Below are 185882 nucleotides of genomic sequence, written 5' to 3'. Positions count from 1 at the left end.
CCAGCGTACGCTGGGTAACCCCCTGGCCTTCGGCCAGGGGCTTGGGCCTTCGGCCCTTTCGCGGGTGCGTACGGTTAACTCCCGTGCTTCGCACGGGAGCTGGCGGGGCCTGCGGCCCCGCTCCCGGCCTCCGGCCGGGTGGCGCGGGCTGCGCCCGCGCTGGTGGGGAGGGTGCGGGGCGCTCCGCGCCCCTGGTTGGGGGCAGTGGGAGTGTCAACTCGGGCGCTGCGCGCCCGAGTTGGGCGTTTGGTTCGGATGCTTCGCATCCGAACTTGGTTGGGTGGTTGCCGGAGCGCTCCGCGCTCCGGTTACGTTGGGTGATGGTGGCGGGGGGCTTGTTTGATCTTGGAGTGGAGCGCTCCGCGCTCTTGGGTGTGTGGGCCGAGTGCGGGTGATCGGGGGGTGCGGGGGTGCTCGGCTTCGCTCGGCGGCGAGGGGATGGGGCGGGGTGTGTTGTCGGGTGCCGGCCGAGCGGGTCGTGGCGGCGGGGTCTGTGTTGAACTGGGCTTCGTTTGGGGTGGTTTGAGTGTTCATCAACTGTTTTTGCGTGTGGCAGACCTCACATTTTTGGGGCGCCGTGTCCTACTTTGCAAAGTACAAAGCCCGGCTCCGCGCCCCACATCGACGCTCGTACGCCGGCACGGCGCGGGATGCGGACGGGCGCAGCGGGGCGGGGCGCGCCTCGTCGCGGCTGGACGGTTCTGGACGTTTTCGGACAGCGCAGGACAGCGCTGGACGGCTTCTCGGCGGGTTGTTCAGGTGGTGCTGCGGGGTGGGGCGGTGCGGCGGGCGAAGGCGGTGATGCCGGGCAGGTCGGGACGGCGGGCGGCGGCCTCGGCGGTCAGGGTGCGTACCGAGGGCCGGCGGGCTTCCTGCGGCGCGGCCTGTTCCACCTGCTGCAGCTGGGCGAACGCGGCCGGGACGTCGCCGGCGGCCAGGAGCGCGCGGGCGGTGTCGGTGGCCGCGCGGGCCCGGCGCTCCGGTGTCGGCAGCACGGCTACGTCCAGGCGCGCGGCGTACGCCAGGGCCCGGTCGACGTCGCCGAGCTCGCGGTGGATCCCGACCCGGTACAGCGTGCACTGCGCCGCCGACAGGTCCCCGTCCCTCCGTACGCGGGTGGAGGGGTGGGCCAGGCGCGCCGCGCTCTGTTCGGCCCAGGCCGCGAACTCCTCGGCGGCCGCGGGCTGTCGGGCCTGGGCGGCGGTGTAGGCGGCGGTGAGCGCCACCATGCCGGACGCGTCCAGGACTTCCGCCGACGGCGCCGCGACGGCGGCCAGCTGATCGTGGGCGTCCTTCAGGAGCTGCAGAGCCTGATCGGCTCGCCGGGTGCGGCGCAGCGGTGTCGCGGCGGCCCGCGCCGCGGCCGCCAGGAGCACCGGCCGGCCCGAGCGGCGGGCCGCCTCCTCCGCCTGGGCCGCGAAGACGGCCGCGAGGGCCACGTCACCGTCCTTGACCGCCAGCTGGGACACGAGCACCCACACCTGCGCCGCCCGGCCGGCTCCCACCGGGCCTGTCTCCTGGGTCTCACGCGCGCGGGCGCCCAGACCCGGGAGCGCCTGGCGCAGCCGGCCGTACTCCCCTGCGGAGAACAGCCCCCGCGCTACCGCCAGATCCCTCTCCCGCAGACGACCGCCTGCGGGCATCGCCCCGGCCGGCGCGGCCCCGGCAGCCCACCACCCCACCGCGCCGAGCCCTGCGCCCAGCACCGTTCTGCGCTCCATCCCGACCGCCCCCTCCACCTTCACCCTGCCGTCCCCGGGCCCAGGACCCGGAGCGGGGGCCTTCGGCCCGTCCTGCGACCGTACGAGCAGCTCGGCGACCCGGACAGGGCGCACACACCCGCCACCGCGCGCCCCCGGAGCCCGGGAGCGGCGGGCCCCGGTGCGGCGGAGGTGCCGCAGCTCCAGGACGCCGGCCAGGCCCCGGCCGTGGTGTTGCCGGGCACGGGCAACACCCGACGCCGGACAGCCCCAGGGCGACGAGCGCATGGCGCCCCCACCAGTGACTCGCCGCGGCGGCCGGGGCGCCGAAGGCCGCCGGGTGCCGGGTGCCGGGTGCCGGCGAACAATGCCGAACAACGCCGAACAACGCTGAACAACCCGCCCGCCAGCGGGAACGCAGCCCGCCCGCAAGCAGCGGGAAGGCGCCGACGGCGCACCCATACGGGCCCGAGCCCCCGGCGCCTGTGGCCGGTGCGCAGCTCGGCGGCTCGGCGGCTCAGCGCCCCGGGCAGTCAGCGCGCGCCGGAGCAGAACCAGCGCGGCCCCTTTACTTTGACCCTTCCCCCCTTGTGGGGTACATTAATGACATCGGGGTGAGCGCCCCGCCCCGAAGCCAGGAGGAAGCCATGAACAACAACGTGATCGACTGGAAGACCGGCGCCACCTACGCGTGCCCCCGCTGCAACCACGACTCGGTGGGCAACCCCAACAGCTGGGAGGTGTACACCTGCTGCAACTGCGGCACCCGCTTCGCCCGCTTCCCCCGCCTCCAGCGCTTCCTGCGTCACGTCGGCATCACCTGCGAGTTCTGCACCGAGCGCCACCCCGTCGTCGTCGACGGCAAGCCCTACGGCTTCCTGCGCAAGCGCCACAACGGCGTCGGCACCTACGCCCGCCACCAGATCGAGGCATGGCAGTACGACACCGACGAGATCCCCGACCACAAGGACCGCGTCCTCTACCGCGACACCTGCGCCACCCGCGCGGACGCGCTGGCCTCTCTCGCCCGCTACCGCAGCTTCCTTGGCCGCGTCGAAGACGACTTCAGCCCCGTTCTCGCCGTCGTCGCCGACGAGGAGTTCGACAAGTACTACAACGTCGACCACCTCACCCAGGAGCAGCAGGACGCCCTCCACGACGGCACCCTTGAGGTCTACGGCGTAGGCGTCATCCGCACCCACGACGCCCCCAGCCGGATGCGCGGCTGGTTCTACCCGGACACGGACACCTTCACCTGGGGCCTGATCGCACCCGCCGGACTCGAAGGCCTCTACACCCAGCACCTCCCCGAGGTCCTGGCGCCCCACGCCCCGCAGCTCTGACAGAAGGGGCCACCGGCCCCAAGGGCGGGGCGCAGCAGGCGCCCCGCCTCCCGGCCCGACACAACAAGGAGCGCCGACCCATGAGCCGGTACTACGCCAGCCCGACGCACATCCTCGCCCTGGTCAAGGGCGCCGCCGAGGGCGATGCGATCAAGCACATCACCCCGGCCGGCCTGGGCACCCACCTCGACGACGCCGTGGCCTGCGGCCTGCTCACCGTCGGCAGCGACGCGTACGACCTGCACCCGACCGACACCGGGCGCGCCCTGTACGAGGCGCACCTCACCGGCCTCCCGGACGGCCGGGCCAACCACTGGGGCAGCGCCGTCCCTGCCGCCGCCGTCGACCAGGTGCACCAGCTGCACCTGGAGGCCACCGGCCGCGCCGTCGTCGTCGAGGCCGAGCTCACCGGGCCGGGCCACGGCACCGTCACCGTCACCCACGGCGCCCCTCGCGCCACACCGCCCCGGGCCACCCTGGGCCGCACCCGCAACACCGCGGGCCGCGCCACCGGCTGGTACATCAGCCCCACCCCCGGACGGCCCCGCCCCGGCCCGCGTCACCGGGCGCACCAAGGACGACGTCATCCGCCGCTACCTGCGCACCCTCGGCATCCAGAGCGACGCGATCACCTACGCCCGCATCAACTACGCACCCCCGCGCTGAACACCCGCCCGCACCACACCGCGACAGGCCCCCGGACGGGAACGGCAGGCGGCGCAGCACACCCCCGGGAGTCCTAAACGTTTGACGTAGACCCCCTATTTGAAGTACATTAGTAACTAGCGGTGAGGGAAACACCCCCCGCCCCGCCCCTTCGGGAAAGGACCCCATGCACCAGTCCGAGGCAGACCAGGCCCGCACCCTCGCCGGTGAAGTCACCAAGCTCATCGAGACGTTCGAAACCGACAGCACCCTGGCCGACGCCCAGCAGGCGATCGACTTTCTGACGCTGATGCACACGGAACTGCTCGAATTCGCCGACAACCCGGCCGACGACCGCCTGCGCCGTGGAATCGAAAGCCGCGTCACGACCTTCATCGACCTCACCCGCAGGGCCAGCCACCAGGCCGCATAGCACCGCACGGGCCTTCCCCAGCAAGGCCCGGACAGCCCCAGCGCGCACGAGACGACGCGAGCAGAGGCCGGGCGCCGACCGAAGTGTTGCCGGGCGCGGCAACACCCACAGCCCCGGCCCCCGCGTACGGGCACGGCACCGTTGCCCAGCCCCGCAACACCCCGCCACCGGCCGGGCCGACGGACAACGACCAGGGCGCAGCAGCCGGCACGGTCGAAGCCACGGGCGGCCGGGACGGCAGGCGTACGGCGGCACGGGCACCGCAGACAGCACGCCCCAACAGCACGCTGCCGAAGCCCGGTCGAGCAGCACACAGACCCAGCACGCCATCCCACCGGGCGCAGCGGCGTGCCACCGCGAACGCAGGGCGCAGTCACAGCGGCCGGCGGCGCAGCCAGGACGGGCCGAGACGCGGGGCGCAGCCAGGGCAGCCAGGGCCGGGCGCAGAACGCGCCCGAAGCCCTGCGCGGTGCGGCGAGGCCCTGCACGTTGGTTCAGCCTGCCTCGGCTTCCCCGGCGCCGGCGGGCTCCTCCTGGACCTGGGTGAGCGGCGGGTACTCGGCCAGGATCTGCTCGAGCACCGTGTAGAGCGCGCCCGCCCGTGCGCTGCCCGAGCTCCCGAAGGCCTCCCGCTCGGCGGTCAGCAGCAGCAGCCAGTGCGCGCCCGTCATCCGCATCCGCTGGGCCGCCCGCACCGCGGACAGCACACGGCGCTGCTCCGGCTCCTTCAACGGCCCCCGCACCGGCGTCACCAGCTGGTGCGCGGGACCCCGCAGCGCCTGCCGCAGATGCAGCGGCACCTCGTCCCACACCGGGTCGTCCGCCCCGGGCAGCAGCCGGCCCCGGCCCGCTCCCGTCTCCACCCGCACCACCGACACCGACGAGGCGGACGAGGCGGAGGCCGACGTCGAGGCGGCCGGCTCGGACGAGGCATCATCGGCCGCCTGCAGCTCCGCCTCCCCCGGCCCCGGCACAGCCGCGGACCCTTCCACCACCGTGTCCTTCGGCGCCGCCGCACCGGCCCCGGCACCAGGCCCGGCCCCGGAGACCCGGACGGACCCGTCAACGGACCCGGCCGCACGGCCGGGCTCCGGGGCAGCCCCGGCAGAACCGGGCGCGGACACCACCCTCTCGGAGCTCACCGCGACGGCCGGCGCGACGTACTCGGCCACCACCTGCTCCAGGACCTCGAAAACCCGCCGCGCCCGCTCACTGCGCGCACCGCCGAACGACTCCCTCGGCGCGCCCAGCAACGCCAGCCAGTGCTTCCCGCCCATCCGCCGGCCATCGGCCGCCCGCAGCGCGTACCGCACCCCCGAATTCCCCTTCTCCCGCAACACCGCCGGCTCCGGCGACACCAGCCGACGCGCGGCCACCTCCACGTTCTGACGCAGATGCAGCGGCACCTTGCGCCACAACCCGTCACCCGGCCCCGGCAACACCAACCCCCGAGCCACACCCGCCTCCACCCGCACCGGCCCAGCGTCCCCACCACCCGAACCGCCAGACCCGCCTGTACGGCCCGTACGGCCCTCGGCGGCGCGCCCCGGCGCAGCAGCAGCGGACAGCTCCCCGGCGGCCGCCTCGGCCGTCAGGACACCGCCCGCCGGCACCCCGGCCCCATCCGGCCCCGACTCGGCCCGGCCGGCGCCCTCACACCCGCCCCCGCGCACATGAGCAGCCAGCCCCGCCGGCGCCCCCGCGTACGCACACCCCGCACAACGGGCCCAGCCCGCCCGATCGACCGCCTCCTGGACCACCGAACGCTCCGGCCCGAACCCCGACTCCACCAGACGCTCCGGCAACGTCACCCCGCCCTGCACCGCACGCAACGCCGCAGCGGCCGTGATGTCGTGCCCGAGCATGAACCAGCGCCCGATCCCCGCCTCCCCACCACACCCGCAGAAGCAATCACCCGTCGGCACCAACCGCTTTTTCCTCGTCTCCGTCACAGTCCCAGGACCCTAGCGGCACCACAACCCCCACCTCAGCACAACAGCCCACCCCGACCGGAACCGACCGAAACAGACCAGACCACACGCACGAATGACCACCACGCCCCAACAGCACGACCACCACGCACGCCACCACCCCGAGCCCTACCAACACGCAACAGCACCACACGAACCCAGCACACAAGACCACCACCCCGGACCAACACGACCCAACAGCGCGCTACAACAGCGCGCTGTACGAGCGCGGCACAGAGCAGGCACACACGACGCGCCGCAACAACACGCCGCAACAACACGCCGCAACAACACGCCGCAACAACACGGAGGAACAGCACAGCACGACAGCACCCCCTCCCCCACACACCGGCACGACGGCCGAGGGCCGGCGGCCACGGCGGCACGACGGCCGTCCGGCGCGGATCCGGCCAGCGGCGGCCGACGGGCCGGGCAGCACGGCCGGAGGCCCGGCGAGCGCGGGGCCGGGCAGCGGGCAGGGCGGGCGCGGTGACGGACCGCGGCGGACCGGGCGGGAGCCAGGCGCGGCAGCCGGACGGCCCGGCGGGCGCGGCCGGGGCGCCGGGCAGCGGGCAAGGCGGAGCAAGGACACCCGAGGCAGACCGGACGGAGGCCGGACAGCGCCGCGCGGCCAGCGGGCGACGGACCGGCGGACCGGGCCGGGCCGGGATGCCGGGCCGGGAGCAGCAGCACGACGGACCGCGGCCGACGGCCGACGGGACGCGGCCGGCCCGGCGGGGCAGCCGGGCCGACGGGGCAGCCGGGCCGACGGGAGGCGACGGGCAGGGCGGGCCGGGCGGTGCTGAGCGGCGGAGCAGCAGAGGCAGCGCCGAGCAGCAGCACGGAACAGCAGGCCGGGACAGCACAGCACGGCCAGCGGGCAACGGGCGACGGGCGACGGACCGGGACGGGCGGCGGAGCAGCAGCAGACGAGGCAGCGCCGGGCAGCGGGCAGCGCCGGGCGGACGTACGGCCACCCACGCGACCGACGGGACGGGCCGCACAGCGCCGCGCCGGGCGGCGGCGGGGCACCGGACGGCCGACGGGACGCGGCCGGCCCGGTGGGGCGGCCGGGCCGGCGGGAGGCGACGGGCGGGCCGGGCCGGGGGCGGGATGCCGGGCCGGAAGCAGCAGCGGGCGCCAGGCGCGGCGGCGGGCCGGGGGCCGGGAGCGGGCGGACGGCGGCGCGCGGACAGCGCGGGACGGATCCGGACACCACCGGACAGCGACCGACAACGAACTGGACAGACACCTCACCAACCAACCGACCGACGCCGCGGCGCCGCCGGGCAGCGCGGAGGCGGCCCGGCGGCGGGCGGGCGGCGGCGCGGCGCCGGGCCGTGGGCGCGGCGCGGCGGCGGGCAGCGGGCCGGGCGCGGGGGCGGCCCGCGGGGTGGGGGCGGCGGCGGGCGCCGGGGCGGTGGGCGGCCCGGCAGTTCGTCGCAGGACCCCACAACCCGGGGCGAGTCTCAGGCCGCTCGCGGCAGGTCGGAAGCAGCCGGCGCATGCTGCTCTTGCCTCACCGCGCAGGTGACCTCCCAGGCCAGCTCGTAGAGTTCGGCAACTTCCTTGGAGTACCTCGCCGCGTAGTAGCCGGACCCGTCGGGTGAGGAGCTGCGATACCCCGCTAGCCCCGCAAGCGCCGCGTCGGCCCGTTGTATGAGCAAGGCAGGCAGACGGGATGCACGTCGTGCTCCCGCCTCCGCATAGCAGCCGGCATGAGCCAGCAGGCCCCTGGCCAGCCACGGCGCCAAGACCTTGCCGTATCCGGTGCCGTCGCGCTCAAGAACCTCCTCGTCCACCTGGGCTGGGTCGACGCCCTCCAGGTTCTCGGGGTCGTCATCGATCAACCACTGGAAGAACTCGTGGCGGTACCACCATCGGGCCAGGTCCTTGTCCCTCCTGAGTTCCCTCTCAAACCTACGGTCAGCAGCAGTCATCCGAGTCATGCGCCGATCCTCAGAGCACGGCCCTGTGGACAGAGTCCGTCGTGCGAGAGGCCCCGGCGGGCACGGGCACAGTGCACGGAGGCTGGCGCGGCGCCGGGGCGGGACGGGCGGAGGCCGGAGGCGACGGCGGGCGCGGGGTCGCCGGGGGGGCCGGCCTGGTTCGCCCGGGGCCGTAATCGGCGGGCCGGCTCGTCGTTGAGGATGCGGAGCCCCGCCCGTTTACTCGCCGCTGCTGGAGTTGCCCGTGCCCGTCCTCACGGCCCCGCCCGCGTCCGCGCGGCCCGTTCTCGCGCCCATCGGGAGCCGCGGCCCGGTCGAACAAGCCGTGGTCGAGGGCGCGCTCGCCTCGGCCGGGCCCGAGACGCTGGTGCGCACCGACGTGCCCCAGCCCGACGGCTCGGTGCGCCTGTACGCGGCTTGGACCGACGGCGGCGGCCCGCTGGCCGATCACATCGACCGCGTCGCGCTCGCGCGCGGGCTGGACGCCTGGTCCTGGGTCGAGATCCTCACGCACAGCGCCCGCACCACCCACCGTGGCCGGATCGAGGTGCGCGCCCACCCGCTGCGGCAGGTCCTCGCCGACGTCGAACGCGGGCACCGGGGCAGCGAGGAGTACCGGGCCGGCTTCGCCCGGATGCTTGCCGACGACGCCGCTCGGGGCGGCCGCCCGCCGCTGTCCGGGATCCCCGCCTGGCCGGGCGTCGGCCCCCGGCTGTGGCACCGTTACGCGGGAGACAGCTTCACCGTCGAGCGGCACTGGCTCGGCCGCTGAGAGGACCGCACGATGCCCGCCACGTTCAGCACCATGACGCCCGGGAACCCGGTGAGCGAGGCCTACGCCCGCCTCATGCACGGCGCCGACCTGGTCGATGCCGCCCGGCTCACGCCCGAGGAAGAGCAGCGCTGCCAGCGGGAGTTCTCCGGGATCTGGGGACGGCTGCTGCACAACGCCGAGGTGACGAACTCGCTGGCGCCGGGGCAGGACCTGAGCTGGCGCAGCGGGATGCCGCGCCGCCGTGTACTGCGCGCGAAGGACGGGCGCACCATCGATCTGGTCCGGCTCATCCCCTGGGTGCTTCGCGAGAAGCTTGCCGGCGACGTGCTCTACGAGGACACCGCCCAGCGCGAGGAGCAGGTCGTCCTCGGGCACGGCCTGGAGCCCGGCGACGCCGCCAGCGTCCGCTTCCGGAGCACGAACCCGGTTGCTGTCGAAGGGGAATTGCTCCAGCCCGGCCGGGAGCGTGAGGTCGAGCGGTTCGTCGACCTGCAGATGATGCTCGCTGCCTACACCGCGCAGCCGTACTTCGTGCCGGCCTCCGAGGCGTTCGACGCCGTCACCGGCTTGCCGCCCGAACCCGAGGCACAGCTGCGGCTGACGGGCGAGGCCGTCATGGTCTTCCACGACGGCGTTCCGCTGCCTGCCGTCACCGCCGACGACGAGGACCTCCACGCCCACGTCGCCGCGCACTTCGGCGCCGGACCCGACGCGTTCTTCGGCGGCAGTCCGCTCGTCATGGGCGGTGTGCTCCTGGCCCACCCGGACGACGGCACCGACGCCGCGCTGATGTTCAACCCGCTGCTCGGCTGGCTGATCATCGCCAAGATCATGCACGACGGCCGCTACGCCTGGTCGATGCACCCGGTACACCGGCTCGACACCAACCCCGGCCCGGCCGCCCGCGTACTGCGCAACTACGCCGCCCTGAACGCGCTGGAGGACTGGGACACACCCCCGCCGATCCCGGGCCGTGCCCGCACCAGCGGCAAGGGAAAGAAGAACCGGCTGCCCGCGGCGGAGCGGCGCCAGCAGCAGCTCGAACAGGCCGCCCGCACCCCGCAGGCCCGCCTCGGCGCGCTCCTCGGCGTCCGCGTGCTCCGCTTCACCGCACCGCCCCACCAGGCCGCCGCTGTCCCGCCGCCGAGCACGCCAAGCTCGTCGGGCAGGGCGCCCGCGCAGTACCGGGACTGGCGCCGCGCCCACTGGACCCGCAACACCCGAGTCCACCTCCTCGACGAACACGGCCGGCCCTCCGGCCCCGTCTACGGCCCCGACGCCATCGAGGGCAAGACGTTCACCCGGCGCCGGACCCGGGTGAAGGGAACCTGGATCAACGAGCACCTCCCGCTGCGCCCCGGTCAGCCGGCCGTCTACGCGGTGGACCCGCAGCTGGCCCGGACCAGCACGGAACCCTCCGACCGCAACCGCACCTGACCGACCCGGAAGAGAGGAGACTCCGACCGCAGCGTGTGTGGGAAAGGGCCCTCATGGGCGGAACGCCTCTGGCATCCTGGGGGCAGCCGGGCAGCCCCGGCCCTTCTGCCCCGCGCACGCGGGGATGGCTCCCGCTAGGAGCACTGCTCTTCTGCTTCCCGCGTGAGTGGGGATGGCGTCACCCAGGCGAACGCACCGGCCACCGTGTGCGGCCTGGACGTATACCCATCCCCTCGCAGCCAGGAAGGCCCGCCGTGCCCGAAGAGACCACCCTGCCCAGTTCGCCCAGCCCTCTCGACCAGACTGTGGCCGCGCTCGCCGCGGCATACCCCGGCCTGCGGCAGACCGAACCGTCGAAGTTCGGCGCGCCCCTCGCCGATGTGCGGCTCACCCCGCAGCGCACCGCCCGCTTCGCATGGGCCGGCTACGAGGTGCAGGTGTCCGTCGGCCACGAGGACCACCTCGACCGCGACGACCCGGACAGCACCGCTCTGTATCGGGAGGTCCGCGCTCACGCCACCCTGCTCGTCCCCCAGACCGTCCAGGTGGACGGCATCGGGCACGTCGAGTGGGAGATGACCAACTCCCGGTCGGAGATGGGGTTCCCCGCTGCATTCGCCGTGGCGGCCGCGGACCAGCACGACCCGCGGTTCGCCGCCGCCGTCCTGTCGACCGTGGCCAAGGCCCTCGCGTACGCCCGCCTGGCCACCAAGCACGCGGTCGTCCAGGCGGAGAAGGCCGCCGACGAGGTCCGGTGGGAGAGCGAACGCCCGGCGGGGGTCAGCCCGCGCAAGTGGCTCCGGGACAAGCTGGCGCAGCGGGACGCGGCAACGTCATAGTCCTCCGGAGGCCGCCATCCCCCGCCCGTCCGCTCGCCCGCCGGCGAACGGGTAGGTGCGCTGAGCCCGTCGGCCGAGCGCGGCCCGAGGCCGCCGCCGGACCGAGACGGACCGACCAGGACCAGCCAGACCAGCCGACCCGGGCGGACCAGCGGACGTACGGCGGCCGACGAGGCACGAGGCGGGACGGCGCCGGACGGCGGGCGGCACGGGCGGCGGCGGGGCCGAGACAGGCGCGGGGCGGGGCAGCCGGGGAGCAGCAACTCCCCCACCGCACACACGAGAGTGAATCTCAGACCGGCACAACAGCGAGCGCCCCCCGCGGGGCGGGGCGGGCGGCAGAGCAGGGCGGCCGGGAGCCTACTCCGGCCGATGATGGATGGAGGCCAGGGGGAGCAGCCCACGCCGCAGCGCCTCCCGACTGAGGATCTCCACCTCGGCACCAGCGGCACGGAATGCGTCGGCAGCGCGGGCTAGTCGACACTCGGCAGCAGCGAGTTCGGCGACTACGGACTCATTGCTCGGTCCGCATCCGGCTGGCGCGGGGTCACAGGGTCCGTCCAGTAGTTCCATGGACACCTCTGGCCCGTCGGAGGGTTCCTCCCGCAAAGCGCCGCGAACGAACACTCCCTTCCCCTGAACCGCGTAAACCAGACCATCTCGCTTGAGCACACGCACCGCGTGCTGCGCAGTCGAATTGGCGATCTTGAAACGTTCCTGGAGCACCCGCGCGGAAGGAATCTGATCGCCGGGTTCAAGCGCGCCAGACAGTATCTCTTCCCGGAGGCTTTCCGCCGTCCTGACGTACGGGGGCCTAGGGTCATGCTCCGGATCGCCTACCGCGCTCACAGCGCCGAGACGCCCCATTTGGCCTGCCAACCGTGCGGCAGGGAGTACGCCGCAAACGTAACTTCCGCGCCCGACAACGGAGTAGACCAACCCCTCCCGCTTTAGCACTCTCAGCGCGTTCTGCACAGTCGAACTGGACACGCCGAAGCGCGCTTGAAGCACCCGCGCCGACGGCAGACGGCTTCCGGGGGCATATTGCCCGACCTCAATCGAGGTGCGCAGCATCTCTGCGGCCTGCAGGTAGGGCGGCCTCGAGTCCTCTTCCAACGGCAACGTCATGCGCCAACCCTGGCAGCGCAAACCTGTGGACAGAGGGCGGCACTGAGCAGCTCACCAGCGACGGCCGGGGCACGGGACGGCGCGGCAACGGGCACTTTGCAAAGTACAGAACCCGGCACGACGACGCGTTCTCAGGCGGTCATGCGCAACCTCTCGTCCCAGCAGCAGGTGCCCACCCACCCGCTGTCGTGCCGGTGCGCGGTAGCCACAAGGATCTCCTTCCGGCACATCTTGCACGTCTCCAGCTCTGCGTCGAGGCCGTGTTGTTCGAGCACCGCAGCGATCTGCGCGTCGGTGGGGTGGAAGTCGAACGACTCGTCTTCGGTCAGCACCTGGTCGTCACTGCGGCGCACCAGATCGTAGGAACGGCCGTCGATGCCGTTCCAGACCAGCTCCCGGACGACGTACTGCTCCCCGTTTACCACGAACGGGTCGTGGTCGATCTCTCGGACGACGACGGTTCCGGGCCTCGATGCGTTTCCCATGCGGCTGCCCACTTCCTTGGAGTGTTAGGGGGTGAAGGTGGAGAAGCTCGTACTTACGGCTGCTGCGCGCGGTGCTTGTGGTCGATCTGCTCCACGCGGGCGCTCAGGCGGGCGACGGTGTGGCGGACATCGTCAACGGCGTCACGCACAACCTCCTCCAGCGCCTGCCGCATGCTGTGGGCGTCACGCTCGTTCGCGATGGCGTAGGCCGTGCCCACATCTACGCCTTCCAACGTCACGGTGCCTGCAATCAGGACATCGTGGCTGTCCAGCGGGTCGTAGTAGCACCAGGCGTCCTCAGCAGTGGGGCGGCGCCCATGGACCGTAACGGTGTAGCCCTCGTGGAGGAAGCGGGCGGTGCCGTCGAGGTCGAGGCGGAAGCCCGGGTCGGCGGGGGCGCTGAGCTGGCGCAGTTCCATGCGGGGTCTCCGGGGTTTTGTGGTGTCGCCGGTCGGGGTGGGGAGGGCGCGCCGGCCCGGCGGAGGGTCAGTGGTCCAGAAGCGGGCCGTAGTGGTGCTGGTGGAGGTCGATGGCCTCGTGGATGTCGGCTTCGGCGAAGCCGCACGTCGCGGGTGTGAGCGTGCCGTGGGAAATGTCGATGGAGATGTCGAGCAGGACGGCCAGCAGGTCCTGGAGGTCGCGCGGGGACAGGGTCAGGGTGTGGCGGGCGCTGCCGGGGAAGAGCTGGGCGGTGACCAGATGGGCCAGGCTGTGCCAGGCCGGATCCGGTCGGCTCAGGAGGTCGGCGCACAGGTGGCGGGCGATCGCGGTGGGCAGGGTGACGATCGGCGCGGCGAGCATGGCGTTCGGCCGGCACCGGTATCGGGCCACGGGGCGCTCCTTACGTGGACGGCGGGACGGGTGGGTGCTCCTGCGGGGGCTCGAACCCCGTTTCCCGGCTTGAAAGACCGGTGTCTTACCCATGGACGACAGGAGCCGGGATGGGCCAAGCCCGCCGCGCGAAGGCGGTCGGCCCTGGCCCGCATTGTGTGTCAGCCCTCCGGGGCAGGCCGCGGGGCCGGAGAGTTGGCACTTACGAACTGGAGGAACCAGTCGGGAACCTGCCCCAGCTCGGCGTGGTAGCGCGTCCAGATCTCCCGGACCGGAAGGCGCCGCAGGTTCTCGTCCGGCAGGACCTCGTGGCCGGTTACCTCGATGCTGTTCCAGCGGGGCGTGGCATCGCCGTCCTGGAACCAGCGGACGCGCAGCCGGACGGGCCGGACGCGGTAGCTGTCCTCGCCGTCCTCGACGGTGAAGTCCGGGCCGCACTGCCCCTGCCATACCTTCTCGTACGTCCGCTGCCTTGCCGTCATCGCGTTGTCGTACTGCACCACCTCGTCGAACCGCTCCGCGCGCAGCGAGGGCGTGAACTGTGCGGGTTCGGTCGGGCCGTCGGCGAGCTCCATGTTCTGCTTCCTTTCATCCCAGCACGGTCGGTTCACCCAGTGGGCCGTCGCCGGGACGGTTCGGGTGGCGCGGCCTCTGCGGGTTCGGCCGGCTCAGGTCCGGGTGATGCCCCCTGGCTCGCGCACTGTGCGGGACGCGGGCACGGGAGGTCAGGTCCTGGGCGTGGCGGGCTGCCGGGACGGGAAGCGAGTCGGTGCACGGCGTGGGGGATCCGTACGGGTCGCATGTCCCGTCCCGGCAGGGCCGGGGGCACCGCTCCTCGGGGTGAGGCGAGCGGTGAGCGCTCCTGCGGGGACTCGAACCCCGTTTCCCGGGTCGACAACCCGGTGCCCTACCTATGGACGACAAGAGCCTGCGTGAACGTTCTGCGTACCCTCGGCGGGATTTGAACCCGCGGTCTCCCCATGGAGAGTGGGGTGAGTTGAGCCGGACTACTCCACGAGGGCGTGGATTTCCCGCCGTCGGCCGGGGATCGGATCAGGTAGGGCCCGTGAGGGCTTGCTCGTCACCTTCCCCGGCCGGGGCGGGGCCGCCGTCGGCTCCTCCCCAGGAGCCTCGGGCGACGCGTGCCAGCGGACCGGATCCGCCGGGGGAAGCATCACCTTCCGCTGGCACGTCGTGGACTCTGCGGGTACTGCTCCCGCTCTTCCCCCACACGGGGGCGTGCTGCTGACACCACGAGTCCCGGAGGGCGCGCTTTCCCTCCTTCAACCCGCGCCGGGGATCAACCGGGCGGGTTCGTTCTGCTGTGCCGGTGCGCACCCTCTCAACGGGGACGTCGCCTCTGGAGGGGCACACACCAGCACATCGCGATCCGAGGGGAGTTGAACCCCTGCCCTCGATGCCTCAAGGGCCAGCTCCTGTAGCTGCGGACCTGCCGGACGGCCCGATGCGGCCGCTCCTGACTGTCCGGCGTCCGGCGGGGTCGATCACCCCCGCTGACCCTTTTATATTAACCCACGAGGGGGGATGCGTCAAGTTTTAAGGGTCATACGATGGGGTGGCGACCCTGCGCGGCAGGTACGGCGCCGCGCTCCGCCCATCCGCCCGCGGACGCTAGCGAAGGGGCTCGGACATCTGCCTCAAGGACGCCCAGAACCGCTCCGAGGAGTTGGCGAGGACGCCCCGCGGATGCCCGAGAAGCTCCTCTGCGTGGCTTGCCACGCGGAGGCGCAGGCCCTCGTCGGTCCAGTGCTCCGCGAACTGGACGCAGTCGGCACGCATCAGCTCCAAGGACTCCACGATCTGGTCCAGGTCCTGCGCATTCAGCCCGGAAGCCTCCTTACGCTCCGCCACGAAAGACTCGATCGACGCCTCGATTTCGCGAACCACGGAACGAGCGCACTCGCTCTTGGAGAACGTGACCATGCGGGACTCTCGATTCATCAAGCTCCTTAAAGAGGGTGGGCGGCGTGCTTGCACACCCACATTCGCTAATGTACCCACGATGAGACCATGCGACAACTTTTCAGGGTCTCCTTTGAGGGGCCCGCCAGTCCGAAGGCCCACATCGCGGCGGCGAAGCCCCTCGACGGCAACCACGGACATCGCAGCCCCCGCCGGCTCGGGAGCGGCAGCCGGGGCGAGCCTCGGGCTTCGGCAACCTGCATTCACGGGGTCGGCCGGGCCGTTACGATGGCGTGTGTTCCAAGGGCAACCGCGCCGCGCCCGGTCCACCACCACCTCGACGCCCACACCGCCGCAGGGGACCGCAGACGTCTGAGACTCGCGCGAGCGATCTCGTCATGCCCTCCTCCTGGACGGCCGACGCGTGTGGGGCAGCAGGCCGGACAAGGACGCGAGACGCCATGACCAACCCCCGCAACCGGGAACTCGACCGCACCGTACGTGCGTACAAGCGGGCACACCCCGGTATCACCCTGGACCAGGCCCGAGCTGCTGTCGCCGCCCGATCCGGCAGTCAGCCCCGCCTCCCGGTCCGGATCCCCGCCGCCCCCCTGCCCCGCCCCGCCGACCGGCTGGAGGGCTACATTCAGCGCGTCGCCGCGGCGGCCGGCGTCCAGCGACACCGGGCCATGGAACTCCTCGGCCTCGAGCCCGGCAACTCTGCCACCGACCGTCTCGACGAACTCGCTGCGGGCCCACTGCCCGACCACTCCGTACGCGGCCTCGTCGCGGCCACGGGCATGACCTCTGACCAGGCCCGCGCCCTGACCGCCCCGCGCAGCGCGGCCGGCCGGATCCCGGACCTGGAGAACTTGGCGCGGCAGCTCCTGAGCGAGAAGCACATCCGGCCCGGAGGCGCCGGCAAGACCCGTACGGACGCGGGCGACCTCGCCCGGCTCCTCGCCGAAACGAGCGGGCAGCGAACTCTCCTGTTCGACCTGCCCGCCACTGAACCGCGCTCGACCCCTTACACCCCGATCCTCGTCGACCTGGACTGGCCGGCCGATGGCGCCCGGCCGCCCATCGATCCCGAGGTCTTCGACGAAGTCGCCGAGGCCCTCGGGATCGGGCAGGACACCGAGACGGATCCCCCGCCGCGCAGGTAACCCGCCAGCGGCGGACCAGGGCGCGCGGCCGGGCCTCGGACGTGGTCAGGCTGTCGCGCCCCAGGGCTCGGGGTCGGGGATCAGCAGGCTCTCGGCCCGTCGGGAGTCGCCGGCGGCGAGGTGCCGAGCGAATGCCGCGAGATCGGCACGATTGAGGATCAGAGGCCCTTCCTGCTGCCGGTGTTCAGTTGTCCCGACGCCGAGGGACTCATCGTCCCAGCCGCCGAGCTGCGCGACGCGGTCAGAGGTGCCGGTTCGGTCCGCACGGTCCAGGGCATCCTGCCGATGACCCGAGGCGAGGAACTCGGCGCGGGTGCCGACCCTGGTGCACGCGTCAACGACCGAGGACCACTCCAGGTAGAGGTCTTCGTCGTGTGTCGCCTTGATGATGCAGCGTCCCATGCGGTTCCTCCCGTTGCGGGCTGAGCTGAAGGGGCGAGCAGCTGCTCGCTTCCGGTGCGGGTGGCCCGGACGTCATTGTCGCCGCCCTGGACGGCCGCGAGGCCTGCTCCTGGTCTCGGGTGGGTCTGGCAGAACCCAGGTAGCACCAGGACGAGCGGCCGGCAGAGGCGAACTCCTTCGACGGTAGCCGCAGTTCACTCACAGTCGAAGCCATCTCACCCTGCTTCCCCGCGGATGGGCAGCCGTTCAAGAAGGGGGCTCACAACACCACGCGTGACCCTTTTAAATTGACACGTGGCCCCGTCATAGGTAAAATTATAAGCGTCAAGAGGGGTGATCGACCTTCTGGACGCCGGACAGTGAAGGGCGGCCGACCCGATCTGCCCGGCAGGCCCGTAGCTCAGTCAGTAGAGCGGCCCCCAAGCCGGGGGACGGTCAGGGGTGCAATCCCCCTCGGGCCACCAGGCGGCTGCCGCACCCAAGCGGCGGTCGCACACCGCGAGGACGCCGAGCCCGTCCCCAGACGACGAGGTCGCGCCTCTGCGACCCGAGCCGCGCCCACGCGCCCGCGACCGCGGCAGGCACCCCGTGTCGACATTCACCCAGTTCGCTAGAGACCGTGAGGACCTCGCACCATGCCCAACCTGAAGCCCGCTGACGCTGCCTACGCGTGGATGAGCGCCCAGGACGCGCCTGTGCCGTACGAGGACGTCGCTCACGCCATCGCCGACGACACCAACGCCGAGGAGTGGCGCGCCGCCCACATGGCCATCCTGGACCTCGAGTTCAGTGGGCGTCTGGTCAACTTGTCCGCCCGCGAGTGGGGCAAGGTCGGCGTCACGGCCCGTAGCCCCCGCAAGGGCCGCCACCGGTACCTCGCCACTGACGCCCAGTTCAAGGCGTGGAACCGGCCCGTGTACTCCGTGATGTGGGTGTCCTCGGACTTCATCGGCGAGACCGACGCCGATGCCTGGACGCGCGGCTACGCGCTCAAGGGCGTGAAGATCACCGGCGACGAGTACGACATCAATGGCATCCGCTCTGATGACTGGTCGCGCTACTTCTGGACCGGTCATGCCCGCAACGCGGCCGACGCGTACGCGCAGGGGTTCCTCGGGTGCGCCTACGACGTATGGGACCGGTCCGACTTCGAGGCGGACGTCGAGGAGATCGCCGAGATGGTCGCCCGCGTGCACGACGAGTTCGTCGACGCCGACACCAGCGACCCCGAGTACATCGCCACCGTCGTGCGTGACCTGCAGGCCCTCCGTGCCGCCGAGGCGGCTTGATGCTGTACCGCGAGGGAGAAGTCAACTGCGGCCACTGCCGCGAACCGCAGGGCATCGCCGTCGACGACTACAACGGCGAGACGCACGAGGACGGCGACGTCACGTTCACCCGCGAGCCCTGCATGCGTTGCCGCGTCCACAGCTTCGGCGTCCAGGAGCGCTGCGACGACGACTGCCCTGACTGCGAAGACCGCGGTGATGGTCTCGGCGACGCAGCCGAGGACTGACGAATCCGCTGGCGGCGGCACCCGCCCGCCGCCCCGCACCCGGCGGAACCGGGAGATCGGAGGAGCCGCGATGAGCCTGGACCACTCGTTCTTTGCCGTGTACGGCGCTGAGCTGCCCGGGGCGGACTGGGAGCACGTCTATGACCGCCTGGAGGACCTGCGCCGCACTCAGGGCCCGGCCGGTGACGCCGAGGACGTGCAGCTCTTCACCGTCTCTGGCGACAGGGACCCCTCTCGGGTGGTGATCGGGGCCGATGTCGTGAGCTTCGCACCCGGCAGCTGCAAGCCCGTAGGCGACTTCACCCCGTCGCCCAAGCGGGACAAGGCCCTGCGGCGGGCCGCTGCATTCGTGGGGCACGCAGAACCTGTCGAGCCCGGTTGGCTGTTCGTGTACGACCTGAGCTAGCCGGGCGCCGCTCGGCGGCCGCCGGCCTCATCGTCGGAGAGGCACCCCTCACCACCTGACGACCCTTTTAATTTGACACATGGGTGCCAGTGTCGTAAATTAGAAGAGTCAGCGGGGGTGATCAACCCCGCAGGCGCCGTACGGCGACACGGACGCGGCCGATCCGCACCGTACGGCAGGCTCGCAGCTACCGGAGCTGGCCTTGAAGGCATTCGAGGCGGGGGTTCAACTCCCCACGAGTCACGACGTGTTGGCGCACCCCACCCACCGGCGCTCCGGCAGGGCACACGCCAGCACATCAATCGGACCAGACCGACTGATCCTCGGTCGGGTTGAAGGGGGGAGGACGCTTCCCCTGGAGCGGTAGCTCAGTGGCAGAGACCCCGTTTGGGGTGGTCGCGGGTTCGAGTCCCGTCCGCTCACAAAGTGTCAGCAGGGAGGTGAAGTTCCCCGCGGATCCGGCCTAACTGACACGCATCCGTTTGCAGCACCTGGGGAGGTCCGCAAACGGACCGGCCGTCGGCCGGGGAAGGTGATGGACGGGTCCTCGCGGACCCAACCTGATCTGGTCCCCGCGCCGATGCCGGACACGCCCTCGTGGAGTAGTGGATACCTCGCCCGGCTCACAAACGCGAGATCGCGGGTTCACATCCCGCCGAGGGTACGCAAGTTGCGCAGTGCGCGCCGCTCCTGTCGTTCAACGGAAAGGACGCCGGCCTACGGAGCCGGAAATCGGGGTTCGAGTCCCTGCAGGAGCACCGCCTGACCGCTGTCGCGCCGTCCAACGGTGCCCAGAGGCGATGGCCCCGACCTCCGGGACGCGATCGCCACCCCCTGGGGGTGTAGCTCAGAGGCAGAGCGACGGTCTCCAAAGCCGGCAGCGCAGGTTCGATCCCTGCCACCCCCGCCCTGTCTTCTTCTCGCAATGCGTCGCGCCGCTGAACGTCTTCCTCGGCCGTCCCGGTCGAGGGAGATCGCCGGCCGTCGCACCCGACGGGTTCGCCCGGCTGTCCTGCTGCTCTGTAAGGGAGTCCGCCATCGCCACGCAGTACCCCCTCTCCGGAGTGTCGAGGGTCATCCACCCCGACGGCACCGTCGATCGCGTGGAGTTCCACGACCGACCGCAGACGGCCGACGAGACGCGAGTGTTCGCCAAGTACCGCGACCTGTCGCCGCTGGAGCTGATGCGACGGCTGCGCACCGCCGAGTGGAATGCGGACGTCGCCCAGTCCGAACGCGATCGATGGAAGACGAGCGCGCAGAGGCTTCAGATGGAACTGGCCCAGGCAGAGCGGAAGCTGGCCGCGATCACGCCGGCCGGGTGGGAACTGCCCAAGACCGTCCGGGAGCTGCTCGCGCACGCCGAAGCACACGGCTGGCGCTCTGCGCGAGCCTGGACGCCACGGGGAACGGACGAGATGCTCCTGAAGATCGTCCTCGGCCGGGACACTCTTCCCTCCGACGCCCCCTCGCGGGGAACCCAGTGGCGCTTCGATTTGACCTGGAGCTGTGTACCGGGCTCGGCCCGCCGGGCCCGTGCAGGCCTTGCTCGCACGCCTGACCGCCCGAAGTGGCATGACGCTCCGTCGGTGCGCAAGATCCGCGAAGTGATCAGTGAGCACCCGTACGCCAAGGGCGCAGCGTGATCGCCTTCGCAGTCCTCGCCCTGCTCGCTTTCGGCTACGCCACGGGTCGGCTCCGGCCCTGGGAGCGCTTGGGGACGTGGGTGGAGAACCTGCTCCTGCCGCACAACCACAAGCGCTGGCTCGGCAATCGCGTGCGCGAGTGGGCCCTCTTCGCGGCCCTGGCAGTCACGCGGCCCTGGGCCGCACTCGACCTCTGGCGGACGCGCAAGCCCCCGCAGACGCCCTGAACACCGTCCCCCGTCACCCTGCCGTCCTCAGCCGAGGTCGCTCAGCCCTCAGAGGGGGCGTGCGCCTGCAGTGATCTGGCGCCGTCCCGAACCGAAGTCGCCCGTACAGCAAAGGAGTTCCTTGACCGTCCGCCATCTCACCGAGCGCGTGGAGCTGCCGCTGCCCGGCATCGGTTGTGCCTCAGCGCGCGTCACCGTCCTGGAGCGCGGCCGCGTCCGCTACGTCGTGCGTGCTCCGCACGTCCACGGGACCTTCGTGGTCGTGCCGGAACACATCGCGAACGGTCCGATTCTGCCGGCCACCGTCGCGGTGCAGTTCGGTGACGGCATTGAGCCGCTCGGCAGCTTCTACCGCGAGCACCGGCCCGACGAGCCGGTGGTGCACGGCGTCCGGGTCCATGGTTGGACCGGGCACCTGTACCCGGATGACCTGCCGACCGGCTGGTTCCTGGGCCGCTACGCCGCCGGCCTGCGCAACGGCATTCACCATGAGCTCACCAGCGGCACGCGGCGCCGCACCGAGGCCGTGATCCTCGCCATCGTCACGCACTGGCGCAGCCTGCCCGATCGGCGTGCCCGCATGAGGACGGCGGCGCGGGAGAAGGCAGCGGAGTACGCCGAGCACGAGGGCAACTGCGCCACTGCGGCGGAGGCCCAGGCTGTCGAGCTCGAGCAGGAGCGCCGGGCCGTACGTCAGCGGCTCTGTGCGCTGGCCGGCATTCTGCGCCGCCGCCCGCGTGCCGTGCAGGCGCCGGATCCCGAGCCGGTGCAGCTGCAGATCGAAGATCCCCGCCGGGGCCCGCTCGGGCAGATCACGGTGCGCGAGGTTGCGGTGAACGCCGAGGTCGCGGGAAGCGTCGTCTACGAGGTGACGGGCGCCCGGGTTTCCGGGCGGTTCACCGTCGGACCGAACCGGTACCGGCCGGAGCCGATCCCGCAGGGCATCTGGGTCGCCTACGGCCACGCCAGCGACCGCTACTACGAGGACGAGCGGGCGCACGCGCCCGTGGTCAACGGAGTGCGTCTGTGCGGCCAGTGGGACCGCGACACGAGCGCCGACATCACTCCCACCGCCCCGGACACGATCGGCGCCCGGGTGCCGTCCCGGGGCTCGGCGCCGTACGCCACCGAGCGCCGCACCGCAGCTGTCGTCCGCGCGCTGGCGCTGCACTACCTGCGCCGCAAGGACCTGGCCGCACTGCGCCTGGCCGCCGCGCAGGCCAACGTCCCGAGCCTGCGCGCAGACGCACGGCGGTCGCTGAACGAGGTCAAGCAGCAGCTGGCCATCGAAGAGCGCAATGCGCGCCGCCATCGGGCCCGCGAGCGCGAGCTGCTCTCCCTGGTCCCCGGCAGCCCTCGCGAAGACCTGCTGGCCGAGGCCGCTTGATGGCCCCGAGTCCGCCGCCGTGCCCCGCCCATGGATTGGAGATCATGCACAGCAACGTCATCGAGCAGCGGATGCAGAAGGCGCACGACGACTTCGCCGCCCGCGGCCAGGCCGTGGCCGACATCCTCAACGCCGAGGACATCCAGGGCGGAGACTGGACGGCCGCGGCCGGGGTCAACGTGTACGGGTCGTTCACCCTGCACCACCCCGCGGGTTTCGCCGTCCACGTCGCCCGCCTCACTCCCAGCCTCTCCGGAGCAGCCGGGCGACGCCTCACGGTCGACGGCCACTACCCGCGGGAGTATTACGGCGACCGTGCTCCGACGATCGGCGTCGGACTCGACCAGCCGGCCACCTGGCTCGCGCGCAGGATCGTCACCAAGTTCCTGCCCGCGTACCTGAACGTGTGGACCACGGCGATGCTTCACAAGCGGCTTGAGGAGCAGCACACGGCGGCCCGGACCCGGCTGAACGCCCGCCTTGAGCGTGCGCTGCCCACGCTGGGGCCGGGTGCTGTCGCCGGCGGCCCGGACCGCGTGCAGTCATACGCGTCGGTGAATCACCAGGTGGAGGGGGAACGGACCATGTGCCGTGTGAAGGCCCGCCTGAACCACCCCGGAACCGCGGTCGATCTGCGGTTGGACTGGGTGCCTGCGGACCTTGCCGTTCGGATCCTCCAGGCCCTCAATCCCGCACCGCCCTTGGAAGGCCGGATCATGCCCGGTGCGCGGGCACTGGACGCCTCCCCCGAGGCGATCGCCACGCCGCAGGTCCTCGTCGGCGAAGTGGTGCGCGGGGCACAGGCCAGGCGCCCGCGGCTGCCCGTGGGCCGGCGCGCGATCTCCCAGCCGGTCTACGAGCCGTGGTTCGCCACGAGCCGCAAGCGTCGTCCGCTCGCAATGCCACGGGAAGAAGCAGCACCCGCCGAGCGGAAGCCGCTCCGACGGCGCGCTGCATGACATGGCCGAACCCACTTCAGGCGGTCTCGCCGGGCTGAGCGATGCCCGCGGCGGCGCGGACCTCCCTCAGCAGGACGCCGGCCTGCTGCTCGTCGACGGGGTCGAGGTAGAGCAGTCGCATCAGGATCATCTCCGCGCAGTTCCACCGCTTCTGCCCGTGTGCGACCCGCGCCAGCCCGTACAACCCGCGCAGCAGCGGCCGGTTGGACTCCTCCCGCCACAGGAGCACCCCGCCGTCGTACATCGGGAAGGCGAGCGGGACCTCGGCGACGGCGACCGCGCATTCGTACCACCGGCGCGCTGCGTCCAGCACGTCGTGGTCCCGCTCCAGGCCGGCCTCGTGTGCGGCGGCGAGATGGAGTTCGGCCCTCACCACGTACGCCTCGGCCGCCGCGGGCTGCTCCGCGTGCAACTGCTCCAGGCGGGCGCGTGCCTCATCCGGCGCGAGGCGGAGCAGCTCCTCGCGGACGGCGGGCAGGAGGCTGTGGGCGTCCGGTAGACGGTAGACGGGCCGGACGCCCTGGGTGAGCACGTGGCGCCGCCACCGGTCCGGCTCGTCGACCGGCTCCAGCAGCGCCTGGTCGACCTCCTCGGGTTCCTCGTCCCAATCGTCGTCTTCCTCGGGGGCGCCGTAGTCCAAGGGCTCCACGCCGGCTGCAGCGAGGTAGGACGGGTCGAATGTGCTGCCGCACGGCTGTGGCTGGTCCTGGTCGCGCGCCCGGTCGGCCGCCTTCATCGCCTCCGTGCACAGGCCGGAGTGCAGCAGCTCCATCGAGACCGGGTGGTACTGCTGCGGCCACATGTGCGCGCCGATCCCCGGACCCCAGAACTCGAGGTCCTGCTGCATCAGGAGCCGCAACGCCATGTCGCAGCCGGCGGCGTCGAGCCGCGGGCCCTGCTGCATGATCCGGTCGGCGTTCTCCTGCACGGTCGTCAGGGCACTCTGGTAGCCCATGCCCGTTTCGCGGCTGAGCCGGCGGGCGATCCGCGAGAAGTGGGTGGTTGACGTGCGGGGAGTGGTCGGCATGGCGCTCTCCTGAACACGGTCCCGCAGATCGCACCGCCCACCTCGATGCGCCGACAGGACCGACAGGCCGGGCGCGAAAGCTGCACTTGCTCTCCGGGGCCGAGCACCGGCTCGGTTCACTCAGGACGGCCAACGGTGGGTCAAGCCGACGAGCGCGCGTCCCCTGGGACGCACCGCGCCCAGAGTAGCGGCCTGCTCGACGCCGATGCTGGCCCTTCGAAGGTTCTCACCCCGTCGAGGGACTGCTGCACCGGTCGAACAGTGCCCCGAGCAGCGCAACTGCGGTGTCGGCACGGTCTGTCAGCATGGGCACGCCGCTCAGGGAGCGGCCGACCAGACAGCGACGAAAGGGGAGATCGTGGCCACATTCGAGGAGCAGATCGACAGCATCGGCGTCGAGCCGATCACCGCGGGGGTGGTGCTCTCGTTCACGTCCACCCGGCGGGAGTCCGAGTCCAACCCGCGCGCGGGACGTCCCCGGGTGAAGAATGCATCGGTGTTCGTCGCCCACGATGAGCTGCGCGCGATATGCGAAGCCCTGGCGCAGGGAGAGGACTACCGCAGCCCTGGCGACAAGGACGCCTTCCGCGGCTTCCTCATCGAGCCCTGGGACGGGGATCCTGACGTACGCGGCTCCTTCCAGTTCTTCGCCGGCGGCAGTGTGCTCGAGGTCGACCTGAGCGAGCGCACTCAGTCCGAACTGCTGGGGAGGCTGCAGCAAGCCCTGGAGAACACCGAGAGTGAAACGCACATCCGCTTTTACGACCACCGCGGCGTCAGTCTGAACTGACGCCCTGGAGCGAGGGCATCGCCCTGGCCCCGTGGCCGTCCCCGCCATCACCGCACGGCGAGGGCCCAGGTGACCGCCTCCGTCGGCCGGCCGTCGCGTGATCGCGACGGCCGTGGCGCTCTACCAGGCGGCGACGCGGGCGATGTGCGCGAGCAGCGCGGCGGTGACGTCGGGTGAGGGCGGAACCTCGGCGCTGACGGTCATGGTCGAGGCGTCGAAGTCGCGGCTGGCCGTGTGCGTGATCGTGGCGGTGTCTCCGTCGCGGGACAGCGCGAAGGACGGCACCCCGGGCAGGCGCTCCGGCAGGTCCGGTGCCGCGGCGGGCCCGTTGGCGCGCGTGGCGTCGTCGAGGTCGGCCAGGTCGGCGGCGAGGTGACGCAGGTGCCAGTCCTCGTGCGCACACGCCCCGTGGCACTTCACCCCGGCAAGGCGCCGGGCGCCGGGCGCGTACAGCACGTGCCGGGTGTGGTCCCGGTAGTTCTTCGTGTGGACGGCCGTCTGCTCGGCGCCGGGATTGAGCCGGACGATCCAGAAGGCATCGCCGTCCGGGTCCTGGAACTGCCAGGTCATGCGGATCTCGGCGGCGATGGCGAGGTCCGGCCAGTCGACGGCGACGCCGGTGTCCTGCCCCTGCCAGGTGTGCAGATGCACGCTGCTGCGGCCGGCGGCCGCGTCGGCGATCCACATTCCGGGGGTACGCGGCCAGTCCCTTACGCGGCCGAGCAGCAGCACAGACTGGCCAGGCCAGTTCGGCAGCGTCGGATGCTCGCGGGCGTTCTGGTAGACCGGGCAGGCCCCGCACTGCACACGCGGTGTGTCCGGGGAGGCGTTCGGGACGCGCCGTGAAGCGAGCTTCGAGCCGATGCACCGCTCGAAACCGCCCCAGTGCTGACGACCGGTGCGGGCTTCGAAGAGCGAGGCGAATCGGATCGGCCGGAGCCCGCAGTGGGCGGGGGTGTCGAAGTGGGCGTTGAGCGAGAGCCTGTTCCACCCCTGGCCGTCCGGCCCGCGCGGGCTGTACTCGTGGGGGTTGTCGAGATAGATGGGCACAGGGCCTCCGTTCGGAGAGAGCGCTTGGGCATGCCGGGGTGAGGCAGCGCAGCAGGGGACGATTGATCAGGCGCCGGAGCCGGGCTTCTCGCTGGCAGTGGAACAGCTGGGCAGCGGCACGGGGTTGAGCATCGGGTCGTCGAGCTGGGCGTACCAGTCCTCCTCGTCGGCGAAGACGGTGTCGCATCCGGCGGTGCAGATCAGCTGGCCGGGCTTGAGGAGCCTCTGCACCTCGTGCACCGGCGGGTGGCGGTAGCCGATAGCGGATCCGTGGTTGCAGAACCCGCGGTCACGTACGGCGTGCCAGGCATCGGCCTCGGCGTTCATCTGCGCCATCTCCAGATCGACGTCCAGGCGCTGAGTGAGGACGGCCTCCAACTCGTCGGCGCTGTTCTCGTCGGCGTACAGCAGGTTGGCTCCTTCGGCGGGGGCGGGATCCGGTGCAATGAACACCGGGACACCTTTTAATGTACACAGACAGGTGATTTTAGTCAAAGTAAATGGGTCACTCCACTGACCCTTTAATTTTGATTCCCACCCACTTCTCAGGTACATTGAACTTATGAGGGTGGGAGCGCCCCCGCACCCTGACGACGAGGAGAGCGTGATGGAGCAGTTGCCGGTCCAGATCACCGTCCACCGGGTCTACGCGGACGGAATCGTGGAAGACCTGACCTGCCCGCCGGGTCATGACCTTTGGCGGGCCGTCGACTTCGTCCAGCGGGTGATCGCGAAGGGGCACTGGGTCCTCATCGTCCCGGACCAGGGATCCGGCCTCATCGCCGAGCTCTCCGCCCCGATCGCGCCGGGCCTGCTGTCGGAGATCGTGTCGAAGTCGATCGACGCGGGCCAGAGCACGCTCGTCCTGCCCCAGGCCATCGACCGGTCGGCCATCCTGCCGGTTCTGCGGAGCCTCTCCCCCGATCCGTCCTAGCGAGGACGTAACGAAATGCACTCAACAGAAGGAGACTGCGTGACCGACCTGACCCCTCTGCCGCTGACCGGCCTCGAAGTGCCGCACACCCGCTACCGGATCACCAGCCTGCAGCAGGTGACCATGAGCTGCGGCGTTGCGTTCAGCGCGAATGTGCGGGAAGGCCGTGCTCTTGTGGGGGTGATCGAAAACCATGGTCGCGGCGGCGGCACTTGGTTCACCCCGGCAGACCGCACTGGCCGCCAGGGCATGGCCGAGTTCACGCGCACCTGCCGCTGGAAGGGCGAACCGATCAGCGAAGAGGAGGTGTACGACCACCTCATCGACGAGTACGACCTGGCCCGTACGGCCAAGCAGTACGCGCGGAAGCGGACGAGCCTGGTGCGCGGGCTCGACGCCGACGGGTACACCGACCACATCATCGAGGCGAAGGTCCCTGCCGTCTGGCTCGCCAGGGGCGACTACCCGTACATGGGCCAGCTGGCCCGCGGGCTCTCCCGGTACCAGCCCGCGCCCGAGGTCTGGCAGGTGTGGGACGGTGAGCGGTGGCAGGAGATCGTCCTCCCTAACATCGCCAACAGTAGTTCCACGGCGGTGAGTTCGGCGTGACGGCCATCTGGTACCGGGCGAGCGACGACCGCCGCATCGTCGTCCACCTGGAAGATCCGTCCTACGGCATCGACAGCGCGCGCTTTGCCCGGTGCGGAGCCCTGCTCGCCGAGATCGCACCCCCGCTCGGTGAAGGCGACACCCGGCACCTTTGCCGTACGTGCGGCTTGGACGACGACGAGCTCGGCACGACTCGCTCCGATTTCCATCGCATCCATCCGATCGCAGTCGCATAGACCGCTGCCGCCGGTACGGCGCTGAGGTCGGCCGAACCGTGCCCGGCGGCATCTCCGGTAGGCGAGCTGCCGTGCTATCGGGCCGCAATCTGACCCAAGGCCCGTGAACGTTGCCGTGGGCCGTAGGAGCGTGGTCTGCAAGGAGCGTCGTGCGTGGCAGGTTCTCCAACGGGCACGACTGCCTGCCCCGTACACGCGCGCCGAGATCGGCCGGCGGGCCCCGCTCGCCGAACTCCCTGCGGGGGTGTTGCGGTGCCTCGCAACACCCCCGCAGGGAGTTCGGCGCCGGCCACTGAAGGGAACATCGGGCGGTCGCCGCCGAATCGGGTGTGAAGCCCGGCGTGCCCTGATCTGTTTCTCTGCAGTGCTCTTGACACCCTTTTAGGTGTTCTGTCATGTTCCGGCCGCAGATGTGCGGCGATCGAGAAGGGATTCCCATGGCGCGACGAAGTGAGTACGACGACGGCCAGGCGGCGAAGCGACTGAAGGTCCCGGTGGCGGCCTTCCGGTGGGCGCGGCACTGCGGGCTGGTTCCGGAGCCGGATTTGCCTGCTCAGCGATGGTCTCGGAGCGCCGTGGAGGTGATGGATCCAGACGCGATCCGCGAAGCGCTCTCGCGCACGCCGATCTCCGGTGGCGCCGCGGCGGACCGGATTGCCGAGGCGCTCGGCACGCCGAATGTGATCGGCGAGAAGGCATCAGTCACCTCGTTCGTCGTCCGCAGGCTGATCGACCTGCGCCTGCTCACCGATCTCAGCACCAACCCTGACGGGTCCCTGGTCAACCCCGAGCAGGTGGACGTCGTCTGCGCCCGCGATGACCTCGCCGAGCTGGTGGCCGCCAACACCCCGCTCGGGCCCGACCAGGCCGCGCGGCGACTGTCCGTCCGCAGGACGGACTTCGACCACATGCTGCGTCTGGGGTGGATCAGGCCGGCCGACTCCGTCGAGGTCCGGTTCGGCACCTCACGTGCCGGGGCGGTCGACGTCGCCCTGTTCCGCACGAGCGATGTCGATGGTCTTCCGACCGCTCACCCGGAGATCGGCTGGGACACCCTCCGCGCCGTCCAGAAGGGACAGCGTTCACCGCTCGCCGCCCTTGCTGCAGCCTCCGCCTGACGAGCACGAGCTAAGCGGACGGCGGTGCTCCTCGTCTTGGCCTACCGTCGCCCGCGACGACGGAATGCTGCCCCGCCAGAAGGGCCCAGGCCACGCGGGCCTCCCCTCCGGCACACGGAAGGCGGAAGTCAGGCCGTCCAGGACCGAAGGGAGCGTGCGACTCCGCGAAGATCCTCTTCACCGGCGCGGACCGCTCCGGCGAGCGCCCAGAGGGCGTCCGGCTTGACCGTGACGGCGTGCCCGGACATCTGGAGATAGGCGTCGGCGGCCGCGTAGCCGACGACCAAGTTGTAGTCATCGAAGGGGCGCAGCACCAGGGCATGGTGCAGGAATGTGGCCGCCCGGGAGGCGGCATCCTCGTAGTACGGCTGCCCGGCGATCTGCTCGTACCGGTGCGCGCTCCCTGTCCAGTGGAGCGCCCCCCAGTCGGCGATGCCGATGTTCCGGGGGGCGGCCTCCTCCTGGATGTCGAGGAGCCATCCAGGGTCGACGTAGACGATCGGGCTCACCGCATGCCCTCGGGCGCGTCCTTCACGGCCTCCAGCGCTGTGGGCACGGCGGTGCGCGCAGCGCTGAGGAAGCGGGCCTTGTTGGCGGAGTCGACCAGCGTCCGCTTGGCCCAGGAGCGGGTGGACACGCCCAGGCGCTGAGCGTGCTCGTTCACCCTGGACAACTCCTCTTCGCTGAGATCCACAGAGATTTTCGGCATACACCCACCGTACCGCGCGATGCCTCCACGGGTAGAGGCATTGGTGGAGGCATCGGCTTTACTGCGCCGCACCTGCCAGATTCGGCGCCGGGAGCGCGCACTCCATCCCTGCAGGCCGAGCCCCGCCGCCAGCGACAACAGGGGGCCGCTCACACCCTCCACTGACCCTAATGATTTGACGTTTTCCCCCTTGTGTGGGTACATTGAATGCACCTCCTCGCGCCGCCTCGTGCCCATCTCATGTCGCCGAGTCCTCACGCGTTCCTCCGGCCAGCTGCAGGACGTCCGTCTCGGGCCACCTCCAGGGCCATCGCCCCGCCTCACCATCCCGGAGAGCCGTACATGACACGCCAGACCGCCCACCCGCTCGAGCACCACAACCTGCGCACCTCGGATCGCTCGCCCCGCGAAATCGCGACGAGCTTCCGCCGCACCTTCGGACTCGACCTCGATCCGGACTACCAGCGCGGCGACGTGTGGACCGACGACCAGCGCGTCGCGCTCATCCGGTCGTGGCTGACGGGGACGCCGACCGGCGTGGTGATCCTGAACGACCGCACGACGCCTGAGTGGAAGGAAGCCAACGGCTACGACCCGACCGACCGCGGCGAGGCCATGTACGTGTGCATCGACGGCAAGCAGCGCATCACCACCGCCTACCTCTGGTACGACGATGAACTGGCCGTACCCGCAACCTGGTTCCCCCAGGACGACGTAACGGCCACCGAGGAGACCGACGACGGCCCGTATGTGCGCCTCTCGGGCCTGGCCAAGCCGGCCCGGCTGAAGTTCGCCAACCGCGCCCACCTGTCGGTGGCAATGGCCAAGGTCGCCACCGCAGCCGAGGAGGCTGAAATCTACCTCCTGGTCAACGGCGGCGGCACCCCGCAGAGCGAGGCCGACATGGACAACGCGACTCGCATCGCGGCGGCCTCGCCCCGGGCCGAGCGGTGACCGGCGTGCTGCGGCGGCCGCAGCGCATCCTCACCGCGGCCGAGCGCGAGGTCGTCCGCGGCGTACAGAGCCTCCCCTTCCACCGCATGCTCCACCTCGGCCTGGTCGACCCGGTGCCCAACCCGTCCCCGATGGGCGAAGACGAGGGCGCCTGGGTCCGCGCGATCGTCTGGCCCAAGCACCTCCGCCTGATCGACGACGGGTACGCCTTTGGGTTCTGGCGCTGGGCGATGTGCGAGCGGGGCACCTGCTGGAACTGTCTGAACGGACGGTGCGAGTGGTGCATGCACCGGCAGAAGGGCGGCCCGGACGCCTGCGACAACGCCGAGACCGTGTTCAGCCACCGTGGCCGGAGGGCGGCCACCCTCATCCTGCGCCCCGGCGGCGAGCCGTGTGTGTGGTGGTGCCGGTGCCCCTGCGCGAAGGACGACGCCGAGCCCGCGGCCAAGCCCTCGCCCGCCGTGACGTCGCCCCAGGCCACCTCGGCCGCGCCCGTATCCGAAGCGCGCCGCGGCCAGGACCCGCTCCCCGGCCTGTAGTCCCGGGCAGCGCGCCGCCTCCGGCGCCGTTCCCGACAACCGCTCGCCCGCCGCGCCCGCCGCACGCCGGCTGCCGGGCGCTGTTGTTACTTCTTGGCCTGCTCCGCGGCAGTGGCCGTGGGGCGCTCGCCGTCCTGTACCTGCTGCAGTCGCTTGAGCGTGGCGGCCAGAACATCCTGCGCGCCGGTGCTGTCGCCCCCGGTGCCTTCAACCTTCACCCTGATGTTGACGTTGCCCGAGCGGCTGAAGGCGTACACGGTGTCCTTGCTCAGGCCGGAGTTAGTGACGAGCACGGACTCCTCCCCCACCTTCTTCTTCAGGCCCTGCTCCTTGCTCGACTCCTTGCCCCGCCACGCCGCGTAGGCGGCCTTGGAGTTCTCCGCCGAGTCGTACAGGCAGATCCCGACATCCATCATGTTGTCCGTGGAGCCGTTGTAGTCGAACCATGCGGAGCCGCCGCGGACCCAGCCCTTCGGCGCGGTGCCACCCGAGGCCGTGCAGTAAGTCGCCTCCGACGTCACCCTCTTGCCCTTGTAGGGCTCCCATCCCGAGATGACCTCTCCGGTGCCCGGAAGGGCCTGCGATATCTCGCCTTGGGCGAGCTGCTTGGTGATGGGCTTGTCCGACTCCTGGCCGGATTTGTCCGAGCTGTCCGACGAGCAGGAGGTGAGAGCGGCGATGCCCAGGAGGGCGACGAGGACTGCGGTACCTGTGCGTGACATGCGCACACCCTAATCCGCGGCCTTCGTAGATCGAATGCGATCGGCGATCTTGCGGCAGCTCGGCGAATCAGCCGCCACGCTACTGGGGCCGAACTTCTCGGAGGGCCCTGCGGGTCTCCGCCTCACCGTTGCCCTGTGGCCGAGTCGGACCGGCCGGAGGGGAGCGGCGTCGCAGGACGGGTGTGCGCCGCGGAGTCGAGAGCCCCGGGGAGCGTGAACCGTGGGCTGTCGAGCCAGGCACGGCACGAGCCGCCGCGGTCGGCGCTCACGCCGAAGCGGTTCCGGCCGGGTCGTCCCTTCCCGTCCCACCAGGACCATGCCTCGCTCACCTCGTCCCACAGGTGCCGCGGGCCGGACTGCGCGACGCCGTCCGGCTTGTTCCATCCGTCCACGGCTACGGTGGCCCAGGAGCCGTCGGTGCACCAAAGGCGTAGCAGCCGGTCCCCATCGGCGGGCACGGGATCCCAGGTGACGCCGGGCACCTGCAGCCCGACCGCCCATCGCGAGGCGCCTGTGGCGAGCACGGTGCGCGGATCGAGTGCGGAGGCGGCCCGCTCAGGGTCGTCGGTGACGGCCTGTGCCCAGCTCGGCCGTTGCCCGCGCTCCCACATGAACATCGCGCCACCGTGGAATCGGCCTTCGGCAACCTGACCGTCTTCGCGGACGGTCAGGCGCAGGAGCCCGGTGTTGGAGAACAGGGTGCCGAACGGCATTACGAGCCGGCCGCCGGGCCGTACCTGTCCGATCCACGTCCCGGGGATTTCACGGACGGAGAAGCCGACATGTACCGCGTCGTACGGAGCTGCGTCCGGGTGCCCGAGCGTCGCATCCCCGTGCAGCGCGGTGACGGGCGGCTGACAGTCGATCACGCGTGCGCGGACCTGCGCGGCCAGTTCCGGGTCGGATTCCATCGTCACCACGAGGGTGCCGAAGCGAGCCAGGAGAGCGGCCGTCCAGCCGGTGCCGCTGCCCAGGTCCAGGACTCGCGCGCCGGGGGCGGGATCGAGCAGCACGAGCATGCGGGCGACAGCCTCGGGGGCGGAGGAGGACGACGACGGTGTCGGTGCCCCGTCGAACGGCGACGGAGTGAGCTGGGTGACGACCTGGGCCTTCGAGCAGACCAGCGCTGCCCACGCCTCGGGCTCGGTATGCCGGGCCACGGTCCGATAGGCGCGCGGGGTGCCCGGCTCCGGCACGAAGACGTCGTCGGGCACGTAGTGGATCCGTGGAACGTCTTCAAATGCGCTCCGCCAGGGCTGCGACAGCTCTGTTGCCGTCGCGACGTCGTCGACCAGCTCCTTCCAGGTGCCGCCGGTCACCGCCTCTACTCCTCGTCCCCATCGTCGCTGGGGTCCTCGATCGGCATGCCGCCGAGGTCCTCTTGCTCCTCGTCGGTCAGTGCCCCGTCACTCGCGGCATCTTCGCGCGCCATCCCAACTCCCTCGGCTCTACCCAACAGTTCTACTCCGGCGGCGTCGCGCGGTCAGGCGTTTCGTCCGCCGACCTCCGCCTCTGGCCGCAGGTCGCCGGGGTCGCCTCTGAAGTCGGGTTGGGCGGAGGCCGCCGAGTGGGCGCCGGTGCCTGGCCTCTGTCCACAGGGGCCTCGTTCGAGCATCGGTTCGCGGCGGTGAGGAGCCGCGTTCTGATGCACTCCGCGCCGCCTGGCGGTCAGCGGGGCGTCCCTAGATGAGCAGGAGGCCCTCGTGGGCAGGTTCAAGCAGAAGAAGCAGCGTCGCAGCCGGTTCCAGGTCGATGGACACCCGGTGGGCCGGTCCGACTTGATGTCCCACATATCGGCGGTGGCGGACACCGTCGACGACCACGGGCGGGTGACGTTCTGGGATGACCCCGCGCTTCAACTCGGCCAGGTCGCCCGTGGCTTCGATCTCGAGTCCGGGACGGTGACGGTCGAACCGGGCGGGACCGAGCAGATGCCCGCGGCTCTGTTCGAGCCGGAGCGTGCGTTGATGATGCGGATGCCGGGCCAGCCTCCGCGGGAGCAGCAGGCGGAAGTCGCGGTCGAGTTGGGTCTGGGTCGGTTCGGTCGCGGGTTCGCCGCGCTGCGCTCCGCGCCGGGCTGGACGTTGCACCGGCTGACGGATGAGCGGCTGGAGCTTCGCAGCCCTAATGGAGAGGCGTTCTCGCGGATCGCGGTCCCGCCCAATCCCGCCTGGATCTCCGCTGCCGTGTCCACCGGGTTCGTGCTGTGCCTGTACGGGATCCAGCTCGGGGTGCGCACGCCGCCGGGGATGCCGGCCGAGCGGTACACGGACCAGGAGCGGTTGGAGGAGTTCCGTCGGGGCCGGGGGCTGGGCTACACGGCCGCCGGCCTTGTCCCCTATGTGAACAACCGCGGGTGAGCCGTCTCGCCGCCCGTCGGCAGGCCGGACGGGCGGCGAGCGGTCTACGAGCTGGTCATGGAGAGTTCGCCGGCCCAGTGCGCGAGGGCCTCGAAGTCGTCCAGCGTGAGGCCGACCTCGGGATCGACTCCGTAGAGCAGCGCGGGTCCGGGGTGATGGCGGCGGACGTAGTCGCGGTCCGCCTGGAGGATCTGGTCATCGACCCATGCGAAGGGGCGGCCTGCGGCGTACCGCACGACGTCGGCCGTCTTGAAGTAGGTGCCGTCCGACGGGAACTGCTCGGGGCTGGTCCAGTTGATGACGGGCAGCGTGGGCAGCCCGATGACCGGACTGACGTGCCGGTTCGCGTCGTCTTCCCAGGTCGTAGCCCAGGCGAGTTCGAAGGGAAGGTCGAGGAGCTCGGCCCCGTGTTCGGGGTGGAGGCGCACCTTCAGATCGGGGACGTCGTCCGCCAGGAGGTGGGGATGCTGAGCGATCCAGGACTGGGGACGCATGTGGTGGAGGCGGTAGCCGGCCGGGCCGGGAAGCGGGGCCTCGAAGGGGTTGAGGACTCCGTCGATATCGAGGAGTAGAAGGGGGTGGGTCAAGGGCTCTCCAGGCTCGTGGGCGCGCTCCGGGGCAGCGCCGACTCGTCCCGTTAATTTACCCTGCAAGGGTAATTCCATCAAGTTTTCAGGGTCGTTCGTGTATCGTTGAGCACCCGCGCAGGCTCAGCGGCGACTCAGGGCCGGTAGGCAGGCCCTCGACAAGGCCACCAGTGCGGCCGGTTCCCCTCTACGCCCTCGTGAAGTTCATCCGCAGCACCAGGAGGTTGATCGACTTGCCACGCCCCGGAACTACGGCCGGGAGGCAGCCCGCCCCGCATCCTTACTGGGAGCAGAACGCTGCTTGCCGCGGGACGGACCCTGAGCTGTTCTATCCGGAGGGCCCGCTGAGCAACGCTCTCATCGAGCAGGCCGAGCGCGCCCGCTCGGTCTGCTCGCCGTGTCCGGTACGCAAACAGTGCCTTGATGCTGCTCTGCTGGCCGAACGCAGGCTCGCGGCGTCGGAACGCTCGGGGATCCGCGGCGGCCTGGACGGGCGGGAGCGTTACGCGCTCGCCCGCGGCCGCCGGCTGCCGAAGCGGCCTCAGCCGATTCCCGACGATGGCCAGGAGCATGGGGTCCGCCGCACGTACAGGAAGGGGTGCCGGTGCTTCGCCTGCACGGCCGCGGAGACCGGGAAGAGGCCGGATCCCCGGCCGACAGCGCCTTGTGCGACGCCGGTCTCCGCTCGCGGCCGCTCGCCCCGGCGTGGAGAACTGGTCATGGGTCCCACCGTCGGGCGCGCCGGTCAGAGCTCTTTCACCGAGGAGCGGCCCGAGTGCGGAACTCGCAGCGGGTACCGGTGGCACGTCAGCAGCGGCCAAGTTGCGTGTGAGGCGTGCACGGCTGCCGAACTTGCCGTGGCCTGGCTTCTCCGTGAGGGCGGGTGTGCCGCTTCCTTGGCGTCGTCGTAGGGCGGTCGCCCTGCCGACGCGGCTCCGTCCAGGCGGTGGCGAAGCGGGCGATCGCCCTCTTGAGCTCGCCTGCGGCTCTGTCGGCCAGACTGGCTCGGGTCAGGGCGAGCGGAGTGTGTTCAAGACCGAACTGGCCATCGGCACGGGCAGGTTCAGCCGCACGTCGGCGGTGTCCGTGCGGACGACCAGGTGCTGGCGGGTGTGGCGGGCGCGCTCCGTGTACTTCCCCGGAGTCGGCGTGCGGCCGAGGGAGGTCTCGACCGTGAAGGGGTCGAAGTAGACCTGTGCGGCGAGGCAGACGCGCCGCATGTCGTGATGCGGCAGGCCGGTCACCTCCAGGTGGACGCTCTCGCCGTCGACGTTGGCGGTGATGTCGGCCCCGGTCGGGGTCGCAGACCGGAGGTGGCGGTAGGGCTCGGGTTTGTCGTGGTCGGGGCGCAGTGTGGGCAGGCCCGCACACAGGAGGGCGGCGGTGCTGAGGTAGTAGCCGTCGCGGGCCGCGTGCCAGGCGAGCTCAGCGGTTCCCATGGCCCCGGGGCCGTAGATCATCCATTGCCTCTCGTGGTCGTCAGCAGGGGGCTTGGCCGGGTTTCAGATCTTCTCGACCTCGTCGCCGTCGTCGGTGAGCGTGAGCATCAGGCGCCGGTGAGCGTGTGGCGCGTCCCAGGTCACGCGGAGCTGGCGCAGCCCCGGGTGCGGATCCCAGGCGCGGACGGATCCGGTGGCGCCGGCGGGCAGGGGGTCGAAGTCGTCGGTGCACCGGAGTACGCGGATGCGGTCGCCTGCACTGAACTCGGGTTCCACGGTTGTTCCTTGATCGTCTGCAGGGTGGTCAGGACGGTGCTGCATGTTGTCCGCCGGTGGGCGTGCCGGCCGCGCTCAGCGTCCTGAGTCGGACCGTGTGCGTGAGCGCGCCCAGGCCTCTGCCAGTCGTCGGATGGTGGTCAGGGTGTCCTTCAGCGCGGCGGGTGAGATGCCGCCGGGGCCGGTGCTCTCGAGCAGCACCTCGCGCAGGGCGTGCTCGAACCTCTCGTCGGCCTGACTGTGGGAGGGGCGCTGTGTGACGGTCCTCGGGCGCGGCCGGTGATGCCTGTTGGGCCGGTCCGTGAGTGCTTCGCGCACCAGGGCGTCGGCCACGTTGAGTCTGTGCTGGGCGACGAGGCGATCCCAGATGTTGGGGAACGGGGCCCCGACGCCCTGCTCGTCGTCGTCCATCAGCGCCCGGACCGTCTCGACCTCGGCTTCCAGGAGGGGCAGGTGAGGCACCACCGAGCTGAACGGGGCGATCACAGCGGATGCGGCGGCCTTCTCCGGGATGGTGGTGAGGCGAGTCAGCGAGGCGTGGATCGCACCGGCTGCCCCCGGGGCGGTGATGGGACCGATGCGGGTGATGCCTCCGTCTGCCCTCGTGACGATCACTGCGAGCGGTGCAGTGGAGGCAGTCATCACGTCCTCGGCGGTGTGGGTTGCGTCGGGAGCGGTCATGCGGCGGCGGCCGAGTAGCGGATGGCGGCCTTCTTGGCCGCGTTCCGGTTGCGCTGCCGCTTCGGGCCACTGGCGTGAGCGCCGCTGGCTCCGGAGCGGCGCAGGTTCTGCGTGGCGATCGCGTGGGCGCGGTTGCGGGTGTAGTCGCTCAGACGGGGGTTCAACGTCGCTTCCTTCCTGGTCAGCGCCTTGACTTCAACAACCCCTAATGTACCCTCCCCCTCGCCATGCGTCAACTTAATAGGATCGCCGCGCAGTACCCGACACCCGATACCTGAGTGACCCTTTTAATTTGACCCTCACCCCCTGTTGGCGTACTTTTAAGTCGCGTGAGGCGCTACCTCGCCTGCCCATGCCAGGACGCCCGGCCTTTGGAGGAATCTGTGATCAATCTCGATGCGCTCGATCTCAATGCCCTGAACTCGGCGACGAAGTACCCGTCGATCCCGACGTTCCACGAGATCGACCGCGGCACGTTGCTCGACAACACGGTGGCCTTCAGTGGCGAAGTGGTGCTCACCGAGAAGGTGGACGGCACGAACGCGCGGGTCGCGGTCCTGCCGGACGGCGACTACGTGATCGGCAGCCGGGAGGACCTGCTCCACGCCCGCGGCGACCGTGTCATCAGCCCGAAGGACAGCATCGTGCCCGCCCTGCGCCCCCTGGCCGGCCGTCTGACACCTCCCGCGACGGGTATCCGTGTCTACTTCTTCGAGGTCTACGGCGCCAAGCTCACCAAGGCCAGCAAGCAGTACACCGGCAGCCAGGCAGTGGGCTTCCGCCTCTTCGACGTCGCCGTCGTGGACGCGTCAGTCCTGGAGCGGCCGCGCGCCGAGATCAGCTCATGGCGTGAGAACGGCGGCCAGCAGTTCCTCGCCGAGGGGGATCTCGCCCTCGCTGCCGCGGAGAACCAGATCGAGCTGACGCCGCGTCTGGGCAGCCTTGCGGCGGACCAGGTTCCGAGCGATCTCGCCGGGATGCAGGACTTCCTCGCCACCCGGCTGCCCAGCACGCGTGTCGCGCTGGACGGCGCCGCCGGTGGCCGTCCGGAAGGGCTCGTGCTGCGCACCGTCGACCGGTCCGTGATCGCCAAGGCCCGCGTCGAGGACTACGCCCGCACCATGCAGCGCCTCGCCACTCGCTGACCACCGGTCCGGTCCGGGGCGCGGCCGCGCCCCGGCGCCGTACGCCCACTGCGTGCGGCTCCCTGTGCCCATCGATGTGGCGCCCTGCCCACCTACTACCGCCTCGACAAACCCGAAATGAACAGCCCCCGATCACCGAACGAGGAAGCCGTGACCGAGACCGCTGCACCTGAGATCAAGGCCCGCAGGGGAGACCTGCTGATCGTGGAGCTGCGCCCGTCCTACACCACGTCGTCGTACAGCCGCGAGGAGCAGCCCCTGGAGTACCGGCTTATGGAGGTGACGAACCTCTTCCGGGACGGGCGGATCAAGATGGTGCGCGACGCCCGGTACGAGGGCGGCGGATATGCCCAGCGGCTGGACGGGCTGCTGCACTCCACTGGCCGCCGCTGGCTGCTCCCGGTCGCCGGCTGGAACGTCCCGGTGGCACGGGCCCTTGCGGCGCAGCACCTGTATCCCAACAGCACCACGCCCCGCGACTTCCTGTCGCTGGAGGACGCGCGCGAGGCTCTGGCCCCGGCCCGTCACAGCGAGCCCTGATCCGGCTCACCGCATCACGCCCGCGGAATCTGCAGCGGGCCCTGGCCGGGCCACGCTGTGCCGCGCGCTGCTGCGGACGCGGTCCGCTCCGCCCGTGCGACACCCGCGTTCCGCCGAAGGTTCGTTTCTCCCACTACCCCGACCGACTCAAGGAGTTTGCCCTGTCCGGTGATTCGCAGCTGCAGATCATCATCTACAGCATCGACGACGCGAGGGCCGAGTGAGCGGGCCCCTCGCCGTGCTCCCCGCTCCGTCGGCGCTGTGGCGGCCCGGCCGCATGGGCCTGTCCTGCTGCAGCACGGGTACCTGTCGGCCCCCGAAGCCTCTTCGCCTGCCGAAGCGACCGTCCTTCCGCGGGCGCCGACCTCGGGTGCTGGATCTGTTCTGCTGCGCGGGCGGCGCCGGGATGGGGTACTACCGGGCGGGGTTCGACGTCGTGGGCGTCGACATCAGCCCGCGGCCCCACTATCCCTTTGAGTTCCATCAGGCCGATGCCCTGGAGTTCGCCCACGAGCACATCCAGGACTTCGACTTGGCCCACGCCTCGCCTCCGTGTCAGCACTCGTGCACGCTCACCAAGGGCACGAACAAGGGCCGCCAGTACATCGACTTGATCCCGGCGACGCGCGCGCTGCTCGCCTGGTACGGGGTGCCCTCCGTCATGGAGAACGTCCAGGGCTCCGAGCTGCGGCGGGACCTGATCCTGTGCGGCGAGATGTTCGGGCTCGGCGTCTTGCGACACCGCATATTCGAGGTCGACTACTGGCGCGGAAACCGACGCCCGCACCAGCCCCACCGCGGGTACGTCCGCGGCCTGCGGCACGGCGTGTGGCGGGACGGTCCGTACATCGCGGCCTACGGCAAGGGCGGCGGCAAGGGCACCGTCCGCGAGATGCAGCAGGCCATGGACATCCACTGGACCGACGTCCACGAGGAGCTCACCGAGGCGATCCCGCCCGCGTACACCGAGTACATCGGCAACGAGTTCCTCACCACGGGCGAGTGGGGCGCCATCGCCCGCGGGATCCCGGACACCGCCCCCATTCCGGAGATCATGCGCCCGTATCTGCGGCTCAACTCCGCGGGCCGGCTCGTCTCGATCGGGAACCGCCCTCAGGCTCCCGCCCCCACGCTGCAGCCCCTCCTCCCGCCGTTCGCTGTTCCCCGCATGAAGGAGACGAGTTGACCACTCCCCCGCATCTCACCGACGTCCCCCACCGGTTCCTGGACATCCCTGTCCCCGACGACATACGGAGCCAGTGGCACACCTGGGACGCCGCAGCCTGGCGCCGCAGCCGGCACATGGACACCAACAACCTCTTCCCGCCCGACCAGCGCTACACGGTCCGCGCGCCCGCCGCGATGTGCCCGCACCACCGGAAGTCGTGGCTGGGCTACCGGAACATGAACTTCGACCCGGTCAGCGGGAACCGGTGGCCCGGACACCCCGGCTCCCCGTTCATACCCGTCGGCCGGAACCTGGCCAGGGTCGCCGAGGAGCGCCGGTGCGAGTGGGACGAGAAGGCGTCCGCCCAGATGCGCCTGATCGAGGAGATATGTCTGTCCGGCCGCTCCCCGCAGTGCGACCGGCCGAGCCCGGCAGGCGACAGTTCGCCGGTGTGAGCCGAGAGCCATCTGTGGCCTTCGGGACTCAGGGTGCTGGTCCATGGGGACGGCCGCCTCGCAGGTGACGGAGATCGGCTGGCGTCGTTCTCTGATCATGATGGAGACGACGGCCGGGAATCCGGTGGCCCAGCTCAGCGCGTACCTGCAGGACCTGGTCCGCGATGATCCAGCGCGGGCACTGCCCGCGGTGGGCGAGGTTGTGATGGCACTCCACGCGGTGGCGCTGGCCTCGGTCAACGTGGCGCCATCCCCGGACTTCTTCGAAGTGGGCAAGAACCTCGCGCGCATCGACGACGCGGGCACCGAGATCATGTTGGCCACGGGAGATCTCCTCCGTCCCGCGTGCCGGGAACAGAGCGCCGTCAAGCTCTCCCGGATGGATGCGCTGATCGCCACCCTGCCCGCACCTCGCACGCAACAGGGCTGGCGGCAGCCGTCGACCGGCCGCCGGCCCCTGCCCTCGGTCGGCGGCGCGTAACGGGGACGAGCCGGCTCCGTCGGTCATCTCCGCCAGCCTTCGGGGCGCTCCGCAAGGTCCCGGGGCGCGCACTGGGACCTTGGCGGGCGGCTGAGCGAGCCGCCGGTGTCCGGCTGGTCAGGCAGCGTCGGCCGGGATGAGGCCGAAGTCGAGGGCCCGCTGCGACTCCCGCAGCGTCCGCTCCGCAGTACGGCGCGCCTCGGTCAGGACGTCGCCGAGCTCCTCGACGAGGCTGGTGTAGATCGGTACGTCGCCAGCAGGGGTGCTGCTGGTCTGCGGTGTGGTCACGGTGTCGTTCTCCCCCGGGGCGTGAACAGCAGGTGCCGAGTGTACGGCGACGGTGAGGTCTGCCTCCGGCCCCCGTGCAGCTGCCCGTGTGGGTCATTACGCCGGCACGGGCCGTCCATGGCCGCCGCGGGCCGGATGCGAGCTCCAACTCCTCGTCCGCTCGCCGACGCCCCAAGTCCGCCCGACCACTTCACACGCTAACGCCCGGTCAAGTGGTCGAGAGCAGCGGAAGAAGCCTTGCACGTGACCCTATTAGCTTGATTCACGGCGGGGGTTCGCGTACGATTAGAGCATGTCGGCGGGTGCTTACGCCTCCACGGTCGGCCATTCGCCGCACACCCTCAGACACCCAGTGACCCAAATAATTTTACTCATGGGGGTACTGCTTGGCTTCCAGTGACAGCGTCGTCAGCTTCGGCTGGGAACTGCACTCCGAGGACGGCAACAGCGACAAGTTCTACCGCTTCATCGTCGTCACCGGGGATGAAGCGATCGTGCTCGGCCTCCACGGATCCCGCAACGGCAAGGGCCAGGTCGGACTGATCCACACGCAGATCACCGCCACCGAGGCGTTGAGCCGCGCGGTGCAGCGGTCCCGCGACAAGGAGAAGAAGGGCTACGCGCCGAGCCGCGACTTCACCGTCTTCGACCTTCCCGCGGACCTCACCGATCCCGCCTTGGCCAGCAGCAACGCCCACCGCATCGCTCAGCACTTCGGCAAGCACGCGCGCGAGACGGGCACCGAACTCGGCCACGCCTCGCACATCCCAGGCTCGAACTTCTAAGCCCGGCACCGCATCCGCGCCCCTCGTTCCTTCCACTCCAGGAGTCCCTTGCCCAGCTTCACGGATCAGATGAACCAGCGCGGCCGCGCGGTGCTGGACGACCTCGAGCGCGAGCGCACCCAGCAGAGCGCGCCCGTCCCGCCCCCGCCCGCCCTGTCGTCCGCGCTCGCTCCGGTCGGACCGCAGGTCCGTCCGAACGGCCACCCCTACCAGCCCCGCATGGTCGGTCCGCTGGAAGACCTCGCGTTCCTCCGCGACGCCCGCGACCACCACGAGCACGTACTGCTCGTCGGACCGCCTGGCACCGGCAAGACCGCCCTGAGCGAGGCCGCGTTCGTCCAGGACGCCGTCGACGGCCTGCACACCGGTCTGGAGACGATCGTCGGCACCGCCGACACCGATGTGCCGGACTTCGTTGGCACCTTCGTCCAGGACCCGGACACGAAGCTCTACGAGTGGGTTCCGGGCCCGCTCATCCGCAGCATTGAGAACGACGTCCCGCTCCTGATCGACGAGATCGCCCTGATCGACCCCCGGGCTCTGACCGTGCTGTACCCGCTCATGGACGGTCGCGGCGAGCTGCACGTCACGATGAACCCGAAGCTGCCCCCGCTCAAGGTCGGCCCGAACTGGTTCGTCATCGGCGCCTGCAACCCCGACGTTCCCGGGGCGAACCTGAGTGACGCACTGCGCAGCCGGTTCCACCACCACGTCGAAGTCGCCACCGACTGGGACCTGGCCGCCGACCTCGGCGTGCCGGTGGACCTGATCACCGTGGCCAAGAACCTGGAGAGCCGCAAGGCCCAGGAGACGTACGAGGGCTGGATCCCGCAGCTGCGTGACGCGCTGGCCTTCGCCGAGGCGACCGGACGCTACGGACAGGGATTTGCCGTCTCCGGTCTGCTGCGCAAGTGCCCCTCGCAGGACCGCGACGAGTTCGCTGCGGCCATGGCGGAGAAGTTCGGTGAGACCCCGGCGCTGTCGCTGGGCACCCGGGTGCCTGCGGGGCGCCGGTGACGGCCGCCGTGGCGGGCGCGGAACCCGCTCTGCTGGAGGACGTCGACGCGGACCTGCTGGATGCCCGGGGCGCGCTCGCCCGGCGTCTGGGCTCGATCATCAACACCCTTGCCGACCGTGACGACGTGTTGCTCACCATGGTGTGGGACGGCGCTTCCACGGCGGACGCGGCCTGGTTCGACCCGGCGCTGATCAAGGTCACGGTCAACGGGGCGATCGCGCTGAAGGACGGCGTTCACCCGGACCAGATCGACCCGCTCAGCGTCTCGGGCCGGCTGCGGCATCCGGTGATCGTCGGCATGTCCGCGCACGAGGCCGGGCACGCCCGCAGCACCCGCTGGGAGAACTGGCCCGAGTCGGCGGGACGTGCGGTGATCCGCGCGGCCGTCCTGCTCGAAGAGCCCCGGATCGAGGCGCGTCACCTCCAGGAGCGCCCGGCGGACCGCGTCTTCCTGCGCGCCTGCGCGAGCACCATCGTGCTGCCCGCGCAGGCCGCCGCTTCACCGACGTACGACCGGTGGCGGGCCGCGGCCGGTGCCGCTCTCATCCTGGGCCGGGCGGACGCCGGTGTGCTCACCGCGACCGAGGTCGAGCCGGTGCGCTCGGCGGCCGAGTCCGTCCTCGGTTCCGGTGATCTCTCCCGGCTTCGGGCCCTGTGGCAGGAGGTCCTGGCCCTCGCCGACGGTGACCAGACCGGGCTGCTGGATGTCGCCATCCGCTGGGTGGAGGTCGTCGGCGCTGATCCCGACGACGACCTGCCCGGCATCGGGTGCGCTGCGGGCGAGCCCCACGAGTCCTCGCATGGCGAGGCGGACGGGGATCCGCTCGGCGCGGCCGTGGCCAGTGTCACCGTCGCAGCCTCGGTTCACGCCCAGATCTCCACGGGGGCGCTGCCCGACCCCGAGCAGCAGCGTCGTCTCCAGGAGGCGGCTGCCCGGCGGCAGAAGGAACGCCGTGCCGAGGACGCCGCACAGCAGGCCGCACGGCAGGCGGCTCAGCGCGTGTTCCCGCCCGCCCCCGCTCCGTCCTCACGCCGCTCCCGGCCGCGGAACCCGGTCCGTGGCCACCGTGCACCCACGCCGGTGGAGCGGGCGGCCGCCCGGCGCCTGGGTGCCGCGCTCGCCAGGGCGCGGTTCCGCGACACCGCCCGGGTCCGCGTCGCCTCCACGCTCCCGCCGGGCCGTCTGTCCGGCCGCGACGCGATGCTCGGTGCGGCGCAGAGCGCCCTGGGCGTGCCGGTCACCGCCCGGCCGTTTCGCACCGTGAAGCGCAAGCGCACGGACGACCCGCCGGTCGCGGTCGGCGTGGCCGTCGACGTCTCCGGCTCGATGAGCGCCTATACCTCGATCGTCGCTTCGACGGCCTGGATGTTCGCGCACGGAACCCGTGAGGTCGCGGGAAAGGCGGCGACGGTGGCCTTCGGTACGGCCGTCACCCCGATCGTCTCCCCTGGCCAGCCGCCGTCACAGGTCACCGAGTTCCATGCGAACGACGGCAATCACCGCTTCACTGAAGCCGCCAGCGCCCTCGACGGCGCGCTGGGGCTCTCCCGCCAGGCCGGTGCCCGCGTCCTGGTCATCGTGTCCGACGGCCACTGGGAGCCGGAGGAGCGCATCGGCGGCGAACGGCTCGTACGGCGCCTGACCAAGGCGGGCGTCCACGTCCTGTGGTTCTGTCTCGACCCCGGCTCCAACGTCCTGCCCGGCGCCCGCCGCCTGGACGTTGCCCAGGTCGCCGACATTCCGGCCGCCTTGAGCGCCGCGCTGGTCTCCGCGCTTCGTCACGCCTGACCCATCCCCTGCGGGCGGGTCCCCCACAGACCCGCCCGCCTCTCCCGGGCGCCGACGAAAAGCGGCGCCCTCACACCGAGGAGCCTGCGTGCCCATCACCACCCTTCGGGAAGCCCGGCAGGCCGCGAAGGCTCTGTCCGAGGGCGGCCCGATCGCCGCCTTCGCCGCCGACAGCGGCGCTCCGGGATGCTTCGCCCGTCTGCGCCTGGCACTGTCCGGCATGCGCCGGGAAAGCCTGGCCACCGAAGCGGCCCTGAACATGACGGACGGCCCCGATGACCCCTACATGGAGCGGGGGAAGCAGGAGATGGCCGAGATCACCTCCGCCATCAGTGACCTGCTGGCCTGGACCGAGCAGCAGCTCTGCGAGGTCGAGAAGTGCGACTGCCGCGCCGACCGTCTGCTGCGCCAGCTCCTCGAGGAAGCTCACATCCCCGAACAGACTGGCCACTCCGCCTCGTTGGGACGCAACAACTGCGTCATCGCCGGCCACTTCGAGCCCGAGCCCGACGAACGGACCGCGTACGTCCTCATCGAGCACCGCAACCACATCGAGCACGCCGTCCGGGTGCACCACGGATGGCGCGCCCGCCTCGTCACGGCCGCCGGCGTCACCACGCTGTACGCATCACCGGGCTACCCGCAGACCCCGGTCGCCGAATACCGCGACGACACCCACGCCTGCGTCCGCGCGGTCGTAGGCGCACTGCACCACGACTGACGACCGAATCCCCACCGCTGCCACGCCGAGTTCCTGACAACTCGAAGGCCGCCGCGGCCGAGAGCCTCCTCGATCAGATCCACGCGCGCCTGCACGCCAGCGAGTCCGACGCCGCGTAGCCGCAGCGCGGGCGCCCGGCCTGGAGCCGAAGGCCTTGGGTGCCCGTTCGCCTGCCTGTCGGCGGTGTCGGGCATGACGCCCTCGCGCCATGCAGGAACGCTCGAGAGCGGGCCGATCTCGTGATCGTGCGGCGGAGGACTCTGTCCACAGGGCTTGGCGTGCAGGGTCGCATCGGAGGCGAAGCAGAGTGCCGCCCCGCTGTTGAAGGAGACCGCCCGTGGTGATCGCTGTCCTCGACGTGTTGCTGACCGTTCTGTTGCCGCTGGTGATGGGCGCAGCGATCACCTACACCAACCCGAGCGGCGCCTTGTTCCTGCGCGCGTCGGCGGAAAGCCCCCTCGTGCGGCGTGAGTTGCACCCGCTCCGTGTGCTGCCTCTGCTGCTGCCCGTGGCGTGGCAGCCGATAGCAGGCACGTATCTGCTCGTGGAGCGGCTTTTCGGGGTGTTGGTAGTCGGCGCCACCGGGATGGCTCTGGGCCGCATCATCCGCGCGGTGTCCACCCGCCTGCTGCGGAGCGAGAGTTGACCGCCACAGCCGCCCATCGCCACGCGGCGGAGTCGACTGCCGACCGCGGCGATCCCCCGGCCGGCCGGGCGGATGAGTCGGATCGTTCTGCGGCTGCGGCCGGCCGCCGGGATCGGCCGGGGCGGGCCTTGATGGTCATCTGGGGCGGCCTGGTTGCCGCCTTGCTCGTGTGCGTCGCGGTCCAGCGGGTTGCCCCGCATCTGGTCGCCGCGACCGCCGACGGCACGGTGCCCGTCCTCCTCGCACCGGCCTTGGCGCTGCTCCTCGTGCTGGGCCAGTTGGTCGGCCTGGCCGGGGTGTGCTTCTACGGCTGGCACGCGCTGTTCACCACGCCGGTCTGCATCGCCGTCGCGATCCGCCACCGGCGCGAGCCCCGGTGACCCCAGGGTCTCAACGACCAGGTACGTGAGAAGGCCCTTGTGGCGGCACGCATTCGTGTGCCGCCCCAAGGGCCTGTGTGCTGGCGCGGGGTTGACGCCTACTGCGGGGGCAGCGTGGCGACGAGATCGGAAGCGTCCAGCAGGCGCACGTTCCGGGCATCAAGACCTGCCGGGTAGAGCGCGTACGCCTCACCGCCGTCGGCCAGGGCCAGGTCTCCGCGCACCAGGTAGGCGAGGTGTACGTCGGTGGCGTCCAGGTCGAGGGCGTCGTCGGCGTTCGGGGTGCCGATGCGGGTGGCGAAGGTCTCGCTGGTCTCCTGCGGGCGGCGCCGGTAGGTGGTGGTGGAGCCGTCCAGGTGGCGGACGACGACGGTGCGGGCACGGCCTGCCGCCTGCCAGGTGGCCAGTTCGCCAAGTCCGACGCGGGCGCCGGAGGTGAACAGGCCGGTCAGGCCCTCGCCGAGGGTGGCGAGGTCATTCGCGTGCCGGTGGACGGCATGGTTGGTGCCGGTGACGCCCTTGACGACGTCGAGCCACCGCATGGTCCGCCCCTTCACGTCGATCAGCAGGGGAACGCTCGCGCGGGACTGGCCGGTCAGGTCGAAGCGCTGCTCGACCTGGCGCGGGTCGAAGACCTCTCCGGTGTTGCCTTCCTCGTCACGGGCCATGAATCCTGCGAAGGCGTCGGCGAGGTCGTCGAAGGCGACGTTGTTGAACGAGAAGACCACGGCCACCAGGTAGCGGACGCCTGCGGCGGCCAGCTGGTCCAGGTCGAGGTCGACGAACTCGCTGGCGCCCTGCGGCGCCGGGGCACTGGTCAGGTCGCCTGAGTGCACGGCGGCCGTCCCCGCGAAGCGGAGCCGGGTGTAGTCGCAGGTGCCGACGTGCTCCCAGGAGTCGTTGAACATCGCCGCCGACAGGTCCAGGTCGGTGCGGCCGGAGGCGGTGCTCTCCATCCAGTGGAGGAAGAGGCGGACCGTGCGGCCGTCGGGCAGGGGCAGCTCGCTGCCGCGCGGCAGGGTGACCAGGGCGCGCGAGGCGGTCCGCTCGGCGAACGGGACCATCAGTCCGTCCAGCCCCGCGTCGAGAACTGCGGTGTCCACCGGGGGGAGATGGCCCACGCGGCGCAGGATCTCACCGGTCAGGATGGCCACGGCCCGGTCGACGACCGTGCCCGCCAGCGGAGCCCGCTGGTCCGCGACGATGTGGGCCTTCGCGTTGCCGCCCTTGGGGAAGAAGACCCGCTCGGCACCCTTGCGGGTCCGGGTGCGGATCTCGCCGAGCGCCGAAAGGATCACTCCCGGGGCGACCCGGGGAACCGCCTGCTCCAGTGCGTCCAGGACACGCGCAGCGTGGTCGCTGCCCGCCAGGCGCAGCATGTGGTCGAGGCGGCGCAGCAGCTCGCCGGGACGCTGCGCCAGCAGCGGCAGGGCGCGGCGTACGTCGGCTTCGGCGAGGGCCGTCTCGACCTGGGTGGACCAGAGCGCGAGGGCGACCTTCGGCCGGTTGGTGCTGGCGGTCGGCACGCGGCGCGCCGTCGTCCGCAGGGTGTGGGAGAGGGCGTCGTCGGTGAGCGTGGTCTTGCGCAGCGCGGCGAAGGTGAGGGCCGCGTTCGGGTAGCGGGTGGCGTGCTCGAAGGGGTGCAGGCGCTCTGCCAGGTGCTTCCATGCCTGCTCGTGGCGGCGCATGTCCTCCGCGGCCAGGGTCACGTCGAGGCCGTCGAGGGCCTGCAGCATGGCGCGGCGCAGCGGGCGCGAGAGGGCGGTGAAGCGGGTCGGGGTGAGGAGTCCGGCGTCGCCGCCGGAGCGGACGGCCGCGAGGCGCAGCACGTCGGTGGCCGTGGTGATGCGGGAGATGACGGCCGGGAGTACGACCTGGTGGTGGTCCGGCTCGTCGAGGAGCCAGGCCAGGACGAGGGCCTTGGTCGTGCGGCCGGGGATGGACTCCGGGAGCCACGCGAGGTCGCTGCGGTCGCCGGCCGCGTCGAGGAGGGTCGACAGGTCGTCGGTGTCCTGCGGGCTGAGCGCGCCGGTGCGCGCCAGCAGTCCAGTCAGTTCGGTCTTGGCGTCCGCGGTGCGGTCCGTGAGGGCGCCCCCGTAGGTGAGGACCCGCAGCCGGTCGGGCAGCGCGCGCCGGGTGCCGGCGGTGGGCCGGTGGTCCTGCGGGCGCAGGAACGGGTCGTCTACGTCGATGCGGCGGTGGCAGATCGGGCAGGCCGAGAAGTCGGCGCCGTCGAAGCAGGACGTGCAGACCAGGTGGGCGCACGGGGCGACCGGGTGCACGGTGTCGTTCGATCCGCACAGCACGCACGGCTGCTCGGCCTTCTGGAGGAGCACGGTAAGTACCCGGTCGACGTAGAAGGCGAGGGTGTCGGCCGGGGTGCTGTCCGGGAAGCGACGGAAGAGCGGCGTGTGGTCGCGGTCCGCGCCGAGGGCCGCGTCGATGTCGGCCAGCAGGTCGCGCCCGGCGGTGACGAGCTGGTCTTCGGTGCGGCCGGTGAGGTTCTGGCGCAGGTCTGCCGACATGAGGAAGCCGCGCTCGATGAGGTCGGCTTCCAGCAGGCTGATGCCGGCGAGGGAGTCGACGGTCGCCGTCGAGGCGTGCGCCGCGGGCGACGGGGAGTTGAGGTAGACGGATCCACGACGGGAAAGGAGCACTGCGGGCAGGCCGCGGCGGGCTCCGGTGGTGGTCGTGATGGTCGTGGTCGTCATTGCCGTCCTCCCCCTGCCCCGGCGCTCGCCGGGCCTGCAGGGCCCTGTCGTGCAGGGCATCGTCTTCATGAGCCGCAGCGTTCGGGCCCGTGTCCGTCCCGGTGGGAGGAAGGGCCCTGAGAACCGCTCGGCGTCGCCGAAAGTTTCAACCTGTTCTTGGTCAACGGGCGTAAGCCGGGCGCCGGTTGCTCGTGCATCGGGCGGGCGGCGGGCTGAAGCTCTCGGATGCGGGGCGGGAAGTGATCGCGCTGAGTCTTTTCCAAAGAGAGAGAAGGAAGCACGTATCGGAGCCGCCCCGCAGCCGGGACACTACCAATCGCAAGATTGCCGCTGCACGGGGTTTTCACGGCCGGAGAGGTACCGAACCCCTCCCGCTCCAGGTGGACAGCCGTCCCGCAGAGTTACGGGTCGGCCGTCGCGGGCCGGAGCAACCGCTTCAACGAGCATCACAGTACCCTCATCAGGGGTACTCGTCAAGTTTCCAGGGTCACACGCGAACTCGCGAAACCGCCGCCCTCCGTGAGACCCTTTTAATTTGACACATAGCCACCATGCGCGTACATTAGACGTGTTGATTCGGTCCCGTTTCCGACCAGGAAGGCTCCCGTGACTGCCGCTCCCCGCCCCTCCAGTGACCGCCCTTTCGTCTCTGGTCCTGTTCCCGTGGAGCTCCTGCCGTTCCTCCCGGAGGACTTCCACGACGGGGGTGACGCCGACGACTGGCTGGTCCACCTTGCGCCCTGGGGATGGACCGGTATCCGGGACTGGGGCACGGAAGGCTGGGACCTGGGCAACTGGCCGTACCAGGCGGTTGCCCTCTACGACTCGCCCTTCGAGCTGTGCTACGCCTTCGCCGTCTACACGGAGGGCGACGTGAGCGTCGAGGCCTGGGCCACCCGCGAGGAGCGTGACGCCTCGGTCGATGTCCTCGCCCTGCACTACTGGAGCGACACCGAGCGCGGTCCTGCCGATGCGCCCGATCCCAACACCCCGCCCAGCGAGATTCCGGCGCGGTTCCGCGGCCGGTTCGAGCCCGCCGACACGGAGGAATGAGCCCTCTGCCCCGAGAGAACTGGAGCTGCATGCCCTTGACCGACGGCCTTAGCGACACCGAGCGCACGACCGAAGAACTGGCTGCCGTCATGGGCAGCGGCAACGTCATCGAGGTGCACTTCGCCCACCTGCTCACCTTCTGCGTCTCCCTCAGCGGCGTGGACGTGTTCGTCCGCCACTCACTGACCGGCGACCAGATCGCCGACCTGGCCGCAGGCTTCGGTGACGGTGAGGTGCGGGTCACGATGCCGCCTGCGGTCCACGCCAGCGGCCCGATGAGGGTCGATCCCGGTGAGGCGGCCCTGCTGAGCCGGGCTCTCGAAGCCCGCGCCATGCTTCTGGGCAGCTAGCGCGAGGACTCGGCTCCCCCCATCGCGCCCTGCTTCCGCCGAGGGTCCGGGCGTCAGCCGTCGGCAGCCTGGCGGTCCTGTCCCTGAGCCATGGTGATCTCCGTGTGCTTCGCCCGGATCGAGAGCGGCAGGCCCGCGGCCTTCCGGGCTCTGCGATAGGTCAGCGCCCACCCCATGTGCTGCCGCGGCCCGCCGTCCGCATCCTTCTCGATCCGCCACCACAGCCAGCCGAACGGATGCGTGCGGCCCTCCGCGAAGGGGCCCATGAAGGCGTATGCCGGAAGACTGCTCACGTCCGTCAGCGCCTTAGCGACCATCGGGACGCTGCCGAGCCTGACCAGGTCCTGCCGGGTCTGCGATCGAGCATGGTTCGCGGCGCCCCGGTACATCCCGATGAGGAACCAGCCGACGACGACCACGACGATGGCCAGGAGCACCAGCCACCCTGTGCCCATACAGCTACGCCGCGCTGCGGACGAGAGACCGGACCGCGCTCAGCGCCTCCTGCCCTTCAGGGAGGGCAGCGATCGACGGCAGGTCCTGCGCCGCCGCCGTGTTCATGAGCAGCGTCGTCAGCCGGCCCGTCATCTTGTTCAGCTGCCGGGGGCCGCGCTCGTTGTAGAGCTGGTCGAACATCGTGACGATCGCTTCGCGGTCGATCACCGGGCCGTCCGCGCCGGCCAGCTTGAGCAGGGCCCGCCTGTCGAAGCGGTTCGGCTTCCACTCGCCGCTGGCAAGGTCCGTGCTCAAGTCCTCGGCCCGCGCTTGCAGGTCGCGCATGCCGTCCCGCCCCAAAGAGAACATGACCCGATCCTGACACGCGGCAGAGCGATCCGGAACGCGGACAGGAGAAGGGGGGCTATATGCCCGCGATGTACGGGGTCAGGTCGAGGGTGGCGGGTTTGTGCTCCCCGATTTCGCGGAGGAGCTGCGTGAGGTCCTGAACCATGCCCTTCACGTCGTCCGTCCACGTGGTGTCCGGCGCTTCCAGGATGTCCGCAGTCGCGTTGAAGAGGGGCGTCAGGCTGCTCTCCTCCGGGAGATAGAGGACGACTGCGGCGCCGAGAGCGTGGACCGGGCCGTTGTCGGTGATGTTCAGCAGACCGTCGTGGGCGGCGGCGAACTCGGCTGGGCTCGGAGCCCACTCGCCGGCTTCCAGTGTTCGCTTCAACGCCGCGAATTCTGAACGAACTTCAGTGATCGACATGGCGCAGAAGCGTACGGTCCGTCCGCCTCCCGCGACAGGTCTGGCTCGTCGGAGTGGTTGGCGCGAAACGACTTCCCGCATCTGGGGGGGCGCGCCAGACTCGGTGGCATGACGGCAACCATGATCGTGCCCGGCCTGACCATCACGAACGAGAGGTTCGAGGCGGCCTCCGCCGGAGTCGAGAGCCACATGCCGGCGCTCGCGCCACTCACCTGGGAACAGTTCGTCAGCCCGAGCGGCTGGACCCTCGTCCCCGACGACAGGGGCGACGCCTACAAGGCCGAGCTGGTCCTGCGCCGGACGGGAGAGAGCACCGTGAAGATCAACCTGTGGCGCCTGCCCGACCGGCGAGGCGGCGATCAGGCACGCCCCCACGATCACCCCTGGGCTTTCCGCTCGCACGTGCTCCTGGGCGGCTACGACGAAGACCGCTATGCCCCGCAGGGCGGGCGCGTCGTGCCCGCCCTGGGGGTCAGCCACACAAGCGGCACGGTGAACGATCTGCCTCTCGCCGTGTACCACGAGGTCACCGAGGTACATGAGCCGGACCGCACGCTCACCTTGATGGTCTGCGGAGCCGGGAGCACCGGCCAGTGGGGCTACCTGGACACCGACACCGGTGAACACGTCGCGATGAGTCCCGACCCGGACTTCGTCAACCGGCTGCGCGCCCTCAACCCGCACAAGAGTTACTGAGGCCCGCGGGCGTCAGCGATTCTCGGGGCGACCGGCTGCTGCGCATGGTCGCGCTACCGGTCCCGTTCCTCCGCGATGCTCGGCTTCCGGTGCCGGCCGCGGCCCTTGCCCAAGGCCGGGCGGCCCCACTCGACGGGCTTCTCCTCCACGGGAGGCGGCGGGTAGAGGACGGCCTTCGCCGCGGCCAGGTCCTCGACCCCCGATCGACTCCCAGTTGCTCCCGTTCCACTCCTGGATCACGCGGGGCACATCTGTCTCGACGTGCTGCCCGCGGCGCGAGCCCTGTGCGAGCGGGATCGCCCGGAGGTTGCCCTTCGACGCCTTCTGGCGTTCCTCGCGGTGCCGCGCCCATTCCTCCAAGGGTCCTGGTCATCGTGCATCGGACGATCGTGGCGTTCCCGCCTCATCGGACGCCACCCTTGGCCCGGGGTGATCGGGGGCCGGGCTGCGGCCCCCGATCGCCGCCGTTTCAGAAGCGGATGCGGTCGCGGTAGAACGGCGCGAGGACCCGGTGCAGCCCGTTCTCGCCCGCGTGACCTGCGCGTAGGGAGCTGTCGTCCAGGTCCCCGTACAACGGCTCCTTGTGGACGTAGTCCAGGGTGCGCCAGCGCACCATGACGGGATCGTCGGCGTCATCCAACGCGTGCCCCAGCGCCCCGAGTCGGCTGCGAATCTCCTCGTGCAACCGGGGGCTTCTGCTGACCTGGAACTGGTCGCCGGCCAGCTCCTCCAGGTCCTGGAGAGAGATGTCGGCCGCGGCGACGGAGCGTTCACGGGCCAGCAGGTAGAGGCTGACCGCCAGAGCGCCCGCAGCCTCGACGTTGTCGAATCCGTCGTCGAGAGTGGAGTGGGAGGGGCGGAACTTCTCGTCGCCGAACACAGGCGCCAGCAAAGTGCGTGCCCTCCGCCACGCCTCGGCCCACGGGCTGTTGCCCTCGCGCTCCGCCTGAGCGACCAGCTCGTCCAGGCGGGTGCGGACCGTCAGGATCGCGGAGTTACCCAAGGGCAGTTCTGCGAGGTGATCCCACCGGTAGTACCCGAGGTCGAGGTCCTGGTGCATGTAGACGGCGTGCACGCGGTCGATGCTGATCTTGACGCGGTCCGGTCGGATCTCGCGGAGGCGGCGATTGAAGCGAGCGTCATGGACATCGCCGGTGCGGTAGTAGGTGAGTGTGGAGTGCGGCCACTCACGGTCCGGAGCAGTTCGTGGACTGATGCCGTCCACGGTGGAGACTGCTTCGCGGACTTTGGTAGTCACGGCCGTGAGCGGTGGCTCCGGGTGCATTGCGACGGTTACGGCGCTCGGGCCGGGCCACACGGGGCCCAGCTCGGCGTCCACGCTTCCGCCGTAGTCGGCCAGCTTCGTGCGGACCCGCTCAACCGCGCGCTCCACCTGGTCTCGTGTCAGGTCGTGATGGATGCCGAGTACGGTCCAGTGCAGCCACTCGGCGGGCACGGTCCCGACCTGGTCGCCGTACTCGGCCAGCAGATCGTGGTGCGCCCGGGTGTACTCCACGTACGCCGGGTCATCCAGTCTGGCCACGAAGTGCAGATACGGGCCCTGCGCCCACGTCCTCTTCGGAGAGAAAAAGCTCTCCATACCCCCACCTTCCAACTGCGGAATCACGCCCTGTGCTCCCGCACGCTACCGAAATCACTCACCGCCCACGGACGCGAAAGCACGGCCCACAACGGCATTTAAGCCAAGGGCCTGCATACCCCCGCAGCCCGGCCCGTATCCCGCCGTTCAGGGGCCGCGGTGGCGCAGGCCGGAAAGGCTGGTGTCCCTGTTTCTTTCCTGGACAGGAGTGGGAACGATGGTCACGGACACCGGGAACGCTACGAGGGGGACCGATGAGCAAGGCAGCGGGAAGCGTGCTGGCGGCGTGGAGGTTGGAGACTCGCGTCTCGTCCCCTTCAGAGCACCTTCGCGTCCACGTGACACCCCGCGACCTGTCGGCCGCGGAAGGGGAGAACGGTCCTGCTCTGCATCTGATGGCGCCGTCGAACGCCGCGCCGGGGACCAAGGAGAGCGCATCCGTCCTCGTGGTGGACGCCACCAACGCTCCGTCGCCCAACGGCGCATTCGACATCCTCGAGGACGCGGTGCGTGCGTACCCCGGGGTCTTGGTTGTCGGTGCTGTAACGGGCAGCCACAGCGCGCTGGTGTGGGTACGCGTACAACCGCCGTCGGTGTGGCAGCCCGTCGGGTACACCGTGCACGTACATGCGAAGGGCGGACCGTCGGAGTTCTACGCGTCGGCCCTCTACGGCTGGATGCGCTGGTGGCTGGAAAACCTCGACCGGAGCGCGCTGCCCGACGGGTTTCCGCCCAGCGTGCTGCTGCCACGCCCTCCGGAGATGGTGGAAATCGTGACGCCGGAGACGTCGGCGCGGCTCTCGATCCGCCACGCTGAACGCGCTTCCGACCGGCCCTTCGAGATCCACGACCCGGAGGACCCGCTGTACCGGTAACGAGCTGGGGGCGAGTTCCAGCCAGGTAGACGAAGGTCCTGCCTCGGCGGTTCGACCGGTCGTAGCGTTCCACACCATGAAGCCGTTCGAGTTCAAGGCCGGTGCACAGCCGTGGCAAGCCGGCACGCTCCTCCACTGGTACGTCGAGGTCGACTGGACGGACCCAAGGCACCAGGCACTCAGCGACCTGGTCATGGAGTCCAACCAGCGTCTCCTGGACGCCGATTTCCCGATCACCCCAGTGGAGTTGAAGTGGCTCCACATCACCGTCGACCAGATCAGCGTCCCGGCCGACGAGATCACCCCGGAGCAGCGGGACAAGCTCGTCGGGGAGGTGTCCGCGCGGCTCGGCGGCATCGAGCCGTTCACCGTCACCGTGGGGTCGCTGCTCTCGTACCACAGCGGAGTCATCGCGGACCTCGCGCCGGACGAGGACCTGGCTGCCCTGCACACGGCCGCCCGCGCGGGCACACGGGCCGCGCTCGGCGACGAGGCATGCCGCTACCAGTGGGGCCTGCAGCACCTGACGACCGCCTACGCCCATTCCGAGGCCGACTCCGACGCGGCCCAGCGCATCCTGCGCCGTGTCCGCCCCAGCCACGCTCCGCTGCACATCAGCACGGTCCATCTCGTCGACGTCACCGCGCAGACGGACACGGCGTCGAAGACCGTGACATGGAATCGCCTCGCCACGATTGCACTGGGAGAGTCGGAATGACCGCGATCAGAGTCGCCACGTTCAACACCTTGTTCGGCGGCCACGACGACTTCGGCCTCGGCAGCGGCGACCGCTGGCACAGGCAGATCCCGTTCCTCAAAAGCCTTGAGGCGGACGTCCTGGCACTGCAGGAGTGCAACTTCTGGGATCTCCTCGGGAACCGGCGCATGTACCAGACCTTGAATGCCCTCGGCATGGGCAGCGCCCATCTCGCGTACGCCAACGAGACCACGAGCGGTCACCGCTTCCACACCGTGATCATGCTGAGCCGGCGCGTCCAGCTCGCCGCACAGGGCGCGGACCGGGACCGGTACCACCACGTCATGGGCTGGGCGAACCTGGTCGTGCCGGGCCTGGAAGGGCTGCTGGAACTGCGCAATCTGCACTTGGACCCGTTCGACCCGCGCAATCGTGCGCGGGAGGTGTCGCCGCTGGGCGTACTCGCCGCCCCCGGCCGCCGGTCGCTCGTGCTCGGCGACATCAACGCCATCGGCCTCGGCTACCCGGAACCTGACTGGACACAGCTTCCGGCACACGCCCAGAACGGCCAACTCCGGCTGCCCCGCGAGGGAGACGTCTCCGATCGGGACGCGACCGAACTCCTGGGACGCGCCGGATTCCTGGACGCGAGCCACCCATCCGAGCAGGGAACGGCCCCGACCGCCGCGTTCGGAGAGGGGGACGTGCCCCGGCGCCAGGACCTCATCCTCATGAGCCCCGCCCTCGCGCCGGCCCTCGTCGACTACCAGGTGCACCTGGAGCCGATCGACAAGGAGCTATCCGACCACGGCGCCGTCAGCGCCACCTTCGAGCTGAGCCGCCTCACCTGAGTCCGCCGGACGGTCAGGCCACGCTGCCCTGAAGGTAGTGGTGCGTGAAACGGTGATGCACCCACCGCGCTCCCGCGTCCAGCAAAGAGCCGCCGGGCGTTTGCTCGAAGGCCGGAAGATCCATACCGCTCGCGGTATGCGTCACCGGCTCGTGGTAGACGGTCAGCCAACGAACCAGGCCCGACAACTTCGAGTCGTCGCCCAGGTCATGATGGCGGTCGGCCAGGCCCGCTCGAATGGTGTCCTCGAGCGACGGCGCGTCCTCATCGGCTCGACGCGGGGTAAGCGCGCCCACGATGTCCTCCACCGGCACGCGCTCGGGCTCACAGTCGAGCGGGCCCGCGTACAGGAGCAGCGCGATCGTGGGGAGCGCGAAGGTGAACGGTCCGCCGGTGTCGTGCTTGGGCCAGACCGGCTCCAGCAGAGTGGCCGAGCGGCGCAGCGACTCGGACCAACGGGTGTTCCGCCAGTCGGTGTTGCTCTCCGCCACACGGAAGGCCATCCGGCCCGCCGACCACCACAGATTTCGCATGTCAGCCATGCCGCCAACCTACGGGTTGCGCACTGCCATGTCCGGCGGACCGCATGATCTCCGGTGGTAGCCGGCCCCAGGCCCTGCGGCCCCAGCGGTGGTCGCTTGGAGCCCGCGCCATGCTCCTGGGGAGCTAGCGCCAGGACTCGGCCCCGCTCCCGCGCGGACAGCGCACAGCGGCCTCTCGTCGCCCATCTGCGCAGGTGGGCGGGCTCATCCCCGGCGGCGTGACAGTGCACGTGACACCCGGCGTGACACCGGTGTCGTGACAGCGGTGTGGGACCGGTGGTCTCGGAAGGCGAGCCGCCAACGGCGGCGCCCCTGATGTGCTCCGCTGCTGGGTCGGCTTCGCGGCGGGCTTTGTCCGGTGACCGGGGGTGCTGGTCCGGGCTCCAGCCACGGCGGAAGGCCCGGTGCCGTGTGCCCGAATCTGCGGCGCCACGACAACACGAGAAGCGGCACCGCGTCGCGCGTCCTCGCTGTAGCCGTGGACGGAGCCGCGTGTGTCCGACGGTGTCCGGCGCTGTCCTGGCGGACACCCTCGGACGCTTCCGGACAGCTTCGCGCGTGCCGGTGACGCCGCCGGTTTGCTGCGCGACTAGCCTGACCAACCGTCCTTTGCATAGTGCGAGGTTGGTGGGTGAGCGTGAGTGGCGCAGGCAACGACGGCGGCGACGGCGTGGGTGATCGCGGGGACTCGGAGCCGGATGACGGCCGCCGTCGACATGGAGAAGCGGCGCCGCCTCATCGTGTCGTCGCACTCGTCCTGGCAGACGCGGGGCCTATCCCGCGAGGATGCCGCCGCAGTGCGTGACCGCTGGCGGCTGGAGGTGGAACGCCTGCGCGGATCGGCCCAGTTGCTGGACACCATCGACGCCCTGGCGGCCTGCGGCATCGGGCAGGAGCTAGCAGAGCGAGGGTGGGACAAAGCGGCCAAGGAGTGGCCAGAGGTGCCTTCGGAGGCGCGGTCTCTCGGTGGCCGGTGGCCGGGATCTCGCACCGGCGGGTTCCCAGAGAGCATCCCGCTGCGTCTGCCGAGCGAGCTCGCCGAGCAGGTGCTGGCCGCGTGCTGGCACACCTCGGTCGAGTCCATCCGGAAGATCCGGAAGTGGCGTGACATGTACCCGGACCTGGTCCCGTCTGCAGCTGCTCCCTCCGCAGATGAGCTGGAGGGCTTGCCGGACCCGTTGGCGGAGTACGAGCAGCTCGCGGCGAAGGTCACCACCGTCGGAGTCATCTATCGGGCCGGGATCAGGCGGGGCATCGCGGCGGCGGAGTTGCTTGCCGCGACGCGCTTCCCGAAGTTCGACGCCGGGGACGATCCGTGCTGACGGTGCTCCGGTCAGCGTGGCAGCGCATACCGCGACGGTCCCGCCGGCCGGCGCGGGCGGGCGGCTCGGGGCGGTGCACGTCGGCCGGCGTCTAGAAGAGGACGTTGTCGTCCGTCTGCGGGACGGCTCGCTCGGTGGTGGGCGGACGGTAGTAGATCTCCACCCAGCCGCTGCGCCGGTAGACCGTCATCTCGTCGCACTGCGGACAGCGCACCGCGTAGTGGGTCTTGCACCAGTACGGATCGTGCTGCGCCTGGGCCCACTGGGACGGCTGGCCGGGGCTCGACCTCTTGACGCGGACCGTGGTGGGTTCGGGCGTGTACCAGGTCTTGCCGAAGGCGGTCGACAACGGCCCGGCGAAGGCGCAGGTGGGACAGCGGGGGTCGATGTGCGAGGCGGCGATGGCGGGCTCCCACCGGTCCCAGCGGATCTCGCTGGCGTCCTGGTCGTGGTCCGGCAGTGCGGGAAGGACGCGCGCCGGTTCCGGCTCGTCCGATATCACCATGCCGTCCAGTGTGCCCGGACGCACCGACAACGGCCGCGGACGGCGGCCCGCAGGGCGGCCGGCTCGCTCACTCGGCGTTTCGGCTGGAGCCGGTCATCAGGGGCACGTTGAAGACGAGAGAACCCGCGTCGTACCCGAAGTCCCCGGGGCCGAAGTTGCCCGCTGCGCCACCGTTGAAATACGCGGCGATCCCTTCCTGGATGACGTCGTCGACCTGGCTTTCGTTCTCCGCCAGCGCCAGGGCGGCAAGTTGCCGGCCGCTGAGGCTGATGGAGATGTCCCGCGGCCTCACCGCGTCTGAGCCGCGGACAGTGAAGTTGTTCACCCGTGGCACCAGGACGTCGCCCCGGTGCTGTTCTGCCTGCTGGGCACGCCGCTCCCGCCCGCGCTTGGTTGTCTGCGCGGCCGTGGCGTCGCGGAGGAGCCGCGCGGCGTTCGCGCCTTGAGGCGTGCGGCTGCCGTCGAGCCACCGCCGGATGGTGCGCGGCGACATGTTGTAGGCGGCGGCCATCGCCGCTGTCTGGCCTCCGTAGAGCCGCTCAAGGACGTGCTCGGTCTGGGTGGTGGTGCGTACAGGTGCGTGCTTGGACGTGTAGAAGAGCTGGTTGACCCGGGAGTACATCTCGGTCAGCTCGGTCTGCTTGGCGACCTCTGCTTGGTTCCTTCTCACAAGACGTTCCTTACGCCGCTACGGCGGTGCCGTCGGTGCTGTAGTCGTGGGTGAGGCGCGAGGGGTGCTCGTCGGTGTTCATGAGCTCCAGGACCTGGTCCATCGGGATGCTCGACTCGTGCTTGAACTGGCCGGGGCCGATGCCCAGGCGAAGGACGCCGAGGACCGGCTTGCCGTTCTCCGGCGGGGTGAGCAGTTCAAGCGGCGACGGGTGCTCGGTCGCGTACAGGTAGGAGTCGACGTTGATGGCGAACGGGGCGCGCCCGGTCTTCTTGTACGTCTTGCGCATGCGGCGGTGGTTGGCGATGCGGGCGGCCGAAATGATGTGGAAGCGGACTTCGGGCCGGTAGGACCAGTTGGCCACGATGTCCTTCAGCCACGTCTCGTCGTCGAGGTGCGTTGCTCCCTCGGTCCACTTCCCGATGCCGCCCTTGTAGACCTCCTTGTAGAGGCCGGCCAGCACCAGGGCGTCGGTGCGCTCGACGTCCTGCGGGTCGAGGTCCTTGTGGCGGGCGTAGGCGGCGAGGAACTCTTCCGGCTCCTGCCCGTCCTGGAGTCCGAGCAGCGCGTAGACGCGCTTGTACGCCTCGCGCAGGCGGACCGTCCACTCCTTGAGGAACGGCACCGTCAGGGGGGACAGGTACGCCTCGGTGATGGTGGTGGGGTCGAAGCCGAACTCGGTGACCATGTAGGCGACCGTCGGGGTGGCATACCAGCCGGGTCCGGTGGGGGGTTTGCCGTGGAAGGTGGCCGGGTGTGGCAGCTCCGTGTCCACCTGGACGGCGGTGAAGTCGCACCACCACAGCCCGGCGGGAGCCGACTTGGTGTCCCACACCGGGTTGGTGCGGTGTTCCAGCGGGCCGACGGGCAGCCGCAGCGACATGGTCACCGACAGGTAGGAGGCGCACACGTCGCAGGCGACGGCGTACGGCATGGCCGCCTCGGCTTCCGTGAGCGGCCGGGACCACCACTTGAAGTCCTCCTCCTCGCACAGGACTTCGCCGCGCTCCACCAGCTCGCGGGTAAGGGGGTGCCGAGCACCGGCGGCGGGCGGGACGACGGTGTCACCGGAGGGCAGCGCCCCGTCCCGGAGCCGGGAGTGCCACTCCCCCTGCTCGTCCTGATACGGCTCGTTGCGGGGACGGACCGCGTCCAGGAGCAGCTTGCTGGTGGTGGCCGGAGTGATGCCGGGTGCGACGCCGAGGTCGCTGACGTAGGTGCGGATGCGGCGGGCGAGGGTCAGCGCGTCGGGGTCGCCCGCGGGGGTGGCTGCGAGCCGGGCCAGCATCGCGCCGGTCACCTGCTGCTTCTCGCTGCCCTGCCCCAGCCACGGAGTGACCACGACGCGCAGGGACGACTTGGGGCCGCCCGCGGCGCCCGCGCGGCGGAACGCGTGGAAGATGGGGCCGATCTCCTGAGAGAGCTCCATTCCAACGCTGGCCGCTGCCTTGGTCAGCTTCGTCGTGAGGGCGGCCAGGGCCTTGTCGGTGGTGGGGAACGCCGCGGGCAGGCCCAGGGCCTTGAGCGCGGTCGCCGACAGGCAGACCATTCCGTCGCCCGTGCGGCCCGCGTCGTGCACTCGATCGATGCGCAGCGGCAGCCCGGTGCCGAGCCAGGCGAACCAGTCAGTGACCTTCGTTCCGGCCGGCGGCGGGACCTGTTCGATGTCCAGGTTCCAGCCTGCGCCGTCGTGATCGAGTGCGACGGCCGGCCACCGGCGCGGCTTGTTCGTCAACGGCGCGCTGCCGGGTGCGTCGCGCGCCGGGGTGCGGCGGCCGCCCGACCGTGCTGCGACCTGGGGGCCGCGTCCGCGCTCTCCGCCGGCCGGGCGGGGGCTGACGGGGCGGTGCACTGGCTGCTGCCGCACGGGCTCAGCGCGGGCGGGTTCGGGGGCGGGTTCCGGCCGGGTGGGCGACGCGGGTACGGCGTCGGCCTGGCGGGCGGCGGCCTCGGCCTCCTCGGCACGGCGCTGTTGGTGACGCGCGATCGTAGCGGCCCGGGATTCAGGGGTGCACCGGTCCGGACAGCGCTTCCACTCCCACAGCATCTTCCCGCTGTCGACGTTCCATACGACGTTCCAGCCAGGGCGGTCGCTGCCGATGCAGCCGGCGCACCCGGCAAGGCGTACCTCGGTCATCGCCTGCCCTGTCCTTCCGGTCGTTCTACGGTGGTCATCAGGTGTTCTGCGGTACTGAAGCGCCGAACAGGCGCTCTGCGGCTTCGAGTTGGGAGGCGGCGCGAGCCGCCCTGTCGCGCGCGTCCTGGTCGGCGGGGAGCAGGTGCGCGAGCTCTCGTTGTGCGACGGTTCGGATCCGTGCGGCGGTGACGGGCTCCCCGCTGCTGAGGCCGGGGATGTTGAGCGCGAGGCCCTGGAGCAGGTCGTGGATCGCGTCGGCGTCTGCGTGCGCCTCCCCGGCAGCACGCTCTGCGGCCTCGGCCAGATTTACGGCCATGGTCAGATAGTTGACCCGGCTGGATCCGGAGGCGAGAAGCCGCTGGGGCAGGGGCCAGTCGGACGAGGCGAGCATGGACCGGACGGGCCGCAATGTATCGGCGGCCAACGCGGGACACACGTGGGTGCGCGGGCTGCTGCGGCTGCGGAAGCTGCGCTCCTCGTCCCGCCGCAGAGTCACCAGGCTTGAGGTGGCGAGCGTCGTGCCGAAGAAGGCGTGGTGGACGCTGCGGATGGTCTTCTGCGTCGCCGGGGCACCGATCAGGGCCAGGGTTTCCAGCACCTGCTCGCGTGCGGATTTCATGGACCGCCGCAGGACAGGCACCGCGGTCGGGGCGGAGGCTCCGGGGAGCAGTGCATCCCAGCCGTTCTGTGCCGCGCGCAACTGGGCGCGGAGTTCCGTGACCCTCTCGCTGTCGGACGCCTCGGCGGCGGACCGGATCTCGGTCCGGAGTCGGTCCATCTCCCGCTCGATCGCGTCCAATGCCTCGTCCATACGCCAGAGCTTACCAGAACTTCCCAATATTTACCTTCGTTTTCCTATGTTTGACGCCATGGCTCCGGGCCCAAGATTTTGGGGCGGCCCGGGATGGTCCCGGGCCGCCCCACGGGCGACTCCACGGCGAGCCGGGCGACCGGCCACGCCCTCCGGTCATCGCACGCGCCGGATCGCTACCCCTTTGCGGCTTCCTTGAGCTTCGACCCCGCGGAGACCTTCACGCTGTAGCCGGCCGGGATGGTCATGGTCTCCTGCGTCGCGGGGTTGCGGCCTTCGCGGGCAGCGCGGTGGGTGCGCTCGAAGGTGAGGAAGCCGGGGACGGTGATCTTCTCTTCGCCCTTGGCGACGACCTCGCCGGTCACCTCCGCGAAGGCGGCCAGCACGGCGTCGGCGTCCTTGCGGGTCACCTCGGCGCGGTCGGCCAGTGCGGCCACCAACTCACTGCGGTTCATATAGGGGTCTCCATGTTCGTTCTGCCTGTTCGGCTGCTGCGCCTTCATGCTGCCAGCACCCAGTGACAATCCCCGTCGCGCACCGCGGCACCCGAGGGGGCCGGCGGTGCCTCTGTCCGACGCGGATCTCCCTCACCATACACGTTGACCCTAGTAAGTTGACACATGATTGAGGCATGACTTAATTTTCCAGGGTCGTGATCGTTTTTCGCGCTTTCTCTTGCGCGTCGCCCCGGCCCTCCGCGCCGGCGCCGCATCCCGACGCTTCCGCCCGGCTGCCGATGACGGCCGCCTTCCGAGAGGACTTCGACGATGAGCTCGTCCGCCATACCGCTTTTCCTGCCCCGGCTTCGGTTCCGGCTGGGCCGCTCCGGCCTTCTGGGCGGCACCAACCACGCACTCCTGCAGGACGACGCCTGGAAGGCAATCGCCGTCGCCGTCGACCGCGCCACGGCCGACGTGCTGCCGCTGAGCGCGTCCGGCACGGGAAGCGTGGTCGCCGGCAACCGGGCGCTGGCATCCCTGGTGGGCGGCCGATTCCTGCTCGAGCGCATCTACGAGCGCAGTGAGCGCTACATCGATGAGCCCAGGAGCCGTCGCGACCGGCGTCTGCGACGCCGTGCGGCCGAGGACCTCCTCCCGTACCTCACCGCCTTCCAGAAGGCGATCAGCTACGCCCGCCGCATCGCCGACGGCGAGCCCGCGCCCGCCAAACTGCCGGCGCTCCTCCAGTCCGGCGCCCGCCTTCCGATGATCCAGCGCTTCCGCCAGGACCGGCAGGTCCTGGCGGACGTCCGCTGACGTCGCCCGCTGCCGCCCCTCCAGAAAGGCGCGAGATGAACCGCGTTGATCCTCACGTGCTGCCCGAGACCTCGGCCATGGCCCTGCGCGCCGCGCTCGACGGTGTCCGCCACGCCATCGACACCGCCCGCACGGTGGCACTGGCGACACTGGCCGACGCCGCACAGGGTCGCATCCGCCAGTACAGCGGGATGCCCGGCACGGCCAACGCCGTGATGACCTCGGGCCTGGGTACGGCCGTGATCGTCCCGGAGTCCCGGGGCGATCGCACCACCCTGACGATCCACGTCAGTCCCGCGGCCTACGAGCGGATCCGGAAGCACCTGGAGGAGGAGTGCTTCCACGACCACGCCTGCGACTGCGAGCAGGATCCGTGGCCCGCGCTCGATGCCCTGCCCCGTGAGGAGCAGGTGGTGATCTGCCACCTCGATGGAGAGGAGCGCGGGTCAGCGACCCGCTCGCCGTTCGGCCGCGGCGACGTCGCGCTCCAACTGGACGACGAGAGCATCTTCAAGGCCGCCGAGGTCCTGCGCATCGCGCTCGCACTCGCGCCGCATGAACGGGCGGACGAGACGCGCGAGGCTCCCCCGGCATAGAGCCGGCCGCAGCGGCCGCCCCGCCAACCGCAGACTGGGCACCCCCGCCTCGTGAGCCGCTCGCTCAACCGTGACCGTTACGCGCGTGGCCCGGCCCCCCTCCTTTGCGACCCTAATACCTTGATTCATCCGCTGTCATGGGTTAAGCTATATGCGTCACAAGGGTTGAGGGGCTCTCCGGAGTCCTTCCCGGTGCACTCACCAGCCCGCCGTCCGGCGCTCCCCTACGCCCGTCGGACGGCTTCCTCCGACGGACCCGCCCAACCCCCCGGGCGGGTCCGTCGCCCCCCCCGATCGACCGACAACGCGCCGCCTTGCCAGGCCGCGCCAGCAGGCAGTGGGCCCGCGTCCCGCCTGAGAGAACGGACTCTTCATGCCTACGCCCTCACAGGCCGACCCTGCCGTCTCCGCCGTGCGCGCCGCGCTCGACAGCGCTGGACACGAGCTGGCCGAGATCCTCATCGCCCGCCCCGATCCCGGCGCGGATCACATCATCGTTCGCTACAACCCGCTCAGCTCCGACACCTGGGATCTTGAGGAGGAGCAGAACTCCGCGTTCGCCAAGACCTTGCGTCGCGCCGGGTGGGAGAGCGCCCTCGACCTCGGCGCCCTGGTGCTCCTCCCGGAAGTGCCTTCGCCCACTACCGCCCCCGAGGCCTTCGTGGCGACCTGGCGCATTGAGATCGACGACGTCAACGACGCTCTGGAGGCGGCCATGGAGGCCCGTGGGCGTCAGCTCAACACGGACGTCACCGAATCCCTGTGGACGGTCACCGACGCCGTGGGACGGACGAGGACGATCCACTGCACCGATCCCGACCTGGCGTGACGCACGAGCAGGACACACGCGACGGCCGCTTCAGCCGCTTCATGACCAACAAGAATTGAGCGCCCCGTGATTTCGTACCTCGCCTCCGACGCCGATCTCTCCAGCGTCGACACGCTCCCCTGGTGGCTCCAACTCATCATCGGCATCGCGATGTTGCTCGCCGCGGGCGGACTCCACGAGCTCGACAAGCGCATCGACTCCGACTTCCTGGGGTTCGGCGCCTTCTTCGTCGGCTTCGGCGGGTTCGTCGTCGTCATGTCTGCGCTGCTGTGACACCGAGCCGCTTCCCGTCGAGGCGGCCCGCGGCGGCCGCACGCACCTCCACCTCGCACCGCTGAGCCGGGGCCTGTCCCGGCCGCAACGCTGGCCACCCGGCCTGCGCGCGAGGTCCAAGGACGGTGCCGCCCATCCATTCCCCTCGAAGGAGGCTTCTTGCAGCTCAAGCCCGAGGCGCAGCGCCAGGCCACGACACGCGAAGTCGAATACCTCAAGGCCGCATCGGTCCACCCGGACGGACACCTCCCGTCGAAGGTGTCCTCCCGCCTGCTCAAGGCCATGCTCGATGCGAAGTTCATCTACCGCGAAGACTCCGACGGATACCGGCTGAGCGACGACGAAGCGCTCGTCTACACGGGCAACACGACCTGGCGGATCACCTTGGCCGGCCGCCGCGCTGCACTCAGTGCAGCCCAGTGGCGCGACCTGACCGAACGGGTTGACGACAGCGGGGCCTTCACCAGCAAGGTCCACTGGGTCACCAAGAACGGACTCGCCTGGCTGGGCCTCGCGGAGTACCGCGACGACCACGGCGATGTCCAGCCGGACGACGGGGGCACCGGCGAACACGGACCTCTCTTCCGGGCCTTCCGCACCGAGCTCGGCCAGCGCGTCGCGCAGCTGGCCGAAGCCGACACCTTCAAGTGACCTCCCTGGGGGCCGTGGGCACAGTCCACGGCCCCCAGGCGTTCCACGCCCCGCCCCTTGCGAGGAGATCGTTGAAGACCCGCACCTTCACCGTCGAGGAGCTCCGCGCCCTCGGCGTTCCTCACGACCTGCCGCAACACGTCGCCGTGGCCGACTTCCATGTCACCAACGGCCGTTGGGCCGAGACACGGCGGTGCGTCTTCCAGCACGCCGACGCCTTCTGGGCCGTCGACTACGACAGGCCGCTCACCGAGCATCAGGGCATCGTGGACCACGGATGGGGTCGCTGCGTGGTGGCCACCCGTGTTGTGCCCGCGCGCGTACCGATCACGACGTGGGTGCCGGCCGACGCCGGAGTTGAAGCCGCCCCCGCCGTGGACGCCTGGATCGTCGAAGTCCGGCACCCGGCCGGCCGGTTCCGGTTCAGCTTCCGCGATGACGAGTACGACCTGGCCCAGGAGCGACTGGGTGATCGGCAGCGGCGCCACCCCGACGCCGAGGTACGACTCGTGCGGATGACGATCACGTACACCGTGGTCAGCGCGGACTAGCCTGCGTGCCCCGAGCTCTCCGACTGCGAAAAGGCTGTGCCCCGGGCCGCGTACTCCTGAGAGCAGAGGCGGACACCGGGGGCCTACCAAGCTGTGCCCCGGACAGTGTGCGGGGGGGGGATCGCAGTGACTGCGACCCGGGGCTCACATACGGCACAGTAGCCACAACTGATACTCAATGCACGTGAATTACATGTGGCGGGCGCGAGCCGACATCCGCATGGCCGTCGGGGACGGCAACGCTCCCCTTCGGCGCCCGTCAGCCTGCGGGCCGTAGCTGCGTGTCGGCGAGCCGGTAGGCCGCGGCGATGCGCCTGCGGTCCCAGCCGGGCTCCTTGGGCAGCGCCCGCAGGAATCGCCGGAGCTCGCTGGATTGGATGATGGTCACCCCCTGGCTGATCAGCCCGCCAGGAGGAACGGCGGCGTAGTGGACGGCGACGACGGCCTGGACGGGGTGACCGAGCACTTCGGCGACCCGGCTGGCCTCCCACAACACGGTGTCGAGGGAGTCCTTCTGGGGGTGGTTGCCGTACCAGAGCTTCCCGCTTCGCAGGTGGACCTTGGCCCTGCGTGATTTCCATGTCTTGGTGTCCACATAGACAGGGCCGCACTTGCCCAGCACGATGTGGTCGAGGTTGGCGCGGGACCGGGGTATTTGGCGGTCGTGGAGGACTGCCCACCGTCCGAGTCCGCACCAGACGAGTGGGGCAAGGATCCAGCGGGTACGCCGTTCGCCGGCGGCGCCGGTGGCCCAGGTGCTGCCCTTGCTCCGGTAGATGCGGCGCAGGGCGAGGACCGCCGTCACCGCGGCGACCGCGAGACCTGCGTGCCAACTGGTCACGGCCGCGACGAGGAAGCCGATGCCGAGCGCCACCGGCGCCACAAGAAGCGGGATCGCCCAGGCCGCGGTGCGGTGCTGCTTGCGGCGTTCGGCCGCGCGGATGGTGTCGGCCATGGCCTGGGCGCTCGCTCCGGCGCCGGGGCGGCGCCTCGATCGCGTCTTGGGCATGCGGTCTCCTTCAAGATCACACAGGTGTGGAGACGGCGATGGTGCGCGAGGCGGGCTGTGGACAGAGTCCGGGGAGATCCTCGGCCGGCTACCGCGGAGGAGGTGGTCCGGCGCGTTCGGCGGCGATGCCTGAGCACGTCCGTGGTGCGGCTCGCACTGGGACGCGCTCAGGCGCCCGGCACCACGGGGAACTGCGGGTGCAGGGCGGGCTGCGGGTTGTTACGGGCGTTCGTGCGGGTCGTCAGGAACGATCCCCATGGCACGGTCGTGGGCATCGAAGATCCGGAGAACGCCGGGAGACTCCAGCGCGCCGAACATCTTGCTCAGCAGTTCCTGGGCGCGTGCTTCATCCTCGTTGACCTCGGCCGTGGTGTCCGGTTCGTGATCCACGCGCTGAGACCAGCGTTCGTGCTCCGCGAGGTAGTGGGCGCACTGCTCTGCGCTGGTGAAGCGGCGGACCGAGTAGCCGCCGCAGGAAGTGCACCAGCGCTCCTCAAGGTCCCGGTCGCGTCGCGCGGCGCCGGGGCCGATCAAGCTGCTCAGACCCATGCGCTGACGGCTGTGGTGGAGGGGGCGCAACGTCTCGACGAGCTCGGCCAGCGAGAGGATCTCGTGGCGCTCCGAGGGCCTGGGGCCGAAGCCGCGGCCCTCACGGGTGTCGGCGTGCTGACACACGGCACCGTGGGAGCGACCTCGGTAGTGGCCGCGGGCGTTCGTGGCGTACACCTGCACGTCGGCGAGAGGGCCGAGCTCGGCTCCTTCGAGGAACGGGGTGAGGTCCAGGATGGAGTCACGGAAGTCGCGGTGCTTGAGCTGCGCGAACAGCACGTCGATGGCGAAGGTGGTGCGGTACTCCTCGGGCAGGGTCCGCAGGTCGGTGTCGGGCCGGATCGAGTCCCAGATCTGCTCCGGCCATCGCTCCGGGCCGAAGCCGGTGTCGGTGCCGCTGAGGCAGTAGCCGCGGCCGCAGTCACACTGCGGGCCTCGGCGGTGCAACGGGGCGATCTCGAACGGAACGGACACCAGGGTGTCTACCGGATCGCGCTTGACGGTCTTGTACGGGCCCTGGTTGTTGACCGTGATGAGCTGCTCCGGGTGTCCCTCGGGGCGGTAGACGGTGACACGGACGCTCATCCGCAGGCGGCGCGCGGCCTTCTTGGCTGCCGTGCGCAGCGCAGCTGCTCCGCCGAGGCGCGTGATCTGCGGCTCGATGAACTGCAGGTTCCAGGACGACGAGGCAGGGAGGCCTTCGGCTTCCGCTTTCGAGCGTGCCTCGGCCAGCAGTTGGTGGAGGCGATCGGCCGCCTGGTCCGCGGTCAGCGGCCCTTCCGGGGCGCTCCGGTTCGGCATCGGAGGGACAGCTGCCATCGCGTGGGCCAGCTCGGCGTCGATCCCGGTGGCGGCGTGCAGCTGGCGCGCGGTGTGGTCCTGCATGTGCTGGGCCAGGTCGCGGAGCCGCTCGTTGGCTGAGCGTCCAGGCTCCAGACCAAGGCGTTCCATCATCTGGTGCCGGCGGGCTCCATTGGCCTCGGCCAGTCGGTCGATCCAGTCCACGAGCGACTCGCCGGCCCGCGGCAGCACAACGTGCGGGAGCCGGGAGGGCGCTGGGCTGGGGTGTTCTGCACTGCGCTCGACGGCGCGGCGCGCATCCGAGAGGGAGGTTCCGGGATGGCCCTGCTGGTACTGGCGGACCGCGCGGTCGATCTCGCGTCGGTTCTTGTTCGTCATCGGTGTCGCACCTTGTCCACGGTCGGCTGTCCCACGCTCTGCGACCGTCGATGGAGGACATCGCGGCAGGCCAATCACCTCGCGCGAGTCTCAGACTCTTGGCCTCGGTGCCTGATGCGGCGTGGTCGCGGTCGGGCGGGACTCGGGCGCGGCGCGGTTGCCCTGCCCCGATCGTACCCAGTAGGCCCAGGCGTCCGAGCCGGCATCGGCGACTCGGCGGGCGGCTGGGCAGCTGATCCGTAGCAAGTACTCAGGTCGACCGCTGTCCCGCCGGGGCGGACGCTCCGGTCCGCCCATGGCGGGGCCGTTGATAGGCCGTGGCGATGATGGGAGTTCGGCGGGGACCGATCGCACGGGCGTACCGGTGATTGCCACCGTGGTGGACAACGGTCGCCGAAATCTCCTCGAGGGCCTGGACAAGCCAGTCGCGGCCGGGCTGTCCGGACCGGCGGGGCGTTGCTCCGAATTCGACGAGGCGGCGCTCAGCACCACGATGTCCGACTTCGTCACCTTTAATCTTGGCAACGGTGCGATCGGAGAGCACCGTGGCGTCGGGCAGGACCGTGAGTTTCCTGGAACGCGTACGTCCCAGGTACACGAAGTCCTGGGCGGCATACACGTGCCCGACGTGGCCGGGGCTCAGGAGCTCGGTGCCGCCTTCGGGCGTGCGCCGGACACGCGGATGCGGGTCGGAATGCGCTACTACGCCGCGTATGCCCTGCCGCGCGGCTGCGGTGAACGCCCGTGCGCAGAACCAGGATTCGGCGTTGGACTCGGCCCGGTCGAGCAGGACAAGCCGGTTGAGTTCGAGGGTCTCGGTGTACCGGCGGGTCCCCTCGAACACGTCGAGGACGGCGCCATTCATCGGGATGCCAAGTGAGAGGACGCCCAGGAGCCGGCCCCCGGCGGGTTCGCCGGGGCCAGGGGGCTCGTCGACGCGCTGCAAACCAAAGACGAAGCGGACCGCGGGCCAGGAGCCGCTGTAGTGGTGGATCTCGACGAAGCGGCGAGCGGGTCCTTCCGCTATGGCGACGACACGGTGCAGGCCGGGGTCGAATCCACCCTCGCTCGTGCGGCGCCAGGTCGGGGTGCGCTCGTGCCACCGCTGGCACAGGCCTTCGGCACCGGGAAGCTGGAGGGCCTGCTGTTCGGGCGCGGTCAGGCGGAGCTGGCGGGGCTCGGTCTGCAGCGGAGTCACGAACCCTCCTCGTCGCGTTCGGATCGTGCTGACAGGCCTTCGAGGTAGCCGGCCTCGGCGCCGTGCCGGTACCCGATGCTCTCCGCCGTGGTCAGAATGCGGCGTGCGTGCTCCTCGGCCCGCTCGGGGTCCACACGCACGTCACCGCGGAGCAGCGCGGCCAGATTGTTGATAGCGGGCTGACCGATGCGGGTGGGGAAGTCGGTGCGGTCAGACATGGGTCTCAGTCGCCTCCTCCGGCAGCTCGGCCAGCGGAAGCGTCTTCTGCGCCGTCACGTTCAGGCCCCGGTTTCCTGGGAGTTCGCGGTCGGCACCGGCGCCCACCAGATCGTCGTTCCGAGGCGGCACTGGAAGTGGGTCGTTCCCCCGGTGTCCGGGATGCTCAGGATGTACAGGCCCTCGGTGTTGTAGGTGACGTCCACGAGGGTCTCCTCGGTCGGCTCGACCGATCCGCGAAGGGCCTTGCCGCCGAACACGATCTGCAGATTCCTCGTGCGCGCGCTCGCCCCGGTCTGTGTGAGCGGGGTCTTGCGCCACCGGCTCATGTCCGGCTCGGAGGTGCGCGCGATGCGTCCGTTGCCCGGGTAGAGCATGACCCGGTTGGAGCGCTCGGGTACGGCTTCGCGCGCGCCGACGTGAACGAGCCAGCCCTCCTCGCTGCCGTTGTCGTGCTGCCCTGTCTTGCGTTGGGGCGCGGCGAGCAGGTATCCGGCGCGTGTCACCTGGTGGCCGCGGGTGTCCACGCCGGTGGCGAGGACGTGTTCGTCCCCAGACAGGGCGGCGACTGTGCTTTCCAGGTCGCGGTGCATGGCAGAACTCCTTGGTGGTGAGGGGCGTTTGAGATCGCGTGCCGGCATCTCGCCACGCTCTGGGCGTGACGGTCGGGTGGGTGGCGGCGGGCGTGCGCAGGCCGGTCGGCGGCCGGATCGTCGGAGCGCGCGTGCCGCCGACCGGTGCGGTGCGGCTGGTGGGGTCTCGAGGGCTAGGCCGCTGAGGCGCGCTGTCCGTCTGAGCTGCGTGCCTTCGCGTGCGCGGTGGACCGGGGCGTCGTCGCCGCGGAGCGGTCTCGCGCTGGGTGCCGCCGGGGCGCCCGCCCCGGCGGTGCTGGTCAGCACCGCCGGGCGCTGGGGCGGCGTTAGGGCTGAGGGAGGCTGAAGACCACGATCGTCGGGGTCTTCGACTGGGCCGCTGCGGCGATCGCCGCGGTCACTGCCTCATTCAGGGTGGTCGGTTCGGTTGCCCTGCCCTGGTCGAGCTGGGCCGCCGTGACGGGGGCGGGCACCGCGGCGGAGACGTCCGGCTGAGCGTCATGGATGACACGCAGGAGGCTGCGGACAAGGAGCTCGGAGTGGGTCCCGAGCTGGGTGGCCGCCCGACCGGACGAGTTGATCCGGCGTGCGATGGACGTCATCTGGCGGGGAGTGAGGTTGTCGATGAGGTCGGCGGTCAGATGGCCGTCGAACTTGTTCCAGAACGCGTCGAAGGCGATCTGGATCGCCTGGTGGAGGTCCTTGGTGAAGTCCGCAACCCACGCGGGCTGGTGGATGCTGCGGCCGCGGCCGGAGGGCTGAGCCGAGTGGAGGACGAGCAGGACCTCGATGATCAGGTCGGCGGTCGGGCTGCCGTCGGGCCGCACCGTCGGGGGCTTTTCGCTGATCCGGCGTGCCGCGAGCGCCATGTGCTCGTGCGTGAGGGTGCTCACCTCGCGCGGCGTGATGACGCCGCCGAAATGGCTGGTCCGCAGTTCCGCGGCGGTGAGAAGTGCCTTGCGTACCCGGTTGTGGAACTCGTGCGGGTTGTAGATCTCCTTGTCGAGATCCTGGGCAAGGGGCAGGTGAATCATGAAACTCCCGGGTTCGGAGAGCGAGGGAACCCCCCTCGCGTGACCCATATAACTTAAGCTACAATGCGCTCTTTAGTCAAGTTAATTGGGTCGCGAGTGGTAGTCGGCCGCTCCGTCGCGGACGTCAGCCGACGACAGCCCTCGACCCAGGCCGCAGCCCGACCGCACCACGCTCTGCAGTACCCGCCCGCCGGCAGATGACCGGCCCGCCCCATGGGGGATTCGATGACCTACATGACACAGCACCCGCCCAGGAGAACGCGTCCGGCATTCCTGATGCTGCCGTTCGCCCTCGCGGCCCGCGTCTTCCGCCCGGCCCGGCCCGGCCGGCTGACCGACGGAACGATCGAAGCCGTCCATCTGGCGCGGACGGTCATCGGGATCGCCGCGACAATCTGGATGATCTACGCGTACCCGATGCAGCAGTCGATGTCTGCCTTCGCCAAGGACAAGCTCGCGGAGGTCCTCATCAGCACCGGCGTGCTGGTCGTCGCCGGCCCCCTGGCGCTCGTGCTCTTCGTGGCCGCAGCGCGCGCCCCGGGTCGCGCCGTGTACGTACGCCGGCTATCGGGACCGATGGCGGGTTTCGCAGCGCTGTTCGCGTCCGTGCTCGTCCTGTTCCTCCTGCTGCAGAACAGCGGCGGGGCCCGCCTGGCTCCGCAGTTCGGCGTGTTCCAGATCGTCTTCCTCCTTGCCGCCCTGGCCGCGGTGCTCTTCGCCGTACCCTTCGGCCTCGCGTCGGCAGTGCTGTGCGTCCACTACGTCTTCCGCACCGGCGACGTTCACGAGGTTCTCCCCCCGTTGCTCTCACCGCTTCTGGTCTGGGTGATGTTCGGCTTCCAGCTCACCGGCGGCTCCCCTGTGGTCGCGCCGCCGGCGGTGCAGCTGCTCTTCCTGATCGGTCCGCCGGTGTCCGTCACCCTGCTCTCGTTGTGGGAACTTCGGCGCCTGCGCACCAAGTTCGGCGTCACGCTCCTCGGAGCCCTACACCGAGGGCGCCGACCGGCGCACTGGTAGAACCCCATGGCGCACGGCCGGCCCTCGAGTCGCGCAGAACGCGGCTGGCACCGCCGCTCGCATGACACAGTGGCGTCAGCCGCACTCCTCGCCCGCCCCTTCCTGAACCTGGAGACAGCGCATGTCCGACGATCACACGGCGCGCACACCGGATCCCGTCCAGAACGACGCGGCGGCCTCCACCACCCGCAAGCGGCGCCCTCTCACCTTCGGGATCACCAAGGGCGGTCAGCCCAAGTACCCCGAACCCGGAACGCCGGGCTCTCTCTCGCACCTGATCGCCATTCAGGTCGCCACCCGGGACACCCGCGTGCACCTGGTCGACGTCGACGCGCAGGGCACCGCCACCCGCTGGGTGGATCAGTAGCCCTCCACACACGTGACGGCACGAGGCCCCCGCAGCCGGACGGCGCGCGGGGGCCTCGTGCTGAGTCGGCCGCCCAGCGGCTACCCGCTCACTGACACGGCTCACCGCCACAAAGTCCCACTCCGTGTTCCCGCCGGTCCCGGACGTGGGCCGCCGGCACGCGGGAGGAGTCGGGGCCGCCCTTGCTGCAGCGGGCTCCCCCTTGGTGCTGCACGGCCGGACTCTGTCCACAGGACGATGGCTGGAGGGTCAGGGACGTCACTGACCGTTGCTCCCGCGCGTGCCGACACGGCGCTGCGGGAGCACCCCAGGCAGGAGTTCTTGTGCCGTTCCGAAAGACCGTCCTCCGCACCGCCGCACCGATCGCCGTTCTCGCGCTGGGGCTGACCGCGTGCGGCGGAGGCGACAGCTCCGACTCCGGGAAGTCCAGCGAGAAGCAGGCCGCGGGCAAGAGCGAGGCGAGCGTTTCACCGCGTGATCCGGCCAGCGGCGAACTCGCGCCGGGTAAGGCCGTCACGGGAAAGGTGAAGGAGGGCAGCCAGAGCGTCACCTACGACGTGGTCGCCGAGAAGGTCGACCTGGGGACCGAAGCTGAGGCGCAGAAGCTCGTCACCGACAAGGAAGCGGCGAAGGGCCTGGTCCTGGCCGTGGCTCACGTGAAGTTCACGCACAAAGAAGGCCCCGCGCTCACCGATCGGTCCGAGGCGAACAAGGGCACGACCATCTGGGCGGACGGCAAGCGGGGCGCGCTCCTGATCGGCGCCGCGGACACTGGGGCCGGCTGCGAGGACCCCTACGACATCGAGAGCTGGAAGGCGGGTGAGAGCCACACGCTGTGCGAGTCGTACCTGGTCCCGGCGAACGCCAAGTCGATCGAGGTGCACTGGTCCGCGAACGATGAAGGCAACCCGAGCATCTGGAAGTTCGCGAATAAGAGCTGACAGGGGCGTGCGCGGCTCCTCCCCGCGAGGAATCCTCCTGGCCCCGTCCGATCGGTGACAGCGCCTTCCTGTCACTTCGGATCAGGAGCTCGATCCACCGCATGTGGCCCCCGCGCCGGTCGGCGCGGGGGCCACATCCGTGGTGGTGTCGAGGCGGCCACCCGCTCAGCCGGCCCTGCGCACCAGCGCAAGGTCGCCGCTGCCGCGTTCCCGGCGGCGCAGCTCCCGGTCGTCTCTACCTTGGAGCCAGGAGAAGACTCTTGCGCCTCGCTCGTCGTCGTCCAAATACGTGGCGGCCTCTGTCATCTGGTGCGCGTGGTCGCGGTAGTGGTACGTCACCACCGGCAGCAGCTCGCCGGCACTGCGGCCGGTGACCGCCATGACGTACACGTAGTCCTCGCCTTTCCACAGTCCACCTTGACCGCCGCAGGCACGTGCAATCTCGGTGCGGGTGAGAAGCATGGTGTGGCCGAGCGGCGGCTTCTTGTCGGGCGAGGGCCAGTACGTCCAGACGTCTCCGGCCTCATGACGGCCCACCGGCGTGGGGCAGACCCAGGTGTTCAGGGAGCCGTCTTCCAGAAGGTCAGCTGACCAGCCCGCCACCCAGCCCAGGCCCGTCTCCACAGCGTGGTGGTAGCGGGTACTGAGGGAGTCAGGCGGAAGGACATCGTCATCGTCGACGAAGCAGGTGAAGGGGGCGGTGACCGCGTTCATCGCGATGTTGCGGGCTGGGGCAGCGCCCGGTCGGGGCCGTGCGCACACGGTGACGCGCGGGTCCTTCGCGATCACGTCGGGAATGGTGGCGGGATCGGCGTCGGGGCCGTTCGGGGCGATGATCCACTCGAACGTGACGCGCTGCGCTTCGAGGCTTCTGTAGAGCTCGAGGAAGTAGGTGCGGCGCAGCGGATCCAGGCGGGTCGGGGTGATGACGGCGACCTGGGCGTGGGGGCGTTGGGACACGGGAGCCTTCCGGTCGGTAGGTGGGGCTGGTGCTATGCGGCGTGCGGTGGCGGGGTGTGCCGGGTGGTACCGGGCCGTTGTGACCACGGACCGATGACGTACTGGTCGTGCAGGTCGATCCGGTGGAGGCCGGGCGGCAGCGATGCCTGGAATGCCCGTAGCTCGGCGCCGGTGGGCGGTGTGACGGGAGCTCGGGCGGCCGCGGCTTCGAGGAGCGCCGGAGCGTGGGCGTCCTCGCCCGGAGGTCCGGTCCAGCGCAGGACGAGCATGCCGTGGCCCTCGCCGGGGCTCTGCTCGGGCAGGCCGGGGTGGACGGGCCGGTGCCACCGGTGGACCGGGTCGAGGATAACGATCGGGTAGATCGCTCCGATGCCGTAGCAGGCTGCCTGGATTGCGCGCGGGGTCAACTCCGCTCTCCTTCGGTCGTGTTGATGCGGTGCGGGTGCGGGGGCTGCGCGTCAGCGGGGCTTTCGCGGCGGAGGGCGTCGGGGACGGTGGGTGTGCGGCCGGGGGTGCGCAGGTCGAAGCGCGTGATCGCGAACCGGAAGATCCCGTAGTAGAGGGCGCCGTAGGCGAGGGCGAGGGGCAGCAGGAGCAACGGCCGGTGCGAGATGGAGTAGTTGAGGACGTAGTCGATCGCTCCGGCGCTGAACACGAAGCCCGTGTGGATGTCGAGGAGGTTGACGATCGCGAGGCTCAGGCCGGTGAGGACGGCATGCACGACGTAGAGGGGGAAGGCCACGAACGCGAAGGTCAGCTCGATCGGCTCGGTGACCCCGGCCAGGGAGCAGATCGCGGCCGCGGGTAGCAGCAGGGCGCCGACGCGGCGGCGGTGCTCGGGCAGTGCGCTGCGCCACATGGCCAGAGCGGCGGCGGGCAGGCCGGCCATGTAGACGGGGAAGAAGCCGCCCATGAACACCCCGGCGTTCGGGTCGTGTTGCTGGATGAAGCACGGCACATCGCCCTTGATGCCGTTGCCGCAGTCGCCGGTCAGGTACCAGACGACGGCGTTGAGCGGCTGGTGCAAACCGATGGGGCCAAGGAGACGGTTGAGGAATCCGAAGACTCCTCCGCCGAGGACTGCGTGGTCCGTGACAGCGGCCGCGGACGCGGTGAGCGCCCGCTCGACTGTGGGGTAGGCGAGCCCGAGCAGGGTGCCGGCGGTGATGGCGGCGAGGGCGACGATCCCGTAGGCGGCGAACGGCGGGATGCGTCGGCGGCCGGTGGTGACGCGCTTCCAGATGGCCATGGCCAGCAGGGCGCCGACGATGCCGGCGAGCGCGCCGTAGGGCCAGCGGGCGGGCGGGGCGTCGAGCTGGTCGGCGGGCAGCGGGTTGAGGACCAGGATGACCTTGGCGAGGACCAGGTAGGAGATGAGGCAGGCCAGGACGGGGCCGGCGACGTCCTTGGCGCGGTTCAGCCCCAGGGCGATGCCGACGGCGAACAGCGCCGGGAGGTAGTCGAGGACGGCGGCGCCCGCTCCGGAGATGACCGCGGCCGTGGTGTGCAGAGCCGGGTAGCGGCCCAGGAGGTCGTCTTGTCCCAGGCGCAGGAGCAGGCCGGCGGCGGGCATCGCCGCGATCGGCAGCGCGAGACCCTGGCCCATCCGGCGCAGTCGCGCCGTGAGGGTGGTCGGGTCCGCCAGTGCCGCGCCGTCGTCGGCCGGCGCGGCGGTCTTGGACCGGATGAACGGCAGGGTCACCACGTGCTCGGCCTCCGGTCGGCGTACGGCGGGCGGAGGCGCCATGGTGCGGTGGCGGCCAGGGCGCGGGACATGTCGGGAGCTCCTGAGACGACGGGTCGAGGGTTGGGTCAGCGCACGCAGGCGGTGGTGCGGACGGGTTCGGCGATGTGCACGGTGAGGCTCTGCAGTACTTGGTCGAGGCGCGCCTGGCAGGCGTCGGGGGTGGGAGCGCAGACCACGGCGTGGGCGAGACGGTCGTTGATGGTGCTGTGCGGGCCGGCGGTGACGATGTCGCCCGACTGCCGTGTCCAGACCAGACGTTCGAGCCAGTCGGCGCTGAAGGCGCGGGCGTGGGCGGTCTGGACGGGCCCGGTGACGGTCGGGTAGCGGAACTCGACGGCGGCGCTCTGTGCCGCGGAGGCGTTCAGGTCCGGGGTGTCTCCGGTGGCCATGGCGGCCTGGGCCCGCGGCAGGGAGATACCGGTTGCGAGGTGGACGAGGCGCGGGATGAGGTCGCCGCCGAGGCGGGCGTTGATCTCGATGATGCGCGGGCCCTGGCGGGTGAGTCGTACCTCGACGTGCAGGATCCCGGTGGTGATGCCTACGGCCTTGATGGCCGAGGTGACGACCTGGTGGAGCACCGGATCGTCGAGGAGCGGGTCGGTGGCGTCGACGAGGTGGCCGGTCTCCAGGAAGGCCGGCTCGGCGCCGAGCCGTTTGCGGGTGATCGCGGCGATGTGTATGTCACCGCGGCCGCGGACGGCGCACTCGACGCTGATCTCGGGCCCGTGCAGGTACTCCTCGACCAGAACGCCGGCGGCGGCGCTCGCCTCCAGGCCGATCAGGGTCGCGGCGGACGCGCTGTCGTAGTGGGCGGCGACGTGCTCGCGGTAGTCGGCGCGGTGTACGCCGGCGCTGCCGCCGAGGCCGCGGGGCTTGATGACGACGGGGTAGCCGATGGCGTCGGCGGCCGCGGTCGCCTCTTCCGCGCTGTTGACGAGGACGGAGCGGGCGGAGGGGACGCCGTGTTCGGCGAGGAGTTGGCGGGTGCGGGCCTTGTCGCGGCAGGCCTCGACGGCGTCCGGCTCAGCGCCGGGCAGGCCGAGCTCCTTGGCCAGGTGCGCGACGAGCTCGACGTGATGCTCAAGGTAGGTGGTGACGCCGGAGATCGGGTGACGCAGGGCGATCTCGGTGACCGCGCGATGGACGGCCTGGTGGTCGTGCAGGTCGACGGTGACCGCGTCGGCGACGTAGGGCCGGGTCCAGGCGGGCGGCTGGCTGTCGAGGAGGACGAGGCGGTGGCGGGCGGCGAACTCCTGCAGGAGAAAGGAGCGGTAGGCGCGGTCGCCGGCGCCCAGGACAAGCAGGACGGGCTGGTTGTGGTGGGACATGGTGGTGGCTCCTGGTCAGTGAAGGGCGGGAACGGGGCGGGAGCGGTGGATGAGCGCGGCCAGGGGCCAGGCCAGTGCGGCGCCGAGGGCACCGACGGTGAAGGTGGCGGCGGCGGCCAGTTCGTCGCCGCCGTGGGTGAGCGCCCATCCCGCGAGGGAGGGGGCGATGATGACCGCGCCGGCCAGCGTCGTTCCCCAGATCCCCGCGTACAGGCCGCGCGCGTTGGCGGGTGAGATGCGGTTGAGAAGGTCGGACGCGGCGACGAAGACGACGATCTCGCCCGGCACGGCGAGCGCGGCGGTGGCGGAGTAGCCGAGGGTGGTGGAGGCGAAGCCGGCGGCGCCCATACTCGCGCCCAGGGCGAGGGAGCTCGCGGCGAACAGGCCGGTCATCGGCTTCGGGCCGTCGGCCTGGCGGCTGAGCCAGCGGTTCAGGAGCGGGGAGAGCAGCAGGACCGCGGCAGCGTTCGCGGTCTGGGTCCAGCCGTAGGCCGCGGCGTCGAGTCCGTCTTTGGCCATGAGCATCGGGAGGGAGGAGAACAGGCTCGCGGCGCAGGTCAGGGCGCACAGGCTGGCCAGGAGCAGCAGCCACAGGCCCCGGTCGCCGAGCGCGGCGCGGTAGTTGGCGGACGGGGGGCCGTCGGGGTGGCGGTGGGGGTCGGCGGGCGGCAGGAAGCGCCACACCAGGAGCGCGAAGAGCGTGCAGGCGGCGGCGTTGACCCAGATCAGGGCCTGGATGCCGAGGGGGCCTGCGAGCATGCCGCCGGCGGTTCCGGCGACGGCCGCGCCGACGTTGACGGCGAAGTGCCGCCAGCCGTTCACGGACGCGCGGACGCCGTCCTCGGGGAAGGCATCGGCGATCGCGGCGGTGAACACCGGGCGGGAGGCGTCGTAGACGATGCCGGCGGTGAAGGTCGCGGCGAACAGCGCGGGGATGGCGTGCGCCTGGGCGAGCAGGGGCAGGGCGGCCGCGGCGAGCAGCATCATCATGATGAGAGTGGCGCGGTGGCCGATGCGGTCGGCGAGCCAGCCGCACAGGATGGAGCCCAGCAGCCAGCCGGCGCCGAAGACGGCGAGGATGGTGCTGACGGTCCCGGTGGTCAGGTGCAAGTCGCTCAGGCGGTACGGCAGGAACGGGTACGTGAACCCCAAGCCCCGGACGAGGAAGGTGCCGGCCATCAGCGTCCAGATCGCCGCCGGCCATCGGCGTGTGGTTCCGTTCCCGGCCTGGTCCGGTCGGCCGACCGGCGTGGCAGTGGTGGACACACAGACTCCAGCTGGGTTGCGGCGCGGATGGGCGGCGCCGTGAAGCGAAGGAAGGGGGCGGGGGTGCCGCCGGCGCGGGTGGCGGCACCCCCTGGTTGGCCGGGACGGGTCCGCTCTCGGAGGACGGGGAGCAGGACCTGGCGCCGCTTCGGGGGCTGAAGGGCGGTCCTCGGCCGGACCCGGCCGGGCAGGGGGCAGTGCCCGGCCGGGAGTTCAGGGCGCGCGGCGTCAGCCGCGCGTCAGGACTCCGTGGCTGGTCAGTCGAGCTGCATGTAGACGCACTGCTCGAGGTGCTTCTTGTTGACCCAGCCCGTGGTGCCCTTCTTGATCCCCGTCTTGGACTTGTGGTCGAGCTTGATCTTGATCCACGAGCCGCTGCTGGAGACCTTCGTGCCCGAGTCGCTCCAGCGGTAGAGCAGGCCGATCGACCGGTAGTTCGTGCTCGGCCCGCTCCGGAAGTTCACTGCCTTCCCGGTCACCGACCATGTGGGGCACGTGTTCTTCGCCGCGAGGGTGGCCGGGGCCTGCGCGGGGGTGCTCGCAAGGGCGGATGGGGCGGCCGCCAGGGTGACCGCGGCCCCCATGGTGAGGGTGGCGACCGCAACTCCAGCGCGGCCTATGAACTTGGTCTGCATGCGTCGTCTCCTGAGCCGTTGGCTGCATTTCTCAATGAGCCGTCCGAATTCGCAGGCAGGACGAGTTACGACGTCCCGCGTGTGAAGCGGAAAGCACACGACAGAAAGCTAGGAGAGTTGCCCTGTGGATAAGTTCCGGCGATTTCCGACCCCCTCGCGCACCGTCACAGCGAGCACGGTTTGTACGGAATTTCCGCTGGCCGATTCATCTCAACTGTGCGATTTCAGGACCCAGATCGGATAGTCCGCGCGGGATCTGCGGACTCCTTCCGGGCCTGTTCTGGGGGTGGTTTTCCGTGCCGCCGGTTCACTCTGGGAATTCGGGGTTGAGGCGGCACACGAGTGAGGCGGAATCAGCACTGCCTATGGAAAAAGCGGGGTGTCTCTCATCGCACAGGCATGGAGCCCGTCGCTCGCCCGGTGCGCGTCCGCCATAGGAGCGAACTGTCGAAAGCCGATCTCCTGAAGGGCAGTTGGTTCTCGCTATCCGGGGCGGATGCCAGCCCAGGACCAACTCGCGTTCTCGGCAATCTTCGCTCTGGTGGGTATCGGGTATCTCCTCACCGCCGCAAGCCGGTGGACGGGCGCACGACGGCAAGCCGCCCACGACCGAGCCCCGGAGAGACCTCTCCCTTCGCCACCCGCCGGGCCAGGAGGACGTTCCACTTCCTGCTGGCCGCCAGCTTCTCCTACACCCTCGCGGGCATCTGGCTGGGTTGGAGCGCATCGAGCGGCTGACCGCCCTCGGAGTCCCGCAGTCCGGTCCGGTAGGCGGCGATCAGTTCCGCCACGGGTTCACTGGTGAAGCCGTCGGCTTCCTCAAGGGCCACGAGTGGCAGCGGGTCGTGCGCGGCGTAGCCGAGGGCCGGCCGCCCGGTGAGGTGCCCGCACAGGGCGTCCAGGTGCTCCAGGAGGGCGGCGCGACGCTGTTGTTCGCCGGTCATGCCCTGCCACCAGTGCCACCGCTCCGCCGCACCATCTGGCCGGGCGGGCAGTGCACGGCGCAGTGCCTCAGCTCGGTCGGCGAGCGCCTTCCAGACGGGCAGGCGCAGCGCGGAGGTCAGGCTGTCCGATGCGGTCTCCACGGTGGCGGTCATGCCGTTTACGGTCGCACTCGGCACTGACAACGCGAGGTGCCCGAGCAGCGGATGAGCCGATTGCGCTCTGAAGTGCGCCCGGCCGGGTCAGCCGACGCCGTTCGTCTGCACCTCCTGCCGGGCGAGCCGGACGGACCTGGACAGGCTCCGTTCCAAGGTGGTCCGCGCAGCGGGGTTCCAGTCTCGGAGGCTGTGCCGGCATGCAGCTGTGTGAGGGTGGCTGGTCCATGGCGCCGAGGGTGGCACTGGGACGGGCCAGTTCTCACGGCTTCCGGCGGCCTCGTCGGCGTTGGTCAAGGCGCGGGTGGTCCCTCGGATTCTCGGCGCAGGGCCTCGCTCACCCGTGTGTGCAGGGTGTCCAGGAGCTCGCGTTCGGCCTGCTCGGCTCGGGCCAGGGTGTTCCACGAGGCCACGTCGTCGATGAGCGCCTCGATCGCGTCACTGAGCCGGCCGCGCAGCAGGCCGGGGTCGAGCGCCTCGACCTCGACCGCGCTCATGGGATCGAGTCCTTCGGCGCGGCATTCCTGCTCATAGCGCTTGAAGTTGACGTCCGCGGTGTTCACGTAGTGGGTGGTGAACTGGCCGGAGCGGACGTCGGCGGCGGTGACCGCGATCTGCTGGAAGTCGAGGTCGAGCCGGCCATTGCCGTAGCGCTCCATCCGTTCGATGACCGACCGGGGCACCGAGCGGCCACTTGGGTCCCAATCACCGACGAAACAGGTGGTCAGCGGCTTGGGCTGGCGAAGGTAGTCGTCGACGGCTTCCCGTACGTACGTCTTGGAGGACTGTCCGCGGCAGGAGTAGAGGCCCACTCCCCAGGCTGTGGTGATCGGCAGCAGGACGCCGGCCGCAGAGTCGCTCTCGCACCAGACTTCGACGCGTCGGCGCTGTGAGGCCCAGAGGTTGCGCCGGAAGGACTGGGCGGTGTGGGCGAGGGCGTCCTCCACGCTGTCGTACTGGTCGTCCAGGCGGACAGTCCGAGTTCCATCCGTGATCCAGTCCCAGGGCATCAGCCCGTGCTCGCGCATGTAGCCGAGTTCGCGGACGACCACGGAGTAGTTCCGGCGAGAGCGGCCGGTGTCCTTGTCCCACAGGCGGCCGATGCCGAGGTAGTAGATGTGCCGAGCGCTGCACGGTTGGGCGCCCTCCGCGATGGCGTACAGGGCGGCGCGGAGTTCCTCGATCTGGGCCTTCGTGCGGCGCGGACGCTTTATGGGGCTAGCGCTGTAACCCATGGGTTCAGTCAACGCCTGTCCGGCGCCCGCTGTCATCCCCGCCGTCCGGTGCCCCACCCCGAGCCGGGGTGGGGCACCGGACGGCGGGCCGGGGCGGGACCGTCACGGTTCATTTCCTCCCGCCCCGGAGTCCGGTCCGTCGCGCCAAGAGGGCTACACGCGGCGCATTACGGCGGTGACCCTGCCGAGGATGGTGGCTTCATCGGCGCAGATCGGCTGATAGTCCTTATTCTCGGGCATCAGCCAGACACCGGTGGCGTTTCGCTTGAACCGCTTCACGGTGGCCTCCCCGTCGATCATCGCGGCCACGATGTCCCCGTTCTCGGCGGCCGGCTGCGACCGGACGACGACCTGGTCACCGTCGGTGATCGCGGCGTCGATCATGGAGTTGCCGGAGACGGTGAGGATGAAAAGGTCGCCGCCTCGGACGATCTGCCGGGGCAAGGCGTACCAGTCGTCAATCTGCTGTTCAGCGGTGATCGGCGTACCTGCGGCGATGCGGCCGACCAGCGGGGCGTGCACGACGTCCGGATGCGGCACCGCGGCAGAGTCGTCGGTGGGTGAAGTCGCTGCCCCGGCGGCGATGACGTAGGCGCGGGGGCGTTGCGGGTCCTTCCGCACGACGCCCTTCTTCTCCAGCGCACCCAACTGATGCGCGACCGACGAGGTGCTGGTCAGACCGACCGCCTGGCCGATCTCACGCATCGACGGCGGGTAGCCCCGGGTCTCGACCGACTCCACGATGCAGTCGCGGATGCGCCGCTGACGGTCGGTCAGTCCGTCACTGCCGGCCCGGATGCCCGGCGGACGCCCGCTGCGGCTCGATGTGGTGACAGCCTCCATGGCGCCCCTCCCCTAAAGATCTACACATGTCGACCGTATCTGCCCCCACTGACATATGCGCACTGGTATTCGAAGTCGCGCCCGCCACTGTGCAAAGTGCGATGCCTTCCGGCATCCAGCCCTCTGCCGTAAGCGCCGTCGGGGCGCTGTCGGTCACGCGCCTGGTCAACCCGGGAGGTCGGCCGGCTCCCGGTCGGGGACATCCGGTGCGGCGCCGTCATCGTCCTCGGCTGCAGGGGCATCCCCGTACGGTCCGAAGGGGCCGCTCTGTCCAGGCTCGCTCGCCCCGAGCATCGGGGCACCGCCTTTGCGTCGGTGGAAGTCGTAAATCACCGGGTCACGGTACGACGGCCCACCGACATCGTGTCCGGCCATCTTCAGCACTTTGCAAAGTGCGACCACCCCTTTCCTGCCGGGTCAGAAGACGGAGTCGATGGTGAACGGCCGCGTGGCCGGCTTCTTGCCGTGCGCAGCGGTGTAGACGAACGGCAGGAAGGCGCGGCCCCCGCCGACCAGGTGCAGCCCTACTCCGGGGTGACGTGCCGACGAGGTGGTGGAGTAGCCGTACACGCTGGTGATCTGCGGGGCGTGCGCGGCCATGAGGACCGCTGCGAGGTACTGCTCGGCGCGTGCCGCCGTGATCTTCCCCGCGCTGTCGAAGAGCGCGGGCAGCGGCGGCGCGGGAGCGGGTGCGTCCTGGAGGTCGGTACCGGTGGCACCCGCGGTGGTGATCCCTGCCCACAGCCGGGCACCGCTGCTGAAGGTGATCACGAGTCCGGTAGGGCGGCCGGGATCGGTCCACCGGTCCACGGCGGTGATGTCGGGGCCCTTGGCCAGGATCTCCGTGCACAGCTCCTGTACCTCGTCGGGGCCCACTGCCGCCGCCTCTCCGGTTGTCGTATGCGTGTGATCAGCCTAGGCAGGGGGTCTGACATCGCGCCTTCGCGCGGCCGCGGGGCGGGCGAGGGCCGCGGGGCGTACGGCCGCCGCGCCGAATCGGTTGCGTGCCTGGTCAGCGGCGGTTTCGAGCAGGCGGGCCTTGTGGTCGGCCGGGTCGAAGGTGAGCTGGTGGTGTGCGCCGTCGGCGGGGGCGAGGGCTTCGGCGCGGAGCGCGAAGCCGCGCACCCGGGCCCGCTGGAGGGCGAGGGTCTCGTAGAGGTCGTAGGCGGTGCGGGCGAGGTGCACGGTGTGGGAGGTGGCCTCGGGCAGGGTGCGGGTGCGGTGGGTGCTGGTGTGGTCGGCGTAGCGGACGGTCAGTGCGAGGCGCCGGGCGACCTGGGCTTCGCCGCGCATCCGGAAGCCGAGCTGTTCGGCGAGGTGCAGCATGGCCTGGCGGTGGCGGTCAGGGTCGAGTTCGTCGCTGGGGAAGTCGACGCCGGCCGAGCAGGACTGCTCCGGCTGCTCGCGCAGGACGGGGCGCGGATCGATGCCGTGGGCGCGCTCGTGCAGGAGGCGGCCGGCGGCGGTGCCGAGGATTTTCTGGACGGTCAGCAGCGGGGTGTCGGCGAGCTGGCCGATGGTGGTGATCCCGTAGCGGATGAGGGTCTGGGCGGTGGCGGGGCCTGCCCCGTAGAGGGCCGCGATGGGGCGGGGCCGCAGGAAGGCGCCGGTGGCGGTGTCACTGGCATCGATGCAGGTGAGGGCGCCGAGGGCGGTGGCGTCGGCGGCCATCGCGGCGATCATGCGGGAGCGGCCGCCGCCGATCGTGAGGTTGAGACCGAGCAGGGCCAGGGCGCGCAGTCGTACGAGGTGGGCGAGTTCGTGGGGGGTGCGGCCGAAGAATCGCACGGCGCTGCCGATCTCGATGTCGGCGGCATCGGGCTGCAGGGCCTGGACGGTGGGGGTGATGGTCTCCAGTAGCTCGAGGAGCTGGGGGTAGAGCTCCGCGCCGGGATGGTGGGGCAGGTGCGTGTGGATGCGCAGGACGTAGGGATGGTGCATGGTCCTCACCCGGCCGAACCGGGGCTGGCGTACGCCTTGAGGTTCGCGGTGCGCTCGCCGGCGGGCACCAGGTCGGCCCATGCCTGGAGCTGTGCGCCGTTGGGCAGATGGAGGACTCGCGCGGGCGGGGAGCCTGCGGCGGGTGCGGCCGGTGCGCCGAGGAGTTGGTGGACGGCGTCGGGCCCGTGGTCGCGGCGGGCGGCGGCGAGGGCTTCGAGGTCCCAGGCCCGCTCTCCGACGACGGTCGCACGGGTGCCGCGCCGCTGGACTTTGCCGCGCACCAGGACCAGGGAGCTGTGGAACACGGTGTGGGCGACCGTGTCGTGGGCCGAGTCGAAGAAGGCGACGTCGATCATGCCGCTGCCGTCGTCGAGGGACGCGAAGATCACGCGCTTGCCGCTCGGGATCGGGGGAGTTTGGGTAGCACCTCGCACGCCGGCGACGAGGACGGGCTGTCCGGGGCGCAGGGTGGGCAGGCGGCGGGCGCTGGTGACGGCGAGCTCGCGAAGGAGCTGGTGGTGGTGCTCCATGAGGTGGGTGGAGACGTCGATGCCAAGGACGTTGAGCTCGGCGGCCAGGCGCTCGCGGGAAGTCATCTCTGGCAGCCCGGAGGGCGGGGCGGTCGGCGAGGTGCCGTGGTCGAGGGGGAGCTGTCCGTCGTCGAGGGGGCGGTTGCGGGTCTGGCGGTGCAGTTCGGCGATCTGCAGCAGCAGGTCACGGCGGCTGGCGGCGCCGCGCAGCGTGTCCAGGGCGCCGATGTTGACCAGGTTCTCGGCGACCGGGCGGGCGGGGCGGGCGCGCTGCCACAGGTCCTGGACGCTCGCGTACGGCTGGCCGTCGACGATGCGCCGGGTCTGTTCGTCGGTGATGCCGCGGACCTCGGCGAGGGAGAGGCGTACCGCGAAGGTGCCGTCGTCGGCAGGTTCGACGCGGTGGGTGGCGGCGGAGCGGTTGATGTCGACGCCGTGCACCTGGATGCCGTGGCGGCGGGCGTCGGCGACGATGATCCGTTTGGGCCACATGCCCGGGTCGTGCTGGAGGACGCCCGCGTAGAGCGCGGCCGGGAAGTGCGCCTTCAAATAGGCTGATTGCAGGGCAGGCACGGCCAGCGCGACAGCATGCGCGCGGGCGAATCCGTAGGCGCCGAACGCCTTGAGCTTCTCCCAGACCTCCGTCACCACAGGCTCGTCGTAGCCGTGGGCCAGGGCCCGGCCGCGGAACCACTCCCCCACCTTCGGCAGCCGGTCGGCGTCGCCGAGGGCGCGGCGGGCGAGTTCGGCGAGCGCGTCGTCGACGCCGCACATGAGCGCGACGATCTTGATGATCTGCTCGTGCCAGATCAGGACGCCGTAGGTGTCGGCGAGGATCGGCGCCAGGTCGGGGTGCGGGTAGGCCGGCGGCTCTCCATGCCGGGCGGCGATGTACTGGGCGGGCATGCCGCCGGCGACGGGACCCGGACGGAAGAGGCTGACATCTGCGATGACGTCCTGTACATCGCGCGGTTGCAAACGGGACAGTAGATCCATTTGCCCAGGGCTGGCGAGGGTGCTGACGGCGACCGTCCGTGCGTCCTGGATGAGTTTGAAGGCGAAGTAGTCGTCGAGCGGAACCTGGTCGAGGTCGAGGTCCTGGCCGGTGGCGCGCTTGATTTCGGCGACGGCATGGGCCATCGCGGATTGCGTCCGGCTCCCGAGGACATCGAGTTTGATCAAACCGAGATCCTCGATATCGGTCTTGTCGGCCATCAACATCTCGTAGTTGCCGCCCGGGGTGGGCTGTACGGGCAGACGGGTGCGCAGCGTCGCGTCGGAGATCACGACGCCGCAGGGGTGCATGGCGATTCCGCGCGGCAGGGCGTCGAGTCCTTCGGCGAGTTCGAACAGCGGCCCGTAGCGATACGCCTGGGCGGCGAGGCTCTTGAGCTCGGGCAGTTCGGCGAGGGCGGCGCGGATGTCGCGGGCGCGGATGTGGGGGAATGCCTTGGCGATGCGGCCGACCTCGCCGGGGGCGATGCCGAGGGCGAGTCCGGTGTCGCGCAGGGCGTGGCGGGCCCGGTAGGTCTCGGGCATGGCGGTGACGCCGACGCGGTCGGTGCCGTACCGGGCGAAGATCGCGTCATAGACCTCAAGTCGCCGGTCTGCTTCGACGTCGAGGTCGATGTCGGGCAGGTCGGTGCGGCGCAGCGAGAGATAGCGGGCGAAGACGAGGTTGTGGTCGAGCGGGTTGGCCGCGGCGATGCCCAGCAGGTGGTTCGTCATCGAGCCGGCGCCCGAGCCTCGGGCGGCTACCCGGATGCCCAGTTGGCGTACGTCGTCGACGACTTGGGCCACCGTGAGGTGATACGTGTCGTAGTGGAGCCGGCCGATGATGTCGAGCTCGTGGTCCAGTCTGGCGCGGACTTCCGGGGAGCGGTCGAGACCGCGGCGGATCATGCCGGCCTCGCAGCGTTCGCGCAGCAGTCGGGCGGCGTCCGCCGCGTCGGCGGCGCCGACGGCTTCGGGTTCGGGCAGGTGCGGGCGGCCCAGACCGAGGTCGGCGCGTGGGTCGAGGGCGCACCGCTGCGCGGTGGCCGCGGTGTCGGCGAGCAGCCGGCGGCCACGGCGGGGGTCCGCGCCGGCGGCGAGCGCGATGCGGTCGGCGGCCGCGGCCATCTGCCGGGCGTCCTTGAGCCAACGCTGGCCGGAGTCGAGGTGGCGGCGGTCGATGGGGCGCAGCAGGCGGGCGCTGTCGAGGACGTCGGCGAGCCGGTGCTGGTCGGGATGCGCGTATCGGACGGCGTTGGTGAGGACGGCCGGAATGCCGAGCTCATCGGCGAGGCCCAGAGTGCGGGCGGCCAGCCTGAGCGAGCCCGGCCCGGTCCCCTGCAGTCCGTGCCAGACGGCGGCCAGCCGCAGGTCGGAACAGAAGAGCTCGCGCCACGGGCGCAGCAGCTGCTCTGCGAGGTCGGGGCGACCGGCGGACAGGGCTTGGGCGGGTTCGGACGCGGGGCCGAGCAGGGCGGTCAGTCCGTCGCCGGCGTGATCGCGCAGCAGGTCCCAGGTCGCCACCGGGTAGCCGTCGGTCGGTGCGGCGTGCGCGGCGGACAGCAGGCGGCACAGTCGTGTCCAGCCGGCACGGCTGTGCGCGAGGAGCTGGACGCGCAGGAGCGGCTCGCGGACGTAGGCGCCGCCGCGGGCCGGGGTGCGGCGGCGCTCGGTGCGGGCCGCAGTCAGCGGGGCGACGGCCAGGTCGACGCCGAGGACGGGCCGGATGGCGTGCTGCTCACAGGCCTTGGCGAAGCGGACGAAGCCGGTGACCGTGTCACGGTCGGTCAGCGCGAGGACCTGCATGCCGCGCTCGGCGGCGGCCTGGACGAGGGCGGCCGGGGACGAGGCGCCGTACCGGGGCGAATAACCGGAGGCGACGTGCAGGTGGGCAAAGCCCTCCATGGCGTCCTCCGATCGTGCCTTGTCCCACTGGTGTGCTCGCACCCCTCCCGGTTTTCGAACATTCGTACGATGACTGTAACGCGTGAGTCCGCTGAGCGGGCAAGGGGGAGGTCGGGCATTCACCCGCCAGGGGTAGCCGCGCTCACCGTCCGCCGAGGACGTGGCCCGCCGATCCTCCTCGCCGGGGTACTGCGCGCAGGCAGGAATGCCGGGCCTGCCCGGAGGCGGGCAGGCCCGGCCGGCCCTCGGCGGGCCGTGAGCTGGAGGGTGGAGTGGGGTGGGATCCTCTTACGGGCGCGTCGGCGTCAGGTAGGCCAGCACAGCCGTGTAGGGGTCGAGATGGAGCGGCGACCGGCTGGACAAGGGCGCTGCGCTCTCGGTCGCCATCAGTGCCTGCGCGACGGCACGCGGCTCGGGGACCAGATCAGCGGGCAGTAGCCGGCGGACCTCCCCGAACCCGGTGACCGACCAGCCTCGGTCGCTGAACCAGAACAGCAGCACGGAGTCCGTCGCGAACGTACGCAGAGCGGCCTCACCGCCGACGGCGAAGTGCGCTCCGAGGACTCCTTGTTCGTCGAAGTCGAGTTCGTAGCCGTCGGGGGCACTGGTCCTGATGACGGTGAAGCCGGCGTCGGCCACGGCAGCGACGACTTGTTGCACGTAGGCGTCCTGGGGGCCCTCGGCGCACCAGGTCTGGACAGCCGGCTGCGCAGGTGCGTGCGCGGCGGTCCACTCCAGGATCTCGCGGCGGGACACTTCCGGGCCGGTGCGGGCCTGGAGCCGGCGAAGGAAAGTCGCGGCGAACAGGTCCGCGGGAAGCGGGCGCAGGCCCGTGCCCCGGCATCCGCCGCAGATGCACACGTGGCCGCCGTCCGGCCGGTAGGCGGGAACGTGCGCCTCGTGCTCCGGGTCCAGGGCGGTCAGCCAGCCATTGCCGTGGCAGGCTCCGCAGGAGGCGCGGCTGGTCGGCGCGGCACCGCCGAGTGCGTGCGCGAGGACTGCGCGGGCCAGGTCCTCGCGGCCCGGGGCACTCTCGCAGGTGAAGTACCCGGTGGTGGCCGGTGTGCCCCAGGGGCGGGGGAAGGGGATGTCCTCGATGTGCAGGCCGTCGACGGTGTGGACGGTCACCTGCCGGCGCGACGGTGACATCGCCGCCTTCCGCACCCGGTAAGTGACGTCGTCCTGCTGGGGGCGTGAGCCGTACGGACGCCGGAGCAGATGGCGGAGCGGACCGGTGAGCGCGGGGATGCCGGCGCACAGGTAGTCGGGTGCGCTTCCCTTCTTCAGCGCGTCACGCAGCTGGTCGAGCGGGAAGTACCGGAGCGCCGGAGGGATGTCCGGCAGGACCTCGGCCGGGGCGGGGGCGCCTGCCAGCCGGTAGAGGTCCTCGCACAGCGCTACCGCGTCTTCCATGGTGGGCCAGTCGGCGTGGTCCGCGGCGGCCAGGTGTCCTCGAAGGCGGTCGCGCCAGGACACGGCGATGTCGTCTGCTTCGGCGAGCTCCCGCAGCGTCTTGCGTGCCTGGTCGGGGTGAAGTTGACGGCTGCGTGCGGCTTCCAGGGCCTTCCCGTACGGGAGGCGGGTGCCAGGAGCGTGCTGGATCTGTCGGGCCCGCTGCTGTGCGGTGGTCCGGTTCTTTGGCATGGCTGGTTCCTCGGCCGCAGCGCGCGGGCGCCCACATCGTGCTGCGGCTGGGAGTTCGAAGGACACCACCATGACGCAGCACGGGGTCCGGAAACCCTTGCCGTCAGCGAAGCCGCGCGGATGTGGACGAGCGGCGGACGGCCGTGGCGGTACGTGTCTGGCCAGGAGGCCATCGTAGGAGCCTCGCACCCGCTGCGCGGTCCAATGCGCCGTATTCATCCCTGGGTGCTCGACCGAAACGCCGATGTCCGGCGGTGGGACTTCGATCCCCTCCACTCGTGGCCAGGAAGGCCGTGGAGCTGCGGAGGCGCGGTGCCGCTACGCGACGAGCGCGGCGGGCTCGCCCAGGTGGGCTGCCGCCGTCCGCCACGCCGTGGTCACCGCGGTCCTGGCTCGCGCCGTCCGTACGGCGCGGTCGCCGGTCAGCACCAGTGGCGCACCTACATGGACGTGCAGGTCGGGTCGGCGCAGGGGGGCGGTGGCAAGACCTGCGAGCTGCTTTACGGCGCCGCCCGAGGTGACCCGGCGGGCGCCGGCCTGACCCACGGGAACAACGGGAGCCCCGGTGCTCTCGACAAGCCGGGCCAGGCCGCTGCGGAAGGACCCGGGCGCCGCTTCGGCCGCGTCCCTGCGGCGCGGCAGCCCGCCCTCGGCGTAGATAAGGACCAGCCGTCCCCGGTCCAGGGCGTCGACGGCCAGGTCCAGCGCGTTCGCGGCGCGCCGGTCGCGGCGGACGACGGGGATGTGGCCCTCGCGTGCAAGCGCGCGGCCGAGCAGCGGGACGTGCCACAGGCCGGCGGCCGCCATGATGACCGGCTCGACACCGAGACGCCGCAGGGCCGCAACGACGATGGCGGGATCGGCGAGGGAGGTGTGGTTCGCAGCGAGGATGCTGCCCGGCGCCAGGTGGGCGTCCGTGTCGGTGGTCACCGACAGGCGGCCGACGGCGGGCACCAGAAGGTCTGCGATGCGGCTGAGCATGAGCGGTCTCCCGGCTCGACGATGTTGATCTTCATCGTCGGCGGTGGGCCCGGCCCAGTCCTGAGTCGGCGTACTCATCTTCGGGCTGGATGCCTGCCCCGTTGTGCGCACCCCCGTGGAGCAAGGCGGTGGCGCGTTCTCCCGCACCCAGGTGGTGCTCCTGATTCCCGCGGGCGTAGGGCTAGGGAACGTGGGTGAACTCTGCCCACTCGGGAAGCCGCGTCGGCGCGTGGAGGGCGGCGTCGATCAGGAGCGGGTTGCCGATCGAGACGCGCACGGCCCGGAGTGCCATCTTGTATCGGCCTGCGATGACATCCCCCACCCATGAGGCGAGGCCGGCTTCGGTGACGCCCTCGTCCACCGGCACGTGGGCGGTGCCGCGCTCCTCGGGCAGAGGCTCCAGCACCACGCACACCCGGGCCTGGGCGCCGTAGTCCCCTGTTGGCGCCGCCGCCGCGATCCAGGCGTCCGAGACCCGCAGCGGTGCGCCGAGGATCTGTCCGTGCGGACCGAAGCAACTCAGCTCGTTGCCTTGGACGTGCAGCGCCACCGGCAAGGGCAGGTTCGTGATGTCGTCCTGGGTGTCGGCCGCGAAGACCAGGACCGCGTTGTCGGTGTCCGTGGCGGACCGCTCCGCTGGCACGACAGCAGTCGTGAAGTGGATTCCCATGCGGGGACCCTATCGACGGCCGCTGACAGGCGGGGGCCCTGCAGCTCTTCCCGGCCCCTTACTCGACCTTGCATGGTGCGGCGAGCGTGAAGGGACAGGGCCGGTCTATCCGCTCGTCCGCGCCAGCCAGCGGTCCGCGGCCGCCGCCCGGCCGGAGGTCACATTTCGTGGGGAAGCATCAAGGTCATGACGGGCTCGCCCGTATCACCGGGCTCGGTGATGGCGAGGAGCCGGTCGACGCCGGTGGATGCCTGCGTGGTGGGCATGTCCTCGGCAGGCACCACGAAGCACACCTCGTTCGCGGGCGCCCTCGCCACGGCCCTCGCCACCGCCGACAGCACCGTGCGCAGCCGCTCGTCCTCACCGCCGTCGGTGCCGGCCACGAATTCTCCTTGGGCGCCGGCGGTGATGAGCAGCGGAACCTCGAAGCCGGCGTCGGAGGCCAGCTTGGGCGGGATTTCGATGAGGGCGCCGTCCTCGATGAACTCTGCCCGTGTGTAGGAAGCGACCACCGGTCCGTACTGGTCATCCATGTCCCACGTCCCTGGTCTCGGCTCCGGCATTTCTGCGTCTCCTTGAGCTTGCCGCCTTCGGGTCTGTGATCGCTGTCCCTCGGACGGGTGATCGGTGCGTCCGATCCCCTGATGGCTGGGCGGCACGGCAGGGCCAGCGGCACGAACGGCCCACCGCAGACGGTCGCGATGGGGCAGGATGCCGCTCGATGACAGCGCTGATGGACAACCTGTGCGGCACGACCTTCGTGGTGATCGACTTCGAAGCGCTCACCCCGACGGGCCGGCCCGCGGAACCAACCGAGGTCGCAGCCCTCGCTCTGGTCGTCCGAGACGGACATCTTGTCGAGGACGGCCGCTTCGAGTCCTTGATCCAGCCGCCTTCGGATGTGCCGATCACTTCCCGGGACCTGGCACACGGGATGAGCGAAGCCGCCCTGCGGCGGGCCCCCGTACCGGCCGTGGTGCTCGCCGGGCTCGACCAGAAACTGACCGCACCGCCATACCGGCTCGTGGCCCAGCATGCTTCGACCGAGGCCGGACTGATCGCCCGCCAGCGCCAGCACTGCCCCGTGCTGAGTTCCACCCCGTTCCTGGACACCCTCAAGATGGCCAAGCAGGTCCTCCGCGGCATGTCGTCGTACGGGCTGGACGCGCTGCTGCGCTACTACGGCATCTCGCAACCAGCCGGCCGTCACCGGGCGATGCCCGATGTAGAGGTCACCGCCGACGTGTTCCGACGGCTGCTCTGCGACGGCGCTCTCGCCGGTCACTGGTCCACACTGCTCGACCTCGATGCCTCTGCCGGGCTCCGGCCCAAGCCGGAGACCTGCATCGACGCCTCAGCGCAGGACGGCCTCTTCGACGTCCGGAACGCGTAACCGCAGCTTCCTCGCCGCCGTCTCTGTACCCGCTGCGCCAGGGCGGGTGGCGGCAGTGGGCTCTTGTCGGCGCGCGGTGCGGCGACCGGCGACGCAGCCTGGTGGCGTGGAGTTCCCTGTGGCGGTGGCCCTCGCCCAGGCCGTGCCGGAGCTGCCGGCTGGCCGGGGTTGGTGGTTTGAGCCGAAACTGGATGGTCACAGAACGATCTTGTGGTGCGAGGCGGGCCGGGTGCGGCTGCAGTCCCGTTCCGGGCGGGACGTGACCGGCGCCTGGACAGATCTGGCGCGCGCCGCTCGCCGGCTGCCGGCCGGCACGGTCCTGGACGGCGAGGCGGTCGTCTACATAGCGGGGCAGGTCGACTTCAGCGCGGCGCAGGCTCGCGCTGCCTCGTCCCCCGCCCGCGCCGCCCAGCTGGCGGCGCGGTGGCCGGCGTCGTTCGCCGCGTGGGACATCCTGGCGCACGCCGAGCTCGGGGATATCCGGTCCCGCCCGTACGTCGAGCGGCGGGCGCTCCTGCTCGATGTTCTGGAGGGCGTGGGCCCCCCGCTGCAGGCCGTGCCGGCCACTGACGATCGCGACACCGCTCTGGTCTGGTACGAGGCGCTTCGCGCCCAGGGCGTGGAGGGCCTGGTCGCCAAGCACGCCACCTCGACGTACCGGGCAGCGAGGATCTGGCGGAAGGTACGCCATGCCGACACCCTCGACGTCGCTGTCGTCGGTTTCACCGGTCCGCGGTCGCGGCCCCGGGCCTTGGCGGTGCGGCTGCCGAACGGGCGGACTGTCCTGTCCCAGACCGTGAGCGCGCCGGTCGGGCACGAGGTCGTGGCGCGGATGGCCGACGTGGGTCCCGGGCGCCCCGCGCGCACCGAGTCCGGGGTGGCGTTCGAGGCAGTGGAGACGGGGCTCGTCGCCGAGGTCCTGGCCGGGACCACGCGGCATGGGGTGGTGACGGTGACCCGGCTGCGGTGACGTCTCGCCCTCGCACCTCGTGGTGCGCCCCCGCTGGGATCCGGCCCCCGCGGGGGATCACGCTGCCGAGTTTTCCAGCCAGGCGATCCAGGCACCGTCGGGCGCCCGGCCCAGGTGGAGGGTCGGCGCGTGGCCGGCCGCGTGGGCGCAGATCCGGCCGTAGGTCCCATGGCGGGCGGGACAGAGCCGAGCCACTTCCTCGGCGGTGAGGACCGAAAGGTCCTCCGGGAGGTGCTGCCCTGCGGCGGTGGCGCGGGCCTGCGCGCCGCGCCGGCGCTCGACCTCGTCCAGGTGCGAGGCGGTCAGGCGTAGCCAGCGCAGGTCGGAGTCTTCCTGGTCGCCGCCGGGGGTGTAGACGCACTGCCGGGCTCCGTACTCGTCGAGCTCGTCGACGAGGACCATGCCGAGCGACTCCAGCAGGCGGCGCGAGCGGGCATTGGACGCCTGCGTGACGGCGACGACCGGGCCGCCGTCGGGCACCGCTGCTGTCCACCAGCCGACGATGGCGCCGACCGCCTCGCGTCCCAGCCCGCCGCCCCAGGCGGAGGGGAGCAGTTGGTAGGAGACCTCGGCCCGGTCTTCGCACCGCGGGTCGGCGCCGATGCCTGCCAGTCCGACCGCCTGGCCGTCGGCGACTCGGACGATGGCCCAGGCGCCGGGCGTCTGCGGGTATGCGGCCTGTCGGGCGGCGACGCGCTCGGGCGAGGCGGGGCCGCCCAGGTAGGTGCGCACCCTCTCGTCGGTCAGCAGCTCGCGTACGACGTCGGCGTCCTCCGGAGTGACCGGTCGAAGGAGCAGCCGTTCAGTGCGCAGCTCAGCGGGCCAGACGCTGTCCAGGGCGATGCCGACGGGCTTCATTCGCTCAGCTTCGCAGACGGGGACGCCGCCCGTGCGCGGCCGGAAGCGGCCTCAGCTCCGGCCGCTCGGCGGTGGTGTCGAGCTCCCTGGTCCTCCAGGTACGCGGCCGGCTTTCCGCTCATCGGCGGTCGCGGACCGGGCCTGGTCGTGCCGTGCGCTGCGTTCACGCTGAAGAGCGAGGCGGAGGTGGTGCAGGGTGACGACGGGCAGCAGACCGCCCAGGCGCGCCGCGGCCCGCAGGTGCTCCACGGCCGTCTCCAGATCGGTGGCGGCCTCGGCCCGGCTGACGAGGTCTTCCGGAAGGTGACCGGCCACATATGCGAGTTGGTCGGCGAGCTCGGTGATTCCTGGGTCGTCGGGCACGGCACAGCCCCACTTCGCCGTGGCCTCCGCCAGTTCCTCGACTGCTCGGGAATGGGCGTGCGAGCAGCGGGCGGTCACCTCGTTCATAAGGCCATCGTCTCCGGGTCCGCCTCATGACGTGGGAAGTTGACCGAATTCGCTGCGAGGGCGGCCGCAGCCGGCGCTGCGGCGTACGGCGAGGTGGCAAGGTAGCGCCCTGCGCGGCTGGCCGGTCCGCCGATACCTCGCTCTCAGTGGCCCCGGACGCCGATAGCGTGGTGGCGCAACGGACGGCACAGAGCAAGGCGGGTTGAAGTATGAGGCACGGCCGGAGCCGTCTGTCGTCACTGGACCGAGTTGAGTTGCGGCGCCTGGACATTGACCTGCCGGCGGTCGTCGAGGCGAAGACGCAGCTCGTGCGTACCGGGACGGGGAAGTGGCATGTGCCGGTGCCGGAGGGTAAGACGTGGGGGCACTGCCAGCATGCGGCCAGGCTGTCGGGACGAGCTCCCGAGCAGGTCGTGGTCCTGGAGGCGCTGGCCGAGCTGTGCTCCGGCTGCGTCAACGCCGTGGAACTGCCGGACGGGACCGAGGAGTTGTGGCGGGCGCTGGAGGAGATCCTGCGGGCCGATGCCCGTGCCAGCTCGCTGGCCGGCGCGAGCGGACCGCACACCTGGCCGTCTTACGCCAAGGCGCTGGAGCGGGCGGCCCGGCACGACGATGCCGCGGTCCGTGCCCTCCTCAAGCCGGTGCTCGATCATGCCGAGCTCGGCGCCCAGGGGTGGCGGGCGCTGCGGGCGTGGACGGCCGTGGTCGAGCGGTCGGACGAGGCGTTGGCCGCGTACCGTGCGGCCGCTCCGCCGGCGGCGGCCACCACCTCGGTGACCGCGGCCTGCGACGCGGTCGCGGCCGACCGGACGGTGCACGAGGAGTCCCGGGCCCTGGGCGCAGTGCTCGGAACCGGTTACGGATATGGGTACGGGCGGCCGTCGCTGGAACTGTGGACGATGGTTCGCGCGGCCTGGACGATGGCGCGCGAGCAGGGCCAGGATGCGGGCGGCGCGCTCGACTACGCCTCGGCCGTGGTGGCCCGGGAGTGGGGCAAGGCCCGGGTGCGGGATGTGACCGCGCTGCCGCTGCCGGCGCTGACCTGCGCGGCGGGGCACCCCTCGCCGGCCGCCTGGGCCGAGGCCGAGTTCCACCACCAGTGGCACTCCTTTGTGCAGCGCTGGTGCGCCCGTCTGGAGGCCGAGCTCGCCGGGGCGTCGCAGGGATCGGACAAGCAGCAGTTGCTGCTGGTGTGCGGTTGGCCGCTGACCGGGTCGCACGATCGTGACCTTGCCTTTCTGGCCCAGTACGAGCAGATCGGGCCGCGCGTGCCGTGGGGGGCGGGGCAGCGCTACAACCCCTACGGCGAGAACCTGCCCGCGGACGCGGTGGTCGTGGCGGTGCCCGCGTTCGCCGCCGAGCGTGCGCTCGAGCACGCCACGGGTCAGCGGGGGCGTCTGATCACCGGTGAGCCGCTCGCCGAGGGCGGCCTCACGCCGGACGGGCCGACTCCTGCGGTGCTGGGCGCGGCCCGTGCGCTGCTGCGGACCGCCTTTCCCTTGCTGACCGAGGACGTCGCGGAGGACGGCCGGCGCCCTCGGCCGTCCGAGCGGGTGCGTGAGGCCCGTGCGCTGCTGCGCGGGCGGCGCAGCTCCGAGCCGCCGGTGCACTGGGCGCCGCAGCGGGAGGAGGACTCCCGGTGGCGGTGGAAGGAGTCGTTCGAGCTGGGGCAGTGGATCTGGGTTCCGGACGACACCGCCGCCGGTCCGGCCAGCCAACAGCTGCGGGAGCTGACCGAGCCGTATCCGCCGCGCGGCGTCATGCGGCTCATCGTCGAGACCGGCGCCCGCGGCGACACTGCGGTGCACGTCTTGTACGGGGCCGTCGGCGGCTGGGACTCGCGTCGGCGCGTGCTCACCTTCACCGGGCGCGACACCGAGCACCAGTTGAGCGTTCCCGTGCACCGGATCGTGGGCCTGACCGGTGACCGCGACCGGCGCTCGCACGATGGCCCGCTGTGGGAGGAGTACACGCCTCCCTCTCCTCACCAGTTCCGCTACTGGTGATCCGGCTCTCGCGCGGCGAACGTCAGCAGCCGTACTGGTCCAGGATCTTGCGGGCGGTCGTGTCGGCGGGGGCAAGGTGCTGGAGGCCGCCGTCGACGGCGTGGTCCAGGCGCAGCACGGGCAGGCCCTCGGCGATGGGGTCGATGACCATCCGGCCGGGGTGATCGTCGGCGAAGGTGGTCTGCGTGCGGTCGAGGTTGTACGGCGTGGTGTGTAGGCAGTGTCCTGGGCCGCCGAGCTCGCGCTCGTAGCGGTCGTACGCCCGAGGGAACAGCGATCGTGCCCAGTCGGGCGCCGAGCCCATGACGGCCAGCAGGACGATGCTGGCGAGGATGCTCTGCCACAGGTACAGGCCGAACCGGGCGAGCAGCTTGTGGGCGATCGCGTAGAGCGCGAGCGAGAGCAGGGTGGCACCGGCGAAGACCACGGTCAGGGCGAGGTGCTGGTGGCGGTGCCACAGCTTGGAGTACAGGGCCAGGTAGAAGCCGGCGAAGACGAGGACGAGCGCGGCGCTGGCCGCAAGGATCGCGGCGGGCGGCCGGTAGTCGGGCCGTCCGTCCCAGGTGCGGGGCGGGTCGAGCCGGCGCAGGAACGCAGGTAGCTGGCTGCGCTCCGGGCGTCCGGCCGCGTCCGCGGGGTGGTTCAACGTGCTGGTCCTGTCGTTCGTTGATTGCGTGGCCGCCGACCGGGCGGCCACGCTCATGGTGGTGTTCAGCTGGCTCGTGAGTCTGCCGTACCGCCTCTTCCCGGCGCGAGGAGCATCGCCGCGCGGTCGCGGCGGGCGAGGCGGCGGTGCCATCGGCGGGCGGGTGGGAGGGCGTCGGCGCAGGCCCGTTCCAGGACCGTGAGGAAGGCCTCGGGGTGCTGGGTGGGTAGCCGGTGGCTGCCGCCGGGGACCACGTGGAGGTGGGAGGTGGGGATCTGCGCCGCGAGCCGCAGGGCGTGGATGGGCGGGATGGTCTGGTCGTTCTCGCCGACGAGGATGTGCACCGGAATCCGGGCGAGGGCTTCGAGCTGCTCGGCGACGTCGTGTCTCATGAGGGCCTTGAACCAGCGAGCGGCGTGGTCGATCGGGGGTTGGGGGTAGGGGCGGGGCCGCACGAGTTCGCGGATGCGGTGGGCCGGCACCGGGGCGTGGATGCAGAGGGCGGCCATGGCATGGCGGGTCATCCCGATCACGCGTTTCAGCGGAGGGTTGGGGGCGGTGGCAAGGTCGAGGCCGCCGGAGGTGGTCGCGGCGAGCAGGGCGGCGGTGACTTTGTCGCCGACGAGGTGCGGGTGCTGGGCGGCGAGCGCGAGGACGGCCATGCCGCCCATGGAGTGCCCGGCCAGCAGGACGGGCAGCGTGCCGGGGGCGGTGGCGGCGATGACGGCCTTGAGGTCGTCGGCGAGGAGCGGGATGGACGGCAGGGCTCGGCCGCCGGTGGAGTTGCCGTGCCCGCGCTGGTCGTAGCGGACGATGCGGGTGCGTGGGCGCGGAAGGTGGCGCACGTGCTCGTTGAAGACGGAGGCCGCCGCCTGCCATCCGTGGACCAGGACGAGCACGAGGTCGGGATCACTGGGCCCGTCGACGTAGAGGGCGAGGCGGGCTCCGTCCGGTCGCTGGAGCTCGGCGGTGGGGGTGGGCAGCTTTGCCACGGTCAACTCCGTTCGGGCAGCGGAAGGGTGATGTCGATGACGCCGGCACTGGCGGTGGGGATGGTGACGTTGCGGCGGTGCAGGATGCGCAGGGCGCGACGGTTGGAGGCGCCGAACATCGCGGTGACGGTGCGGCAGTCGGGGTTGGCGGCGGCCGCGGCGAGCGCCTGGTCGGTGAGCCAGGTCCCCAGGCCCTGGCCTTGCCAGGGATCGCCGACCAGGACGGCGAGTTCGTAGACGCCGGCGGTGCGGGTCCTGAGCAGGTGTGTGACGGCGGCCGCTGTCTCGGGGGCCTCGGGGCTTTCGTGCAGGGTGGTGAGCCAGCTGTCGCCCGCGGCGGGGTGGACGAGCCGCGCGAACTCCGATGCCTTCAACTCGCGGCGTGGCGTGGCGTATCGGGCGAACCGGCTGTCGAGGGAGCAGGCGTGATGGAGGGCGTTCACCAGGTCGAGGTCGCCCAGGTGGGCGCGGCGGGTGGTGAACGGTGGCTCGGGCTTCGTGGTGGGTTCGCTGGGGGCCGGCGTGATGGTGCTCGGCGTGGACAATCCGCTGCTCCTTCGTCTCGTCGGGGGCGCGCCGGGACGGAGGCGGGCCGAAGCAGGGAAAGGGTGCGGTGCGGGGCCTGTGGACAGAGCCCGTCGGCCGCTACTGGCGGGTTACCTACCTCTGGCCGGAGTTGGGCTTTCCGCGCTGTTTGCGCGCTATGGCGCGGCGGGTCGCCCGGCTCGGCTTCGGGGGCGGCTCGTCCCAGGTGTCATCGGGCACGACGACTTCCGTGGAGGTCAGGACGGTCTCCCATCGGATGCCGGGGGCGCCGGGGCGTTCGCCCCGCGGGGCGCTGCTCGGTCCGGTCATGTCTGGCTCCTCGTCCTGGTCGAAGGTCGCGGGTGGCTCGGGCGGGCTCGGCGCTCGGCGCGGCGGAGGTATTCGGCGGACTTGCAGGGCCGGCAGGGCTTCTGGCCGGCCCGCAGGTGACGGCGGTAGGCGGCGGGGGTGCCGCAGGGCTTGAGCGCGATCTTGTGTCCGCGGCCGCGCCAGCCGGCGGGCGGGTGGCCGGCAGCGGCGCGCTCGGCGCTGGTCTCGCCGCCCCAGGTGCCCCACTCCCGGTTGTCGCGGGCCTGCGTGCGGCAGTGGGCGGCGAGCGGGCAGCCGGCGCACAGCTTTCGGGCCGCAGCGGCCTGGGCGTCGTCGTGGAAGATCTCCGGGTCGGCGTCGGCGCAGGGTGTGGCCGCCTCCGGGCGGGCGAGGACCGGGCTGCTCATGCGTCTGCTCCGGCGGCGAGGGAGGCGGCCAACAGGCGCAGCAGTACATCGCGCTGGGCGTAGAGCGCGTCGAGTTCGGGGTCGGTGATGGTCGAAGCGGTCTTGCGGGCGGGCCGGCTCCAGCCGGCCGGGGGTGCGGGCCGGGGGTGTTCCGGGTGCTCGGCGTGGGTGGACGTCATGGGCGGGGCTGCTCTCGTTCGTACGCGTCGGGCCGATAGAAGGGCGGAGTGGTCAGGTGGGTCCGGCGCGGGGGCGGCTCCTGCCGTCCAGGAGCGCGCGGCGGGTGAGCTGGTATCCGGAGGAGGCGTTCTCCCGGGTGGTGACCGGCGCCTCGTTGGGACGCAGGGCCGGTGCGGGGGCCCCGACTTGGGCGAGCGCCTGCCGATAGCCGTCGCACCCGTCCTGCCGAGTCCGGAGCGGCGCCTGGTCGGCGGCGGGCACTGCGGGCGGGCTCTTCAGCAGGGCACGGGCCCGCTGGTAGCCGTCGCTTCCGTCTTCTCGGGTGCGGACCGGGCTCCGGGGCGTTCCGGCGGGGGCGGGCGCGAGCGCGGCACGCGCGCGGTGGAATCCGGGCGAGGCGTTCTCGCGGGTGCGGATCTCTCCGCGCGGCGTGGGGGCGGCCGGTTCGGGGGCCGGGGCGGGGGCCGCCATGGGGGTGCGGGCGCCGACCGGGAGGACGCGGATCTGCCGTACGGCTTCGGTGCCGACCGCGGTGTTGGCCTGGCGGATGAGCTGCGCGCTGATCAGGCGGGCCTGGGTGGCCCAGGCACTGGTGGCGGGGACGAGGTCGAGCCGGCCGGTGCTCTGGTCGAAGGCCGCCGGCCGCAGGTTGTCGGCGATCTCCGGAGTGACGATCGTGGGCCACTGGTCCATCACGGACCCGCCGGCCGCGGGGGTCTCCCAGCCGCGCTCGGTGACGAGCTGAGCCAGGGCGCCGCCGAGGCCCAGGGGGTCGCGGCCGTTGCGGCGGGCGACCGGGCGCCGCTTGGGGGCCCGCTTCGCCGACGTGGTGGCGCCGCGCTCCTTGGCGGCCTGCTTCGCGGCGGCCAGGGCGACGCGCGCCAGGTCCACGCCGGTGGGCTCGTCGGTGCTCATGCGGGCCTCCAGCCGTGCACGACTGTGCGGCCGAGGCGGGCAAGGCGCTGGACCTGGTCGACCAGGGCCGAGCTGTACAGGCGGCGGGTGTAGGTCTCGCCGCAGCTGGTCAGGGTGGCGCGGACGAGGGCGGGGTCCTTGAGCGCGGCGGCGCGCAGTTCGATGACCTCGTCGCGGGTGAGCTGTTCGAGGGCGACCAGGCCGTCGTCGCCGACGGCGAGTTCACGCTCGTCAACCGCCGGGGCGGCGGGCTGCTGCAGTTGGGCGAAGGCCGCGTCGACCTCGCGGGCCACGGCGCGGCTGGCGGGCCTGCGGCAGTCGTCCTGCCACCACTCGGCGTGCCGGTCGTGTTCGGCGGGGCGTGAGTCGCGCCAGTGGTCGACGATCGCGGTGCGCTTGGCGGGGGTGTCGTACAGCAGGTGCGCGCCCTTGAGGCGGCTGGCGAGGAATCCGGAGGGGCGGTGGACGCGGCGGGCGGGGGCTGCGAGCCCGACGACGGCGATGACCTCCGCCGTGCTCCATCCGGCGTCGGCGACGTGCCGCACGATCCAGGCGATCCTCGGGACGGCAGCGCGGTGGAGCCAGCCGACCTGCTGGATGAGCTCGGCGGCGAGCTGGTAGCGGCGGCCGGTCTGGTTCAGCTTCCGGCGGGTGGGCTTCTTGGGGGCGGGGGACTTGTGCTGCCCGCTGGCGAGCTTGCTCTCAGAGGGAGAGTTGAGATCACCCGCAGTAGAAGAACTAGAAGTACTACCCACCATTGGGGTGCAAGACGGGGTTCCCGAAGACGCTTTGAGGGCGCGGCGGTTAGCACCCTTTGTCCGCTTCTTGCGGCGGGGCGGGCGGGCGGCGGCGTGGAGCTCCTGGAGCAGCGGGATCTTGTCCTGGGAGAAGCCCCGCACGGAACGGATGAGGGTGTCCGAGGGGCCGGTGCGCAGCCCTGCGGCGTCGTCGAAAGCCTGGGGGATGGTGCGCTCGAACTCGCTGGCCCGTCCGCCGCAGCCGGCTACGCGGGTGCCCCTGGCGCGGTAGGTGAGCAGGCCGCTCTCCCGCAGCATGGCGAGGTGGTACTTGACGGTGCGCTCGGAGAGCTTCAGCCACTGGACCAGGTTGCCGACGCTGGGGCGGCACTCGGTGAGGTGGGCGATCGCCTTGGCCATGCGCCAGGTGGTGATGCCGAACTTCTTCGGTCCGTGGGAGCCGGCGGAGGCGTACGGGCTGTACTTGTAGAACCAGTACACGGCTTCGAGCCATGCCTCGCCGCTCGGCGCGATGCGGCCGCCGGTCGTGGACATCCACTGACCGGCCAAGGGCACGCGGTGGCCGGCGACGTCGTGCTCCGCGGCGGGCGCCGTGGGCGCCGGCCGGGGTGGTGCAACGATCGTGGGCACAGGGGTTCCTGGGATTTCGGGTGCGCGAAGTAGGCCCGCGGCAGTTCGGGCCTGAAGGACAGGTGGGGCGCGCGGCGGCGCGCCGGGTTCAGCAGTCGAGCGAGAACGTCATCTGGACGGGTTCGGCCGTCTCGTCCGGTTCAGTGGGCCGGGCAGGTGCTGCGGGCTTCGCGGGGGCGGGTGTGCCGGGGGCAGCGGAGTTGCGGACCCGGATCCGGGCCGGGGTGCGGCACACGATGCGCGGGGCGGCCGGGTTCGCGGCCTCCTCAGCGACCAGGTTCTGCAGTCGCTTGACGTTTCGGGGAGAGAGGCCGGTGGCGTGGCGGACCTTGCGGTACGAGGCGCCGCGGGTGAGCATCTCGATGGCGATGAGCTCGGCGCGGGCGCGGTCGACGTTGTAGACCGGCCAGGGCCGCGCCGGCAGCACGGTGACCTTCTCGGTCGCCTCCGCCGTTGCTGCCACTTCTTCCTGCAGGTCGGCGTCCTCGTCCACTTAGGCACCGCCCTTGGCCGAGACGAGGTCCGCCTCGACGACAACCCGCTTCGTGTGGCCGGTGGCCGGCCAGCAGGTCACGAGGGTCAACTTCGCCTTGGTGGGAGTGGAGTTCGGGTGGCCGGGCACCTGCGCGATGACGTCCACGTCGGTCGGAGCGACGGTGTGTACGCGGGTGACGGTGTAGACGTAGGTGATGCGGTGCGCGGTGGTCACCTGGATCTCGGCGCCGGTGGTGATGCGGTCGATGTCGCGGAAGGCGGGGTCGGCGACGCCGGAACGGTGGCCGGCCAACGCGAAGTTCCCGATCTGGCCCGGCTGTTCGGTGTCCGGGAAGTGGCCGACGCCCGCGCGCAGCTGCGTCTCGCCGACCCCGTCGTAGACGGGCTGGGCCCAGTCCTTGCCGAGGGCGGGGATGCGCAGGACTTCGGCGATGCGGCCGCCGGGGCCCGTTCCGTTCGTGCCGCCCACCGCGTGCGAGCCCTGGGCGGCCGGGTTGGCGGCGCTCCAGTCGGACAGGGTGCGGCTCGCGGCGTCGCGGGAGGCGCCGGTGCTGTCGGCGACCTTCGCCTTCCCGTTGTCGGGTGCGGCGGAGGAGGTCAGCGGGTCCGGCGTCTGCACGGCGTTGGACTTCGCGGCGGCCGGGGTGGGGTCGCCGGAGTCGTGGCCGGTCTGCGTCCACAGCAGAGCGGCGACGCCCAGACCCGCGGCCGCCGCAGCCGCGGCGAGCACGAGACGGCGCCGGCCGAAACGGGCGGGGCCGGACTCGCGGGAGTTGATGGCGTCGTCGGACTCGGAGGTGCTGTTCGTGCGGGGCATGAGTGTTTCCTGCGAGTGAGAGCGGCGCGGGCCGGGCGGCGGGGTGGTGCTCAGCTGGGGGCTGGTCACCACCCCACCGCCGCCGGATCCGCGGTGGACGCGGGGCGCAGCGGCGGTCAGGCGCCGGTCTGCGGCAGGACCGGGATGGTGACCGGGCGCGGCTTCGGCTTCGGCTGCTCGGGGATCTTGGTGTCCGTAACCGCGACATCGGCCGTCTTGCCGTCGGTGACGGTGGCCTTCTGGTCGGCGGCGAGCTGGTAGCCCTCGACGGCCTTGACCTCGTGCACGGTGTAGGTGCCGGGTGCGAGGTCCTTGGCCTGCCAGGTCCCCTTGGCGTCGGTCTTGCCGGTGGCAACGGTCTTGCCCGTGCTGTCCTTGACGGCGAACTCGACGCCCGCGAGGGCCTTCTTGGTGTCGGCCGCGGTCTTGGTGACGACCAGGGCGCCCTTGGGGCTGTCGGTCTTCAGGTGCACCTCGGCCTCGGCGCTGGAGGCGCCGCCGGCGAGCAGCAGCCGCTGCGCCTTGGCGTTGTTCGGCGTCAGTGCGCGCAGCTGGGTGGCGGGCAGCGTCTTGGCCTGGGCCTTGAAATCGACGGTGCCGTCCTTGGCCGGGGTGATGGTCGCGGTGGCGGTGCCGTCGGCGTTGGTCGTGATGCTCGCCGCTCCCGCGGCCGCGCCGGAGACGTCGAGGTCGAGCTTGATGCCGGGCACCTTGTGACCGGAGGCGGAGGTGACGTCGAGGGTGACGGACGTCTTCACCCCGGGCTTGAGCGGGCCGTCGATCGGCTTGACGTTGACCTTGTACGGGCCGGCGAACATCGCGGCCTCGTTGAGGTAACCGGTGGCCCACTTCTTCGCCGACTGCGAGACGTTGGAGTAGCCGAGGCGCTCCAGGGCGCGCTTGCCGTCGGGCAGCGCGTACGTCGTGCCGGCCTCGAGGTAGGTGTAGACGACGGCGTCGACCGCGGCGGCCTGCTCGTCGTTCTTGGTCTGCCCGTACTTGCCGAGCACGTAGGCGGCGCGGGCGAGGTCCTCGGCGGAGGCGCTCTTGCCGGTGGCCTTGGAGGTCCAGGCGGTGACGGGCTTGGCGGGCCCGTATCCGCCGGCCGCGTCGGGGCCAGCGAGCTCGGGATCCGCGCAGTAGGCGAGGCCGTCGACGCCGGCGACGGTGTAGCCGCCGATGTGGGAGGTGTCCGGCTTACCGGCACTATCCGGAATCAGGTACCCAGGTCCCCACTTGTCCGCCGCGACCGCGTGTGGCGCGAGCAGAATGCCCGTGCCCAGCGCAACCGCCGTGCCATACACGACATGACGCTGAATTCGGAAGCGGGCATGCGAGCGGGGGCGTGTTGATGCGACACTCATCCAGATCTCCGTTCGGGGACTACCAACCGGACCCGGCCATTAACGGTTCCTAGGCCACTTCGTGACCGGGTCCGGTGGACCCGTCCCTCGCAGGACGGGTAGTTCAGTGGTGAATAAACAGGGCATAAGATCAACCTGTGACGCGATGCCCCACTCACCAGGTGCGATACAGAAACGTACGGTAGATTCGTGTATCGATCAAGCCGGTTGCTGTCAGCCGGCTGCCGTTATGGTGCAGTGATCGTCGCCGAAGTCGTCTAGACCACCACCCCGCCAGGAGTTCATGTGCCCCGTCAGTTCGATGGCAGCAAGGTGCGCGCTGTCAGACGGCGTAAAGAGCTCAGCCAGAAGCAGCTGGGTGCGAACGAGGGCGTGGGTGTCAGCGGCCCGACCGTCGCCCGGTGGGAGAGCGGCGACGAGATTCCCAAGGGTGAGAAGTACCCGGGTATCGCCAAGGCGCTCGGTCAGCCTCTCGATGAGCTCTTCCCTCATGACGGCCCTGCGGACCTGCAGCTCCTGCGCTGCGACGCCAGCCTCAGCGTGGCCCAGGCCGCAGCGGTCCTTGGGACCAGCCGCGTCCCCATCAGCAACGCGGAATCCGGCAGACGCCGGCTCCAGGACGCTTACGTGGGCCCGCTCGCGGACGCGTACGGGGTGACCAGGGAAGAACTGCTGGCCGCACAGGACGTCTCGTTCGGCCTTCGCACTGCACGACCGTCTGCACCATCGAACGAGCAGCCGTCCCTGCCCCGCACAGTCGCGGAGAAGATCAACTACCTCCTGCAGTACGGGTACGAGGGCCAGACGGCTCCGTCCGACGAACAGATCGCGCAGGCCGTCAACGAGCACGTACGCGCGCAAGGCCGCATGGGAAGCACCACAGCCGAAGACATCGCCGCGCTCCGCGAGGGTGCCACGACGGACGTCTCGGATTCGGTGCGTGCCGGCCTGGCTCACGCTCTCCAGGTCGATGCCGCCCTCTTCCGGGACGACGAGGAGTTGAGCCCCACGGTCCGCGAGTTCCTCGCAGCCGTCCGCTTCTTCCGGTCGATCCAGGAAGGTCAGATCCTCGGCCTTGCCGCCCGCGGCAACCACACGGGCCTGTCAGCCGAAACGATGACCAAGATCAACGAGATCGTCGGCGAGCTGAAGGGCAAGTTGCCGAACGTGGAAGACGGGTCCTGAAGCTGGCCGTCGGCGCCAAGCAGGAGGTCGTGCGCAGCGGGCAGGGCCACAGGACATCGGCGGAGTCGTCGCGCCACGCGCTGTGAAGGCAGGACCCGCCGCTCCAGGAACACATATTGGCGCCCTTCAGCAGGGCGGTGGGCAGAGGGCGGACCAGAAGGGCGAGCTGTTCATCCGGGCGCCGGCCTGCACCAGACGTCCGATCCGGTCGTCGGCCCCTCGGATGCGGCCCCGAAACACAGACCCCCGGCCCTATGCCTCCTCGCGGGGAGACATAGGGCCGGGGAGCTGGGCGGGCGGCCAGGCACTGAGGCCCTGGCGCACCGTACGGCTACGCGGCTGCGGCGAGGTCCACGCCGAGCAGGTTCGAGAGATCGGTAACCGTCTGCTGGGGGTCCTTGTTGTGCACCCCTGCGAAGCCGAGCTGCTCCGCCGCCTGGACGTACGCCTCGGTGTCGTCGACGAAGACGCACTGGTCGGCGGGCATGTCCATGAGCTTGAGCGCGATCTCGAAGAGCTCCGGGTCGGGCTTGCGCATCTGGTAGTGCTCGGAGATCACCACGGCGTCGTAGAGCTTCTCCAACTCGTATCCGTCGTACAGATCCCAGGGGGCGAGCCCCACGGAGTTGGACAGGATGCCCACCTTGATCCCGGCGCGCCTCGCCGCGGCGGCCGCGTTGATCAGCAGCGGCTCAGGACGCAGGCCACCGAAGATCCTGCCCATCAGGTTGTCGGGAGAGACACCCAGCTTCTTGCCCGCGAACTCGTTCCACTCGGTCTGGCTGACCGCTCCGCGCTCGAGATCGCTGGTGATCCGGACGCCCTCGCCGTCCTGGTAGAGGGCGTTGATGCAGGCACCCTTGGGGAGCCCTTCGCGCTGCTCGAAGGCGAGCACCACAGGCAGCAGCGGGGTGGTGAGCACGCCTCCGAAGTCGAGGACGAGGCCGGTGCGGTGAGACATGCAGGAACTCCATTACTGAGAATTTGGGCGCCGTCCGTACTGGACAGCGTCCGGCCCGGCTTACGCGTGGCGGCGACAGCGCCTGCGCTTCGCATGCCAGGGTCGGCGGTACCTACGGGGCGGGATCGACGCCACCCACAGTCTGGCCCAAGGTACCAGCCGTCATTTTGAGGACGCGGGTAGCCCCGTCCGCGCTTGATGGCTCGACTGGGTATCTCGGGCGCTTTCGCATTATGTATTCCTCCCGTCTCCGTGTGTGTGGTGTCTGGATGCGGCTGCCGAATTGGAAACCGCAGTGTGATGTGGATTTATGGCTTACCGCGGACCGCTCATGTCTTCAGTTCTGCGGACTGCTGGAGAATTCTTTGAGCATCGGCCGGGGCTATGTGGGCGTATATTTTGCTCACCCGTTTGAGCCAGGCTGCTTCGCTATTCGTGTCGACGAAAGGTTTCTCCTGCAGCTGCCCTGTTGCGTACTGGCCGGCCTTTGAGGAGGAGACGGCCCGGATCGCGGCCGCGATCCAGTACGCCTCGGCGGCCGGCTCGGGGTCCTCGTGCGACTCGGTCGCGTCCTCCGCAGCCCACAGCAGTGCTTCCGGAGCGTAGTACCGGAGCTTTTCGCAGGCATCGGCGATGTCCTGGGTCCATCGGTCCAGGCGTACGTCGCTGGGGACACGCAGGTGGATCAGCTCCCCCAGGCGTGACCCCGGCGGGTAGAGGCTCGTTCCGGGGAAGGTCTTCACCAGGTCGAACCAGAGCGGGTGCAGCAGGTAGAGGGTTTTCATGGTTTTCCAGCGAGCAGCGGCCGCGCTGGTTGTGGGGATACTCGCTCCTGCCGCCACGATCAGGAACAGCAAATTCATCCACATTGCCGTGAGGTCGACGAGCTTCTCCATCAAGGACTGGCTCAGCGGGAACAGCACGGCCGCCCACACAATGAAGATTCGGGCGATGGTGTGGACGAGTCCCATCCACATCGAGATTCCCATCAAACGGAGACCGATGCGCATGCTCGTCGTCTCCGCTTGCCGCGATGCGCGTGACCACTGAAATCCGCAGACGGCAGTAGTGACCAGCGGGAAGAAATAGAAAACGGTCATGTATACCGCGGCGCCCCATTCCCCGGCATGGTCGCTGAGGAAGTCATCGCTCTGCCTGGGGCGGTCCACCACGGTGAAGAACAGGATGGTGAGGAGAGTCACGCCGACGGCGCCCGCTGGGTAGGAAGCGCGCGCGATCCAGCGCGAGACTGCGACATGCCGGGGCACCACCGCCTCGGAGCTCTTGCCGTAGCTGGTCGCGACGTACGTCAGGGACGCGATGATTGCCGCGGTGCTGGCGAAGTGCCTCATCAGGGCGCTCAGGTCGACCACGGGAATGCGGTCCACGGCCAGCATCACGGCCGGCGTGTACAGCCACAGGGCTACGGCGAATCCTGCGTAGCCACCCCAGAGGGCGCGGCGGTGCGCGTCTCCGTACCGGACCGCCGGAAAACGCCAGACGGCGATGATGGTCATCACGGCCGCAGTCAGGTATCTGAAAGAGTCGAGCATGCCGTCCGTCATTCCTGGTGAGAGCCGCGGCGCGGCGGCGCAACGGGGTGGGACAGCGAGGACTCCAGGAGGCTGGTCATGTCGTCCCCGGCGAACTGGTGCCTGCGGGCCAGCCGCTTGATCAGGGATGCCGACAGCTCGGCCTGCTTCTCCTCGGGACTGTCGAAGTTGACGCGCCCTTGGACCAGGGCCGAGGGGAAGCGGCGAAGGACTTCCTCCCGGATGTGTTCAGGGACGTACCGCTCGATCTCTTCAGGGGTCAGGGTCGTCCCGTGGTCCAGCCACTCGTGTGCGAGTTCGTGAAGGATGATGTGATTTGTCTGGTTGCGGCTGGATCGGCGCCGGTAGAGCACGATCGTGAACTCCGGCGCCTTGACCCGAAGGCCGCACGCGGTGCCCAGCCCTCCGTCAGGATCGTCGAAGGGCACCAGCCGAATCTGGCGCTTCAGCACGTGCTCCATGTTCCGCACCAGCGCCTCGACGCTGAACGGGGTGGGGACAGGCAGATCGGCGAGCAGCCTCTCGCATTCCTTCACGAGAGCGCGCTGCGACGGGTCCCTACGCCAGCGCAGCAGTCCATTTGTGAAGTGCAGGGGGTGTCTGTCACCCGGCACTCTGCGCAATCCGGAGCTCCAGCTCCGGGCGGTCGACTGCCGTGGAACCCACCTCTTCATCACGTTCGTCCTCCTCGCCCCTGCCCCGTTTCACTTCCGGGGGCGCCTGCCAACCCGTACCCAAACACGCGTTCTATTTGCATGTCGAACCAGTTGACGCCGCATGCGTCATCCGGCCGGGCGATACCCCTCTGGATCCGTCGCTCTAAGTGACGAAAGATCAACAACCCTGCGCAATGGCTCAACTGCGTAGCGCGTGGGGCGGAGCCCACTATGTCCCGCCGATTCGCCCAAATGCAAGCAAGAATTCCGGTTACTAGCGGCAAGTCCGGTTGGACCGCCGATTCCGGCATCCCGGGTTCAGGAATCGCCGCCATTGCCTAAGAGGGCGTCATTCGTCCCTGATAGGAAGTCACAAAGACCGTTGCCGCAGCTCACAGGTGGTGCATCCGATGCTCTAGCCTGTCCCAGCAACGCATTCCATCCATCCGCGAAAGAGGCATCAGTGCGCACTGCCGCCCCGGCAATGTCCGGCGATCCCGGATTGTCGCAAGATGTCGATCTCCGCTATTCTCAGGCGCGTCTGTCCCAAAATCGACATATTGCGCAGCGTAAATGTGACGCGCGACGGAACCTCAGTTCCGGCCGTCTCTTGTGCCGGGCTCGGACCATCCAAGTGCTTACAGTGAGTCACGATCGCGGCATGAGTCGACCAAAAGAACCGGAACGGTGGAGCGGATGGCTCACCGCCGGGACTCGAAGCAGCTGATCCTGCTCGTCCCGCGACGTGCACGTCACAGATCTACCCCCCGTTGGTCATCTTCGGGCCCCCAGTGGTCCAGCCGCACCCACGGTGCGTGCAAGGGGAACCTAACTTCCGGACATCGCAGCGTCAACTATAGTTGAACCACATCGAGAGAGAGCAGCGCACAGTGCCCCATGCAGGCGAGAGAGCGGACAGGGAGACGCCGCCGCCAACGGCTTCGGTTCCCGCACCCGGCCCCGGGGCGTCCTTCGCCGACCGACTGAACTACCTGTTCGACCGGGTCAGGCCGCCGGGTGCGGACGAGTACAGCAACGCCCATGCTGCCCGGGAGATCTCCTCGTACGGCGAGGAGAACATCACCGGCGCGTACATCTCACTGCTCCGCAAAGGGCAGCGGAACCCGACCATCAAGCTGGTGCCGCTGTTCGCCCGGTTCTTCGGCGTGGAGGCGGGATTCTTCGTCGAGGACGAAGTCACGCTCAGGGTCACCAAACAGTTCGAGCTGCTGCGCAGATTGAGCCAGGCCAATGTGAAAGAGATCGCACTGCGGTCCATCGGCCTGTCCCCGCAGAGCCTCGACGAGGTGCTGAAGAAGATCGAGGCCGTGCGGGAGCGGGACGGGCTGCCCTCCGACCCGGAACATGATCTTCCCTGACCAGCGGATACGCTCGGCTCTCAGCGGCTCTTGAGAGGAACACGCATGTGGCACAGCCGTCGTGCGCGCCGGCCCGTCGACCACGTTGGGGAAGTCGAGCAGCGCTGTCGCGCGTTCGTTGAGGAACTGGATCTTCCCGCCGTCGACAGCGTCCTCGGCCTGTTGCCGTTCGTGGAGCAGAAGATCGGGCGGGAGGTCCAGCTGGTCCCGTTCACGCCGGACCTTTCGGACCTGGAGTCGCTGGACCCCTCCGCGCCATGTGGCATGTGGATCGTCACCGACACGACGGACTATTTGTTCTACGACGAGGGCGTCAGCCCTGCGTACACCGAGATCGTCGCCGGTCACGAGATCGCTCACATGCTCAAGCACGGCAAGAAGAGCAAGTCTTTGGACATCTCCGGCTTCGGTGGTGTGTTCACCGACATCGACCTGGCCACCGTCCGACTGGTTCTCGGCCGGACTGAGTACGTGGAGCCGGACGAGTTCGAAGCGGAGCTGATCGGCTCCCTCCTGCAGGAACATGTCCGCCGCTCGCGTGCCGCAGCCGCCCGCGGCTCTGCCGATGACGACCCCATAGCCCGTACGCTGCTGCGCTGACCAGAACTGAGCACCGTGAAAGACATACTCCACCCCCTGTGCCTGGTGATCGCCGGCACCGGGTTCCTCTTCCTGCTCCGCGACCTGGGCAAGCGCCCGCGCAACCCCGCAGTGATCGCCCTCGCGTTCACCTACGGGTTCTCGGCCCTCAGCTACTTCGTCTCGATCACCTGGGTCTGGGTGCGCATCGACAGCACCTTCGGCGTCACGAACATTGCCGTGCCTCTGGCCCAGAGCTGCGTGATCCTCGTGTTCGCGCTCCAGGCTGCCGTCCTCGCCTACTGGTCCCGGCCCGCTGAAGAGGCCCGGCGCCGGAGCCGTCATCTGCTCCTCGCAGCCGTCGGCGTGATCATCGGGATGGCAGTGCTCTTCGCCCTGCTGACACCCACCGCTCAGCGGCCCACCGACTTCTCGAACTACTACGCGCACGATCACTTCTTCCAGGCCTACATGACGCTCTACATCGGCGCGTACACCGTGGCCGAGGTCTACCTGGTGCGGTCCTGCTGGAAGTACGCGCGCTCCGCGAACAACCGCTCGATCGCCACCGGCCTGCGCCTCGTCGCGGTCGGCGCGGCCATCACCTTCGGCTACTGCGCGATCCGCATCGCAGGCGTCGTCGGCGGGATCTTCGACTTCAGCGTCAAGGGCCTCGACCCCTACGCCTGGCTCTGCGGCGACGTGGGCGCCACCCTCACGCAGATCGGCTACTTCCTGCCGACCCTGTCCCGGCGCATCGGCAACACCAGGACCTGGGCGAACACGCACCTGTCGTACCGGCGCCTGCGGAAACTGTGGACCGCCCTGGCGGAGGCCCATCCTAAGATCACCCTGCTCCAGCCGGACCCCCAGCACGACGCGCTCCTGCACGGGCGCAGCGCACACTTCCCGCTGCTGCGGCGCCGCGTCGAGATCCGCCACGGCCAGAAGCTGCTGCGCCGCTACCTCGACCCCACCGCACGCAGCGAGTCCGAAGCCCGCCGCGCCGGCGAAGGACTGGACGGCGCCACGCTGGCGGCGGCAGTCACCGCGGACCAGATCCACGCTGCCCTCGTCCGCTTCTACGCAGATGCCCCGGTCGACGCTCCCACCGAATACGCCGACGTGCACCTGCCCCTGCCCACGGCCGCGGAGGAACTGCTCCACCTCGAGCGAGTCGCCGACTTCTTCACCCCGCCTCTCCCACGGGCACACACCGCCGACCTCTCCAGCACCACTTCAGGAGCCCGCACGTGATCCTCCGCCGCACCGTCCTCGCCGCCACGACTGCCCTCGCCACCACCACCGCCATGATGTCCTCAGCCAGTGCGCACCCCGGTCTCGGTAGAAGACCACGCAGCACGACCCCGCTGTGGCAGACGTCCGCCGGCGACCAGCTGGCCGCTCTTCGCGAGCGCCGGATCACCAGCCGCAGCCTGCTGGAGCAGCACCTCGAACACATCGCCAAGGCGAACCCGAAGCTGAACGCCATCGTCACCCTCGACGCCGCCGGGGCCCGCGCGGCCGCCGACAAGGCGGACCAGCACCTCGCCACGACCGGCAAGCCGCTCGGTCCGCTCCACGGCCTGCCGATGACGGTGAAGGACGCCCTCGAGGTCAAGGGGATGCGCACCACGTGCGGGTCCCCCAGCCTGACCGACCACGTTCCCGACCGTGATGCCGACGTCATCGCGCTGCTGCGCAACGCCGGCGCGATCATCATCGGCCACACCAACGTGCCCACCATGTGCCAGGACATCCAGACGTCGAACCCGATCTTCGGCAAGACCGTGAACCCCTTCGACGCCGAGAAGACCGCCGGCGGCTCCTCCGGCGGCCCGGCTGCCGCAGTCGCCGCCGGTTTCACCAGCCTCGAAGTCGGCTCCGACCTCGCCGGCTCGCTGCGCCTTCCCGCCGCGTACTGCGGTGTCTACGCGCTGCGGACCTCCCGCGGCGCCAGCCCGATCGTGCCCACCCGCGGCCACATCCCCCGCCTGCCCGGCTGGAACACCAGCAGCGACATGATCACGCTCGGCCCGATCGCCCGGAGCGTCGAGGACCTCGGCCTCCTCCTGGACGTCATCGCCGCGCCCTCACCCGCCGACCGCGCCGGCTGGAAGATCGACCTGCCGGCCCCGGCCAAGACCAAGCTCCGCCACTACAAGGTCGGCATCTGGGCCGACGACGCGTACTGCCGTGTCGACGCCGACACCCGCGCCCTCCTCGACCAGGTCGCCAAGCTCGTCCGCGGGCTCGGCGCCACCGTCGACGACTCCACCAGGCCCGTCGACTTCGCCGAAAGCGACAAGCTGTTCCAACGCCTCATGTACGCCACAGCCTCGGCCACCGCCACCGATGCCGCGTTCTCGGCCGACGTCGCAGCGGCCGAGAAGATCCCGGCAGACGACCCGAGCGGCCTGTTCCTGCACTCCCGCACCATGCGCCACCGCGACTGGTGCGTCGCCGATGAAGCACGCCAGAAACTCCGCGCGACCTGGGACAGCTACTTCGACGAGCACGACATCCTCATCACCCCCGCCGCGCCCACGGCCGCCGTGCCCGACCAGACCAGCACGCCGGCACCGCAGCGGTACATCACCGTCGACGGCAAGAAGCGCTCGTTCTACGACCAGACCGGCTGGCTCAACTTGACCGGCCCGGTCGGCCTGCCCTCCTTGGTGCTCCCCGCTGGCAAGACCGAGGCCGGGCTGCCGCTGGCCATCCAGATCATCGGCCCGTACCTGGGAGACCGCACCGTCCTCGAAGCGGCCAAACAACTCGCCTCCCGACTTCCCGAACCCATCCGGCCATCAGCGTTCTCCGTGTGAGTTCCAGGAAGGTCAGCCGTGTCACGCACCGGGACGCAGAAACTCGCGTGCCCCGCGCAGCACGGTGTTCAGTTGCCGCTGGGTCGCCTGGCTGCGGAGGCGAACATCGATGGCTCCCGGAAGGGCACTGTCCGCCCGCAAGCTCGCGGGGAGACGTGCGGGGTCAAGCCCGTCGCGTTCGGCGATGAGGACGCCGAGTTCGTGACGGCTCAGGGCATCGGCCCCGGCAAGGTGGTGGATGCCGGCCGCGTCACTCAGTGCCAGCTCCAGGAGTGCGGCGGCCAGGTCGGTGACGTGTACCGGACAGCGGACGTCGTCGGTGTACAGGGCTCCGTCGACGGCGCCGGAGGCGAGATCGTGAACGAGGCGTTCGTGCTCGGACCGCCCGTAACCGATGATCAGCGACGTGCGGGCAACGACGGCCTCCGGATACACGGCCAGGACCCCGGTCTCCGCTGCGGCTTTGGCTGCGCCGTACGGGGTGACGGGGTCGGGAAGTGCGGTCTCCTTGTAGTCGACTGAGGCGCCGGAGAACACGGCGTCCGAGGACACCTGAACCATGCGGGCTCCCCGTCTGGCCGCCAGCATCGCGAGCTGGATGGGGCCCGTAGCGGTGACCACCCAGTCGGCACCGCCGCTCGAAGCGTTGATGATCAGGCGCGGATCCGTCTCGTCCACGACCGCCTCCAGGCGCCCGACGTTCCGTAGATCAAGGTGATGCCACGCGGCCCGGGAGGCGTCGCCGGGCGCGGTCGCGTACGTCGCGGCCGAGGAGTACCCGGCCGCTCGCGCCTGCTGGAGCAGCTCGGCTCCCAGGAAACCGCTGCCGCCGATAATCAGAAGCGTCATGGATGGCAACGGTAGATCGCACTGGGTGGTCGCCCCAACTCCGATCGGGACGACCACCGCGGTAGAGGTCTCCGTATTTGCCGGGGTGTCAGCCGAGCCCGGCCAGGTGGTCGAATTGGCCAGCCTTGGCACCGAGGATGGCTGCCTCGAGCTCCTTCTCGGTGAACACCAGCGGCAGTCCATCAGGGTTGAGCGAGTCGCCGATCAGGATCCACCTCCCCTGGCGCGCGAACCTGATGCAGTTGCCCCCTCCGCCGCTGTCGAATGTCGACACCTGCCACTCGACTTCGCTCAGATCCAAGGTGGACGGATCAGGCTTTTCTACGGTCACTACAGCTCCTTAATCATCTTCTTGAGCAACACGCGGGTGTCATCCGGGTCGAGCGCCCGCTGCCAGAGGCTGTCGAAGGCCCCTGTATACGCATCCGTGTACAGCGCTTCATCGAAATATCCCGAGCTGACCATGTTTTCCAACCACACGACGGAGCGGGCCGGTTCGGGGAAGTGCATGAGGACGAAGGCTCCTGATGTGCCAGGGTGGCAGTCCACGGACTCGGGCAGAACGCGGATAGTGTTCCTGGGCTTCTCGGACTCAAGGAGCAAGCGGTCGAGCTGGCCCTTGAGGATCACCTTGTCCTTGACGGTCTTGCGCAGCCCTTCCTCGTCGAGTAGCGCGCGGAATTGACGCAGCGCCCCGTCGGCGATGCGGCTCTGGCGGTCCAGGCGGATGTCCACGAGGCCTTTGATCTCGGCAGGACGCAGGCCTTCACGCATCGCGGAGATGACGTACTCGGCGTATTCACGGGTCTGGAGGAGTCCCGGGACGACCTTGGGCTCGTAGTTGTCCTCGCCCCAGGCGCGTCGCTCCAGGGTGAGGAAGCCCTCGAAGCGCATCGGGCCGAGCAGGTCGGCATTTCGGCGCCACAGCGCGGGCCGGGGACTGTTCGGCGTCGTGTCGGCCTGCAGGAAGGCCATCACCTCGCGGCGCTCGGCTGGCTCGGCCTCAAGACAGTCCAGGATCGCTTCCGCGAGCTCCGGGCTGACTCGCTTTCGTCGGCCCAGTTCGAGCCTGCTCACCGCGGTGCCGTCCAAGGTGAAGGGCGGGTTATGCCGCCCGAGAAGTTCAGCGACGTCGCCCTGCGTCAGATCCCGCCGCTCACGCAACTGGCGGAAGAGGACGCCGACTTCACGGAGCATCAGCGACCCGGGGGCCTCGTTCCCATGCGACATGGTGGCCAGTGTGACGGCTCGACGCGATCCCGACAACCAATCTCTTCAGCAATTTGCTCAACCATGTTGCTTGGGGTCGGCCGTTGAGCCATCCTGGCCAGGGTCACGATCCGTGTCGGCGCCGTCGCTACTCATGACATGTGCCGTCGGCTGCGCGGGCCGCTGCTGGTTCCACCGCTGTCCGAGGAGGGCTGCCAAGGATGCCCCGCCCCACGTTGTTCCGCGAGTTGCTCCAAGAGCGCCAATGGGACAACTGGTGCGTCTTTGCCTATCACTTGGAGCGGGCCTCCCGTGACCTTGCCCTGAAGGACGGCTCTCCCCGCCTCTTGGGGTTCTCGATCGCCCGACGTACGTTCGACCGGTGGATGCGCGGCGAAATGGCAGGCGTGCCGCAGCGGGGCACCCGGGTATTGGAATACCTTCTGGGGTTCCCCTTCGACGCTCTGTCGGGCCCGCCCCGCGACGCCTCCGGCAGGGCTGGCAGCGAGGGCGATCGCGACCAGCCAGAGGCAGAACACCGTGGGGTCGGTCTCGCCGCACCTCAGTCCCGACGAGCGAGTCAGTACGACTCGGCGACGCCGGCGGTAGACAAACGTCCTGGAGGTTGACGTGCATACGACGCGAATGACGCTGTTCCGTCAGCTGGTTCAGGAGCGTGGCTGGACCACGGTCGAGACGTTCAGCACCCACTTCACGAATGCGAGGAGGGAGCTGGCCGAACAGACGGGAAGGGATCGCCTCGCGGACGTCACCGTCGCCCGCCGCACCTTCGACCGGTGGATGGCCGGTGAGCTGAGGGGTATGCCTCAGCGGGACACCCGGATCATCCTGGAGCACCTCTTCCAGGTGCCTGTCGCGCTTCTGTTCGGCCCCCCGGACGGCGCGGATGAGGAAGTTGCCGCCGATTCCAGCCCGGCGGGTCCCACGCGCTCCGCGGCCACAGCCCTTCGCCCCGCAGGGGCCTTCGACGACCCGCTGGCTGTGCTCACGCAGACGGAGTTGTTAACGCAATCCAGTGTAGATGCGGCTGTATTGGATCATTTCGGTGCAGAAATCCAAGGGATTGTCGACCGATACGAGACTCATGGCCCACAAGTACTGGCTGGTGAGGCACGTGTCCTGCGGGGTGCCCTCGGCGCCCTGCTGGGTGGCCGTCAGCAGCTTCCCTCGGTGCACGCCGAGCTGTTCAGACTCACCGGCCGGGCGGCGGGCCTCTTGGCGTACATGGCCGTCAATGCCGGGGCCGAGCCAGCCGTCGCGGAGGCCTACTGCGTGCAGGCCGAAACTCTCGCCGAGCACGTGGGAGACACGCCGCTGCAGATGTGGGCCGCTGGCACCCGGTCCCTGAGCCTGTACTACCAGCAGCGTTACGCCGAGGCCGACGCCGCCGCGGCCGCCGGGATCGACCTGGCGCCCCAGAACGGGCAGGCCATCCGGCTCCTGGTCAACGGACGAGCGCGGGCTCTGGCCCGGCTCGGCGACCGACGGGGCGCGGAGCGAGCCATCGGCAGAGCGCTGGACCTTTCCGAACAGCAGTCCTCCCTGCCCGCCGGGATCACCTCGTGTATCTCCTTCGCGCCCTACAGCCTGGCCCGGACCCTGGCCAACGAGATCACCGCGCGCTTGTCCCTCGACGATACGGGCGAGGTGCTGTCCTGCGCTGAACAGATCGACGGCCTGATCGAGGAGTCCGACTCCGAGTGGAGCCGGTCACTGGTCCGGCTCGATGTCGCCGCGGCGCTTCTGCAGCACAAGCAGCCGGAGGTGGAGCACGCCATGGCTCTGGGGCGGCGCGCGCTCCACGCCGGCACCACCGCCCCCATCACGTCCGTGTGGCAGCGGGCGAACGAGCTGTACGAGAAGGCAGGGCGCTGGCATGGCGAGCCCGATGTAGGTGACTATGCCGAGGAACTTCGGACCTGGCGCTCACGCCCCCAGGCCAGATCGATCGTCAGCGGCTCGGGCGTGGAGCTCGCGCAGCAGCAGTGAGGAGAACCGTGACGCCCGAACTGGACGTCTTCCCCGGAGCGTTTCCACACCGTCCGCCCCCGGACCTCGACCGCCCCGATCTCCTCGTCGATCACGATTGGCAAGCATTCACCGCCGTCGAGCAGATGACGAACCACTGGGCACGCCCGGGTTGGTCGGACGGATTCCGCGCCTACTACTGGATGCTGACGTTCCCCGAAGCCGACGACCTGATGACCCGCGCGAGGCACTGCCAGGACGCGCTCGCGCACTTGGGCATGGACCCCGTCCCCAGGGACGGATTGCATGTGACCTTGACCCGCATCGGCAGCACCGACCAGGTGTCCAATGATCAGGTGCGTCTCCTTGGCGATCTGGTGGAAGAGCTGCCGTTGACGTCGTTCCAGCTCGCTGCCCACCCCATGGCGGGATCTCGAGGGGCGGTCCGCTTCACTCTCGCCCCGTGGTCGCCGCTGATCCGGCTGCATACCGCCCTCAGCGAGGCAGGCCAACGTTCTGGCGTTCCCGGCGGCAAGCCCACCATCGCTTTCCGGCCCCACCTGGGCGTGCAGTACAGCAACCGGGAGCGCCCCGCTGGACCCGTGATCGATAGCGTGGCCCGCCTGCGCACCCTTGAACCGGTCTACCTGGAGATCAGCAGCGTGGAACTCGTCGAACTCTGGCGCACCACCGGTCCCGTGCCGACCTACAAGTGGCGCGTCGTGCGCAGCGTTCCCCTACGCCCGCGCTTGGAACTGCCCGCCCCGTCCGGCCGCCAGCAGGGGTGACAGGAAACCAGGGAGGGATGAAGTGCAAACGGTGAGGATGACGCTGTTTCGTCAGCTGGTTCAGGAGAGGGGCTGGACCACCATCGAAACCTTCAGCACCCACTTCGCCTGCACGGGGCGAGAGCTGGCCGCACAGTCCGGCAATGCCCGGCTCGCGGACGTCACCGTGGCCCGCCGGACCTTCGACCGGTGGATGGCCGGCGAACTCAAGGGCCTGCCGCAGCGGGACACCCGGACCATCTTGGAACACCTCTTCCAGCAGCCCGTCACGCTACTGTTCGGCACCCTCGACGCAGGCGGCGCGGACGGCACCGCCGAAGCAGCTGGCAGTTCCCCGGATCCCCAGGGCCCCCTCGGGTCGGAACCGGCGCAAGGGGGAATCCTCACCCCAAGCCCGTTCCTCCCGCAGGAAGGCGCAGACGTGGACCGACGCCAGCTGCTCCTGGCCGGCAGCTCAGCAGCGGCACTTCCTCTCCTTCCCGTTCCCGGGTACCTCGGGGGCACCACCCGTCCTCACCTCGACCGGATGACGCCCGACCAGACGGAAGCTGTCCTCCTGCATCTGCGCGAGATGTGGCACATGCTCGTCCAGAGCGACAACCTTCTGGGACCTCGACACGCGCTGGACGGCGTCCATCAGAACCTCGGTGTACTCGAAGAGCTTCTCGAGTACTCCGGGCCTCACCTGCGCGGCCAGGCGCTGGTCCTCGCTTCCCGCTATGCCGAGTCCGCTGCCTGGCTTCACGAGGACTGCGCCACCGACGCCGCGGGCACCGCGCAGGCCAAGCACTGGACGAACCAGGCCATGGCGTGGGCCGTCGAAGCCGGCGACGACGTGATGACCGCCTGGACCCTGTTCCGGCGTGCGCAGCAGGCCACCGCCAGCGGCCACGCCGCGCCGAGCATCAGCCTCTCCCGTGCCGTCCAGCGCTACGACCACGCCATCACCCCGCAGATGCGCGCCGCCGCCCTCCAGCAAGAAGCCCACGGCTACGCCCTTGCCGGGGACGAGGTGGCGTGCCACCGGCTCATTGATCGGGCCGAGATCTTCGCCGCACGACCCGAGGGCGCCGGAGACGGCCGCAGCGGGCACGGAGACTTCGCGACCCCGGCGTACCTGGAGGGACAGCGAGCGAACTGTTGGCTCCTGCTGGGGCGCCCCGACCGAGCCGTCCCGATCCTGTCCACCGCGCTGGCCTCCTTGCCGAAGATCTACCGCCGTGACCGCGGTCTGCTGCACGCTCGGCTCGCCACCGCCCATGCGCGCAACGGCGATGTGGATGAGGGCGTCGACCAGGCGCGTCAGGCGCTGGTGGTCGCCCGCAGCGGAGGCTCGACGCGAACCCTCCGTGAGACGATCTCTGCCGTTGACGCGATGCGCTCCTCCCCTGGCACTCCCGGGGTGGCCGAGCTGATCCGGGCCGTCGCGCAGAGCTGAGGGAGGGTCCATGCCCACGTCGGTGGAGCTGGCGGCGATGCGTCGCGCCATCATCATCTCCGCGAGCGGGCTGGGCGCCACCAGCCCGAACCCGGCCGTCGGCTGCGTGATCCTGGACGCCGAGGGCCGCACAGTGGGCGAGGGTTACCACCTGCGCAAAGGGGCCGCGCACGCCGAGGTCAACGCGCTCGCTGCCGCCGGCAGCCGGGCCGCGGGCGGCACGGCCGTCGTGACGCTGGAGCCCTGCAACCACGAAGGCCTCACGCCAGCCTGCCACCAGGCTCTCCTGGACGCCAAGATCGCGCGCGTGCTGATCGCCGTCATGGACCCCACCTCGCGGGGCGAGGGTGGCGCCGCGCGCCTGCGCCAGGCTGGAGTCGACGTCCACACGCATGTCCTGGAGACGGAAGCGCTGACGGTGCTCGGGCCCTGGCACGCCTCCCTGTCGGGCCAGCGCCCCGTCCTGCACCTGCTCATCCAGACGGACGCCGCGGGTTTCACCCTCGCTCCTGCTGCAGAAGCGCTCGGCGAGGTCGAGCGCCAGCGTCCCGCGCACGATCTGGTGATCTCGATTGACGGCTCGGCCGAAGAAGGCCGGGCAGCCAGCCATGGTCGCGCCTTCAGCGTGCCCGCCTCACCGGTACCCGACGAGCCAGGGGACGCGGTCGCCGCACTCACCGAGGCCGGGGCGCGCACGGTGCTGCTCGTCGGTCCCTCGGAACTGACCAAGCAGTTGCTCACCGCGGCAATGGTGGACCGCTTCACCCTCGTCCAGCCGGTGCCGGGGCCCTCTCAGGCCCCGCCGTCCGCCCCGGCGTTGTTCCCCGACGGCTTCGTCCTGTCTCAGGTCACTCGCGCCGGCGGTCAGCTCATCGTCTCCGCCGAGCGGCGCCCCACTCACGGCCGGCTGCATGACGGCGAACAGCCTGGCGCCGTCTAGGGTGCTGGTGCGAAAGCGGCGTTATCGGGCATTCGGTCTCGGAAGGCACCTGGGATGGTGCCCATGAGCCAGACCCGATGGGTCGCGTACACGGTGCCCTGCGGGTCGTTCAGCAGGATGTAGTGCCACTCCTCGACCCCGGCGTATCCGATCTCGGGCGGGAAACCCTGCCCCTCGCTCCACGTCAGGTAGTGGCGGCCGTCGATCCTCAGCACGCGACGCCCGTCGGGATCCTGGTCGCCGAGCATCAAGTAGCCCAAGCACGTCAGCCAGAAGTCGCACGAACTGCACACGCGGTACGCCTCCATCCGCGCGCCGACACCGCGAATCTGCTGGTTGGTCCCCTTGCACGGGCACAACTTGCATGCGAAGACTTCATGCCGCTCGGGTACTTGGGCCCGCCTCATCGGCGGAACGTAGGGGAGTTGCGCCCCCAGACGTGCTGGCACCTCATTCCCCGCTCGACGTCCTGGAGCGAGGGCCTGCGGGGTTGGCCGCAGGTGATGCACTCGCTGGGCCAGGGCATGGAGCGGGCGCCGGGGAACCGGACCTTCGGCGCGTAGCCCGCGGCGCGCATCGTCTCTTCGTCCTCGAGTTCCTCGGTGGTGTACGGGGCGGGCGCCTCGGGCGGAACCGGCGGGCTGCTCGCCGGAAAGGTGAGCGGCATGGCCTCGGTGGGCGGGGTGTGCCCTCCGAACAGCAGCCCCAGGCTTATCCAGCGCTTCTGCTCCGGCACTTCGTCCATGGCGGGTCCTGTCTCTCGCGGATCGGTCAGGTCTGTGTACCGGCACCCGCTCGCAGGCCGGGTCGGTCGCGCGTGGTGGTCTGCGCACGCGGGGAGCGATGCTGCGGCGCGGGACGGAAGTCCGGTGTTCATGGTTGGAGTTCCCTGACGGGTTCGCGGGGTGCCGTCTCCTGGACCTGAGCGCGGAGGCCGGCGTAGACGTCGTCGACGATGCGGAGCTCTGTCGCGGTGAGCGGATCTCCGAGGCAGCTGTAGTTCTGCTCCACCTGTTCCGCGGTGCTGAAGCCGACGACGACCACGCATTGATCGCCGCGCTGCAGGCACGAGCGAAGAGCAAGCCGCGTCAGGGTGCCGGGCGCGTCGCCGAAGTGACGATGCAGGTCGTGCAGTTGTTCATCGACGCGATCCCTGAGCGAAGACATCCGACCGGCACGTTGCGCAGAGACCGGTGCGGGCGACGCGGCTCCCCCCGCGCCGCTTCCCGCGAGTACGCCGTGGGCCAGGGGAGCCGCCAGCACCAGGCCGACTCCGTGCCGCGCCGTGAAGGTGAACAGGTCCTGCCCTTCGAGGGACACAGCGGGGGTGAACGCGTTGAACCGGGTCCAGACCACGTCCGGCTTTATCAGCCGGAACAGATACAAGAATCGCTCGGCCTGAGCGGCCCACTCCTCGGCGGAAGCCGCGTAGTGCGTGAACGGCCCGCGCATCCCGATCGCCCTGATCGCTCCCACTTCCCGGAGCGTGCGCATGGACTCAATGGCATTGCCCAGGTAGCGATCCCCGGGGCCGAAATCGAAGCTGTCCAGCGTATAGAGGTGGAGCTCCTCGGCGTACAGGTTCTCCAGGGTCTGCTCGAGCTGGTGATGAATGTGCCGGCCCGCGTACGCGTGCTCTGCACTGCCGCGTATCTGGCCGACCTTGCTGCTCAGTTGGAGGGGCAGGTCCGGGTTCTCGCGTACGAAGTGGCCGATGACCCGTTCAGAGTGCCCGTAGCCGTAGGAGTCGGAGGTGTCGAAGAAGGTTGCCTGCTGCGCGACGGCACGGTGCAGTCCGTTGAGGATTCGGCTGACCCTCGGCGATCCGTCCGGTGGGACGTTGCTGGTGGAGACGTCGCAGTGGAGCCCGAGCGGGTGGGTGATGATCCCGCGGCACAAGTGCCGGACTCCGAGATCGTGAGGGGTCACGCGGCGCTCCCCGCCAGGCAGAAGGCGGCAGTCACGACCTTGCCCTCGCTGGCGGGCTCGACGCCCCAGCCGGTGGCGAAGGCGGAGACCAGGTGCAGACCTCGGCCGCCCTCTGGCAGGTCCTCTACCCCGGCCGCGTCGCCCTGCAGGCCGGCCAGGAAATTGACGGGTGCGTTCGGAATGACAGTGGTGTCCCGTCCGCGGTCAGCGACGCCCACGGTGACGCCCTTCTCATAGAGGTCGAGGGTCAGGGATACAGGCCCGCCCGCGTGTCGGATTGCGTTGGTCAGCAGTTCGGTGGCGACGAGCACGGTGTCGTCGATCCATGTCTGACCGGCTCGGTCTTTGAGCAGCCTGCGGACCGTCACACGGGCCCAAGTCAGCGGTTCCTCCTCGGCGGCGAGCGCGAAGACGTGGTGGTCGACCAGGGGCCCCAAGGGCAGTTCCCGGATCAGATCGGCAGCTGTCGGCGGCACCTTCGTCTCCCTGCGTTTCGAGACGCCTTGTGGCGCGGGCCGGAAATCCGACCCATCACCAACCCTGGCCGACGGACTGTGGCACCGGTACGCCAAACCTTGGCCACGTTGTGGCCATCTCGCCTGGGCCGATCAACATCGTGGCGCCTGCGGGAGCCGAACCGCCCCGTCCGCTCGCATTGCGGAAAGGACAGCCTCCTCACGCCCGCTCGTCCCCCATGAGCGCTGGACCTGCCATAACGCGGCCCGACTCCTTCCCGGTGACGGAATCCCGATCAGCCGTCCGGGGGACGAGTTCAGCATTTTGGCCCTCTCGTGGCGTTCGATCGGATGCCCGGTCGAGACCGGTGGCAACCTCGACGGCGCTCACCGCAAGCACTTCACGCTCGACGCCGCAAATGCTCCTGAATCACCCCCGCAGACCACGCTCGCGGTCATTGCCCAGCACACTCCGGGCGCCTTGACGCCTCAAAATCGGTGCTCGGCCAAGGACGGAATGTGGATCAAATACCACAAATAGCCCGACTGTTAGAGCAGTTCACCCCGGCACTGTCAAGCAGTTCCGTGAAGGTGGCCACGAGATGGCCACGCGCCGCGTGCACCGCGAGAAGCCCTTAACAATGGGCGGGTTCCACCCCATTTACACCCGGCAGGAGAGCGACGAGAGCGCCAAGGCTGACCGCCGGGCGCCTCCGACATGGCCACGAGGTGGCCACGCTTTGGCGTACCGCTGCCGCGACAAGGCGATCACGCTTAGTTCCGGATGAGTTCCCCATCCGCATTCGCACCCCATCCCCTCCGGAGTTCCGATGATCCGCACCGTCTTGTCCCCTCGGCGCGTTCGACGTGCCGTGGTGGCTCCGTGCCTGTGGTGGGGGCCGCGCACGGCAGGCAAGCGACTTCCCCTGGAGGCCAGCTCGTTTGCCGTCAGCGCCGAGCGGGACGTCCATCTGGTACTGGGCGATGACGCGCTACTCCCTGTGGGGCAGACCGACGTCGATCAGCTCCTCGTTCGGTTCTCCTCCCACCTGCAGGACCTTGTCCGGGCGATCGGCACGGATTCGCAGACGTCTGCGGGACTCGGCCGGGCACGCCAACTGGCGAGGCCGCCCTGGCCGCCCGGCTATATGGAATCGCGGATCCACCTGGTGATGGCCGCCGAGAGCGTCCAAGAGCTGCTCGCCCATGTCCGCGCCGACAGTGCGGAGCCTCGGCGGCTCCGCAGTCGGGCACTGTCCGTCCACCCCATACCCCTCCCGCCCGCCGATGCCCGATGGGCCAGTCACCGTGAGGAAACGCATGTCTGAGCACCGCCGCCCGACTCGACTCCGCCGGCGGGAGTCCGGATCGGCACCGCTGAGCCAGGCTTCGCTGCGTGGGATCGCCTTGCGGCCGATGCTGGGAACCGGCATCGCGGCGACCGCCGCTTGGGCAGCGAATCAGGCCGCGCAGATCCCCCTCTCCGTGGCGGCGCCCAGTGCCGCCGCGGCCTGGCTCGGGCTCACCCTGTACGGCATTCGCCGTGCCGATGCCGCACTGAGAGACGTAGACGGTCACCTGGAGAACCTGGTGAGCGGCGTGGACGATCTGCGCACGGCGATCAAGGAAGCCGTGGAGCGGGTGGAGGGGGGTGTCGGCGCCGGTGCGGCGGCCGCACCGGAGTTCACGGGCTCGCTCAGCGCAGATCCCGTTTACGCCGCGGAACAGCTGCTGTTCCTCGCGCGGGCCGAGGTGGACCAGGCCATCGTCCGGGCGGCGCAGCTCCAGCAGCAGAACGCGGTAGGGGAGCGCGCCCAGACAGATCTGCTCCGGACTATCGCGCAACGGCAGAACGCGCTGGTCAGCCGGACTGTGGAGGCCCTCGATAAGGCAGAGAACAGCATCGAGGATCCCGACACGCTCAACAGCCTCTTCCGCATCGACAATCTGGTGACCCAGTTGCGCAGGTCGACGGACAACATTGCGATCCTGGGTGGGCAAGGTCTCGCGGGTCGAACACGCGAGCCCCTGCCGGTGATCACCGCTATGCGGCACGCACTGGAGGAGATCGAGTTTTACGACCGGGTTCGGATCGTCGGGCGCCCGTCCGACAAGCTCGCCTTCCCCGGGCACCTGGGCCTCAGCATCGTCCACCTCCTTGCCGAACTGCTGGAGAACGCGACCCGCTTCTCCGACTCCCGGACCGAGGTGCACCTTTCCGGGACAGAGCAGCAAGGCGGTCTGGTGATCGCCGTCCGGGACCGCGGCCTGTCTATGGGGCCTCCGCAACTACAACAACTGAACCAGCAGTTGGCCGCCCCGCACCTGGTAGACGTCCACGCCTACCTTCGAGCCGGACGCATCGGTCTGGTAGTCACCGGACAGCTCGCCCAACGCTGCGGGATCAACGTGCAATTGCAGGCGAACAATGATGGGCCCGGAGTGAGCGCCTTCGCGTTCATACCCAACACCGCCCTGATGACCGCCCCCCTGCCTGTGCACCAGCACGAGACCGCGCCGGCGGAGGCCTCAACGCCCCAGCACCTGCGCCCCGGCCTCGAAGTGCACCAGAGTCGTGCCGGAGCGGCTCATCCCGTGGTGGCTGCGCATCCGTTGGCGATGGAAGCGGACGAGCGCCGACATGCTGCCGAGGCCCCCACGGCGGGGCGCGCCCCCCTGCCGCGGCGCCCTGACACGGCCTCACCGAGAGACGCCCGGTCCGCCCCTGCACCGGTGGCCACCAGAGGCCCCACACCCGGACTCTTTGCGAACTTCCGCGCGGGGGCGCAGCAGGCGGCACCCCGCACCTTCCCCGGCGAGTGACCTCGCCCTCCCCCTCATCTGGAGAATCTCCATGTCACAGCACACCACCGAGTTGAGCGCTCTGGGCCAACTCCTGGCGGACTTCGTCAGCCGCGTCCCCGGCGTAGAGGTGGCCGTCCTCGTCACCTCCGACGGTCTCGCGAAGGAACGCGCAGGACTCTCGGACAAGGACGCGGACCGACTCGCCGCGGGGGTCAGCGGGCTCGCCTCCTTGTCGAGCGGGGTCTTCCACGGCGCGCCGGGCCAGGTGCAGCAGACGGCCATCGAGCATGACTCCGGCACGCTGTTCATCATGCGGGCGGACGGCCCGCACACCGTCCCGCACATGAGCGGTGCGCTGCTGGCGGTGCGGACCACCGCAACGGCCGACGTGGGCGCGGTCGGCTACGAGATGCGGCAGTGGATCGAGCAGATGTATGCGCATCTGCTCGACCCAGTCCGCAGCGCCCCGCTCGCTACCGGCCCCGCGGCAACCCGGCCGGCCCAGTGACGTGGCTGTCCCCGACCAGGGAACTGCCGTCCCTGCGAGCCGGCAGCGACTACGGCCCTACACGCTCACCGGCGGGCGCACCCGTCCCGCATACGAGCTGCAGCTGGACACGCTGCTGGCCGCCCGGCCGACGCCTGCCGAGGTCGACCTCGGGCCGGAGGGCGAGCGGATCCGGTGGCTGTGCGCGACTCCCCAGGCGGTCGCCGAGATCGCATTCCATCTGGGTCAGCCCGTACAGGTGGCCAAGATTCTCGCCGCCGATCTGCTCCACCTCCATGCCCTGGCCATCGCTGAGAGCGACGACGGCCCCGACCGAGAACTCCTGGAGAAGGTCCTTGTCGGTTTACGCGCCCTCTGAGCCGTCGCCTCCGCGCCTGCGCAAGGTCAAGATCGTGGTGTCCGGGGCCTTCGGCACCGGTAAGACGACCCTGGTCAGCGCGGTCACGGAGGTCCGGCCTCTGCTCACCGAAGCCGTCATGACCCAGGCCAGCGAGGGCATCGACGTCCTGGCGGGGGTGGAGTCCAAGACGACCACGACTGTGGCCATGGACTTCGGCAGGATCACCCTCCCCACCGGGGATCCGGAACACGGCATCGTGCTGATGCTCTTCGGCACCCCTGGACAGAACCGCTTCAGCAACATCTGGGACGACCTCTCCTACCGGGCGGCCGGCGCCGTTGTGCTGGTCGACACCCGCCGTTTGGAGGACGCCTTCGATGTCGTGGCCTACTTCGAGGCACAGAAGCTGCCCTTTCTCGTCGCGGTGAACCTCTTCGACCACGCCCCGCGCTACCTGCTCGACGAGGTCCGCGATGCCCTACGCCTGGAAGCCAGCGTCCCGGTCATCGCGTGTGACGTCCGCGACCGGCAGTCCGTTCTCGACGCCCTCACCGACCTCGTCCGCCACGCCCTGTTCCGCCTCCCCGCCTCCCCGATCGTCACCCCCGGAGCCCGCCCATGATCCCCGCACGCCACACCCCCGCCGCCGATGCCCGTTCCCAACTGCTGCAGCGCCTCGGCCTGGACCGCGTCGACCCGCAGCTGGACGCGATCGCAACCGAGCTGGCGGCCGCAGCCGGCGTTCCGTACGCCATCGTCAACGCGTTTGACCCGGCCACCGGCCGACAGGAATTCGTCGGGCTGTCCTCTCCCCCGAGCAACGGACTGCCGCAGGTGGAGCGATCGATGGCCCCGGACTGGGGCTACTGCCCCGAGGTCGCCCGCCGCACCACGGCCCTTGTCCTGCCCAACGTCTACGCCAAGCCGCGCTTCTCGGTGAACCCAGTCGTGGACCACCTCGGCATCGAGACCTACGCCGGAGCCCCCCTCATCCATGACCCCGACGGCACTGGCGGCGACGTCTTCGGCACCGTGTGCTTCGTCGGGCTGGAGGTCAAGGACCAGTCCACCGGCCAGGCCTCCCTCGCTCTGATCAAGCGGTACCGCGACCGCGTGCAGCGCCTCGTGTATGAGCGCGCCGGCATACGTCTTCCGTAGTCACCGCTTCGCCGCCGACACCCGGTCCGGGTGTCCCATGGGAGGGGAATCCAGTGTCCGACTCGTTCCTGACCGCTAGCCACCTGCAGCTCCGTCACGAGGTACGCACATTTGCGGAGACCGCCGTCGCGCCCCGCGTAGCCGACATGGAGACCAGCCACCGCATCGAGCACAAGCTGGCCGGGCAGATCGCCCGGCGCGGTTGGATCGGCGCCACAATCGGCTCGGAGTACGGCGGGATGGCCGTCGGCCACCTCGCCAAGACCGTCATCATCACGGAACTCTCCCGAATCAGCGCCGCGATGGGCGCGATGGTGCAGGCGTCTCAGCTCGGCACAGCGAAGATCATGCATTTCGGGACCGCCGAGCAGAGGCGCGTCTGGCTGCCGCAAATCGCCGCCGGAACGTGCCTGCCCACGATCGCGGTGACCGAGGAGGTCTCCGGAAGTCACGTACTCGGCATGCAGATGACCGCCGAGCGCGACGGCGACGACTACGTCCTCAACGGCGCCAAAATGTACGTCGGCAACTCCCACATCGGTCACCTCCACGGCGTCGTCGCCCGTACTGGTGAGGGCTCCCGGGGGCTGACCGCCTTCCTCGTCGAGTCCGACCGGACCGGACTGACATGCTCCCCGCACCAGGAGACCCTCGGCTTGCACGGCTTCTCCTTCGGCGAGCTGGTCTTCGACAACTGCCGCATTCCCGCCGCCAACCGGCTCGGCGCCGAGGGCGACGGCCGGGACGTCGCCTACTCCTCCAGCATCCTGTACGGCCGACCCAATCTGACCGCCGTGGCCTTGGGCATACACGAAGCGATCCTGGAGACCACCACGGCCTTCTGCCACGAGCGCATCCGCTACGGCAAGCCCCTGCACGAGTTGCCGACCGTCCGGGCCAAGCTCGGCCAGATCCAGTCGCGGCTGATGACAGCCCGGCTCACTGCCTACCACGCGGCGAGCCTCCTCGACCGCCACCGGCCCGAGGACGACGACCCCGAGAAGCGCACCGACCTCCCCTCGTGCGACGCCGAGTTGATGAATGCCAAGTACGTCAACACGGAATACGCGCTGGACTCCGCGCGCACCGCGATGGAGATCCACGCGGCCGCGGGACTGCACACCGACCGCCCCATGGAGCGATACCTGCGCGACGCGCACCACATCTACGCGCCCGCCGGTACCTCCGACATCCAGCTGCTGCGGCTGGCCGAGACCGCCCTGGGCCTGGCCAAGGGCGACTACTCCCGCCGCTTCACCGGACCGGAGCCCGCCGCACCCCACCCCGTGACGGCCGTGCCGGCCTGATCCCGCGCAGGACGCGCACCCCCTGCGTCCTGTCCCCCTTCTCTGGAGACTCCCGATGCCCCCGCACACAGTCGCCCCCAGCAGTTCCCTCAGTCTGTTCGACGAGCGCGTCCTGGCCGACCCCTACCCCACGTACGCGGCGCTGCGCGCCACGGGGCCAGCCGTCCACCTGGAGAAGCACGGGGTGTGGGCCGTGCCCGGCTACGCCGAGGTGCAGGCCGTCCTCCAGGACCCGGACACCTTCACCTCGATGGGCGGGGTGGCGCTCACGGAGCAGGCCAACACCGGGTTCCTCGCCGACTCGGTGGTGTCCCGCGACGGTGAGGAGCATGCCCGGCTGCGGCAGGTCCTGGCCCGGCGGATGGGCCCTCGGGCGATCTCCCAACTGCGCGAAGAGCTCTCCGCTCGTGCCCGGCGCCTGGTGGCGGAGCACACCGAGAGCGGCTCCTTCGATGCCGTCGGGCTGTCGAGGCAGATGGTGTGCGACACCATCGGACACCTGGTGGGGCTTGCCGAGCCCGAGCACACCACCCTGCTGGGCGGCACCTTCGATGTATTCGGCCCCGACAACGACCGCCTGAGCCAGGCCCTGCCAGAGGCTGCCGCGATGCGCGCCGCCCTGGAGCGGGCGATCAGCCGCGAAGCCGTCGACCCCAGATCCCTGGCGGGCGCCGCGTACGCGGCAGCAGACCGAGGCCGCCTCACCGAGGCGGAGGCCGTGCGGCTGGTCTGCGACTATGCGGCCGCCAGCGTGGACACCACCGTCCTCGGGCTGGCCGAGACGATCGCCCGGCTCGCCCTGGACCCGATCCAGTGGACCCGGCTGCGCAAGGACCCCAATCGGGCGGAGGCGGCCTTTCACGAGGCGCTGCGTCTGGACGCCCCGATACAAGGACGCGGCCGGATCGTGTCCCGCACGACCGACCTGGGCGGCGTGCGGATCGAGGCCGGTGAGCAGGTGTGGCTGCTCTACGGCTCCACCGGGCGGGATGAGCACAAGTGGACGCGGGCCGACGCCTACGACCTGGCCCGCCCGTTCGTCGACCGGCATCTGGCCCTGGGCGGCGGCGCGCATCAGTGCCCGGGTGTGTCGCTGGCCCTGATGCAGGCCCGCTGTCTGCTGCGGGCGCTCGCGCACCGGTGCACCCACCTGGAACTGGCCGGCGACCCGGTCCGCGCCGTCCACAACACCGTGCGCGGATACTCCAGCGTGCCGGTTGCGGTCGAGACCTCGCCGTACGCCGGGGACGCCACGGCGCCCCACGTCACCTTGAGGAGGCCGCGGTGAACTCCCGCGCCTCGGCCGCCTTACCGCGCGAGGTAGACCTCGCCGACCGCCTGCTGCTCCACAGCGGCGGCGCCTTCCCCACCGGTCACGGCCTCGATGCCGTCGTCGTGCCCGAACCCCTGGCCCGCGACGCCCTCGACACCCTCGGCCGCCACCCGCTCGACCCGGTGGGGGCCGTCGTCACCCTCACAGGCGGCTGGGCGTTCTTCGTCCCCTCGCTATCGGACGATCCCGGCTGGCCCGAGCCCGTCCGCTACCTGAGCGACGGCTCGACGATCAGGCTTCCGCCGTCGCCTGGCACCCTCGCGGCGCACGACGACGCCCGGTGGATCCGCTGGCGCCCCTGCGGGCGCGTGTTCACCGCTCCGCTGCTCCTTCAACTCGCCCTGCATGCCCTCGGCAGCCGGATCCTCATTTCCTGACCAGGAGCCTCCCGTGCACCCCCTCAGCCTTCCCACCGCCCCCGGCCGGCCCGCCACCGCAGGACGCCCGGCCCCGGACAGTCCGCTCTACATCGCCCCCCGCCAGGGCGAGTTCCTGTGCGATGTCACCGTGCTCTTCGACGAGCACGGGCACGTCTGCTACGAGGACGAACGTCCCGACGACCGCGACGTCGACAACATCCTGTGGGAGCGGTGGGGCGGAGTGGCCTCCGGTCCGGTGGCGATGGCCCACCACCACCCCGTCCGGCAGCGCGAAGTGATGGACGCCGCCTTGAAGTGCGCGGTTTGCAAGGGCGAGCCGGACCGTGATGACCGCGGGGTGCTGTGGCTGCTGCACGTGGACGACAGCACCCGGGCGACCCTGACGTTCCCCACCGACATCACGACCGCCACCCCCGCGGTGTGCGCCAAGGACGCCGTCCGCGCCCTGGAGGCGTGCCAGGTCCTGCAGCGGGGCTTCATCGCGGTGCGGGTGCGGGAGGCGGAGATCGTCGGGGTGCGCGGCACCGTGTACTCCCCCACCGCGTCGCCCCTGCTCGACCAGGACGTGCGGCTCGACGACGACCGCATCCACAGGGTCGTCGCCCGCCAGTTGTTGCGCCAGCTGCGCAACGCCGAACTCGACGAGACCACGCTGTCCACGGCCGGCCTGCCCGCGCGCACCGGCACAGGCCGGTGCCCGGTCGACGTTCCGGGGCCGGTGTGGGGATGACGACGATGCGGCACACCAGCAAGGTCGCGCTGTTCGACCTGGACGACACCCTCACCGATCACACGGCCGCGTTCGCGGCGTGGGCCGGCGAGTTTGCCCACTCCACGGGCATTCCGTTGTCCTGGCTGATGCGGGCGGAGACGTTGCACGCCGGCGCCCGCCACTCCTTCTTCGCCGACCTCAAGGACGCCTTCAAGCTCCGCCGGTCCATCGCCTCCTTGCACGCGGACTACCGGCTGCGTTCGGCCGAGCTCGTGCCGTACCGTCCCGAGGTCTGCTCCGCTCTCCAGCAGGTGGCCGATGACGGGTGGGCGCTGGGCGTGGTCACCAACGGGTCGCCCGACGCGCAACGCCTCAAGCTCGAAGTCGCCCGTCTTACGCCGTACTTCGGATCGGTGGTGATCTCCGGCGAGTACGGGGTGCGCAAGCCCGACCCCGCCCTGTTCCACGTGGCCCTGGACGAACTGCGGGCCCCGGACACCGGCGCGGGCGTCATGGTCGGCGACTCGCTGACCGCCGACGTCGCCGGTGGTCAGCTCGCTGGCCTGCAGACCGTGTGGATCTCCCACGGCCGCACGCTCCGCCTTGAAGACCCGGTGCCCACCCGCACCACGCTCGAGGTGGTGTCGGCCGCCGACGCGCTGCGCACCCTGGTGTCCGCGTTCGGCGCCGGCGTCCTGCCTCAGCCGGTGGCGGCGCCATGACCGGCAAGAACCTTGCCCGGATGGGCACCTTCGTCCTCGCCATCACGGTGATCATCCTCGCTGCCCAGCTCCCCGGACCGCACTGAGCCCCGTCCGGGCGACGGTGCACCTGCCCGCCGCCCGGACGGCACCACCTACGACCGCATCACAGCCCGCCCGCTGCGGGCATCGAGCCGCACCACACCACGTATCCACCACGGTCCCTCCTGCCCCGGCAGGCCGAGGACCCCTTTCGCAGAACGGACTTCCATGGCTGGGCGCATCGAGGACTACGCACTCGTCGGCGACTTGCAAACGGCCGCGTTGATCGGCCGGGACGGCACGATCGACTGGCTCTGCCTGCCCCGGATCGACTCCAGCGCCGTCTTCGCCGGGCTCCTCGGCACCTCCGACAACGGCTTCTGGCGCATCGGCCCGACGAGCGGGCCCGACGCGAGCCCGGCACGCGCCGACCGCCGCCACTACCGCGGCGACTCCCTGATCCTGGAGTCGGAGTGGGACACCCCGACCGGCACGCTCCGTGTCACCGACTTCATGCCCCCGCGCGTCGGCGCGCCGCGCCTGGTGCGGATTGTCGAGGCCGTCGAGGGCACCGTCACGGCCGCCTCCACCCTGTGCCTGCGCTTCAACTACGGCAAGGTCGTCCCCTGGGTCTACAAGACCACTGACGAGCGCACCCGCGCGGCCGCCGGCCCCGACGCCGTGTGGCTGGACACCGCGGCCGAAACCCACGGCGCAGCGCTCACCACCCGCTCCGATCTCACCCTGACCGCGGGCGAACGCGTCGCGTTCACGCTCACCTGGCAGCCCTCCTACGACCCGACGCCGCCCGACCGGCTCGACACCGAGCAGGCCCTGGAGGACACCGGGAAGTTCTGGAGCGACTGGGTCGCCCAGTGCACCTACAGCGGCCCGCACCGCGACGCCGTGATCCGTTCCTTGATCACGCTGAAGGCTCTGACGAACCCGGTGACCGGGGGCATCGTCGCGGCGCCGACGACATCCCTGCCCGAGGACCTCGGCGGCGTCAGGAACTGGGACTACCGCTACGTGTGGCTGCGGGACGCCGCGATCACCATGTCCAGCCTGCTGCGCGCCGGGTACCGCGACGAAGCGCGCGCGTGGCGGACCTGGCTGCTGCACGCGGTCGCCGGGGACCCCGAGAACCTCCAGATCATGTACGGCATCGCAGGCGAGCGCGAGCTGCCCGAGACCATGCTGAACTGGCTGGTCGGCTACGAGAACTCGCGCCCGGTCCGCACCGGCAACGAGGCCGCCGGACAGCGTCAACTCGACGTCTACGGCGAGGTGATCGAGGCCCTGTACCTGGCTGCGCAGCTCGGCCTGGAACGCGACGAGACCAGCAACCACCTGCTGGTCAAGCTCGTCCAGTCGGTCGATGCCCACTGGCGCGAGCCCGACAAGGGCATCTGGGAAGTCCGCGGCCCGGACCGGCACTTCGTGCACTCCAAGGTGATGGCCTGGGTGGCGGTCGACCGCACCATCAAGCTGATCGAGAGCGGCCACGCCGACGGCCCCGTGGACCAGTTGAAGGTCCTGCGCGCCACGATTCACCAGGACGTGTGCGCCCACGGCTTCGACCGCGAACGCAACACCTTCACGCAGTCCTACGGCAGCCGGGAACTGGATGCGGCGCTGCTGCTGATCCCCCAGGTGGGGTTCCTGCCCGCCGACGACCCGCGCGTCATCGGCACGATCGAGGCCATCCAGAGGGAGCTCTCCACCCCCGACGGGTTCCTCGTGCGGTATCCGACCGACGGACCCCACACCGGCGTGGACGGACTACCCGGCGACGAAGGGGCCTTCCTGGTCTGCTCGTTCTGGCTTGCCGACGCCCTCGCCATGATCGGCCGCGACGACGAGGCCCAGGATCTGTTCGAGCGTCTGCTCGACCTGCGCAGCGATCTCGGGCTGCTGGCCGAGGAGTGGGACCCGCATCGGCGGCGGCAGGTCGGCAACTACCCGCAGGCCTTCAGCCACATCGGGATCGTGGACGTGGCCCTCGCCCTGGAGCAGGGCAGCGCGCGGCGTGCGTGCGTACCGGGCGGTGCTGCGCGATGAACTTTCGCCGACCGCTCTTCGTGCACCAGCTGCTGCTGATAGCCGCCCACGCCGCCCAGTTCCTCCTCCCGCTCCCCGCGTGGCCGGGGGATGGGCAGCCGACCGCCACCTTCCGCGAGGACGGGACCGTGCGGGTTCCGCAGTGGCTCACCGGCCTGCGTCCGCCCGCGACGGCGGGAGATCCGGCATGAATCCTCTCCTGGTTACCGCGCCCCCTGCTCACCAGCGGCTCCTCCCCCGCAGCCCCCGTCCCGCACCCGACACGACGGGCCACTCCCTGGACCGGGCGGAAGAGGCGCGCGGGCTGCGCGCCCTGCGCCTGAGCATCCTGCGAACCCTCACCGACGGCATCGACCGTCCCACGGTCGCTCCGTACGTCCTGGTCAAGGACGGCCGCGATCCGGGCGACCGGCTCGCCGCGGCGCTCGCCCATGCCCACCAGGCAGGCTTCACCGTCGCCGATCCGCTGGTCGACGACGCCTGGCAGAGCGACCCGGCGGCCCGGCACACCTTGGCGCGCGGCTACGCGGCGCTGCGCCGCGGCGAGATCCACGGGCTGATCGCGGTCTCCCAAGTCGACATCTCGCCCAGCCCCTCCGTGTACGAGCACGAGCTGCACCGCCTCCGGGCGGCCGGCGGCTTCCTCCACCTCGCCCTCGACGAAACCCAACTCTGACCAGGAGGCACTCATGCCGAACGCCACCACCTTCCCCGCACCCCCGGCAGCCGGAGACGCGAGCCCGAACCCGCCCAAAGTGCCGCGCGGCAAACGCCTGGTCGGGGAGAAGGCGACCGCCTTCCACGCCTACGTCGTCTCCCTCTACCGCCGCGAGCCGCATCCGATGTCGATTCGCGCCATCTGCGAAGAGACCGGCCGCTCCTACGGCAACATCCACACCATCCTCAAGAACGCGAAGGTCGACATGCGTCCCCGCGGCTACCAGAGGCCGACCCGCCGTGAGGAACCCCGTGACGGCGAATGAGATCAGCGGGAACACGCAGGTCACCGGAGGCGTCGTCCAGGCCGGAACGGTCCACGGCAGCATCCACTTCCACCAGGTGCCGCCCGCGCTGCCCACTCCGTGGCAGGTCCGGCCCGTCCCGGCCACCTTCACCGACCGGGTCGAGGACTTGGCCGACCTCACCGGATGGATCCGCAGCCGGACGCCGTACGTCCGCGTCGTGACGGTGCACGGAGAGCCCGGAGTCGGCAAGAGCACCCTGGCCCAGCGGCTCCTGGAGGAGCTTCAGGAGGACTTCCCTGGCGGACAGCTCTACGTCGACCTGCACGGCTACGACGCCGCAGGACCGGTCCGTCTTGAGGAAGCCCTCGGCCGGCTGCTGCGCTCCCTGTACGGCGGGGCGCTGCCCTCCGGCGTCGAGGAGCGCGCCGCGTGGTGGCGCTCGGTGACGGCCGATCGAGCCGACCGGCCGGTCGCGGTGCTGGTGGACAACGCCAGCCATCCCGATCAGGTCCGCGCGCTGCTGCCCGGCGGGCGAGCGCACCTGGTCGTCGTCACCAGCCGCATGCAGCTCACCGACCTGGCCCGCGAGGGTGCCCGCCATCACCTTCTTCAGCCGTTCTCACCTGCAGCCGCCCAGGCGTATCTGGAGGCCGTCACCGGTCCACGGCGCGTCGCCGGCGACCGGCGGGCCGCCCACGCCATCACGTCCCTGGCCGCCGGGCTTCCCCTCTCTCTCGCCCTGGCCGGAGCGGTACTCGCCTCTCACCCGGGCCGCTCTCTGGCCGAGATGGCCACCGCCCTGTCCGGCAACCAGCAGCGGCTCCTCGCCGTGCCCCATCGCCTTACCCCTCTCGGAGTCGCCGTGACCAGCTCCCTCGAGCAGGCGTACTGGAGCCTGCCCCGCCCCCGTGCCCGTGTCCTGCGCTGCCTGGCCCACCTCTTCGCCCACGACATCGACGCTGCGGTGACCGCCGCCGTCTGCGACCTCGCCCCGGGACAGGCCACGCAGGAACTCGCCGCTCTCGCCGAGGACAACCTCTTAGTAGAGGTGCGCCACGATCCGGTGCGCGGCGTCGTATACGGCTTCCACGATGAGGTGCGCGCCTACGCCCGGCAGCGGGCCACCGCCGAGGCGACGGACGGTGAGATCGAGGGGCACCAGCGTCGGGGCCTCGACTACTACCTGGCTACCGTCACCGCGGCCGAGTACAAGCTGACACCCACGCACCGACGTCTCGCACGCACCTACCGCTTCCCGCCGGATCACCTGGTTGCCTTCCCGGACCCCGACGCGGCAGCGGCCTGGCTGCAAGCCCACCGCGACAACCTGATGCCCGCGGTCCGCGCCGCCGCCGAGGCACAACTGCACGACAGCTGCTGGCAGTTGGTCCACGCCATGTGGGCGTACTTCCGGCTTGTCCACGATCACGGGGCCTGGTTCGAGGCCCATGAACTCGGTCTGGCCGCGGCCCGAGCCTGCGGCGATCGGATCGCCGAGCGGGAAATCCTCAACACCTGGGGCGTCGGTCTGCGGGCGGACGACAAGTACGAGGCGGCCCACCAGCGGTTCGAACAGGTCCTGCAACTGTCGCGGACCGATGGCGACCGGCGGGCCGAGGCGCAGGCGCTGCACGAGGTCGGCGCCACCTACGTGGCCGCCGATCGCCACGATGCCGCCGTCCCTGCGCTGCGGGACAGCCTGGCCCTGCGTCGCTCCCTGGCCGCCGAGGCGACGGAACCCGAGAAGCGTCGTACGTACGCGCGCTCCGTGGCCCTGACGGAGGTCATGCTTGCCCAGGCGGACATCGGCCTGGGGGGCGCGGCCAACGCCGTCGCCCTGCTCACGACGGCGCACGCCACCCTGGTCGAGGTCGAGGATCCCTTCGACGCGGGCCGGGCCCTGGCCTGGCTCGGCCGGGCCCACGCCAAAGCCGGCGACTTCCCGGCAGCCCAGCGCGCGGGACAGCAGGCGGCGACGGTCTTCGCTTCGGCCCGCTCTCCTCGGTGGGCCGCCCACAGCCTTGAGCTGTGGGGGCAGACCCAGCAGGACGCGGGGCACCTTGAGGCCGCTCGTGGTCTGTTCACTCAGGCCCTGGAGATCTACGCACCGCTCAGCCCCCGCGACGCCGAGCGGGTCCGTCGTCTGCTGCACGAGTTGCCATGACGCCGCGGGGCCGCTGGCACCGCAATGGAGCCCACACCGTGCGCATCGCCCCGCCGCCTGCCCCTGGGGCCGGCCCAAGGCAGGCGCCGGCGCCCCGGGTGATCTCGTGCAGCCGGCCGGTCCGGCACACGGCGCCGAGTGCTGCTCAGACCCGTCTCAGAATCAGCAGGAGGGTGATGTGATGGCGCGGTCCAAGCCGGAGAACGGCCAGGAGCGGAACGCGGCGCTGGATGCCCTGCTCGACGAACTGCACTGGACCATCCGGGGGTTCGCCCGTCGGGTGCGTGAGCACTGCCAGGCTCTGGGGCTCTCCTATTCCGTCGATCCGAGCACGGTGGCCCGATGGTGCGCCAACAAGTCGACGCCGAGTGCACCGCTGGCGTCCGTCGCCTGCCGTGTGCTCTCCGAAGCCCGGCGCCAGCCGGTCTCGCCGGAGAGCCTGGGCTGGCCGGCGACCGAGGACCTCGCCACCGAGAGCTTGGAGTACGCGGACCTCGGGCACGCGATCCGGATGCTGTCCCGGCTCTGGACGACGGACGCGCTCCAGGACCGGAGTGTCATCAAGAAGATGTTCCAGCCGGGTGTGTTCGGTCCGGCATCCCGGGAGGCGCTGGTCATGCCCGCCGACGCCGACCTCACCGGGTACGGCTCGTACAAGGTCGCCCCGGGCGACATCCAGTTACTCGAAGAACAGACCGCACTGTACGGAGCGCTGGATGCCAAGCACGGCGGCGGGAAGTTCCGCAGCGTCTTCGCCGCCTTCCTGTCGACCCACAGCACCCCGCTGCTGGCGGGCTCCTTCTCGGCGCGGCTCGGGCGACGTCTGTACGGCAGCGTCGCGGACGCGGTGCTGGCGATGGCGAGCATGGCGTACGACGATCAGCTGCCCGGCATCGCCCAGCGCTACGACCTGCAGGCGATGCGGTTGGCCCAGGCGATCGGTGACCGGGCGCGGATCGCCCGGGTCCACATTCACCAGGCCCGGCTCGCCGCTGCTCAGGGGGATCGGCGGGACGTCCTCACGCACGCCCGCGGGGCGGTTTTGGCCTGCGACGGTGCTCCGGCGCTGGTTCAGGCGTACGCGGCCATCACCGAGGCTCGGGCCTGGGCCTTCAATGGCTTTCCCGGTCAGGCGCTGGAGGCGGTCGCGCGAGCACGCAACGGATTCGACCGGGCCAGGGCCTCCTCCCAGGTGGCGTGGCTGTCGTGGTTCGACCGTTACGAGCTCGAGGCGCAGGCGGCGTGGGCGCTCGCCGTGGCCGGCTTGGCCGAGACGGGTGAGGAGGCGCTCAAGGAGGCGGAGGGGATGCCGCAGTCCCGCACGCGGGACCAAGTGGAGCTCCTGATCACCGGTGCCGAACTGGCCCGCCTGCGGGGAGATTCCGCGGAACAAGCACAGAGGGTGAAGGCAGCGGTCGATGCCTCCCGGCACCTGGTCAGCAGGCGACTTCTCGCCAGGATCGCCCGGCTGACGGCGGGTGAGCCCCTCGACGACTTCTAGATCGGGACGCCGCCGGCGAACGAGAGCGCGCTCGCTGCCGTCAGCGAGCAGGCGGCCAGCGGAGCCGGGATCAGGCCTCCGGGAAGAGCTGCTGGTAGATCGGCTGCACGCGGAACGGCCCGTCGTGATGGGCCGAGGTCAAGGTGCCCGTGTGTTCGCGTCCGTCGGTGGTGTGCAGCGTGCCGGACAGCTGGTAGTCGGGGTGCACACCGTCGGCCCCAGGTGTGGCCACGAATGTCAGCTCCAGCTCGGCTCCGGGGGTGACGGGCACCGGCGTCTGGAACAACGGGAAGTAGATGGAGGCCCAGTTGGTCTTCATGCGCAGCGCGTCCAGGGGGACGTCGTCGGGCAGGCACCACAGCTGGAGCCAGGTCAGCACCCCGTCGATCCGGCCCTCGCGGGTGATGGTCATGCGCGTGGTCGTGCGCTGGCGGGCGCATAGATCCCCGTTGAAGTCGAGTTCCTCGACCGGGGCGCTGTCGGAGAGCAGGGCATCGGGTGAGGCATTCTCGATCCGAAGGCGGACGTCGAAGGGCCTTCCGTTCCAGTCGAAGATGGCTTGCAGGTACGTGAGCGCGGCAGCGGAGAACGCCAGCGGCTGCTTCGCGAACAGGTCGGCGAGGCAGACGGGCGCGGCCTGCGTCACCGCTCGGTGCGGCACGACCACTCCGCCGGCGACGAGGTGCCGGCGTTTCGCGTCGCCCAGAACGACCGCGGCGCCCTCCGCGCTCGCCAGGGAGCCGACGATCTCCGCAACGCAGATGTCGGCCTTGGGCGCGAAGTCGAGGGTGGTGGACTCGCCGCGCAGCAGCGTGACCTGGTCCTCCAGGCGGTAGGCGGTCAGATTCGCGGCGGCCTGCCGGAAGGCCTCGGGGATGACCTCCACGGCCACCACCTGCCGGGCCCCGGCCGCGACGGCTTCGCGGGCCCACACCACGTCCTGGCCGGTGCCCAGGTCAAGGATCCGCTTGCCCGGGGCCAGGTGGGCGAGCGACGTGCGGAACCGCTTGTTGCGCTCTTCGTCCGTGGTCATCGTGGAGTAGAGGTGCGGGTCGTAGATGGGGTACTCCCCGACGCTCGGCCACAGCGCGAGCCGATCGGCCCGCTCGGGTTCGGGATCCACCTGTACCCGTACGGGCACTCCGTTGACGACGAGCTCGTGGGTCTCGGTCATGCTTCACCTCTCGGATGCCTGATGCGGCCGCAGTTGGCGGTGCAGTGCTGAGTTCTCACGCTCCGGCGTGCGACCAGCTGATCTTGGTGTTGAGGTCGAGCGGCGGCCGGGGGCGGACGGCGCAGTCCGGCGGCCGGGTGCCGATGTACAGCCAGCCCAGGAGCTGCTCCATGTCGCCCAGGCCGAGGTGCTTGCGGACCAGCGGGTCTTCAACTGCCGAGCCCGTGCGCCAGATCGAGGCCCAGCCGCGGCCGTGCAGCAGCAGGGACAGCGTGGTGACCATGGCGGTGGTGGCGGCGAGTTGTTCCCACGCGGGCACCTTGGGGTGGTCGGGCAGCGGGCAGTGCACGACCGTCAGGAGCAGTGGGGCGCGCAGCGGCTTCGCGGCGGCGAGCGCGGCCCGCTCGGGTGGCGCCGCCTGGCCGAGGACGTCGCCGAGATGGCCGCGTTCGCTGCCGGTGATCGGCAGGAGCCGCCAGGGCCTGAGCCGCCCGTGATCAGGGGCGGTGGCCGCAGCCTGGACGAGGTGTTCCAGTTCGGTCCGGTCGGGGGCGGGCTCGATCAGATGGGCTGCGCTGTGCCGGTTGAGGACCGCTTCCAGGAGCGGGTTCGGCGGGATCATCCGGTGACCTCCCTGTGCTGCGAGGACGAGGGGGCGGCTGGCGGGGCGGGGGCCATCCGCGGGTCGCCGCGGGTGATGCTCTTGAGGGCGGGGGCGGTCGCCGCGGTGGTGAGGACGGCCATGACGACCAGGAGGGTGAACAGGTCCTCGGTGATGACGCCGACTTCGCGGCCGATGCCGAGCACGACGAGCTCGGTCAGGCCCCGGCAGTTCATGAGGGTGCCGACCGCGGCCGACCAGCGCCAGTCGGAGCCGGTCAGCCGGGCAGCGCCGGCCGCGCCGCCCCACTTGCCCAGGACGGCGACCCCCAGGATCGCCGCGCCCCACAGCCACCCTCCTGTGGGGAGGTGGGAGAGGTCGGTGTGCAGGCCGGTGTCCACGAAGTACAGCGGCAGCAGCAGCGGCAGGACGACCGCGCGGATGCGGGCGGCGGATCGTTCGACGGCCGCAAGGCCGCGCGGGGTGACGGCGCCGCACAGGAACGCGCCGAAGGCGGGATGGACGCCGATCCGGTCGGTGGCGTACGCGGACAGGCACAGTCCGGCGAACAGCAGCACCAGGACGAGGTCGTCGGAGGTTCGGCCGGCCCGTTCGAGCAGGGCGCGCATCGCGGGCCGGATCAGGGTGAGCACTGCAGTCAGGGCGAGGGTGAGGGCGAGAGTGGCCGCGGCAGACAGGACGGTGCCGGAGGTGCTCAAGGCGATGACTGCGGTGAGCAGGCACCAGGCGAGGGCGTCGCCCACGGCGGCGCAGGCCATCACGAAGGTGCCGAGCCGGGTGGTCTCCAGGCCGCGGTCGGCGAGGATCCGGGCGAGGACGGGGAACGCGGTGATGCTCAGGGCCACGGCGATGAACAGGGTGAAGGCCAGGTGGCCTGTGCCGGGCGGGCCCAAGTGCGGGTACATCGCGGTGGCGAGTGCGGCGCCGAGGGCCAGGGGTACGAGCAGGCTGCCGAGGCTGACGGCGATGACGGCGCGGCGGGCGGTGCGCAGGGAGTGCAGGTCGAGTTCGAGGCCGATGAGGAACAGGAAGGAGAGCAGGCCCAGGGTGCCGAGGGTGGAGGTGACCGGGAGCGCCGCGGCGGGCAGGAGGTGGTGCTGGAGGTCGGGGGCGAGCCATCCGAGCAGGGACGGCCCGAGGAGGATCCCGGCGAGGATCTCTCCGATGACGGGCGGCTGGCCGATCAGCCGGATGGCGCGGCCGCCGGCCTGGCAGGCGAGCACGACGGCGGGGACGGCTATCAGGACGGGCAGCATCGAGTCGGACACGAATGCTCCAGGGGTCAAGGCGGCCGGCCGTTCCGACGGCAGGGTGCGGCGTTGGGCGATCAGGCGCGGTTCAGCGGCAGGGTGGTGCAGCGCAAGGAGCCAGGGATGCGGGTGACCTCGGAGTAGTCGACGGTGAGGACCTCGATGCCGCGGGCGGCCAGCTGGGCGGCGATGCGGTCGCTGCCGGCGGCGACGACGACCGTGCTGGGGGCGAGAGCAAGGACGTTGGCCTGGACGGCGCGCGCCTCGGCGTCGGTGACGTCGATCAGGTCGAAGTGCTTCTCGAACCAGCGCAGTTGTACGGGCGGGAAGACGGCGCGGTGGATGAGCGCGGTGGCGGGGGCGACGATGGCGAAGTGATCGTCCAGGTGCACGATGCCGTCGACGTTGAACTCGACCGGCCGGACCTCCCGGTCCACGCCGCGGCGTGTGAGGGCTGTCTGCAGGGCCTTGGCGCCCTCGGTACTGGTTTCCTCGCCGAGGCCGACCAGGACACTGCCGTCGTGGAGCGCGACGTCGCCGCCCTCGATGGTGCCCGCCTCCAGGTGGACGAGGCACTCGGCGTCACCGGCGAGGCGGAGCAGGGCGTCGGCCTCGGGGCGGCGGTGCTCGGCGTTGAGGCGCGCCATGACCAGGAGGTGGTCGATGACGAAGGCGATGTCGCGGGGGTAGTGCTGGACCGCGCAGCCCGGCGCGTCTTCCAGGAGGAGCACTTCGGTGCCGCGGCCGCGGAGGACGCCGATCAGGTTGTCCTGCTGGACGCGGACCGTGGCCGGGGAGTAGCGGCTCCAGGTGCTGGTGGTCTTCTGGCGGGCGAGGACGGGGTGGACGACGGGGCCGTCGACGGCGCGGGTGGTGTCGCTGGCGTAGCGCATGGCGACGCGGGTCAGGGTGCCGAATTCGCTGGTGGCGTGCGGGGTGAGCACGGTGGGGTCTCCTGGGCCGGGGCGGGCATGAGGTGGAGCCGTACGCGGCGCAGGACGATCCCGGCAGGGCCCGGGAGGGCGCGCAGGTCACACCTGCGCGCCCTCCCGGGTGCGGGTCTCAGCCCACCGGGCTGTGCTGGGTGTCCGCCACCGCAGGCAGCCAGGGCACCGCGTTGTCCTTGAAGGACTGGTTGACCGGAACGAGGTCGGCCCCGCTGGTGTCGTCCAGGGCCGTGACGTTGATGCCGAGCTCGGGGATGTCGCTGTCGATCGCCGAGAGGCGGGCGCCGCAGTCGGGGCAGAAGCCGCGCTGGGCCTCATCCTTGAACGTCGTGAAGTAGGTCGGCTCGCCACCCTCGCCGGTCCAGGTGACCGCGTCCGCGGGCCAGCCAGCCCACCACATCACCGGGGCGCCGCCGAGCTTCTGGCAGTGCTCGCAGCTGCACAGGTGGGGGTAGACGGCCTTGCCCCGGACGGTGAAGCGGATCTTTCCGCACAGGCATCCGCCGGTGCGTTCCTGGGCCGCCTCGGCAACAGCAGGGGTGGCGTTCATCAGTTCATCTCCCGGGCACGGTGGGCGAGTTGAGCCCACCAGTGTGCCATTGCCTCCAGGATCTGCAGGAATCCGTCGACGGCCTGCGGGAGGTCGATGTGGAAGAGTTCACTCTCCCTGATGAACCTGGCCAGGCCCTCGATGTGGGCGGCCTCGACGCTCAGGCCATCGACCTGGGCCGCCTCGTGCTCGTCGTCGAGGTGGAGGTCGTAGTAGTAGTGCAGCTTCTTGAGGTCGCTGCCGCTCTTCTGGATGGTCAGCTCGCCGTACCGGTTGGTGATGTCGCGCAGGATCTCGGTCTCGGCGATGGCCACGGCCTCGGTGGCGTAGTAGGCGCCGGCGATCAGGCTGGGCATGTGGGAGCCGACCATCCACTGGTGCATGTCCACCAGCAGCGCGGTCTCCGGGGCGGGGACGTGGCCGTTGACGAGGAGTCCGAGGTCGGACAGCAGGGCGTTGGAGTAGAGCACGTAGTGCGCGGGGACCTTGCCGCGCTCGCCGCCCTCCTCCAGGTGGTTGCGGCGCAGCTCGTGCGCGAGCTCGGGGCAGAAGCCCTCCACGTTGGTGGCGGCCGCCTTGAGGTACTGGGCGTTGTAGCGCGCGAAGACGCTCAGCTCCTCGATGTACATCCGCGCCTGGGCCTCGGTGAGCTTGGCCGCGGCGACCTGGTCGGCGATCTTGCGGTAGATCCAGTCGACCATCGGGGCCAGGTGCCTGCTCACCAGGACGTCGCCGTTGGTGAACGTGCCCATCAGAGAGCCGTTGATGGCGCTGCGGGTCTCGGGGAACGCTTTGAGGTAGGCCTGGGCGAGGGAGTTCTCGGGGGTCATGCCACAGCCTTCCGGGTGGTCGAGTCGGTGGTGAGGTGGAGTCCGCCGCTGGCACCGAGGGCCGCGATCACGGAGTACAGCGCCTCGTGGTCGGGCAGCGTGAACGTGCGGCGCGCGTTGAGGTCGGCGACCATCTGGGCGGAGAGCAGCGTGGTGTCGCAGGGGACGGCGACGCCGCGCAGGTAGGCCTGCTGGGGGCCGGTGATGTGCAGCTCGTACGGTGCCGGGATGGCCACCCGGGCGCCTGGCCGGACCTGGTCGGCGTCGAATGCGGCGGCCGCGTTGGTGCGGGCCAGGTCGTCCTCCTGCGGCTCCCACCCGCCGTTGCTCCATAGTGCCGCCAGCCGGCTCTGGACGTGGCGGGTGACGTGGTCCTCCAGCCGCTCGCCGACGCTGGTCAGTGCGGCGCTGGCCCGTGCGGTCAGGCGCCGGGCCGCGGTGGTGGCGGCGTCCTGCGCGTGGTACATGGGCGACTGGACGCCGAAGGCGTCGTCGGGGTCCTCGCCCAGGATCTCCTCGAGCAGCTCCGGCAGCACGGAGATTCGCAGCAGCCGGTCCTCGGGGTAGGTGTAGAACGGCACGGCCACCGAGATCGAGAAGGTGTCCTGGCGGCCGACGTGGAAGACCCGCTTGGGCAGGAAGAGCGCGTCCCCGGGCTCCATGACGAAGCACTCGCCCTGCTCCAGCAGGTGCTGGTAGTCCCCGAAGGTGGGGTCCTGGCCGCCGGTGAGCTTGGCGTACAGCTCGGCCGACCAGCAGTAGAAGTGCTTGGTGCCCGGACCGAGGTGGCACAGGAACGCGTCTTCGCCGCCCTCGTGGATGCCGAACGCGGTCCCCGAGTAGTTCCCGGCGAATGCCACCTGCTCCGCGCCGCCGATCGGCACACCCCAGCCCTCGAACAGCGAGCGCAGGAACTGCGCCAGGTTCGCGGCCAGTTCGGGGTTGGTGGTCTCCAGGTTGTTGAGGACCAGGCTGAAGCGGTCGGCGCCGACGAGGGACTGCATCCACGGCACGAACGCGCCGTCGTCCCATGCGTCGGTGCTGAGCACGGTCTGGGCGAGGTCGTCGCGCCGCTGTTCGCCGACGTAGACGCGGGCCTTGGCCACCGAGGGGGTGTTCGCGGCGTGCGCGCGGCGCATCGCGGCCAGTCCGGCCAGCACCTGGTCGGGGTTGGCGGCGGCGGCCGGGATGAGGCTCTTGAACAGGTGCGGGGTGGTCCTGTTGCTGGTGCGTTCGGGGAACTGGGTGGTCCAGAAGTCCGGGGTGGGCGGCCAGACGTCGTTCACGGTCGTCTCCTGACGGTCGGGGCTGGAGGTGCAGCCGGTCGTTCTCGGGCCGTGGGGTGGGGCCTAGTCCAGGTAGTCCTCGCAACCGCCGGCGCGGACGGTGTCGAGGGTGAAGCAGTGGAATCCGCCGCCCGCGAGCCGCCGGTGGCGGTGGCGTACGGGAACGACGGTGAAGCCGCGGTCCTCCAGGACCCGGATCAGTTCGGGGTAGAGGGAGTTGACGACGACGGTGTGCTCGTCGACGGAGAGCACGTTCATGTCGATGTAGCGGCTGGCGATGTTGAAGCCGAAGTCGCTGTAGTCGGGGAACGCGGCCTCGTCCATGGCCGGCGGGTAGATGACGTCCCACGCCTGCATGGCCTTGGGCAGGTAGGAGAGGTACTTCGGCTCGCGCAGCAGCATCAGGCCGGGCCGAAGGGGCACCACCACGCTGTCGATGTGGCTGTCGGCGATGGCGTCGAGCAGGTGGAAGCGCAGGTGGGGCAGGGTCTGGCGGAGCCAGCGCAGGGCGAGCTGATGGTTGTAGTTGGCGGCGTTGACCAGGACGTCGCGGCCCAGGCGCATGCACTGGGCGCCGTCGAAGATGAGCTCCAGGCCGAGTCCGTCGAGCGGCAGAGCCGTGTCGGAGTCGGTGACTCGGGTGACGTCGATGCCCTGGCGGGTGAAGTAGCCGGTGTCCAGGGAGCCGCGGGCGAGGGCAGGCCGCGGCATGCTCTGCCAGCGGGCCCCGTCCTCGAAGTAGCGGTAGAGCACCGGCTTGAGCAGGTCGTTCTCGAAGATCCGGGCGCGCACGTGCGGAGCCGTCTCCACGATCATGTCCCCGAGGATGATCGTGTTGTCGCGCACGTTGAGGGCCGGGGTGGCCCGCGCGTCCCAGAAGGGCGAGCGGATGTCGATGTCCTTGCCCGGGGTCGCCGGGCGGTGCACGGTGACCCCGCCGGCGGCCAGGGCGTCGGCCAGGCCGGTGACGTCCTCGTTCAACTCGTCGACCAGCTGCTGCGGGATCTGCAGGAGGTCCTGCCCAGCGCCGCCGGGGACGGGGTCGGGGGTGACGTTGTCGTAGTAGAACAGCTGGAAGGAAGCGTCGACGTGGTGCGCGGTGTAGTGCTCGGCGCTCCCGACGATGACCTCTTGGAGCGGGCTCCACTCGTCGTAGCTGTTCAGGGGCAGGGTCTGGGGCATGGTGGGCCGACTCCTTGGCGGCGTGGGCGGCGCGGTCAGCAGGGGCCGTGCGCACAGCAGCGCGTCCGGCCGGTCGGGTTGGGCAGCGGGCCGGGTAGGCCGGCTCAGGCGGAGGCCTCGGCGGTGCGGGGCTGCGAGGCGGGCACGGCGGGTGCGTCCAGGCGGGCGATGATGTCCTCGATCACGCACGGCACCTCGGGGGTGGAGCGGCGGCGGAAGAAGTAGCCGCTGCACCAGGGCACTGTCTCCCAGTCCTCCAGCCGTGCGCTGAGGAGACGGTGGGCCTCGGGCAGGCGACGGAAGGGGATCTGCGGGCACCAGTGGTGCACCGGGTGGTACATGTCGTCGAGGTGGCCGCCCAGGAGGTGACGGGTGAGCCAGTGCGAGGACCAGCCGCGCGTCTGCCCCAGCACGTTCTTGTGGTCCTCGATGAGCCCGGCGTGGTTGCCCAGGTCGGTGATCCAGGTGACGACGGGGCGTACGAACACCAGCGGCACGAGCCAATACCAGAGGAACGCCCCGACCGCGTCGAACGGCCAGCAGGCCGCGATGGCCGCGCCCCACACCAGGGCCCGGCAGGCGAGCGCCCGCCACGACTCCTGCGGCGCCTTGGTGACCAGGGTGAGGACGGCCGTCTTGGGCAGGCGGAACACCGCGCTGCGGAGGATGACGCGCACGACGAACGCGCGGCGGGTCGGGGCGGGCCCGGCCCGGCGGATGTCGCCGGCCTGGTAGGACTGGAACATCGGATCGTCCGCAGAGCCGAGCTTGGCGTGGTGGATGCCGTGCGTGGCCTTGTACGGGGCGAAGCCCTCGCCGAGCAGCGCGGTCAGCGCGTACCCGATCATCCGGTTCGCCTTCCGCGTGGCCATCAGTTTGGAGTGCACGCACTCATGGGCCAGGTTGGACAGGTGGCGCTGGCGCACGCCGATGTAGCAGACGGCCACGACGGGCCCGATGAGGTGCCCGGCGAGCGCGCCGAGGACCGCAGCCGCGGCGACGGTCAGGATGTCCATGAGGACGTCGCGCATCCCGATCGTCGGGCGGCCACACAGCCCCTCCAGCTCGCTGATCAGCGGCCGGCCAAGGACTTGCTGCACGGAGCGCGAGGCGCCGGTGCCGTGCCGCGTACGGCCCGGTGATGCCGACAGCTCGGGCGTGCGCGCCGCTCGGCTGCTCATCCGATTCCTCCAGTCTCCTTCGAAGGGGTGGCGTGGTGCGGGGAGGTCGGCTCCGCCACGGGGCGGCGCCGACCTCCCCGCCGGCTCCTCCTGGTGCGGTGCGCCGCGCGGATGCGCCGTCAGGAGCGCCCGCGCGGGCTATGGGTCACCAGGAGGCAGCCGGTGATGGGGCCGGTCAGGCTGCCGCGTCCGGACGCTCGCCGGACTTCAGCGACGACGCGGCGTCCGGGCGCTGCCCGGACTTCAGGGAGCCGGCGTCGGGACGGACACCGACCTTGAGGGCGCTGGCGTCGGGACGGACGCCGACCTTCAGAGCAGAGTTCATGGCTCCTCCTTCGGGCACAGATGTGCCGTGGGTTCGATGCGATCGGGAGGGAATCAGCGTGCGGAAGGCCACGGGACATCCCGCACGCAGCGGCGTTCGGTCGTGCGTGCGCCCACACATGAGAGCTGACGGAGCTGGCTCGGCCCACGGCTGCGGACCGCGCCCTTCGCCAGAAACGGTCAAGGTGACCGCGGTGTTGACCGGGCGCCGTGACATCAAGCTAGGAGCGGGTGCGGACTTCGGCAACGAGTTCAGACGTTGCACCGGACGCGCGGTTGTTGCACCGCGCGCATGAGGGTGTCGCATGGGTGTTGCACGCCAGCAGCCGGTGACCTGCGCATGCAACACCCGTCGGACACTGGCGAAGGGCCAGCACCCAACACACCACGCGGTGCGCCCAGTTGGGCGCGCTCCTGTGGGGTTCTGCTCGCTCAGGCGGCCGACTAGCGTGCCGCTGCCGGCGACGCACCGCGCCCGGCCCTGACCGCGCCATAGGGCGCAGGTCCTCGTGTTGTTCTGCCTCAAGGAGTGCCGCGTGCCCGATGACCCGATAACCCTGAAGTCGGAGCTCCTCTTCGGCCTGCGCGACACCCTGCGCGCCGAGGGGTTCGTGGAGCTGACCACCCCGGTCGCCCGCCGGGCCGACCTGGGGCCGGGCCGGCGCGCGCCGGTCGACCTGGACGGCGGCCGCTACCTGCGGGCCATGATCGGACCGGCGCTGCGGATGAACCTGGAGTTCCATCCGAGGATCTTCGAGATCGGCCCCTGCTTCAGGCCCGAGACGCCCGATGCCCTGCACGGCAGCGAGTTCACCATGCTCGACCTGTACGCCGCGAACGAGGACTTCTCCTTCCTGCTGGAGCTGGCCGAGCAGCTGGTCGCGGCGCACCTGCCGTACAGGCCGGTGCGGGTCTCCGTCACCGACTACATCCGCGACGTGTTCGGCATTGACCTGCGGCACGAGCCGACCGGGGATCTGCCTCGGCGGATGGCCGCCCGCCTCGGTCTGGACGTCGACGCCCCGTTCAAGGACACACTCGGCACGTTCGTGGAGCGCGAGCTGGAGACCCAGAGCGCGGGCGCAGCGGTCTTCCTGGTCGACTACCCGCTCGGCGGCGACGAGCCGTGCGCTCGCCTCACCCCCGGCACCGTCGCCCAGCTCAACCGGTTCGAGCTCATCGTCGACGGCATCGAGGTCGTCCACGGCTACGAGGACGAGCCCGACGGGACTGCGTTCACCCAGCGGGCCAAGGAGGTTGACCTCTACGACGACGAGCAGCGCCTTGCCCGCGAAGCTGTCGACGCTGGCCGGGTTCCGGCCGCCAGTGTCGGACTGGGCATCGGCATCGAGCGGCTGTGCATGGCCGTGTCCGGGGTGAAGGACATCCGCCGATTCCAGCACTCCCCCATGTTCTGACCCTCGCCCCCAAGACCGTCCGAAGGGACCCGGGATGCCGCTCCAGCTCCGCTCGCTCGCCGGCGGGTTCGGCGCCGAGATCGACGTCGATCTCACTTCCTCAGCCGCCCGGGGTTCCTCGGTGGAGCTGACGCAGGCCCTGCACCGTCACCGGCTGCTGGTCTTCCCCGGCCAGCACCTCAACCACGCCGACCTCCTCGCGGCCGCCGCGCTCTTCGGCACGGTGGACACCGACGTCGACCGCACCTACGCCGTCCCCGGATTCCCGGGGATCACCACGATCAGCAACATCGTCGAGGACGGCGCCCATGTGGGCATCTACGACGGCGACGATGAAGAGGAGTGGCACGCGGACGGCAGCTTCAAGCCGAACCTGCCCCGGGCGACCCTCCTGTACTCCGTCATCACTCCGGAGGCCGGCGGCCAGACCCGGTTCGCCGATGCCACCCGCGCATACACGGACCTGCCCGCCGAGCTCCAGGAGGAAATCAAGGGGCTGCGGGCGGTGCACTCGATCCGGCATCTCGGTGACCTGCAGAACCAGGCAAGCGGCGGCCAGTCGTCCACCGCCACCGGCAGCCTGGCGGCCATGCCCGACGTCGAGCACCCCCTCGTCCGCACGCACCCGGTGACCGCGGCCCGCTCGCTGCTGCTCGGCAGCATGGTGATCAGCGGCATCGTGGACATGGACGCGGAAGCCAGCGCCCGCCTGGTTGCCGAGCTCCTGGAGCACACGACCAGTCCCCCGTATCTCCACACCCACCACTGGCGGCAGGGCGACCTCGTCATCTGGGACAACCAGGCCACCTTGCACACCGCCTCGCCCTGCGACAGCTCCCGCCACCACCGGCTGCTCTACCGCGCCACGATCCGCTGAGACGGCAGGCGCGGAAGACCGGACGGCTGGCCGACGTGCGGCGAGATCCCGTCGGTCGGAGGCCCGCCGCCGCTAAGGTGCGGACATGGCCGAGAAGGAGCATTCGCTCAGCGAAAACCGCGTCAACCGGATCGGCGCGGAGGTCCGCGGGGCATGCCCGGAGTTCGACGCTGAGGCCTTCGCGCGGGATGTCGTCGCTGACTTCCCGCGGCTCGGGCTGAAGGACCGGATCGCCCGCACCAGCAAGGGGCTCCACACCCACCTGCCGGTCGGCGGACTCCAGGCCGTCGACATCCTGCTGCGCTCGCTGCCGGCCACGCCGGAGAGCGCTGGCATCACCAACGACTTCGGCTTCTACATCTATGCCCCGCACAGCCACTTTGTCGGCGAGCACTGCCGCACCGGCGAGGACCTGGAGCAGGCGCTGGACGCGCTGCGGCGCTTCACGTCGTACTTCTCGGCCGAGGACGCCATGAGGTACTTCATCGCGGACTTCCCGACCGAGACGTTCAAGGTCATCGAGTCCTGGACCGAGGATCCGGATCACCGGGTTCGTCGCCTGGCCAGCGAGTCCACGCGCCCGCGCCTGCCGTGGTCGGTCCGCATCCCCGTGGACCTCGACGCCGGGATTCCGATCCTCGACCGGCTCTACGGCGATGCGAGCCGGTTCGTGACCCAGTCGGTGGCCAACCATCTCAGCGACGTCGCCGAGGACAACCTCCCCCTCGTCCTCGACACCCTCGGCCGGTGGCGAGCCGAAGGCCGTGCCAGCGCGAAGGGCTTCGACTTCATCGCGCGCCAGGCCCTGGGCACCCGGCTGAAGAAGGGCGACGCCGCCGCGTACGAGTTCCTCGGCTACCCGGCCGATCCGCCGGTCGAGCTCTCCCCCCTGCGCCTGGAGAGCAACCAGCTGCGCATCGGCGAGCGCCTGGTGTTCGCCGCGGACCTGACCGCGACGGGAGCGGCGAAGCTGCGGGTGAACTACGTGCTGTCCTCCCCCACCAAGACCGGCAAGCGCCGAGTGAAGGCGTACGTCCTGAAGACCACCGCGGTCCAGGCCGGGCAGACCATCGAGGTCAGCAAGCAGCACGCTCTGACGTCCACGTCGACCGTCACGCTCGTGCCCGGAACGTACACGCTCGAGATCCAGGTCAACGGCCGTCCTTCGGCCCCGGCGGAATTTCACGTCGCCGACGTCTGATCCGCGCGGGCGCCCGGGTGCGTCAGTCGCGTGCGGGTGGCTCGGTCCTTGGCGCGCCGAGGCCGGCCGTGTCATTCGCTGTCGACCAGCGTCGTGCATAGCGGAATCCCCAGGTGCCTGCCGCGAGGGCGCTCAGCCAGGTCCAAGGTTCGGGGCTCGCCCCGGCGACCGCGCAGAGGCCGACGGTGATCAGCCCGCCGGCGAGGGCGGGGATGAGAGCGAATCCGATGCGGTGCGCGGGGCCGACCGTGGCCATGCTGTCATCCTCCCCCGAGAAACCCTGACGGCATCGCGTTTCCGGCCATCAAGGTTCGGCTCCTGGAGCTGCCCGCCCGGAGGCCGGGGTCAGAGGTCGGTGAGGATGCGCGCCAGTTCGTCGACGAGCGCGATGAGTCGAGCGCGCTCGGATCCGTGGCGCCCCCGGCGGAACCCGCGTCGGCGGCCGCCGTAGGCGGCCTGTACCGCGCCGAGTTGCGCCCAGCGCCGTGCGCGTTCCCGGTCGAGCTCGGCGGCGCTGGTGAAGGCGTCGACGGTTCGGTGGATCCCCTTGGCCAGGTCGCCCTGCTCGGCGAGGACGACCGACCGGGACTTGGTCAGCGTGGCGCAGTCGTACGCCCGGTCACCTACCCAGCCCTTCGGGTCGGCGGCCAGCCAGGGCTCTCGCGTGCCCGCCAGGATGTTCCGCGCGTTCAGGTCGCCGTGGATGAGGGTGTCTGGCTGGTGGTGCGCGAGCTCGCGCACCGTCGCCGTCGCGGCCTGCACCGTCCGGGACGGCAGAGCGTCCGGAAATTCCCGGGCGTCCCGCAGCAGTTGCTCCTCCCATCCGGCGGCCCGGTCTTGGAGCCGGGGCAGTCCGGCGGGCGCGGGGACGGCGAGGCGAAGGCTGACACCCCCGGCGATCGCCGCCACCTCGTCGCCCTGCGCGGCCTGGGCCAACGTCGTGGGGTGTGCCCGCTCCAGGAGCATGGCGAACCGGTCGTCGTCCCGCTCGTGCAGCCGGACCGCTCCGCGCCCGCCCCAGGCCGAGAGCGCGTCCGGCTCGAACCGGTTCTCGGGATGAGGAAAGGACACCTTCAGCACCGCAGGCTCGGTCATCTTGCGCAGAACCGGGACGACGATCCCGACGCCCCCGTACAGCAGGTCACCGTCCGCCGTGCAGTCCCAGCGCTCGGCCACCTCCCGCACCGCGGCCGGGAGGGTGGAGAGCCATGCCGAGCCGGCCGCGCCTTCGCGGTCCACGGTGACCCGCACGAACGCCTCCGGAAGAACGATCACCAGCCAGCGCACCGCCCGGCCCGGGTACGCGGCGCCGTGCCGGTGCGCTGCTCCTGCCGGTCGGCCGGTCACCGCCGTGCCGGCCACTGTCGCTCCAGGAAGCCCCGGAGCTCCGGGGTGGTCGGCGGGAGCTCGTCCAGGGCGCGCACCCACTGGTGGCGATCGTGCTCGGACAAGGTGACCGAGCCCGGCTTCTCCGGCGTGCAGGCGAAGACCAACTGGCGGCTGGTGCGGCCGCGGGCGTTGGTGTAGTCGAAGTGGCCCGCGTAGCGGTCGATGGTGATGGTGAGGCCGGTCTCCTCCATGATCTCGCGCGGGAGGGCGTCGATGATCGACTCGCCTCTCTCAAGCCTGCCGGCCGGGGTCTCCCAGGTGCCGCCGAGGTAGTCGTCCGGGTTGCGGCGGACGACCAGGAGGCGCTCGTCGTGCACGATCAGGCCGCCGGCGACGAGGGTGTGGATTCCGTCGCGGTGGGCCTGGTCTTCGAGCTCGGCGGCAAGGCCGCGCAGGGCGGCGTAGCGGGCGAGCGGGCTCATGGGGCGCTCTCCGAGGCACCGTGGGTCAACGAAGGCGAGTGCCCGGCCTTCGGTGAGGGTCAGGGTGTCGGGGTCGCCGTCCCAGGTGCCGCGGAAGACGTAGGTGAGGTGCCCGTCGTCGGCGGTGTGGGTGAACAGGTGCGAGAGGCTCACTGCGGCTTCGTCGAGGCCGACCTCTTCGTGGACCTCGCGCACGATGGTGCCGCGCGGGCCGGCATCGGCGGCCTCTGGTTTGCCTCCGTTGGGTGACCACGTTTCCGGCCAGCAGGTTCCCGGGCTGTCGCCGCGCAGGTGCATCAGGAGATGCCCGCTTCCGTTGCCGACCAGGGCCAAGGTGCCGTATCCGTACGGCGGTTGGCGTGGCGTGATGAGCTCCAGGACGCGGTCGGTGTCCTGCCGTGTGGTGGGGTGCAGCGGGACGAGGTCGAAGTCGTTGCGCGGGATGAAGGCGAGCTTGCGGCCTTCGGTGAGAGTCAGCGTGTCGGGGTCGCCGTCCCAGACGCCGCGGAAGACGTGGCGGGGGTAGCCGTCGGTGTGGGTGGAGAACATGTGCGTCAGCCGGATGTTCTCCAGGCCAGTCTCCTCGCGCAGTTCCCGGCACGCGGTGGCGTGCGGGTCGAGGTCGCCGGGCTCGGCGCCGCCACTCATCGGCGCCCAGGTACCCGGCGCCCAGATGCCCGGCTTGTTGTCGCGCAGGTGCATCAGCACCTTGGTCGCGTGCGGGTCCGTGAGTACGACGAGGGCGCAGTACGGGTCCTCGTCCGCCGGGCGGTCCTGGCGCGGCAGGCCCAGGCTCGACAGAACCCGGGCGCGCAGGACGGGGTCGCCGAGTTCCGAGGGCGAGCACCATTGTGCCGCGCCGACCTCTTCGGGCTGCAGGGTCAGGGCGACCGGTCCGCGGGCGCGGAACAGGTAGCGGACGTCGTAGTGCACATGGGCGGGCTCGTTCCTGTCAGGCCGGGCCTCGATCAGGTGGACGTCGATGTGCACGGGGGTGCCGTCGCCGTACGCGTCCAGCTCGGTGACGCCGGTTTCTTCGGCGATCTCGCGCCGGACGGCCTGCCCGAGCGTGCGGTCGGAGTCCTTCGGGTGTCCCCCGGGCTGGATCCAGCGGCCGGAGGCGAGGTGGTGGATGAGCAGGACGTCGTCGGCGTCGTTGATGACGACGCCCGAGGTGGTGACGTGGCCGTCGAACTCCCGCCTGTCGGTCACATTCGCGCCGCCGGCGAGACGGTCCAGGAGGGGCTGGAGCATCGGCTGTTCGTCGGGGTGCCCGCGCAGGTAGCCGGTGACGAGGTCCTGGAGGTGCTGGGCGGGGATGGTCATGGCTCTCCTGGTGACCTCGTGCGCGGCGCAGCTCCGCAGGGGGCGCGGCAGGGGACGGCGCGTTCGAACGTAGCGGCCGATCGGCGGGCGCGGGCACGGATCGCGAGAACATCACCCGGGCGTGTGCCGGCCGCGTCGAAGGTCCGATGCTAGCCGCCGTAGCGGCCGTCCGGGGGCGTGACGCTCCGGGTGCTCACCCGGCTGCGAACCAGATCGAGCCACTCTCGCGGGCGCCGGATTCCAGGCCGGCCCGGAGAGTTCAAGAATCCTTTCTCCCAACATCACCCCAGGTCAGAACCCTCTCTTACGCGGGTGGCAGCTGACGGCAGGGGAGGCCGGGGATGACCGGATCACGGTGCTGGTGGCCGCGGATTGTCAGTGGCGTGGGCGAAGGTCCGTCCGCAGAGCACAGCCACACCACACCGAAGGAGACGGGTGCTGTCGACGCGTCATGCAAGCCGCCGCTCGGGCGACCGTCCCGCCGCCTTCCCCGTACGTGTGAATCGAACGAAGCGAGAGGAGCCGCCCACGCAGACGGCGCTTGCCGTCCGCGTCCCGGCGTCGAACCTTCACTCGACTCGTCGCCCGCGGCTGCCCGTAGCGGCCCTGTGATCAGGTCCGTTGTCCGGGTGCTCTACCCCGTTCCACCACCGAGGAGAAACCGTGAATCCCGTCCGCTTGGTCACCCTTCACCCTGTTCTCGAGAACCCTCCTGCTGCGGCCGCCGAGGCCCTCGCGCACCGGCGGCCCGTCGACGTCCGCCGCGTCCTGTTCGCCGCAGCATCACGACCGTCATCGGGGTGGGGGGCATGACCAACCCGACCACTCCGCCCCGGGCCCTGCTCACGTGGGCCAGCCGGGCACTCGGCGCCCGTCCCGCCGTCAAGGACGTCAGCCATCCGCGCGAGAACTCCCGCGTCTGGCGGCTCGACCTGCCCGGGGCACTCCGCTTCTACCTGAAGATCTCCCCCAAGGCCGTGATGTACGAGCGCGAGACGCTCGCACTCCGAAGTGCCGCACCAGCCCTCGGCGCCGGCGGCGCTCCGCAGCTGCGCGCCTCCAGCGCGGAGCATCTGGCACTGCTGCTGACCGCTGTCCCAGGACGGCCGCTCAAGCAGCTGGAGCTTTCGCCCGTGGAGGAAGCCCGCGCGCACCGGCACGGCGGCGCCCTGCTGGCTCGCCTCCACGCGGCCGGTGATCTGTCCGGCTCTCGACGGGCCGAGGCGGAGCAGGCACTGCAGACCGCGGCCGAAGGCGCCGAGGGGCACCTGTCTGCGGCCGGGGACCGGCTGACCGCGCCGGAGCACAAGCTCGTGCGCCAGATGGCCGAGGAGCTGCGGACCTTGCCGCCGCTGCCGCTCGCGTACATCCACGGCGACGCGTGGGAACGCAACCTCATGTGGTCGACCTCCCGGCAGCAGGCCGGATGGATCGACTTCGAGCGCTCCCGGGCCGCGACCGCCGTGCAGGACTTCGTGCTGATGGCCTGCTCCACCTGGACCGACCGGCCCGACCTGCGGGCCGCGTGCCTCCAGGGCTACGGCCGCAACCTCACCCTCGAGGAGCAGCACGCCTTGAGATGCCTCGCAGCGATCGACGCGGTGAGCTGCCTGGTCTGGGGACCGAAGCTCGACGACCCCCACGTCACCGCACGCGGACGGCGCACCCTGGACCGCCTGATGGCGGGGGTGTTCGCATGACCGCACCGCACAACCCGACCGACTCCCCGACCGTCGAGGTAGCACGCGGTGGGGCGGCGTCGCTCCCGGCCGCGCGGACGGGAGCTCCGCAGCCCTCCGCGCCGCCCGAGCTCGACTACAACGGGCGCAAACACCGGCGGGCGATGGACGACGCCACCTTGTGGGACATGGCCCGCCGCATCCCCGCGGCCCTGATCCAGACGGCCCGTCTGGCCTGGAGCGTCGACCGGCGCATGGCCCTGACGATCGTCGTGTGCCAGCTGCTGTCCGGCATGGGCACGGCCGTGATGCTCACCGCCGTCGCGAAGGCCCTGCCGCAGCTGATGGTCGACGACCCCCGCCAGGGCCTGGCCCACGCGTGGCCGGCGCTGACCGTCGCCGTCGTCGCGATGGCCACCGGCGCGTCCATGTGGATCCTCGCGGACTGGGCGACCCGGCGCCTGAACCCGCAGATCGCCTCCGCTGCTGACCTGCAGCTCGTGGATCTCCACATGCGGGCCGAACTCGCCGCCTACGACGCGGAAGGGTTCGGCGACCGGAGCCAGGCGGCGGAGATCGGCGCGCTGCGCGCCGTCGACCTCGCCGACGACGCCAAGACCCTCACCAACGGGCTCATCCAGCTCGCCTCCGCGGCCGTGGTCCTCACCACCTTGCACCCTCTGCTTCTCGGTGTGCTGCTGCTGTCCGTCGTCCCCCGCGGACTCGGCGGCGTGATCGCCGCCCGGGTGGACTACCGCGTTCACGACCAGACGATCTCCGCCCGCAATGTCCGCGGGATGATGCGCTGGTGGCTGACGACGGCCGAACTCGCCGACGAGCTACGAGCCAACACCATGCGCGGCTACCTGCACTTCTGGTACCGATCCATGTGTGACCGGGTCGAGATGCGCGAAGTTGCCGGGGCACGCCCGTATCTGCGGATCACGCTGCTGGCCGCCTCGCTCGGCGGCCTGTTCACCCTCGGCATGTGGGCCTCACTCGCCGGCCTGGTCCTCGCCGGCGCCATGACCACCGCGATCGCCGGCACCGCGGTCGTCGCCTCACAGACCGCCGGCCGCGCCCTGAACTCGATCATCCGCTACTCGACGGTCATGTTCCACCACGGCCTCTACCTCTCCGACTACTACACCTTCATCGACGAGGTCCGCGCCATGACCACGGCCCGCGGCACCGCACAGGCCAAGGCTCCGCAGCAGATCCGTCTGGAAGGCGCTTCCTACACCTACCCGAGCAAAGAGACCGCGGCCGTCCAGCCGATCACCCTCACCCTGAACCGCGGCGAGGTGGTCGCCCTGGTCGGGGAGAACGGCGCCGGCAAGTCCACGCTGATTCGCATGCTCACCGGACTGACCGTCCCGACCGACGGGAAAGTGCTCTGGGACGGCACCGACCTCGCCGGCGCCGACGCGGAGTCGGTGTGGCGGCACGTGGGTCTCGTACCGCAGAAGAACGGCCATTGGCCGCTGGCCGCCCGGGAGAACATCACCCTCGGGCAGCCCCGCGAGCACGGCGACGAGCAGATCTGGGACGCGGCCGAGCGGGTCGGCATGACCAAGGCCCTGCGCGAACTCCCCGACGAACTTGAGACGTTGCTCGCCCGGTCGGTGTGGGGCGGACACGAGCTCTCCGGCGGTCAGTGGCAGAGATTGGCCTGTGCGAGGGCTATGTACAGGCAGCCGGCCGTCCTCGTCTTGGACGAGCCGACCAGCGAGATGGACGCCCGCGGGGAGCACCAGATTTTCCGGGAGCTGAGGGCCCTGGCTCCGGATCGGATCACTGTGGTCGTCACGCACCGGCTGGACAACGTGCGGATGGCCGACCGGGTCATCGTCCTTGACCAGGGCAGCATCCGTGAGCAGGGGTCCTTCGACGAACTCGTCGCCACCGAGGGGAGTTTGCTGGGCGAGCTGTACGCCCTCGCCCAGGACCGCTGACCGGCGGCCACTAACAGAGGTCACCGCGGGGTCGCGCGATCCGGCGCGGCCCCGCCACTCCCCGACATCAAGGAGCGTCATGCACAGCCCCGAGCCCGAAGCCGTCAACGCCCGCGCCTGGACCACGTACGGCAACCACCATCTCCAACGCGGTACCAAGGTCCCGGAAGTGGACCGCTTCTCTTGGGGATTCTGGCCAACCGGTCCCCGTGTCGAAGTCCTCGGCGACCTTACGGGCCTGCGGATCCTGGACCTGTGCTCCGGCCTGGGCAAGCACGCCGCCCACCTGGTGCGCGAGCACGGCGCCACGGTCGACGCCGTTGAAGCCTCCGCCAGCCAGCACGCTCGGGCCCTCGCCCGTTACGGCGATCTACCGGGGCTCTCCCTCATCCACGCCGACGCCGTGGCGCACCTGCAGACCGCCGAGCCGTACGACGTGATCTACTCCGTCCACGGCTTCGGCTACATCGACCCCCATCGCCTGCTGCCCGCCATCCGGCAGGCCCTGAAGCCCCGCGGGCTCCTCGCCTTCTCCGTCCTGCACACCAACTCCCAGGGTCGCGGACCCTCTTCGAGCGTCGTCCCGCGCGCGGAGATCCTGCCTCTCGCCGGCGGCGAGGACCAGACCGTCGAGATGTGGGTGCTCACGACGAAGCTGTGGGAGGACCTCTGCGTCGACAACGGCCTGCTCATCGACGACATCGTCGAACTCGACGCACCCGAGGACGACAACCCGGTGTCCGTCCGCCTCTACCGTGCGCGGAGCCGTGCCTCCGTCAGCAGCCGGCCGCGGACCACTCGCCCGCCGGAGCCCAACGCCGCGCTCGGGGTCGGCGCGATCCTGCACGGACCGCGCGGACTGCTGCTGGGTCGGCACCGTCGGGGCACTCTCGAACTCCCGGGCGGATCCGTGGAGCCAGGCGAATCCCTCGAAAGCGCGGTGGTGCGCGAGCTCCTCGAGGAGACCGGCTGCCGCGCCCGCGAGGAGGACGTCGTCCTGCTCGGCGTCCTGGTCGACCAGGTCGGCCCCGTCGTGCGAACCACAGTGCCCTCGATCGTGACCCGCTGGGACGGTGATCCGGCGACGCAGCCGAACGAGAGCGTGGGCGACTGGCGCTGGCACCGCCTCGACCACCTCCCGAACGGTCTCTTTATCCCGAGTGCGCAGTGCCTCACCGCTTGGCAGCCCGATCTCGCCATCAACCACCCGGTCGCCCGTTTCTACCCGTTCGCTGGCACTGCCGGGCCGTCCAGGACGGCGCTGGGGTGACGGAGTGCCACCTGACGGCTGTGGGTGTTACGTGGGACGGGCCGCGAGGTAGCGATCGATCCCGTCCCGGATGTACGGGGGGATCGTGAGGGCGGCGAGGTGCTCAGGGTCGACGAACCGGAGCTCGACTCCTTCGGACAGCGGCAGTGCGGACGCGTCACCGTCCCAAGACGCAGCGAAGAAGGTGATGAGCTGGCCCGATCCGTGCTCATCGAGGACTTCGAAGAGCTGGGTGAGTTCATCGACATGAAGTCCGGCTTCCTCATCGAGTTCCCGCGCGATCGCGTGCGCCGGCTCCTCTCCCGGGTCGCAGCCGCCGCCCAGCAAACTCCAGTAGTCGGGCCAGGCGATATGCGGCAGGTTGTCCCGCCGGTGGAGGAGGAGCTCTCCCCGTCGGTTGGCGATGATCGCAACCGCCCCACGAGGCACGGACGGCTCGTCGGATGCGGTGTTGGCCCGGTGCATCCGGACAACGTAGTGGAGACGCGATTCGCCTTGTTGCAGGCGCAGTTCACGGTGAACCACCTCGACCCTCTGAGGTACCCGAAGCCGGTGGGTGGGAACAACGCAATGGGAGACGCAACGCCGTCACTGGACGGAGCTTGTCTTTCAGTCTGCAGTCCGCTGCTGGGGGGGGTGCCCGCTGTCCATGGATGGTGACTCTGCGCTCAAGCGGGCCCGCCTGGCCCGAAACCTCACCCAAGAAGAGGTTGCCGACCTCCTCAACGAGATCACGGGAGGGTCTTCGGACGGCAGCGTCGTCAGCGCCTGGGAGTTGGGGCGAAAGCGGACAGGCATGAGGAATCGCCGGGCCCTGAGCCAGTTGTTCCGAGAGCCGCCCGAGGTGCTCTTCGCACACCAGGACGGCCGTGATGCGATCAGCGTTCTCGAGGCGACGGGCACCGATGTCGTTGTCCGGGTGCTCACCCGGTACACCGACCTCCTTGAGGCGATGCTCGATGTGGTCATGAATGCTCGGGAGTACCTGGTGGTCACCGGATCGCGTAGTCGTGAGAAGACGTACCTTGCAGCCATCGAGACAGCTGTGGCGCAACGGCCTGACCTCGTGCACTACCGCGTCCTCTACGGTCCGCCGCGCCATGCCGCGTTGTCCGAGCATCTGGTGCGGTTACTGGAGCTGCGTGATCCGGCCGAGCGCCGCAATGGGGTCAAGACGCTGCACATCGGCATTGTCGAACCTCTGCAGGCGATGGAGCGCTACTTCGTGGCCTCGGAGACCGCCGCGGTGGTCCCGCTGCCCTCATTCCACGGAGCCGAGGGCTTCGACTGCGGGATCTTGCTGGGACGTGAAGCCGCGGTCGGACTGGTGCAGCATGGGCGGGAGGCTTGCGCGTCGGCGCGCCCGGTGGAGACCTTGGAGGCCGTATACGCCCTGCCCGTCCGGCATGGCGGAGCGCCACGGCAAGGAGACACGTGAGGAACGATCTGGTGGTCCAGGCCGCCCAGCGATCACAGTCCGTCATCGCGCTCGCTCAGGAGCTGATCCGGCACCCCAGTCGTGGCGGAATCGACGACTACGCGCCCGTACTGGCCGTTCTGGAGAACTGGCTTTCCGAGCGGGGCCTGCCGCACCGGCGTCTGCACGACGAGCAAGGCCAACTCGTCGGCCTTCTGGTGGAGATCGCGGGCGTGCGCCCCGGCTCCTGGTGGACGCTCGACGCCTGTGTCGACACGGCTTCCTTCGGTGATGAGAGCGCGTGGACGTTCCCGCCCACCGCCGGCGACGTGGTGGCGGGCTGGCTCAGGGGACGTGGCGCGGCCGATTCCAAGCTGGCCGCGGCCGCCTTCGTGCACATCGCCGCAGACCTGCAGGCGCGCGCGGACAACCTGAGTGGGGGCCTTGCGGTGCTCCTCGACGTCGATGAGCACACCGGAACCTTCGGCGGCGCCCGTGCCTATCTCGCCGACCCCGATGCGGCCCGCCCCGCCGGGGTGCTGATCGGCTACCCCGGCATGGAGGAAGTCGTGGTCGGCGGCCGCGGACTGTGGCGCGCGACGGTCACGGTGTACGCCCCCTCGGGGCACTCGGGGTCCAGCCGCACCGTCCTGGGCGCGGTGTCGCGTGCCGCCCGTCTGGTCCAGCTGCTTGACTCCGCTGATCTGCCGGGCGTTCCTCAGCAAGGCGCGGGCTTTCCGCTCGCGCCGAAGTTGTCGGTCACGGCCATCCACGGCGGGCAGGGCTTTTCCGTGTCGCCGGATCGGTGCGAGCTGAACGTCGACGTACGGACGACGCCCGCCTTCGACGGCGAGGATGCCGCGACCGTGGTGCGCAAGGCCGTTGACGAGCTCGACGCCGAACTCCCGGGACCGCTGCCTACCCGTGTTGAGGAGATCGCCTGCTGGCCGCCCTTCCGCCTCGAGGAGCACGAACAGCCCGCGGCCGCGCTGCTGGACGCCGCGGCCTCGATCGGAATCTCCGTCCGGGCGAAAACGGCCGGTCCGTCGAACATCGGCAATCTCCTGGCCGGGGCTGGGCCCGGGGGAATTCCGGCCACCGCTGGCTTCGGGGTTCCGTACACCGGGCTGCACGGCACCGACGAGCGGGCTCACCTCGCCGAGCTTCCGCAGGTGTACGCCGTCTACCACCAGGCCGTGCTGAACCTCCTGGGCGCCGGCTGATCGCCGAACTGCCCAGTGTGAAACCAGTTTTGTTCCAGGTCCGAACCCAGTAAGTCCCCAGTGCGCGATCTGTCGGCGCACGGCGCGTCGCGCTGTCATGGAGAGGTCGAAGAGGCCGCACGGGAGCCGGCACCGCCCCGTGCGGCCGACAGGCCACGGCGCAGCGCCACCAGGTCAGCGCCCCCACCCCCCTGGGGCAGGGGCCCGGTCAGGCGGCATGCGCCACCTCGAACGGCCGCCTGCTCGCCCCGTCGGGGACGGGCGTTGGCGCGGCCGCTGTTGGATGGAGGGCCGCCTTGTCCGTGATCCAGCAGGTCCCGTCGGTCGCGACGGTCTCCCGGTTCCTTCTCGGGCACCGGCTGGAGCAGCTGCGCTCGTCTCGTCGTCTGACCCTCCACGAGGTCGCCAGCAGCCTGTACCTCAGCGACTCGAAGCTGTGCCGCATCGAGCGGGGCGAGCATCGCGCCACCCTCACCGAGATCGAGAGCCTTGCCGACCACTACGGAGCGTGCGGCAGGACCCGGGCCACGATGCTCCGGTGGGGCGCGCTGTCCCAGGGGCGCGGCCTCTACCACTCCTTCGCCGACGTCGCCGATGCCCGGGTCCGGGACTATCTGGATGTGGAGGCCGCCGGACTGCAGGCGGTGTTCGCCCCGCGGGTGATCCCGTCGGTGCTGCGGACCCGGCGCTACGCAGTCGAACTGCTCGGTGCGATGCGGGCCGAGGAGGTGGAGCGGCGGCTGTGGCTGCTGGCTCTGCGCCAGCAGCGCCTGTGGGAGAACGGCCGGGGGCCGGTGCGGGTACTGCTCGCGGAGACGGTGCTGGATCTCGGCTTGGGCGGCCCCGCGGTGATGGATGAGCAGACGCGGCGCCTGTGTGGCGTTCCCGTCCAGGTGCGGGTGCTGCCGACGCAGCAGGCCGCGAGGGTGTCGAGCGGGGCCTTCTCCTTGGTGGACCTGGGCGAGGAGCAGGTCACGCTTGCGGGCCGCGAGCGGGAGGACGGCCGGCCGCGCCTGCACCCGGACCGTCAGGGGCGGGCGGCCGCGCGGTTCGAGGAACTGTGGCGGGCCGGCGTCGACCTCGGAGGCCTGGCCACGGTGGCGGCGCCGGTGTCCCGGGTCGCGTAGTTCGTGGGCGCGGCGGCGGGATGTTCCGGGCGGTCATGTGGTGTGGGCGGTCAGGATGGTGCGTTCGTCGTCGGCCCGTACGGGGGCGATCTGCCAGGGAAGCCATCCGGGGGTGATCGCAAGGAGTCCGGGCCGGGTGGGCAAGGTCAGCGGCCGCCCCCAAGGTAGGCCGGGCAGGCCGACGTTGGCCGCGCCGGCGCGTGGGTCGTGCAGGATCAGGGCGCCGGAGGGATCCTCCTGGTCTGCTGCGCGCGCGGCGATGACCAGGAGGGCGCACCAGGTTCCCGGGCTGTGGCGCAGGCCCGCGTGGAAGCCGCCTTCCCAGCGTTCGGTGCGCCAGGTCCAGGCGAGGTCACGGCCGGGGTGGGCGTCGGGCAGTGCCTCGGGCAGGCGTGCGGGCTCCGTGGTGACGCGGGTGAGGTCGGCGCCGGTCAGGACCGTGGTGTGGATCACGGTGGGCCACAAACTGCTGATCGACATGCGGGTCTCCACTTCGGGCGGCGCGAGGGGCGGTCAATTTCCGTGCTTGAAGCCGATGTTGAAGGCGATCACGATGCGTTCGCTGTCGCCCTGGTACGGGGTGACCCAGTGCCGCAGCCAGGCGGGGAAGGCGACGAGCAGGCCCCGGGCGGGGACAAGGGTGTGCAGGGGGTTGCGTTCGGGTTCCCGGGCCGTGGCGGCGGGCCTCGGGTCGACGAACTGCAGCAGCCCGGTGCCGGGCAGCATGCGGCCGGTGGAGACGTAATAGACGCCAGACCAGGCGGCGTCGTGGTGGCTGTGCAGGTGGTGGATGCCTTCGGGGCGGTACACCACGGCCCACGCCTCGGCGACCATGGCGACATCCTGGCCGGCCGCGTCGCATCCGGCGCCGACGTGCTGATTGAGGGCGTCGGCGGCGTCCAGGATCCAGCCGCGGAACTGGTCGATCGCCGGGTGGTCCCAGCGCAGGACGTCGGAGGTGGTCTTGTCCGCGTCGCGCACGCCCACGGTCGAGTTGGGGGTGGTGCGGGTGCGTTCCAGGATCAGGGTGCGCAGGGCGTCGTTGCAGGTGGGGTCGGGATTGATGGTGCGGGTGTAGAGGGGGGTGTCCCAGAAGGCTCCGCTCGGCGGGGTGGTCATGGGGTTGCCTCCAGGATGCGGTCGGCCAGGGCGTGTCCGTGGTCGGTCAGGCACGGGCGTGCCTCGTCGAGGAGGTGGCGGCAGCCGGTGCGGTAGGTGTCGAGGTGCGCCAGGCGTTGGTCTCGGACCGGCCCGGGGACGCGGAGCAGGGGCCACAGCCGGGTCAGTCCGTGCAGGACGTGGGCGGCGCCGAGGAGTTCGGCGGGGCTGCGGCCGCTGGTGCCCGAGGGCAGGGTGATGCGGCGGGTGCAGCCGGGGTGCTGGAGCGGGACGAGTTCCTCGCACAGGTACAGCCACTGGTGGAACATCTCGTGCAGGACCTGTTCGGCCAGCACGTAACCTCGGTCGAAGGCTTCGGTGGCGAGGAGGATGTGCTGCGGCCAGGCGAAGCAGGAGGCGCTGATGCTCGTGCGGCCGTCCGGCATGGGCAGGTAGGTGAGCGGCAGGGCCCGCAGCAGCGGATCCCAGGGCGGGACGAGCTCGGCGAGGAGATCCACCGTCGCGTCGACGGCGGCCAGCTGCCGGGTGGTGAGGGTGCCGGAGGGCAGGGGGCGGGGGAGGTCGAGGGCGCGGATGCGCAGCGCCTCGTCCGGGGCGAGAACGGCGGCGAGCTCGGCAGGCGCGGGGGCCGGCTGAGGGCCGTCGCGCCGGTGGAGACGGGCGCACGCGGCGGCGGTGATCAGACGCTTCGGGTCGTGGCCGGGGTCGAGGAAGGGCCAGCCTCCGCAGTGGGCGGGGACGAACGGGCGGGTGTCGGTGGAAGTGTCCATGAGCGCTCCGTGAGGTAGTCGCGCAGGTCGCCGGACTTGATGCGGATCTCGGGCAGGCGGTGCAGTTGGGCGCGCGCGGCGCTCGCCGCGGCGCTTCCGGCGACAGCGGACACCGTGTCGAGGAACGTGGGCACGGTGCGGTCACCGAACCAGCGGAGGGCAAGGTCGTCGATGACCGCGGTCGCCTCCGTGTCCTCCAGCACGCCGGCGTGGGCCAGGTGGTGGGCGAGGGCGCGCAGGTCGACGAGCGCTTCGCTCAGGGGCCGGTAGTCGGGGGCGGGAGCGTGCAGGAGCGCGACTTCGTCGTCGGGGGCCCCGGTGGCGAGCAGGTGCTCGAAGACGCGCCCGTAGCCGGTCATGCCGAGCAGGTGGAGCTCGGCGGCGCGCAGCGCGCCGATGGAGCCGAGCCCGGTCACCTGCCATCCGGCGCCGAGCGCGTCGAGGAGTTCGCGGTGCCCGACGGCGGGCACGTCGTCGTAGCGGCCGTCGACCAGGGCGATGGTGGCGGGGGGCTGGCTCTCGATGAGGCGGGCGATGCTTCCGCGCCGGGCCGGTGGATGACGGCGTACGCCGGCCTGGTGCAGGAGGCCTTCGGGCAGGCGGTGCGCGGTGGGGCCGACGAACAGGTCGACCCTGCGGGGCGTGGTCCGGGTCATCGTGGCTCCCGGGCGTGGGCGGCGAGGCGGGGGCCGAAGCGGCGGGTGTAGGGGGTGAAGTGTTCCGCGCCGACGACCAGGACGCGTACGACGTGGAACGGGTCGGCCAGCGGCGCGAAGGAGTGCACGCCGACCGGGCCGAGGCCCGCCTTCGCGATGGCCTCGAGCAGGCCCGTCAGCAGTACCCCGGGTTGGTCGGTGGACGGGGCGGTCTGTCGGGCGGGGAATGTGGTGGCGGGTTCGGGGCTCGCGTAGCGGGCCAGCAGCTGCCCCCGGAAGGCGGCCCGCTCGTCGGGGGTCATGGCGGCGAAGGCGGCGTAGCTGTCGGTCAGGTCGTCCCGGGCGCCCTGGATGTAGGTGAGGCGGGACTGGGCGGCTTCCGACAGGGCGCGGACGGCGGCGATCTCCGGCCAGGGGTGGAAGCCGTATCCGCCGTTGCAGTACAGCGGATGCGCCCGGTCGGGGTCGTCGATCAGGGCGGTCATGTAGTGCCCGCCGTACGCGGGTAGCCAGCGCAGCCACACCTTGAGGCCCGCGGCCCGGATCTGCTCGTACAGCTGGGCGGGCCCGGCGGGCAGGGTGTTCGGGGTGATCAGGGCGGAGGTGTCGTTGATCCGCATCAGTGAGGTGACGTCGCGCTCCAGGACCTCGCACAGACCGTGCAGGACCGCCTCGGTGTGGCTGTTGCCGGAGGCGAGCCCGGTGGTCGTGGAGCCGAACAGGCCGGTGTACGCCTGCGGCGGGCAGGGGGTGAGGACCAGTTCGGCGGGCGCCGTGAACTCCCGTATCCCGTCGGCGGACGGCACGGTGATCCACGGCAGTGGCCGGTCGACGTCCACGTCCTGGTCCGGGCGCGGGCACCATGCGCCGAGCTTCACGCCGTCCTCCTCGGCGAGGGTGCGGGCCGTGGCCCACCGCAGCGGCGTCGTGTCCGCGCACGCCTCGGCGACGGCCTGCTCGATGGCTTCCAGGAGCGCGCCCGCCCGTGCCTCTGCCGGGTAGCGGCCCTTGCCGGCGGTCACCACGACCAGGGCGGCTTCGGGGCGCACCGCGGAGAAGACCGGGATTCCGATGCGGTCCAGCCCGGTCGTCTCGGCGACCCGGGTCACGCCCAGGCGCTGCGCCACCGGCCAGGCCCGGATGCAGGTCTCGGCCGCGTCCGTCTCGCGCACGCTGCTGCTCAGCACCGTCATGACCCCACCTCCGCCGCGGCGGTCGTCCACGTGGGCAGGGCCGGGTGCGGACGCAGGACAACCTCGGCGAACCAGGGGTGTGCGGCCATCGGACGGTCATCGAGGCCGAGGGCGAGGAAGCCGGTGCCGCTGCGCCGCCCGGTCTGCAGACACGGCAGAGGGTAGTCGGCCTCCACATGGCCGACGAACATCCGCTCCAGTGCGGGCAGTTCCTCGGCGACGAGCTGCGGCCCGCAGGCCACCCCGTCGTACGTGTCGTGTCCGAAGCGGGGGTGGCCGATGTCGAAGTCGTCGATGACCGCAACGCCCTCGTGGATGGCGGCGAGTTCGGCCCGCAGCGGCCATCGCGGACCCCAGTGCGCGTCCAGGAACAGCAGCGGGCGGCGAAGTCCGGCCAGCAGGGCCGGCAGCAGGGTCGCGGAGTCTCCGTGCCGGACATCGGCGTTGCGCCAGGTGGCCAGGCGGGCCCGGGTGAAGGCCGCCCGCCCGGGGTCCAGGTCGCAGGTGCGTACGGGGAGTTGGGGGTAGGCGCGGGCGAAGTATTCGGTGGTGTCGCCGAGGTGGCAGCCGCTTTCCACGATGCCGTCGCAGCCGTACGCGGTCATCAGGTGGTGGACCTGGCAGGCGGTGGTGATGTCGAAGCCCAGCGGTCCGCCGCCGCCCGCGAGCCGGTCGAGCCCTCCGGCCCGCGGCGTCCGGTAGAAGGCGCCGAGGAGGTGCTGCAGGGAGGCGCTGTCCAGGAGACAGGACAGTGAGGCGAGCGAGGTGCCTGACGCGGGCATGAGCGCACCTTCCGACTTCCGGGGCAGACCGGGGGTGGGCGGGCACTCCCGAGCATCACGCCGAGCGGGCGCCACCGGGAGCCCTGGCCGCAGATGCGCAATTGCACGCCCGCCCGTTAAACCATCCCAATTCACTTCGAAACATGTCTTGTTGCCTCTGGGCGGCGGCACGGGAGGGCGCCTACGGTCACGTCATCCACCCCACTTGGGACCGGGAGGCAGGCATGGACGAACCCGTAACGACCCGCTACACCACCCCCGCCGAGAAGGCGAACATCGCCGGCATCGAGCTCAACGCAGACGACGTCACGCACGTCATGAGCCTGGTGGACAAGGGCCTGGTCGGCGCGGCGGCGATGCACGAGGGGGCCGTCCAGGAGGACATGGCCCTGAGCGCGAAGGTCACCGTCGAACTGACGCGCGGCGGGATCGCGGGCGCCGACGGCAGCGCCGAGGAACTGACCGGCACGGAGGAGATCACCGGGACGATCCGCGCCCGCAAGGTCTTCCTCGACCCGGACAAGGCCCCGCAGGTCGACGCCTGAGCGCTCGGCTGCCGCCCGCCCTCCTATGGGGCCGGGCGGCAGCCGGGTCACGACGATTCGGGAGATGTGCGTGAAGGACTTCCTTGCACTCCAGCAGTCCCTGTGGGACCAGTGGGCCCCGCACTACAACGCCGAGCACCAGGAACGCGACCCCGCACCCGCCGCTGACTTCCTCGCCGGTCTGGCCGCCGACGGGTCCGCGCTGGAGCTCGCCGTGGGCACCGGCCGGATCGCCCTGCCGCTCGCCGAGCGCGGCGTGAAGGTCACCGGCATCGACGCCTCCCCCGCCATGATCGACGAGCTGCTGCGCCACCGCGGCCAGCTCCCCGTCCAGACGTACGTCGGGGACATGGCCGACGTCGACACCAGCGGCCAGCAGTTCGGCCTGGTCTACGTCGCCTTCTCCAGCTTCTTCTTCCTGATGACCCAGGCCCGTCAGGCGGCCTGCCTCTCCGGCGTCGCCCGGACCCTGGCGCCGGGCGGCCACTTCGTCCTCGAGGCGACGATCCCCCGCGCCCCAGGCCTCCTCGCCGGCCGCCAGCAGATCGGCATCCGGGAGCTTCGCGACACCCACCTGAGCCTGTCCGCGACCACCCACGACCCGATCGAGCAGATCATCCACTTCCAGGAAATCCGCTTCGACCACGACGGGATGCGCCTGCTGCCGGTCATCATGCGCTACGTCCACCTCTCCGAACTCGACCTCCTCGCCGCGGCCACCGGGCTCACCCTCGCCCACCGGTACGGCGACTGGCACCGCGCGCCTGTGACCGCCTCTTCCACCCAGCACATCTCCGTCTACACCCGGGCCGGGGAAGGCGGCGACGCCTCATGACCACCCCCACCGTGTCCACAGCGGTCGCGGAACCCTGGCAGGTGCGGGGCGCCCGCCAGGAGCTGTGGCCGACCCCGGTCTACCAGCGGGCCACGGCGATCGATGCGGACGTCGATGCGCTGGCCGAGCTGATCCTGGAACGCGAGCAGGGCGACTCCTCGCTCTCCCTGGGGGTGACATGCGCCCGCAAGTCGGCGCCCGACGTGCTCTCCTGGCCGCTGCCGGCCGTCACCGCCCTCAACGGGTGGATCCGCGATGCCGCCCTCGCCGTCACCGGTGCCGGGCCCGACACCGCCTTCACCGCCACCGCCTGGGCGGTCCGCTACTGGTCCGGTGGCTTCCACGAGTTCCACGCCCACCACGACAGCGCGGTCTCCGGCGTCTACTACCTGCGCACCGCCACCGACCCCACCGGCGCCCTCGAACTCCTCGACCCCCGCCCCGCCCACCTGGCCACCGCCCCCGCACACGCCGTCGCGCCGTACGCGGTCGTCCCGTACCCGGGCCTGCTGATCGCGTTCCCCTCCTGGCTCCGGCACGGCGTCGCCCCGCACCACTCCCCCACCCCGCGCCTGTGCATCGCCTTCAATATCCGTGTGGAGGAGCGATGACCGCGCTCGTCACGAGGGCCGCTCCGGGCGCGGAGGGCACGCTCGAGGAGCGATGGGCAACGCCGGTCTGGCTCGGCACCGTCCGTCCGTCCCTCGACCACGAGCGGCTTAGGGATGAGATGCGCCGGACGCAGCACGGCTGCCGCGATCTTGAGGCCGACGACGTCCTGGACGCGGACCGGGCCCGCGCCGCCTTCGCCGCGCTCGCCCAGCCCCTGTTCACGCCCGACCGTCCCGAAACAGTGCAGCTGTCCGTACAGATCTGGGCCGCCGATCACCGCGTGCCTCTCGCGTACGGCAGCGGCCTGTGGTCGGCCTGGTGCTACCTGGCCGTCGCCGGCGAAGACGCGACGGGGCGTTCCGGTGCGGTGTGCCTGCACGACCCGCGGGCGGGCTGCGACGCCGCGGCTGTCCCGGGCCTGCCCTGGGGCCGGGCCCTCACGCTGCAGTCCGAGCCGGGCCTGGCGGTTCTGGCGCCCGGTTGGCTCGCCCACTCGATCCTGCCGGTGAGCAGCGGTCACACCGTGGCCGTCCTCGTCGCCCGTCAGCTCGGCGGCCGCTCGTGAACGCACCGGCGTATTCGTTCACGCCGTGGTGGCCGCCGCCGGGACCGGTGTCTCCTGGGGCGGCGGGTCGCCGGGAAGTGTCCGGATGTCCGGGGAGAGCAGGGCGAAGCCGACCGCGGCCAGGACCAGGGCCGCGCTGCCGAGGGCGATCACGGCCGGGCCGAAGGCCGCGGCGAGCGGCCCGGCCACGGCGAGGCCGACCGGGGCGACGGCGAGGCAGCCCAGGAGGTCAATCGAGCTCACCCGCGAGATGGCGTCGTCCGGGACCTCCCGCTGCAGACAGGTCCGCCACATCACCATCGTCACGTCCCACATCACGCCATAGGCCACCATCCCGACCACAAGGACCGGCAGCGGCGCCCGGAACGCCAGGAGCAGCGCGGGCAGCGCGGCACCCGCCGTGCAGAGCGTGGCGACCAACATCGGACGGGCCGGGCGCAGCTTGGCGGCCCACCCTGCCCCGCCGAGCTGGCCCACCACCTGCGCGACCATCACCACCGACCACGCCCACGCGCCGCCCAGGTAGTGCACGGCGAGCATCGGCCCGAGCAGACCCGCCACCGAGTTGACCACCGCGATCACGACGGTCAGCTGGGCGGTCGTCACCCACAGCCACTCGTGCCGGGTGAACTCCCGCCATCCGTCGCGCAGGTCTCGCCAGGCCGAGACCTTGTAGCGCACCGGCCGGTCCGGCGTCGACCTCCCCAAGGCGGCGAACAGCACAGCGCAGACCGCGAAACTGGCCGCGTCCAAGGCGAGAGCGAAGGCCGGCCCGATCAGGCTCACCACCACCCCGGCGAGCATCATCCCGAGCAGCCTGGCGGTGTTCACCGACACCTTCAGCAGGGCGTTGGCCTCCTGCCGGTTCTGCTTGTCGTCGATCACGTCGACGACCACGCCCTCCAGCGCCGGGGAGAACAGCGCTCGCGTCACGCCCCCCAGTGCCGCGAACACGGCGATCAATGCGATCGGCCCCCCGGTCGCGAACATCACGGCCAGCAGGCCCCAGACGATCGCGGCGGCGCTCTCGGTCACACAGACGAGGCGGAACCGGGATCTGACCCGGTCCCCCAGGACTCCGCCCCACAGCACGAACACCAGCTGCGGCAGGGCCTGGCAGGCAAGGACCAGGGACAGCTGTCCCGGTGTGGCGCCCGGAAGAGCCAGGACACCGAAGGACAGTGCGATGGGACCGAAGGCGGAGCCGAGCACGGAGACGAACCGAGCGGACGCCAACAGCCGGAATCCCCGTTGGGACAGCAGTGCGAAGTTGAGGCCTGAGAGCACCCGCGGACCCTATCGGCGCCAGAAGGCGGCTCGCCCGGGAAGACCCGCAATTCAGCCGAACGGGACACGGCCCCTGGCTGCCCTCGGCCGGGTGCCGGCATCAGGTCGTCCGTACTCGCCCGCGGAGGGAGACTCTGGGCCTAGTCGAACAGACTGTCCTGTACTGGGCCTGACGGCAGGTAGTGCTCCTCCACGGGACGCGGGCGCTTCCCCACGAGGTCTTCGACTTGGCGAAGGGTCCCCCAGCGGCCGGCGGAAATCCCTTGCTGCAGGGCGCGGCGGCAGATCTCCGAGGTCGCCCACACCGCCCGCGTCACCGGCGCCCCTCGCTCCGGCAGGTCGATGCCCAGTGCCGAGGCGAGCGCCGCCTCCGAGGGCTCGGCCACCGCAGGGCATGCGATCTGCGCAAGCCGCATGGCGTCCCATAAGACCAAACTCGCCAGCCGGGGACAGGAAGCACGCTGCTCCCAGAACGTCGCGGCCTCCATCCGACCCAGCCGTGCCACGGCGACGTGGGGGTCCTCGGTGATCCGGCGATCGATCGAGGCCAGGGCCTCGCCCAGGGAGCCGGATCGAACCACGTCCCGGCTCTCTGCCCGGGTGTGGTCCGCTTCATCGGCTCCGGTCCCGACTTGAGCGTGGACGCGCCACAGCGGCAGCCAGTCCTCGGCTCGTACCGCGAGCGCGGCAGCCCCGCGGACCGCAAGCTCGCCGGTCTGACGGGAGAGTTCCAGGCCAACCACGACGAACGTACACGCGGTGTACTCGCGATCCATCCGCATGACGTCACCGTAGCCAGTGACCGGCCGGTACGTGTCGTGTCCAGACCTTCGCGGTCTCAAGGCTCCTGCCATGACACTGCCACGCTGCTCTCGGAGCGGCGATCTCCCTCGCGGATGCCCGCCTGCAGACGCCATACTCGGTCGCGGCTCTGTCACCGAACCCGGATCTCCCAGCGGCTCAAGCAGGACTTCATCCGCGCCGTGGCGGACGTCGACGCCTGCCGCCACGCGAGTCTCGACATACATCTGCCCCGCCTCCTTCATGTGGACCATGCGCTCACCACCGGCGGCAGGCGAACAGCGGCCCGTACACGGCCAGTGCGGCGTCGCCCTCCAGGAGCGGTCAGTCCAGGAGCTCCTCGACGATGCGGTGTTCGGCGAGGAGTTGCTCGGCCCGCTGGAGCAGGACGGTGTCGCCGAGCTCGGTCAGGTGAACCCCGTCGCTCCACAGGGCGCCCCGGTCGCCGGCCAGGTGCCGGGCGGCGACGGTGAACGGAGTCCACACGTCCAAATATCGCGCGCCGTGCGCGGCAGCGGCCTGGGCGGCGACCGCGTTGTAGCGGGCGAGTTCCGCGTTCATCGAAGTGACGGTGACGGGGTCGTCTATCGGCCCGAACGGGGTCTCGGAGACGACGACGATCCGGCGGGTGTAGCCGCTGAGCTGGTCGAGCATGCCGGTCAGGTGCCGGGTGTACTCCTCAAGGTCGACCGCCTCGTGGGTCCTGCGCTGGAAGCGGCGCCAGACATCGTTGATGCCGCAGCCGAGAAACACGAGGTCGTAGTCGGTGCCGGTGGTTGCCCTGTCGGCTTCGACAATGCCGGCGATGTCGCGGCTGGTGGCGCCGCCCTCACCGTGGTTGTGGACGTCGAAGGCGATGTGCGGCCAGGCAGCGCGCAGGGACAGGGTCAGACGGTGGACCCAGCCGCGTTGGGCCCAGCTTTCGACGGTGATCTTGGAGCCGACCTCGGGCAGGTTCGCCTGGGTGGTCATCTGCGCGTTGACGGCTTCCAGGTGCTCCATGATCGAGGTGCCGAAGAAGCCGACGGTCAGGGTTCGAGGGTCCTCGCGTGGCGCAGGAGCACCGTCGAAGGTGCGACGGGAGGTCTCCGGGGTCACCGAGGTGCTCGCTTGGCCATCGGGCTCCGTGCTCATCCGTGGGCGGCAATCTGCACCGTTGGTAGGTCAGGTTCTTCAACGAGACTACGTGGGCTTCGCGGCGCCACAGTGGCCACCGTGCTGAAACTACGCCCGCTCACCTCGCCCACGACCGCGCGCCCCACCCATGAGGCACAGTCCAGTTCGTGGGACTACTACCGCAGGGCCTGTTCGAACGTAGAGCGGTAAGTGCTCACGAAGGCGTGCTCGCGGCAGCTCCACTCGACGCGCGCGGCGATGACATCCTCGCTGGGGTGCAGTTCGGAGGGGCCAGGATCCCTCTTGAGCCAGAACTGGACGTTCCGGATCTGCCGCTCCAGGATGACGTCAACGAGGCCACGGCGCTCGAGGTCAGTGAGTTCGTATCCGTCGGCCAGCATCCGCACCTGCTGTGCCTGCTCGGTCACAGGTGGCGCTGCGCTCTTTGAGGCGATACACCAGGTCCAGCTCGCGTACCCAACGTCTTCGAGGGGATCACCGGGTGCCGCCATGTCGAAGTCGATGAAGGCGACTGGCCTGCCGTCCCGGAACACGGTGTTGTTCGGCCCAGGATCGTGATGGCACACGACCGGGCACGGTCCTGCGAGGCTGCTGCCACGAGTGGCCTCGTGCAGGGAGCGCAGTAGCACGCCGGCTGCAGCTACCTGGGCATCGGTCCACTTCTGGAACTTGGATGGAACGTGGCCCGGCACGTAGCTGAGCATGTCCCGTCCTGTGTCGTCGACCCCGAGGTAGCGGGGTGCGCCGTCAAATCCACAGTCCTCTAGGTGTGACAGCAGCCTCGCGACGAAGTCCGACGCTCTTGAGACAGGTCGCCGGACTGTGTCTCCAACACGGACGACGCCGTTGGTAATACGCCCTCCGCTCAGCGGCACCTCTCTGCCGGATCCGTCATGCACTGGTGGATCTCCCCTCTCTCGGCCCGACCCTACGCAGGCCAGACGTGCCTGTCCCGACTGCGGGACGTGGTGGCAACGCGCTTCCCACGAACTGCGACCGGATGCCATCTCACCGGATCGAACTGGTCGCGAGCGACTTGTTCATTTCGCCTCCCTAGACGAACGGCTGCGGGAGGCCGATCAGAAAGGGGTCACGGGGATGCCTCGGACTCCTCTGAATTGTCGTCCTCTAGGTGCTTCGGAGCCGCGCCGGTGACCTGGGCGTGCCACTCGGGCGGGACCGCGACCGCGGCTGCTCTGCCCCGGTAGGTCACCGCCACATGGTCCCCTCCGTGGGCGCGGTCGAGGAGCTCGGCTAGTCCACGGATCGCTTCCTGTGCGGTGATCGTGTCCGTCACGGTTCCGCCGGCCTGCGCGTGCCAGGCAGTCGGCACCAGCACAGCGGCCGGGTGGCCGTGCCGGGTGACCACATGGTGGCCCCCCTTCAGGCGTACCCGGGTCAGGACGGGGCTCCATTCCGACCGGGTGTTGTCGGCGCTGCTGCTGGTCGTCTCCATGGGCCGGAAGTGTACGGACTGCCAGGACTTCACGGACAGGCGAGGACTTCCCTAACTTCCATAACTTCCCGAACTTCAAGGTTTTGCGCTACGGTCGTTGTCGTCGGAGCAAACGCCCCGATGGCGTCATCTCCGCCTCACGCAGACGGAGTTCGCCATGCCCTGGACCGCATCAGGGCAGCTCAGAGCACCTCCACACGAGGCGCGAGGGGATCTCCTCTCCCGCCTCCGCCGAGGGCAGCGTCTCCAGCGCCGCCCACCGGCGAGCCCGATCACCCTCACGAACCGAGGAGCTCCACCGGATGAACACCACCAGCAAGCGCGCAAGCGTCGCGGCTGTCGCAGCCGTCGGCATGCTCGGACTGCTCTCGACCACCGCACGGGCCGACGGCGTCGATCCCGACAAGCCGGTCCGCACGTACACCGAGGAGCGCATCAACCCGGTGACCGGCGAGACGGAGACGGCCACCATCACCGAGTACCCGGACGTCATCAAGCGCGGCGACGGCCCCAGCCCGGACGCCCGGAGCCGCACCGCCTCGAACGACGCCGTCCCCGAGGACCAGCCCGGCGGGGTCAACCAGTCGGCCGCGCCGGCGGGCACTCTCCAGCCCGCTGCCGGCACCGGCGGCCTCTACCTCCGCGACGCCGGAGGAGCGATCAAGGGGCTCATGGGTGAGGGCGACCGCGCACGGATCATCGCCTGCCACCCCAGCGACCCCAACCTGGTCGAGGCCGAGCAGATCACCAGCGGACACAAGGGATGGGGCGTCTACCGCGGCTACGTGAAGATCTCCGCGACCGCGGCGCCGGGCCGCATCGCCTGCTGATCCTCCCGGCCCTTGGTCGTGGCCGGCCCGCCCTCGGGCGGGGCCCGGTCACGACACCGGCTGCCCGGCAATGCCACCAACGGCTGTTCGGAAGCGCACCGGAGCGCCGAGCTTCGTACCCGTCCCACGGAGATCCACAAGGAGAAGTACGTGCCCAACGACACTCAGACCCTCGCCAAGCGCCGCTCATACCTCGTCCGCTGGCTCATTGCCTCGGGCAAGGCCCTGCCGCCGATGAGCAGCGGCCCTGACCGTGCGGACGCCGACTACGCGCACGCTCTGCTGACCGAGGACGTCGCCGCCCTCGAGGCCGCGCTGCTCGAAGGCCTCCCGGACGACGAGCAGCGCCACGGCAGCTGACCTGCGGCGGCCGCCCGACCCAGCCACGGGGCCCGCCCTGACCCGATGAGCACGTCTGCTCGCGGCGCGCGCCTTTCAGCCCCGTCGTAGAAGCGGCCCTGGCCCGGTGTCTCCAGCACCCGGCCAGGGCCTCGCTGACAGAGCCCACACACCACGAACCGGCAAGGAGCTCAGCAGCATGCCCAACCGTACCCACGGCCGCGAGTTCGAACGCAGCCTCCAGCGGACCAAGGCCGCAGCGCGCGGCGCCGAGCAGGCACGCGCAGCCGCCTCCCTGATCACCCTCGGCACCGAGGGGACGATCAGCAACCCCTCGGTGAACGTCAACTCCTGCCTCGGAGGCGCCTGATGGCCATCCGACGAAGCAGTGACAGCAATACCAGCCGCTCCAGCAGCGGCAGTTCGTCCCCCAGGGGGTTCACGCCGGAGCAGAAGGCCGGGCAGCAGTCCCTCAATGACCGGCTGACCTGTGCCCGCTTGGAAGAGCGCCCCAAGGACGCACCGCCCGGCAGCTTCTGACCTGCACCACACCCGCATCCCACTGGCGGGCGCAACTCCGCCGTCCCGGCCCACGCCGGGGCGGCGTCCTGCATTGACGCCGCGGAGGCAAGGGCCCCGCCGGGCAACGCCGGCGCCGCGGCTCCAGTGGGCACGGTCGTTGACTCCGTCGTGCACCGCGAATCGGCCGCGAGGTCCCCACGATGGGTTTTACTCATCCGACGGCCGTCTGCCGACAGGCGTGGAGATAGTCCTCAAGCGGCTCCAGGCCGACCTCGAGTCGTCGAAGATCAACCTGCTCGGCCTCCCAGAGCGGCGCCGGGGCGAGCTCCCCCGCCTCATCCGCGTACAGCTGCGTGCCGAAGACCTGCGGGCGGCCCTGGGCGATGCGGACTCGATCCTGCAACAGCGCCGAGTGCCGCGGGTCTGCTTCGCCGGCCAGCACTGCCTCCGCCAGCAAGTCCCGGCACCTGAGCTGGAAGTCGGGTGCCGGATCGCTGTGCTGGGCGAACAGCCACACGGCCGTTGCGGCACGCTCACCGACTTCCGAGATGCCCGGCCACCCCCGCACCGCGAGGAGCTGCTCCAGCCAGATCCGGTTGTCCCGGTCGATCTCCTGCCATCGCTCCATCACCTCCGGCGTCCGCGACGCCGGAGGCAGCAGCCGCACCTCCTGGTCCAGCTCCATCCGACGCAGCAGCTCCGTCGCCAGCTCCTCATCCGGCGCGGCCGCGGTGCGCGGCCGCGCTACGGCGCCGATGACGTCGAAGAGATGGGCGCCGAGGACCTTGGTGTCCGTCGGGGTGTCCAGAACCTCGAGTGCGTCACGATCCACCCAGCGCACCGGGAGCGCGGGCGGGCCCTGCGGCTCGTAGGTCAGCGGCACGACGCCGACGAAGACGTGGTCGCGGTGCAGGTGCCGCCCGTCAGCTCGGCTGTCCGGGCCGGCCGCGATGTCCACGGTCCACCACGGGCCGGGGACGGCAGGGTGCGGGTACCCCTCCGGAAGTGGGGCCGGCAGGAGGCGCGGGCGATATCCGGACTCTTCGAGCGCCTTGCGCATCGCGGCGTCTTGGGGCGTCTCGGCCTGGTCCTCGAGGACATGGCCTCCCGGCCGGCGGTAGCTGCCGTGCCGGGGGTGCGCGATGACGCACATCCGCCACGAGGCCCCGAAGCGCGCGAAGAGAAACGTGCTCGCGGTCAGGTGCCGGGTTGAGTCCATGGCGAACCTCCAGGGTCGACGCGTCGGCCTGCCGAGGTCTTACCCCTGCGGCCTCTGTCCACAGCTTCTCGCTCGTACGGTCCGGTTCCTGATCACGGAACGGAAGGGCCCTATATGTCCGCAATAGCTTGGCTTCGGCTGTCCGACGACCGGCTAGTTCGAGCCGATCGTGTCGTCGCCGTCGACCTGTGGGGCCCGGGGCCCGAGAAAGCCGCTCAGGTGGAGGTCACGACCGCGGTTCTTGGGCAGCCGGCGCGGATCGTGGCCCAGCTCGCCGGCCCCGACGCGTCCTGGGTTCATGTCGCGACGTGTGCCGCCGTGCGCGGCGGCGAGTTGATCACGGGATTGCTCGGCGCGATCGCGGCGGCGGCTGCGCGGCCTTCGGGTATCGCGTTCGTCTATGGGCTGCGGCAGGGCGGGGAGCTGACGCGGTGGACGTATGGGGCGACGATTCCACTCACCGACCCCCGCGTTGCACCGTTTCATGAGGTTCACGACTCCGCTCCGGGGCGGTGGCTGGTGCGTCCGCTGCGAGGTGGGGCGCAGGAAGGTTCCTGAGCCCCCTCACGCCGGGCGGTCGTCAGCTGCAGTGGTCAGGGGCGGTGACCGCCCGGCTCCTGGCCGTGGTCCGCCGGCTGGAGGCGGAAGGGATGTTCACACGGCACCGCCAGCCGCTGCGCCACCCATCCCGACTCGTACGCGGCGGGATCGTGGACGGTGCGCAGGTGGGTGAATCCGAGGCGCTCGTAGTAGGCGTGGAGGCGGGTGTTGGTCGTCCAGGCGTCGAGGCGTAGCCACTTGGCCCCGTCACGGGCCGCCTGATCTCCGCACCAGTCCAGGATCGCGGCTCCGAGGCCCTGGCCGTTGCCTGGCCGCGCGAGGGTCAATTTGTGCACGTAGAGGGCTTGTTCGTCCCTCTCCTCTTCGCTCCACAGCACCGGCTCGGCCTTTCGGTCGAGGGTGACGGTGGCCACGGGCAAGGCCCGCGGGGTCGGGTGGAAGAGATAGACCTCGCCGGCGGACACGCTGTCGATGAGGAGTTCGGGTGGGTAGGGCGTGGACCACTGGTCGCTGCCGTTCGCGCTCAGCCAGCTGGCCGCGTCAGTGCGGAACTTCAGGAGTCGGGGGATGTCGGCCGGCACGGCCCGGACGACGATCACTCGCCGCCTCGCTCGGTGTGGCGGAAGCGCTCGTACACGGTGACGTTGCGGTGGGCCGGCAGCGTGAAGAGGGTGACCTGCACGGGCAGGTCGGCGGCGTCGTAGTTGGTGCTGATGATTTTGATGGCGGGGACTGAGTTGCCTGCGCCGAGGCCCAGGCGGATGTTCTCTCCCTCGGTGGTCGTGTGGGGGTGGATCTCGTCGATGGAGCGGACGATCTCGTGCCCGAGTTCGGCGAGGACGCGGTTGGTGCCGCGTTCGACGTTGTCCTGCAGTACCCAGTCGCTTCTCTCGACTATGCGCAGCGCCACGTAGGAGTCGTCGGTGTGGGCCGCGGCTCCGTCGACCATGTTGGTTCTGCGCCGTACGGCCACGTATTCGCCGTCCAGCAGGGCAAGTCGGCTGCGGACCAGTTCGTCTGCCGGCTCGCGGGTGATCTCGTCCATCCGGGCGTCGCCCTTGCGGTGCGCGGCGTCGAGGAGGGAGGTGTAGACGTCGATGTTGGGCGCCTGCTCGTGGAACTCCGACTGCGGATAGAAGAGCAGCGGCTTCCAGTCGTGGACCCAGGCGCCCGAGCCTTTGCGTGTCCGCACAATGCCCTCGGCCTTGAGCTTCTCCAGCACGCGAACCAGTGACTGCCGGCTCAGCCCGTACTCGTCGCCGAGAACCTGGGCCGAGGGCAGCTTGTCCGGAGAGCCGTCCGGTTTGCGGAAGTCTCCGGCTTTGATGCGTTCGCGCAGCAGGATGACGACGTCGTCAACCGTCGCCTTCTCCTGCGGCTTCCGCGGGCGATTGTTACTCATGGCCGCACCTTAGCAACCTGTCGCGACAGGTTAGCAAGAGTCGCCTCGCGATGCACACCCCACCCATTAGGGCATTGCCGCCTCGGCGCCGCATTGACCTGGCCCGGCAACTCAACCTGTCTTGACAGGTGTTGACGAGCCGCCAGCTGATCGCTACGGTCGTGATCGGCACCACAACCTGTCTTGACAGGTTGTGGTGCTTGAGGCCCTCATTCCGGGCCTAAGTGGCTCAATTCGGCGCACTGCCGGGGCTCGCGCGATGCGAGTCCGCTCCTTGAAAACTGCACAGCGGACACAGGACTGAGCGTCCGAGGGGGTGCCCGTCGGCTTTGCCGCACGGCCCCGTTCGGGCACGCGACAGTCCAGACAACCAAGGCCCGGCGCACCAGGTGTGTGCCGTGGCCTTGGCCGTCTGGCCAACACGACGGCCCTGGCCAGGAGTTACCTCCCGGCCAGGGCCGTGCTCGGCCCCTCATGGGGAGTCGCCACTCCCGCACGGGGCCTCATCCGAACACCTCACTCAGCGAGGAGTCCGAACTGTGTCCCACATTAGTGATCGCCCCGCCCGCTCCACCGCCCAGGGCGGGGCCACCAGCTCCGCGCACTCCAAGACGATCGCCGCATCGGTCGACACCAAGGCCCGTGCCCGCGCTGCCGAAGTGGCCGGGGCGTACCTGACGAACCTGAATCTGGCCGCCAACTCCGCGGCCGCGAAGGCGGTGCGCTGATGGCCACGCCCACCGACGTCGAGCCCGTCCACCCCAGCCTGGCCGAGTTCGCCGGGATGGCCCACAACCGTCTCGGCAGCCTGAGCCCGGCGCAGCGCCGCGTCCAGGCGGCCGAGATCGCCCGTGACGTACTGCGCCGCGCGATCAGGCTCGACCTGCAGGGCATGCAGGCCGACGAACTCGTCCTGCAGGTGCTGGAGATGCGCGCCGCTCTGGCCGGCCTGCTGACCGTCACGGTCCCGGCCGCCACTCCGCCCGCTCCCACCGATGACGGTGCCCTCAGCGACGACGACCTGGTCGCCAGCCTCTTCGACCTCATCAGCGACGCGGCGCCTCTGGATGCCGACGTGGTCGTCCACGTCGGCCGCCCGCTGCCCAATCAGCTGTTCAACTCCCTGGTGCGGGCGATCAACGCACCGGGGCTGCACGACGCCGGTGAGTACCTGGAGGCTCGCGGGCACTGCGGGACCTCCACCGTGCACATCACGGCGACGGCCGCCCGCGCAGGTGCCCGGTGACCCAGGCCGAGCCGCCGGACCGGCGGCCCCGCGAGAACCGGATCCTGGCCGAACCCGCCACGCTCGAACGGTGCCGGAAGGACTACGACACCGGCTCGGCCGACCGGGCCACCGCCTACAAGCAGATGAGCCGCCGGGCGGTCCCTGATGCCTCGTGAACTCGGCCCGCCCCACACCGCCTCGTTCGGACTCCGCCTCTACGGCGCCAGCACGACCGACCGCTGGTGACCTTCAGCTCCACGCCGCGGGGGACGGCTGTGCCCCGCGGCCTCTCGCGTCTCCGCCCTCTGGAGCCGCCTCGCACAGGAGAAATACGGTGACCACCCCCTCCAGTTCGCCCACCACGACAACCCCGACGGACTCCGCCACCGAGGCCGACCGGCCTCAGCTGAACAAGGCGCAGCGCGTGATCGTCGGCGTCGTGGTCGGCGGCGCTGTGGTGATCGCCGGCATCGGGTTCGCCGGCTCGTACGCCGCAGTCCGCGACCTTGCGATCCGCAAGGGCTTCGGGACGTTCGCCCATGTGTTCCCGCTCGGGGTCGACGCGGGGATCCTCGTGCTGCTCGCGCTGGACCTACTGCTGACCTGGCTCCGGATGCCGTTTCCCATGCTGCGGCAGACCGCGTGGCTGCTGACCAGCGCGACGATCGCGTTCAACGGCGCCGCCGCCTGGCCGGACCCGCTCGGCGTCGGCATGCACGCGGTGATCCCCATCCTTTTCGTCGTGACGGTCGAAGCCGCCCGGCACGCGATCGGGCAGCTGGCGAACATCACGGTCGGCCGTCACATGGAGCCGGTCCGGCTGATCCGGTGGCTGCTGTCGCCGCTGCCCACGTTCAAGCTGTGGCGGCGGATGAAGCTGTGGGAGCTGCGGTCGTACGAGCGGGTCCTCGAGCTCGAGCAGGAGCGCCTCGTCTACCAGGCCCGGCTGCGGACCCGGTTCGGTCGCGCCTGGCGTCGCAAGGCCCCGGTCGAGGCCCTGCTGCCGCTGAAGCTCACCCGCTACGGCGTCCCGCTCAGCTCCAGCCGCGCCCCGGCTTCGGCCCCACGGCAGAACGTGAAGGGCGACGCGCTGGAGAACCACGTCGCCGACGCCCTCGCGATCACCTCGACCGCGGGCGAGGTCCCGGGACCCCTCCTCGCCACCGCGGGCATGAACGTTCCTCCGCACCCCGTGAACTCGGGAGCCGACGCCAGCGTGAACCTCCGCACCGGGGGTGCGCCGGCGCCGCGGCCGGCAGCCGTGAATCCGGCTGCCGGCCGTGAACGTGGCTCCGTGAATCCGCCTGCAGGTTCGGGCGTGAACCCGCCGGTTCACGCGCCGGCCGATGCTCCCGTGAACGATTCACGCAGGGGTGATTCACGGCAGCCCGTGAACCGGTGCGCAAGCACCCCCGATTCACGCATGAAGCCGTTCACGCCCCCCGTGAACAGCGGCAGCGTGAACCGCGTGAAGTCCGTGAATCCGCTGCTCAAAGGCACCGTGAACGGATTCACGCCGGTCGTGAATCACCGTGAATTCACGCGTGAACCGGAGGCCGTGAATCGGCGGGACTGGAGCGTGAACCGGCCCGTGAAGCTGACCGTGAACCGGTCGGCCGAGCGTGAATCCGACGGCGTGAACGACCCGTCCGACACCGTGAATCCGGATGCGGACGAGGTCGTGAACGACGACGACGGCAACCGTAAAGAGGACGGCGTGAACGGCCGCTCCGTGAATTCACACCGCCCGCGCGTGCACGCCGCGAAGACGCCGGCGCCGACGTCGGTTCACGCCGCTGTCGGTGCTCCCAGCCCGAAGCAAGCCGAGCGGGCCAGGGCCGCGGCCGCGTGGCATGCGGCCAAGAGGAAGAACCCGGCCCTGACGCAGAAGGAGTTCGCCGAGAGCCTCGGCAAGTCCCCGGCCTGGGTGACCAAGGTCCTCAAGGAGGCGGCCCGTGTGGCCGCGGAGACGGCCAGCGGATCCCGGGACGCACCCGATGGCTGAGCCGGCCAGCAAGGACCCCGGCTGGATACACCCGGGGCCGGGCTCTGTGCCCGGCCCCGGCAAGACCCGCACCAGCCAGCTGTCAGGGCTGTTGACCTGCGACAACACAGACCACGACGAAGAGTTCATCCGCATGCTGATCCACCTCGCCCTGGAAGGCGAGCGGATCACCGGAGCCTCCGAGGAGGGAGGGAACGTGACCACCGCAGACGAGAAGACCGACCCGTTCCACGTGCCGCTGCC

209 protein-coding genes, 7 tRNA genes and 2 pseudogenes (1 of these 218 only partly in view) are annotated in these 185882 nt (G+C 70.6%); 105 read left to right on the top strand and 113 right to left on the bottom strand.

Annotated elements, in window-relative coordinates; all coding sequences use genetic code 11:
• Nucleotides 1-755: 755 nt before the first annotated feature.
• Nucleotides 756-1721, bottom strand: coding sequence for a transcriptional regulator (locus ABR737_RS03490; RefSeq protein ID WP_350248703.1), 966 nt, complete (start codon nucleotides 1719-1721; stop codon nucleotides 756-758).
• A 626-nt stretch (nucleotides 1722-2347) separates the two neighbouring features.
• Between ABR737_RS03490 and ABR737_RS03485 the strand changes: the two genes are divergently transcribed.
• From ABR737_RS03485 to ABR737_RS03475, 3 genes are all read left to right on the top strand, one after another.
• A complete protein-coding gene (locus tag ABR737_RS03485) occupies nucleotides 2348-3043 on the top strand; it encodes a hypothetical protein (RefSeq protein WP_350248387.1) in 696 nt (231 codons plus the stop codon).
• An 80-nt stretch (nucleotides 3044-3123) separates the two neighbouring features.
• Nucleotides 3124-3786 (top strand): hypothetical protein, encoded by a 663-nt coding sequence (locus ABR737_RS03480; RefSeq protein ID WP_350248388.1) that lies wholly within the window; start codon nucleotides 3124-3126, stop codon nucleotides 3784-3786.
• A gap of 89 nt (nucleotides 3787-3875) precedes the next feature.
• Nucleotides 3876-4121, top strand: coding sequence for a hypothetical protein (locus tag ABR737_RS03475; RefSeq protein ID WP_350248702.1), 246 nt, complete (start codon nucleotides 3876-3878; stop codon nucleotides 4119-4121).
• Nucleotides 4122-4615: 494 nt separating this feature from the next.
• Here the strand turns inward: ABR737_RS03475 and ABR737_RS03470 are convergent, their stop codons facing one another.
• Both ABR737_RS03470 and ABR737_RS03465 read right to left on the bottom strand, forming a co-directional pair.
• Entirely contained in the window at nucleotides 4616-5986 is a 1371-nt protein-coding gene (locus ABR737_RS03470) for a hypothetical protein (RefSeq protein ID WP_350248701.1), read from the bottom strand.
• A gap of 1574 nt (nucleotides 5987-7560) precedes the next feature.
• Entirely contained in the window at nucleotides 7561-8040 is a 480-nt protein-coding gene (locus ABR737_RS03465) for a hypothetical protein (protein WP_053726624.1), read from the bottom strand.
• A 244-nt stretch (nucleotides 8041-8284) separates the two neighbouring features.
• Between ABR737_RS03465 and ABR737_RS03460 the strand changes: the two genes are divergently transcribed.
• The 3 genes from ABR737_RS03460 to ABR737_RS03450 all read left to right on the top strand — a co-directional run bounded on the left by ABR737_RS03460 (nucleotide 8285) and on the right by ABR737_RS03450 (nucleotide 11091).
• Nucleotides 8285-8812, top strand: coding sequence for a hypothetical protein (locus ABR737_RS03460; RefSeq protein WP_350248700.1), 528 nt, complete (start codon nucleotides 8285-8287; stop codon nucleotides 8810-8812).
• Nucleotides 8813-8824: 12 nt separating this feature from the next.
• The gene (locus ABR737_RS03455) at nucleotides 8825-10252 is read left to right on the top strand and encodes a hypothetical protein (protein ID WP_350248699.1); all 1428 of its coding nucleotides are present in this window, start codon (nucleotides 8825-8827) and stop codon (nucleotides 10250-10252) included.
• A gap of 254 nt (nucleotides 10253-10506) precedes the next feature.
• Nucleotides 10507-11091 carry a hypothetical protein gene (locus tag ABR737_RS03450; protein WP_350248698.1) on the top strand — a complete coding sequence of 195 codons (585 nt, stop codon included), beginning with the start codon at nucleotides 10507-10509 and terminating at the stop codon, nucleotides 11089-11091.
• A gap of 360 nt (nucleotides 11092-11451) precedes the next feature.
• Here the strand turns inward: ABR737_RS03450 and ABR737_RS03445 are convergent, their stop codons facing one another.
• The 9 genes from ABR737_RS03445 to ABR737_RS03405 form a co-directional block, all read right to left on the bottom strand.
• Nucleotides 11452-12219: a GntR family transcriptional regulator gene (locus ABR737_RS03445; protein ID WP_350248697.1), complete on the bottom strand. Its 768-nt coding sequence runs from the start codon at nucleotides 12217-12219 to the stop codon at nucleotides 11452-11454.
• 131 nt (nucleotides 12220-12350) lie between these two features.
• Entirely contained in the window at nucleotides 12351-12704 is a 354-nt protein-coding gene (locus ABR737_RS03440) for a hypothetical protein (protein ID WP_350248696.1), read from the bottom strand.
• 53 nt (nucleotides 12705-12757) lie between these two features.
• A complete protein-coding gene (locus ABR737_RS03435) occupies nucleotides 12758-13123 on the bottom strand; it encodes a hypothetical protein (RefSeq protein ID WP_350248695.1) in 366 nt (121 codons plus the stop codon).
• A gap of 67 nt (nucleotides 13124-13190) precedes the next feature.
• Nucleotides 13191-13535, bottom strand: a complete 345-nt coding sequence (locus ABR737_RS03430) for a hypothetical protein (protein ID WP_350248694.1) — start codon at nucleotides 13533-13535, stop codon at nucleotides 13191-13193.
• Between the two features lie 35 nt (nucleotides 13536-13570).
• Nucleotides 13571-13641: transfer RNA gene (locus tag ABR737_RS03425), tRNA-Glu, on the bottom strand.
• A 55-nt stretch (nucleotides 13642-13696) separates the two neighbouring features.
• Nucleotides 13697-14110 carry a hypothetical protein gene (locus ABR737_RS03420; RefSeq protein ID WP_350248693.1) on the bottom strand — a complete coding sequence of 138 codons (414 nt, stop codon included), beginning with the start codon at nucleotides 14108-14110 and terminating at the stop codon, nucleotides 13697-13699.
• A gap of 282 nt (nucleotides 14111-14392) precedes the next feature.
• Nucleotides 14393-14463 (bottom strand) — tRNA-Asp (locus tag ABR737_RS03415).
• Nucleotides 14464-14481: 18 nt separating this feature from the next.
• Nucleotides 14482-14557: transfer RNA gene (locus tag ABR737_RS03410), tRNA-Glu, on the bottom strand.
• A 610-nt stretch (nucleotides 14558-15167) separates the two neighbouring features.
• On the bottom strand, nucleotides 15168-15497 hold the full coding sequence (locus ABR737_RS03405; protein WP_350248692.1) for a hypothetical protein: 330 nt from the start codon (nucleotides 15495-15497) through the stop codon (nucleotides 15168-15170).
• 422 nt (nucleotides 15498-15919) lie between these two features.
• On the opposite strand from ABR737_RS03405, the gene ABR737_RS03400 reads away from it, so the two are divergent.
• Nucleotides 15920-16624, top strand: a complete 705-nt coding sequence (locus ABR737_RS03400; RefSeq protein WP_350248691.1) for a hypothetical protein — start codon at nucleotides 15920-15922, stop codon at nucleotides 16622-16624.
• Between the two features lie 45 nt (nucleotides 16625-16669).
• On the opposite strand, the gene ABR737_RS03395 is transcribed toward ABR737_RS03400, so the two are convergent.
• Nucleotides 16670-17026 (bottom strand): hypothetical protein, encoded by a 357-nt coding sequence (locus ABR737_RS03395; RefSeq protein WP_350248690.1) that lies wholly within the window; start codon nucleotides 17024-17026, stop codon nucleotides 16670-16672.
• A 390-nt stretch (nucleotides 17027-17416) separates the two neighbouring features.
• On the opposite strand from ABR737_RS03395, the gene ABR737_RS03390 reads away from it, so the two are divergent.
• From ABR737_RS03390 to ABR737_RS03340, 11 genes are all read left to right on the top strand, one after another.
• Nucleotides 17417-17490: transfer RNA gene (locus tag ABR737_RS03390), tRNA-Ala, on the top strand.
• Between the two features lie 171 nt (nucleotides 17491-17661).
• Complete coding sequence (locus ABR737_RS03385; protein ID WP_350248689.1) at nucleotides 17662-18315, top strand: hypothetical protein; 654 nt, start codon at nucleotides 17662-17664, stop codon at nucleotides 18313-18315.
• Nucleotides 18315-18542, top strand: a complete 228-nt coding sequence (locus ABR737_RS03380) for a hypothetical protein (RefSeq protein WP_350248688.1) — start codon at nucleotides 18315-18317, stop codon at nucleotides 18540-18542. The genes ABR737_RS03385 and ABR737_RS03380 overlap by 1 nt, the downstream gene beginning before the upstream one ends.
• A 70-nt stretch (nucleotides 18543-18612) precedes the next feature.
• A complete protein-coding gene (locus tag ABR737_RS03375) occupies nucleotides 18613-18948 on the top strand; it encodes a hypothetical protein (RefSeq protein WP_350248687.1) in 336 nt (111 codons plus the stop codon).
• 591 nt (nucleotides 18949-19539) lie between these two features.
• Nucleotides 19540-19612 (top strand) — tRNA-Val (locus ABR737_RS03370).
• 22 nt (nucleotides 19613-19634) lie between these two features.
• Nucleotides 19635-19706, top strand: a tRNA-Arg gene (locus ABR737_RS03365).
• Nucleotides 19707-19784: 78 nt separating this feature from the next.
• Nucleotides 19785-19855 (top strand) — tRNA-Trp (locus tag ABR737_RS03360).
• A 157-nt stretch (nucleotides 19856-20012) separates the two neighbouring features.
• Nucleotides 20013-20594 carry a hypothetical protein gene (locus ABR737_RS03355; protein WP_350248686.1) on the top strand — a complete coding sequence of 194 codons (582 nt, stop codon included), beginning with the start codon at nucleotides 20013-20015 and terminating at the stop codon, nucleotides 20592-20594.
• A complete protein-coding gene (locus ABR737_RS03350) occupies nucleotides 20591-20821 on the top strand; it encodes a hypothetical protein (protein WP_350248685.1) in 231 nt (76 codons plus the stop codon). Before ABR737_RS03355 ends, ABR737_RS03350 begins: the two co-directional genes overlap by 4 nt.
• Before the next feature lie 121 nt (nucleotides 20822-20942).
• A complete protein-coding gene (locus tag ABR737_RS03345; RefSeq protein WP_350248684.1) occupies nucleotides 20943-22208 on the top strand; it encodes a hypothetical protein in 1266 nt (421 codons plus the stop codon).
• A gap of 44 nt (nucleotides 22209-22252) precedes the next feature.
• Nucleotides 22253-23167 (top strand): hypothetical protein, encoded by a 915-nt coding sequence (locus tag ABR737_RS03340; RefSeq protein ID WP_350248683.1) that lies wholly within the window; start codon nucleotides 22253-22255, stop codon nucleotides 23165-23167.
• 16 nt (nucleotides 23168-23183) lie between these two features.
• Here the strand turns inward: ABR737_RS03340 and ABR737_RS03335 are convergent, their stop codons facing one another.
• The gene (locus tag ABR737_RS03335; protein WP_350248682.1) at nucleotides 23184-24194 is read right to left on the bottom strand and encodes a hypothetical protein; all 1011 of its coding nucleotides are present in this window, start codon (nucleotides 24192-24194) and stop codon (nucleotides 23184-23186) included.
• A gap of 358 nt (nucleotides 24195-24552) precedes the next feature.
• Between ABR737_RS03335 and ABR737_RS03330 the strand changes: the two genes are divergently transcribed.
• Nucleotides 24553-24984, top strand: coding sequence for a hypothetical protein (locus ABR737_RS03330; protein WP_350248681.1), 432 nt, complete (start codon nucleotides 24553-24555; stop codon nucleotides 24982-24984).
• A 120-nt stretch (nucleotides 24985-25104) separates the two neighbouring features.
• On the opposite strand, the gene ABR737_RS03325 is transcribed toward ABR737_RS03330, so the two are convergent.
• Entirely contained in the window at nucleotides 25105-26034 is a 930-nt protein-coding gene (locus ABR737_RS03325) for a hypothetical protein (protein ID WP_350248680.1), read from the bottom strand.
• A 66-nt stretch (nucleotides 26035-26100) separates the two neighbouring features.
• Entirely contained in the window at nucleotides 26101-26487 is a 387-nt protein-coding gene (locus ABR737_RS03320; protein ID WP_350248679.1) for a hypothetical protein, read from the bottom strand.
• Between the two features lie 109 nt (nucleotides 26488-26596).
• Here ABR737_RS03320 and ABR737_RS03315 point away from each other — a divergent pair, with 109 nt between their 5' ends.
• The 4 genes from ABR737_RS03315 (at nucleotide 26597) to ABR737_RS03300 (ending at nucleotide 28931) form a co-directional block, all read left to right on the top strand.
• Nucleotides 26597-26968: a hypothetical protein gene (locus ABR737_RS03315; protein WP_350248678.1), complete on the top strand. Its 372-nt coding sequence runs from the start codon at nucleotides 26597-26599 to the stop codon at nucleotides 26966-26968.
• A 39-nt stretch (nucleotides 26969-27007) separates the two neighbouring features.
• Nucleotides 27008-27577, top strand: coding sequence for a hypothetical protein (locus ABR737_RS03310; RefSeq protein WP_350248677.1), 570 nt, complete (start codon nucleotides 27008-27010; stop codon nucleotides 27575-27577).
• Nucleotides 27574-27813 carry a hypothetical protein gene (locus ABR737_RS03305; RefSeq protein ID WP_350248676.1) on the top strand — a complete coding sequence of 80 codons (240 nt, stop codon included), beginning with the start codon at nucleotides 27574-27576 and terminating at the stop codon, nucleotides 27811-27813. Before ABR737_RS03310 ends, ABR737_RS03305 begins: the two co-directional genes overlap by 4 nt.
• Nucleotides 27814-28250: 437 nt before the next feature.
• Nucleotides 28251-28931: a hypothetical protein gene (locus ABR737_RS03300; protein ID WP_350248675.1), complete on the top strand. Its 681-nt coding sequence runs from the start codon at nucleotides 28251-28253 to the stop codon at nucleotides 28929-28931.
• Nucleotides 28932-29059: 128 nt separating this feature from the next.
• On the opposite strand, the gene ABR737_RS03295 is transcribed toward ABR737_RS03300, so the two are convergent.
• Nucleotides 29060-29440, bottom strand: a complete 381-nt coding sequence (locus ABR737_RS03295; protein ID WP_350248674.1) for a hypothetical protein — start codon at nucleotides 29438-29440, stop codon at nucleotides 29060-29062.
• Nucleotides 29437-29640, bottom strand: a complete 204-nt coding sequence (locus tag ABR737_RS03290) for a hypothetical protein (protein WP_350248673.1) — start codon at nucleotides 29638-29640, stop codon at nucleotides 29437-29439. Before ABR737_RS03290 ends, ABR737_RS03295 begins: the two co-directional genes overlap by 4 nt.
• 342 nt (nucleotides 29641-29982) lie before the next feature.
• Between ABR737_RS03290 and ABR737_RS03285 the strand changes: the two genes are divergently transcribed.
• Both ABR737_RS03285 and ABR737_RS03280 read left to right on the top strand, forming a co-directional pair.
• The gene (locus ABR737_RS03285) at nucleotides 29983-30594 is read left to right on the top strand and encodes a DUF262 domain-containing protein (protein ID WP_350248672.1); all 612 of its coding nucleotides are present in this window, start codon (nucleotides 29983-29985) and stop codon (nucleotides 30592-30594) included.
• 5 nt (nucleotides 30595-30599) lie between these two features.
• The gene (locus ABR737_RS03280) at nucleotides 30600-31133 is read left to right on the top strand and encodes a DUF6248 family natural product biosynthesis protein (RefSeq protein ID WP_350248671.1); all 534 of its coding nucleotides are present in this window, start codon (nucleotides 30600-30602) and stop codon (nucleotides 31131-31133) included.
• 86 nt (nucleotides 31134-31219) lie between these two features.
• Here the strand turns inward: ABR737_RS03280 and ABR737_RS03275 are convergent, their stop codons facing one another.
• Complete coding sequence (locus ABR737_RS03275; RefSeq protein WP_350248670.1) at nucleotides 31220-31855, bottom strand: hypothetical protein; 636 nt, start codon at nucleotides 31853-31855, stop codon at nucleotides 31220-31222.
• Between the two features lie 122 nt (nucleotides 31856-31977).
• A complete protein-coding gene (locus ABR737_RS03270) occupies nucleotides 31978-33174 on the bottom strand; it encodes a methyltransferase domain-containing protein (protein ID WP_350248669.1) in 1197 nt (398 codons plus the stop codon).
• A gap of 384 nt (nucleotides 33175-33558) precedes the next feature.
• Between ABR737_RS03270 and ABR737_RS03265 the strand changes: the two genes are divergently transcribed.
• Nucleotides 33559-34215 carry a hypothetical protein gene (locus tag ABR737_RS03265; RefSeq protein ID WP_350248668.1) on the top strand — a complete coding sequence of 219 codons (657 nt, stop codon included), beginning with the start codon at nucleotides 33559-33561 and terminating at the stop codon, nucleotides 34213-34215.
• Between the two features lie 44 nt (nucleotides 34216-34259).
• Here the strand turns inward: ABR737_RS03265 and ABR737_RS03260 are convergent, their stop codons facing one another.
• Complete coding sequence (locus ABR737_RS03260) at nucleotides 34260-34802, bottom strand: hypothetical protein (RefSeq protein ID WP_350248667.1); 543 nt, start codon at nucleotides 34800-34802, stop codon at nucleotides 34260-34262.
• Nucleotides 34803-34972: 170 nt separating this feature from the next.
• Here ABR737_RS03260 and ABR737_RS03255 point away from each other — a divergent pair, with 170 nt between their 5' ends.
• Nucleotides 34973-35713, top strand: coding sequence for a WhiB family transcriptional regulator (locus ABR737_RS03255; RefSeq protein ID WP_350248666.1), 741 nt, complete (start codon nucleotides 34973-34975; stop codon nucleotides 35711-35713).
• 99 nt (nucleotides 35714-35812) lie between these two features.
• Here the strand turns inward: ABR737_RS03255 and ABR737_RS03250 are convergent, their stop codons facing one another.
• The 4 genes from ABR737_RS03250 to ABR737_RS03235 form a co-directional block, all read right to left on the bottom strand.
• Complete coding sequence (locus tag ABR737_RS03250) at nucleotides 35813-36241, bottom strand: hypothetical protein (RefSeq protein WP_350248665.1); 429 nt, start codon at nucleotides 36239-36241, stop codon at nucleotides 35813-35815.
• Nucleotides 36242-36304: 63 nt separating this feature from the next.
• Nucleotides 36305-36517 (bottom strand): hypothetical protein, encoded by a 213-nt coding sequence (locus ABR737_RS03245; RefSeq protein ID WP_350248664.1) that lies wholly within the window; start codon nucleotides 36515-36517, stop codon nucleotides 36305-36307.
• A 75-nt stretch (nucleotides 36518-36592) separates the two neighbouring features.
• Entirely contained in the window at nucleotides 36593-37198 is a 606-nt protein-coding gene (locus ABR737_RS03240) for a hypothetical protein (RefSeq protein WP_350248663.1), read from the bottom strand.
• Nucleotides 37195-37362, bottom strand: a complete 168-nt coding sequence (locus ABR737_RS03235; protein WP_350248662.1) for a hypothetical protein — start codon at nucleotides 37360-37362, stop codon at nucleotides 37195-37197. The genes ABR737_RS03240 and ABR737_RS03235 overlap by 4 nt, the downstream gene beginning before the upstream one ends.
• A 219-nt stretch (nucleotides 37363-37581) precedes the next feature.
• Between ABR737_RS03235 and ABR737_RS03230 the strand changes: the two genes are divergently transcribed.
• The 5 genes and pseudogenes from ABR737_RS03230 (at nucleotide 37582) to ABR737_RS03210 (ending at nucleotide 40987) form a co-directional block, all read left to right on the top strand.
• Nucleotides 37582-38343 carry an RNA ligase family protein gene (locus ABR737_RS03230; protein WP_350248661.1) on the top strand — a complete coding sequence of 254 codons (762 nt, stop codon included), beginning with the start codon at nucleotides 37582-37584 and terminating at the stop codon, nucleotides 38341-38343.
• Between the two features lie 150 nt (nucleotides 38344-38493).
• Nucleotides 38494-38883 carry a hypothetical protein gene (locus tag ABR737_RS03225; protein WP_350248660.1) on the top strand — a complete coding sequence of 130 codons (390 nt, stop codon included), beginning with the start codon at nucleotides 38494-38496 and terminating at the stop codon, nucleotides 38881-38883.
• Nucleotides 38884-39289: 406 nt separating this feature from the next.
• A pseudogene (locus ABR737_RS03220) lies at nucleotides 39290-39880 on the top strand (DNA methylase); the annotation flags it as partial.
• Between the two features lie 185 nt (nucleotides 39881-40065).
• Nucleotides 40066-40506 carry a hypothetical protein gene (locus ABR737_RS03215; RefSeq protein WP_350248659.1) on the top strand — a complete coding sequence of 147 codons (441 nt, stop codon included), beginning with the start codon at nucleotides 40066-40068 and terminating at the stop codon, nucleotides 40504-40506.
• A gap of 43 nt (nucleotides 40507-40549) precedes the next feature.
• Nucleotides 40550-40987 carry a hypothetical protein gene (locus ABR737_RS03210; RefSeq protein WP_350248658.1) on the top strand — a complete coding sequence of 146 codons (438 nt, stop codon included), beginning with the start codon at nucleotides 40550-40552 and terminating at the stop codon, nucleotides 40985-40987.
• Between the two features lie 117 nt (nucleotides 40988-41104).
• On the opposite strand, the gene ABR737_RS03205 is transcribed toward ABR737_RS03210, so the two are convergent.
• On the bottom strand, nucleotides 41105-41275 hold the full coding sequence (locus ABR737_RS03205; RefSeq protein ID WP_350248657.1) for a hypothetical protein: 171 nt from the start codon (nucleotides 41273-41275) through the stop codon (nucleotides 41105-41107).
• A gap of 386 nt (nucleotides 41276-41661) precedes the next feature.
• On the opposite strand from ABR737_RS03205, the gene ABR737_RS03200 reads away from it, so the two are divergent.
• The 6 genes from ABR737_RS03200 (at nucleotide 41662) to ABR737_RS03175 (ending at nucleotide 46614) form a co-directional block, all read left to right on the top strand.
• Nucleotides 41662-42060 carry a hypothetical protein gene (locus tag ABR737_RS03200; RefSeq protein WP_350248656.1) on the top strand — a complete coding sequence of 133 codons (399 nt, stop codon included), beginning with the start codon at nucleotides 41662-41664 and terminating at the stop codon, nucleotides 42058-42060.
• Between the two features lie 48 nt (nucleotides 42061-42108).
• The gene (locus ABR737_RS03195; protein WP_350248655.1) at nucleotides 42109-43077 is read left to right on the top strand and encodes an AAA family ATPase; all 969 of its coding nucleotides are present in this window, start codon (nucleotides 42109-42111) and stop codon (nucleotides 43075-43077) included.
• Nucleotides 43074-44867 (top strand): VWA domain-containing protein, encoded by a 1794-nt coding sequence (locus ABR737_RS03190; protein WP_350248654.1) that lies wholly within the window; start codon nucleotides 43074-43076, stop codon nucleotides 44865-44867. The genes ABR737_RS03195 and ABR737_RS03190 overlap by 4 nt, the downstream gene beginning before the upstream one ends.
• 88 nt (nucleotides 44868-44955) lie before the next feature.
• Nucleotides 44956-45588 carry a hypothetical protein gene (locus ABR737_RS03185; RefSeq protein ID WP_350248653.1) on the top strand — a complete coding sequence of 211 codons (633 nt, stop codon included), beginning with the start codon at nucleotides 44956-44958 and terminating at the stop codon, nucleotides 45586-45588.
• Between the two features lie 337 nt (nucleotides 45589-45925).
• Entirely contained in the window at nucleotides 45926-46234 is a 309-nt protein-coding gene (locus ABR737_RS03180) for a hypothetical protein (RefSeq protein WP_350248652.1), read from the top strand.
• A gap of 131 nt (nucleotides 46235-46365) precedes the next feature.
• A complete protein-coding gene (locus ABR737_RS03175) occupies nucleotides 46366-46614 on the top strand; it encodes a hypothetical protein (protein ID WP_350248651.1) in 249 nt (82 codons plus the stop codon).
• 98 nt (nucleotides 46615-46712) lie between these two features.
• Here ABR737_RS03175 and ABR737_RS03170 read toward each other — a convergent pair whose 3' ends face one another.
• Nucleotides 46713-49325: an MXAN_6230/SCO0854 family RING domain-containing protein gene (locus ABR737_RS03170; protein WP_350248650.1), complete on the bottom strand. Its 2613-nt coding sequence runs from the start codon at nucleotides 49323-49325 to the stop codon at nucleotides 46713-46715.
• 663 nt (nucleotides 49326-49988) lie between these two features.
• On the opposite strand from ABR737_RS03170, the gene ABR737_RS03165 reads away from it, so the two are divergent.
• A complete protein-coding gene (locus tag ABR737_RS03165) occupies nucleotides 49989-50378 on the top strand; it encodes a hypothetical protein (protein WP_350248649.1) in 390 nt (129 codons plus the stop codon).
• Between the two features lie 35 nt (nucleotides 50379-50413).
• Nucleotides 50414-50728 (top strand): hypothetical protein, encoded by a 315-nt coding sequence (locus tag ABR737_RS03160; RefSeq protein WP_350248648.1) that lies wholly within the window; start codon nucleotides 50414-50416, stop codon nucleotides 50726-50728.
• A gap of 53 nt (nucleotides 50729-50781) precedes the next feature.
• Here the strand turns inward: ABR737_RS03160 and ABR737_RS03155 are convergent, their stop codons facing one another.
• Genes ABR737_RS03155 through ABR737_RS03145 form a run of 3 tightly spaced genes read right to left on the bottom strand, consistent with a single transcriptional unit; the run spans nucleotide 50782 to nucleotide 51899 of the window.
• On the bottom strand, nucleotides 50782-51183 hold the full coding sequence (locus tag ABR737_RS03155) for a hypothetical protein (RefSeq protein WP_350248647.1): 402 nt from the start codon (nucleotides 51181-51183) through the stop codon (nucleotides 50782-50784).
• Nucleotides 51184-51187: 4 nt separating this feature from the next.
• Nucleotides 51188-51532: a hypothetical protein gene (locus ABR737_RS03150; protein ID WP_350248646.1), complete on the bottom strand. Its 345-nt coding sequence runs from the start codon at nucleotides 51530-51532 to the stop codon at nucleotides 51188-51190.
• A gap of 55 nt (nucleotides 51533-51587) precedes the next feature.
• Nucleotides 51588-51899 carry a hypothetical protein gene (locus ABR737_RS03145; RefSeq protein WP_350248645.1) on the bottom strand — a complete coding sequence of 104 codons (312 nt, stop codon included), beginning with the start codon at nucleotides 51897-51899 and terminating at the stop codon, nucleotides 51588-51590.
• Nucleotides 51900-52043: 144 nt separating this feature from the next.
• Between ABR737_RS03145 and ABR737_RS03140 the strand changes: the two genes are divergently transcribed.
• The gene (locus tag ABR737_RS03140; RefSeq protein WP_350248644.1) at nucleotides 52044-52631 is read left to right on the top strand and encodes a hypothetical protein; all 588 of its coding nucleotides are present in this window, start codon (nucleotides 52044-52046) and stop codon (nucleotides 52629-52631) included.
• 53 nt (nucleotides 52632-52684) lie between these two features.
• On the opposite strand, the gene ABR737_RS03135 is transcribed toward ABR737_RS03140, so the two are convergent.
• The 3 genes and pseudogenes from ABR737_RS03135 to ABR737_RS03125 all read right to left on the bottom strand — a co-directional run bounded on the left by ABR737_RS03135 (nucleotide 52685) and on the right by ABR737_RS03125 (nucleotide 54231).
• Entirely contained in the window at nucleotides 52685-52780 is a 96-nt protein-coding gene (locus tag ABR737_RS03135; RefSeq protein WP_350248643.1) for a hypothetical protein, read from the bottom strand.
• Nucleotides 52781-52889: 109 nt separating this feature from the next.
• Nucleotides 52890-52991 (bottom strand): annotated as a pseudogene (locus ABR737_RS03130) (DUF6087 family protein); the annotation flags it as partial.
• Nucleotides 52992-53100: 109 nt separating this feature from the next.
• Nucleotides 53101-54231 carry a hypothetical protein gene (locus ABR737_RS03125; protein ID WP_350248642.1) on the bottom strand — a complete coding sequence of 377 codons (1131 nt, stop codon included), beginning with the start codon at nucleotides 54229-54231 and terminating at the stop codon, nucleotides 53101-53103.
• Nucleotides 54232-54569: 338 nt separating this feature from the next.
• Between ABR737_RS03125 and ABR737_RS03120 the strand changes: the two genes are divergently transcribed.
• The 3 genes from ABR737_RS03120 to ABR737_RS03110 all read left to right on the top strand — a co-directional run bounded on the left by ABR737_RS03120 (nucleotide 54570) and on the right by ABR737_RS03110 (nucleotide 56654).
• Entirely contained in the window at nucleotides 54570-55106 is a 537-nt protein-coding gene (locus ABR737_RS03120) for a hypothetical protein (protein ID WP_350248641.1), read from the top strand.
• Between the two features lie 76 nt (nucleotides 55107-55182).
• Nucleotides 55183-55824, top strand: coding sequence for a 2'-5' RNA ligase family protein (locus ABR737_RS03115; RefSeq protein WP_350248640.1), 642 nt, complete (start codon nucleotides 55183-55185; stop codon nucleotides 55822-55824).
• Nucleotides 55821-56654 carry an endonuclease/exonuclease/phosphatase family protein gene (locus ABR737_RS03110; RefSeq protein ID WP_350248639.1) on the top strand — a complete coding sequence of 278 codons (834 nt, stop codon included), beginning with the start codon at nucleotides 55821-55823 and terminating at the stop codon, nucleotides 56652-56654. Before ABR737_RS03115 ends, ABR737_RS03110 begins: the two co-directional genes overlap by 4 nt.
• 13 nt (nucleotides 56655-56667) lie before the next feature.
• On the opposite strand, the gene ABR737_RS03105 is transcribed toward ABR737_RS03110, so the two are convergent.
• Nucleotides 56668-57195, bottom strand: a complete 528-nt coding sequence (locus ABR737_RS03105) for a hypothetical protein (RefSeq protein WP_350248638.1) — start codon at nucleotides 57193-57195, stop codon at nucleotides 56668-56670.
• 641 nt (nucleotides 57196-57836) lie between these two features.
• Here ABR737_RS03105 and ABR737_RS03100 point away from each other — a divergent pair.
• The gene (locus tag ABR737_RS03100; protein WP_350248637.1) at nucleotides 57837-58517 is read left to right on the top strand and encodes a hypothetical protein; all 681 of its coding nucleotides are present in this window, start codon (nucleotides 57837-57839) and stop codon (nucleotides 58515-58517) included.
• Nucleotides 58518-58608: 91 nt separating this feature from the next.
• Here the strand turns inward: ABR737_RS03100 and ABR737_RS03095 are convergent, their stop codons facing one another.
• The 5 genes from ABR737_RS03095 to ABR737_RS03075 all read right to left on the bottom strand — a co-directional run bounded on the left by ABR737_RS03095 (nucleotide 58609) and on the right by ABR737_RS03075 (nucleotide 63095).
• Entirely contained in the window at nucleotides 58609-59022 is a 414-nt protein-coding gene (locus ABR737_RS03095; RefSeq protein ID WP_350248636.1) for a hypothetical protein, read from the bottom strand.
• 67 nt (nucleotides 59023-59089) lie between these two features.
• The gene (locus ABR737_RS03090; protein WP_350248635.1) at nucleotides 59090-59692 is read right to left on the bottom strand and encodes a helix-turn-helix domain-containing protein; all 603 of its coding nucleotides are present in this window, start codon (nucleotides 59690-59692) and stop codon (nucleotides 59090-59092) included.
• Nucleotides 59693-59702: 10 nt separating this feature from the next.
• Entirely contained in the window at nucleotides 59703-61829 is a 2127-nt protein-coding gene (locus tag ABR737_RS03085) for a DUF8841 domain-containing protein (protein WP_350248634.1), read from the bottom strand.
• Nucleotides 61830-61866: 37 nt separating this feature from the next.
• Nucleotides 61867-62640, bottom strand: a complete 774-nt coding sequence (locus ABR737_RS03080; RefSeq protein ID WP_350248633.1) for a hypothetical protein — start codon at nucleotides 62638-62640, stop codon at nucleotides 61867-61869.
• A gap of 176 nt (nucleotides 62641-62816) precedes the next feature.
• Nucleotides 62817-63095 (bottom strand): HU family DNA-binding protein, encoded by a 279-nt coding sequence (locus ABR737_RS03075; RefSeq protein WP_350248632.1) that lies wholly within the window; start codon nucleotides 63093-63095, stop codon nucleotides 62817-62819.
• A gap of 312 nt (nucleotides 63096-63407) precedes the next feature.
• Between ABR737_RS03075 and ABR737_RS03070 the strand changes: the two genes are divergently transcribed.
• The 6 genes from ABR737_RS03070 to ABR737_RS03045 all read left to right on the top strand — a co-directional run bounded on the left by ABR737_RS03070 (nucleotide 63408) and on the right by ABR737_RS03045 (nucleotide 66796).
• The gene (locus ABR737_RS03070) at nucleotides 63408-63896 is read left to right on the top strand and encodes a hypothetical protein (RefSeq protein WP_350248631.1); all 489 of its coding nucleotides are present in this window, start codon (nucleotides 63408-63410) and stop codon (nucleotides 63894-63896) included.
• A gap of 35 nt (nucleotides 63897-63931) precedes the next feature.
• Nucleotides 63932-64492, top strand: coding sequence for a hypothetical protein (locus ABR737_RS03065; RefSeq protein ID WP_350248630.1), 561 nt, complete (start codon nucleotides 63932-63934; stop codon nucleotides 64490-64492).
• Nucleotides 64493-64865: 373 nt separating this feature from the next.
• Nucleotides 64866-65321 carry a hypothetical protein gene (locus tag ABR737_RS03060; protein WP_350248629.1) on the top strand — a complete coding sequence of 152 codons (456 nt, stop codon included), beginning with the start codon at nucleotides 64866-64868 and terminating at the stop codon, nucleotides 65319-65321.
• Between the two features lie 66 nt (nucleotides 65322-65387).
• Nucleotides 65388-65594 carry a hypothetical protein gene (locus ABR737_RS03055; RefSeq protein ID WP_350248628.1) on the top strand — a complete coding sequence of 69 codons (207 nt, stop codon included), beginning with the start codon at nucleotides 65388-65390 and terminating at the stop codon, nucleotides 65592-65594.
• A gap of 159 nt (nucleotides 65595-65753) precedes the next feature.
• Nucleotides 65754-66245, top strand: a complete 492-nt coding sequence (locus tag ABR737_RS03050; RefSeq protein WP_350248627.1) for a hypothetical protein — start codon at nucleotides 65754-65756, stop codon at nucleotides 66243-66245.
• Between the two features lie 71 nt (nucleotides 66246-66316).
• A complete protein-coding gene (locus tag ABR737_RS03045) occupies nucleotides 66317-66796 on the top strand; it encodes a hypothetical protein (protein WP_350248626.1) in 480 nt (159 codons plus the stop codon).
• Between the two features lie 259 nt (nucleotides 66797-67055).
• On the opposite strand, the gene ABR737_RS03040 is transcribed toward ABR737_RS03045, so the two are convergent.
• From ABR737_RS03040 to ABR737_RS03015, 6 genes are all read right to left on the bottom strand, one after another.
• On the bottom strand, nucleotides 67056-67805 hold the full coding sequence (locus ABR737_RS03040; protein WP_350248625.1) for a nuclease-related domain-containing protein: 750 nt from the start codon (nucleotides 67803-67805) through the stop codon (nucleotides 67056-67058).
• Nucleotides 67806-68024: 219 nt separating this feature from the next.
• Entirely contained in the window at nucleotides 68025-69533 is a 1509-nt protein-coding gene (locus ABR737_RS03035) for a TniQ family protein (RefSeq protein ID WP_350248624.1), read from the bottom strand.
• A gap of 250 nt (nucleotides 69534-69783) precedes the next feature.
• Complete coding sequence (locus ABR737_RS03030; protein WP_350248623.1) at nucleotides 69784-70731, bottom strand: Mom family adenine methylcarbamoylation protein; 948 nt, start codon at nucleotides 70729-70731, stop codon at nucleotides 69784-69786.
• Nucleotides 70728-70949: a hypothetical protein gene (locus tag ABR737_RS03025; protein WP_350248622.1), complete on the bottom strand. Its 222-nt coding sequence runs from the start codon at nucleotides 70947-70949 to the stop codon at nucleotides 70728-70730. Before ABR737_RS03025 ends, ABR737_RS03030 begins: the two co-directional genes overlap by 4 nt.
• 60 nt (nucleotides 70950-71009) lie before the next feature.
• Nucleotides 71010-71540: a hypothetical protein gene (locus tag ABR737_RS03020; protein WP_350248621.1), complete on the bottom strand. Its 531-nt coding sequence runs from the start codon at nucleotides 71538-71540 to the stop codon at nucleotides 71010-71012.
• A gap of 326 nt (nucleotides 71541-71866) precedes the next feature.
• Nucleotides 71867-72574, bottom strand: coding sequence for a hypothetical protein (locus tag ABR737_RS03015; protein ID WP_350248620.1), 708 nt, complete (start codon nucleotides 72572-72574; stop codon nucleotides 71867-71869).
• A 225-nt stretch (nucleotides 72575-72799) separates the two neighbouring features.
• On the opposite strand from ABR737_RS03015, the gene ABR737_RS03010 reads away from it, so the two are divergent.
• From ABR737_RS03010 to ABR737_RS03000, 3 genes are all read left to right on the top strand, one after another.
• Entirely contained in the window at nucleotides 72800-73591 is a 792-nt protein-coding gene (locus ABR737_RS03010; RefSeq protein ID WP_350248619.1) for a hypothetical protein, read from the top strand.
• Between the two features lie 121 nt (nucleotides 73592-73712).
• A complete protein-coding gene (locus ABR737_RS03005) occupies nucleotides 73713-73958 on the top strand; it encodes a P-loop NTPase family protein (protein WP_350248618.1) in 246 nt (81 codons plus the stop codon).
• Nucleotides 73959-74281: 323 nt separating this feature from the next.
• Nucleotides 74282-74899 carry a hypothetical protein gene (locus tag ABR737_RS03000; protein WP_350248617.1) on the top strand — a complete coding sequence of 206 codons (618 nt, stop codon included), beginning with the start codon at nucleotides 74282-74284 and terminating at the stop codon, nucleotides 74897-74899.
• A gap of 165 nt (nucleotides 74900-75064) precedes the next feature.
• Here the strand turns inward: ABR737_RS03000 and ABR737_RS02995 are convergent, their stop codons facing one another.
• The 16 genes from ABR737_RS02995 to ABR737_RS02920 all read right to left on the bottom strand — a co-directional run bounded on the left by ABR737_RS02995 (nucleotide 75065) and on the right by ABR737_RS02920 (nucleotide 93207).
• On the bottom strand, nucleotides 75065-75859 hold the full coding sequence (locus tag ABR737_RS02995; protein WP_350248616.1) for a glycosyltransferase: 795 nt from the start codon (nucleotides 75857-75859) through the stop codon (nucleotides 75065-75067).
• A gap of 32 nt (nucleotides 75860-75891) precedes the next feature.
• Nucleotides 75892-76266, bottom strand: coding sequence for a hypothetical protein (locus ABR737_RS02990; protein WP_350248615.1), 375 nt, complete (start codon nucleotides 76264-76266; stop codon nucleotides 75892-75894).
• Complete coding sequence (locus tag ABR737_RS02985) at nucleotides 76263-77606, bottom strand: PTS transporter subunit EIIC (RefSeq protein ID WP_350248614.1); 1344 nt, start codon at nucleotides 77604-77606, stop codon at nucleotides 76263-76265. The genes ABR737_RS02990 and ABR737_RS02985 overlap by 4 nt, the downstream gene beginning before the upstream one ends.
• A 65-nt stretch (nucleotides 77607-77671) precedes the next feature.
• Nucleotides 77672-78934, bottom strand: coding sequence for an ATP-grasp domain-containing protein (locus ABR737_RS02980; RefSeq protein ID WP_350248613.1), 1263 nt, complete (start codon nucleotides 78932-78934; stop codon nucleotides 77672-77674).
• A gap of 15 nt (nucleotides 78935-78949) precedes the next feature.
• Entirely contained in the window at nucleotides 78950-80200 is a 1251-nt protein-coding gene (locus ABR737_RS02975; protein WP_350248612.1) for an MFS transporter, read from the bottom strand.
• Between the two features lie 257 nt (nucleotides 80201-80457).
• Nucleotides 80458-80835 carry an SH3 domain-containing protein gene (locus ABR737_RS02970; RefSeq protein WP_350248611.1) on the bottom strand — a complete coding sequence of 126 codons (378 nt, stop codon included), beginning with the start codon at nucleotides 80833-80835 and terminating at the stop codon, nucleotides 80458-80460.
• Nucleotides 80836-81524: 689 nt separating this feature from the next.
• Entirely contained in the window at nucleotides 81525-81932 is a 408-nt protein-coding gene (locus ABR737_RS02965) for a PX domain-containing protein (RefSeq protein ID WP_350248610.1), read from the bottom strand.
• Between the two features lie 293 nt (nucleotides 81933-82225).
• Nucleotides 82226-83167 (bottom strand): hypothetical protein, encoded by a 942-nt coding sequence (locus ABR737_RS02960; RefSeq protein ID WP_350248609.1) that lies wholly within the window; start codon nucleotides 83165-83167, stop codon nucleotides 82226-82228.
• Nucleotides 83168-83320: 153 nt separating this feature from the next.
• Nucleotides 83321-84010 carry a transcriptional repressor LexA gene (gene lexA, locus ABR737_RS02955; RefSeq protein ID WP_350248608.1) on the bottom strand — a complete coding sequence of 230 codons (690 nt, stop codon included), beginning with the start codon at nucleotides 84008-84010 and terminating at the stop codon, nucleotides 83321-83323.
• Between the two features lie 417 nt (nucleotides 84011-84427).
• The gene (locus ABR737_RS02950; RefSeq protein WP_350248607.1) at nucleotides 84428-84886 is read right to left on the bottom strand and encodes a hypothetical protein; all 459 of its coding nucleotides are present in this window, start codon (nucleotides 84884-84886) and stop codon (nucleotides 84428-84430) included.
• A 39-nt stretch (nucleotides 84887-84925) separates the two neighbouring features.
• Nucleotides 84926-85951 (bottom strand): DNA polymerase Y family protein, encoded by a 1026-nt coding sequence (locus ABR737_RS02945; protein ID WP_350248606.1) that lies wholly within the window; start codon nucleotides 85949-85951, stop codon nucleotides 84926-84928.
• 5 nt (nucleotides 85952-85956) lie between these two features.
• Nucleotides 85957-89379 (bottom strand): DNA polymerase III subunit alpha, encoded by a 3423-nt coding sequence (locus tag ABR737_RS02940; RefSeq protein ID WP_350248707.1) that lies wholly within the window; start codon nucleotides 89377-89379, stop codon nucleotides 85957-85959.
• A gap of 288 nt (nucleotides 89380-89667) precedes the next feature.
• The gene (locus ABR737_RS02935; RefSeq protein WP_350248605.1) at nucleotides 89668-91023 is read right to left on the bottom strand and encodes a DUF6292 family protein; all 1356 of its coding nucleotides are present in this window, start codon (nucleotides 91021-91023) and stop codon (nucleotides 89668-89670) included.
• A gap of 318 nt (nucleotides 91024-91341) precedes the next feature.
• The gene (locus ABR737_RS02930) at nucleotides 91342-92004 is read right to left on the bottom strand and encodes a lysophospholipid acyltransferase family protein (protein ID WP_350248604.1); all 663 of its coding nucleotides are present in this window, start codon (nucleotides 92002-92004) and stop codon (nucleotides 91342-91344) included.
• A gap of 181 nt (nucleotides 92005-92185) precedes the next feature.
• Nucleotides 92186-92674, bottom strand: coding sequence for a hypothetical protein (locus ABR737_RS02925; protein WP_350248603.1), 489 nt, complete (start codon nucleotides 92672-92674; stop codon nucleotides 92186-92188).
• A gap of 158 nt (nucleotides 92675-92832) precedes the next feature.
• On the bottom strand, nucleotides 92833-93207 hold the full coding sequence (locus ABR737_RS02920; RefSeq protein ID WP_350248602.1) for a DUF6573 family protein: 375 nt from the start codon (nucleotides 93205-93207) through the stop codon (nucleotides 92833-92835).
• A gap of 188 nt (nucleotides 93208-93395) precedes the next feature.
• Between ABR737_RS02920 and ABR737_RS02915 the strand changes: the two genes are divergently transcribed.
• Both ABR737_RS02915 and ABR737_RS02910 read left to right on the top strand, forming a co-directional pair.
• Nucleotides 93396-94067 carry a 3'-5' exonuclease gene (locus ABR737_RS02915; protein ID WP_350248601.1) on the top strand — a complete coding sequence of 224 codons (672 nt, stop codon included), beginning with the start codon at nucleotides 93396-93398 and terminating at the stop codon, nucleotides 94065-94067.
• Nucleotides 94068-94173: 106 nt separating this feature from the next.
• Complete coding sequence (locus ABR737_RS02910; protein ID WP_350248600.1) at nucleotides 94174-95037, top strand: ATP-dependent DNA ligase; 864 nt, start codon at nucleotides 94174-94176, stop codon at nucleotides 95035-95037.
• A 57-nt stretch (nucleotides 95038-95094) separates the two neighbouring features.
• On the opposite strand, the gene ABR737_RS02905 is transcribed toward ABR737_RS02910, so the two are convergent.
• Together ABR737_RS02905 and ABR737_RS02900 are read right to left on the bottom strand one after the other, a co-directional pair.
• Nucleotides 95095-95895, bottom strand: a complete 801-nt coding sequence (locus ABR737_RS02905; RefSeq protein ID WP_350248599.1) for a GNAT family N-acetyltransferase — start codon at nucleotides 95893-95895, stop codon at nucleotides 95095-95097.
• 51 nt (nucleotides 95896-95946) lie between these two features.
• Complete coding sequence (locus ABR737_RS02900) at nucleotides 95947-96345, bottom strand: hypothetical protein (RefSeq protein ID WP_350248598.1); 399 nt, start codon at nucleotides 96343-96345, stop codon at nucleotides 95947-95949.
• Nucleotides 96346-96686: 341 nt separating this feature from the next.
• Between ABR737_RS02900 and ABR737_RS02895 the strand changes: the two genes are divergently transcribed.
• Nucleotides 96687-98351, top strand: coding sequence for a hypothetical protein (locus ABR737_RS02895; protein ID WP_350248597.1), 1665 nt, complete (start codon nucleotides 96687-96689; stop codon nucleotides 98349-98351).
• Nucleotides 98352-98373: 22 nt separating this feature from the next.
• On the opposite strand, the gene ABR737_RS02890 is transcribed toward ABR737_RS02895, so the two are convergent.
• From ABR737_RS02890 to ABR737_RS02840, 11 genes are all read right to left on the bottom strand, one after another.
• Nucleotides 98374-98997 (bottom strand): hypothetical protein, encoded by a 624-nt coding sequence (locus ABR737_RS02890; RefSeq protein ID WP_350248596.1) that lies wholly within the window; start codon nucleotides 98995-98997, stop codon nucleotides 98374-98376.
• A gap of 65 nt (nucleotides 98998-99062) precedes the next feature.
• Nucleotides 99063-99989, bottom strand: coding sequence for an alpha/beta fold hydrolase (locus ABR737_RS02885; protein ID WP_350248595.1), 927 nt, complete (start codon nucleotides 99987-99989; stop codon nucleotides 99063-99065).
• Between the two features lie 2 nt (nucleotides 99990-99991).
• The gene (locus ABR737_RS02880; RefSeq protein ID WP_350248594.1) at nucleotides 99992-100534 is read right to left on the bottom strand and encodes a GNAT family N-acetyltransferase; all 543 of its coding nucleotides are present in this window, start codon (nucleotides 100532-100534) and stop codon (nucleotides 99992-99994) included.
• Between the two features lie 115 nt (nucleotides 100535-100649).
• Nucleotides 100650-100844 (bottom strand): hypothetical protein, encoded by a 195-nt coding sequence (locus ABR737_RS02875; RefSeq protein WP_350248593.1) that lies wholly within the window; start codon nucleotides 100842-100844, stop codon nucleotides 100650-100652.
• Complete coding sequence (locus ABR737_RS02870) at nucleotides 100841-101251, bottom strand: WhiB family transcriptional regulator (RefSeq protein WP_350248592.1); 411 nt, start codon at nucleotides 101249-101251, stop codon at nucleotides 100841-100843. The genes ABR737_RS02875 and ABR737_RS02870 overlap by 4 nt, the downstream gene beginning before the upstream one ends.
• A complete protein-coding gene (locus tag ABR737_RS02865; RefSeq protein ID WP_350248591.1) occupies nucleotides 101248-101430 on the bottom strand; it encodes a hypothetical protein in 183 nt (60 codons plus the stop codon). The genes ABR737_RS02870 and ABR737_RS02865 overlap by 4 nt, the downstream gene beginning before the upstream one ends.
• A 52-nt stretch (nucleotides 101431-101482) precedes the next feature.
• A complete protein-coding gene (locus ABR737_RS02860) occupies nucleotides 101483-102346 on the bottom strand; it encodes a DciA family protein (protein ID WP_350248590.1) in 864 nt (287 codons plus the stop codon).
• Nucleotides 102343-103734, bottom strand: a complete 1392-nt coding sequence (locus ABR737_RS02855; protein ID WP_350248589.1) for a helix-turn-helix domain-containing protein — start codon at nucleotides 103732-103734, stop codon at nucleotides 102343-102345. Before ABR737_RS02855 ends, ABR737_RS02860 begins: the two co-directional genes overlap by 4 nt.
• An 88-nt stretch (nucleotides 103735-103822) precedes the next feature.
• Complete coding sequence (locus ABR737_RS02850) at nucleotides 103823-104227, bottom strand: hypothetical protein (protein WP_350248588.1); 405 nt, start codon at nucleotides 104225-104227, stop codon at nucleotides 103823-103825.
• Nucleotides 104228-105046: a sortase gene (locus ABR737_RS02845; protein ID WP_350248587.1), complete on the bottom strand. Its 819-nt coding sequence runs from the start codon at nucleotides 105044-105046 to the stop codon at nucleotides 104228-104230. It lies immediately after the preceding gene.
• A gap of 116 nt (nucleotides 105047-105162) precedes the next feature.
• Complete coding sequence (locus ABR737_RS02840) at nucleotides 105163-106350, bottom strand: SpaA isopeptide-forming pilin-related protein (protein WP_350248586.1); 1188 nt, start codon at nucleotides 106348-106350, stop codon at nucleotides 105163-105165.
• 345 nt (nucleotides 106351-106695) lie between these two features.
• On the opposite strand from ABR737_RS02840, the gene ABR737_RS02835 reads away from it, so the two are divergent.
• Nucleotides 106696-107595 carry a helix-turn-helix domain-containing protein gene (locus ABR737_RS02835; RefSeq protein WP_350248585.1) on the top strand — a complete coding sequence of 300 codons (900 nt, stop codon included), beginning with the start codon at nucleotides 106696-106698 and terminating at the stop codon, nucleotides 107593-107595.
• Between the two features lie 331 nt (nucleotides 107596-107926).
• On the opposite strand, the gene ABR737_RS02830 is transcribed toward ABR737_RS02835, so the two are convergent.
• The 3 genes from ABR737_RS02830 to ABR737_RS02820 all read right to left on the bottom strand — a co-directional run bounded on the left by ABR737_RS02830 (nucleotide 107927) and on the right by ABR737_RS02820 (nucleotide 110645).
• The gene (locus ABR737_RS02830) at nucleotides 107927-108556 is read right to left on the bottom strand and encodes an HAD-IA family hydrolase (RefSeq protein WP_350248584.1); all 630 of its coding nucleotides are present in this window, start codon (nucleotides 108554-108556) and stop codon (nucleotides 107927-107929) included.
• A 329-nt stretch (nucleotides 108557-108885) separates the two neighbouring features.
• On the bottom strand, nucleotides 108886-110109 hold the full coding sequence (locus ABR737_RS02825) for an MAB_1171c family putative transporter (RefSeq protein WP_350248583.1): 1224 nt from the start codon (nucleotides 110107-110109) through the stop codon (nucleotides 108886-108888).
• An 8-nt stretch (nucleotides 110110-110117) separates the two neighbouring features.
• Nucleotides 110118-110645, bottom strand: coding sequence for a hypothetical protein (locus ABR737_RS02820; RefSeq protein ID WP_350248582.1), 528 nt, complete (start codon nucleotides 110643-110645; stop codon nucleotides 110118-110120).
• Nucleotides 110646-111655: 1010 nt separating this feature from the next.
• Here ABR737_RS02820 and ABR737_RS02815 point away from each other — a divergent pair.
• Genes ABR737_RS02815 through ABR737_RS02800 form a run of 4 tightly spaced genes read left to right on the top strand, consistent with a single transcriptional unit; the run spans nucleotide 111656 to nucleotide 115551 of the window.
• Complete coding sequence (locus ABR737_RS02815; protein ID WP_350248581.1) at nucleotides 111656-112144, top strand: hypothetical protein; 489 nt, start codon at nucleotides 111656-111658, stop codon at nucleotides 112142-112144.
• Between the two features lie 45 nt (nucleotides 112145-112189).
• A complete protein-coding gene (locus ABR737_RS02810; protein ID WP_350248580.1) occupies nucleotides 112190-112744 on the top strand; it encodes a hypothetical protein in 555 nt (184 codons plus the stop codon).
• A 15-nt stretch (nucleotides 112745-112759) separates the two neighbouring features.
• Nucleotides 112760-113980, top strand: a complete 1221-nt coding sequence (locus ABR737_RS02805) for an MAB_1171c family putative transporter (RefSeq protein WP_350248579.1) — start codon at nucleotides 112760-112762, stop codon at nucleotides 113978-113980.
• A complete protein-coding gene (locus tag ABR737_RS02800; RefSeq protein ID WP_350248578.1) occupies nucleotides 113977-115551 on the top strand; it encodes an amidase family protein in 1575 nt (524 codons plus the stop codon). Before ABR737_RS02805 ends, ABR737_RS02800 begins: the two co-directional genes overlap by 4 nt.
• Before the next feature lie 21 nt (nucleotides 115552-115572).
• Here the strand turns inward: ABR737_RS02800 and ABR737_RS02795 are convergent, their stop codons facing one another.
• The 3 genes from ABR737_RS02795 to ABR737_RS02785 all read right to left on the bottom strand — a co-directional run bounded on the left by ABR737_RS02795 (nucleotide 115573) and on the right by ABR737_RS02785 (nucleotide 117630).
• Nucleotides 115573-116400, bottom strand: coding sequence for an SDR family oxidoreductase (locus ABR737_RS02795; protein WP_350248577.1), 828 nt, complete (start codon nucleotides 116398-116400; stop codon nucleotides 115573-115575).
• Between the two features lie 88 nt (nucleotides 116401-116488).
• Nucleotides 116489-116731, bottom strand: a complete 243-nt coding sequence (locus ABR737_RS02790; protein WP_350248576.1) for a DUF397 domain-containing protein — start codon at nucleotides 116729-116731, stop codon at nucleotides 116489-116491.
• Entirely contained in the window at nucleotides 116731-117630 is a 900-nt protein-coding gene (locus tag ABR737_RS02785) for a helix-turn-helix domain-containing protein (RefSeq protein ID WP_350248575.1), read from the bottom strand. Before ABR737_RS02785 ends, ABR737_RS02790 begins: the two co-directional genes overlap by 1 nt.
• A 609-nt stretch (nucleotides 117631-118239) precedes the next feature.
• Between ABR737_RS02785 and ABR737_RS02780 the strand changes: the two genes are divergently transcribed.
• The 4 genes from ABR737_RS02780 to ABR737_RS02765 are packed head-to-tail and all read left to right on the top strand — an operon-like array spanning nucleotide 118240 to nucleotide 122764.
• The gene (locus ABR737_RS02780; protein WP_350248574.1) at nucleotides 118240-119619 is read left to right on the top strand and encodes an NsdA family TPR-like regulatory protein; all 1380 of its coding nucleotides are present in this window, start codon (nucleotides 118240-118242) and stop codon (nucleotides 119617-119619) included.
• An 8-nt stretch (nucleotides 119620-119627) separates the two neighbouring features.
• On the top strand, nucleotides 119628-120386 hold the full coding sequence (locus tag ABR737_RS02775) for a 2'-5' RNA ligase family protein (RefSeq protein ID WP_350248573.1): 759 nt from the start codon (nucleotides 119628-119630) through the stop codon (nucleotides 120384-120386).
• A 37-nt stretch (nucleotides 120387-120423) separates the two neighbouring features.
• On the top strand, nucleotides 120424-121824 hold the full coding sequence (locus ABR737_RS02770; RefSeq protein WP_350248572.1) for an NsdA family TPR-like regulatory protein: 1401 nt from the start codon (nucleotides 120424-120426) through the stop codon (nucleotides 121822-121824).
• A 10-nt stretch (nucleotides 121825-121834) separates the two neighbouring features.
• Nucleotides 121835-122764 (top strand): bifunctional diaminohydroxyphosphoribosylaminopyrimidine deaminase/5-amino-6-(5-phosphoribosylamino)uracil reductase RibD, encoded by a 930-nt coding sequence (locus ABR737_RS02765; protein WP_350248571.1) that lies wholly within the window; start codon nucleotides 121835-121837, stop codon nucleotides 122762-122764.
• Here the strand turns inward: ABR737_RS02765 and ABR737_RS02760 are convergent.
• The 4 genes from ABR737_RS02760 to ABR737_RS02745 form a co-directional block, all read right to left on the bottom strand.
• On the bottom strand, nucleotides 122761-123057 hold the full coding sequence (locus tag ABR737_RS02760) for a hypothetical protein (protein ID WP_350248570.1): 297 nt from the start codon (nucleotides 123055-123057) through the stop codon (nucleotides 122761-122763). The genes ABR737_RS02765 and ABR737_RS02760 overlap by 4 nt on opposite strands.
• A 110-nt stretch (nucleotides 123058-123167) precedes the next feature.
• Nucleotides 123168-123509, bottom strand: a complete 342-nt coding sequence (locus ABR737_RS02755; protein ID WP_350248569.1) for a hypothetical protein — start codon at nucleotides 123507-123509, stop codon at nucleotides 123168-123170.
• Between the two features lie 128 nt (nucleotides 123510-123637).
• On the bottom strand, nucleotides 123638-124693 hold the full coding sequence (locus ABR737_RS02750; RefSeq protein WP_350248568.1) for an aldo/keto reductase: 1056 nt from the start codon (nucleotides 124691-124693) through the stop codon (nucleotides 123638-123640).
• Complete coding sequence (locus tag ABR737_RS02745; RefSeq protein WP_350248567.1) at nucleotides 124690-125169, bottom strand: ATP-binding protein; 480 nt, start codon at nucleotides 125167-125169, stop codon at nucleotides 124690-124692. Before ABR737_RS02745 ends, ABR737_RS02750 begins: the two co-directional genes overlap by 4 nt.
• A gap of 809 nt (nucleotides 125170-125978) precedes the next feature.
• Here ABR737_RS02745 and ABR737_RS02740 point away from each other — a divergent pair.
• The 17 genes from ABR737_RS02740 (at nucleotide 125979) to ABR737_RS02660 (ending at nucleotide 141125) form a co-directional block, all read left to right on the top strand.
• Complete coding sequence (locus ABR737_RS02740; protein ID WP_350248566.1) at nucleotides 125979-126476, top strand: DUF6415 family natural product biosynthesis protein; 498 nt, start codon at nucleotides 125979-125981, stop codon at nucleotides 126474-126476.
• Nucleotides 126469-127971: a histidine kinase gene (locus ABR737_RS02735; RefSeq protein ID WP_350248565.1), complete on the top strand. Its 1503-nt coding sequence runs from the start codon at nucleotides 126469-126471 to the stop codon at nucleotides 127969-127971. The genes ABR737_RS02740 and ABR737_RS02735 overlap by 8 nt, the downstream gene beginning before the upstream one ends.
• Nucleotides 127972-128002: 31 nt before the next feature.
• Entirely contained in the window at nucleotides 128003-128461 is a 459-nt protein-coding gene (locus ABR737_RS02730) for a roadblock/LC7 domain-containing protein (protein WP_350248564.1), read from the top strand.
• 1 nt (nucleotide 128462) lies between these two features.
• Nucleotides 128463-128819, top strand: a complete 357-nt coding sequence (locus ABR737_RS02725; RefSeq protein ID WP_350248563.1) for a DUF742 domain-containing protein — start codon at nucleotides 128463-128465, stop codon at nucleotides 128817-128819.
• A complete protein-coding gene (locus ABR737_RS02720) occupies nucleotides 128797-129423 on the top strand; it encodes a GTP-binding protein (RefSeq protein WP_350248562.1) in 627 nt (208 codons plus the stop codon). The genes ABR737_RS02725 and ABR737_RS02720 overlap by 23 nt, the downstream gene beginning before the upstream one ends.
• Nucleotides 129420-129959, top strand: coding sequence for a GAF domain-containing protein (locus tag ABR737_RS02715; protein WP_350248561.1), 540 nt, complete (start codon nucleotides 129420-129422; stop codon nucleotides 129957-129959). The genes ABR737_RS02720 and ABR737_RS02715 overlap by 4 nt, the downstream gene beginning before the upstream one ends.
• Nucleotides 129960-130012: 53 nt before the next feature.
• Complete coding sequence (locus tag ABR737_RS02710) at nucleotides 130013-131266, top strand: acyl-CoA dehydrogenase family protein (protein WP_350248560.1); 1254 nt, start codon at nucleotides 130013-130015, stop codon at nucleotides 131264-131266.
• 55 nt (nucleotides 131267-131321) lie between these two features.
• Nucleotides 131322-132554, top strand: a complete 1233-nt coding sequence (locus tag ABR737_RS02705; RefSeq protein ID WP_350248559.1) for a cytochrome P450 — start codon at nucleotides 131322-131324, stop codon at nucleotides 132552-132554.
• Nucleotides 132551-132976, top strand: a complete 426-nt coding sequence (locus ABR737_RS02700; protein ID WP_350248558.1) for a hypothetical protein — start codon at nucleotides 132551-132553, stop codon at nucleotides 132974-132976. The genes ABR737_RS02705 and ABR737_RS02700 overlap by 4 nt, the downstream gene beginning before the upstream one ends.
• 13 nt (nucleotides 132977-132989) lie before the next feature.
• Nucleotides 132990-133709: a hypothetical protein gene (locus ABR737_RS02695; RefSeq protein ID WP_350248557.1), complete on the top strand. Its 720-nt coding sequence runs from the start codon at nucleotides 132990-132992 to the stop codon at nucleotides 133707-133709.
• 5 nt (nucleotides 133710-133714) lie between these two features.
• Nucleotides 133715-134413, top strand: a complete 699-nt coding sequence (locus ABR737_RS02690) for an HAD family hydrolase (RefSeq protein ID WP_350248556.1) — start codon at nucleotides 133715-133717, stop codon at nucleotides 134411-134413.
• 249 nt (nucleotides 134414-134662) lie between these two features.
• Complete coding sequence (locus ABR737_RS02685) at nucleotides 134663-136495, top strand: glycoside hydrolase family 15 protein (protein WP_350248555.1); 1833 nt, start codon at nucleotides 134663-134665, stop codon at nucleotides 136493-136495.
• The gene (locus ABR737_RS02680) at nucleotides 136492-136686 is read left to right on the top strand and encodes a hypothetical protein (RefSeq protein ID WP_350248554.1); all 195 of its coding nucleotides are present in this window, start codon (nucleotides 136492-136494) and stop codon (nucleotides 136684-136686) included. Before ABR737_RS02685 ends, ABR737_RS02680 begins: the two co-directional genes overlap by 4 nt.
• Nucleotides 136683-137171, top strand: a complete 489-nt coding sequence (locus tag ABR737_RS02675) for a hypothetical protein (RefSeq protein WP_350248553.1) — start codon at nucleotides 136683-136685, stop codon at nucleotides 137169-137171. Before ABR737_RS02680 ends, ABR737_RS02675 begins: the two co-directional genes overlap by 4 nt.
• Nucleotides 137172-137184: 13 nt before the next feature.
• Nucleotides 137185-137478, top strand: coding sequence for a helix-turn-helix domain-containing protein (locus ABR737_RS02670; RefSeq protein ID WP_350248552.1), 294 nt, complete (start codon nucleotides 137185-137187; stop codon nucleotides 137476-137478).
• Complete coding sequence (locus tag ABR737_RS02665; RefSeq protein ID WP_350248551.1) at nucleotides 137465-139624, top strand: tetratricopeptide repeat protein; 2160 nt, start codon at nucleotides 137465-137467, stop codon at nucleotides 139622-139624. The genes ABR737_RS02670 and ABR737_RS02665 overlap by 14 nt, the downstream gene beginning before the upstream one ends.
• Nucleotides 139625-139805: 181 nt before the next feature.
• Nucleotides 139806-141125, top strand: a complete 1320-nt coding sequence (locus ABR737_RS02660; RefSeq protein WP_350248550.1) for an NsdA family TPR-like regulatory protein — start codon at nucleotides 139806-139808, stop codon at nucleotides 141123-141125.
• A gap of 70 nt (nucleotides 141126-141195) precedes the next feature.
• On the opposite strand, the gene ABR737_RS02655 is transcribed toward ABR737_RS02660, so the two are convergent.
• The 10 genes from ABR737_RS02655 to ABR737_RS02610 all read right to left on the bottom strand — a co-directional run bounded on the left by ABR737_RS02655 (nucleotide 141196) and on the right by ABR737_RS02610 (nucleotide 150472).
• The gene (locus ABR737_RS02655; protein ID WP_350248549.1) at nucleotides 141196-142299 is read right to left on the bottom strand and encodes an SAM-dependent methyltransferase; all 1104 of its coding nucleotides are present in this window, start codon (nucleotides 142297-142299) and stop codon (nucleotides 141196-141198) included.
• Between the two features lie 55 nt (nucleotides 142300-142354).
• A complete protein-coding gene (locus ABR737_RS02650) occupies nucleotides 142355-142921 on the bottom strand; it encodes a nitroreductase family protein (protein ID WP_350248548.1) in 567 nt (188 codons plus the stop codon).
• Entirely contained in the window at nucleotides 142918-144189 is a 1272-nt protein-coding gene (locus ABR737_RS02645; RefSeq protein WP_350248547.1) for a cation:proton antiporter, read from the bottom strand. The genes ABR737_RS02650 and ABR737_RS02645 overlap by 4 nt, the downstream gene beginning before the upstream one ends.
• 59 nt (nucleotides 144190-144248) lie before the next feature.
• Entirely contained in the window at nucleotides 144249-145115 is an 867-nt protein-coding gene (locus ABR737_RS02640; RefSeq protein WP_350248546.1) for a dimethylarginine dimethylaminohydrolase family protein, read from the bottom strand.
• 118 nt (nucleotides 145116-145233) lie between these two features.
• Nucleotides 145234-145668 carry a GFA family protein gene (locus ABR737_RS02635; protein ID WP_350248545.1) on the bottom strand — a complete coding sequence of 145 codons (435 nt, stop codon included), beginning with the start codon at nucleotides 145666-145668 and terminating at the stop codon, nucleotides 145234-145236.
• Entirely contained in the window at nucleotides 145668-146498 is an 831-nt protein-coding gene (locus ABR737_RS02630) for a DUF3865 domain-containing protein (RefSeq protein WP_350248544.1), read from the bottom strand. The genes ABR737_RS02635 and ABR737_RS02630 overlap by 1 nt, the downstream gene beginning before the upstream one ends.
• Nucleotides 146495-147784, bottom strand: a complete 1290-nt coding sequence (locus tag ABR737_RS02625; protein ID WP_350248543.1) for a JmjC domain-containing protein — start codon at nucleotides 147782-147784, stop codon at nucleotides 146495-146497. Before ABR737_RS02625 ends, ABR737_RS02630 begins: the two co-directional genes overlap by 4 nt.
• A gap of 63 nt (nucleotides 147785-147847) precedes the next feature.
• A complete protein-coding gene (locus ABR737_RS02620) occupies nucleotides 147848-148966 on the bottom strand; it encodes an inosamine-phosphate amidinotransferase 1 (RefSeq protein ID WP_350248542.1) in 1119 nt (372 codons plus the stop codon).
• A 104-nt stretch (nucleotides 148967-149070) separates the two neighbouring features.
• Nucleotides 149071-150147 carry a fatty acid desaturase family protein gene (locus tag ABR737_RS02615; protein ID WP_350248541.1) on the bottom strand — a complete coding sequence of 359 codons (1077 nt, stop codon included), beginning with the start codon at nucleotides 150145-150147 and terminating at the stop codon, nucleotides 149071-149073.
• Between the two features lie 175 nt (nucleotides 150148-150322).
• Nucleotides 150323-150472: a hypothetical protein gene (locus ABR737_RS02610; protein ID WP_350248540.1), complete on the bottom strand. Its 150-nt coding sequence runs from the start codon at nucleotides 150470-150472 to the stop codon at nucleotides 150323-150325.
• A 535-nt stretch (nucleotides 150473-151007) separates the two neighbouring features.
• Between ABR737_RS02610 and ABR737_RS02605 the strand changes: the two genes are divergently transcribed.
• From ABR737_RS02605 to ABR737_RS02595, 3 genes are all read left to right on the top strand, one after another.
• On the top strand, nucleotides 151008-151889 hold the full coding sequence (locus tag ABR737_RS02605; protein ID WP_350248539.1) for an amino acid--tRNA ligase-related protein: 882 nt from the start codon (nucleotides 151008-151010) through the stop codon (nucleotides 151887-151889).
• A 34-nt stretch (nucleotides 151890-151923) separates the two neighbouring features.
• On the top strand, nucleotides 151924-152766 hold the full coding sequence (locus ABR737_RS02600) for a TauD/TfdA dioxygenase family protein (protein ID WP_350248538.1): 843 nt from the start codon (nucleotides 151924-151926) through the stop codon (nucleotides 152764-152766).
• An 85-nt stretch (nucleotides 152767-152851) separates the two neighbouring features.
• Nucleotides 152852-153967: a YhaZ family DNA alkylation repair protein gene (locus ABR737_RS02595; protein WP_350248537.1), complete on the top strand. Its 1116-nt coding sequence runs from the start codon at nucleotides 152852-152854 to the stop codon at nucleotides 153965-153967.
• A 22-nt stretch (nucleotides 153968-153989) separates the two neighbouring features.
• Here the strand turns inward: ABR737_RS02595 and ABR737_RS02590 are convergent, their stop codons facing one another.
• The 3 genes from ABR737_RS02590 to ABR737_RS02580 all read right to left on the bottom strand — a co-directional run bounded on the left by ABR737_RS02590 (nucleotide 153990) and on the right by ABR737_RS02580 (nucleotide 157104).
• Nucleotides 153990-154223 (bottom strand): hypothetical protein, encoded by a 234-nt coding sequence (locus tag ABR737_RS02590; RefSeq protein WP_350248536.1) that lies wholly within the window; start codon nucleotides 154221-154223, stop codon nucleotides 153990-153992.
• 89 nt (nucleotides 154224-154312) lie between these two features.
• Nucleotides 154313-155242, bottom strand: a complete 930-nt coding sequence (locus ABR737_RS02585; protein WP_350248706.1) for an aminoglycoside phosphotransferase family protein — start codon at nucleotides 155240-155242, stop codon at nucleotides 154313-154315.
• Between the two features lie 68 nt (nucleotides 155243-155310).
• Complete coding sequence (locus ABR737_RS02580) at nucleotides 155311-157104, bottom strand: NUDIX hydrolase (protein ID WP_350248535.1); 1794 nt, start codon at nucleotides 157102-157104, stop codon at nucleotides 155311-155313.
• 809 nt (nucleotides 157105-157913) lie between these two features.
• Here ABR737_RS02580 and ABR737_RS02575 point away from each other — a divergent pair.
• From ABR737_RS02575 to ABR737_RS02565, 3 genes are all read left to right on the top strand, one after another.
• A complete protein-coding gene (locus tag ABR737_RS02575; protein ID WP_350248534.1) occupies nucleotides 157914-158804 on the top strand; it encodes a phosphotransferase in 891 nt (296 codons plus the stop codon).
• The gene (locus ABR737_RS02570) at nucleotides 158801-160738 is read left to right on the top strand and encodes an ATP-binding cassette domain-containing protein (protein WP_350248533.1); all 1938 of its coding nucleotides are present in this window, start codon (nucleotides 158801-158803) and stop codon (nucleotides 160736-160738) included. Before ABR737_RS02575 ends, ABR737_RS02570 begins: the two co-directional genes overlap by 4 nt.
• Nucleotides 160739-160817: 79 nt before the next feature.
• On the top strand, nucleotides 160818-162008 hold the full coding sequence (locus ABR737_RS02565) for a bifunctional class I SAM-dependent methyltransferase/NUDIX hydrolase (protein ID WP_350248532.1): 1191 nt from the start codon (nucleotides 160818-160820) through the stop codon (nucleotides 162006-162008).
• Nucleotides 162009-162035: 27 nt separating this feature from the next.
• Here the strand turns inward: ABR737_RS02565 and ABR737_RS02560 are convergent, their stop codons facing one another.
• Nucleotides 162036-162473 (bottom strand): NUDIX domain-containing protein, encoded by a 438-nt coding sequence (locus tag ABR737_RS02560; RefSeq protein WP_350248531.1) that lies wholly within the window; start codon nucleotides 162471-162473, stop codon nucleotides 162036-162038.
• Between the two features lie 184 nt (nucleotides 162474-162657).
• Here ABR737_RS02560 and ABR737_RS02555 point away from each other — a divergent pair, with 184 nt between their 5' ends.
• From ABR737_RS02555 to ABR737_RS02545, 3 genes are all read left to right on the top strand, one after another.
• Nucleotides 162658-163446, top strand: a complete 789-nt coding sequence (locus tag ABR737_RS02555; protein ID WP_350248530.1) for a helix-turn-helix transcriptional regulator — start codon at nucleotides 162658-162660, stop codon at nucleotides 163444-163446.
• Nucleotides 163443-164648, top strand: a complete 1206-nt coding sequence (locus ABR737_RS02550; RefSeq protein ID WP_350248529.1) for a M20 family metallopeptidase — start codon at nucleotides 163443-163445, stop codon at nucleotides 164646-164648. The genes ABR737_RS02555 and ABR737_RS02550 overlap by 4 nt, the downstream gene beginning before the upstream one ends.
• 302 nt (nucleotides 164649-164950) lie before the next feature.
• On the top strand, nucleotides 164951-165775 hold the full coding sequence (locus tag ABR737_RS02545; RefSeq protein WP_350248705.1) for a Scr1 family TA system antitoxin-like transcriptional regulator: 825 nt from the start codon (nucleotides 164951-164953) through the stop codon (nucleotides 165773-165775).
• Nucleotides 165776-165808: 33 nt separating this feature from the next.
• Here the strand turns inward: ABR737_RS02545 and ABR737_RS02540 are convergent, their stop codons facing one another.
• From ABR737_RS02540 to ABR737_RS02515, 6 genes are read right to left on the bottom strand one after another with little or no spacing between them, the layout of a single operon-like run.
• The gene (locus ABR737_RS02540; protein ID WP_350248528.1) at nucleotides 165809-166255 is read right to left on the bottom strand and encodes a 2OG-Fe(II) oxygenase family protein; all 447 of its coding nucleotides are present in this window, start codon (nucleotides 166253-166255) and stop codon (nucleotides 165809-165811) included.
• 33 nt (nucleotides 166256-166288) lie between these two features.
• A complete protein-coding gene (locus ABR737_RS02535; RefSeq protein WP_350248527.1) occupies nucleotides 166289-166894 on the bottom strand; it encodes a TIGR02466 family protein in 606 nt (201 codons plus the stop codon).
• Entirely contained in the window at nucleotides 166891-167664 is a 774-nt protein-coding gene (locus tag ABR737_RS02530) for an aKG-HExxH-type peptide beta-hydroxylase (protein WP_350248526.1), read from the bottom strand. Before ABR737_RS02530 ends, ABR737_RS02535 begins: the two co-directional genes overlap by 4 nt.
• A complete protein-coding gene (locus ABR737_RS02525) occupies nucleotides 167574-168320 on the bottom strand; it encodes a TfuA-like protein (RefSeq protein ID WP_350248525.1) in 747 nt (248 codons plus the stop codon). Before ABR737_RS02525 ends, ABR737_RS02530 begins: the two co-directional genes overlap by 91 nt.
• A complete protein-coding gene (locus tag ABR737_RS02520) occupies nucleotides 168317-169513 on the bottom strand; it encodes a YcaO-like family protein (RefSeq protein ID WP_350248524.1) in 1197 nt (398 codons plus the stop codon). The genes ABR737_RS02525 and ABR737_RS02520 overlap by 4 nt, the downstream gene beginning before the upstream one ends.
• Nucleotides 169510-170295: a hypothetical protein gene (locus tag ABR737_RS02515; RefSeq protein ID WP_350248523.1), complete on the bottom strand. Its 786-nt coding sequence runs from the start codon at nucleotides 170293-170295 to the stop codon at nucleotides 169510-169512. Before ABR737_RS02515 ends, ABR737_RS02520 begins: the two co-directional genes overlap by 4 nt.
• 224 nt (nucleotides 170296-170519) lie before the next feature.
• On the opposite strand from ABR737_RS02515, the gene ABR737_RS02510 reads away from it, so the two are divergent.
• The 4 genes from ABR737_RS02510 (at nucleotide 170520) to ABR737_RS02495 (ending at nucleotide 172852) form a co-directional block, all read left to right on the top strand.
• Nucleotides 170520-170840, top strand: coding sequence for a hypothetical protein (locus tag ABR737_RS02510; RefSeq protein WP_350248522.1), 321 nt, complete (start codon nucleotides 170520-170522; stop codon nucleotides 170838-170840).
• 70 nt (nucleotides 170841-170910) lie between these two features.
• Nucleotides 170911-171675 (top strand): class I SAM-dependent DNA methyltransferase, encoded by a 765-nt coding sequence (locus tag ABR737_RS02505; protein ID WP_350248521.1) that lies wholly within the window; start codon nucleotides 170911-170913, stop codon nucleotides 171673-171675.
• Nucleotides 171672-172286 (top strand): putative 2OG-Fe(II) oxygenase, encoded by a 615-nt coding sequence (locus ABR737_RS02500; protein ID WP_350248520.1) that lies wholly within the window; start codon nucleotides 171672-171674, stop codon nucleotides 172284-172286. The genes ABR737_RS02505 and ABR737_RS02500 overlap by 4 nt, the downstream gene beginning before the upstream one ends.
• The gene (locus ABR737_RS02495; RefSeq protein ID WP_350248519.1) at nucleotides 172283-172852 is read left to right on the top strand and encodes a 2OG-Fe(II) oxygenase family protein; all 570 of its coding nucleotides are present in this window, start codon (nucleotides 172283-172285) and stop codon (nucleotides 172850-172852) included. The genes ABR737_RS02500 and ABR737_RS02495 overlap by 4 nt, the downstream gene beginning before the upstream one ends.
• An 18-nt stretch (nucleotides 172853-172870) precedes the next feature.
• On the opposite strand, the gene ABR737_RS02490 is transcribed toward ABR737_RS02495, so the two are convergent.
• From ABR737_RS02490 to ABR737_RS02470, 5 genes are all read right to left on the bottom strand, one after another.
• Nucleotides 172871-174139, bottom strand: a complete 1269-nt coding sequence (locus tag ABR737_RS02490) for an MFS transporter (RefSeq protein WP_350248518.1) — start codon at nucleotides 174137-174139, stop codon at nucleotides 172871-172873.
• A 140-nt stretch (nucleotides 174140-174279) separates the two neighbouring features.
• A complete protein-coding gene (locus tag ABR737_RS02485; RefSeq protein WP_350248517.1) occupies nucleotides 174280-174921 on the bottom strand; it encodes a hypothetical protein in 642 nt (213 codons plus the stop codon).
• A 343-nt stretch (nucleotides 174922-175264) separates the two neighbouring features.
• Nucleotides 175265-176074, bottom strand: coding sequence for an SGNH/GDSL hydrolase family protein (locus tag ABR737_RS02480; protein WP_350248516.1), 810 nt, complete (start codon nucleotides 176072-176074; stop codon nucleotides 175265-175267).
• Nucleotides 176075-176232: 158 nt separating this feature from the next.
• Nucleotides 176233-176976 (bottom strand): phosphotransferase, encoded by a 744-nt coding sequence (locus ABR737_RS02475; protein ID WP_350248515.1) that lies wholly within the window; start codon nucleotides 176974-176976, stop codon nucleotides 176233-176235.
• A 191-nt stretch (nucleotides 176977-177167) separates the two neighbouring features.
• Nucleotides 177168-177533, bottom strand: a complete 366-nt coding sequence (locus tag ABR737_RS02470; protein ID WP_350248514.1) for a type II toxin-antitoxin system Phd/YefM family antitoxin — start codon at nucleotides 177531-177533, stop codon at nucleotides 177168-177170.
• 302 nt (nucleotides 177534-177835) lie between these two features.
• On the opposite strand from ABR737_RS02470, the gene ABR737_RS02465 reads away from it, so the two are divergent.
• From ABR737_RS02465 to ABR737_RS02450, 4 genes are all read left to right on the top strand, one after another.
• On the top strand, nucleotides 177836-178363 hold the full coding sequence (locus ABR737_RS02465; RefSeq protein ID WP_350248513.1) for a hypothetical protein: 528 nt from the start codon (nucleotides 177836-177838) through the stop codon (nucleotides 178361-178363).
• A 150-nt stretch (nucleotides 178364-178513) separates the two neighbouring features.
• Nucleotides 178514-178723, top strand: a complete 210-nt coding sequence (locus tag ABR737_RS02460) for a hypothetical protein (protein WP_350248512.1) — start codon at nucleotides 178514-178516, stop codon at nucleotides 178721-178723.
• 178 nt (nucleotides 178724-178901) lie between these two features.
• Nucleotides 178902-179072 carry a hypothetical protein gene (locus tag ABR737_RS02455; protein ID WP_350248511.1) on the top strand — a complete coding sequence of 57 codons (171 nt, stop codon included), beginning with the start codon at nucleotides 178902-178904 and terminating at the stop codon, nucleotides 179070-179072.
• Entirely contained in the window at nucleotides 179072-179242 is a 171-nt protein-coding gene (locus tag ABR737_RS02450) for a hypothetical protein (RefSeq protein ID WP_350248510.1), read from the top strand. Before ABR737_RS02455 ends, ABR737_RS02450 begins: the two co-directional genes overlap by 1 nt.
• 193 nt (nucleotides 179243-179435) lie before the next feature.
• Here the strand turns inward: ABR737_RS02450 and ABR737_RS02445 are convergent, their stop codons facing one another.
• The 4 genes from ABR737_RS02445 to ABR737_RS02430 all read right to left on the bottom strand — a co-directional run bounded on the left by ABR737_RS02445 (nucleotide 179436) and on the right by ABR737_RS02430 (nucleotide 182406).
• On the bottom strand, nucleotides 179436-180443 hold the full coding sequence (locus ABR737_RS02445; protein WP_350248509.1) for a DUF6624 domain-containing protein: 1008 nt from the start codon (nucleotides 180441-180443) through the stop codon (nucleotides 179436-179438).
• A gap of 153 nt (nucleotides 180444-180596) precedes the next feature.
• A complete protein-coding gene (locus ABR737_RS02440; protein ID WP_350248508.1) occupies nucleotides 180597-180743 on the bottom strand; it encodes a hypothetical protein in 147 nt (48 codons plus the stop codon).
• A 293-nt stretch (nucleotides 180744-181036) separates the two neighbouring features.
• The gene (locus ABR737_RS02435; RefSeq protein WP_350248507.1) at nucleotides 181037-181603 is read right to left on the bottom strand and encodes a GNAT family N-acetyltransferase; all 567 of its coding nucleotides are present in this window, start codon (nucleotides 181601-181603) and stop codon (nucleotides 181037-181039) included.
• Nucleotides 181600-182406, bottom strand: coding sequence for a GntR family transcriptional regulator (locus ABR737_RS02430; protein ID WP_350248506.1), 807 nt, complete (start codon nucleotides 182404-182406; stop codon nucleotides 181600-181602). Before ABR737_RS02430 ends, ABR737_RS02435 begins: the two co-directional genes overlap by 4 nt.
• 539 nt (nucleotides 182407-182945) lie before the next feature.
• Here ABR737_RS02430 and ABR737_RS02425 point away from each other — a divergent pair.
• The 5 genes from ABR737_RS02425 to ABR737_RS02405 all read left to right on the top strand — a co-directional run.
• Complete coding sequence (locus ABR737_RS02425; protein ID WP_350248505.1) at nucleotides 182946-183134, top strand: hypothetical protein; 189 nt, start codon at nucleotides 182946-182948, stop codon at nucleotides 183132-183134.
• Complete coding sequence (locus tag ABR737_RS02420) at nucleotides 183134-183652, top strand: hypothetical protein (protein WP_350248504.1); 519 nt, start codon at nucleotides 183134-183136, stop codon at nucleotides 183650-183652. The genes ABR737_RS02425 and ABR737_RS02420 overlap by 1 nt, the downstream gene beginning before the upstream one ends.
• Nucleotides 183649-183810, top strand: coding sequence for a hypothetical protein (locus ABR737_RS02415; protein WP_350248503.1), 162 nt, complete (start codon nucleotides 183649-183651; stop codon nucleotides 183808-183810). The genes ABR737_RS02420 and ABR737_RS02415 overlap by 4 nt, the downstream gene beginning before the upstream one ends.
• A 230-nt stretch (nucleotides 183811-184040) precedes the next feature.
• A complete protein-coding gene (locus ABR737_RS02410; protein WP_350248704.1) occupies nucleotides 184041-185639 on the top strand; it encodes a DUF2637 domain-containing protein in 1599 nt (532 codons plus the stop codon).
• Nucleotides 185632-185882: the start of a hypothetical protein gene (locus tag ABR737_RS02405; protein ID WP_350248502.1), read on the top strand. Its footprint extends 1045 nt past the window's final position; only the first 251 of its 1296 coding nucleotides appear in the window; it begins with the start codon at nucleotides 185632-185634; its stop codon lies off the right edge, out of view. Before ABR737_RS02410 ends, ABR737_RS02405 begins: the two co-directional genes overlap by 8 nt.

The sequence above is a fragment of the Streptomyces sp. Edi2 genome (assembly GCF_040253635.1).
Lineage (GTDB): Bacteria > Actinomycetota > Actinomycetes > Streptomycetales > Streptomycetaceae > Streptomyces.
This window is presented reverse-complemented; position numbering and strand designations above follow the sequence as displayed.

Bases quoted from the DNA above. Each gene is read 5' to 3' on its own strand.
- ABR737_RS03335 (WP_350248682.1), bottom strand. From the start codon at position 24,194: ATGCCGACCACTCCCCGCACGTCAACCACCCACTTCTCGCGGATCGCC.
- ABR737_RS02680 (WP_350248554.1), top strand. From the start codon at position 136,492: ATGAACTTTCGCCGACCGCTCTTCGTGCACCAGCTGCTGCTGATAGCC.
- ABR737_RS03300 (WP_350248675.1), top strand. From the start codon at position 28,251: ATGGCGCGACGAAGTGAGTACGACGACGGCCAGGCGGCGAAGCGACTG.
- ABR737_RS03110 (WP_350248639.1), top strand. From the start codon at position 55,821: ATGACCGCGATCAGAGTCGCCACGTTCAACACCTTGTTCGGCGGCCAC.
- ABR737_RS02540 (WP_350248528.1), bottom strand. From the start codon at position 166,255: ATGTCGATCAGCAGTTTGTGGCCCACCGTGATCCACACCACGGTCCTG.
- ABR737_RS03155 (WP_350248647.1), bottom strand. From the start codon at position 51,183: ATGGGCACAGGGTGGCTGGTGCTCCTGGCCATCGTCGTGGTCGTCGTC.
- ABR737_RS03290 (WP_350248673.1), bottom strand. From the start codon at position 29,640: ATGCCGAAAATCTCTGTGGATCTCAGCGAAGAGGAGTTGTCCAGGGTG.
- ABR737_RS03340 (WP_350248683.1), top strand. From the start codon at position 22,253: ATGCACAGCAACGTCATCGAGCAGCGGATGCAGAAGGCGCACGACGAC.
- ABR737_RS02535 (WP_350248527.1), bottom strand. From the start codon at position 166,894: ATGACCACCCCGCCGAGCGGAGCCTTCTGGGACACCCCCCTCTACACC.
- ABR737_RS02740 (WP_350248566.1), top strand. From the start codon at position 125,979: ATGATCCGCACCGTCTTGTCCCCTCGGCGCGTTCGACGTGCCGTGGTG.
- ABR737_RS02420 (WP_350248504.1), top strand. From the start codon at position 183,134: ATGGCCACGCCCACCGACGTCGAGCCCGTCCACCCCAGCCTGGCCGAG.
- ABR737_RS03005 (WP_350248618.1), top strand. From the start codon at position 73,713: ATGTCCGACGATCACACGGCGCGCACACCGGATCCCGTCCAGAACGAC.
- ABR737_RS03025 (WP_350248622.1), bottom strand. From the start codon at position 70,949: ATGTCTGACCGCACCGACTTCCCCACCCGCATCGGTCAGCCCGCTATC.
- ABR737_RS02960 (WP_350248609.1), bottom strand. From the start codon at position 83,167: ATGGGTTACAGCGCTAGCCCCATAAAGCGTCCGCGCCGCACGAAGGCC.
- ABR737_RS03075 (WP_350248632.1), bottom strand. From the start codon at position 63,095: ATGAACCGCAGTGAGTTGGTGGCCGCACTGGCCGACCGCGCCGAGGTG.
- ABR737_RS02785 (WP_350248575.1), bottom strand. From the start codon at position 117,630: ATGTCGCATGGGAACGAGGCCCCCGGGTCGCTGATGCTCCGTGAAGTC.
- ABR737_RS02575 (WP_350248534.1), top strand. From the start codon at position 157,914: ATGACCAACCCGACCACTCCGCCCCGGGCCCTGCTCACGTGGGCCAGC.
- ABR737_RS03285 (WP_350248672.1), top strand. From the start codon at position 29,983: ATGACACGCCAGACCGCCCACCCGCTCGAGCACCACAACCTGCGCACC.
- ABR737_RS02705 (WP_350248559.1), top strand. From the start codon at position 131,322: ATGCCCCCGCACACAGTCGCCCCCAGCAGTTCCCTCAGTCTGTTCGAC.
- ABR737_RS03085 (WP_350248634.1), bottom strand. From the start codon at position 61,829: ATGACCGAGGTACGCCTTGCCGGGTGCGCCGGCTGCATCGGCAGCGAC.
- ABR737_RS03490 (WP_350248703.1), bottom strand. From the start codon at position 1,721: ATGGAGCGCAGAACGGTGCTGGGCGCAGGGCTCGGCGCGGTGGGGTGG.
- ABR737_RS03395 (WP_350248690.1), bottom strand. From the start codon at position 17,026: ATGGGACGCTGCATCATCAAGGCGACACACGACGAAGACCTCTACCTG.
- ABR737_RS02970 (WP_350248611.1), bottom strand. From the start codon at position 80,835: ATGCAGACCAAGTTCATAGGCCGCGCTGGAGTTGCGGTCGCCACCCTC.
- ABR737_RS02525 (WP_350248525.1), bottom strand. From the start codon at position 168,320: ATGACCCGGACCACGCCCCGCAGGGTCGACCTGTTCGTCGGCCCCACC.
- ABR737_RS02630 (WP_350248544.1), bottom strand. From the start codon at position 146,498: ATGACCCCCGAGAACTCCCTCGCCCAGGCCTACCTCAAAGCGTTCCCC.
- ABR737_RS03375 (WP_350248687.1), top strand. From the start codon at position 18,613: ATGAGCCTGGACCACTCGTTCTTTGCCGTGTACGGCGCTGAGCTGCCC.
- ABR737_RS02615 (WP_350248541.1), bottom strand. From the start codon at position 150,147: ATGAGCAGCCGAGCGGCGCGCACGCCCGAGCTGTCGGCATCACCGGGC.
- ABR737_RS03105 (WP_350248638.1), bottom strand. From the start codon at position 57,195: ATGGCTGACATGCGAAATCTGTGGTGGTCGGCGGGCCGGATGGCCTTC.
- ABR737_RS02610 (WP_350248540.1), bottom strand. From the start codon at position 150,472: ATGAACTCTGCTCTGAAGGTCGGCGTCCGTCCCGACGCCAGCGCCCTC.
- ABR737_RS02925 (WP_350248603.1), bottom strand. From the start codon at position 92,674: ATGGGAATCCACTTCACGACTGCTGTCGTGCCAGCGGAGCGGTCCGCC.
- ABR737_RS03115 (WP_350248640.1), top strand. From the start codon at position 55,183: ATGAAGCCGTTCGAGTTCAAGGCCGGTGCACAGCCGTGGCAAGCCGGC.
- ABR737_RS03480 (WP_350248388.1), top strand. From the start codon at position 3,124: ATGAGCCGGTACTACGCCAGCCCGACGCACATCCTCGCCCTGGTCAAG.
- ABR737_RS02500 (WP_350248520.1), top strand. From the start codon at position 171,672: ATGACCACCCCCACCGTGTCCACAGCGGTCGCGGAACCCTGGCAGGTG.
- ABR737_RS02565 (WP_350248532.1), top strand. From the start codon at position 160,818: ATGCACAGCCCCGAGCCCGAAGCCGTCAACGCCCGCGCCTGGACCACG.
- ABR737_RS02515 (WP_350248523.1), bottom strand. From the start codon at position 170,295: ATGCCCGCGTCAGGCACCTCGCTCGCCTCACTGTCCTGTCTCCTGGAC.
- ABR737_RS02520 (WP_350248524.1), bottom strand. From the start codon at position 169,513: ATGACGGTGCTGAGCAGCAGCGTGCGCGAGACGGACGCGGCCGAGACC.
- ABR737_RS02920 (WP_350248602.1), bottom strand. From the start codon at position 93,207: ATGGATGACCAGTACGGACCGGTGGTCGCTTCCTACACACGGGCAGAG.
- ABR737_RS02445 (WP_350248509.1), bottom strand. From the start codon at position 180,443: ATGGACTCAACCCGGCACCTGACCGCGAGCACGTTTCTCTTCGCGCGC.
- ABR737_RS02660 (WP_350248550.1), top strand. From the start codon at position 139,806: ATGGCGCGGTCCAAGCCGGAGAACGGCCAGGAGCGGAACGCGGCGCTG.
- ABR737_RS02755 (WP_350248569.1), bottom strand. From the start codon at position 123,509: ATGGACGAAGTGCCGGAGCAGAAGCGCTGGATAAGCCTGGGGCTGCTG.
- ABR737_RS03040 (WP_350248625.1), bottom strand. From the start codon at position 67,805: ATGCCCAAGACGCGATCGAGGCGCCGCCCCGGCGCCGGAGCGAGCGCC.
- ABR737_RS02715 (WP_350248561.1), top strand. From the start codon at position 129,420: ATGATCCCCGCACGCCACACCCCCGCCGCCGATGCCCGTTCCCAACTG.
- ABR737_RS02595 (WP_350248537.1), top strand. From the start codon at position 152,852: ATGGCCGAGAAGGAGCATTCGCTCAGCGAAAACCGCGTCAACCGGATC.
- ABR737_RS02845 (WP_350248587.1), bottom strand. From the start codon at position 105,046: ATGCCCCGCACGAACAGCACCTCCGAGTCCGACGACGCCATCAACTCC.
- ABR737_RS03010 (WP_350248619.1), top strand. From the start codon at position 72,800: ATGACCTACATGACACAGCACCCGCCCAGGAGAACGCGTCCGGCATTC.
- ABR737_RS02810 (WP_350248580.1), top strand. From the start codon at position 112,190: ATGTGGCACAGCCGTCGTGCGCGCCGGCCCGTCGACCACGTTGGGGAA.
- ABR737_RS02930 (WP_350248604.1), bottom strand. From the start codon at position 92,004: ATGCTCAGCCGCATCGCAGACCTTCTGGTGCCCGCCGTCGGCCGCCTG.
- ABR737_RS02945 (WP_350248606.1), bottom strand. From the start codon at position 85,951: ATGCACCATCCCTACGTCCTGCGCATCCACACGCACCTGCCCCACCAT.
- ABR737_RS02620 (WP_350248542.1), bottom strand. From the start codon at position 148,966: ATGCCCCAGACCCTGCCCCTGAACAGCTACGACGAGTGGAGCCCGCTC.
- ABR737_RS02690 (WP_350248556.1), top strand. From the start codon at position 133,715: ATGCGGCACACCAGCAAGGTCGCGCTGTTCGACCTGGACGACACCCTC.
- ABR737_RS02560 (WP_350248531.1), bottom strand. From the start codon at position 162,473: ATGCACCGGGCCAACACCGCATCCGACGAGCCGTCCGTGCCTCGTGGG.
- ABR737_RS02455 (WP_350248511.1), top strand. From the start codon at position 178,902: ATGCCCAACCGTACCCACGGCCGCGAGTTCGAACGCAGCCTCCAGCGG.
- ABR737_RS02935 (WP_350248605.1), bottom strand. From the start codon at position 91,023: ATGCCAAAGAACCGGACCACCGCACAGCAGCGGGCCCGACAGATCCAG.
- ABR737_RS02590 (WP_350248536.1), bottom strand. From the start codon at position 154,223: ATGGCCACGGTCGGCCCCGCGCACCGCATCGGATTCGCTCTCATCCCC.
- ABR737_RS03175 (WP_350248651.1), top strand. From the start codon at position 46,366: ATGGTCATCTGGGGCGGCCTGGTTGCCGCCTTGCTCGTGTGCGTCGCG.
- ABR737_RS02465 (WP_350248513.1), top strand. From the start codon at position 177,836: ATGAACACCACCAGCAAGCGCGCAAGCGTCGCGGCTGTCGCAGCCGTC.
- ABR737_RS03485 (WP_350248387.1), top strand. From the start codon at position 2,348: ATGAACAACAACGTGATCGACTGGAAGACCGGCGCCACCTACGCGTGC.
- ABR737_RS02865 (WP_350248591.1), bottom strand. From the start codon at position 101,430: ATGACGTCCACCCACGCCGAGCACCCGGAACACCCCCGGCCCGCACCC.
- ABR737_RS03250 (WP_350248665.1), bottom strand. From the start codon at position 36,241: ATGGGAACCGCTGAGCTCGCCTGGCACGCGGCCCGCGACGGCTACTAC.
- ABR737_RS03140 (WP_350248644.1), top strand. From the start codon at position 52,044: ATGACGGCAACCATGATCGTGCCCGGCCTGACCATCACGAACGAGAGG.
- ABR737_RS02900 (WP_350248598.1), bottom strand. From the start codon at position 96,345: ATGAACGAGGTGACCGCCCGCTGCTCGCACGCCCATTCCCGAGCAGTC.
- ABR737_RS02480 (WP_350248516.1), bottom strand. From the start codon at position 176,074: ATGAGCACGGAGCCCGATGGCCAAGCGAGCACCTCGGTGACCCCGGAG.
- ABR737_RS02635 (WP_350248545.1), bottom strand. From the start codon at position 145,668: ATGAACGCCACCCCTGCTGTTGCCGAGGCGGCCCAGGAACGCACCGGC.
- ABR737_RS02600 (WP_350248538.1), top strand. From the start codon at position 151,924: ATGCCGCTCCAGCTCCGCTCGCTCGCCGGCGGGTTCGGCGCCGAGATC.
- ABR737_RS03070 (WP_350248631.1), top strand. From the start codon at position 63,408: ATGAGCTCGTCCGCCATACCGCTTTTCCTGCCCCGGCTTCGGTTCCGG.
- ABR737_RS02430 (WP_350248506.1), bottom strand. From the start codon at position 182,406: ATGAGTAACAATCGCCCGCGGAAGCCGCAGGAGAAGGCGACGGTTGAC.
- ABR737_RS02905 (WP_350248599.1), bottom strand. From the start codon at position 95,895: ATGAAGCCCGTCGGCATCGCCCTGGACAGCGTCTGGCCCGCTGAGCTG.
- ABR737_RS03405 (WP_350248692.1), bottom strand. From the start codon at position 15,497: ATGAATCGAGAGTCCCGCATGGTCACGTTCTCCAAGAGCGAGTGCGCT.
- ABR737_RS02485 (WP_350248517.1), bottom strand. From the start codon at position 174,921: ATGCGGATGGATCGCGAGTACACCGCGTGTACGTTCGTCGTGGTTGGC.
- ABR737_RS02580 (WP_350248535.1), bottom strand. From the start codon at position 157,104: ATGACCATCCCCGCCCAGCACCTCCAGGACCTCGTCACCGGCTACCTG.
- ABR737_RS02670 (WP_350248552.1), top strand. From the start codon at position 137,185: ATGCCGAACGCCACCACCTTCCCCGCACCCCCGGCAGCCGGAGACGCG.
- ABR737_RS02795 (WP_350248577.1), bottom strand. From the start codon at position 116,400: ATGACGCTTCTGATTATCGGCGGCAGCGGTTTCCTGGGAGCCGAGCTG.
- lexA (WP_350248608.1), bottom strand. From the start codon at position 84,010: ATGGAGGCTGTCACCACATCGAGCCGCAGCGGGCGTCCGCCGGGCATC.
- ABR737_RS02440 (WP_350248508.1), bottom strand. From the start codon at position 180,743: ATGAACCCAGGACGCGTCGGGGCCGGCGAGCTGGGCCACGATCCGCGC.
- ABR737_RS02675 (WP_350248553.1), top strand. From the start codon at position 136,683: ATGAATCCTCTCCTGGTTACCGCGCCCCCTGCTCACCAGCGGCTCCTC.
- ABR737_RS03440 (WP_350248696.1), bottom strand. From the start codon at position 12,704: ATGGGAAACGCATCGAGGCCCGGAACCGTCGTCGTCCGAGAGATCGAC.
- ABR737_RS02940 (WP_350248707.1), bottom strand. From the start codon at position 89,379: ATGGAGGGCTTTGCCCACCTGCACGTCGCCTCCGGTTATTCGCCCCGG.
- ABR737_RS02765 (WP_350248571.1), top strand. From the start codon at position 121,835: ATGCCCACGTCGGTGGAGCTGGCGGCGATGCGTCGCGCCATCATCATC.
- ABR737_RS02495 (WP_350248519.1), top strand. From the start codon at position 172,283: ATGACCGCGCTCGTCACGAGGGCCGCTCCGGGCGCGGAGGGCACGCTC.
- ABR737_RS03435 (WP_350248695.1), bottom strand. From the start codon at position 13,123: ATGGAACTGCGCCAGCTCAGCGCCCCCGCCGACCCGGGCTTCCGCCTC.
- ABR737_RS03385 (WP_350248689.1), top strand. From the start codon at position 17,662: ATGCCCAACCTGAAGCCCGCTGACGCTGCCTACGCGTGGATGAGCGCC.
- ABR737_RS03470 (WP_350248701.1), bottom strand. From the start codon at position 5,986: ATGCTCGGGCACGACATCACGGCCGCTGCGGCGTTGCGTGCGGTGCAG.
- ABR737_RS03275 (WP_350248670.1), bottom strand. From the start codon at position 31,855: ATGTCACGCACAGGTACCGCAGTCCTCGTCGCCCTCCTGGGCATCGCC.
- ABR737_RS02470 (WP_350248514.1), bottom strand. From the start codon at position 177,533: ATGGAGACGACCAGCAGCAGCGCCGACAACACCCGGTCGGAATGGAGC.
- ABR737_RS03465 (WP_053726624.1), bottom strand. From the start codon at position 8,040: ATGACTCGGATGACTGCTGCTGACCGTAGGTTTGAGAGGGAACTCAGG.
- ABR737_RS03015 (WP_350248620.1), bottom strand. From the start codon at position 72,574: ATGATTCACCTGCCCCTTGCCCAGGATCTCGACAAGGAGATCTACAAC.
- ABR737_RS02530 (WP_350248526.1), bottom strand. From the start codon at position 167,664: ATGGACACTTCCACCGACACCCGCCCGTTCGTCCCCGCCCACTGCGGA.
- ABR737_RS02685 (WP_350248555.1), top strand. From the start codon at position 134,663: ATGGCTGGGCGCATCGAGGACTACGCACTCGTCGGCGACTTGCAAACG.
- ABR737_RS03065 (WP_350248630.1), top strand. From the start codon at position 63,932: ATGAACCGCGTTGATCCTCACGTGCTGCCCGAGACCTCGGCCATGGCC.
- ABR737_RS03210 (WP_350248658.1), top strand. From the start codon at position 40,550: ATGGGGACGGCCGCCTCGCAGGTGACGGAGATCGGCTGGCGTCGTTCT.
- ABR737_RS03170 (WP_350248650.1), bottom strand. From the start codon at position 49,325: ATGACGACCACGACCATCACGACCACCACCGGAGCCCGCCGCGGCCTG.
- ABR737_RS03455 (WP_350248699.1), top strand. From the start codon at position 8,825: ATGCCCGCCACGTTCAGCACCATGACGCCCGGGAACCCGGTGAGCGAG.
- ABR737_RS02825 (WP_350248583.1), bottom strand. From the start codon at position 110,109: ATGCTCGACTCTTTCAGATACCTGACTGCGGCCGTGATGACCATCATC.
- ABR737_RS03445 (WP_350248697.1), bottom strand. From the start codon at position 12,219: ATGACGTTGCCGTTGGAAGAGGACTCGAGGCCGCCCTACCTGCAGGCC.
- ABR737_RS02875 (WP_350248593.1), bottom strand. From the start codon at position 100,844: ATGACCGGACCGAGCAGCGCCCCGCGGGGCGAACGCCCCGGCGCCCCC.
- ABR737_RS02555 (WP_350248530.1), top strand. From the start codon at position 162,658: ATGGATGGTGACTCTGCGCTCAAGCGGGCCCGCCTGGCCCGAAACCTC.
- ABR737_RS02450 (WP_350248510.1), top strand. From the start codon at position 179,072: ATGGCCATCCGACGAAGCAGTGACAGCAATACCAGCCGCTCCAGCAGC.
- ABR737_RS03060 (WP_350248629.1), top strand. From the start codon at position 64,866: ATGCCTACGCCCTCACAGGCCGACCCTGCCGTCTCCGCCGTGCGCGCC.
- ABR737_RS03125 (WP_350248642.1), bottom strand. From the start codon at position 54,231: ATGGAGAGCTTTTTCTCTCCGAAGAGGACGTGGGCGCAGGGCCCGTAT.
- ABR737_RS02915 (WP_350248601.1), top strand. From the start codon at position 93,396: ATGACAGCGCTGATGGACAACCTGTGCGGCACGACCTTCGTGGTGATC.
- ABR737_RS02985 (WP_350248614.1), bottom strand. From the start codon at position 77,606: ATGGCGCCTCCGCCCGCCGTACGCCGACCGGAGGCCGAGCACGTGGTG.
- ABR737_RS03400 (WP_350248691.1), top strand. From the start codon at position 15,920: ATGACCAACCCCCGCAACCGGGAACTCGACCGCACCGTACGTGCGTAC.
- ABR737_RS03020 (WP_350248621.1), bottom strand. From the start codon at position 71,540: ATGCACCGCGACCTGGAAAGCACAGTCGCCGCCCTGTCTGGGGACGAA.
- ABR737_RS02980 (WP_350248613.1), bottom strand. From the start codon at position 78,934: ATGTCCCACCACAACCAGCCCGTCCTGCTTGTCCTGGGCGCCGGCGAC.
- ABR737_RS02655 (WP_350248549.1), bottom strand. From the start codon at position 142,299: ATGACCGAGACCCACGAGCTCGTCGTCAACGGAGTGCCCGTACGGGTA.
- ABR737_RS03150 (WP_350248646.1), bottom strand. From the start codon at position 51,532: ATGTTCTCTTTGGGGCGGGACGGCATGCGCGACCTGCAAGCGCGGGCC.
- ABR737_RS03380 (WP_350248688.1), top strand. From the start codon at position 18,315: ATGCTGTACCGCGAGGGAGAAGTCAACTGCGGCCACTGCCGCGAACCG.
- ABR737_RS03240 (WP_350248663.1), bottom strand. From the start codon at position 37,198: ATGACCGCTCCCGACGCAACCCACACCGCCGAGGACGTGATGACTGCC.
- ABR737_RS03315 (WP_350248678.1), top strand. From the start codon at position 26,597: ATGAGGGTGGGAGCGCCCCCGCACCCTGACGACGAGGAGAGCGTGATG.
- ABR737_RS02870 (WP_350248592.1), bottom strand. From the start codon at position 101,251: ATGAGCAGCCCGGTCCTCGCCCGCCCGGAGGCGGCCACACCCTGCGCC.
- ABR737_RS02510 (WP_350248522.1), top strand. From the start codon at position 170,520: ATGGACGAACCCGTAACGACCCGCTACACCACCCCCGCCGAGAAGGCG.
- ABR737_RS02770 (WP_350248572.1), top strand. From the start codon at position 120,424: ATGACGCTGTTTCGTCAGCTGGTTCAGGAGAGGGGCTGGACCACCATC.
- ABR737_RS03095 (WP_350248636.1), bottom strand. From the start codon at position 59,022: ATGGTGATATCGGACGAGCCGGAACCGGCGCGCGTCCTTCCCGCACTG.
- ABR737_RS02650 (WP_350248548.1), bottom strand. From the start codon at position 142,921: ATGATCCCGCCGAACCCGCTCCTGGAAGCGGTCCTCAACCGGCACAGC.
- ABR737_RS02570 (WP_350248533.1), top strand. From the start codon at position 158,801: ATGACCGCACCGCACAACCCGACCGACTCCCCGACCGTCGAGGTAGCA.
- ABR737_RS02860 (WP_350248590.1), bottom strand. From the start codon at position 102,346: ATGAGCACCGACGAGCCCACCGGCGTGGACCTGGCGCGCGTCGCCCTG.
- ABR737_RS03420 (WP_350248693.1), bottom strand. From the start codon at position 14,110: ATGGAGCTCGCCGACGGCCCGACCGAACCCGCACAGTTCACGCCCTCG.
- ABR737_RS02730 (WP_350248564.1), top strand. From the start codon at position 128,003: ATGTCACAGCACACCACCGAGTTGAGCGCTCTGGGCCAACTCCTGGCG.
- ABR737_RS02965 (WP_350248610.1), bottom strand. From the start codon at position 81,932: ATGACCGCCACCGTGGAGACCGCATCGGACAGCCTGACCTCCGCGCTG.
- ABR737_RS02830 (WP_350248584.1), bottom strand. From the start codon at position 108,556: ATGTCTCACCGCACCGGCCTCGTCCTCGACTTCGGAGGCGTGCTCACC.
- ABR737_RS03080 (WP_350248633.1), bottom strand. From the start codon at position 62,640: ATGGACGAGGCATTGGACGCGATCGAGCGGGAGATGGACCGACTCCGG.
- ABR737_RS02735 (WP_350248565.1), top strand. From the start codon at position 126,469: ATGTCTGAGCACCGCCGCCCGACTCGACTCCGCCGGCGGGAGTCCGGA.
- ABR737_RS03035 (WP_350248624.1), bottom strand. From the start codon at position 69,533: ATGACGAACAAGAACCGACGCGAGATCGACCGCGCGGTCCGCCAGTAC.
- ABR737_RS03475 (WP_350248702.1), top strand. From the start codon at position 3,876: ATGCACCAGTCCGAGGCAGACCAGGCCCGCACCCTCGCCGGTGAAGTC.